Genomic DNA, 190,217 nt, shown 5'->3' on the forward strand with positions numbered 1-190,217 from the left:
CGGCGCGGATTGTAGAGTCTGGTCAAACGGTGGTTGTACTTGGAGCAGGTGGTAAGTCAGGTATGATGGTTCTTGCGCAGGCACGACGAAATATCGGCGATAACGGTCGGATTATTGCATTGGAATACGCCGAAAAATCGGCGCAAGGAGTGCGGGATCTTGGATTTGCAGATGATGTGATCGTGTGTAATGCCCAAGATCCAGTAGCTACACTAGCTGCAGTAAGCGCGGTATTAGGTGAGCATCTAGCTGATGTTACGATTAACTGTGTGAGCGTACCTGGCACAGAACTTGCTTCTATTATGATAACAAAAGATCGAGGTCTCATTTATTTTTTTAGTATGGCCACTAGCTTTACGACTGCAGCACTTGGTGCAGAGGGACTGGGAAAAGATGTCGATATGATGATCGGCAATGGATATGCACGTGGTCACGCTGACCTTGCTTTAGAACTTGTTCGAACGGAGCCAACATTGTTGGAAGCATATGTTCAAAAGTGTAAGTAAATTGTAGTCACTTTGGGAGGGGTATTCGTATGAGTGTACAAGAACACGATATTCTTTACGGGAAAAAACAACGCCATTTTCGTGATATTCCATTATGGAAAGATATCACCGATGAACAATGGAATGACTGGAAGTGGCAATTGACACACACGATTGATACGGTCGAAGATCTAGGCCAAGTCATTGATCTGACGGAGGCGGAGATTAATGGGGTCAGTCGTGCAGGGAAAGACTCTATTCCACTACGTATTACGCCGTACTATGCGATGTTAATGGATCCAGAAGATCCAAATTGCCCTATTCGCTTACAAGCCGTCCCGATCTCCAATGAACTTAATCGTTCACAGTGGGATATGGAAGATCCACTTGGAGAAGATGAGGATGCACCAGCACCAGGACTTACGCACAGATATCCAGATCGCGTATTGTTTTTAATCACCAATCAATGTTCGATGTATTGCCGCCACTGTACGCGCAGAAGATTTTCGGGGCAAGTAGGTCATGCTGTTCCAAAACCACAACTGGATGCTGCGATTGACTATATCAGGCGCACACCACAAATTCGCGACGTGCTACTCTCTGGCGGAGATGGTTTACTTGTAAACGATCGCATTCTTGAATACATCATTTCCAGCTTACGCGCCATTCCCCATGTTGAAATTATCCGAATTGGTACGCGGGCACCTGTTGTGTTTCCCCAACGAATCACGGAGAATTTGTGTAATATTTTAAAGAAATATCACCCGGTGTGGCTCAATACACACTTTAATCATCCAGACGAAATTACTGAAGAAGCCAAGAAATCGTGTGAAATGCTTGTGGATGCAGGAGTTCCAGTGGGGAATCAAAGTGTACTATTGCGTGGAGTGAATGATTGCACGCATGTGATGAAAGATCTATTGCACAAGCTAGTTAATATTCGCGTGCGACCGTATTATCTTTATCAGTGTGATTTGTCTGAGGGAATTGAACATTTTCGCACAACCGTTTCAAAGGGCATTGAAATTATGGAGGAGTTACGTGGTCATACGTCAGGATACGCCATCCCGACATTTGTCGTTGATGCGCCAGGTGGCGGTGGGAAGATTCCGGTCATGCCACAATATATGATCTCTCAAGGACATGGCAAAGTTGTCTTACGCAACTTTGAAGGGGTTATCTCTGTATATCACGAACCAACCTACGAAGATAAGGGATGTCCGCCGTCTTGTAATCACGATCACAGTCAAGAAGCGATTGGAGTCGCAAAATTGCTTCACGATCAAGCGGTCAGTCTTGAACCGAAGGGATTAAAACGTGCTGTTGAACATCATCACGAATAAAGTAAAGATGTGAGGAGTCGTACAGCAGTGGTAACTATGTGGGAACGCATCGATCAATTAGGAGTTCGCAATCTCTCGATTGTCGGGGTCAGTAAACACGCTGGAAAAACGACAACGCTAAATCGCTTAATCGAAGACGCCGCAATGGTAAAGCGGCGTCTCGCTATAGCTAGTATTGGGATTGACGGCGAACGTCACGATCATCTGATGGGTACACCCAAACCAGAGATATGGGTGCCTGAACATACATTTTTTGCGACAGCGATCTCTATGATGGAGGCAGCATCCGCTCCTGTGTCGTGGAAGGTGCCGACAGGAATTGAGTCTCCTTTTGGCGAAGTGTGGGTGGGGCAGACAACTGGAGAGGGAACGATTGGGTTAGCGGGTGTTCGCCAGTTGGCCCATCTAGAGATATTGCAAGGGATCTTTCAGACATTTGCTGTGGAACATATTCTCTGGGATGGTGCACTATCACGTATGATAGCTGTGAATCCACGTGTGTCAGATGGCGTGGTTCTTGCCACAGGTGCAGTCCTTGGCACATTGGCAAAAGTGACACAACATACGCAACACGCCTTACGCCGGTTAAACGTGGAGGCTCTTCCAAAACATCTATTTGAACAATTGCTCATGAGAAACGCTGGTGTGCTTGTAGCTGAGATCCTTTTAGATTTTGGCAATCAGGACTTACGTGATGCGGAAGTACTCTCTATCGAATATGTACATGAGGCAGGTGCGTTTACAGAGGATGTGCGTACCTTGGCTACATGGACAGATCAACAAAGGCTCTTTCTCTATGCGGGGGCTGTGACTGATCGCGTGCTACAAAGCTTCCAAAACCGAAAGCATCCTGTATTTGTGGTAGCAATGACACCGTCGCATCTATTTGTTACTGAAGATGCATGGCGCAGTTTTGCGCGAGCTGGACATCAACTGCTTGTTCGTAAATCTGTTCCCCTCATTGGTGTGACTGTCAATCCGACATCACCGCGCAACGTTACATTAGATCCGCAGGTATTGAAGCAATCCATTCAATCCCTAACGAATGCGCCTGTGTGGGATGTAATGGAGTAGATATGCATATGACATTTTTAAATGGTTTTACGATTGATCAGATTGATTTTGCGCGGATGCAGAAGGTAGTAAGACCACTTACACCTTGTGGGCAACGTGCATTTCGAGCCCGGTTACCTTTTATCAGTGGGCAAGAAGCAGAGTGGCGAGCAGATCGTGCAGACGTAGAACAATTGTCAGAAACTCTAGGGTGCATGGATGAAAATGGAAAATCTTTTCGAGAACATCTCGTTTCTACGCTTTCTTTGCTACCCGATCTTTATGATGTTTTACAATTACTTGAAAAACATGAGCAACTACTTGTCGAACATTTGGCTAGTCTTAAGCGCTTTGCCTACTTTGCAAAGACCATAGAAGATCAAATAGAAAGATCAAATCTTGTATTCCCCTGGTGGCAATCGAAGGCTAGGTTAGTTTTGAATTGTTTTGCCAAAGATTCTTCCTCATCTTCTCCTGACTTTTCACTTGCGGAGAGCGGGTCACCACAACTGCAAGAAGCGTATATCATGCATAACCAAATCAAGCAAAGACGAGCAGAACTAGAGCGTGAGTTGACAAAGCAGGTAAGTCGAGACTACCGCGTGGCAGTGAGGCGCGATCAGACGCTCATTTTACCGCTTGATCACATGGAACCGATCGAGCAGGCAAAAAAAGATAGTCGGTTACAGATGCGTATGCAAACAGCCTTTGAAATCATATTTGAACCAGTGTGGCCAATGGAACATGCGCAACTATCTGCATCTGAGGTCGTGATGCGCGAACGTGTAGCGAAACTTGAGCAAGAGTCGTTAGCTTTGATCATGCAACAGTTGGCGCCCATAAATGTGCATATCCAGGACATGAATGAACAAGTAGCGCATCTAGATGAGTTATTGGCGCGAGTCGTGTTAGCACATGATCGTGGCTATGTGTGGTCTGAGTTAGCTCATCTAGGAGTGACGCTCACTGGAGGTTATCCGCCTGCACATGGTGAATTTACACCTATTGACATTGCGCTGCATACTTCTGTAACCATGATCACCGGTCCTAATATGGGCGGCAAATCAGTCGCTTTAAAGACATTATTACTAGTGATTGCTTGCCACCAATATGGTTATCCTGTACCTGCAAAAGCGTTCACAGCACCCTTGGTACAACACATTCGCTACGTAGGCGGCGATGGACAGTCCGTGCAATCAGGTCTGTCATCATTTGGGGCAGAGATTGTTGCTATCCAGGAAGCTCTTACACTGCCACAGTCGATGCTATGTTTTGATGAAATAGGTCGCAGTACAAATCCAATAGAGGGTTCTGCATTACTGGAAGCCATATGCAGCGAAATACAGCGCGACGATCAACGGATGGCGGTAGTCGCCACGCATTTTCTTTTAACACCCAATGAGGATACGATCTATTATCGAATGGCAGGATTTAGGCAGGATGCTTTGCAAGACAGCACTAAGGATATCGATATAGCAGAGCGTTTACGGGCATTACAAGCGGCTATGGACTATAGGATCGTGCCACAGGCAAGCGGCGAAGTGCCACAAGAAGGACTTGCAATTGCGGCATGGCTTGGGCTCTCGGATGAGATGATACAACATGCAAGGCGCATCGCAAAAGCCAAGGTACAAGTGTAACCTAAAAAAGTTTGTCATAAGGAGTGAGCAAAGTGGCAAGTAAATTATATCTTAACCAGGATTTAATAGATGAGGCACGAAACATTGCAGCAGCCATTGCAGACGATGTTGCACTATTTATAGCAGACAAGACAACGGTTGCAACCGAGCGAACCGTTTTGCGTTTACTTGGCTTGGATGGGGTCGATGCAGAATATGTGCCACTTCCAAATGTTGTTGTTGACCATATTCACGAGCGAGGACATCTGCAAGATGGAATTGCACATTATGTGTTAAATGGGATCATCCAAACTGGACTTTCCATTCAGGAGCTAGGAGAAGCTGTTGCACAAGGAACGGTTGATTTGCTGGACCTTCCAGTTGCCGATGAGCAGGAGATAACTGCACTTGGAGAGCGGATGGCAGATGAAACTCTCGCAATGATTCGCGCCAATCGAGAGCGACGTGACCAGTATGTGCAGACACTTGGAGAAGGGCCACAACCCTATATCTACGTTATTGTCGCTACAGGAAATATTTATGAAGATGTAATACAAGCTCGTGCGGCGGCGCGCCAGGGTGCAGATATTATTGCAGTAATTCGTAGTACAGGTCAAAGCCTGATCGATTATGTACCCTATGGTGCTACGACAGAAGGTTTTGGTGGTACGTATGCTACTCAGGAAAATTTTAAGATTATGCGCGGTGCACTCGATGAAGTGGGTGAAGAGATCGGTCGGTATATTCGACTATGTAATTATTGTTCAGGACTATGTATGCCGGAAATTGCTGCTATGGGAGCACTTGAACGACTCGATGTGATGTTAAATGATGCATTATATGGAATATTATTTCGCGATATCAATATGCAACGAACGTTAATTGATCAGAATTTTAGTCGCATGATCAATGCCTATGCAGGAGTCATTATTAACACTGGAGAAGATAACTATTTAACCACAGCAGATGCGGTAGAGGCGGCACATACAGTTCTCGCATCGCAACTGATCAATGAACAATTGGCCTTTCGCTCTGGTTTGAGGTCAGATCAATTAGGACTTGGGCATGCATTTGAAATGAATCCGACCATTGAAGATGGTTTTTTGATGGAGTGGGCACAGGCTCTCATGGCACGGGAAATTTTCCCTGACGCACCGCTTAAATATATGCCACCAACGAAACATATGACAGGGAATATCTTTCGTGGACATGTCCAAGATGCTCTGTTTAACTTGATTGGAGTGGCGACAGGGCAAGGTATTCAGCTACTTGGTATGATGACAGAAGCCATCCATACGCCGCTCATTCACGATCGACAAATTGCTATTGAATCAGCTAAATATATTTTCAATAACGCGCGGCATTTGCAAGATGAGATTGAATTCAAACGCGATGGAATCATGGTCGAGAGAGCGTCTAAGGTGCTTTTGGAAGCAGTTGAATTATTGCGTGATATTGCGCAAAAGGGATTATTTAATGCCATCTCGGAAGGGTTATTTGCTGATGTGAAACGCACATTGACAGGTGGCAAGGGCTTAAAGGGTGTGCTCGTCCGGTCAGCGCAATATAGTAATCCTCTTGAAACTGCGTTGCGCGATCAACTTGGATTGCAACCATTAGAAGAACTGATGCAGTCGCGCAAGCAAAATGCTGCAGGGAGGGAACTTTCTTGAGGGATCTACAACATGTGCGCCCGTATGGGGATACCTTTGATGATGGGATGGTGCAATTTAGTTTTTCTCTTCCAGTACCGTTTGGTGAAGAAGCGAAAGAGGCTGCGCGCCAATTTGTAGGGAAGATGGGGGTTCTTGAACCACAAGTTGTGCACAGTGAAAATCTGGGTGAGGATATGACGTTTTTTGTCGTCTATGGCAAAGCACCATATGAAGTCGATTATACAACGATCAAAGTGCCAAAGGTCGAAAGTCCGATCATGGATTTTTATGAAATTAATCACTATATTCGTGAACAGATTGGAAGGAAAATTGTTGTGATTGGTGCCTGTACAGGTACGGATGCACATACAGTTGGCATCGATGCCATTATGAATATGAAAGGATACGCAGGAGAATATGGACTTGAGCGTTATCCAGAGATCGATGCATATAATTTAGGAAGCCAAGTACAAAATGAAGAAATGGTGCGCAAAGCGATCGAACTTCGTGCTGATGCCATCCTAGTATCGCAGGTAGTCACGCAAAAAGATGTTCATATTCCTAATCTCGGTGAGCTTGTGGATTTACTAGAGGCGGAAGGGTTGCGTGAGCGGATGGTATTAATTTGTGGGGGGCCTCGCATCGGTCATGAGCTTGCGTTAGAATTAGGTTATGATGCGGGATTTGGTTCGGGGACGCTCGCGCCAGAAGTTGCGTCGTTTATTGTTCATCAGATCGTCAAACGCCAATTGTAACATTGCGATTGATAGAATGATCATGAGATGAGGCCCTAATATGCAAGTGATTCTATATTCACAAGCTACCTGACAAAAGTGCCAGGTAGCCAAGGCTTGGCTCGGACGTTTAAAAATTCCCTTTGAAATTCGAGATATCTATGGTACAAAGGGTGCAGTAGAGGAGTTAACAAGACTTGAAGTGACATCGATCCCTGCCTTTCGCATTGGTGAACGAATCATCGAAGGGTTTAAACCGATGGAAATCCTTGAAGCATTGGCTTCTCAAGACAAATGAATGATTGACCACTCATTGCTTCGGCGACCGGGTAAAGCGCCGAGCGAATGACCGCGTGATGCACTAGTGTCCGCAAAGTGGCTATTGGGGGAGGAGTGATTTACTGGTGTATACGCTCAATATTATTGCTTTCACGATTCTTGCTGTAGCCGCACTATACGGTTTTTTTGGTGGGTTATATCAACGCTATGAATTTCTCACCTTGGGGCAAGCGGCCAATCGTAGTGATCATAAAGGAGATCGGTGGCGCAGTTTTGCGCGCAATGTGCTCGCGCAAGGAAAGGTGTTAGCAGAACCGTCTGGCATTGGTCACTTCTTTATTTTTTGGGGATTTATTTTACTTGGTATAGGGGAACTTGATTTCTTTACTTATGGATTGACAGGAACGCATATACCTGGATTTACTGCCCCATGGTTCACCTTTACACAAGAGATGTTAGCTGCATTTGTCTTGGTGGCGATCATCGTGGCAGCTATTCGACGTTATATCTGGCGTCCTATGAGGACTGAACCGACATTTGAAGCAGGATTTATTTTATTTCTCATTTTTGCAATCGTCGTCACGATATATTCTGTGGGGGCATTTAGTGCATTGGAACAGGGAGTTATGCCAGGGTCTGCCGCACCTATGTCTAACTTTCTCGCCTCGTTTTTTGTAGGTATCAATCCAGCAACTGCTGGGATTATCGTACAAATCTCATTCTGGGTGCATACACTCGCTATTTTTGGCTTTCTAGTCTTCATTCCAAGGTCCAAGCACTTACACATGATTGGTGCAATGTTTAATTCGTATTATCGGAGTCTTGAACCTGTGGGGAAAATTCGCTCGCTTGATTTAAGTGATGAGTCTGTTGAGGAGTTTGGTGTAGGTAATATTACTCAGTTTACGTGGAAACAACTTCTTGATGGGTATGCTTGTACAGAGTGTGGTCGGTGCCATGTGAGCTGTCCTGCAACATTGACCGGAAAAGACTTATCTCCTAAGTATTTGATTTTAAAAATGAAAGATCACTTGATAGATACTGCTCCAGCCCTGATAGCACAGAGAAAAATGGCTGCTGGCGCTGAAAATCTCTCTTTAACGACTGTTTTTGAAAGCATGCCACAACTCATTGGCGACGTGTATACGGAAGATGAAATATGGGCGTGCACGACGTGCCGCGCTTGTGAAGAGGCGTGTCCTGTGTATAACGAGCATGTGAGTTTAATTGTAGATATGCGGCGTAACCTCGTATTGACACAAGGTAGCGCACCGGGAGAAGTCAATCGAACATTTACAAACCTTGAGCGTCATTCAAATGAATGGGGACGTCCACGTACGGCGCGTGCTGAGTGGGCACAAGATCTAGATATTCCATTGATGTCTGAAGTTGATGAGCCCGTGGAGTACCTTTACTATGTTGGAACAGCAGCGTCCTTTGATGCCAGGAATCAAAAGATTGCGCGTGCATTCGGTCAGTTGTTAAAGCAAGCTGGAGTCAATTTTGCTATTCTTGGAAAAGAAGAGGAAAGTGATGGAGATTCTGCACGTCGTTTGGGCAACGAATTTTTATATCAAGAATTGGTCGAGCGCAATGTGGAGATCTTCAAAAATTATGGTGTGAAAAAAATAATTACAACAGATCCACATGCGTATAACGCATTCCGTAAGGAGTATGCGGATTTTGGATTTGAGGCTGAAGTGATTCATCATACGGAACTATTAGCTCAATTGATAGATCAGGGAAAATTGACGCCAAGAAAGCCTGTAGAGAGAAAAATTACTTATCATGACTCTTGTTATTTGGGCAGATATAACGGAGTGTATTCTGCTCCGCGGTATATCCTAAGTAAGATTCCTGGGATCGAACTCGTTGAAATGGAGCGTAGCCGCAATAAAAGTATGTGTTGTGGTGCGGGGGGCGGCTCGATGTTTAAGGAAGAGACTGGAGAACAAAGAATCAATGTGTTTCGCACAGAACAGGCTTTAGAGACAGGTGCAACAACGATTGCTACAGCTTGTCCATACTGTATGACTATGATGATCGATGGAACCAAAGCTAAAGGTGTAGAAGATGACATCGATACATACGATGTCGCAGAATTATTGTTACAAGCAATATAAAACACACAACTATGTGACAGTGAGCAAGGAATGGCATGGAGCCTACCTTGCTCACTGTCGTTTGCATTTATCTTTAGGTATAATGAGACAGAGAAAGTTGACGCCTTGATATGAGGGTGTGCTCTACAGGGGAGGAAGACGGGATGGATCAGCCGCTAACGAGAATTCGGAGTGTGGTTGAGTTTGACGCACATACGTTTATAGCGGGAACCACTGAAGTGGTAACTGAATATGCACTGACTGTCTTTGTTGACGGACAGGAATTTGCAACGCTAGTATGTACTCCCGCCGACTTTTCGGAACTTGTCGTAGGATTTATTGCCTCAGAAGGACTTTTAGAAAAAATAGAGGATATGCGTTCCCTAGAAGTGGATGAAGAAGGTGGCGTTGCTTTTGTGCGAATGCAACGCAAAGTGGAGATTAATCCGGATCATTTTGCCAAGCGATACATCACTTCATGTTGTGGAAAAGGTAGGCAGTCCTACTATTTTTATAATGATGCTCAAACGGCACCAGTGACAACGATAGGTCCTTTGCTGACGCCGTTCGAAGTGACTGAGTTAGTTTCAAAAATGCAATCGCAATCTGATCTTTTCTTAGAAACTGGCGGAGTACACAATGCTGCTTTGTGTGATTCATCACAAATTGTTGCATCGCGTGCCGACATCGGCAGGCATAATGCGTTAGATAAACTTTTTGGATATATGCTGCAACAACATGTATCCGCACAGGATAAAGTCATGGTATTTAGTGGGCGCATTTCGTCTGAAGTACTACTGAAAGTAGCGAAAATGAAAGTAGGCGTTTTGTTGTCTAAGTCAGCACCAACAGATATGGCGTTACAAATGGCAGAGGAATTGGGAATTACAGCGATCGGATTTGCTCGTGGAGATCGCTTTAAAGTATATACGCATCCTGAGCGCATCGTGATGTAGAAATACTAGACCTGTGAAACGGCTCTATCCGCGTTGCAGTAAATATGGTAGTCTAATAGTGACAAGACTGAACGCTCAGTCACTCAGGAGAGCGGAGGGATAGGCTCATGCGAAGTGTTATTGTTTCTGCGGCTAGGACGCCATTTGGTCGATTTGGAGGGGCGCTTTCATCGATGAAAGCGGTTGATTTGGGCGGCATTGTGATTCGTGAGGCGCTTGCACGAGCAGGAGTTGCACCTGAGCAGGTAGATGAAGTCATTATGGGCATGGTGCTTCAGGCAGGTGCTGGGCAAATTCCATCACGGCAGGCTGCGCGGATAGCGGGGTTGCCATGGGATACGCCAACTGAGACGATCAATAAAGTGTGTGCATCTGGGCTTCGCGCAGTCACGATGGCTGATCAGTTTATTCGCTCTGGCGATATTGAAGTGGCTGTGGCAGGTGGTATGGAGAGTATGTCTAATGCACCCTATGTGTTACCAGGTGCGCGTTTTGGGCTGCGTATGGGTGATGCACCTGTGATTGATGTGATGCAACACGATGGTCTCATGTGCGCTTTTCACAATGTTCATATGGCTGTGCATGGTTCTCTTGTGGCCAAAGAATATGGAATCACTCGTGAAGCACAAGATGAGTTTGCTTTACGATCGCAGCAGCGTGCAGTGCGTGCCATCGATCGTGGGACGTTGCGCGAAGAGATTGTTCCTGTGCGTGTTGTAGGCAAAAAAGGCGAGGTGCTCGTCGACACGGATGAAGCGCCAAGACGTGATACGGATCTTGCTAAGTTGGCAGCCTTACCGCCCGTTTTTGATCCGACTGGAAGTGTTACGGCAGGTAACGCACCTGGTGTAAACGACGGAGCGGGAGCACTTGTGGTCATGAGCGAGCAACGCGCAAAGGCGGAGCAGCGTGAAGTGCTAGCGACCATTTTAGGTCATGCCGAAGTGGGTGCAGATGCGCCGTATATCGCGACAACTCCTGGGCTTGCCGTTGTAAAATTACTAAAGAAAACTGGTGTAGCGCTTTCTGATATTCGGTTATTTGAAGTCAATGAAGCGTTTGCTGCGGTGACGCTAACTAGCCAAGAAATTGTGAAATGGGATCCTGAGAAGGTCAATGTAAATGGTGGTGCAGTTGCTTTTGGGCATCCGATTGGAGCAAGTGGAGCGCGTATATTGATGACGTTAATCTATGAATTGCGGCGTCGTGGCGGTGGCCTTGGAATAGCAGCTATATGTAGCGGCGCGGCTCAAGGCGATGCCATTTTGGTTGAAGTATAAAGTGAAGAGGTGTGTGCAATGGGGAATTACCAACGCGTGATGGTCATTGGGGCCGGACAAATGGGTAGTGGTATCGTTCAAGTGGCAGCACAAGCAGGTTGTGAGGTCGTGATGCAAGATATTAAAGAAGAGTATACGGAGCGTGGCAAACGCACCATAGAAGCTAGTTTACAGCGCTTTGTGAAGAAAGGGCAGTTGTCTGAAGAAGAAACGGCAGTGATTATGGGAAGAGTGACAACCACTACGGATATCAATCAGGCAAAGTCAGCACAGATCGTGATTGAAGCTGCAACGGAACAGCTGGCGATTAAAAAAGAAATTTTTATGAAACTCGATCAAATTGCACCTAAAGAAACGGTACTCGCGACCAATACATCTTCTTTGCCTGTAACTGAGCTTGCGGCAGTTACAAACAGGCCGGAACAAGTAATCGGCATGCATTTTATGAATCCAGTCCCGATGATGAAGTTAGTTGAAGTCATTCGCGCACTTCAAACTTCGGATGAAACATTTAATGGTGTGATGAAGTTTGCTGAGCAACTTGGTAAAAAACCAGTTGCAGTGCAAGATTTTCCGGGCTTTATCTCTAATCGAATATTGATGCCAATGATCAATGAAGCAGTGTATTGTTTATACGAAGGCGTGGCCGAACCAGAAGCCATCGATGAAATTATGAAACTTGGGATGAATCATCCCATGGGCCCGTTACAACTGGCCGACTTTATTGGACTTGATACGTGTTTGTATATTATGGAAGTATTGTATGATGGATTTGGCGATTCTAAGTATCGCCCTTGTCCGTTGCTGCGCAAATACGTAACTGCAGGTTGGCTTGGTAAGAAGTCAGGGCGGGGATTTTATGTATATGCGTAACTCAAGTAACGTTAGGTAGAAGAACAGGTAATGCGAGTATGTGTAAGTAAGTGAGGGGGAATGGGCGTGGAATTGAGACTGAGCTCAGAACAGCAGGCCATGCGCAAACTTGTCCGCGACTTTGCTACGCGGGTCATTGCGCCACGAGCACAGTATATCGATGAAACAGATGCTTTTCCTCGTAGTATTGTTCGTCAGATGGGAGAATTGGGTCTGCTTGGCTTGCCAATCCCTGAAGATATTGGGGGAGTTGGAGCAGACTATGTATCCTATATGCTTGCCATTGAGGAGATTAGTTACGCAAGTGCAGCGCTTGGCGTCATTCTCGCTGTGCATACGTCTGTTGGCACATTGCCCATCTTTCATTTTGGAACAGAGGAACAGCGTCAGTATTATGTGCCAAAGCTTGCATCGGGAGAATGGCTTGGAGCATTTGCGCTGACCGAGCCTAATGCCGGATCTGATGCGCAAAGTATTCAAACGCGCGCGGTACGGGATGGAGATCATTATCGTTTAACTGGTAACAAGGTATTTATTACAAATGGTGGCGAAGCAGACGTTTACACCGTGTTTGCTGTGACTGAATCGGGCGTGGGCGCACACGGCATGTCTGCCTTTATTGTACAAAAAGATACACCAGGTTTTCGAGTCGGAAAAAAGGAACGAAAGATGGGCTTAAATGGTTCATCTACTGCTGAGCTGATCTTTGATGAAGCGCTCGTGCCGATTGCCAATCGCCTTGGTGATGAGGGTGATGGGTTTAAGATTGCCATGTCTCAGCTAGATGGCGGGAGAATCGGAATAGCGGCACAAGCGCTTGGCATTTCGCGCGCAGCATTTGATGCGGCAAAAGGATATGTTGAACAACGCCGCCAATTTGGCAGGCCGCTTGCTGATTTTCAATCGATACAAATGACACTTGCTGATTTAGCGATGAAAATTGAGGTTGCAAGGTTGTTGACTTATCGGGCTGCAACGTTGCGTGCACAAGGCATAGCCTGTACGATGGAGGCATCGATGGCGAAACTTTTTTCCACAGATGCGGCTATGTATGTAACGACAGAAGCGGTACAGTTGTTTGGTGGGTATGGCTACACAAAAGATTTTCCTGTAGAGCGTTTGATGCGCGATGCAAAAGTGACACAGATCTATGAAGGAACAAACCAAATTCAACGAATTGTCATAGCGAAAAGTTTAGCCAATAAAGAATATATATAGGGGCGATTGCGGTTATGAATTTTACCTTAACAGAAGAACAAGAAGCATTGCGCAAACTCGTTCGTGATTTTGCTGCGCGTGAAGTGGCACCAAGTGCAGCACAACGAGATGAAGATGAGGTATTTGATCGAACCATCTTTGATAAAATGGGCAAGATTGGGTTGACGGGAATTCCCTGGCCCGAAGAATACGGTGGCGCCGGATTAGATTTTCTTAGTTACGTGATTGCTATTGAAGAATTGTCACGAGTGTGTGCTTCGACTGGCGTTACGCTGTCAGCCCACGTGTCGTTAGCCTCATGGCCGATCTATAAGTTTGGATCAGAGGAACAAAAGCAGAAATATTTAAAGCCACTTGCTCTGGGTCAAAAATTAGGTGCGTATGGATTAACAGAGCCAAGCGCTGGAACAGATGCAGCCAGTCTTAGGACAACGGCTGTTCGCGATGGCGATCATTTTATCCTAAATGGCACGAAGATGTTTACAACAAATGGTGGTGAGGCAGATACCTATGTCGTCTTTGCTACAACGGATGCGAGTAAAAAAGCAAAGGGTGTCACTGCATTTATTGTAGAAAAAGGAATGCCAGGCTTTACATTTGGCAAGAAAGAAAAGAAGATGGGTATTCGTTCATCCCCGACGCTTGAATTAATCTTTGATCAATGCCACGTCCCAGTGGCTAATGTCCTAGGTGAGGAAGGCCAAGGCTTTAAGATTGCGATGATGACGCTAGATGGTGGGCGCAATGGGATTGCAGCTCAAGCACTTGGTATCGCGGGTGGAGCACTTGATGCATCGCTATCTTATGCAAAAGGCAGAACACAATTTAACCGTCCGATCACAGATTTTCAAGCTATTCAATTTAAGTTAGCGGATATGGCAACACAAATTGAGGCCGCTCGATTGTTGACATATCAAGCGGCATGGCTAGAAGATCATAAGCTTTCTTACGGTAAGGCATCCGCTATGGCTAAAGTATTTGCTTCAGATGCAGCCATGAATGTGACGACTGAGGCTGTTCAAATTCATGGCGGTTATGGATTTACTCGCGACTATCCGGTTGAACGTTTTATGCGGGATGCTAAAATCACGCAAATATATGAAGGTACCAACGAAGTTCAACGTATAGTCATTGCGGGCCATGTGTTAAAAGATTAGTCCACTCTTGCAATGAGGAACGGGGCGTTTGGCGACAGTGGAACAGTTCGTCAAGGAAATCGCACGAGGTAATACGCGCGCAATCGCGCGCGCGATTTCATATATGGAAGAGGGAGGAGAGCCTGCACAGGAACTTCTCTCCATGTTGAATCAACGTGCTCACGCAGGGATCGGCCCCCACATTATGGGCATTACTGGAGCCCCAGGAGCAGGAAAGAGCTCTCTCACAGATCAGTTGTTGACCTATTTGCGTAGCTGTGGGAAACGGATCGCGGTGATTGCGGTAGATCCGAGTAGTCCATTTACTGGTGGTGCAGTGCTTGGTGATCGTGTGCGGATGAACCGTCATGCATTAGATCCTTTGATCTTTATTCGCAGTATGGGAACTAGGGGCAGTGGCGGTGGGCTTTCTCGCTCTGTGCGTCATGCGCTTCAAGTACTGTATCACGCACCGTTTGATGTGATCTTACTGGAGACAGTAGGTGTTGGCCAAGCGGAGTTAGATATTGTCTATGTGGCAGATACGGTCACAGTTGTACTGACACCTTCGGGTGGGGATGAAGTACAGGCTGCAAAGGCTGGGCTTATGGAAATTGGAGATGTATTTCTTGTCAATAAAGCCGATCTTCCAGGATCAGCGAACGTGGCAAAAGATGTGCAGGAAATGCTCCACGTTACAGAGCGAGAGGATGGATGGGATCCACCCGTTCTTCTGTCTTCGGCCGTAAAAAATGACGGTGTAAAACAATGGTGGGATGCTTGTGAAGAGCATTTTGCACATCTCTTGCAAGAGCACCGTTTAGTGAAACGCAGAGGAAGGGCTCGCGTTCAAGCAATGCATGAGCTTTTGCAACAAGGATTGTGGAGAGAGATGGAACACAAATTGCATGAAGATGATAAATATGCACGTATGCAGGAACAAGTTGAGATTGGAGATAGGTCTCCAGAGGCTGCTGTTTCTCAAATACTTATGGATATTTTTAAAAGTACGTTGCGGGTATAAGGCAAGTATGATTTAATGACCAAGAGATGATGATGATTAGGAGTGTGCTACGTGACGATTCAAGTAAAATTAGCTGATCGCACGGCAGAGCAAGTGCGAGAAATGCCTCTCATTGAGATTGCCTATGAGTTGCTTTCAGAAACGAGAGAACCACTTTACTATCGTGATTTGATGGCTAAAGTAGCGAATTTATTAAATATGACGCAAGCGGAGAACGATGCTGTTATTGCTCATTTGTACACAGATGTAAATATAGACGGGCGTTTTTTATGTATTGGTGAGAATGTTTGGGGCTTAAAGAGTTGGTATCCAGTGGAGAAGAGTGCAGAGCGTACATCAAGTCGCCGTTTTGTTCGCAAGGAAGTGGCCGGTATTGATGATGACGATGATGATCTCGACGTGGAGGATATCGAACTAGAAGAATTGGAACTGGAAGAAGAAGCACCGTTTGTACTGCCAGATGACGATGTACTTGAAGACGATGAAGAGTTGGCAGATGATGAACTTGAATTTCTTGACGGTGAAGAAGATTTGTCAGACGATGACGATGACACCGAAGTATTATAAAGTAGCCAATTAATGATCAGCTTCAAATTGGATGAATCGCATGTAGTGCGTTCTGGCCTCGCCAGGACGTTTATTTTATGATTGTATGAGCAGGGGGCAAATGGTGTGACAAAGTATATCTTCGTGACCGGAGGCGTTGTTTCCGGTCTGGGTAAAGGCATAACAGCTGCCTCGCTAGGACGCCTGTTAAAGAATCGTGGGTTGCGCGTAACCATTCAAAAATTTGATCCATATATCAATGTTGATCCTGGAACGATGAGTCCGTATCAGCATGGTGAAGTATATGTAACGGAAGATGGGGCAGAGACTGATTTAGATTTAGGTCATTATGAGCGATTTATTGATATCAATTTAACTCAAGACAATAATGTGACATCGGGTCGCGTATATTTTTCGGTTCTAAATAAAGAACGCCGCGGTGATTATCTGGGTGGAACAGTTCAGGTTATTCCGCATATCACCAATGAAATTAAAGAGCGATTGATGCGCGCAGCGACTGAAGACACAGATGTAGTCATTACCGAGATTGGTGGAACTGTTGGCGATATTGAAAGTTTGCCATTCCTTGAGGCCATTCGAGAAATGCGTAGAGAAATTGGCCGCGAACACGTTATGTACATTCATGTGACGTTGATTCCCTATTTGCGGTTGGCAGGAGAAGTAAAAACAAAACCCACGCAACATAGTGTAGCTGAGTTGCGCAGTATTGGAATTTCACCGCAAGTCATTGTGTGTCGGACAGAGGTACCTCTTAGTGATGAAGTGAAACGAAAAATTGCGCTATTTTGCGACACAGAGCAAGAGGCAGTGGTGGAAGCCGCCGATGCAGAAACACTGTATGATGTTCCGCTCAAGTTGCAAGAGCAGGGCTTGGATGATTATGTGGTGCGCTACCTTGGATTAGAGTGTGGGGCAGCTGACATGACGGAGTGGAAAGCGTTAGTTCAGCGCATTAAGGGGATTCATCAAACGGTACACATTGCGCTTGTGGGTAAGTATGTAGCACTTCGCGATGCTTACTTAAGTGTTGCGGAAGCACTATTTCACAGTGGTATTGAAAACGGAACAAATGTTGAAATTGAGTGGATATCTTCAGAAGAATTAACACAGGAAAATGCAGATGAGCTACTCTCTAAAGTGGATGGAATTTTAGTGCCTGGTGGATTTGGCGATCGTGGAATCGAAGGGAAAATCTCGGCGATTCAATATGCGCGCGAACATGATATCCCCTTCTTTGGCATATGCCTTGGTATGCAGATGGCAGTCGTAGAATTTGCACGAAATGTACTTGGCTATGAAGATGCGCACAGTTCGGAGATCAATGAGCTGACGACACATCCGGTGATCGACATCTTGCCTGATCAAAAAGATCTTGAACATCTGGGTGGAACGATGCGACTGGGATTGTATCCTTGCACTATTCGCAAAGGTTCGAAGGCAGAGCAAGCGTATCACATGCAGGAGGTTGGTGAGCGTCATCGTCATCGCTATGAGTTTAATAATGAATATCGCGGACAGGTTGAAGAAGCTGGTTTATTAATTAGTGGCACTTCTCCTGATGGGAAACTCGTGGAAATTGTTGAACTAGCAAACCATCCCTGGTTTGTAGCGGTGCAGTTTCATCCTGAGTTTACCTCGCGTCCGAATCGTCCGCAGCCATTATTTCGTGATTTTATCGCAGCTTCACTCACTTATAGTAAATTAAGTAAGAAATAAAGCAGGAACCTAGAAACGAGTGTCGAATTAGATCATCATTGACTTCTAGAAGCTTGTCAAAAAACTTTCGGATTTGCATGATCAACTACAGTAGATTGGTGTGCGACAAAAGGAGCGACAAGTGAATGAAAATTATAGTCGTAGATGATCAGTTCGGCATTCGGCTACTCTTGCAAGAAGTACTAGGTAGAGATGGATATGACGTGATTTGTACGGAGAATGGCCCAGAGGCACTTTTGATTATCAGTGAAGAACAACCGGATCTAGTATTGCTTGATATGAAGATTCCAGGTATGGATGGCATAGAGATTTTAACTAATATACGCAAATTCCATCCGGATCTTAGGGTAGTGATGATGACTGCCTATGGAGAATTAGATTTAGTGAAAGAAGCGGCTGCTCTTAATGCCATCGGACATTTTGCAAAACCGTTTGATATTGATGAGTTGAGGGCGTTTATCGCGCAATTGATCGGGGTGCCGGGAAATGACGGAGGATTACAATCAACAGAAGTACAGTTCAATTAGTCAAGCACTGAATCGCGAAGGGTATGCTATCATTCGCATGCGAATGTCTTCTGCAGATGCACACTATGCTGGTAACCTTGTGGATGGAGCGAAGATGCTCCAGTTATTTGGTGATGTAGCAACTGAGTTGCTCATTCGTCATGATGGGGATGAGGGTCTTTTTGTTGCTTATGATCAGGTGGAGTTTAAGGCTCCCGTTTATGGTGGTGACTATGTAGAAGCGTATGGGCGAATTGTAAGCGCTGGCAACAGTTCGCGCAAAATGGAGTTCTACGCGTTTAAGGTGATCCAAGCCGAGATTGATCCGCTATCTCCTTCGGCAGCAGAAGTGTTGGATCCGCCTTTACTCGTAACTTACGCTTCAGGGACATGCGTAGTTCCAAAGGATAAGCAGCGTAGACGGGGGTAAGTATAGTGGAGAAACTAGTCATTACAGCGGCTGTCAATGGTGCCGAAGTGACTCGCGACCAGACGCCATATGTACCGATTACACCTGAGGAAATTGCTGCTGCAGCACTGGAGGCAGCTAAAGCAGGTGCATCGATTATTCATGTGCATGGAAGGCGTGCTGATGGGTCTGCGACTCAAGATAAAGAAGTATATCGAGAGATCATAGAACGGATTCAAGAAAAGAGCGACGTGATCGTGCAGGTTTCTACCGGTGGAGCAGTGGGAATGACTGCATCAGAGCGCGGTGATGTGATCTCACTTAGACCTGAAATGGCCACGCTGTCTACTGGAACAGTCAATTTTGGCGATGGAGTTTTTCTCAATTCAATGGATATGATGGTTGACTTTGCAACTCGAATGAAAGAGTTTGGAGTCCGACCAGAGATTGAAGTTTTTGACGTTGGTATGATTGCAAATGCCATGAGTCTTGTGAAGATGGGACTTTTAAAGGAACCGCTGCATGTTGACCTTGTTCTTGGTGTGCCAGGGGCTATTCCAGGAGAAATCAGCCACTTAATGCACATGGTTTCTTCCCTTCCTAAAGGAAGTACTTGGACGGCAGCGGGAGTGGGCCGATCACAATTACCTATAGCAGTGGCGGCGATGCTCCTTGGAGGACACGTAAGGGTAGGATTAGAAGATAACATATACTATAGTAAGGGGCGTCTAGCGCAATCCAATGCAGAACTTGTGGAGCGCGTTGTACGGCTTGCAACAGAATTGGGACGCGAGATAGCCACGCCTAGTGAGGCGCGGCGTATAGTTTCGATTTGATCGCAGTCGTGATATGATACTTGTAGTGATGTACATAATGAATTTTTTGTGCACGATCATGATAAGCGAGGAGGAATTATTTTGCCATTTGGATCATTTAAAGAAGCGCTAGAAGATGGTTTACATCATGGGTATGCAGTTGGCCAATTTAATATTAATAACCTAGAGTGGACACAAGCCATCGTAGAGGTAGCTAATGAAGAAAATTCACCAGTGATTCTAGGAGCGTCAGAAGGCGCTATTAAGTATATGGGCATCGAGTATATGGCAGCTATAGCGAAAGCGGCAGCAGATATGTCTAAGGTTCCGATTATTCTTCATCTGGATCATGGAAGTAGTTATGATGTTATTTTAAAATGCATTCGGCATGGTTTTACATCTGTGATGATCGACGGCTCTCATTTTCCATTAGAAGAAAATATCGCATTAACGAAGAAAGTAGTCGAGGCTTGTCATCCGCTGGGTATTCATGTGGAAGGGGAACTTGGACGCATTGGTGGGGTAGAGGATGATTTATCAGTTGATGCCCGCGAAGCTACGCTCGTTCACCCAGGAGAAGCAGAGCGGTTTGTGAAAGAAACGGGTATCGATGCATTCGCACCTGCTATTGGATCGCAGCATGGACATTACAAAGGGAAACCCAATTTGGCGTTTGATCGCTTAGCACAAGTACAGACATTGACGGGTATTCCACTGGTGTTGCATGGTGGTACGGGTATACCGGATGAAGATGTCCGACGCGCAATTAGTTTGGGTGTATCAAAAGTAAACGTGAATACGGAAAATCAATCTGCATTCACCAATACAGTAAGAGAAATTTTCGATCGCGACAAAGAAGTATTTGATCCGCGCAAATACTTAGGACCTGCACGTGCAGCGATTAAGGATGCCGTTCGTACGAAGATTCGTTTGTTTGGTAGCAACGGTCGCGGCTAGTCTGCGCCTAATTGTCTGAAGGAAGATGATGAGCGCCGATTGAAGGGAGTGGAAATGAATCGTGCGGTTTTATTTAGAGACTGCGCATTATTCTGAAGCACAACGGGCAGCGGCGCTCGGGTTTGTTGCGGGCGTATACATCCCGCGTAAGGTGGTAGAAGAAGACGGTCGAGACTATCTCGCTCTTGTAGAAGAAATGTCTGCACTCTCCCTTCCATGGCTTGGGTTAGAAGTGGAATCCCTTGATAGCCAGTCGATGGCAACAGAAATAGCAGAGTTTACACGGATATTGCAAGGTGCCACTTATCACGCTTTTGCACCGCTTACACTTTCGACACTCCACGCTGTACATGAACAGGTTGAACAACATAGCTCCGTTCGACTCGGTATGCACTCCATATGTTCTTTGACTCAACTTTTGCTTGCGGCACGCACAGGTGCCACAGACGTTGTGTTCGATGCTCATATGCTTGCTTCAGTAGGGATGGATGCACCACAACTGGTGTCTGAATATAAGCGAGCATTTGCTTCGTATCACTTACCCTGCACACTCATCATCAGAGGGGTACGCCATTCACTAGATGTAGAACGAATGGCACTGGCTTTAGCTGATGGAGTCATATGCACATGGGATGTTTTAGTGGGTCTTGCTTATCACCCATACAGTGATGTAAGTATTTTGCGTAAGCTTGAACTGCGAACCAATCAACCTACTTAAGAATCTAATGGCCGTGTTACTTCCCCTCGCTACAGTTAATACTACACGTATGATCCGTTAGCCGCTCAAGATACAAAAGTGAAAAAACGATGATTAGGTTGCAGATATAAGGAGTGAGAGTAAAATGGATAGTTATATCCAAGGATTGTTTGCACAACGCATTGGTGGAGAGGCATTTGGGAAAGATACAGTGTTATATAAATTTGAGACGATTAAGCGCGCGAAGGCTACTGCGTTAGCGGCCCATCCAGAGATCTCTATGATCGATATGGGCGTTGGAGAACCTGATGCACGTGCGGATGATGGTATAGTGGATGTATTGGCAGTAGAGGCACGTAAATCTGAAAATCGATTTTACTCAGACAATGGAATTCCTGAGTTGAATATAGCTGCTGCAAAGTACTTGGCGGAAGTGTATGGCGTTGAAGGTATTAACCCAGTGACAGAAATTAACCATGCGATTGGATCGAAACCTGCACTTGCCATGATTCCTAGTGCGCTGATTAATCCAGGTGATGTAACGATTATGCCTGTACCTAATTATCCTGTGATGGGGACTCATACAAAATGGCTCGGCGGCGAAGTGTATACAGTGCCGATTACCCCTGAGAATGATTTTCTTCCAGATCTATCTTCCATTCCCGCAGAGATTGTAAAACGCACAAAATTGCTTTATCTCAATTATCCCAATAACCCAACAGGTGCTGTGGCCACACGTGAATTCTTTGAAGAAGTTGTAGCATTTGCAAAAAAAAATCAGATCGTTGTCGTGCATGATGCTGCATATGCAGCACTCACATTTGATGGGGTGCAACCTCTTTCTTTCTTATCGGTGCCAGGTGCAAAGGATGTAGGCATAGAACTATTTTCTCTGTCTAAGGCGTTTAACATGACAGGCTGGAGAATTGCCTTTGTCGCTGGCAATGAGCTATTAGTTAAAGCATTTGCAACTGTCAAGGACAACAATGATTCTGGACAATTTCGCGCGATCCAAAAAGCAGCGATCTATGCTTTGGAACACCCATCGATCACACAACACATTGCAGCAAAGTACTCGCGACGACATCATCTTCTAGTGGATGCGCTGAAATCACTGGGATTTGATGCAAAAATACCAGGCGGTTCTTTTTTCCTTTATACTAAAGCGCCAATTGGCATAAAAAATGGCCCGCGCTTTGCATCGGCAGAAGAATTTTCAGAGTTCCTGATTACAGAAAAACAAATTTCCACCGTACCGTGGGATGATGCGGGTGCATTTGTACGCTGGAGTGTTACGTTTGAGGCAAATTCGGAAGAGGAAGAGCACGAAGTGATCTCTGAGATTAAACGGCGTTTATCAAACTTAGAATTCGAGTTTTAATGGCGTAAGAGATAGTGCTAGGAGGGTGCATAGTGGATCGCGAACTTGCCTTAGAGTTTGCACGGGTCACTGAAGCAGCTGCGCTTGCAGCTGCTAAGTGGATGGGGACAGGTAAGAAAAATGAAGCGGATAACGCAGCTACTACGGCAATGAGAACAGTGTTCGATACCATCGCAATCGATGGGACAGTCGTTATTGGCGAGGGAGAAATGGATGAGGCACCGATGCTTTATATCGGTGAAAAACTTGGTCATGGTACAGATCCCGTCGATGTTGCAGTGGATCCGTTAGAAGGAACCAATATTGTAGCAAAAGGGCTATGGAATGCGTTAACTGTGATTGCAGTGGCTCCACAGGGCACTCTACTGCACGCACCAGATATGTACATGGAAAAGATTGCAGTAGGTCCAGCGGCCAAAGGGTTGATTGATATTGAGGCACCTATAGAACATAATTTGCAAGTTGTAGCTAAGGCATTAGGGAAATCAATTGGAGACGTAGTCGCGATATTACTCGATCGACCTCGTCATGAAGACATGATTGAACGCATCAGAAGAACAGGAGCGCGTATTAAATTAATCACCGATGGCGATGTTGCTGCGGCACTAAATACTGCGTTTCCTGAAGTGGGTGTAGACATCATGTTTGGTACAGGTGGTGCGCCAGAGGGTGTACTTGCAGCAGCAGCCCTCAAATGTTTAGGTGGCGAACTTCAAGGAAGATTAGTTCCACAAAACGAAGAAGAGCACAAACGATGCTTAGCGATGGGCTTAAAGGATCCACGTGCGATCTTACGCATGGAGGATTTTGTGAAGGGGGACGATGCCATTTTTGCGGCTACTGGGGTTACGGATGGCGAGTTACTAAGAGGTGTGCGTTTTATAGGTGGAGATCAGGCGACGACACACTCTTTAGTGATGAGAGCAAGTAGCGGGACGGTGCGGTTTATTGAAGCACGTCACAAATTAGCAAAAAAGCCAAACCTCGTAATGGTGTAAACGTAATCAGCAATAGTATGTCATAACATAGAATAGACATGTGCATAAAGTAAAGAAAGTCCGGCAAACATGGCAAGTAGTGCTTTAACATTCTGAATACAGTGAGGGTAGGTTCCATTGCAAATTAAGGAGCTAGAAACAAAGAAACTCGCCGAACTCTATAAATTGGCGAAGGAATTTCAGATTCCCTCTTATGCCTCGATGAAGAAGAAAGAACTTATTTTTGCTGTGTTACGTGCGCAAGCAGAAAAAGATGGTCTTCTTTTCGCAGAAGGTGTGCTCGATATTATGTCAGACGGATACGGATTTCTGCGTCCGATTGGTTATTTGCCGAGTGCAGAGGATATCTATGTAGCGGCATCGCAAATTCGGCGGTTTGACTTAAGAGCTGGCGATCTCGTTTCAGGAAAAGTAAGACCGCCAAAAGAAAATGAACGTTATTTTGGACTATTACAAGTGGAAGCTGTCAATGGAACCAATCCTGAAATGGCTTCTGAGCGACTACACTTCCCGGCGTTAACTCCATTATTCCCACAGCAAAAACTAAAGCTTGAAACAACTCCAGAAAAATTTGCGACGCGCATGATGGACTTGCTCGCGCCGATCGGACTTGGGCAGCGTGGATTGATCGTAGCTCCACCTAAAGCAGGGAAAACATTATTGCTTAAAGAAATTGCCAACAGTGTTTCTGCCAACTATCCCAATGCAGATCTTTTTGTACTTCTCATTGATGAACGTCCGGAAGAAGTAACCGATATGCAGCGTTCTGTACGCGGTGAAGTGGTTGCTTCTACATTTGATGAAGTTCCAGAAAATCACATCAAGGTGACGGAGCTTGTCTTGGAACGAGCGATGCGATTAGTAGAACATAAACGCGATGTCATTATTTTGATGGATAGCTTAACACGTCTGACTAGAGCTTATAACTTGGTAATTCCGCCAAGTGGACGCACACTTTCCGGTGGGATTGATCCTGCTGCCTTTCATAGACCTAAACGATTCTTTGGTGCGGCGCGCAATATTGAAGAAGGCGGGAGTCTTACCATTATTGCAACAGCTTTGATCGATACGGGTTCGCGGATGGATGATATTATCTATGAAGAGTTTAAAGGTACGGGAAATCTAGAACTGCACTTAGATCGCCGCCTTGCGGAAAAACGAATATTCCCTGCTATTGATATTCGCCGTTCCGGGACGCGCAGAGAAGAATTGCTTCTTAGTAAAGAAGAGCTTGAGAAGATGTGGGCGCTACGAAAATCATTGGGTGATAACAATGAATTCACGGAAATTTTCTTACGCCGGTTTACACACACGAAAACCAATGAGGAGTTTCTCGCTACGTTAGAGAGTCCACGCGAAACAAAAGAACACTCACGTGAAGGAACAAGTAACCATAACCACACACGTGAGCGCCGCGAACGAGATCCACGCCAGGCGAGTGTAAAGTAGGTGATTGCAATCATGAATATGGTGTATGCAAATGAACGTGGAGAATTATTTGATGATCCCACACTGGTGGCACTTGGGCGAACCGGGAAGGCAGTGACTGAGGTACAAGATATCGAGTGGATTCCGCTTCCCGAGGGGGCAACCATGGTATCTTTACCTGATACACGGGCACTTGGATTAGATCAGTCAGGCAAACTAAAGGCTCTTCCATCATCTGCTGTTGCAGTGGGAGCACTGTTACCACAAGGCTATACGAGGTTATTATTGCCAGCTTATTTTAAGCCTAATGGCGCTGCTCCGTTTCCCCTTTTTGGATATACGGCTGTTGGATATAAAAATGGTGCGTTTTATGTGGCTGCAACTCAGAGTGACGATCCAAAACCATGGAATCCTGAACAATATACAGGGGAACAAGTGGCGAAACAAGTGGCTGCGATGGGTAATGCACATCCTGAAAATCGCCTGTACCAGCATTTGCGCACTTGTGCGGTAGAATATGAGTGCGTGACTTCGCGCAATACTTTTTTTGGTAGACAAGAAGGGGCAATCCCGGTGTCATCATCATGCAATGCGGGGTGTCTTGGATGTATTAGTGAGCAACCAGATGAATCTGGCTTTCCTTCCCCGCAAATTCGGATGACACTGCGCCCAACTGTCGATGAAATGGTAGATTTAATGGTCACTCATCTGAAATCATCTGGTCCTGATGGGGTCATTTCTTTTGGACAAGGGTGTGAGGGCGAACCCTCCGTGCGTGGAAGAGAGATTGCAGAGGCGATTCGCAAGACACGAGAACAAATACAGACCGGTGCGATTAACATCAATACTAATGCAGGACTGACACATCAGATCAAAGAGATTGTCGATGCAGGGCTAAATCTAATGCGCATTTCTACGATTAGTGCACTCACAGATCACTATGACGCGTATTATCAACCGCGCGGTTACTCGTTAGAAGATGTCGCAAAGTCAGCTCGCTATGCGTCAGAGCGCGGTGTCATTGTGGCACTTAATTATTTAGTTTTTCCTGGTGTATCAGATCAACCAGAAGAGATCGAAGCCATGATTCGATGGATCAATGAAACAGGAATCACATTAGTACAGTTGCGTAATCTAAACATTGATCCAGATTTTTATTTGGAAAGAATTCCTTTACGAGACGATGAACCGATTGGGATGCTAGCGATGATTGACGCACTGCAACAAGAATGCAGAGGATTGAAGATAGGTAGTTATACACATGCGCCTTCATGGTATACGCCCATTCCACAGTAATCCTCTTGTAGAACATAAGACAACGTGTTAATATGTAAATCAGCGTGTCCTTTGCAGTAGGAGGTGAATAACCATGAAAACAGGGATTCATCCGGAATATAAAAAGGTGATGGTAACCTGTGCCTGTGGCGAACAGTTTGAAACTGGTTCGGTAAAAGGCAACTTACGTGTTGAAGTTTGTTCCAAATGTCATCCATTTTTCACAGGCAAGCAAAAGTTTAATGATGTCGGTGGACGTGTGGATCGTTTTAAGAAAAAATATGGGATGTAAACAACATCTTCTATATGTATTTAGGCGGTACTGCACGGATCTTGCGGTACCGTCTTTGTGTGCATAGTCTTGAAGGTATTCGCTCAGACTGTGACAGAGCTTTGTTGGCTCGAATAGAATGTACAGTTATCTATTTTTATCTTTTAGGAGTGGATCGGTGTGTTTCATCGTTTGCAGGCAGTGGAAGAGCGCTACGACCAGTTAAGCGCCTTGCTGTCCGATCAAGAGGTGATCAGCGATGTCAATAAGTTGCGGTCATATGGGAAAGAACAATCTGACTTGGAAGACACCGTACAGACCTATCGGGAATATAAGCGCGTTTCATCACAATTACAAGAAGCAAAAGAGATGTTTAATGAACGTCTAGACGATGACATGCGTGATCTTGTGAAGCAAGAAGTGTCGGAACTGTCAGAGCAAAAAGAGCAACTGGAACATGATTTGATGATTCTTTTGCTACCCAAAGACAAAAATGATGACAAAAACGTGATTGTAGAAATACGTGGAGCTGCAGGTGGTGATGAGGCTGCCTTATTTGCAGGGGATTTACTTCGCATGTACAGTCGCTTCGCAGATCGCAAGGGCTGGAAGGTCGACTATATCGACATTAATGAAAAAGATATGGGTGGCATAAAGGAAGCTGTATTTAGTGTTCAGGGCAAGGGTGCCTATAGCTTACTTAAATATGAAAGTGGCGCGCATCGCGTACAACGCGTTCCTGCAACAGAATCAAGTGGACGTATTCATACTTCTACAGCGACTGTTGCTATTCTGCCTGAAGTAGAAGAAGTGGAAGTGGAGATTCATGAAAAGGATTTGCGTATCGACACCTTTTGTTCGACAGGCCCTGGAGGACAAAGTGTGAATACAACGCAGTCAGCCGTTCGCATCACGCACACGCCTACCGGAATTGTAGTTTCGTGTCAAGATGAAAAATCGCAGTTAAAGAATCGCGATAAAGCGATGCGGGTGTTACGTGCACGATTGTATGAAAAGTACCAGCAAGAACAACAACAAGAGTATGCGGAACAACGCAAAACGGCTGTCGGTACAGGCGATCGCAGTGAGCGGATCCGCACGTATAATTTTCCGCAAAGTCGCGTGACTGATCATCGGATTGGGCTTACTTTGCATCGGCTTGAAAGTGTTCTTGCAGGGGATCTTGACGAGATTATCAATGCTCTAGTTACTGCAGAACAAGCGGAGAAGCTGCAATCAGTAAGCGGTGACGAATGAAACTTCTAGAGCTTTTGCAAGCTGCAGAACAAACGTTATGTGCTGCACAAGTTGAAGTTCCAGATCGAACGGCTCGTTGGTTATGGCAATATGTTTCGGGCATGAGCATAGGTGAATGCTTTCTTAGACAAACTGAGTTAGTAAACCCTACAGATGCTGATGCCTTTTTGCAACTTGTGGAACGTAGAGCAAGACGTGAACCGCTGCAATACCTTGTGGGTGAGACGGAATTTTGCGGCTTACCTTTTTTTGTCGATCACAGGGTGTTGATCCCTCGACCGGAAACGGAGCAGTTAGTTGATCTTGCCGTACGTGCTGTCGAGCAGCAGCTCGCAAGGAAAAATGAGCTTACGATTGTGGATGTAGGTACAGGTTCGGGTGCCATCATCGTTGCACTTGCAGTGCGTTTACAAGAGAGTGATGCATTACTGCGTTTTTATGCGACTGACATATCTTCTGATGCACTCGCCGTCGCGAAGATCAATGCAAAACGACATCGCGTAGACGATCGCATTACATTTGTTGAAGGAACCTATGTCACAGGACTGCCTCACGACGTCAAAAGTATAGATATTCTTCTATCCAATCCACCGTATATCCCTATAGGAACGAAGCTACAACCCGAAGTAGCAGAGTGGGAACCAAAGATTGCCTTATATGCGCAACACGATGGATTAGCATGTTATGAAGAATTGGCTACGCTCACAAAGAGCGTGCTTGCTATGGACGGGAGCGTGGCAGTGGAAGTAGGCGTTGGCCAGGCAGATGCTGTATCACAGCTATGGCGTGCGGCATTGCCGTTAGCTTCTGTGCAGATCGTACAGGACTTTCGAAAGATCGATCGCTTCGTCATAGTAAGTCCTGTTGAACAGTGATCTGTATACGTGATCCCTAGTAAACTTGTGAATAAGATAGCCTATCAGAGCATGTTTAAGAAGTTCATAGATTGACCATACTGCCTCTTAGAACTCATTGAATATGGTTTCTAGGAGGCAGTTTTGCGATGAAAACGTGGATGGTAATCGTTGTACTGATCGTTGGGTTATTTGGCATTATGAATGGGTTTCAAGTATCGGGTGTGGGAAAGGCACATGCCTTTGTAGGGCCGGATCCACAAGTGATTCCACAGGATGCATTGCGATTTCGCGTCATTGCCAATAGCAATAGCCCGTGGGATCAAAATTTAAAGCGGGATATTCGCAATCGCGTGATTGCATTGATTGGAGAAAAAATGGCTCATGTCACGACAGTGGCTCAGGCCAAAGAAGTATTGAAAGATTCCGTCCCACAAGTCGAGGCGATTGCTCTTGCGATGGTGAAGAAGTACCATGCACCATACAGCGCGACGACGACATTTGGATTAGCTCAGTTTCCAACGAAACTATATGGTGATAAGGTATATCCAGCAGGTGTGTATAAAGCATTGCGGATTACACTAGGTAAAGGCGCGGGGCAGAATTGGTGGTGTGTCTTGTTTCCGCCATTGTGTTTTGTTGCTTTGAGTGATGGCGATGCAGTAGCTGCAACAGCAGCATTTCCAGATTACCCGCCACTTGCGATTCGGTACATCAAGAATCCAGACGGACATGGACGAATTCCAGTGGCTTTGCGGTTAGCAGTAGTAGACTACGGGGAAGAGTTACTAAAAATCATAAGTGCAGATTTTGCACATCTAACGCTATAGTTGTAACGGATCGTGAGGTGCACAGAAGTGGAAACTGACAATGGAAAACAAACGATTCTATGGCAACTAGCGACGCGGAGGTTAGTGGCTAATACAGAGAGCGATCCGCGTCAACAGGGGTCTGTTAGTAAAGAAGTAGAGCGAGTGATCGTGCGAACATTGCCACTAGAAGAACTTGTGCGTGATGCAGCACAATACTTGCAAAGAGATGAACTTGTTGCATTTCCGACGGAAACAGTCTATGGACTTGGCGCAAACGCCTTAAGTAGCAAAGCGCTACAACGGGTGTTTGCAGCCAAGCAGCGACCGTTAGATAACCCGCTCATTGCACACATAAGCGCACTTACACAGTTAGATGATCTGACTGAGACGGTGTCTCCCCGCATTCTAGAAATTATGAAGACATTTTGGCCAGGACCTTTATCGATCTTATTACCAGCGCGTAAAGAGTTGCCACATGAATTGACTGCAGGCTTACCTACTGTTGCAGTTCGAATGCCCAATCACGCGCTAACATTGGCACTCATTGAAGCTGCTGGTGTCCCAGTCGCTGGGCCATCTGCCAACGTTAGTGGCCGGCCAAGTCCTACGAATGCCTATCACGTACTTGAGGATTTAAGCGGCAAGATTGCCGGTATTGTCGATGGCGGAGCATGTTCTGTTGGGATTGAATCTACCGTGATAGAAGTATCTGAAAAAGAAATTGTCATCTTGCGACCAGGAGCTATTACACCTAAAGACTTAGCGAGATTTGGTTTGTCTGTGCGGTATGATGAGCACTTAATCGCGCAGAGGGAAGTAGAGGTACAACCGCGCTCGCCAGGTCAAAAATATCGACATTACGCACCGCGGGGAGAATTGCGTGTGATCTCAGGTAGAGAGTCTAGGGTGATAGACTATATACAAGATGAGATAGAGATGGCTCATGAAAAGGGTTTGCGCATCGCATTAATTGGATTTGAACCGCACATCGGACAGTTGGCAGATTGTCGATATTCTTTTCATAGCGAGGTCAGTGGCATGGCAGTGCACTTATATGATGCTCTACGAACATGTGATGCACAGGAGATTGATGTGATACTCGCACAGGGATTCGATCAATCAGAGGCATATTTTGCTGTCATGAATCGGTTATTTAAAGCATCTGGAGGAACTGTTATTACGCTTACCTAGAATAAGCAACGCTTGTCTCATGAACCTGTCTCGCTTTGCATACACATGTAAATGCATGTGTTGAAAGGCGGAGATGCTGTGTTTGGTTATACTCCTCTTCTATTGTGGACAGTGATTCTCATAGGGTTAGCATTGAGCATGGATGCGTTCTCCTTGGGTATTGGGCTTGGCGCGCAGGGGTTGCGGTGGCGAGATGTAGGGCGTTTGTCATTAATCATCAGTATATTTCATCTCTTGCTACCTCTTTTTGGTGTATGGATCGGCGATGTACTGTATGCGCATTTTGGCGATATTGTGCAAAAAATAACAGCTGTGGTGATGATGTTTTTAGGGTCGCAGATGATTATAAAATCGATTCAGTACGAAGTGGGCATTGAACCCCCTCCTTTTCGGGCACATCTATTACAATTAGTTGGTTTTGCTTTTGGAGTAAGTGTAGATGCATTGTCAGTTGGCTTGACTTTGGGTACACTAGGGATGACACCAGTGGTACCTGCGGCTATTTTTGCGATGCTAAGTGGAGCCTTGTCGATTGCAGGACTTTATATCGGACGGCAAGTCAATGGTCGATTAGGGCGCTATGGTCAAGTAGCTGGTGGAGCAGTACTAGCTTTTTTAGGTTTAAAGTTTTTTTGGTAGATGGAAGGCGAGAGTATGTTTGTCATTCTATTTATTTGTACAGGAAATACGTGCCGATCTCCAATGGCACAATATTTGATGGAGAAACTCATTGTGCAAGCAGGATTGGAGGGGGAAATATCGGTTCGCTCCGCGGGTCTTTCGGCACTAGAGGGTGATGCAATGTCACAGGGTGCACAGACGGCACTTTTGCGACGAGGAGCGCCTCTTATTGACGCACATGCAGCGCAGCGAGTAACAAATGAACATGTGAATACGGCTGACCTTGTACTCACCATGACACAGTCCCATAAGCGTGCACTTCTAGATGTATTTCCAACGCACAAAGAAAAGATATGGACGTTGCTAGAGTACGCTGATATACGTAGATCGTTAGATATTGAAGATCCTTATGGACAAGAGGATGACGTGTATGAACGAACAGCTCAGCAGATCGAGGAAGCCTGCGCGATCATTTTGCAGAAGGTGCGTTCACACATATCGTAATATACAGCGTAGTTAACGTCTATAGAGGGCGATGAAGATGATGACGAGCAAAAAGGGGCGATGACTGAGAGTATGCGTATTGCAATAGCGTCTGATCACGGTGGATATGCATTGAAACAAGAGCTACTTATGCGATTGAAAGATGTAGCTCATGAATGGACTGATTTTGGCTGCGACTCGGAAGCATCTGTTGATTACCCAGATTACGCGATTGCTGTAGCAAAACGCGTAGCCTCAGGTGAGTTTGAACGTGGCATACTACTGTGTGGAACGGGTCTTGGCATGTGCATCACAGCCAACAAGATTCCAGGGATTCGCGCGGCAACTGTTCATGACATCTTCTCAGCAGAAGCTACGCGCGCTCATAATGATTGCAACATTTTGACCATGGGTGGTCGAGTGATAGAACCAGCATTGGCAGAAAAGATTGTCCGTATATGGCTTGAAACACCGTATGAAGGCGGTCGCCATGCGCGGCGCTTAGAGAAGATTGAAGCATTAGAGCATGAGGTACAAGATGCTATGCAATCTGGGAACTCACTGTGAGTAGCGCAGATATTGAAGCACGTGTCACCGAAGCGCTGTTAGAACTAGTTGCAGTTTCAAAACTCACAGAAGAGCATATCTTGGTGATTGGAGCTAGTAGTAGCGAGGTACTTGGGCATCATATCGGGACAAGCGGATCCATGGAGGTTGCACAGGCCATCGTGCAGGGCATTCTTCATGTGCAAGCTACTCATCTTTTTCATGTGGCTTTTCAAAGTTGCGAGCATCTCAACCGCGCATTGGTTACAGAACAGCGAACACTGCGTCAATTTTCTCTTGAAGAAGTGAGTGTAGTGCCAGTTGCAAACGCTGGCGGTGCGGTAGCTGCGACGGCGTATCGCACGTTGCAAAAACCGGTACTGGTGGAACAAATACAGGCGCATGCAGGCATTGACATTGGGGATACATTGATAGGAATGCATTTGAGAAGAGTTGCAGTTCCGGTACGTTTAACGATCAAGGAGATTGGGTTTGCGCATGTTACGGCAGCGCGTACACGGCCAAAACTAATTGGTGGGCAACGTGCTACATATCAGATAGAAGAACTGGGGGATATGTGTTGAGTCATTTACATCTAATTGATCCAGCGATTGCAGAAGCCATGGAGGCAGAGCGCATTCGTCAGCAAGCAAAACTAGAGATGATCGCTTCAGAAAACTTTGTTAGTCGGGCCGTGCTCGATGCATTGGGTACGGTACTTACGAATAAATATGCTGAGGGGTATCCTGGTAAACGTTATTATGGTGGCTGTGAACATGTAGATGTGATCGAGCAATTGGCTATAGATCGAGCAAAAGAGTTATTTAAAGCGGAACATGCCAACGTTCAGCCGCACTCTGGTGCACAAGCCAATATGGCTGTGTATTTTGCACTCTTACAGCCAGGTGATACAGTTCTTGGCATGAATTTGGCCCATGGTGGGCATCTGACACATGGCAGTAAGGTCAATTTTTCAGGTCAACTCTATCACTTCGTTCCTTATGGTGTAGACCCAGAGACTCATCGCATCTCGTATGATGAAGTAGAACGCTTAGCTAAAGAGCATCAGCCCAAATTAATCGTAGCAGGTGCCAGTGCATATCCGCGTGAATTTGATTTTGCACGGTTGCGTGCGATCGCAGATGAAGTGGGCGCTTATCTGATGGTTGACATGGCACACGTTGCAGGACTGGTTGCTACTGAGGTACATTCGAGTCCTATTCCTCATGCACATGTGGTGACAACGACTACGCATAAAACTTTGCGCGGCCCTCGTGGTGGGATGATCCTTTGTAAAGAAGAGTTTGCAAAGGCCATTGATAAGTCAGTCTTCCCAGGTGTTCAAGGCGGTCCTCTTATGCATGTGATCGCAGCTAAAGCGGTTGCCTTCGGAGAAGCGATGCGTCCAGAATTTACAGCCTATACAAGACAGGTTGTCGACAACGCAGCAGTACTGGCACAATCTTTGAAAGACCGTGGCTTTACTTTAGTTTCAGGCGGAACAGATAATCATTTGATGTTGGTAGACGTGCGCAGTGTCGGTCTGACAGGTAAAGTAGCTGAACATTTGTTAGACCAAGTAGGGATAACGACGAATAAGAACGCGATTCCTTACGACCCAGAAAAACCAGGCATTACTAGTGGCGTGCGCATGGGTACAGCAGCCGTAACAACACGTGGTATGGATGCAGATGCCATGAGTCAGATTGCAGAGGCTGTAGAGCTTGTTTTGCGCCATCAAGACGATCAATCACAGATAAACAAGGCGTTGCACATCGTGAGAGAACTCACACAAAAATTCCCTCTTTACGACAACTTCTCCTACCTATAAGACAAAGGGAGTCCTGTCTTGAACGTGACAGGACTCCCTTTTGTTCTGTGGCATTTATGATTGCGTAGAAAATAGTTCTTCAAGCGATGCCACATGTTCTGGCAATGGACCCTCAAAATATCTTCGCAATAGCTCTTCGCGACTCATCCAAAGTAATTTAGGATGCATATCTCCATGTCCTTTATGGAGGCGTTTGCGACCCTCTGGATGGTATAAGACCATGATCCAAACTAGTAACATGCTAACCCAGCGATTGCCAAGCGTCTGTTCGATCTCTTCGACGTGAAAACCTAATTTTTCTACTCCCCGATGCATGAGTGTCATACCAAATACGCCTTTTGCATGGCGAAAACGATCATCATAAACGAGTGCTCTAGCCACACCATGCATACTATCGCGAAGTTCCTTTAATCCCCGAATGGCCATTTTTTCAGGAGAGGTTATCTTTACAAGTTGCTGTAACGCTCCATTTTGCAAATGCAATTCAGCCATGGCATCTCCATCGTTGATACGTGTAGCGGGAGCAAAGCTTGATGGATCACCTGCTCCAAGAGATGTCGTTGCAGCCACATAGGTTAGTGGTGACTCAACGCCATCTATCCCACTTAGCGTGCGCGTGCCAAAACGCCACGCAACAATACTTAAACGAAAAAGGCGTGACATCGGATACACGACATAGATACGGTCAAATAAACGTTCCCACTGCATCCAGAGCGGATGAATGATGCGCTGCATGCGACGTGGAAATGGGGCCGGTGGATCTACAATGTGTTCGGCTGCTCGCAAAATGGGGTTAGCATTGCAAGAAAAGCCGATGTCTGCAATTCGCGGAAGTAACACCTTGAGGGCAGCTAGCGTGTGCAACGGTGCATCCGCAGCACCACCACTATCATGCAAAAGAACGACAGCTCCATTTTGCAAATGGTTAGCCACGACAAGAGCAATATCTGCAGCCGAAACATCGTGACGCCAATCGCGTGCAGCATAAGTCCATAAAACCGGTACCTGACCCAGGCGCTGCGTGATACGGGGTGTGGCCACCGTCAGCCGACCCCAAGGTGGACGATACAATGTCACAGGAGTCTTTGTGATCTGCTCAATCACATTTTTTGTGCGAATCAGCTCTTGTTCTAGTTGGCGGGGAGTAATAAACCAAGCATTGCGGTGACGATACGTATGGCTGCCAATGATATGGCCATGCTCGTGAATGGCACGCACCAATTCCGGATACTTTTTAGCCCGCTCTCCAACTAAGAAAAATGTAGCCTGCACGTTGTGTTGATCTAAGAGCTCAAGAAGCAAAGGCGTATAGACTGGGTGCGGACCATCGTCAAACGTTAATGCGACTTCACGCACCAGATCATTGCCCTGATAAACGCCACGTAGATGAAAACCGTCTAATAGCAGTTCTGCGAGTGGACCGTGGATGGCCCAGAGCAGTACGATTAATAAAAGAATGAGGCCAATGCCTAGCATAGATGACACTCCAATTCATAACGCAGCTAGGTGCTCGGTTTGAGGTCTCGGTTTAGGCCTGGGATGCGGAGAAATAAGTAGAGAAGTCCCATCGTACCTAACAGAATCGCACTTGCCCAAAAAGGAGCTTGCGGTCCAAATGCTTGCCACAGTCTACCGCCTATGTACGGCCCAGTCGCAGTCCCTAATCCTTCTACCGTCATAAAAACGCCCCACATCGTTCCGCGCTTTTCACGATCGATGGCCCCATCTAGGACGGAATTCCACGAAGGTAAAATCATCGCATAGGATAGTGCGAGCAACAGCATAAAACTAACGGCAGGCCAGAGGCTTGTTTGTAGAGTAAACAGAACAAGTCCAATGCCAGCTAAAATAAATCCACCCGACAAGAAAGGACGAGCGCCTACTCGGTCGACAAATCTCCCCATAATAGGTAAAAAAATAGCTGTGGTACCTCCCACGATGACCATTGCCACGCTTTGCAGTTGTGGACTTACACCAAGAACCACGCGTGCGTAAGGGGTTAGTACAGGAATGAGAATTCCAATCGCTAACGTCTGCACGAACATGCCCGGGAATAAGATCCGAATCTGTTTTAAGTTTACGATGATTTCACCAAAATATCTACGCGGCTCGATCAAAACTAAAAATGGCTCGTCCCCATGAATGATTTCTTTTTCGGGTTTCGTGATCAGCGCTAGCATACCGCCTAGGAGCAGCATGCAGATCAGTAACATAAATGCTGCTCGGTAAGAAAAACTCAACACAAAATTAATGACGACAGGTCCTGCTCCGCCGCCAATAATCCATGCGATGTATATGTATCCCATTGCCGTTGCTTTTTGCTCTTCTGAGGCTGTGGCAGTTACAGTTGTAATCACTGAAGGCCATAACGGGGATGTGCCTATCCCTAGTATGCCCGCACCTAGCGTTAAACTTACAGGATTTGTGGCCCGAGCCACAACAATAAGGCCGATGGCGGCGACAATTAATCCGCTGACTAACACAAAGCGCTGACCAAAATGATCAGCTAGAAAACCCATCGGACTACGCAAAATATTGTCAAAAAAATAATGGACACTAATGGCTAGTCCAATGGCCGCAGGAGTAAGTCCGAGTGCATCCACTCCAATATTGGGTAGGAGTGCTAAAATTAACGCACCACGTACAAACTCGACAAGCATAAGCGTTAAGAGTGCACTTGCAACAAAGGGCTTGCGAATATCCTGTGGGATACCCCTCATGATTGTTCCGCCAGTAAAGTGGAAGTATGATCTTGTGGAGGGTATAGCACATCTTTGTCATCTAATTCAATCAGTTTATCTGCTATCTCGCGTGCAGCTGTGACTTTGCGAATGGTATTTGTATTCGCGCGCATGCGCGTTAAAAGCGATCCGTTGTCACGTAACAAACGGTATACATGGTCAATCACTTGCTTTCTCGTACGCGCAAGAACCGCAACACGAGACTTCACAAGAAACGCTGCATTTTGCGTTTCTTGACCGGGGATAGGCCGATACAGCAGCATCGGAAGTTCCATAGCTAACGCTTCACTAATCGTCAGTCCGCCGGCTTTTGTCACGATCAGATCAGATACGGCCATGAGCTCATGTACTTCACGCGTAAATCCAAACACCCAAACTGGATTCGTTGCTTCCTTCGATAACTGTTCGATCTGTACTCGCAGCTTATCATTGCGACCACAGATGACGATCAACTGCATGCGGCACTCTGATTGAAATAATTCTTCGCAGATCTGGACGATATCAGTCAGTACACCATACGCTCCACCCATGATGAGAAGTGTCGGATAGTCTTCTTCTAGCCCAAGTTTTGCGCGAATCCCAGCGCGGTTACTCGCTTCTAGAAATGCCGGACGAATGGGGATTCCTGTGACAGAGATGCGCCGTTCATCAATACCGCGAAGAATCAGACCTTGTTTCACGTGTTCTGACCCAACAAAATAATGGTCAGTATACGCATGTATCCACTGGCTGTGTATCGCATGATCGGTAATGACCGTAGCCGCAGGAATATTGGCTAATCCATGCTCCCGTAGGACAGACATCACGCCAGCTGGTGTAGGGAATGTCGAAAGGATCACATCAGGTCGCTCAGCATGAAGGAAATCAGCTAATTCTTCATATCCAAGATGATTCAAACGCCTCTGAATGAGCGAAGATGGCGTGATGCGACTGGTTCCCTTGTAAAACAGCCCATAAAGAGCTGGTGCAAAGCGCACGCTTTTTAGATAACAATAACGAGCAAAGATATTTAACTTTGGGTGGACCATCTCAATGTAGTCAATGATGTGGACCTCATGACTAGGATGACTTTCCATAATGGCGTCGCGCACGGCCAGTGCCGCTTGTTGGTGACCTTCTCCATAGGAGGCCGATAAGATCAACACGCGCTTAGTCTTTTGCATGGAACATCCTCCTTATCTTCAAACGATGTACAAGACATCCTCTGCTATTGTAGGCGTCAAAAGTTAGAATGGCATTAAAAGTGCGTTATAACTAATCAATTTTAACATGGAAAGGTCATTCTATACGAGGTCGTACATAAAAGATACAGACTACGAGTTGCAGTAGAGCTTGTTCCTTTTGTTTGTTATAATAAAACCATATGTGTGCAAAAAGCGATCATTATGAGGAGAGTGTCATTTGAAACCGATTCGCGAGATACATCATCCCCTCGCCCTAGAAAAGATCGGGCAGTTGCGCGAACATGCAACAGATGTTTCGACCTTTCGGCGCATTGTTGCAGAATTATCTACGTTTTTAGCCATTGAATGCACAGATGATCTTGCAACTGAGACGCGAACGATCCAGACGCCGATTGCACAAGCTACGGTGGTACGCGCTCGTGATGAGGTGGTACTCATCCCCATCTTGCGAGCAGGGCTTGGCATGGTCGAAGGGATGTTGTTGTGGATCCCTAGTGCCAAAGTCGGTCACCTCGGGATGTATCGCGATCCCGATACGCTGATGCCTGTAGAGTATTATGCTAATACGCCTGCTGGCATGAATGATAGTGTGGTTATTGTATTAGATCCTATGCTCGCAACTGGTGGCTCAGCCACAGCTGCCCTCGGATTGTTAAAAGCTCGCGGCGCTAAACATATTAAGTTAGCCTCCATTATCGCAGCGCCAGAAGGCATTGCAAAAGTACAAAGCCATCACCCTGATGTTCAAATTTATGCTGTTGTGGTCGATGAGGGTCTAAACAGTCATGGATATATTGTGCCTGGACTTGGCGATGCAGGCGATCGCATATTTGGTACGTTATAAACCATAGCCAGGGGATGATTAGGTGAAGCGTATACGGGTGATGACGATATTTGGCACTCGCCCTGAGGCGGTGAAGATGGCGCCACTAGTAAAAGAGCTACAAGCAAATGCGGACTTTGAAACGGTCGTCTGTGTGACGGCGCAACATCGCGAACAACTGGATCAAGTGCTTAGCGCATTTTCTGTTTTTCCCGATTATGATTTGAATGTCATGGAAGCGCGTCAAACGCTTACAAAAATATCGACCAAAGTGCTCGAGTTATTGGCCTCCGTATTAGAGGAGGTGCAACCAGATATTGTGCTTGTACACGGCGATACGACGACGACATTTATTGCAAGTCTAGCAGCGTTTTATCAGCAGATTGCTATTGGTCACGTTGAAGCTGGATTGCGCACGTGGGATAAGTACTCGCCATATCCAGAAGAGATGAATCGGCAGTTGACTGGCGTAATCGCAGATTTGCATTTTGCTCCGACAAAAGTTGCTGCAGATAACTTATTGCGCGAAGGCAAACAGGAGCAGCGTATTTACATTACGGGCAATACTGCCATTGACGCGATGCGTACAACCGTTCATGCTGATTATGAGCATCCGGAACTAGCGAAGATAGGTGCTAACCAACGTCTGATCTATATGACTGCACATCGAAGAGAGAATATCGGCGAGGGATTGCTGCAAATATTTACAGCTGTCCGTGAAGTGGTGGACTTATATCCGGATGTATATGTGATTTATCCAGTTCACTTAAATCCGGCTGTGCGGGAACCGGCGCATCACATACTAGGTGATCATCCACGCATTGCGTTGATCGACCCACTTGAAGTGATGGATGCTCACAATTTTATGGCAAAGGCGTATTTGATCCTGACTGATTCTGGTGGAGTACAAGAAGAGGCGCCATTTCTTGGTATCCCTTGTCTTGTGTTGCGCGATACGACGGAGCGTCCTGAAGGCATTGAGGCTGGAACGCTTCGTCTTGTCGGTACAAAGCAAGATGAGATTATTCGCGCGACTCGCGAGCTGCTAGATGATACAGAGGCATATGAACGAATGTCCGTAGCGGCAAGTCCTTATGGCGATGGATTTGCATCGCGTCGGATTGTTCAAGCATTGCGCCATTATTTTAATCAGGGAGAACGGCCAGAACTTTTTGTGCCAAAACCTAAAAAAGCAAGATAGTTTTTACTGCATAAGAGTTGCACAATCTTATGGAATTCACGTGAATGTGTGGAAGGGGTGCAGGTGATGACGGAAGCAGTCATTGTGAGTGCGGCTCGCACAGCGCTTGGTAGCTTTATGGGTAGTTTGGCCAATACACCGGCGACAGAGCTTGGTGCCATCGTTATTCGAGAAACGCTCACGCGTGCAGGAGTTTCTTCAGACATTGTTGACGAAGTGATCATGGGCAATGTGTTACAAGCTGGACTTGGGCAAAATCCTGCGCGGCAAGCAGCCATAAAAGCCGGATTGCCCTATGAATTGCCGTCGTTTACGGTCAATAAAGTCTGTGGTTCTGGGTTAAAGACCATCGCGCTTGCGGCACAATCCATTCGCGCTGGCGATCAAGACGTAGTCATTGCAGGTGGTATGGAAAATATGAGTCGCGCCCCATATCTCTTAGAGGGTGCACGTTCTGGCTATCGTATGGGCGATCAAAAAGTCGTTGACAGCATGATACGCGATGGCCTGTGGTGTGCGTTTAACGATGTACACATGGGAATCACCGCAGAGAACGTGGCGGAACGCAAACACATCTCACGAGCAGAACAAGATCGCTTTTCTTTACAGTCCCAAGAGCGTGCACTCGCTGCGATTGAATTAGGTCACTTCAAAGAGGAAATCGTAAGCGTTCCTGTACCTCAGAAAAAAGGCGATCCACTTGTATTTGATACAGATGAATACCCGCGTAAGACTTCAGCAGAGACACTCAGTAAACTCCGTCCGGCCTTTAAACAGGGTGGAACAGTAACGGCGGGCAACGCTTCAGGGTTAAATGATGGGGCTGCGGCCGTTCTCGTTATGTCCAAAGAGCGCGCCAATGCACTTGGATTGAAACCGCTAGCGCGCATTGTCGCCTATTCATCTGCTGGCTTAGATCCTGCTGTGATGGGTCTTGGCCCTATTTATGCGACTCAAAAACTGCTGAAGCGATCAGGGCTATCTGTTGGCGATATGGATTTGATCGAAGCCAATGAGGCATTTGCAGCACAGGCGCTCGCGGTCGGACAAGAGTTGGGCCTAGATGAGAGCAAAGTCAACGTAAGTGGTGGGGCTATCGCACTCGGTCATCCGATCGGTGCATCCGGTGCACGCGTGTTAGTGACGCTTTTATACGGGTTACGGCGCACAGGCGGAAAAATGGGTCTTGCTACGCTGTGTATTGGCGGTGGGCAAGGCGTTGCTATGGTCGTAGAGCGAATGTAAAAGAAGCGCGATTAGGATTTGGGGAGAGGGGAACATCATGATGCCACATAGACACTGGGAAGTCGATTCAGAATGCCCGCGTTGCGGGAAAATAAACCATGCATCCATACCCGTAGGGGAACGGGTGGTTCGCATTCATTGTGAACATTGTACACACGGGTATGATTATTTACACGTTGTCGCTGAACATACTGAGGTTGAGGACATGGATGGAGAAAAAGAGTAGCTGCCCTTCTGATGTTGACGCAATTTGTTCACAAAGATGGGTGCGAGTAACGTATCTGTTGCTATAAATGATGATTCAAAGTCAGCAGATTAAGCTTTTCTTTAGAACCCTTGCTATAAAACGAATGACTACCGCTTTCAAGCGTTGACAATAAAATTTGTGGTAGTGTAGTATAAGCAGGGATTCAGGCATGTCACAAGGATACGAAACTTGGGACGGTGAGGAACTTCGACAAGGATGATAAAAAGCCTACAGCGCCATTTAACACGTGGAAGGCGGTTGCCGTTTTTTCTGGAGCCTCTTTACAACTGTTAGTGACCATGATCGTTTTTGGGTTCCTGGGGCATCTTCTAGCAGAACGCACTGGACTGTCATGGTTGACCGCAATCGGAGTTTTGTTTGGTATGATTGTCGGGATATCGGGCTTATCGTTCTTGATTAAACAATTTTTAGGTGGTAAATCGTGAGCGATATCCAGAGATTACAGGCGCGATTGCGTATCGTACAGCGAGTCGGTGTAGGCATTGCTTTCCTGACCGTATTGGCGTGGCTGATCTTTCGCAATGTACAATCAGACATGAACGGCTTGCTTTTAGGTGAATTAGGTGGAGCCTATGTGTTTTATAGCATGGTTCGCCAGGGACATCTGCGCGATGGGCTCGAAGGGAAGGCGCTTTTTGCATCAGGCATGCTCGGGATGTTCACGCGTTTTGTCGTGCTCGTCGCGGTCATGATTGTTGCTGTCAAATCTCCTCATGTCAACCCATTCACCACTCTTGTCGGCTACTTGCTTGGCTTTGTCCTAATCTTCGTAGGGCTCTATGGCTTCTCGAAGAACGAAAGATCAACTCCTGGGGGAAAGTAGGTGAGAAAGTGCCAGCATTCCCATATTTGTTTTACAATTCGTTCTTTCGCATCAATATTGTTACGATCGCGATGATGATATTGACCGGATTGATCGTATTGATTGTTCTACGCCTTGCTCAGCGCAATTTAGATGTGCGCAAGCCAAGAGGTTTACAGAACTTGATCGAATGGGCGATCGACTTTACGGCGAACATGGCACGGGATACGATGCCAAGCGAGCGCATGGTACAATGGATTTTACCGCTCGCATTTACGATGGTTATCTTCTTGTTTGTTGCTAACTGGCTGGGAATCATTGCAACCATTAGCATTCGCTTAGATCATCCGATACCATGGCTCGGTTTGACGGCGTCAAGTCTTGCATTAGCACATGGTGAAGTGCCACTCTTTGATTCGCCAACTGCGAATATGAGTATGACACTTGGCATGGCAGTGATGGTGTGGATTCTTAGCCACGCGCAGGGACTTCGTCATCCTAGGCAGTATTTTCGGCATTATCGGAATCCAATGGCAATCATCGAAGAGATCACCAACCCTCTGACGCATGGAATGCGTCTTTACGGCAATATTTTTGCTGGAGAAGCACTGATTGGTGTTATTCTTACGATTCCGCTTTTGTTTGGCTGGGTACCTATTAGTATTCCACTGCTTTTAATCTGGTTACTCTACAGTGGTTTTGTTAGTACCATTCAGGCGTATGTATTTACCATTTTGATGACTCTTTATGTCGGTCATAAGTCGTATGGTGATCAGACAGATCACGCATAACACATAGTGCCAATCAAGGATTGGCGAGCATAGATTGTACACCCCTAGGGGTAACAGGAAGATGTTTATGAGATTGAGGAGGAAGTACACAAATGACATCAAATCTTATACCTGCATTATTTGACATTGCAGTTGCTTTATTGCTGGGGCTTGCTGCAGTTGGGTCGGGCGTAGGTGACGGCCTTGTAATGAGCAAGTACGTTGAGGGAGTGTCTCGTCAACCAGAAGCTCGCGGATCGATCTTTGCTAGTGCATTGCTCGGTGTGGCGTTAGTTGAAGCGTTTCCAGTTATCGCGCTTGCATTCGGTATCATCATGCTCTTTACAAAAGGCGTACTATAACTCGCCGTATCAGTCCATTGTAGCGCAACTGTAACAGTAGATGGCAGTTAGCCGTGGATCCGTACTGTTTGAAAGGGGAGACAGGCACAATTGTTTGAATTCGGAACGTTTATTGTATCGATTGTGACGTTCTTGATCCTGTTTTGGATCATCAAAACGTACGGGTTTGCCCCGTTGGCGCGCATGTTAGAGCAGCGTCGAGTATTGATTGAAGGGCAAATCTCAGAAGCAGAACAGAGTCGTTTGCAAGCAGAACAATACCTAAATGAACAACACCATTTGCTAGATGAAGCGAGAAAACAAGCAAAAGATATCGTCGACGCAGCGCGTTCACGCGCGGATGAACAGGCGAGAGAGATCCTTATAGCAGCAGAAGAAGAGGCTGGTCGTCTCTTAGAATCCAATCGACAACTGATTGAACGTGAACGCGTAGAGGCGATGAATCAAGTCATGAGCACCGTCTCATCACTCACGGTGGATCTGAGTGAGAAGTTGCTACACCTTCATGCTGACCAGGCAACACATACAGAAATGATGCAAGAAGCTGACAAAATGCTAGGTGACTTAGCATGTTAACAGGAGCTATTACGCATCGCTATACAGCTGGGTTATACGAGGCTGCACAGGCGCATGGTGAAGTCGAGATGATCGACCACAGTTTACGTGCGATGGCACAGGCGATTGAAGCCAATCCATCCTTTGCCTTGTTACTTGTGCATCCTGTGCTAACGCCTGAAGTTAAAATAACTGTGATTAAAAACGTCTTTGGAGATGCTTTGCCAGAGCTTCTGCTACACTTCCTACACCTACTCTTTACGCGTCATCGCGGCGAATATTTGACTGCGATTTATACAGCGTATCATCTGCTTGCCAATGAGGCGCAAGGTCGATTGGAAGTACAGGTGGAAACGGCGCGCGAATTTGAAGGCGATCAATTAGCTGATCTACGTCAACATTTGGCAGTGGCTTTGCGAAAAGATATTCAAGCGGTCGTACACGTTCGACCTGAACTGATCGCAGGCTATCGTGTTTACGTGGGGAATCGAATTATAGATGCAACAGTAAGAGGCGCCCTGACACAGTTTAGCCAAAAATTGTTGGTCAATCGGGCCGCTAAGGAGGGAACCTTTTGAGCATTCGACCAGATGAAATTAGCGCCCTGATTCGACAACAAATCGAACAGTTCGAATCTCAAATTCAAGATTACGAGACAGGCGTTGTACTTCAAGTAGGTGACGGCATTGCCCGTTTGTATGGACTTGACAACGTCATGGCAGGCGAACTGATTGAGTTTTCAAATGGAGTTTTTGGATTAGCCTTCAACCTTGAAGAAGACAATGTAGGGGTTATCGTTCTCGGTTCAGTAACGGGGATTAAAGAGGGTGACAAAGTTCGTAGGACCGGTCGGATTGCTCAGGTACCAGTAGGGCCTGAGTTACTTGGGCGGGTAGTAAACCCACTTGGACAACCGATCGACAATCTTGGCCCAATTGACGCCAAAGAGTACCGCGCACTCGAGTCGCCAGCACCTGGTGTCATTGATCGTAAGTCCGTTTTTGAACCGATGCAAACCGGAATTAAAGCCATTGATGCTATGATCCCGATTGGTCGTGGACAGCGCGAACTCATCATTGGCGATCGTCAAACTGGGAAGACTGCTATTGCCATTGATACGATCTTGAATCAGAAGGGCAATGGCGTAAAGTGCGTCTATGTGGCTGTAGGTCAAAAGCAATCGACAGTTGCACAAGTAGTAGAAACATTGCGCAAGCATGGCGCGATGGAATATACGACGGTAGTCGCAGCGAACGCATCAGATCCTGCTCCACTGCTCTATTTAGCCCCTTATGCTGGGTGTAGCATTGGTGAGTACTTCATGTATAAAGGCGAACACGCCTTGATTATTTATGATGATCTTACAAAACAGGCAGCTGCGTATCGTGAAATGTCCTTGTTGTTACGTCGTCCACCAGGTCGTGAAGCGTTCCCAGGAGATGTGTTTTATCTACACTCTCGTCTCTTAGAGCGTGCCGCAAAGTTATCTGATGCACGTGGTGGTGGATCGCTCACAGCGCTTCCATTTATCGAAACGCAAGCAGGGGATATTTCAGCTTACATTCCAACGAACGTGATTTCTATTACTGACGGGCAAATATTTTTAGAATCAGATCTATTCTTCTCAGGTGTGCGTCCTGCTATTAACGTTGGAGCATCTGTTTCTCGGGTCGGTAGTTCTGCACAGTACAAGGCGATGAAATCAGTTGCAGGTACACTTCGCTTAGACCTCGCACAATATCGGGAATTGCAAGCATTTTCTCAGTTTGGTTCGGACTTAGATAAAGCTACGCAACTGAGATTGGCACGCGGTGAGCGTACGGTAGAGATCTTAAAGCAGGGTCAGTACGAGCCGTTGTCCTTTGAAAAACAAGTGGTATCGATCTGGACTGTAGTAAACGGTTATGTGGATGACTTAGAAGTGAATCTAGTAAGTTCATTTGAAATGCAGTGGCTCGGATACATCAGTTCAACGTATCCACAAATTTTTACGGCGATTGAAACTTCCAAAGCACTCTCTGATGAGACCGTTGCGTTGCTAAAAGAAGCGGTGGCGAAGTTTAAGGCCACGTTTGTCGCCTAATCTTTGACTCCCTATGATGGCACGTAAAAGGTGGTGAAATCGAGTGGCACAAAGCCCAAGAGATATACGGCGCCGCATTAAAAGCGTACAAAATACCGCACAAATCACGAAAGCCATGGAGATGGTTGCGGCAGCAAAGTTGCGCCGCGTGCAAGAAGCGGTGCAACTCTCTAAGCCTTATTTGGAAAAGATGCAAGAGATGCTCGGGGATATTGCTTACTCTGCTCGCTTTGTGAAGCATCCACTGCTCGCAGTGCGGCCGGTTCGCAAAACTGGGTATCTGGTCATCACGTCCGATCGGGGTTTAGCGGGTGCGTATAATGCAAACGTCTTACGCCGTGCAGTTCAAGAGTTTCGCAACAAGGACAAAGCCACGTATACTATTTTTTCAGTAGGGCGCAAAGGTCGCGACTTTTTTTCGCGACAAGGCTATCCTCTTGCAGGTGAAGTAACGGGATTACCGGATTCGCCGACTTATCTCAGTATTTCATCTTTAGCGTCGGATATTGTCCATGCTTACGGCGCGCAAGAATTTGACGAATTATACATGGTATACAACGAGTTTATCAATGCGGTAACGCAGCAGACCGTTGTGCGAAAAGTACTACCCTTAACCGATATGGGTGGGGGTACTGCAACAAGAAAAATTAATTTTCTCTATGAACCGGACGAAGTTGCCTTAGTGCAAGCATTGTTGCCAAAATATGCGGAAACGCTGGTTTATCAGGCTGTGCTAGATGCAAAAGCCAGTGAACATGGCGCTCGCATGACTGCGATGGGCAATGCATCCGATGCGGCAAGTGAAATGATCGACTCGTTAACCCTAGTGTTAAACCGAGCACGGCAAGCAGCCATTACGACGCAAATTGCAGAAGTCGTTGGTGGCGCCGAGGCCCTGAAGTGATCGCTCTAAGGAGGAGATTTTTTGAACACAGGTAAAGTCGTGCAGGTGATGGGGCCCGTAGTAGACGTGCGTTTTAAAAGCGGGCAACTCCCTGCGATCAATAATGCGTTACGGGTGGACATCGAAGGCGATGTTCCCGTTCATTTAACGCTAGAAGTTGCTTTACATCTTGGTGATAACATGCTGCGTACAGTCGCCATGTCTTCTACTGATGGACTTGTACGCGGAGCAGAAGTTGTGGATACAGAAAAGCCGATTGAAGTACCCGTAGGTGAAGGTACACTTGGTCGCATCTTTAATCTACTTGGCGAGCCGATCGATGAAGCAGGCCCAGTAGAAGTGACAGAGCGTTGGGGAATCCATCGTGAGGCACCAGCGTTTGCTGATGTGAGTACAAAAGCAGAAGTGTTTGAAACAGGCATTAAGGTAGTCGACCTGTTGGCACCTTATATCAAAGGTGGTAAGGTTGGACTCTTTGGTGGTGCAGGTGTTGGTAAAACGGTATTGATTCAAGAGCTGATTCACAATATCGCAAAAGAGCATGGCGGCTATTCTGTATTTGCAGGGGTAGGCGAAAGAACACGCGAAGGTAATGACCTGTATCATGAAATGAAAGATTCAGGCGTTATCGATAAGACAAGCATGGTGTTCGGACAGATGAATGAACCACCGGGTGCACGTCTACGTGTTGCTTTAAGTGGACTTACGATCGCTGAATACTTTCGCGATGTGGAACAACGCGATGTATTGTTCTTTATCGACAACATTTTCCGATTCACTCAAGCAGGGTCTGAAGTGTCTGCATTACTTGGACGGATGCCATCTGCTGTAGGTTATCAACCAACGCTAGCAACAGAAATGGGTCAATTGCAAGAGCGTATCGCATCGACTGTAAAAGGATCGATTACTTCGATTCAAGCGATCTACGTACCTGCTGATGACTATACAGATCCAGCACCAGCTAATACATTTGCTCACTTAGATGCTACCACAAACCTTGATCGCAGGATTTCCTCCATGGGTCTTTTCCCAGCGGTGGATCCGCTTGCCTCAACATCGCGCGCATTGTCTCCGGACATCGTGGGTGAAGAGCACTATCAAGTGGCACGCGGCATTCAGCAAGTGCTACAACGCTATCGTGAACTGCAAGATATCATTGCTATTCTTGGGATGGACGAGTTAAGCGATGAGGATAAAATGATCGTGTCGCGCGCTCGTAAAATCCAAAACTTCTTGTCACAGCCATTCTTTGTCGGTGAACAGTTTACAGGGATTCCTGGTAAATATGTACCTGTTAAAGATACAGTTCGCAGCTTCAAAGAAATATTAGAAGGCAAACACGATGAGATTCCAGAGTCCTATTTCCGTTACTGTGGAGCAATTGAAGAAGTTTTGGAGAAAGCGGCTGTAGACGGCTATACGTCCTAACTCACGGATGTTTGATGCATGCTAGAGTTCCGTTCAAAATCATGAGTGGATAAGTTCCACTGCACAAAGGAAGTGTCGGCTTGAGTACTGTACCGTTACAAGTCGTAACACCTGACCGCGTTGTGCTTAACATGGAGGTTCATATGCTGTCTTTGCGCGGAGGTGGTGGTGAGCTTGGTATTTTACCTCGCCATACACCACTTGCGACGACTGTAAAGCCTGGTGTGATCAAAGTGAAATTAGCAGAAGGAGAAGATTTCTTATCTGTTAGCGAAGGTTTTTTACAAGTGATGCCAGATCGCATCACACTTCTTGTAGAAACTGCTGAGATTGGTTCCTTTCTCGATCTCGATCGCGTTCGCCTTGCTAAAGAGCGCGCAGAAAAACGCTTGGCTGAACATGCAGACGATGTTCAGACCGAACGTGCAAAAGCCGCACTGCAACGAGCAAATCACAGGACTGAGGCAGCCGAGTTATCCGTGAAGCACGGCGAAGTCATTAAGCATAAACTTGAAGGTAAAAGTTCAAATTAATCATGCAAAAGGCACTGGTCCAATCATGTTGGATTAGTGCCTTTTCAAATGGCAGGACCGTAAATCTTCGATTGATGAAGAAAAGGTGCCGTGATACAAGGATGAAAGGGTATAGGGTGCAGGAATAGTCCAAAATGTCGTTTTACTACAACTAGGGGCTTTGTTATAATAACCGTGTTTCACCATGAGAAATGATGTCTCACAGGCTGATAAGTACTCATTTTATGCACAGGTATGTGATGAACGCAGATGCATGGGCATAAGCTTCCCAAGTAAAGGGGGTGCAGGTGTATTGTACGGCAATAATTTTATCTTTGTCCTTATCTTTCTTGCATTAGGAACCATTCTTCCACTTTCGTCGCTCATGGTGATTGGACCCTTGCTTCGTCCGCACCATCCTTCGCGCGCAAAAGAGACCACCTACGAGAGCGGTCTTGAGCCTATCGGCGATGCAAGAGCGCGTTTTAATGTGCGATATTACCTCTTTGCACTACTATTTGTCATCTTTGATGTCGAAATTGTCTTTTTGTATCCATGGGCCGTTGAATTTCGGCATCTCGGAACGTTTGGTTTTGTAGAGATGCTTATGTTCATCCTCCTACTCGTCATCGGTCTCGCTTATGCTTGGAGAAAGAAGGTGCTCGAATGGAAGTAAATCCACATGTTCAATTGCCCATGCTCGAGTACGAAGGATTTACTAAGGAAGAGTCGGCAGAACTTCGCCGTGCAGGTGTGGTCATTGGACCGCTGGAACAGATCAAAGGATGGGCACGTAGCAACAGTCTGTGGCCGCTTACTTTTGGTCTCGCTTGTTGTGCCATAGAAATGATGGGAGCAGGAGCATCACACTATGATCTCGATCGTTTTGGGATCATTTTCCGCGCATCTCCAAGGCAGTCCGATGTCATGATCGTCGCAGGCACTGTGACTAAGAAAATGGGTCCTTTGTTACGTAGGCTCTACGATCAAATGCCCGAGCCAAAATGGGTCGTCTCGATGGGGTCGTGTGCAACAGCAGGCGGACCGTATGTGCGCTCTTATTCTGTTGTCAAAGGTGTCGATCAGATCGTACCAGTCGATGTGTACATCCCTGGCTGCCCGCCATCTCCAGTTGCATTGATCTATGGGCTCAATAAACTGCAGGAAAAAATCCGCATCGAGGCATCAGGAAAGAAGGTGTCGAGTTAAGATGGCGGATGATAAAAGAGAAGACATCGTACAACCGGAACAATCACAAGAACCAAGTAAAGATGCACCTGCTAAAGAATCTAACCAAGGTACAGGGACAGATGATGTGGCAGTGACTACGCCACCAACAGGTTCAACCAGTGAGACACCAGTGACTAAGTCTGCGACCATTACTAGTGATACACCAAAGGAAAAGCATGCAGCAGAACCTGCACCAGCCACTTCACCACCAGCAGAAAAAAGTGAGAGTGCAGCTAAACCTGTTGTGAAGGCGACACCAGCAAAAGCTGCGAAAGCGCCACCACCGCCAGATCCACGTGTGGAGCAAGCTATCAAGCAAGGTGAAGGCATGAAAGAAGCGATCGAAAAGAAACTCGGAGCAGGTACAGTGGAAGAAGTAACGGCTAGCAAAACCATTCCGATCCTGCGTATAGCTGCACAAAAGTGGCGCGAGGCGATGATGTTTTTGCGCGATGATCCAGATCAGCAATTTGATTACGTTGAACTTTTTTCTGGAACAGATTATAAGGACTACATCGAGGTGGTCATGTATGTACACTCCATGACACACGGTACATACATCAGTGTGAAGACGAGAACACCTCGCGATATGCCTGTATTACCATCCCTTACTCCGGTGTATTCAGGAGTAAACTGGGAAGAGCGCGAAGTGTTTGATCTTCTTGGCGTGACGTTTGAAGGTCATCCTGATCTGCGGCGGATCATGATGTGGGAAGGTTGGGATGGATACCCACTGCGCAAAGATTATTCCGAGTTTCAAAACATGCCGCAACGGGGAGGTGAGCCTCGCTGATGAGTACAGACCTTCGTTCAGAAGAAATGATCTTAAACGTTGGCCCTCAGCATCCGAGCACACATGGCGTGTTTCGTTTAGTCGTTACACTAGATGGTGAACAGATTGTCGATGCAGATCCAGTTGTTGGCTATTTGCATCGTGGAACGGAGAAGCTAGCTGAAGGATTGCAATATACGCAAATTATTCCTTATACCGATCGCTTAGATTATATTGCAGCGATGCTCAATAACTACGCACTTGTTCACACAGTCGAATATGCGCTCGATCTCGAGATCCCACCACGTGCAGAATATCTGCGTATCATCGTAATGGAACTTAACCGCATAGCATCACACTTGCTGTTTTTAGGGACCTATTTGCTCGATCTAGGTGCAATGAGCCCATTTCTTTACGTGTTTCAAGAACGCGAGCGTATCGTGCAGTTATTTAACGAGATATCTGGAGCCAGGTTGACCTACAACTACATGCGTGTAGGTGGTGTCAAATGGGATGCCACACCCGAGTGGATTGAAAAGGTGCGCGATTTTGTGCCATTCATGCGGGAAAAAGTAAAAATGTACGATAAACTCATCTCTGGCAATGAAATCTTTCTACATCGCGTACGTGGGATCGGGGTCATAACACAAGCTGAAGCGCGAGATTATTCACTATCAGGTATCAATCTTCGCTCGACAGGGATCAACTTTGACTTACGCAAAAATCGCCCATACGGCATTTATGATCAGTTTGACTTTGATGTCGTGGTTGGAAAAAATGGCGATTGTTACGACCGCTATTACATCCATCTAGAGGAGATTCGACAGTCCATTCGCATCGTCGAACAAGCCATTGCACAAGTTCCCGATGGTCCCGTGATAGGCAAGGTACCGAAAATGATCCGCGTACCAGCAGGAGAGTATTACACAAGCATCGAAGGTGCACGCGGAGAGCTCGGCGTCTACATCGTGTCAGAAGGCAAAGATAAACCATACCGACTCAAACTTCGTCGGCCATCTTTTGTCAACTTACAGATCTTGCGCAAATTATTGATTGGGCAAAGCATGGGCAATTTGATAGCGATCCTAGGAGCCGTGGACATTGTACTCGGGGAGGTCGACGCCTAGCATGTTTTCGTGGCAAACGCAACCACTCACATGGCTACATTTTCTAGGGATGGTCATCGGTGCAGTACTGATCCTACTTCTCGTTCTTGTGATCGTCATGTATACCATTTACTTTGAACGAAAAGTGATTGGTTGGATGCAAAATCGCATAGGACCCAATCGCGTGGGACCCCTAGGACTCCTACAAAGCGCGGCAGACGTCTTTAAACTGCTGCTAAAAGAAGATATTGTTCCTGCACATGCTGATCGTCCGATGTTTTTGATTGCTCCTATCATTGCATTTGTTCCGTCTTTTATGGTGCTAGCCGTCATTCCATACACAGCTACGCACGTTTTCACAGCAGGGTTAAATGTAGGCGTTCTTTATTACATTGCGCTTTCATCCATATCGATTGTCGGCATTGTGCTTGGCGGATGGGCATCGAATAACAAATATTCATTGGTAGGTGGACTTCGTTCAGCGGCGCAGATGATCAGCTATGAGATCCCTCTGGGATTATCCATTTTAGGCGTGATCATGTTATCTGGCTCGCTGAATTTAAACACCATCGTCATGCACCAAGCGACAGATCGGTTTGGGTGGTACATTATTCCGCAGATCATCGGGTTTTTCGTCTTTGTCATTGCGGCGATCGCTGAGCTCAATCGCACGCCGTTTGACTTGCCAGAAGCCGAGTCAGAACTGGTTGCAGGATATTTCACTGAGTATACAGGGTTTCGGTTTGCGTTTTATATGCTCTCTGAATATGTGTACGTCTTTGCGATTTCAGCACTTGGAACCACACTCTTTTTAGGCGGTTGGGAAGGACCATTTCTCCCATCGTGGCTGTGGTTTGCATTAAAGACCAGCCTGTTTATCTTCTTCTTATTCTGGGTGCGCGCTACGATGCCTCGGATTCGCATCGATCAGTTAATGTCGTTTGCGTGGAAAGTGCTCATCCCAGTAGCACTATTCAATATCCTACTTACCGGAGCACTGTCACTGATCTGGTAGGGCAAGGTGGCATTACAAGAAGGAGGTGGCAAGAATGTTTGGATTTCTAAAGGGACTGAGTGTCACGTTCAGTCAGATGACAAAGAAAAAACTGACGTTGCAGTATCCGGAAGTGCGGCCCGTATGGCCAGAACACTTTCGCGGCATTCATGAATTTATTCCTGAATTGTGCATCGTGTGTAACCAGTGTGCGCGCATTTGTCCGACCAACTGCATTTCACTATCAGGTAGTCGCGATGAAAATAAAAAATTACACATCGATACGTACGATATTAATTTTGAAATTTGCATTCTTTGTGATCTGTGTACAGAAGTGTGCCCAACCGAATCCATCTTGATGACCGATCAATTTGAACTAGCCACCTATTCGCGTGATGATTTGTACAAAGATATGCACTGGCTCTATGCTAATCACGTGAATCACGGTAGCTACAATAAGCTGCAGGCTCAAAAGGCACAAGCAGAAAAAGAAGCACAAGAAGCGGCAGCGCAAGCAGCCAAAGAAGAGCAAGTGGCAACACAGACAGCAACACAAGAAAGTGGCAATGGTAATGAAACAGCTGACCGTTCGACGAAAGGCACAGCAGCGGATGGTTCAGTAGCGACCAAAGAGGGGGGCGATGCGTGATGCTGTTTGGACTACCCATTACAGGTGAGACCATCGCATTCTTTGTGCTCGCGCTCATCATCATCATATCAGCTGTCTTTATGATTACGATGACCAACGTCATGCACATGGCAGTCTCTCTTGTAGGAGTTTTTCTAGGTGTAGCAGGAATTTTCATCTTGCTTGGCGCGGATTTTGTGGGATTTGTTCAGATTATGGTGTATGCAGGAGCGATCACCATTTTAATGGTGTTTGCGCTGATGCTCACGCATCGCGGACTGAGCGCCGAGATGCAGCATGAAGTCGGCGCATTGCGTAGCACGGTCACTTTTGTTGTCATCGCAGTCCTTGTAGGAACGATTCTTTATGCGATTCGCCGTACACCTTGGACAAGTAACAACATCAACGCGCTTCAACCGTTTCATCAGTCCACAGTGACATTACTTGCAAATGCCATCTTCCAGCAGTATACCGTTCCATTTGAACTAGTGTCCGCAGTACTCACAGTTGCCCTTGTAGGTTCTGCTGTGATTGCTAGGAAGGAGGAGTAATCATGGCACTGCAACCCTTTCTTGCGCTCGCAGCCATTTTGTTTGGAATTGGACTCTTTGGTGCACTGACGAAGCGCAACTTAATCATCGTGTTGATCTCCATTGAAATGATGTTAAACGCGGCCAATATCAATCTTGTGGCTTTTTCTCATTTTCTATCTAAGCCCAACATCGATGGACAGGTGTACGCGTTGTTTACTATCGCGATTGCCGCAGCAGAGGTGGCTGTTGGACTCGCAATTTTACTGTCGTTCTTTCGCCATCGCGAGACAAGCGATGTTCGCGATATGAACTCCATGAAGTGGTAGGGGTGATCGTATGGTCGGTCTAACTTGGCTTGTTCCTGTACTACCGCTCGTAGCGTACTTACTTCTTTTAGCTGTTGGTAAGCGCATGAGTGAGGCGGCGACTACGACCATCTCAGTACTCGCCGTCTTCATTGGTTTTATCATCTCCATAGGTGTTGTTTCAGATGTGGCAGGGCATGGTCCATATGCACCCGTTGTGTATAATTGGCTTGCCTTTGGTCCAACAACCATCACGATGGGCTATCAAGTAACAAGTTTAAATGCGCTCATGTTAGTCGTCGTGACACTAGTGAGTACGCTCGTATTCTTATTTTCCAAATCATACATGCATGGCGATGAGCGTTTCACACGGTTTTATCAGTATTTAAATCTATTCGTATTCTCGATGCTAGGACTTGTCATTACGTCGAACCTTCTCGAACTCTACATATTTTGGGAACTTGTAGGCGTGTGTTCATACCTTCTGGTGGGATTTTGGTACTTCAAACCAGAGGCTGCCGTCGCCGCCAAAAAAGCATTTGTGGTTACTCGTATCGGTGATGTGGGATTATTTATTGGTGTGATTCTGCTGTATCTAGGCACAGGGTCGTTTGACTTTAGTACGATTTTTGCACATCTCCATCACTTTTCAAGTATGCAAGCAGGTCTTGGTACGATAGGACGCGATGCGATCACGAGGCTGATGACAGTGCAAGGGTGGGTTACAATCTCTGCACTGCTCGTGTTTGTAGGCGCAGTAGGAAAATCAGCGCAGTTTCCACTACACGTATGGTTACCAGATGCCATGGAAGGCCCAACGCCCGTCTCAGCATTGATTCACGCAGCAACGATGGTGGCGGCAGGAGTATATCTTGTCGCACGCATGTTTCCGCTGTTTCAAGCATCGCCTGGAGCAAGTGAAACCGTTGCGATCATTGGTGGTTTCACAGCCATCTTTGCCGCATCGATCGGACTTACCCAGCGCGATATTAAACGCGTGATCGCATATTCGACCGTTTCTCAACTCGGATATATGATGCTGGCCATGGGAGTTGGCGCATACGTGTCAGGGATGTTCCACCTGATGACGCACGCCTTCTTTAAAGCACTTCTCTTCCTTGCGGCAGGTAGTGTCATTCACGCCATCGATACGCAAGACCTCTTTGAGATGGGTGGATTACGCAAATACATGCCCATTACGCACGCAACATTTTTAGCTGGTGCACTCGCCTTATCAGGGATACCGCCATTTGCAGGTTTCTGGTCTAAAGACGATATTCTGACTGCGACGTTTGATAGCGGGCATTATGTGTTGTATGCATTTGGCCTTATCGCTGCCTTTTTTACGGCGGTGTACATTTTTCGCGTGTATTTTCTCACGTTTTCAGGTACCTATAAGGGCAATAAACATCCGCACGAAGGCAGTTGGGTCATGACACTTCCGCTGATTGTCCTCGGACTACTAGCGACATTTGCTGGGTTTATCAATACGCCGTTTGCACCATTTCTCGGGAACTTTTTGCAAGTGGGTGGGCCCATCGGCTACAATCCACCCGCAAACTGGGGACTGATGGGCGTATCGGCTGTCACTGGTTTGCTCGGCATCTGGGTTGCGTACTCTCTCTATAGCCATGGCAAACGCGCAGATGCATTTGCTAAGCGCATGGGCATCTTGTATCACTTGAGTTTTCACAAGTGGTATATCGATGAGCTTTACGCAGCGATCATTGTGCTGCCTGTCGTCACGATCGCAGATGGTTTGCAGTTTCTCGATCGCTATATCGTCGATGGACTTGTTCGCTTAATCGGTGAAATTGGATATACAGGTGGGATCAGTCTGAAATATTCAGCAGATGGGCAAGTTCAAACCTACGGGCTAGTCACAGTCTTTGGGATTGCGATAGTCGTGCTCGCAGCGCTTCGCATTGGAGGTGTCCTCTGATGGAAGACGTGTTGATGCTCATTGTTGTCATCCCACTCTTAGCGGGTTTGCTCGTCCTTGCGATGCCTGCTCGCTCACACGGGATCATCCGTGCAGTCGCATTCATTGGCGCATTGATTCCGGCGTGCTTTTCACTATCGGCTTATCTCGCATTTGATAAGCGGATCACAGATCTACAGTATCCCTTTACAACGACGTGGATGAATATAGACAATGCATTCAATATGCTCACGCTCCATATCAACCTGTCATTTGGTGTCGATGGCATCTCCATGCCACTAGTGATGTTAGTAGGTGTGGTGAGCACACTCACCATGATTCGAAGCTTCAAAGTGACAGAGCGCGTGAAGAGTCACTACTTCTGGATGCTGTTTTTAACCATGGGGTTATATGGTGTCTTTGCGGCATCAGACATCTTTACATTCTTTTTCTTTCTCGAGTCGACACTCGTCGCTAGTTATTTGTTGATTAACACTTGGGGTGGGGAATTACGTCACTATGCCGCCACGAAGTTTTTAATCTATCGTGGACTCGCAAGCGTCGTGTTACTAGCGGGATTAATCGGGCTTGCGTATGTGTATGCAGTGAAGGCGCAAGCAGCAAGTTCGACGATCATGATCCCCAATGCCCCAGACTTTTTGACACTGTCCATTTCACAGTTGTTAACTGAGGCAAGACTCATACAAATACCAGCCGCAACACAAAACGTGCTTTTTCTCGTGTTTTTGCTAGCGGTACTCATTGAAGAAGCATTTGTGCCTTTTCACACGTGGCTACCTGATACGCATGAACAGAGCGATACTGGAACAAACATGATGATTGGCGGCGCGCTCATGAAAATTGGGCTCTACGTGATGCTGCGCTTTGCCGTATCCATGTTGCCGCTAGGACTTGCACACTACGCCATGTGGCTTGCTGTGCTTGGCCTGATCAGCATCTTGTACGGAGCGATTGTGGCCGTTGCGTCTAAAGATTGGCGGCGCTTGATTGCTTTTTCAAGCATTAGCCACATGGGCTTAGTGTTGCTTGCGATCGGATCGATGCAAGAGATCGGCATCCAGGGAGCCGTCTTTATGCTCGTGTCATCAGGACTCTTGACGTCGCTTTTGTTTTTTACAGTCGGAGCACAGGCAGATCGAACAGGGACATTTGCGATCGAAAACCTCGGAGGCTTGTCCAAGTCCCTGCCGGTCATCTCAGGCGTGATGCTAGTTGCCGCGCTTGGATTTGTTGGACTTCCAGGACTCAGCGGATTTATCAGTGAGTTTTCACTCTTTGTCGGTGGGTTTGCAGCCTTCCCAACACTCTCTGCGCTCGCCACACTGAGTATGATATTTGCCGCATTTTATCTACTGTGGGCCATGCAACGCACAACATTTGGCCCAGTCAATACGTCCTTGCCAGAGATGGCGGATGCAGAGGCGATCGAATATGTGCCGATGGTGGTTCTTGTGATCCTCGTCGTTCTCATCGGCGTGTTCCCAGGAGTACTTGGCGACGTGGTGCATGGCACCGCACAGGCGATCGCGGCAAGGATAGGGGGTTAGATGGGCGTGGAAAGTGCGATGCATGTAGTATCCTTTAGTGATATTTGGCGCAGTATGGGTCCAGAAGTCATCGTCATAGGTGGCGCTTTTCTCATCATGCTCATCGAGTTGCTGTTGCCTCAGAACAAGCGCCAGTGGGTACCGTGGCTTGCAGTGATCGACGTGATCGTTGCGGCGATACTCATTATTTCTCGATTTGATGAGGGAATTCTCGTCTATTCCAATGCAAATTTCGTGGTTGATGGCTTTAGTAATATATTCAAATTGGTCATCCTGCTTGGAACATTTCTTGTGATCCTTCTAGCGATTGCGGAACAGCGCAAAAAGGCATTGCCTTATGAGTATTCCTATCTCCTGCTGTTTGCATCAGGTGGTGCGATGATCATCACCTCTGGCATTGATCTTGTGCTACTGTATGTCGGACTAGAACTGTTATCCATTGCAACCTATATTCTCGTTGCACTCAATCGCAGGGACGGTCGATCGGCAGAAGGTGGACTCAAATACCTGATCGTAGGGTCGATTGCTTCCGCCACGATCCTGTATGGATTGAGCTTTTTATACGGTGTGGCAGGTTCCACTAACCTTGGACAAATTGCCGTAGCACTGCAAAATGATTGGGCAAACGACAGCGCCATCTTATTTGTATCATTTGCGCTCATTCTCGCAGGCGTTGCTGTGAAGATCTCCGTGGTGCCCTTTCATATGTGGACACCGGATGTGTACGAAGGTGCACCAACACCAGTTACAGCCTATCTTGCTGTCGTCTCAAAAGCAGCAGTGATCGCGTTTATGTTGCGCGTGTTTATCTTCGCTTTTGGGGACAAGTTTCAAGATTGGTGGTTGCTGATGGCATGGCTGTCGGTGATCACGATGGTTGTGGGTAACTTTGGCGCACTTGCACAGCACAATGTAAAGCGGATCTTGGCGTATTCAAGTATTGGGCAGGTTGGGTATCTGATTATGCCGTTTGCTGCGATTGGCCAAACGCAAAATGTATCCAATATGTGGCAGGCATTGTCGTCGATTTCGTTTTATCTCTTTGTATACGCAGTGATGACAATTGGCGCATTTGCCGTCCTATCCAAGGTGTCGCAAGAGCGAGGTTCAGATCAAGTAGAGGCATTTGCAGGTCTCTATAAGCGCAACCCTTGGCTTGCTACGATGATGGCGATATTTCTGTTATCGCTCGCCGGACTTCCTTTAACAGGCGGATTTTTTGGGAAGTTTATGATCTTCTTAGTGGCGTTTAACGCAGGTCAATACTGGCTTGGTATTATCTTATTTGCGACATCGGCAGTCGCTTTCTACTATTACTTTGGCATCCTCAAAGCCATCTTTGTGCTTGAACCCACAGGGGATGACGAAAAAATCAAGTCAGGTGGCTTGCTCAATACCATTGTAGGGCTTTGTGCATTGGGAACTTTGTATCTTGGACTTGTACCTGGGCCATTTTTACATGTACTAAATCAAGTTCATTGGTTTGGTTGATCCCATAAACATGCTACAATATAAGCCATGATCACATGGCGCAGGATGACCGCTGGGACATCCATTGACCCGCTTTGTGCGGGTCTTTTTTGTGTCAACTAGGCGAGGAGGCAGATGTGATGCAGGCGCAGATTCGACATGCGGCAGACCAAGAACTCGTCACGTGGGTAGGAACACTGGCAGACGAACTAGGAAAAAAGGCGGAACAGTATGATCGCTCGGGTGACTTTCTGAGCGATCAGATTGCCTATTTGCAAAGTGCAGGCTATAGTAGTCTGACCGTACCAAAAGCATATGGTGGAAGAGGCTGCGATTTGTATCAGCTGTTACTCGCACAAGAGCGACTCGCGCATGGAGATCCTTCCGCAGCGCTTGTGATGGGATGGCATCTTGGGATTACCCTTAGCTTATCGATGACAGAAGCATGGCCTGAGGAATTATACGCGGATTTTTGCCGCGACGTAGTACTAGGTATCGCACTCGTGAACGCTTGTGGAACAGAGCCTGATAGTGGGAGTCCAAGTCGTGGGGGCCGTCCAGCAACGGAAGCTGTGCGCGTGGAAGGTGGCTATCGCATCACAGGTGAAAAAACCTGGGCGACAGGCAGTCCTGCGATCACGCATTTTCTGATTACAGCGTATGTGGCAGAAGATGACCGTGTGGGCGAATTTTTGGTACATAAAGGCTCTGAGGGCTTACATGTTAAGAAGTCTTGGGACAGCATGTCGATGCGCGCAAGCGGAAGCGATTCAGTGGTATTACAAGATGTCTTTGTACCGGATGCATACTTACTTGATCTCGTCATTCCTGGACAAAAAACGAAACGCAGCAGCGATGGCTCAGGGTGGTTACTTCACATCCCCGCCACCTATCTTGGCGTGGCCAACGCAGCGCGCGACTATACGATAGATTTTGTGAAAACGTATGTACCTAGTAGTTTAGGAAAACCAATTGCAACTGTGCCACACGTGCGCGAGAAAATCGGGCAGCTCGAAGCACAAGGAGCGATGGCCGAGACGGTGTTATGGGCGATTGCAAGGCGGTACGATGAGGCGACGATGGAACAAAAGCGCAGTATGCGCGAGGATCTATCGCTTGCTAAGTACATCGTGACCAATGCTGCTGTCGCTATGGTGGATCTTGCCATGCGAACGGCAGGCGGTCAAAGTATCCTGCGAACCCATCCATTAGAACGCTATTATCGCGATGTTCGTGCGGGGCTACACAACCCGCCGATGGATGACGTCACAGTAAGACAGTTAGCTGATCGGGCGCTCGGAAAATAATCTGCGACAAAAACCATTGGATGACGTCGAATACTATAGTATGAAGTGAGGTAAGACTGGTGAGTAACTTTTCCGAGATCTCTTTTCGCGTTCAAGGAGCCGTGACTATTGGCGGCTTACTACTGGGCACACTGCTCGCTTGGTATGCGCTTGGCGCGGTGCGCTGGGACGTATTTTTAAAAAAACCGGATTCACCACCAGCCAGTCTTTTACGCCTCCTTTTAGCGATTCTCATCGGTACTGGAATTGCCGGTTTTATTGTTCAATATGTGACAGGCGCGTCGATGATGCACACATAAGTCTCGTAGTCTAGTATAAAACTCGTATCTCCCTGGCTATACTGCATAGCATCACATTCGATGCATGGGAGATGCGAGAAATGAAAAAACTAGTGCTATTAGGGCTTGCTATAACAACGGTGATGTCGTACTTTGCAGGGCAAACTTTTGCAGAGGTACTGCATGGACCAGTGTCAAATGACACCCCCCAATTTGTAGAACGCGCGTTTAATGCCACACATGCGCAGATGTCAGGCTTTGAAGTGCATGATTGGACAACGTTACATAATGCGTTTGTTCCTGTCAAAACGCTTGTTGCAGAAGCAAAGGCGTATGCTCATGAACTTGGCTTGCACGACATGCACTTATACGAACATCAAGATCCAAATGATCATGTGGCACAGTGGTCAGGGACAGTGAGTTTTGGGCCACACGCCAAGGATGTAACGACAAGTGTTGAGATGGCGAGCATGCTTTTGCCTGATGCGCCTGCACAAACAGTACTCATTTTACGGTATCTTGGAACAACAAGTGATGAACAAGCGTTTGCAAGTGCTTATGCAAGACTGACTGAAACGGCACAACAAGCTGGCGGATTACCTAAAATCAATGGCACACTTTTTGGCAATGTACCTGGATTGCAAGGTGAATCCGAACGTGCTACACGCATTGCAAAAGCGTATCAGGCAGTCTTTGCAAAGGAACTACAAAGTATGGTATATCCTTATACCACAAGCATTGCAGGCTATGGAGCGGCACCAGTACCCTATCTTGTGGCTGGAAAACAATTGGTCAATATACAAGTGGCGATGCACGAAGATAGTTTTGAACATAATACGAAAGTACTTGTCGGGAGTCCGATAATCACGTTAGAATACTAGTATTACGTGCGAACATGAAGATATAAAAGGAATGTTCGTACGCGATCGCCTATGGGGGTTACAAAGAGTGGCTACAATCAAGATAACCGGGGGCAAGCGCCTCATGGGGACGGTTCGGGTAGATGGCGCTAAAAACGCCGTGCTACCTATTATGGCAGCGTCATTATTAGCTGCGACCGGTGAGACGATCATCGAAGATGTACCTTATTTAACAGATATTCAGAACTTGGCTGACGTTGTGAAAAGCCTTGGAGCTAAAGCAGAACTAGCAGTAGATGGTCGCTTGCGTCTTTGTGCAGAACGCTTAGTGAGTACGACTGCACCGTATGAGTTAGTACGTAAGATGCGCGCATCCTTTTGGGTGGCAGGGCCACTTCTTGCACGAGCGGGACACTTTCGGATACCATTACCTGGTGGCTGTAACATTGGGGAACGACCGGTTGATCAACATATAAAAGGATTTGAAGCATTAGGTGCACACGTTATCATTGAACACGGATATGTAGAAGGGTTTGTAGATGGGCGATTACGCGGGGGACGTGTGTATTTTGATGTCGTAAGTGTCGGTGCCACGATTAACACGATGATGGCAGCGGCGCTAGCTGAAGGGCAAACGATTATCGAAAATGCAGCAAAAGAACCAGAAATTGTCGATGTAGCGAACTACTTAAACAAGATGGGTGCAAAAGTGCGCGGTGCAGGTACAGATGTGATTCGCATTCAAGGCGTGCAACAACTACACGGAGTGATGCATACAGTGATTCCAGATCGCATTGAGGCAGGCACATATATGCTTGCAGCGGCGATTACGCGTGGCGATGTCCTTGTTGAAGGTGCAATTTACAATCACTTGAGTCCTTTATGTGCAAAACTGCGAGAAGCTGGTGTTACGATTGAGGATGATATTCACGGTATTCGCGTTCGCGTAGATGGGCCATTGCACCCCATCGATGTGAAGACGTTGCCACATCCCGGATTTCCTACGGATTTGCAAGCGCAGATTCTTGCGTTTTTAGCAACAGTAGATGGCGTGAGCATTATCACAGAAACATTATTTGAAAACCGCTTCTTGCATGTAGCGGAGATGAGACGCATGGGCGTCGATGTGAAGGTAGAAGGTCGCAGTGCGATTATCGAGGGCGGTGCACTGATGACTGGTGCGAAAGTCCATGCCACGGATTTGCGCGCAGGAGCGGCGCTTGTGCTAGCAGGACTGGTAGCAGAAGGTGAGACGATCGTTACAGGACTCGAACATATCGATCGGGGATATAGCGATCTTGTCGGGAAGTTGCGCATGCTTGGAGCGGATCTGATTCGGACGGATGCAAGGCCACCTCTACATTTGGTACAGGCGAACTAAGGTAGAACCGCTATATGGAAGATTCTGATGAGTGAAGGACACGCATAAGACTTTTCGTGCTAGTACAAGCTAGATGTAGTGAAAAAAGGGAGCATGGTTCCCTCGCAAGGCGCTGTAGATTGCTGATCAAGCGATCTGCGGCGCCTTTTTGTGTGTGGATATAAGCTGTTTATTAAGGCAACACTATGGCCAAGAACAGGAAAAGGAGTGTATTGGCTATGGCGTGGTATTCAAAAATGATCACAGGGTACTGGGAAGCAGTCAAACGCGGCGTGATGATGTCAGAGCATCCTGAATACTATGATCTGGTCTATCCTAGTGAGGATCAGGCGCAGTCTACCTTGAGTGATGTATCTGAAGGTGAAGGGATGCAAATGAGTCCTACACAAACGATTCAGTAGTAAGAGGATACAAGAGTTAGCGAAAGACCGATGCGTTGGCGGGTATGCGTATAATTTTTAGTCTATTTTTACAAAAACTTGTTTAATACTACTTCATTTTGGCGAGACTGCGAAATGAGGTGATGAGCTATGAATCAGGATGAAAACAAGCAACAAAATGGCATCCAAAATGATGATCAGATGCCGGAAGACAACCATTCTGGGGAAAGTAAATGGAAGGCGTTTTTTGCAAAACGCTGGGCATTCCCTGCGCTGTATCTCATGGCTGCGGCATTTATTATTGCCCTTATGTATGGACAGGCACATCGGATGGTCAATGTAGGGAACAACGATGCGGCGGGACAAGCAGTGAAAACTAGTCAACCTGCTGCCGTGACCACTGCAACAACAACTAGTTTTGTGTGGCCGATTGCACCAGATACGACTGATGCTCGCGTGGTTCGCGGGTTCTTTGACGCTAATGCCAAAGGGGCAACGCTGCAAACACTTGCGGCAGATTTGGTAAGCTATGATCAAAGTTATCAAGGATCGACCGGCGTGGACATCGCAATGGCTGGCAATAGCAAGACGTTTGGCGTTGTAGCAGCTTCTGCAGGAACAGTGACAGATGTACGCAACAGCCCTGTGATGGGTTGGACAGTCGTTATACAGTCTGCCAATGGCTATACGGAAACCTATCAATCTTTAGGTACGGTTGACGTAAAAGAGGGGCAACAAGTCACGCAAGGACAAGATCTTGGAGCGAGTGGTTATAACCAACGCGAAGCAAGCCTTGGCAACCATCTCTTCTTTGAAGTAGAGAAAAATGGAGTGGCTGTAGATCCATCCTCACTTCTTCCAAAGTCGATGTCATAGAGTTACTTTGTGTAAGCATGTCTCTAGCAGGTAAAGTAAAAAATAGACCGAGCTGCTTCGTAGAGAGAAGCAGCTTTTTCTATGTTATCAAAAAGCGGTGATAGAAGGAGTAAGGACGAGCAACACCGTGATAAGTAGGCCGAAGTTCGTGAAATCGACGGATTTTAGCATATGCTGTACACCCCCTCATATACTGTACCAGACTTGCGAAACATGGGGGAGGCGAGGGTGTGCACGACTACATCAAGGAGAGAACGATCAAGATCGGCGAGTATATCGTCGAGACTCGCAATACCGTCCGAACGATTGCCCGCGAATTTGGCGTCTCCAAAAGCACCGTGCATAAAGACCTGACAGAGCGACTACCAGAGATTAACCCAGACCTCGCGAACCGCGTCAAGGAAATCCTAGAGTACCATAAGTCAATTCGACATTTACGCGGCGGTGAGGCAACCAAAGAAAAATATCGAAAGGATGAACCAAAACGAAAAATGACGAAAAATATTACGGTGGGAAGAGGATTTGGCGTTCGTATGTAGAACTCAATAAGGAGCGTAGTAGGAGATGGAGTCACTTGCAAGATGTGTCCCGTTCTATGCCTAGGTGAGAGATGATCACCTAGTTTCACGTCAGAGAGGATTTTATGATGTTTAAGAAAGATATTGGAGTTGATTTGGGGACAGCTAACGTCCTTGTTCATGTGCGCGGACGCGGTATCGTGTTAAACGAGCCATCAGTTGTTGCCATTGAGAGTCAGACAAAACGTGTCGTTGCAGTAGGAGAAGAAGCTCGTCGCATGCTCGGCCGCACGCCTGGGAACATTCTAGCGATTCGGCCATTGCGTGACGGCGTGATTGCAGACTTTGAGATAACAGAAATTATGCTAAAACACTTTATTACAAGGACGATCGGCAAAGGACTATTGTCACAGCCACGGGTTGCCGTCTGTGTTCCAGCTGGTATTACGTCAGTAGAACAAAAGGCAGTCAGACAAGCGACAGAAGCGGCAGGTGCGAAGCATGTATACCTGATTGAAGAGCCAAAGGCAGCTGCGATTGGAGCAGGTCTCGATATTACGCAACCCAGTGGAAGTATGGTCGTTGATATTGGCGGAGGTACGACGGATGTCGCTGTACTGTCATTAGGAGACGTCGTCACCGCCTCTTCTATTCGCGTGGCTGGGGACAAGTTCGATGAAGCGATTATTCGATATATAAAACGCAACCACAATCTATTAATTGGGGAACGCACTGCGGAAGATATAAAGATCCGCGTGGTGTCTGTCAAGCGCGGACTAAGACAAGAAGAGATGGATGTGCGCGGTCGCGATATGATGACGGGACTGCCAAAGACGGTAACGATTCACACAGATGACATGGTCGAAGCGCTTGAAGAGTCTGCCTTTGCGATCGTCTCTGCAGCCAAGAGCGTGCTAGAGCGGACGCCGCCTGAACTTGCAGCAGATATATTTGATAAAGGCGTGATTTTGACAGGTGGTGGGGCGTTGCTCCATGGGATGGACAAGCTGTTGCTCGATGAGCTTCAAGTGCCTGTCTATATCGCAGACGACCCGATGACATGCGTTGCGCGCGGCACCGGTGTATTTCTTGAAAACATCGATAAATGGGGTCGCCCTCCGGCAAAGTCACAGCGTTATCGCGCGTAAGTAGCCTCCGTGACGGAACAGTAGATAGGATGAGAGCAGATGGATGGACTTTCAACCGTTGGATCGGGCTTGTTAGCTGATGAGCGATGGCAACAAGTGGTGATGAATAATTTAACAAACGCCACCACACCTGGATTTAAACAGTCGTCGGGAGAATTGATGGCATTCCCACAACAACTTCTGATGCGCTATGAACTTGGCTCGGATGGCCAAGGGGCAACGCCGCTTGGCACGGTCAATCGGGGTGCGCTCTTTCAAGAAGCAGTACCTGATTTTGTACAAGGTTCGATCGAGTCCACAGGTCAACCGCTTGATCTCGCGATTCAAGATCCTGCGGTGGCAGGGACGTCTGTCTATGCACAAGCCACAGGTGCGGGTGCTGTACCTGGAGCGGTACAACTGGCAAACACGTTGTCCTTTGTGGTTGGTAGAGGTGGCGTGATCGAAACGGCTGCTGGTGCGCCGATTGTACCCGTGGCGGCCGATGGATCGCCGCTTGCAGGAGCGCGCGTGATCGCAAACTCGTCCTATCATGGGCTGCAGTTGTTTGGAGAAGATGGAAGTCCTGTCATCGATGCAGCAGGTCAACCATCGTATCACATCGTCCTTTCAGACGGACAGGTAGTAGGACCTGTAAAAGATGGACAACCCGGACCCTATGTGCAGATGTCAAGCGCAGTGACTGGTGGCGTACACTCTTTTTTCGCAGTGGCCAATACCGCTGCAGATGGTCAAACTAGTGTTGCGATGACGCGTGATGGACAGTTTCATATGGGGAGCAATCAATTGCTGTACGATGGGGCAGGTCAGCGGGTGCTAGCCGTCTCGGGTAATGGACAACCTCTGCTACAATCTGCGATTGAGCTAAACCCCGCGTATCAGGGGCAGAGTGTCTTTGGACCAGATGGAGCGCCACTTGTGGATGGGGCAGGTCAACCTTCGTATCGGATTGTCGATGCTGCGACAGGTGCTCCTCTTGCAAACGCTACATTTGCACCGGTGGCGGTCAACGTGGATACACTACAAGCGCTTGGACAGACAGGCTACCTACCGACTGCGACAACCGCGTATAGCAAAAGTCCAGCAACAGTGCAAGCGGGCGCCATCGAACGCTCAAACGTCGATTCGACGCAAAACATGGTGAACATGCTGCAGATTTATCGCAACTTTGAGGCCAACCAGACGCTCACTCAGGATATTGATTCTACGATTAAATTAGCTGTCTCTTCCATCGGCTCCGTCCCCAACCTGTAGAGGAAGTCAGAGGCGGAGTAAGAACTCTACGGCGCATGGCCCGAGCTTACGCCGAAAACGCGTACTCATGTACCAGGAACGTACACTCCGTGCGCGTTTTCGGGTAGCGCTCGACCCCTGCTTGCAGGTATATCTTAGACTAAGAAGGGGATGAAGGGGATGTCACTGCTTTCGGTGGCTGGATCGGGGTTGTTGAGTCAGTCGCTCCAACTCGATACCATCTCCAATAACATTGCCAACGTCAATACACCAGGGTATGCGAGCGTTGGGGCGACATTTGAAGACAATTTGACGCAGGTGTATGGTCAGTCTCCACTGACAGAGGGACTGCCTGATCGACAGACGGCAGCTGGATTGTGGCTTGGCGATGGGGCTCATGCAGTATTCAACCGTGAGTCTTTTGCAAATGGAAGTACGTTGCAGACACAGGATCCACTCGACATGGCCGTTGTGGGAGATGGGTTTTTCACCGTGGGATTAAGCGGTGGGCGTGTGGGATATACGCGTGCAGGACACTTTATTGAGAGTCAGGACGCTAAAACCGGTACGGCATTTCTGGCACTTCCTGACGGTTCGCCGGTGCTCTCAACAAGTGGACAACCACTTGATATGACGGGTGTCAATGCAAGCACAGTATCTGTAGCGCCTGATGGCATCCTTACAGGCGTGACCGCGACTGGCACACCTGTTCGCATTGGACAGCTAGGTCTTGCCTATGTATCTCATCCAGGAAGTGCGCTATATAGTGTAGGGAACTCGGTGTATGCGCTCAATCCCGGCTACGCGGTTACCACAAACGGGACACCTGGTGCGCCGACATCGTTATTTGGTCAGGTGAAAGGTTCAATGCTAGAAGGATCGAATGTCAACCTCAATCAACAGATGTCCCAACTGGTGCAAACGCAACAGGCGTATGAAATGTCATCCGATGCGATAAATATAGCCAATAAAATGATGGGACTTGAGGATCAGCTCAGTTAGTGATGAATGGTAGATAGTGGTAGTTGATCGCTCGGCCTGATGTCATGGTACCGATGAATGTGAAGTGGGTCGTATACAATGCCTTCTGTACAGGCAATTGTATACGACCCACTTTGTGTATGACGCGTGTAACGAAGATAAGGTACGAACGTGCACGACATAAGTCGTCCTAGCTACATGATAGCAACGTCCACATCACATACAGACTTTATGCCGATCATAGAGTGAATGATCTTTTGCGAGCGTATGAACTCCTCGCTTCATATGCCTTTAGCCTTCACTAGAGACCATGCCCCCTTACTAGAGACCATATGCCTTTACTAGTGCCGAAGGGCCTGCACGAGTTTCTTTTGTGCCCGTTTGCGCCATGTCTTGACGGTTTCAGGCGATACACCATAGGTGGCAGCAACCTCAGTGCTTGTAAGCCCTGCTATGACGAGTTGCTCCATGGCGATGCGTTCGCGCGGTGAAAGAAGGTCAAACAAGTCGTACCACTCGGCTAACTCATAGGATGCGCTCGCAGCTCTGTCAGGGATGCGTTGCAGTAGATCGACGTCTTCTTCATCACTCAGTGTTCGTATGCTATGTAGCGTGCGGCTTGCCACTCGGTTTGCACTGCGGACATATGACCACATGCCCGTGCGCACACGCAATTTGAGAAAGTATGAAAAATACACACCCTGCACCGTATCGTATTCTCGTATGGCTCGGAGTAACTGTTCGTAGCCTGACTGGATCAAATCTTCCATCGGTAGTACGTCTGTCTGATAGTATTTTGCCATGCGTAAGATCAGTGGGGTAAAGCGCGTGCACAATTCTTGTAAAGAGAGTGGATCACCTGCCTGCGCAAGCTCTAAAAGGTTTACTAGAATACGTTCGTTTTGGGCATCGTGCGTTGTTTTTTTCATTCTTTGATCCTTCCGGACCGGTCCTAGTTGTATTGCGCGCAGATAGATCGTATGATAGAAAAATAATTCTTACAAATTGCTCAGTTTGATATTGTGAAAATCTTATTAATCATGTAATATTGCCTAAAGATAGAAGAGGTTGGCGTAGTAGACAACTTTGTATCTAGTAACACATGTATAATTGCTGACTGTTCTAAAACTATTACATAAATAGTAGTCTTAGAATTTTTGCAAAATCACACATCCTGGGGGTCTGTCAGTGAAGCGTAATCATCTGGTCGTTGCAAAAATTGTAGCCGTATTGCCGCATTATGAAGATGGCGTAGGATTTGTTTCGCGCATTTTAACTCTGGACAATGAGGAACTCATCGATCCACGGCCACCGCTGACGATCATGAAGTATTTGTTGCGCCCTTATGGTTTTGACTATACGGAGTATCGCAAGATGTACTCAGAAGAGTGGGTCCATCGTCAGAATTTGCCGATTCACTGGGCAGGGCATACATTTGTTATGTGTAAAACGGTTCACGCAAAAGTACCAGGTGATGAGACATACGGATTTATCCGATTGGAAACGATACGTACGACACGCTCCAAACGCGGCATCGGGATAGTCCGCTTACTCAACGGTCGTGAGATCGAGACAGTGCAAAAGTGGCGGGGATTGCAAAATAACTTGTCTGACGCCACCTATATTGTCTTTCATGCCATCGGAGAAAACAGACTGGGCAATGAGCAGATGAATGAAGATTTGGAGAACATGTGCGCAGAAGATCAACCGGATGGAGAAGGACGCAAGTCGATACGTGAACTAGAGAGTGGATTGTATGGATCAAATGGCATCATACGTGAATTTGAAGAGCGTATCTACTCGGGCGTCACAGGATATGTGAAGCACCTCACGCTACAGCAAAGACAGGATGTAGTGATGGAGTATATCGAACCGCTCATACAGGGTGCGATACGCGCTTGGCTTGCAAGGAAGGATTAGGAGAAGTAAGGATCGATCGGAGTGACAAAACGGTGAGCCTACTACCTCATCGTTTTTTTGTGACTAGGATGGTGGGCAGTTCAGAATCTACTGTTTTGTACTGCTGAGGGACGCATTTCAGTTGCGATAGGCACACGAGCTCGATCGTCATGAGTGATGCTTGCAATCAGTGCACGTGCCTCATCGCGTGCAGTAGAAGGAACGATCACAGTTAGCGTAATGTGTTCTGCAAATGTAGCTTCTACGTCAAAGCCCGCTTGATTGCAACGATGAATGGCAAGATCGTATTGTCCATAGGTGATCGAAAACCGATATAGGTCATGTGGCGCTATCTCGAGAAACTGTGCACGTTCAAGAGAGTGGATGACAGCTCGGCTATAGGCGCGCACGAGTCCGCCAACACCAAGCAAGGTTCCACCAAAGTACCGCGTGACGACCGCTAGTACATCTTGCACCTGATGTTGCTGTAATGCGTGCAACATCGGTATGCCTGCACTACCAGATGGTTCGCCGTCATCATGGGAGCGCTCAATCCCCTCTTTGAGTCGAAATGCCGTGCAGTGGTGAGAAGCATCCCAGAACTGCTTGCGGATCTCCGCTACATGAGTATGAACGTCGCTTTCTGAAGCAACAGGGATCAATGAACAGAGAAATCGAGATCTCTTTTCTGTCAATTCAACGTGGACGGGAGCCGCAAGTGTGCGATAGGATAAAGGCTGTGGTGCATGTTGGAGCTCGGACATGGAGTAAATAAGCCTCCTTAATGGTTGATCTCGACAAGTAGATACGGTGCGTACCCTATATTGTAGCGTTTTTTATGTGTAAATACAGCGATAAAAAAGGATGGTTCTAAACGAATGGAAGAAACATATGATAAGGCGTTGAGGTCTTGGACTCCACATGTCCTACACGTGGTAGCGGCAGGGGAATTTGGTGGTGCAGAATCGCAAATTCTCTCATTAGTAAAAGGCCTTACGCAAGAGGGCGAGTATAAGGTAACAGTTGTGACATACTACGATGCTCGATTTTCTCAAAAATTGCGAGAAGCAGGCGTAGCGTGTCGTACGCTACGTAGTGGGAACCCCTTTCAAGATAAACTCAAATTACAAGCACTTGTAAAGAGCCTACAACCAGATCTGATCCACACCCACGGCGTGCGTGCAAGTCTTGCTGGACGATTGGTAGGAAAAGCAAAACACATCCCTGTAGTGACAACGATACATAGCGATTTGTACTATGATTACGCGTCACCTGGCAAGCGTAAGATCATGATGGAGCTAGAGCAGCGGACACGATCCTTGTCACAGCACTTCATCACTGTGTCGGAAGCATTAAAAACGATTCTGATAGAACGGGGATATCCATCGGATCGCGTGTCCGTTGTGCATAACGGCATCGATCTTGAGGATGCACTTGTTAAGTTAGAAGAGGGACAACGACGCAAAGCTGGGCTACGAGGCATGCTGGGTCTTTCTGCGCGCACCCAGATCTTGATATGCGTTGCGCGGTTACATCCGGTGAAAGGCCATGAATTTTTAATGCGCGCGTTTGCTGCTGTCAAGCAGGAGTACAATCGGCCACTCCATCTAGTATTGATCGGGGAGGGTTCCGAACGCTCTGCTTTAATGGCAAAGGCAATGGAACTTGGCCTTTATGGTGAAGGGGAAACGACACCTTCAAAAGCAAAACCAACATCTCCTAAAAAACCGGTGCCAGGTCGGTATGTGCATTTTCTAGGCGAACGCCATGATATCTACTCCTATCTACTAGAATCAAATATTTTCGTCCTTACGTCAAAGATGGAAGCACTTGGAATCGCCTTGCTAGAGGGCATGCTAGCTGGACTGCCGGTTATCGCTACGAAGGTCGGTGGACTAAAAGAAATCGTGTTAGAAGGGGATGAACCGACGGGAATTCTCGTGGACTATGGAGATGAGGTAGGATTGACTGCGGCGATTCAAATGCTATATGACGATCACACACGAAGGCGCATCATGGGTGAACATGGGCAAAGACGGACGATTAAAGCCTTTGAACAAAAACAGATGCTTAAAGAAACAAAGGCCGTCTATGCCGCGCTTCTACAAAACTAGCAATGAAACCTGAAAATTAATCAGCAACAAAGAGCTAGTATACTGAAATGTATGTGTCTCAAATACAAAACTTTGAAAAATAACGGTATTTTATCACACAAGCAAGCAAAACTCTGTTACAATATGATTGTATTCGTAGAATAAGGGAGACTTCTGCAACGATATAGCATCATAAGAAAGCTATCGATCTAGCAAGTAAGGCCGAAAAATATGCACAAGTTTGACTGGGCATAGTGCTGATTGGTTCAATTTCCAGTAATCTTACGCTTTACGAGGTATAAGGATGTAGCTTATAATGCATGAGTAGGCAAACGAGCCTAGTAAAATTTCATCGCATGTAACGTAGTGAAAGATTCATAGTGTAACCTTTTCACATAGACTTTTTTAGTAACTACCCACAGTGTAATAGATGTAATACAAACGAAAGCCATATACAGGTGAAAGACATCGTGAATGTTTTTGTGACCTTACATCACTATACGACGTCAACACCGAGAGGAGGGATGCGACCCTGTGAGACACGACCGAATCCACTCGCTGTAAGAACTGATTGACGTGTGGGACGGGGAGCGAGTAAGGCGTCAGACAGAAGAGGACAGTGTAGAGTTCGGAAACAGCTGCACAGGAGCATTAGATATAATCGATCTCTGGTAGTAGTTTGGTCAAAGAAACAGTTTTTTATTCCAAAGGTATCATATGAGGAGGAACTGATTTGAAACGCACGCTTTCTAGTATTGCAGCAGCGGCCTTAGTGTTAGGGACGGTTGCACCAGCAGCATTTGCAGCAACATCATCCACAACCTATACGGATCTTGGTGGATATTCATGGGCAGCAAATGACATTAATAGCTTAACCAGCCAAGGATATATCCACGGTTTTAGTAATGGCCAATTCCGTCCTGGCGATTTAGTGACGCGTGGACAATTTCTTGCTTATTTCATGAATGCGATGAAAGATGTTACTGGCGTGGGTCCTAGTTACTCAGGCACTTACTTTAAAGACGTACAACCAGGCAACTGGGCATATGAGTATGTCGGCGCAGCACAAAAAGCTGGGTGGATTAAGCCTTACTGGATCAATGTAAGAGTTGGCGGTAACTTTGATGAGAACTACCAAGCATCACGCGGTGATGCAGCATCGTTTTTTGTGGCTGCAATGGAAAAAGCCGGTGTGATCAGTTCTACACATGGTATGACGCCATTAACCTATGCGAATTCGATCGGATTATTTAAAGGTATCCCAAGTGGCCAAAACGGCATTTACTTTAACCGTGCAGCGGCAGCGGTTGTTTTACAAAACATGATTAACTTCGTTAATGGTGGATCGACCGCACAACAATCGATGGCCTCGAAGGTGACCTTGTCGCTTAGTTCATCATCGATCAATGCAAACGGAACATCAACAGATACGGTAACGGCGACTGTTGTTGACGCAAACGGCAACCCAGTATCAGGTGCGACGGTGAATTTTGCTTCAAGCAACATTTCCGCAGCGACTGTGCAATCGTCGGCAACAACAAATGGCAGCGGCGTTGCAACAGCAACAATAACTGCTGGCAATACGGCAGGATCCACTGCAATCACCGCATCAGTTGAAGGCGTAACAGGCGCAACGGCATTAACTGTGATTCCAAGTGCAAGTACACTTAGCAACATTGGTACATTGACTGTTACTGGTCAAACTGTTGGTACAGGTACCCTTGCAAGTCCTGCTGTTTCCACAGTCAACAATGGCGTGACTGTAGCTCTTCAGATGCAAGACAGTGCAGGTAATATCGTCGTTGGTTCAAACTTGCAGTTCTTGGTTTCTACCACGGACAATGTGACAGCAACGGCAAATAGCGAGTTGCTTTCTGCATCTACACTTAATGCACCGGTGGTTATGCAAAATCATGACTTTACCGCAGAATACAGTGTGCCAACTAATGCCCAAGGTATTGCTGAAGTGACATTTGATTCAGCTGCATCATCAACACAACCATTGTATGTAATGGTACAAGGACCTTACAGCGTGGATGGCACAGCCACTTATAGCAACCAAGTGGTACTGCAATGGGGCTTGCCGGGCAACCTCGTGCTCACGCCGTTATATGAGTCTTCTTCAGATCCTGAACAAGCAAGCTACTCGGATTCGTCCAACCCAACGCGCGGCATGATTCCTGTGGTGGCAACTGTGCTTCCTGAGTCTGGCGTATCAGTTGCAGGACAAACCGTTCGCTTCACGTTAAATCTATCAACGGCATCATCTGCTGCTTCGTCAGTTTTCTTCACGGATTCCACAGGACAAAATCCAGTGGTTGGCGGTCAGGTGTTAACGCCTGGCGATTCAGTCACTTATCAAGTACAAACAGGTTCAAATGGTCAAGCAACCGCTTATGTCAATGCTAACGTACCAACAGAAAATGGTACACCACTCATAGGCTCTAATACACAAGCTAGTGTGAGTGCGGAACTTGTCAATGGTGGTGGTAGCACAAGTGACACGTACCTGAGCTGGGCAAATGCAAGTATTCCGACACAAGTATCGAACGTGGCACCTTCGGATGCGTTAAATAGTGGATATCAAGTAGGTGCACAGAACTTTGAAACACCTAATTCTGGTACACAATTGACCTTGCAAGGTACAGCGGAGGATGCAGCGGGAAACCCGGCGGCAGACGTACCACTTGTGATTACCGATCAACAAGATCCAAGCAGTTCATCCGCAACTATGGCAAGTAGCAATGGAACAGATAGCTTTGTGGTGAATGGAACGACAACGCCGTTTAGCCCAAGCTCATTTGACGAAGTAATGACGAATGCGCAAGGTAACTTTACCTTTACGGTGACGGATACCGTGCAACCGCAACAACCTTATCAATCAGATCAATACTATGTGTATGAGATTTCGCAAGCTAGCAATGTAGTAGAAGGGCAAACGTTACCTGCAGGATTGCAACAAATGGAGATTGATGGATCTTCGGACGGCGCATACAATGTGACTTGGATTCCTGGTCAAACTGTTGGTGTTCTTGGTTTAAGTAATCAACCACTTTCATCCAGTTATTCTTCCGTAAGTGCAGTGCCTAATAGCTTCACTGATGCAAGTAGCCCAACAGTTTCGGGTATCTATGGCACTATGTTCTTTGGGGTTTATAGCTCTGACGGTCAAGCGATGATTGGACAACAATACTCTAATTACCAAACGAACTATGACATCAATGCAGGATCTGGCTACTCCATTACGCAATTGTTTAGCCAACCGATTGACTCGTACTTCTCGAACTATGGCCCAACGCTTGGTAGCGTATCGAATGGCGTATTTACACCGTTCTTTAATGTTCAGGCGGTTGACCTTCAAGTCAATGGCAATGGCCAATGGACTATTACCTCTGCTGTGGCAAACACAACAGCGGGTGGAACGTACAGCACGTACTCTACGGGTCTTGCATTTGGTCAAAGTGGTAGCACAACAACGACGGCGGCAACGGGTACAGGCGCAGGTGCATCCATTGAGCTTCGTGTCAATACCTCAAACAACCCGAATGCAACAGACGTCATCAATGGCGGAACAGCAACCGTGAATATCTCGGCTTCAGTAACTGATCCAGATGCAGTACAAGGTAATGACGCAGAAGGTGGCGCATCTGGCACGGCGACTGTGGCATTTGTTCCTCAATATGCAACCACATCATTGTCGATGGTCAATGATTATCAACAAAACGTGGTAAATGATCAATCCTTGTGGAATACGGATAGTTCACCGGCAAGTGCTGTATCGTTGCAAGGAACTTCATATACCAGTGGTTATGCTCGTCCAGATCAATCATTCTTCAACGTAGTGCCGTTTAACGATACGCCAAACGTTGCAACTGTACCAACGAGCGGCATGACTTACAACGTGACAGCAACAGCTGGCGGCGTAGAGTCTGTTGACGGAATCAAAGTACAAAACTCACCAGCACAATCAGCAACGATCTCAATTAACAATGCTGGTGCAGTGCAGGTAAACAATTCACCTTTGTGGAATGCGCCTAGTGATGGATCAACCATTGTTGGTTATGCGACTAGCGGTAGTTGGGGCACAGAAAGTGCACCTTCCAATCCAAACGTGTATGTGTTGTCGAAAACTACCTCTGGTACGTACGAAGTGTGGGAAGTCGGTACCAACGGCACATTGTCGATGGTTGCATCAGCACCTGCACTTAGCAATATTCAAGGCGGCTTAAAAGAGCTTGCTGATGGGGCAGCCCTTGATTGGACCATTGCAGACGGGCAGTTATCCGTGAACTACAATAACAATATTGGACCTGGTTCACTTGTAACTGGAACGGCAGCAGTGACAGCAGACAACAGTGCAGCATTGCCAAGTAGCTTGACCTTCAAACCTGTTCAAGTGGCTTATATTGGTGGTGCAAACGCAGATGCTGGAACTCAAAACTTCACCGTTACGGTGGCAGGTTCGGACGAAAGTTCTTCTGCAAAAGGGACAGCATCGGTCAGTTACAACGGTGGTACGTCTGGTCTGTACCAAGCAACAGCTACGCCTGCTAATATCTCTGGACAGTTGAACTCGCCTTCGACGATTCAAATCGAAGCACAAGATATTTATGGTAACGCATTGCCTGATCAGTCTTTGACGGTTAGCTTGGCAAACCAACTCTACGGAGTATGGATTACCGGCGTAAACAGCACGCAATTGATGAGCAATGTTAACATGTCACCATCTGGTTCACAGTCTGATTATCAAACAGAGCCTACTCCGATTCCGCTGTTCAGTGGATCTGGTGCAGCTTATGGTTCAGTATCTGGAACGGGCATTGCAGCGTCAGGTATTCAAGCTGGATCACCTACGATTTACTTGACCACTGGAACTGCAGGTACCGTGTCCTTGACATTGCAAGATGGTGCAGTGCCTTATATTGAAGCAGGCAGTTCATCCACTGTCGCACCTCAATATCAAGTTTCGACACCGTATGCAGTATCAGGTGATCTTGTGATCGACGGAACCGAATCTTCAAGTGGTGTTACTCAAGTTGTGACTGTCCCTGTAACCTGGCCTGGCAACACAGCACCTAGTGCAACAACGACCGCTACGGGTACAACTTCTGGTACGACATCAGGTACAACAACAACAACACCAGCGGCTCAAGCTTTAGCCTTTACTATGGCAAATAGCGATACTCTCACATCATTGTATGTGACAGGTGGCCCAAATGGTGGCGTGAGCTTAACGGCTGCAGCTTCTGACTTTACACAAAGCGGAACGACTGTAACGGTTACAGCAGCAGGTATTCAAGCTTTAGGCTTAATATCCGGTACCACGTATCAATTGCAAGCAGAAGGTCTTTCCTCGCAAGGGTTAGTCTTAATGCAAAGCCCATCTTCTTCTGTGAGCTATACTGCTCAGTAAGAAGTCATTGATATAACTAATCAGGGCGGGTTTCTGCCCGTCCTGATTTTTTATACGACACACTTGTCCAAATAGAATGATCCAATTGACGGAGGTTTATACATGAGAAATTCGAAAAACAAGTTAGCGAAGAACATTGCTACTGTTATCGCCATGACCGGAATGATCGGATCAATGACGATGCCAGCATTCGCTGATACAACATCCACAAGTTCTAGCACAAGCACTACGATTTCAATCCCTGTAACCGTTGATGGCCAAAGTTCAAGTATCACAATTCCTACACCTCCTGCGAGCTTCTTTGTCAATGGTTCACTTCAAGTGACCACAGCAACTGTGATGGTTGATGGGGTATCCGTACCTGTGGATGGTGTGACACTTGGTATGTCGAGCACTGGACAAGAAGGCGTAACTGCTATACTTGGCACAGCGTATGTAACAAATGTAACTGCAGCAGCAAGTAGCAACAATGTTGCTATGGGTAAAACGGTCACATTGACACCATCGTTTACAGATGGTTCAGGAGCAGCAGTCGCTACGTTGCCATCTGGCGATTCGGTTAGCTACACGGTAACTGCACCTACTGGGGCAACAAGTTCTGACTATACATTATCCGGCAATACCTTTACCGCAACGATGGCGGGCACATACACGATTACCCCTGTTGTAACAGAAATCGGCGGTACCGTAACCGGCACACCGATGACCGTTGTAGTCACAGATGCAACCGTATCTTCTGTAAGTGCGGTTAACGGAACAGTAACCGTGAACTTCTCCAATGCGTTGTCAGTGACACCTTCGTTAAGCGATTTTTCTGTCACGCAAAGCATCAACGGCGGTACAGCAACGACCGTGACTCCTACGGCGATTGCCATGAACAGTGCCATGACACAAGCGACTTTGACCGTGCCTACTGTCAGTGCAACAGCAGCTGCACAAAGCGTTGTGGATAGCGTGGCATACAATGGCGGGACGGCCATGAGTGCATCCGCGTTTAGCTTGACCAGTGCTGTCAATGCAGCCAATTCAAGTGTTACGGCTTCCTTTACCAATGATGAGATTACCAATGGTTCTGCCTACACGGTGTCTGAAAGTGTAGAAGATGCTGCGGGCAATCCGATTAGCGCGCTTGGTACGTCTGATTTCACTATGAGCATCGGTACTCAATCTGTTTCAGCGGCTTCTGTGACAAACGAAGGCGATGGCATGTATCAGGTCATCTTTATTCCAAGTAGCTTCGCTGCTGGAACAGGACTCACTGCAAACTTTGCTGTGGATGGTGTAACAATTGGTCAGGTCGGTGGTTTGAGTGTCGTAGCAGGTGCTCCATCACTAGCCACATCATCGGTAACCTTCCCAAGCGTTTCGACATTGAATGCTGGTGGAACGTATACCATGACTTTGAATCTTGAAGATGCATCCGGTAATCCAGTTGTGTTAACCTACCCAGCTGTAGAGCCAAATACTTCTGAAGATCTGGGCGCAACCTATAGCATTGCCGATGGCACAACTCCTGGCCAATACGTTGTGACTGCAGTAGCACCTAGCACAGTAACATCAGTAGCTGGAACGATGTCCTTTACTGTAGAGAACGGCACCACTGCAGTAGCCACCTTCACTTCTACGCAGGAGTATACGGTTGCCGATGAAGTTGCCTCTACTGTTCAAGCTTCTTGGTCTGCATTGCCATCCACATTAACCTCAGGTGGAAGCTATAACTTAACTGCAACAGTCACAGATGCCAATGGCAATGCAGTGACCGGATTAACAAGTTCGGCCTTCTCATTAGGCTATGAAACCGCTGGAATGACCTCACCATCAACGATTATATTATCAGCTAATTCTGTAATGGCAGGAACAACGGCTGGAACGTATCAAGTTTCTTTTGTAGCACCAGATGAAGCATCGGCCTATAGTCTAGTACTTGGAGTTGACGGTGTAAGTTCTACTTCGCCTGCGAGCTATACACCAGGGGCAGCACCAACCGCATCGGATGTGGGTTCTAGTTCAACTGCAGGATTCCCAAGTCAGCTAGTCGATGGACAGACTGCAACGTTTACTGTTGGTTTGGTTGATGCAAGTGGTAATGCATTGGTATTGCCAAGTGGATACACAGTAAACTTGGTCGAACTTGAAGGTGGAACAATTGAAGGTACTTATGGGACATCAAAAACGAGCGTGAGTTTAGTCTCTGGAGAAAATAGTATCATTCCTATGACTGCTGGAGCCTCAACGGGTCAATATTCTGTAACGTTGACACCAAGCGGTACTGGTAATGCATCAGGTAGCTTCCAAATTCAAGTGTTAGATGGTTCTGATTTCGTAGCTCAAGTAGGTTCAACACAAACCTATACTCTTGAAGCTGGAACCCCTGCCAAAGCGAACAGTACTGTTCCATCATCATTTGATGCTATTGCTGGTACCGAGTATTGCTTACCGGTAACGGTTGCCGATGTAAATGGCGTGCCTGTTTCCACGTTGACCAGCAGTGATTTTGGTCTTCAATTAGGAGTAACACCAGTGTCTGTGACATCGGTCACACAAAGTGCTACAACACCTGGTTCCTATATGGTTAACTTTATGCTGCCAAGTTCAGCAGAGTCTGGTTCATTAACTGTGTCAGCTAACGGTATCGACATTGGTTCTTCAGCTGTAACCGTTTCTGCACCAAGCGCTGAATCTCTTGCATCTGCTACTTCCACTGATATTGCTCTTGATACCTCTGCGCCTACGAATACGATTGCTCTTCCGTCGTCTGGTGATGCATTACAAGAAGCAGGTTCCTATGCAACGCTTGTAACTCTAACTGGTTCTTCATCAGCTGAATTTCCATATCTTACTCCTTCTGATTTTAGCGTGACGTATGGCAGTTCTACGACCAATCTAGTTTCAAGTGTAGTACCTGTTTCGGCTGCATCAAATCAATATGTGGTTGTCTTTAATGCTCCAACGGCTACTATGTCAACGGCTCAAGCCTTGAATATTAGTGTTGGTGGTGTATCTTCAACAGCTGGAACCTTTACTGTAAGCGCACCATTGAGTGCAAGTAATTCAAGTGTACAGTGGATGAGTGGTTCAGCATTGACGGCAGGTCAATCCGTAACTGTTGCAGCAACTGTGGAAGATGCTAATGGAAACCCCGTCAGTACATTGGGAACAAGTGATTTTGCAGTATATAGTGGTTCTAGCACAACGAATCTTGTTTCTAGTGTAGCTGCATCATCTACAGCAGGACAGTATGATGTTACGTTTGTTGATGATGTAGCTTCATCCACGGCATCTCCGTTTACTATGTATGTGAATGAGACAGGAATCACCGGAACATCTGCTGACACCCTTATTGGTACAAGTGGTGACTTTACTGTTGCTCCTGGTGCACCTTCAGCAAATAAAAGCACAGTTATTTTACCTTCTAGCAAAGTAAATCCTGGTAGTAGCTTTAATGTAACTGGTGTTATTGAAGATGCATTTGGTAATCCAATTCCAAACGCAACGGTGGTAGTGTCATTTGGTGGTTCTGGTGGTTCATCTACATCAGTAACTACTGATAGTACTGGTAATTATAGCGCTACTTTGTCCACTTCTTCCACTTCTATAACAGGGCCGGTTTCTGTAGTTGCCTCTTCTGGTGGAGCTTCTGGTACGACAATTAGCACATCATCTGATGTAGTGAATTTATACTAGTTTTTAACTAGTGGATGTTATGGTGAATGGGTCATTCCATTCACCATAATTTTTAATTTGGTAAACCTTTTTTATGCACAGTTAGAGGAGTGTTTCCTTTTGCAGTTAAAGTTTGATGGCGGGCAAGATAAATTTACGTCCGTACCCATAGGTGTATTAGTTGGGAGTTTATTTGCAATTGATTGGGGTTATCGTTTGTGGGGATCCGGTTTAGTATACCCTGCGACTACCTGGTTGAGTGTCATATTGATTGGATTTGGTCTTGTCTCACTATTATTAGCATTTGCATTTCCTTTGATGGAAAAGAAGTTGGAGTTTATTAGTCTTCTTGCTTCATGTATTGGATTTGCATGGTGGGTTTATACTCAAATACATTTATCACCTGGATATCAAACAGATGAAATAGCTTTTGATCAATATGCTAGTCATTTACTTTTACAAGGTATAAATCCATATGCTCATAGTCTTGCGTTAGCTTTTCGAAGGTATTTAGTCCCGCCTACATACTATACTTACTTACTTAGTGGACAGCCTGTAGTGTCACTTTCTTATCCCGCACTATCCTTTCTATTATATACACCTGTTATGGCTTTGGGTGTACATATGCATGCTGCCCTTTATGTGGATGCTTTTTTTTGGATGGGATCTAGTGTTCTATTATGGTTTTTATTACCTTCCCAAATAAGATGGATTGCTTTTTTAGTATTAGGTTTTATGATGTTTGATGGCAACGTATTTGGTGGAGTGACAGATGCGCTTTTTATGCCATTTCTTATTCTTGCGGTGTGGAAATGGGATAGATTTGTAGCTCCAACGCATCCGTTATTATTAAAATGGATGGGACCAATTATGCTTGGACTTGCAATGAGTGTCAAGCAAACGGCATGGTTTCTAGCACCATTTCTCGTGTTAGGTATTATGATGGAAAGCAAGCGAAGCGGTCAGTCATGGTGGAGGAATCCGCTTCGATATATCGTAGGAGTGGCTGTTCCTTTTTTGTTAGTGAATGTACCCTTTATAGTTTGGGATCCTTTAGCCTGGATTCAAGGGAGTTTATTACCTTTGGTATCTAGTACTGTTCCACAAGGTCAAGGGATAGTGGGTTTATGGCTCTATGACCATGTAGGTAATGGACATATGGAGTATTTAAAATTACTAGGAGCCTTCGTTCTTGTTCTTGAAATGCTTTTGTTTGTTACTTATTATTCTAGATTTAAACGAAGTTGGATTCTTTTTATTCCTTTAGCTTTATTTTGGACAGAGAGGTCCCTGTTTGAATATCTAGTCGACCTTCTCCCCATCTTGCTTGTGGCAGCAATCTCTGTACGTACTATCATTCAAGACAAAGTATCTCGTATACCACGCTTGAGCAAATACGGTATTGGTATTTTTTCATCAGCTTCTTTACTAGTCTTTTGTTTATCTTTTATTGGTGGTCAACCGTTAAAGCTTCAAGTAACTGGTGTACAAACAACGGGTGAATTAGGTTTGATTGATTCGGTCTCAGTTCATGTGATCAATCACGAGAACACTCCAGTTTCGCCGCATTTTACTGTTATGGAAAATACCGGGCAGCTTCCAACCTTTTGGTTATCGAGTGGACCAAGCACATTACTTCCAAAGCAAGCTGCCGATTATACGTTGAGTGCACCAAATGTTCCTGCCATGCCCAGTATTACAAATAATCTTTCCGTGGATGCTTTTACGACCACACCGGCTACCATAAGCACGAGTGCTGATTTTTATTTACCTAAGATGGTTACAGTGCTTTCGCCGCGCGCTTTTAATACTCCGGTGAAAATAGGTGTTCCTTTTTCTTTAACAGTTCAACTACGTAGTACCTCAGGAATACCGCTTCACTTGTCAGGTGTACCAGTTACCTTAAATCAAGTTATGTATGGTCCTAATTACGTATCTACGGCCAGTTCTACAATCAACGGGTCACAGGCTGGAGCGATGGCTGTCACTAGTATTACGAATGCATCTGGTCAAGCTGTTTTTACAGTGCAAGGTCAATTTGTTGAACCATTACCAACATTTTTTGAAGCGGATATTCCGAATTCGGGTCAGCCATTTGGGTATTCAAACATTGCTTCCATTAATTTTGTGAAGTGAATATTTATGGTTGGATAATTAGTATGTGATAGCTAAGTGGTTTTAACAATGTGAAGGGTAGGTTTATATGAGGCATTTAAAGGTTGCTGGTGTTATGGCTTTATTAGCTGTATTTTCGATTACTGGCTGTGGTGTTGAGTCTAGTACAACTTCTGTTGTACCACTCTCTAAAGTAGCTGCTCAAGATAAAGTAAATACTATCATTCCTGCGCCTGCTGGAATCGTTGGGATGACAAATCCAGATAGTAATGATTTTATGTATTTAGCTGCTGGTACGGCTCGATCCAAAGGACTTTTTTCTCTCAACTTAATCACACATGAAATATCATCCAGTTCCTCCATTTCAAACGCTGTTGACTCTGCAACATTATTATCTTCTGGGATTATTGTGTTGGGACAAGCAACAAAACATTCAGGTGCAATCTCACTTTATAATGCACAGACATTAAAAATGATGAAGACAATTCCAGTTGGCGATCCTGTTATCGAAGTTTGTACAGATCCAAGTGAAGCAGGGGATGTGTATGTTTTGAATGGAACAAAGAAGTCTGAGACAGTCTCTGTTGTTAATACAAACAGCAATAAGATCATGGAGAGCATCCCTGTTTCCTTGGGAACTATTGATATTGCATCTAATGCTGGAACGCTTTATACACTTCAGCCTAACGGTCAAATTATGGGTATTTCTGAAAGATCGAAAACCCCTCAATTTCAGTTTACTGTAGCGCCAGGTGCGCGTTCATTTGTTGTAAGCCCAGATGGACAAACCCTCTACTTATTAAAAGAAGCAAATGACACGTATAACATATCAGAAGTTGATTTAGCTACTGAGTCTCAAATAGCGGCATTGGGTGCACCGATGAATGCAGGGTTTATTTCTTTAAGCAGTGACTCTAAAACTTTATATGTAGGAGTAGAAAGTCCTTCTGTGGGCAATGTTCAAACCTTACAAGCTATTCATTAAATGAAAATTACAAGCGGTATAGTGTCTATTATGTGTTATAGAAAGTGGTGACGTATGGTTAGTATAGTAGTTCCTACATACAACGAATCTAGTAATGTTTTAGAGGTTTGTAAGAGAGTTATGTCTGCTATGGATGGTTATGATTTCGAAATCATTTTCGTAGATGATAGTACTGATCATACACCTGCAGTTTTAGAAGACCTTTCTCATCAATATTCATTTGTAAAGTATGAACATAGAGAAACAGAAAAAGGTCTAGCAACAGCAGTGCTCAGAGGATTTGCACTAGCTCAAGGCGATGTTTTAGCAGTTATGGATGCAGATCTTCAACACCCACCGGAAATGCTTCCAGCAATGATGCAAGGCATTGAAGAAGGTAATGCTGATCTTGTCATTCCAAGTCGATTTATTCCTGGAGGTGATGATGGTGGTTTACGATGGCATAGGAAAGTTATTTCAGCAGTAGCACGATATATAGGAAAATTTGCTTTAAAACGGCTTAGAAAAATTAATGATCCAACAAGTGGTTATTTCGTATTTCGTCGAGAAGTGATTGAAAATGTTACTTTAAAACCAGTTGGGTGGAAGATATTAATTGAGATTTTAGCGCGAGGAAATTACGCAAAGGTAATTGAGATTCCTTATAAGTTTCAAATGAGAAATGCAGGTGAATCGAAAATGTCTTTAAGAGAGCAGTGGCATTATATTAAGCATATTTTTAGATTGGTTTTCTCTAGTCACGAGGATAGAAGGTTTTATGTTTTTTTGCTTATTGGATTATCAGGAGTTGCTTTAAATTTAATTATTTACGATTCATTATTTTATTTTGGAGTAAACCCTGTTTTATCAAGTGCTCTTGGTGGTGCATTACCTATTTTAAATGGTTTTATATGGAATGATAGGATTACTTGGAAGGGAGATAAAAATGAAAAATTACTATTGCGCGCAACAAAGTATGTAATCACATCATTAGCAGGTGTAGGTGTTTCTGTTTTAGCTTTTATACTTTTTTATAGTGTTCTTAAAGTAGATCATCTACTCGCACAATTTTGCGGCATTGTAATCGCTACTTTCTGGAACTATACTATTAATCGGTTATGGACATGGAGAAAGAAGGAAGCTTTTCTTTCCGATCATCTTACCACTTAATTATTAGTGTGATTTTATCTTGTTTTTAGTGTAATTTAACAATTATTTATCGAGCAACTTTTAATACTTAAATTATTTGATTAGAATTTAATTCATAAATAAAATAAGAATCTGTTTTAATTATTTAGTTATTTTGGGGGGTTTTTCTTTGAGTTTTTTACTTGATTTATCATTTGATTTAAAAAATAAAATTAAAAATTTATATAAAAGAAGTTTATTTGATTACATTGTTTCTGCCATTATAATTATTCAAAGTATACTACTTATATCTTTTAGCTTTAAACAATTTTGCCGTTTTAATCTTACTCATGATTTTTCAATTTTTTCTCAAGCATATTATTTGATAGGTCATGGAGATTTTAATCCATTCGATACTTTGCAGGGATTTCCTTATTATCAAAATCATTTTGAATTGATTATGTGGCCGATAGCTATTCTTTTTTCGCCATTTAATTCAAGTTTTATATTACTAATTATACAAGATATATCGATCATTTTGAGTGAAATTGTAATATTAGTATGGGTGAAACAAATCTCGGATGACAACTTGTTTGTTAGATTTTTAACACTTATTATATTAATATGTAATCCAGGTTTGTATTGGGGAGCAGCATGGGATTTTCATTTTGAATCTCTTGCAACTTTTTTTCTGTGTGTTTCACTTTATTCTTTATATAAAGATAGAACCAAAAGCGTAATTGTTTTTTCATTTCTTACTTTATTATGTGGGGATGTGTCAGCAACTTATGTCATCGGTGCTGGAATAACAAGTCTTATATTAAGAAAGAATTGGAAGGTTGGATTAACTCAGATTGTAATGGGTTTATTTTTGCTTGTGATTGTTCATCTTTTAGACGCAAACAAAGGTGATGCAATCTCTGGTTCTTATGGATATTTGGATCCTGGTAGAGTTAACAACTTATTTTCCCTTTTTATTGCTGTTATAACTCACCCACTTATTGTTGGTCGTGTTTTTATTGATCGATTTAAAGATATATATGCAAATATATCTTTAATAGGTTTTTTGGGATTGTTTTCATTGTGGAGTTTACCTACGATTATCACCGTTTTGTTACCAAGTGCATTAGCGTCATATATTGCTTTAATAGTACCTGGTTTTCAAAGCACGCCTATGTATTTTGTTGGTACATTAGGTACTATTTATATTTTGATGTGGCTAAAGCAAAAAGTGAATTATAAATTTTTTTGGATAGTGTCTATGTTACTTCTTATTAATTCTATTGGCTGGGGTATTGTATGGCTTCCTAAATTGGATACAACATGGATAAGAAATGATGATAGAGATGCTAAAGTATTAAATTTGATTGATACAATAGTTCCTAAGAAAGATGAACTAATTGTACAGAATGGAGTTTCAGGTAGATTTGCTAGTCGACCATATTTTTATACATATCAAGGTGCATCAAAAATTTCTCTTAGACAGGGTAATAACTATTTTATTTTTGCTCCTTACACAGGAATTGAAGGTAGTTCCACCATCAAAGTAGACCAAGTTGAAAATCTTTTAGTTAAAAAATTTGGAGCTAAAATACTTTTTATAAAAAACGGCATTATTTTACTGGATTTATTTTCATTGAATAAAAAAATTATATACCTTAATGGAAGTAGTGCGTCTATTCCTGTCTGGACTCTTAGAAGTGAGGAAGGTCACTTTAGTTTTAATTCAAACAAAAAATCTATTACTTTATTTTCGGGTGTCCATTCAGGATACCTCTTATATGGAGATTATTGGAATTTATTATATGGAAAGGAATATATATATCATATAAAAATAAAAGATTTAAAGGGTGCAGCTGTTGTTCAACTCTGGGATACTTCTTCAAATAAGTTACTTGAAGTTAGAACAATTATTCCAATGCCTTCATTTCAAAATCTTAAATTCAAGTTTTTTTTCAATTCATCCGATTATATTAGACCTTATGTTTTTCAAGGATGGGGTCCATTTAGTGATATTCCTTTACAACCTACTTCTAAAGATTCTATTGAGGTTAGAATTTGGGTGCCACAATATAGCGATGTTTCAATTTCGTCAATTAGTATGTCTTAAAAGATGATGGGTTTACTGGTTCTTATTTATTATTAGATGTACGATATAAAAATTTATTAATGAGGTGTTTATTTATGAATGTGTTTAGTCTAGAGAATTCTTCTAATTGTTTATCGAATAAGAAATTTAGGACTCTTTCAAGCATTTCTGTAGTAGTACCCGCTTATAATGAAGCATTGTCTATCTCAAAAACTTACGATAAATTAATTCAAGTACTTGAGGGAACTGGGGTTCCATTTGAAATTTTGTTTGTTGACGATGGTTCGACTGATGATACTTTTGAAGTGTTACAAAAGATATCAGTAAAAGATTCTAGGGCAAAGCTGGTTAAACTTTCAAGAAATTTCGGGCACCAATTAGCTGTTACAGCTGGTATAGATAATACATCTGGTGAGGTCATAATATTAATTGATGCTGATTTGCAGGATCCACCTGAAATTATTCCTCAATTTATCGAAAAATGGTCAGAGGGTTTTGAAGTGGTCTATGCAATTAGGAATTCTCGGGAGGGTGAATCTTTATTTAAAAAACTAAGTGCGAAATTTTTTTATAGGATTTTAAATAAACTTACTGATATACAAATTCCGTTAGACACAGGAGATTTTAGATTAATGGATCGTAAAGTAGTAAATGTTCTTCTTCAAATGCCAGAAAGACATAGATTTATTCGAGGGTTAGTTTCCTGGGCGGGTTTTCCTCAATGTGGTGTTCCATATATTCGTTCTGAAAGATTCGCAGGTGAATCTAAGTATCCCTTAAAAAAAATGATTAAGTTTTCTATGGATGGAATTACATCATTTTCATTTAAACCTCTTCAGTTTGCTTTGAATTTAGGTTTTTTATGTTCTGGATTAGGTTTTTTGTTAATTTTAGTTATAATTATATTAAAAGTATTTACGACTTTGCCCATCCAAGGTTGGACTTCATTAATGGTTGTAATTTTATTTTTGGGTGGTACTCAATTATTTATTATGGGTATATTCGGAGAATATATAGGACGTATTTACGATGAATCTAGAAAACGACCTTTGTATATTATTGAAGATAAGTGCAACTTCCCTAACAATATCTAGGCGTATTCACTTGAATGAATATAATGTATGAGAGAAATTATTATAAAATAAAATGCTATTATTAATTTATAATAATTTCTTACATAAAAAACTGTATGATAATTAATATTTTGATTCATCACCATGAACTGTGCTAGATATTGAAAAAACGCGGATTTACCTCTATCGTGGTAGTTGCTGAGACAACCATAGCCTCTCGGCATTAAGGTGTCTCTGAAAGGTTAAAGTCAGTAAATATTCAATTATTTTACTAGGAAAGAAACAAACGCACATGATTGACCAATTCGTAAGTGTAGTGGACACGACAAAGAAGCCATAACGTGGTTGTTTTTTAAAACGTCATCGCTGTGTAGGGTTTTGATCTAGCTTTACGCCGCAAAGAGTGTGGACTTCAAGTCGATGTCGATGTCGATCTCTTGTACCAGGCATCCAGGTGTTGGCACATCATGATCCCAAAGATTCGTGTGATCCACATTTTGGTACTGCGATGCCTGGCGGCTTCAAGTCTATAGTCTACCTTTTCCCGCTTGTTGGAACGCTCAACTGACGTTCTACGTTTGTAGACATCTTTCCATTCGTCGCTGTTACGAGCAACTGGCGGAAACAAACGCCGGATTGTCCTTGGTGTAGGTGTACACGCAGCGACCATAAGACGAGTTGGAACAAGGTGCATCACAAGTACAGACGCCCTTTTGCATCAAGGGGCAACGGTACTTGCGTCGCCGACGACTGCGGTCGTAGCCATTGTCTTTCATGGCCAGACCCTTTTGGCAAATGGATACGCCCGAAGACGAAACTGAGATGTTGTCTTTGTATTTCTTGTTGCCCGTTTGGCGCTTGTTTAAGTCGATGAAAGGGATGGTGCCCTTGGACTCAAAATAGCGGTAAAAGGGCATGGCATCGTGTGCAGCGTCGAGTAATACCCTCTTCCAGTGCCATTCTGGATAATACTGTTCAAACTCCTTGATGCCAACGACCAGTGAGACAGATTCATGGCGGTAGGCTGGTCCAAGTCTCGGGTACAGTGGCAGGTCTGCGTGGCTGTCGGATGTTGTGAACATGTAGAGATGGTAGCCAAAGTCATGGCAGTTGCGATGGCTATCCCAGCCGATATTGCAATCGAGTTGTGAATAGAGGCGATTGTAGGTGCAATCCTGGATTCCTTGCACCCGACAGGAGCCAATGCGCTTACTGCGAGGAAAGGCAGCCGTCCGAATCGGTGTTCCATCTCCAGCGACCGAGAGCGCCGACACATCACCTATGAGTCCAAGTTTTGAGGAGACTTCTACAAACTGCTCGCGAATTAACGACATAAGGATGTCGGTAGGTAATGTTCTGGGTGCAGGGCGGCGCACAAGGAGTCGATTGACCAATCGTTCTACCTTTTTCGGTGTCGTAGTGGGTGCTTTTTCACCCTTCTTGCCTTTGACTGGCTTCTTGTTGCGGTTTGGTTTGATTTGGCCAGAGATAGGAGGGCTAGTTTGGGGCCAAAAACGAGCGAAGAGATTATAAAAGGTACCGACACCAGGTGTATGACCGGGCTTAAAACCACTGATGATGGCGTAAAGCGGCACCCGTCGCAATTCGTCAACCCAAGCCGTGATGGAGGTCTGACCGACTTGTACCATGAGCAGGTAAGCGCGTAGCAGATCGGCGGGGTCAGTGGCTTGAATGCCCCGAGTGGCGTACTGACTATTCAATAAAGATGCAGTGCCGGAGAGGTCGAGTAGCCAGAACTTCTCGATGAATGTCCAGTCCTTGGCGACAAGCATGAGAATGCCGCCAGAGTAATGGGTACGTCATTGTTCGAGAACGAAAGATTGGTACTGGTCGTGCGCACGAATGGAAGGTAACATGGGGTTGACTACCCCTTTCGTCGAGGATAGAGTTTGTGAGCTCTCCGTCGCGATTATTGGGGTAGTTTTTACATGTCAAGTGTGATTTGCAGATTTTTGAGGTGTTTTTTCGGCGGATTTCGAAAAAAACTTCCATTTTTCAAACCTAAGAAGGTGCGACGACCACGTCAGTGGTGGAGGAAACGGCAAAAACCTCAAGACCAAAAAGCCTTGAGGAATCAATAAAAAACAAATGCCGAGAGGCTATAGTAATATAGGGGGAATAAAATTTCGTAATGGAAAGCCATTTGCGATGAGTTCAGTCGGTAATACGTCTGGATATGTGACTTACGGGGCATATTTTCATTCACCTGAAGGTCAATTTAAAGCATCTATTTATCTTCAATTTTCAGTGCCTGTTAAACTGGAGGTATGGAATGATACTACTGATCAGTTAGTTTCTCAGCGTTCCTTGCCATCTACTACCTCTAAAAAAAGAGTTAATTGGGTTTTTGATAATGATTCTTATGTACATGCATTTGATTATCGAGGCTATGGTCTATTTAAAGTGGATAGTGTTCCCACAAATTTAAATGATGTTTTAGAAATTCGTGTGTGGGCACCCATTCATAGTAAAATAACAATTTTTAATGAGAATTTACTGTTGCAAAGGTAATTCATAAACATATAATTTATTGGAGGTTATTACATGAAAATTATTCTTTTATCTGGTGGATCAGGGAAAAGATTATGGCCAATGTCGAATGACATTCGTTCAAAACAGTTTTTAAAAGTGTTACAAAATAAAGAAAATAGATATGAATCTATGCTTCAGAGGGTGTGGAGTCAATTAGGAGAACTGGATGCACATACAAACACGTTTATTTGTGCGTCCAGTTCTCAAATGGATGCAATTACTTTTCAAATTGGGAATGTACGTATTGTTGAAGAGCCTGAGAGAAGAGATACCTTTGCAGCCATTGCACTATCTAGTCTTTATTTACTTGATATAGTCGGATGTGATGTCAATGAACCTATTGTGGTATTACCTGTTGATCATTTTGTTGAATTAGATTATTTTAAACAGGTGATGGAATTGCCATTCATACTGTCTGAATCTGAGGCGAATTTGGTTCTTATGGGAGTCACACCTGATCATCCTGCTAGTAAGTTTGGTTATATTTTAACTGAGGGAAGTAATGATTGTTCTCATCTCGGTTTTAATGTTAAGGGTTTTATTGAGAAACCGTCAAAAGAATTTGCAATTAGGTTAATTGAATCAGGTGCTTTGTGGAATTGTGGAGTGTTTTGCTTTCGATTAGGTTATTTAGTTAATCACTTATCTTTAAAGAAGTTGCCGACTGATTATTATAGCTTGCGAAAAACATATTCACAGATTGATAAAATAAGTTTTGATTATGAAGTTGTAGAAAAAGAGAATTCTATTCGTGCAATATCTTACACTGGAGAATGGAATGATCTTGGAACTTGGGATTCGCTTGCGCAAAGAGTAGGACATTCTATGATAGGACTTGGGAGCTCAAATGATTGTGATAGAAGTATGGTTATTAATGAGCTTAATATCCCATTAGTAACATTTGGCCTTAAGGATTTGGTCGTTGTTGCTACACCAGATGGTATTCTTGTATCAAATAAAGCTTACAGTGAAAATTTAAAATCAGTTATCGGCGAATTTACAGGAAGACCAATGTATGAAGAAAGGCGTTGGGGATTATATCGAGTGTTGGATTATCAACGACTTGCTGATGGACAAGCCGTTCTAACAAAATTGGTCGAGATGTTTCCTGGATCTAATATTAGCTATCAAAGGCATCAATTAAGGTCTGAAGTGTGGACTATTATAGAGGGACTTGGTGAAGTAATAAGAGATGATCATGTTATCCAAGTATCACCTGGTGATGTTGTACGGATTTATGCAGAACAATGGCATGGAATTCGTGCTATTACAGGATTAAAGCTTGTGGAGGTTCAAAGAGGAACAGAGTTAATAGAAGAGGATATTGAACGTAAGTTTATTAACTGGTCTGAATTAGAAATTGCAATTGGTCTTCAAACTTAAATTTCTATTTTACATTAAGTGCTTGTAATTATTGGGTACTTGATCGTAATATAAGTAAACATGGAGTGCTATTCATATGGACCCTCTGTTTATATCGTTTTCTATTTGTACACTGATTTAAATAATGAAAGATACACAATGATATTTTGTATCTTTCATTATTATTCAGAATTCCGCGCGGTTACAGTATTTATTATGCATTATAGTTTTAAATTAAACTTTTATTGTTTTCGAATGAAACTAAATATACAATTTAATAATAGTATACATCATTCATAAGGAGTGATTAACATGGAGTTTGTCGAACCGATACGGGAGAAAAGACAAATCGATGCAATTAAAAAAATTTTACGCAGTAACAATCTACGTGATTACACATTGTTTGTTATGGGGATAAATAGTGGGTTGCGTGTTGGTGATTTAATTAGTCTTTCAATATGTGATGTCTTAGATAATTCCCATAAGATTAAAGATCGAATAGCAATAAAGGAAATGAAGACAGGGAAAAGCAAAAACTTTCCATTATCTTCAAATTGTAAAAAAGCAATTAGTGAATATCTTAATAGTAGATCTTATAATCTTAATGAGCCCTTGTTTATTAGTCGTAAAAAAAATCAATCTTTACAACGTGCACAGGTTTGGAGAATCATTAATGGTGCTGCTCGTGATGTGGGGATTATGGATAATATCGGTACACATACTTTGCGGAAGACTTTTGCTTATCATGCCTATAAATCTGGGATTGACATCACCTTGATTCAGCGGTTACTAAATCATTCTTCGACTTCAATTACATTACGCTATATCGGGATAACACGTGATCAATTGGATGATGTTTACTTAAAATTAGATTTATAAATTTATATTAATTTATGTTAATTTATATTATAAACAAGTATATGTAGTGTTGTAGTAATAATTATCAGATGGAGGTAGGGTACCCCCCCTGGGGCGAAAGCAAAATTTTGTTAACTGATTGATCCATACCTATTTATATGTTATAGGTTTTTGTATGTTTATATTAATATAGTATTAATAATTCGAATTTATGGAGGACAATATGTATTATAAAATTGTAAAATCAGGAATAACTACAGAGGTAATAGAGCATCAATTCCGGCCAGAAAAGCCCATTAAGAGTTCTTTCAAACATAAGCAGATAGATATTTGTAAAAGTGAACAAGATATTATAATGTCTAAAAATAAGAATAGAGTAAAGGCTATGTCAAGAGCTAGAATTATGATAAGGAGGAATATTCAAAGTAATGCTTTTTATTGGCGTGACAATAGTCAGTCTGTGATACACCCGCTGTTTATAACATTATCTTTTAAAGAAAATATAACAGATGTTTCAAAGGCGTATAATTATTTAAATAAATTTTTAAAACGTCTAAATTACAATATTTTTAAAAATAAAAAATTATCAATTAAATATTTAAGTGTTATTGATTTTCAAGCTCGGGGTGCGATACATTTCCATATTATATTTTTTAACGTTTTATTTAAATTTAAAAACACTATAATAGATTTATGGAAATTAGGAAATGCAAATTGCAAATTTATATACAACCGGAAGTATTTAAATAATATTATGAATTATATGATTAAAAAGGTATGCAAACCAGATAAGCGTTTAGTAGGAATTAAATCTTATACTGTTAGCGCTGGACTTATAAAACCTATTATAATTACAGATCAGCTTGAAGCTACAGAGTATGTTAATAATCTTAAGTTACAAGATAGGGTTTTTATACGATACTATAATTCTGAATATTTAGGTAAAACTGTGTATAGCGTATATAAAAAAATATAATTTCTCTACTTGTTGTATTTGATAACTTCACTTTGTGCCAGTCTGATCATCTGAGTGAGAGTCACTTTAGTCGATATTTATCCCATATGTTGGAGCACTTGACTTGGAACCTCCATGGGCATGATTAAGCACAAAAGTGCGCTCTCCAAGGACTTTAGCGTAACCAACTATATTATCATGCCTCTCACTCCATATCAAGTGGGCTAGATTGGCTGGTAATTTAGTGGCTCACCTTAACGTGATCGAAGTGGTTCAACTGTATCCTAGCAAAAACACTTGTTAATAGATTGAATTATAATACCTACTCCGGAAAAGTCGATATTATAATGACCAGAGGTGATTTTTTGTGATTATTTTATTCGGTTATTTTTTGTAAAAGTGAATAAAGTGAAAATATTTATTTAATTTTTATAATCTCTTAGAAATTAAGATAATTTATCCAATAATTAGAAATTATTTTTTATTTGATTGAAATAGTGTATTTTAGTGTTTACTTATCAAAATCAAAATTAATTTATTTTGTTAATTTTTTTATTGCAATTTGATATAAAGTATTGCAATTCATGCTGAATTATTATTTTTCTCATCTTTATGATATATTACATTAATAAAATATATCAAATATGTATTATAACTGAATGAATGAAGTGATTAAGGAGGAGTTATTGTGCTATTAGCTGCAGGGATTAAGGAATACCTAGAGTATATGGTGAACATAGAAAGAAGTGCTGAAACAGTGCGTAGTTATAATTCTCACTATAAACTATTTATTAAGCATTTAGAATCTCATTATAATTGTCAAGTGTATATAGAAGATATCACTAAACAAGATGTCGATAATTATTTAGCTCACCTCAGAAATGTATGTGAGTATAAGCCGACAAGTCGTGCTCATGTTGTCAATGCACTGCGTCCTTTTTTTAGATACTCTCTTCAACGCGAATGGATTGTTAAGAATATCATGCTTTCTGTTGATAACATAAAAGTGCCACAGAAGGAGAGAAATTACTTAACTGCTGTTGAAGTAAATCAATTGGTGGATAAGATTGACCATTCACTTGTGCGATTAGTTAGTTGGTTTCTTTTTAGAACTGGACTTAGGATTTCTGAATGTCTAAATTTAACTATTAATGATGTTGATTTTGCTAAGCGGCAGATCACTATCATAGCGGGTAAAGGAAATAAGGATCGTATAATACCAATGTCTGCTTCTGTTTGGGAACGTCTATATGTCTATCTGCAGTCAGAGAGACCTAGTAGTGCAAGTACACTATTTTTTATAACAAAAAGAAGTGGCAAACTAACGAGAACAACTGTTAATAACAAGTTAAAATATGCGGCACAAAATCTAGGGTGGACGCAACCTGTTACAGCTCATGTATTGCGACATTCCTTTAGTTTCAATTTAATAAAAAATAAGGTTAGTATAGTAGAAGTTCAAAAATTATTGGGACACACCTCACTAGCAGTAACCAGTGTATATGCACATACTGATTTAGATGAGCTAACAAAAGCGGTTAATACACTTTTATAGAGGAGATAATGTTATGAGTGATCAACGCATTGATGGGATTTTAGATGATCTAAAAAATGGGAAAACGAGGGAACAAATAGCTGAAAAAATGGGTTATAAAAATTATCGATCGTTAGATATGTTCATGCGCAGAAATGGATATAGTTGGAATAAAAAATGCTATTTTATTAGAGTATCAAAGCCGGTTGAAGTATTAATGGATGATGTAATCCCTTCAACAGAAGTAGCGCGCATTCTGTCATTATTTGCAAATGGTGAAGATGCGCGAAGTGTTGCGGCACTGATGGGTTATAAGGATCATTATACACTGGCAGACTATATGTCGCATAGAGGATATAAATGGGTTGATGGGGCATATATATATTCAGCTAATACTGTGTCATTAGATGTAGATAATGATATTAATGAAAGTGAATCAAAATTCATCTCTGATGGTGAACCATTATCGGAAGCATCAATTATAAAGTGGTTATCACATCATAGGTGTGACTTAGAGTCACTATTGGGGCCGAATCAGGGGCAGATTCCTCGATACCTAGTTCCTGGTATACCGACGACCAAATCAGTGCATATGTCACATGCTTTGGCCAGACTGATGAAGGATTATTGCCGGGAAAAAAACATATCACAACGGGATTTAGTTGAAACGGCTGTAATTGAGTTAATGAAAAAATATGGTTATATGAATGAGATGAATGCTTTACTTAAAAATAGTTGAAAATGATGTGTAGTAAGAAGTGAAAATGATAAGTAGTCTTTTTTTAATCCGTGTGTTCTTCAAAAGAACACACGGATTTATTATTTTCGATCAAGTCATAAATATGAGGTAAATTCACCCAACGGTAGATATCAAGTTATGTCAAATGATTTGTTGTAATTTCACATGTTCTTCGCTTTGTTTTATCTGCTCATCACGGCACACGAAATACTCCGACATATCCAAGTATTTGTGTCCCGTTTGCCACTTTTTGTCCATTCACATCAGCAATGCGCCAATTATTTGGGTCACAGAATCCTCGTTAGGATAAATCCGACTCAGGAACCTCCAAAACAATCGGATCCACCAGAACAAAGGGATATCTTTTCTTCTTCAGGTTGCTTCCATTCCATGCATTCACCATGGGGTCAAGGCGGTTACACAGCTCAGACACGGTTGACTTCGATAACTCAGTCCCACATAATTCTTTGGTAATAGCAGTAATTTCTCAAGTCGACACGCCCTGAATCACCATCTCCACCAGTGCCAGAAGCAACGCCTGCTCACTGCGCTGGTATCTCGCAAACAGCTCGGTTGAGAAGGTACCATTTCGAAGCCTTGGGACGTGCAACGTGAGCGTGCCTACTCGTGTCGTAAGTGGATGGGGGCGAGTCCCATTGCGGTATCCCTGGCGCTCATCTGCGCGTTCATAAGGCTGCGCTTGAATCTGCTCAGTCGCCTGCGCCTGCAAAACCTGGTTTACTACCTGTTCAAGCAAACCTGACATCCCTTTATCGCCAGAAAAAAGTCCTTTAAATTCTCATCATACAAGGTAACGTCGTATTGTGCCATCTAATATTACTCCTAAATAACTGTATATATTTGTTTTCTATGATTGTAAATGAAAGTATACAATTTAAATCCTTGCAATTTTAGTTATAAGAAATTTATGCCTAATAACCAATTTTCGTTATTATTCCAGTATGATCCATGTAATACAAGGTTTTTTAAACGAGTAATGAGATCTAAATAGATTCTACTGCGTGCGGTTAACGCAACTGTAACCAATGCGATTCCGAATGTTGCAACTGGTAATGTTGTCATGTTAGGTTCAAGTGCCATGTTACAAGCAACAGTAACTGACATGAATGGCAATGCAGTGGCTAACGTGCCTGTTACGTTTACAGTCACAGGAAGTACAGTCAATGGCGCTAATGATTATACAGCTAGTACTATGTTTTCGAATGGTCAAAGTTCAGATACTGTAACAACGGATAGTCAAGGCATGGCTGTAGTGCCATTAAGTCTTACTTTGACACCTAGCAGTGGAAGTTCATCATTGTCGGCTCAAGAAATCGATCCAAATGCAGCGACGTTAGTTAATTACTCAGTGACTGCAAATGGAGTAACTTCTAATAATTCCGTCGGCTTTGCAACGTTCCAACCTGGAACGGTTACTGTGGCTAATGCAAGTTCAAATGTAATCTCACCCGCAACAACTGAATCAACAGATTGGATGTATCCTTATGGTAATGCTAATCAAACGGTTGCTGGTAATTATGCAACGGCCAATGAAGTTAGTCCGTCAGGAACATTGGATCAATCGCTAAATGTTACAACAGGGTATGCATTGACAGTTCCAGAACAAACGAGTGATAGTAATCAATCAGGAGCGAAGACAATACCCTTAAGTGGTGGAGTAAACAGCCTTCAACCAAATGAAACAAATGTGTATACCGACGCTACGGGTAAGATGGCGATTCCTGGTGATGTCAATTATGCAACCTTAAACTTCTCTAGTTTAGGATTGTCGACAGGTAGTATTGCAACTGTTTATTTTGTACCAACAGGAGGAGCAGCACCAACAACAGTAAAATCATCAACACAAGGTGTCACATCACTAAATGGTACAACAATAACGTCATGGCCGCTTGCTTCTGATGCATCAACTGGTTTAGCAGCTACTTTACCTGATAGCGGACCGCAGGTATGGGCAAAGAGCTTTATTGCTACATCTTCAAATTTAAGCGATTCAAATTTTGGTGTGCAAATTCCAACTAACGGTGCATCAGGAACAGTCTATGTTGTCTTACAAACACCAGGTCAAATTGATCCTGTGGCAGACTCTGGATACTCGTTAAGTAGTATTGTTATGAACTATGCTTCAACGAGTGGGTCTGCATCGTTTGTAAATGTTCCACTTAGTTCCGATGTTACTTGGTCACAAGTACCAATGCAGTATACTAATTGGCAGCCGCTAAACTCAGGTGATGTGTCTGCATTGCAAAATACATCGGTATTTACACAAAGTACACAAGGTATGGATACGAGTGCATGGACATATCAGTATGAAGTTCCTGTATATCCACAGGTTGGCGATGCAGTCATTCAAGCGTTAGCGAACGGTGTTGTGCAAAAAGAATGGAATGCAGCGACAACTAACAATGGATCAAACCAAAATCAACTTGTCGTTAATTCTACATCGAATGAGATAACGGGATTAGTACCTGTCACGAGTAATGCAACAACCACAACGCCAAGTACAGATACGTTGACACAATCTGATGGTGTTGCGACGATCAATGCTACTCAAACAGGACCACAAGAGATTGAAGGCACGTTGTCGCTAACTAATTTCCCACAGAACTTAGTGAATAGCTTAGCTTCAACAGTCTATGCTTCAGCCCAGTGGACACCATTGCCATCGACAACAGCTGTAGCTGGATCGACAATTGCTAACAATCAGTATGCTTTGACGGGTCAGGATGTGACAGTTACCGCAACTGTCGAGGACGTGAACGGCAATCCAGTCGAGACAGCAGGGATACCTGTTACCTTTACTGTCAACACTTCGAGTTCAGTTTCTGTAACGCCGAGTGGACAACAGTCACAAACATTGACTAACGGGGTATCTGCAGCTGCATCGGCTTACAAAGGTTTAAATACGTATGTAGTTCCTACCAATACGAATGGTACGGCTACCTTAACGTTAAGTTCAGCCGTAGCGTCGGCGTCTGTAGTGCAAGCTACAGCTAATGTTGACGGTACAAATTACCAAGTGGCTTTATCTACGCCCGCTGGTGCTTTGAATGATTCAAGCGGATTGACAGCGATTAACTTTGGTCAGGTCAGTATGGATTATGTACCTGAGAATGGCGATAGCTCATTTACTCCAGAAATGAATCCTATTGCATCATCGAGTGTTGTCGTGAATAATGGACAGAATTTTGGTCTTCTACCTTCAGTAACATGGCCATCAGAAAGTACAATTGAAGTATCACCAATTACAGCGACAGGCAAGCAAATTGCTTATGGAGCCACAAACGGAACACCGTTTGTCAATGGATTACCTTTCGATGTGACCACTGCATCTGGAAGCGTTGGAACAGTCAATCAGACACAAACTACAGCTACAACTAATACGACATCTGCTGGTTTGACGCAATGGACCGCCTTGTCGACAAAAGCTGGGCAAGAAACGATTGATGTAAATCCTTCAACCACGTCGAGCAGCTGGTCGCAATTGGCGCTGGAACACTCTTTGACGAGCACACCTGTTGTCGATGCAGGTACAGGATTGCCATCCGGTGTTAATTCGTTGACCATACCGGTTCAATGGACACCAGGGGTTGCTTCGGCATCAGTAAGCGTACCATCAACAAATGCTGCAGTTGGCACCACGGTTCCGATTTATGTATCCGTAATGGATGCAGAAGGTAATCCGATTTCTGGAGCCACCGTGAACTTTGGGTTAACGACTTCTACTGGAGGATCAGCAAGTTTATCTGCTACTTCTGCGACAACAAACTCTAACGGTATGGCTTCTGTTACGTTATCTGGTGGTGTAAATAGTGAGACCGATCAAGTAACGATTACTGCAACGCAAGATGGAGCAAGTATTCCTGTAGCTGGACAAACGACCGATCAGGTGAACATTAACTGGTCTACTGTAGCAACGACTTTCTCGCCAACGACAGTGATTCCAAATTTAGTATCGTCACCTAATACGATCACCCTTACTTTCACGGGAGCAGTCGATGCTAGCTCATTGAATCCAGGCGAGTTTACCGTAAGTAGTAGTGGTCAGACATACACCGTACAAAGTGCCCAAGTATCTTCGACCAACGCGGATCAAGTGATCTTAACACTAGCCAGTAATTCGCCAGCTCTACCATCTAGCGGATTTAGTGTTTCGATGAGTCCTTACACAGATAGCAATGGTATTCAGTACCAAGTGTCTAACAACAACGATCAGACGGTTGCAGCGAATACGGCTGTTAACTACTCGGGTACAGGCGACTTGACATCTGGTGGTTCGTACACTGTTGCAGGATCTGGTGCACAAACAGTGAACCTAGGAACTGCTTCGGATGAAACTGGCTCTTACACAATTTATGCACCTAATGCTTCCTCATTAACCTTATCTGGTAACGCCGCAGACGTGACGATAGATGCACCAAATGCAGCTGTTACAAATTATGCTACCATCTCTGGTACATTAACGTTAGCCGATCCAGTTTCATTTACTAATGGCACTAGCGGCGTCGTAGGGATTTTGACTGATACACAGTCAAGTGGTCTAATGATTACTAATGATGGATCTAGTGGATCTATTGGTAGCGTAGTGATTGCTCCTACAAGTGGTAAACCTGCTGTCACATTGGAAGGATCTTACCTTCCATTGATAACAGTTGAAGATGCGGTAGCGCTAACAGTACCTTCTGGTACTTCAGTCGCTAATTCTTCAGGCTCATCTATTACTGTTAATGGTGGGGAATTAAGTACATCTACGGTTGCTACTGCAGGGAGTGTATCAGCAACGAATAGCACAGTTATTTTACCTTCTAGCCAAGTAAATCCTGGTAGTAGCTTTAATGTAACTGGTGTTATTGAAGATGCATTTGGTAATCCAATTCCAAACGCAACGGTGGTAGTGTCATTTGGTGGTTCTGGTGGTTCATCTACATCAGTAACTACTGATAGTACTGGTAATTATAGTGCTACTTTGTCTACTACTGCTTCTTCTGTAACAGGGCCTGTTTCTGTAGTTGCCTCTTCTGGTGGAACTTCTGGTACGACAATTAGCACATCATCTGATGTAGTGAATTTATACTAGTTTTTAACTAGTAGATGTTATGGTGAATGGGTCATTCCATTCACCATAATTTTTAATATGGTAAACCTTTTTTATGCACAGTTAGAGGAGTGTTTCCTTTTGCAGTTAAAGTTTGATGGCGGGCAAGATAAATTTACGTCCGTACCCATAGGTGTATTAGTTGGAAGTTTATTTGCAATTGATTGGGGTTATCGTTTGTGGGGATCCGGTTTAGTATACCCTGCGACTACCTGGTTGAGTGTCATATTGATTGGGTTTGGTCTTGTCTCACTATTATTAGCATTTGCATTTCCTTTGATGGAAAAGAAGTTGGAGTTTATTAGTCTTCTTGCTTCATGTATTGGATTTGCATGGTGGGTTTATACTCAAATACATTTATCACCTGGATATCAAACAGATGAAATAGCTTTTGATCAATATGCTAGTCATTTACTTTTACAAGGTATAAATCCATATGCTCATAGTCTTGCGTTAGCTTTTCGAAGGTATTTAGTCCCGCCTACATACTATACTTACTTACTTAGTGGACAGCCTGTAGTGTCACTTTCTTATCCCGCACTATCCTTTCTATTATATACACCTGTTATGGCTTTGGGTGTACATATGCATGCTGCCCTTTATGTGGATGCTTTTTTTTGGATGGGATCTAGCGTTCTGTTATGGTTTTTATTACCTTCTCAAATAAGATGGATTGCTTTTTTAGTATTAGGTTTTATGATGTTTGATGGCAACGTATTTGGAGGAGTGACAGATGCGCTTTTTATGCCATTTCTTATTCTTGCGGTGTGGAAATGGGATCGTTTTGTAGATCCAACGCATCCGTTATTATTAAAATGGATGGGACCAATTATGCTTGGACTTGCAATGAGTGTCAAGCAAACGGCATGGTTTCTAGCACCATTTCTAGTGTTAGGTATTATGATGGAAAGTAAGCGAAGCGGTCAGTCATGGTGGAGGAATCCGCTTCGATATATCGTAGGAGTGGCTGTTCCTTTTTTGTTAGTGAATGTACCCTTTATAGTTTGGGATCCTATAGCCTGGATTCAAGGGAGTTTATTACCTTTGGTATCTAGTACTGTTCCACAAGGTCAAGGGATAGTGGGTTTATGGCTCTATGACCATGTAGGTAATGGACATATGGAGTATTTAAAATTATTAGGAGCCTTCGTTCTTGTTCTTGAAATGCTTTTGTTTGTTACTTATTATTCTAGGTTTAAACGAAGTTGGATTCTTTTTATTCCTTTAGCTTTATTTTGGACAGAGAGGTCCCTGTTTGAATATCTAGTCGACCTTCTCCCAATTTTGCTTGTGGCAGCAATCTCTGTACGTACTATCATTCAAGACAAAGTATCTCGTATACCACGCTTGAGCAAATACGGTATTGGTATTTTTTCATCAGCTTCTTTACTAGTCTTTTGTTTATCTTTTATTGGTGGTCAACCGTTAAAGCTTCAAGTAACTGGTGTACAAACAACGGGTGAATTAGGTTTGATTGATTCGGTCTCAGTTCATGTGATCAATCACGAGAACACTCCAGTTTCGCCACATTTTACTGTTATGGAAAATACCGGTCAGCTTCCAACCTTTTGGTTATCGAGTGGACCAAGCACATTACTTCCAAAGCAAGCTGCCGATTATACGTTGAGTGCACCAAATGTTCCTGCCATGCCCAGTATTACAAATAATCTTTCCGTGGATGCTTTTACGACCACACCGGCTACCATAAGCACGAGTGCTGATTTTTATTTACCTAAGATGGTTACAGTGCTTTCGCCGCGCGCTTTTAATACTCCGGTGAAAATAGGTGTTCCTTTTTCTTTAACAGTTCAACTACGTAGTACCTCAGGAATACCGCTTCACTTGTCAGGTGTACCAGTTACCTTAAATCAAGTTATGTATGGTCCTAATTACGTATCTACGGCCAGTTCTACAATCAACGGGTCACAGGCTGGAGCGATGGCTGTCACTAGTATTACGAATGCATCTGGTCAAGCTGTTTTTACAGTGCAAGGTCAATTTGTTGAACCATTACCAACATTTTTTGAAGCGGATATTCCGAATTCGGGTCAGCCATTTGGGTATTCAAACATTGCTTCCATTAATTTTGTGAAGTGAATATTTATGGTTGGATAATTAGTATGTGATAGCTAAGTGGTTTTAACAATGTGAAGGGTAGGTTTATATGAGGCATTTAAAGGTTGCTGGTGTTATGGCTTTATTAGCTGTATTTTCGATTACTGGTTGTGGTGTTGAGTCTAGTACAACTGCTGTTGTACCACTCTCTAAAGTAGCTGCTCAAGATAAAGTAAATACTATCATTCCTGCGCCTGCTGGAATCGTTGGGATGACAAATCCAGATAGTAATGATTTTATGTATTTAGCTGCTGGTACGGCTCGATCCAAAGGACTTTTTTCTCTCAACTTAATCACACATGAAATATCATCCAGTTCCTCCATTTCAAACGCTGTTGACTCTGCAACATTATTATCTTCTGGGATTATTGTGTTGGGACAAGCAACAAAACATTCAGGTGCAATCTCACTTTATAATGCACAGACATTAAAAATGATGAAGACAATTCCAGTTGGCGATCCTGTTATCGAAGTTTGTACAGATCCAAGTGAAGCAGGGGATGTGTATGTTTTGAATGGAACAAAGAAGTCTGAGACAGTCTCTGTTGTTAATACAAACAACAATAAGATCATGGAGAGCATCCCTGTTTCCTTGGGAACTATTGATATTGCATCTAATGCTGGAACGCTTTATACACTTCAGCCTAACGGTCAAATTATGGGTATCTCTGAAAGATCGAAAACCCCTCAATTTCAGTTTACTGTAGCGCCAGGTGCACGTTCATTTGTTGTAAGTCCAGATGGACAAACCCTCTACTTATTAAAAGAAGCAAATGACACGTATTACATATCAGAAGTTGATTTAGCTACTGAGTCTCAAATAGCGGCATTGGGTGCACCGATGAATGCAGGGTTTATTTCTTTAAGCAGTGACTCTAAAACTTTATATGTAGGAGTAGAAAGTCCTTCTGTGGGCAATGTTCAAACCTTACAAGCTATTCATTAAATGAAAATTACAAGCGGTACAGTGTCTATTATGTGTTATAGAAAGTGGTGACATATGGTTAGTATAGTAGTTCCTACATACAACGAATCTAGTAATGTTTTAGAGGTTTGTAAGAGAGTTATGTCTGCTATGGATGGTTATGATTTCGAAATCATTTTCGTAGATGATAGTACTGATCATACACCTGCAGTTTTAGAAGACCTTTCTCATCAATATTCATTTGTAAAGTATGAACATAGAGATACAGAAAAAGGTCTAGCAACAGCAGTGCTCAGAGGATTTGCACTAGCTCAAGGCGATGTTCTAGCAGTTATGGATGCAGATCTTCAACACCCACCGGAAATGCTTCCAGCAATGATGAAAGGCATTGAAGAAGGTAATGCTGATCTTGTCATTCCGAGTCGATTTATTCCTGGAGGTGATGATGGTGGTTTACGATGGCATAGGAAAGTTATTTCAGCAGTAGCACGTTATATAGGAAAATTTGCTTTAAAACGGCTTAGAAAAATTAATGATCCAACAAGTGGTTATTTCGTATTTCGTCGAGAAGTGATTGAAAATGTGACTTTAAAACCAGTTGGGTGGAAGATATTAATTGAGATTTTAGCGCGAGGAAATTACGCAAAGGTAATTGAGATTCCTTATAAGTTTCAAATGAGAAATGCTGGTGAATCAAAAATGTCTTTAAGAGAGCAGTGGAATTATCTGAAACATTTATTCTTACTTGTTCTTGCTAGTCCAGATGACAGACGCTTTTATAGTTTTGTTCTAGTGGGCTTATCTGGTGTAGTTCTTAATTTAGTTATTTACGACATTTTATTTCATTTAGGTATACTTCCATTATTAGCAAGTGGAATTGCTGGTGTCGTGTCTATTGGTAATAACTTTTGGTGGAATGATAGATATACGTGGATTGGACCTAAACAAAGTAGCACTAAAATAAGGTTATTAAAGTATTTTGGTACATCATTAATAGGTGTAGGAATAACAGTTTCATGTTTCGGTTTATTTTATAGTTATCTAGGTATTTATCATCTACTAGCTCAATTTCTCGGAATTGCAATTTCAACAGTGTGGAATTATTTTATTAGTGTTGTTTGGACATGGAGAGTAAAGTCTATTTCAATCCAAAAGGTCAACTAATAACATAGATAAGTAGTTTAATACATAAATCTAAAATATTCACGTTGATTTAAATTAGAAATAATATTGTAGAAGATAAGTATTTTATGATGATGATTAAATAGAATTTGTTTAGATTAAAATGGGTTTTAATTTTCATAGTTTTTCTTTGTTTGCCACCAGCTGTTTTAAATCACTAGGATGAATAGGTTTCTCTAAAGTGAATTTATGAATTCAATTCGCGTTGTGCAGGATCTGATTGAATTCCCTGCTGAACACGAATGAACTGCATAGTTCTCAATTCCAGTGTCGTTCGGAATGAACCAGCCCCGAGGTTTTGATCATTTAATTAGGCAGATTATTCATTCGCCTTGAGTTCCACTTTTCTATGGAACAAAATCGACGATTCCAGTTGTTGAAGTTATAGGCGAGCATGGCAATTAGCAGTTTGACGGAGTTGGATTTAAATTCTGCGCTACTCATTTTGTCGCAAAAACTTGTATTAGATTCCTTTATTAAATTTCCATGAACTAGTTGAGTCCGTATAATGGTGTACATTCAGTGGATGCACTGGGTGACATCATGTAGGAGTGCCACCTCGTCCCTCTTTGGTTGAATGGAAGTGTCAATCAACCATTTTAACAAGGAGGAATATGAGAATGGCACAGTACAACATTACCGTGGATGACGAGATTTTGAAAGGGTTATTTTCTGGGGATAAGGGAATGTCGCAGTTGCTGGAGCAGGTTTTGAATCAAGTGCTTCATGCCCAAGCATCTGAGCAGTTGCATGCAGAGCCGTATGAGCGTTCGGATGACCGCCAGGGTTATCGCAACGGTACCCGTCCGCATCCCCTAACAACCCGTGTGGGAGCGCTCACGTTACGCGTTCCACGGTTGCGTAACGGCAACTTTTTCACAGAACTCTTCGCACGTTATCAGCGAAGTGAACAGGCTTTGTTGTTGACACTCGTCGAGATGGTGATTCAGGGTGTATCCACGCGCAAAATCACCGCCATCACGGAGGAGCTGTGCGTAGCCGAGTTTTCGAAATCTACCGTTTCGGACCTGTGTAAGCGACTCGACCCGATCGTTGAAGCATGGAATGGACGCAACTTAAGAGAGAAGCGATACCCGTTCGTTTTGGTCGATGTCATCATGCTGAAGATCCGGGAGGACGGGCGTGTCCGCTCACGTACCGCTATGATCGCCACCGGTGTCAACGAAGAGGGGTATCGCGAAATCCTTGGGATTATGCTTGGAGATAGTGAATCAGAGGCGAGTTGGTCGGAATTCTTCACTTGGCTCAAGAGCCGCGATCTTAGGGGTGTGGATATCGTCGTCTCCGACAGTCATGCTGGGCTCGTAAAGGCGCTGCAATCGCAGTTTCAAGGTGCAACGTGGCAGCGGTGCCAGACTCATTTCATGCGCAATTTCCTGGACGCGACACCGAAGAGCTTACACGACGAACTGTACGGGAAAGTGCGGGCTATACTCGACGCACCGGATGTGTTGACAGCAAGGCTATTGATGGATCAGGTCGTGTCGGACGATAACGAGAAAGCGCCGAAAGCCATCCAGATCCTCGAGAATGGATTTGATGATATCACAGCGGTCCTCTCGTTGCCCGAGCGCTACAGGAAGCGTTTAAGGACAACCAACGGGATGGAGCGAATGAATGAAGAGATTCGTCGGCGTGACCGAGTGATTCGCATTTACCCTAACCGCGCTTCTGTCCTTCGCCTCATTGGAGCACTGCTGATGGAGATGGAAGAGAAATGGCAATCGGGGCACAAATACCTCGACATGGCGGACTATTTCATCTGGCGTGAAGAGCAGAAAAAACAGGCTAAGGAAGACTCAAAGATCACCAAGATAAGTTGACATCACTCAATCTCTACCGAGGGGCGAATTTACACCACATTTAGGACTTGATCGGTATGTAGAAAACGCAACTAAATTTTTGACTGACAAGTATGTATCTTATCTGATTGAATTGTAGCTTAGAAAAGGTTTAAAGTGGGCTGATTGCGAGGACACATTAGTATTCCTAGACTCTCAAATGATATGTGTACTGAAGAGGTTATCGATTGGGTGTTGGACCATACTCTATGATGTCATCGGAAGATGATATCTATTATGAAGATTTCAAGAAATTGAGTGGCATATTAGTATGATGGTTGAAAATGCTCGGGTGTAAAATCGATTTCTTAGACGCATTGAGGATTGTTAGCGAGTGCGCTATTGTGACCTTGAAATGGTAATATATTTAATAATGTAATATCTAGAATATGAATGGTCTTATCTTATCTGGGGGTACAGTGTCGCGACTATGTCAACTGACGTCTAACTTTGCGAAGCAGTAGTTGATCCCGATAGGCAACAAACCGATTCTATTTTACGCGATTGAGGACTCGGTAGAAAGTGGCATTAACGAGATTGGCGTTATCGTTGGCGATATGGAGCTAGTGATTCGATGTGCGGTTGGGGATGGGACTCAGTATGGTGCGTATGTAAATTATATTGAGCAGAATAAATTGCTCGGATTGAAGCATGAGGGAAAAATATCGGAAGATTTATGGAAGTACAGCCGTTTGTCATGTTTCTCGGAGACAAAATGCTGCATGACGGAGTGGCATCGTTTATGTCGTAATTGCAGTCGTCGTTGCCTGATGCTTTGGTGTTGCTAAGTGAATTGCCGAATCAACAAAAATTTGGTGTGGTTGAAATGGAAGCCGGAAGAGTTGTACGACTGACTGAGAAACCGAAAGTTCCACAGAGCAATCTAGCTCTTATCTGCGTTTACATATTTCAATCCTACATCTTTAAAGAAATCAGCTCAATTGAACCATATGAGAGTAGGGAACATGAGATTACAGACGTGATTCAGTGGCTTATGGATAAAGGATATAGGGTGGTGGGGGAGTGGCCAGATGATTTGCTGTGTAAGCCAGCCGTTTAAAGCTAGAGTCAATTGATATCCAAGTGCACGATAAGGCATGTGTTGACATGTCATCGCAATTGATCGGTCAAGTGTAAATTGTGCCAGGTGTCAAGTGAGGGACATTTCAGATCGTTAGTGGGAAAAGTGACGCATGAAAGGGAAATGCAAGTGGTATGCATGGACGAGGATAACCAGCTGCTGCTGATTCCAGTGAGTGTTGAACACGCATATCGCTTATTAGGTAAGTAGCCTGAGGTGATCATGAATTTCACCACCGAATCATACAGTCAGCTCGATCCGGATGAAAAACGAATCGCTTTGAATTATTTGGATATCGCAAGTGGGGAGTTATGTGAGTTACTAAATCTCTCGAATTTTGACGTGCTGCATACTATAGTAGTGGGCGATATTGGTGTTGAAAAGGCATTTCGGGTAGCTTCCAAGGGTTATTATGAGACAGTCGTGCACTTTTCGGTGGAGAGCCCCATGGATCGCTCGATTTCGTCCAGCGTGGTAATGATCATGTCTTCGTTCTTTATTGGAATGCTTTATGGAAACTATAATAAAGAGAATTACTTTGTTTGTGCGGATGCTTTTCTTTAAATTTGGTCATTTGTCTAATAACTACTGCGGACATTTCTGTCTATGGATGTACAATTACTAATTAGCCAACGACTACAATGGATCTCTTGTTTCTTAATTACATAAAGAGATATATAACAATCGACATCTGCAAATGTTGAATTATAAATATTTCGATCTAGGAGTGTTAACTATGAAAGGGCTCATTTTATCTGGTGGGACAGGCTCGCGGTTACGTCCGCTTACTTATACGGGTGCAAAACAATTAATTCCGATTTGCAATAAGCCGATTCTCTATTATGCGGTGGAGTCCTTGGTGGAGAGTGGCGTGACGGATATTGGGGTGATCGTCGGGTCCAATTCATCCCAAGAGATCATGCGTAGTTTAGGTGATGGGAGTCGATTTGGCGCTAAGGTCTCCTATATTCACCAAGACAAGCCCCTTGGACTGGCACATGCAGTCAAGATCTCGGAAGAGTTCATGTCTGGTGAGCCATTTGTGATGTTTCTTGGGGATAATTTGTTGCGCGATGGAGTGGCTGCCTTTGTGGAAGCGTTTCGCGCGTCGTCTCCAGATGCGCTGGTGCTGCTAAGTGAAGTACCAGAGCCGCAACATTTTGGCGTGGTCGAACTGGTCGATGGACGCGTGGTGCGATTGGTAGAAAAACCGAAAGTTCCACCGAGTTCGCTTGCGCTGGTGGGTGCCTATCTATTTCAACCGTGCATCTTTCGAGCGGTCAAGGAGATCGAGCCATCTACACGCGGTGAACTTGAGATTACGGATGCGATTCAGTGGTTGGTCGATCACGGGTACCAGGTGGAACCACACCTGGTGACTGGATGGTGGAAAGACACGGGGCGACCGAGTGATGTGCTAGATGCCAATCGCCTGATGATCGAAACGATTGAGTCGTCGATGCAAGGGACTGTCGATGCGACCTCCGAGGTGATCGGTCGCGTACAGATCGGGGTGGGCAGTCAGATTTTGCGCAGTACGCTGCGTGGACCTCTGGTCATCGGTGATCATGTGACGATCGAGGATTCGTATGTAGGACCTTATACGTCTATTAGTGACGGAGTGACGATTAGGAAGACGGAGATTGAAAATAGTATCATTTTGGCAGATAGTCATGTGGAGAGTGCGTATCGTTTAGATGCGTGCTTAGTGGGGAAGCGCGTGGCGATTGTACCGTCACAGGCAAGGCCAAAGGCGATCCATCTTGTGTTAGGCGATGATTCGCGTTGTGAGTTTTAGATTGTTATTTTTATGGTTTATAAACACTTTATTTAATGGTTGGATGATTATTCTTGATTCGTTATAAGGGGTGCACGATGAAGATTGTAGTGACTGGTGGAGCGGGGTTTATTGGAAGTAATTTTGTGAGGATGATGGTTTCGGAACAGAGTGATGTGGAGGTTGTGACGTATGATGCGCTGACGTATGCGGGCAATCTTGCCAATCTTGCGGGGATTGTAGACCGGCATACGTTTGTGCGAGGAGACATCTGTGATGCACAGGCAGTGCAACAGGTGATGGCGGGCGTCGATGCGGTGGTGCATTTTGCGGCGGAGAGTCATGTGGATCGTTCGATTGCATCGAGTGCGGAGTTTGTGCGCACCAATGTCGAAGGGACGCGGGTGCTTTTGGAGGCGGCGCGATCGGCTGGTGTAGCGAAGTTTGTTCACGTATCGACAGATGAAGTGTACGGCACGCTTGGGGATGAAGGGGCATTTACAGAAATGACGCCACTGGCTCCCAATTCCCCCTATAGTGCATCAAAGGCGGGATCGGATTTATTGGCGCGTGCGTTTTATGAGACGTATGGGTTACCGGTTGTGATTACGCGTTGCTCGAATAACTATGGGCCGTATCAGTTTCCAGAGAAGCTGATCCCGCTGATGATTATTCATGCGCTGGAGGGACGACCGCTTCCTGTGTATGGGGATGGTGGCAATGTGCGCGACTGGCTGCATGTATCGGATCACAACCGGGCGATCGCGCGGGTTCTAGAAGCAGGGGTGCCTGGGCAAGTGTACAATATTGGCGGGCACAATGAGCGGACGAACTTGGAGATGGTGCGCATGATCTTGCGGTTGCTTGCGCGCGATGAGTCGCTGATCACGTTTGTGCAGGATCGCTTGGGGCATGATCGGCGCTATGCGATGGATGCGACGAAGATTGAGCATGAACTCGGGTGGACTCCACAGTATGATCTGGAGCGTGGGTTGGCGGAGACGGTAGCGTGGTATCTGGAGCACAAAGAGTGGTGGGAGCGCATTCGCACAGGTGCTTATCAGACGTTTGATCAGCCACAGTCCGGTGCGCGACTTGGTGATGCGCGATGAGGATTGTCGTGACAGGGGCACAGGGGCAGTTGGGCCATGAGGTTGTATCGCTTGGGGCAGCGCAGCATGAGATGATTGGGTTGGGACGTGCGCAACTTGATCTAACAGATGCTGTGGCTGTGCGCGAGGTGCTCACTGCGCTTCAACCTGATGTGATCATCCATGCCGCGGCATATACGGCTGTGGATGCGGCGGAGTCGGATGTCGAGCAGGCGTTTGCAGTCAATGCACATAGTTCGCGTCAGGTAGCGATGATCGCGCAAGAACTGGGTGCGCGACTGTGCTATGTCAGCACGGACTATGTGTTTGACGGGAAGGCAACTTCTCCATACAGGGAAGATGCGACGCCAGATCCGCAAACGGTGTATGGTCAATCGAAGTGGTTAGGCGAGCGACTGGTCGCGCAACTGTGTGCGCGTCATTTTATTGTGCGCACATCGTGGGTGTATGGGGTACATGGGAAGAATTTTGTGAAGACGATGCTAGAGCTTGCTACAAAGCACAAGACGCTTCGGGTCGTATGTGATCAACTAGGGGCACCGACGTATACGGCTGATCTTGCTGCGTTTCTCCTTGAACTGACAGCTACTGAACAGTATGGGGTGTATCACGCGTCTAATGCAGGGGTGTGTTCTTGGTATGAGTTTGCAAAAGAGATCTTTGTGCAAGCGGAGCTCGATGTAACGGTAGAACCATGTACGAGTGCAGAGTTTGTTCGCCCTGCGCCGCGCCCAAGCTACTCTGTGCTTGATCATCAGGCACAGCGAACGCGTGGATTCTCCGAACTGCGCCCGTGGCGTGAGGGATTGCACGCTTTTATGGAAAGGTATCGTCAAACAGAGGAGTGGGCGTTATATGTTGCAGATCGTAGCTAATCAGTTAGATGGTGTGTTATTACTAGAACCTACGGTACACGGCGATGCACGAGGGTTTTTTATGGAGAGCTACCATGAGGAGCAGATGCAGGCGTTAGGTGTGTCTACTGCGTTTGTGCAGGATAATCATTCATTGTCGCAGGCTGCAGGAACGCTTCGCGGATTACATTATCAGCTTGCGCCAAAGGCACAGACAAAACTTGTGCGCGTGCTGGCAGGTGCCATCTATGACGTGGTGGTTGATCTGCGTGAAGGATCGCCATCGTTTGGACAGTGGGCGGGGTTTATCCTCTCTGCGCACAATTTTCGCCAACTGCTCGTGCCAAGAGGCTTTGCGCACGGCTTTTGTACGCTTGTACCGAATACAGAGGTGTTTTATAAGGTAGACAACTACTATTCACCAGAGCACGATCGAGGCATCTTGTGGAATGATCCAGCGCTTGGCATTGATTGGCCGATAACTAAGCCGGTGTTGTCTGATAAGGATCGCCTGCACCCGTTGCTAGCAGATGCACAAGTGTGAGAAATGGTGGTCTATAGTGATTGATGTTTCTCAAACGATAGTTATGAGTTAATTATGGCGGGTGAAGACTTAAATATTACAGATTAAGTAGCTTGGAGGTAGTATTCATGAAAATTATTTTATTATCTGGTGGATCAGGTAAACGACTATGGCCAATGTCGAATGACATACGTTCAAAACAGTTCCTAAAAGTGTTACCGAAAACTGACCAGACGTATGAATCTATGCTTCAGCGTGTTTGGAATCAATTAGGAGATATAGGTTTGCAAAATGATACGATTGTCTGTGCTTCGAGATCTCAAGTGGATGCCATTACCTATCAAGTAGGTAACGTACAGATTGTTGAAGAGCCGGAGAGAAGAGATACCTTTCCTGCAATTGCGCTATCGAGTCTTTATTTACGTGATATAGTCGGATGTGATGTAAATGAAGTCATTGTTGTTTTACCAGTTGACCATTTTGTCGAAATCGATTATTTCAAACATGTGATGGAATTACCGACATTATTGACTGAATCAAAATCAAACTTATTCCTTATGGGGGTCACTCCAGATCATCCTGCCTGCAAGTTTGGGTATATTTTAACTGAGGAAAGTAACGAACAATCACATGTAGGATTCAAGGTGAAAGGTTTTATTGAAAAACCTTCAGAGGAATTGGCGAAAAAATTAATTGGATTGGGTGCATTATGGAATTGTGGTGTATTTTGTTTTAGATTAGATTATTTAGTTAATCACTTATCTTCTAAACAATTGCCTACGCATTTTTATAACTTTAGAGAAGCATATCCTCAAATTGAGAAAATAAGTTTTGATTATGAAATTGTAGAAAAGGAAAAATCTATACGTGCTATTTCTTATAGTGGTGAATGGAATGATCTTGGAACGTGGGATGCCCTATCGAATAGAGTAGAACATTCAATGATTGGACTTGGGACTTCCGTTGATTGTGACAGGAGTATGGTTATTAATGAACTTACTATTCCATTAGTTGCAATTGGGATCAAGGATGCAGTGATTGTGGCTACACCAGATGGTATTCTTGTATCAGATAAAGCTCGTAGTGAAAGTTTGAAGTCTGTTATAGGTGATTTTGTGGGCAGACCTATGTTTGAAGAACGACGATGGGGATTATATCGAGTGTTAGATTTCCAACGGCTTGCTGATGGACGAGCAGTTCTAACGAAATGGATCGAGATGTCTCCTGATTCAAACATTAGCTACCAGCGTCATCGTCTTAGGTCTGAAGTGTGGACAATCGTTGAAGGTGAAGGTGAGGTTATCCTAGATGACAAATTTTTTTCTGTTTTACCTGGAGATGTAGTTCGCATTACTGCATTTCAATGGCATGGTGTGCGTGCGATTAATTCACTTAAATTTATCGAGGTTCAAACAGGAACCGAGTTAGTTGAAGAGGATATTGAACGTAAGTCTATGAATTGGGCTGATGTGGAGGTTGCAACTGGAATTCAGGATTAATTGATAAAAAATTAATGTAATAATTTTTTATCAAGTTTACTTATCTACTGCTCAACTTTTGCATGTTAAATGTGGCTGATACCCCTTGTTATTACTAAACAGAGAGGATATCCAATTTAGAAGTTGACACTGCACCTGCTGTAAGTTATTAGAGACTTCTTTTGCAATTGGTTCAAGGATTGACCAGAAATCATGAAGCGCTAAATGCCAGTCTCGGTTGAAGAATTCGTCACACATAAGTAGAGTAAACCACCAAGGGTTCTTGTGTCTTCCATTTTGCATGATTCCCAATCCATCATGATATAGCGATTACGTAAGTTGGTGAAATACGCTATCATCCTATGGTAAAAGCGACACTGAAATTCCTTGCCTAATCGGAGCAAGGATTTACATGCCTTGAAAAAGACCGCAATATCCCACCGCATGCCTTAGATACGGATGATTTCTTCATCTGATAGGGTCTCATCTGTGCTCAGAATGGCTAACCATTCTCGTTGTCTGTGACGATGATTCACAAACACAATCTTACCGAGTAGCCCAGGCTTCAATTCTACCCGTATAGACGACAAAATCTGCTTGTGGCTATAGTTAGGCTTGGCAATTTGAAAAAGTTCACGTAAAGTATACAGTTGGTTTTACCATTGGTAGCGCTGTTTCATGCCCTTCACTATGCTAATAAAGAATAACCCTTCCTGATGCAACTCATGAAGTAAGGGGAGATGGTAAATCAACTATTCATGAGTACGTAATTGGCTGGTATACCCACTTGTAGCGTGTGACAATGAGATGAATCCTGCATCAGGAATCAAATGGAGCGCATCTTAACGACGTTTATATCCTACCGTCCGTTTGTCCATGTGAATGTACGCTTTCGTATGCAAACCCATTCTACCAAACTAAGGATGATTCTTCATTGGTGTAAATTAGATGGTCAAGATCGATAATGAATCACCAATGAGGCCAATGACAACAAGTCTCGACGTTTATTTACGGCCTGTGCAAGTTGGATAATTAATGTGATTGACCGTTAATATAAATTGGTTTATTCTATCTATTATTTACTAGTATGAAAATTTTGGGGGCGAAGTAGCTGAATACATATAAAAATAAAGGTTTTTTCTTTCATAAAACATTGAAGTTTCGATGGGTTACGGGTATTAGTTCGTTAGCGTTATGTACAATGTGTATAAGTCCTGCCTTTGCAGCTAGTCTTACGGCTCCTTTGGCACCGATCAATGGGGGATCTGCATCTTTAGCGATTTCTGTGCCTATAACGGTCAATGGACAGATGGTTGATTTGTCCATTGCCACTCCACCAGCTAGTTTTTTTGTAAACGATGTGCTTTCTGTTTCTGGGACGATTGAGATGAATGGTCTATCTGTTCCAATTTCGGGGCTGGAACTAGGGATGAACGCCGCTACTCAATCTGTAGATGTTTTACAACTGCTTGGGCAACCTTTTGTAGCCAATGTGAGTGCAAGTCCTCAATCTTCTGTATTAGAGGTTGGATCACCAGATGATTTAAACGTAAGTATGACAAATGCATTGGGGCAAACGATGGATTTACCGAATCTGGCCTCGATATCCTATACGATTATTGCTCCACAGGGTGTGAGCGAACAGGATTATCACATTTCAAATGATTCATTTACTTCACAAGTTGCTGGAACGTATACGATTACACCAATTGTGAGTGAGTTTGGTACACGGATTCAAGGGAACCCTGTGCAAATAACGGTAAATGACGCAGATTCAGTGGTGTTTGAAATGTCTACTACCATTTCTCTATCGCAATTATATATTTCGTATTCATCTAGTAGCCAAGGGGTGAATCTCATATCTGGTACTGATTTTACTCAGAATGGTTCTACAGTAACGCTAACTTCAGTGGGAATCCAACTTTTGAATGCAGTGCTAACTGCAGATAAGACTTACTCCCTATTTGCTGAAGGGGATTCGTCACAGGGACTAGTTTTAATGGCTAATCCATCGCAAGGTGTAAGTTACACTGCCCCATCTTCTACATCTAGTTCTTCTATTAATTCAGGGACAACTGCGAGTGTCTCGTTGACTCTGAGTGGCTCAGTGTCGTCTTTAGTGGCCAATGGAACGGCCATGGATACCATTACTGCAGCCGTTGTTGATCAAAATGGTAACGTGGTGAGTAATGAAAATGGCACCATAACTTTACAAGGAACTTCTAATGGGATAGATGCTAATCATCAAAGTGCTCCATACGTTACTTTACCTAGTGGTGCTATGGTAGAAGGTGGTGTCACTAATGGGACAGATACAGAATACTTTACGCTCAATCAGGGTATTGCCATGATCACCGTGATTGCACCAGATAGCGTTCCAGCGTCAAATGATCAATTGACAGTTTATTTAGTGAATTCCAATCAGCAAGACTTAGCGAGTCAATCCCTCTCTATTTCCTATACGGCAGCAAGCGCAGCGCAAAGTGCTGCATCTGACTTGGATCCATCTTCTTATTTGAACACGTTCAATCAAAATCAAGCACAAAATGATTCGGGATTTTGGGCGCGATCTTCTGGGAATTTTTATATATCTGCGCAAACGGTTGACCCGATGTCTACAGAAGAAAATACAAATTCGACGGGTCCATCCTTGTTAAATGTCATGCCCAATCAGACATTATATCTTTTTGCCTATGAGCATGGGGTCAATGTCAACGCCAATCAGTTTCAGTGGTTTGTCAATAGTCCAGACGCTACTGTGAATACTGCTGATAATGGATATACCTGGGGTTCAGGTGGTTCACCTTCCTATCAAATAGTAGAGGGTAACTTTATAGCGAGTAAGCCAGGAATTTACACGGTGCAAGCAGAGTCCAATGGAGTCTACAGTATCCCACTTGTGATTACAGTGGGAATGAGTGATCTACAGTCTACTCCTTTTGCTAACACAGGATCAACTACTGGCATCGAACCTTTACCTAGTGATCTGCCTAACGATGTAGCACAAGAGACGAATAACCAAGTGACCTATACACCATATCAACCTATCGGAGGATGGGTCCCTATCTCAGGGTCAACGTCCCTTTCTATCTCGAAGATCACGGTTATCCTACAAGGAGCAGACTCTAGTCAAAGTTGGGGTTATGAATTGCCTGTTGTCAATGGACAGTTTTCCGGCATGGTGCGTTCACCATACAATGGCTCTGTAATGGTTACTTTGTTCCCAAAATTTTTCACGACTCTAACAACAACGACAGATGAGAATCAGGACTACTCCTATCCTTCAAGTAGTTACACAGTAACTATTAATGCCCCTATTCCTGATCAGACAAAACTCAATTTATATGCTTCTGCACAGATGAATTACAATATGAGTCCCATTTTTGCACAAACAGCTGATCAGCTTCTAGAGAATTCCACGAGTTTACCATCTGCAATTGAAGCGATTAGCAATCTAACCAGTGAGTCTATTGTTTACAATCATTCAGCAGATCAATTTAATGCGCAGGGATTGGATCCTACCTATGTATGGCAAGATGGGTTAACTGCTTTAACTACACATTCTGGAGTATGCGAAGATTATTCCAACGTGGCTGCAGCTTTTCTTAGGTCGATTGGAATACAAGCACAAACAGTTGATGGCTACGCAAATGGTAACTGGACATCATTACTACAGAGTGACTCCAATCCAGCTGATGCCCATCAATGGGACGAAGCGATGATTGGTAATCAAGGATTGATATTTGACCCAACCTGGGATGTGGTTAATAACGGAAGTCCGGTATGGTCAATATTTAATGAATTTTTTACAAATACCCCAATGTTACAAGAGACTCACTTACCTACTCCTGGTGAAACAAATGAATTTGTTAGCAAACCATCTGTTTCAATATCATGATGCTTCAAAATGTACAAAATGGCTTGTTGCGCTGTTTTCGTAGCGATATTGTGGTTTGAGGCTGGCTTGTGCCTGGGTGGTTAACTGAACAAAGAGGAAGCCAAATAATGCGATGGCAATCATGATGGAGAGTGGAACCCAGAGGCGATCGAGCCAGCGTGTGATGTGAGTTTTTGTGCGGGGTTTCTGTGTTGGTTGTGGATGTGTGATAGGCTTTGTACCAGTACGTAGCGAGTGAACTTGTCGGTAACTGTAGATGTGGTCGATGGATTCTGGTATGAAGAAAACTTTACTATCTGCTCGGGATGGATCGGCGCGGTGACCCGAGTAGACGACGAGCCATGTATGGTCTTTTTCTGTGCGTAAAAACTCGTCCATGACGGCGTGAAGTGCGACGAGTCCATCCATGATTTCAAATACGGCTTCGACTCCGATAGGTGTCGAGGCTGGTTGATTTTGTGTCGTTGTTAGGATGCGGTTGGCTTCTTCTTTTGAGTTTTCGTATCGAATATACCGAGTCATCGAGATCCCCACTTTCTGTCGAGTGATCGCTATGTATAGTATATGGCTTCATCAAGTTGTCCTACAACGGTTGATGTGCAAATTGAGTGCTCATTCAAACCAAAAGCCATGACCAAAGATGATGGCTCCATATACGCCACCTAGTAAACATAAGATCAGCAATGCGCCACGCAAGATGCGGGTGTGTATGGATGCAAAGGCAAGATAGAGTGGCCAAATATTGCTGAGATAGCGCGGGACGGACATGGTCGGAAAATGTGGAACGACAGTTGACGCAATCAGCAGTGTGGATGCGAGCGTATAGAATGCCACGCCGTTTTTCCATAGCTCCTTGCGTATCGTGATCGCTATTGCGGCGAATAAGAAGATGGTTTCAAATGTCAGGTCAAAGAATAAGGCCATGCTGTGGTCGTGCGTCGCTAACAGGATGCCTTGCACATAGGGAGCAAAGGGAAACTCCCATGTACGGTGCCAATACGCTTCTGCCTTCGTGAAGGCAAGTGGATCATGAAAGCGAATGTATAGAAAGATCAGAAAGAGGAGAAGACCAGAGAGTGTCGCGAATGAAAAAAGTGCACCATGCCACAAGTGTTTGCGCTGACGAGTTGTGATAAAACGCACGATGTAGACTACGACAAAGGCACCGACAAGAATGCCTGTGCTATGTGTTGTAGCGGATAAACATCCTGCTAGTGCGGAGATCCATAGATGATCACGGAGCACGCCATAGGTGACAAGTAATGCAAAGAGAAATGAAAAGGACTCTGTGTAGAGACTGGAGTAGATAATACTGATTGGATTGACTGCAAAGAAAAGGGTACCCCATATGGCTATTTGACGTGCATGTTTGTCGTGCTTTTTTGAAGATCGTGATGGAGTGGTATGGGATGCAGATGGTTTCTGCGTCGCTAGTGATAATGTCAGATCCTGCAGGATGACAAAAAGCAATGGCAAGGATGCGATAAAGGCCACATTGTCGATGATGAGTGGCACCAGTACATGATGGCTAATGTCCAGACACAACCGAATGAGCATGGGCAAAAAGGGAAAATAAGCGCTTGTCATGATGTCTGCACGGATCGGTGGTGCATGGTGGATGTGATGGAGAAGCGAATAAAAGCGATACCCGTGCTTGGCAATGGTGAGATACCACTGCGAATCCCACTGTAAGTAGGGTTGCAACCATACCTGTGGCGACATGCGTATGTAATTGATACCTTTTGGAAATGGGAGATAGACGCATACAACCACAAGGTAATGTAAGATCAGCGCAGCTATGAGTGTGCGATATGAGACTACTGTCGTGTGTGCTGTCTTCAATACCAGGTGTTCCTCCTGTCTGCAAAACTGCGATGATGTGCAACTACGGGTACGATTTTAGCATACCTCATCCCTCCTATCACACTTCGTTGTGTGTCGACATGGTAAACTATAGATGAAAGATTGTGATGAATGGGTGTACATGATGTAGGATCGCTGTGATGTATTGGGGTGAAGGATAGATGATGGGATTCTTTTTATTGCAGTTCGCTAAGTCAAGTGGTGTTATTTTGTTGGATGATACGTGCGAGTTTGGGAAATTGAGTATAGTAACATTGCATTCTATCATGTATACTATTCGTAGTTTATAGGTATTGGTTACCTGTGGTGGGAGGAGTTATCATTGAAGGGTCTTATCCTGTCTGGTGGGACAGGCTCGCGGTTACGTCCGCTTACTTATACGGGTGCAAAACAATTAATTCCGATTTGCAATAAGCCGATTCTCTATTATGCGGTGGAGTCCTTGGTGGAGAGTGATCGGATCGAACGCTCTGAATCAGCAGAACAGCGCTAAAGAAGGCCATGTCGGCCATGTAGCGCTGTTTTTGGTGCGTGGAAGTAAAGGCTTGCGCTTGACTGATCGTTCACGGTTCGTTCTGAATATCCACTCCTGCTCGGATGATCTCTTCACGCATGACTTGTGTCATCGTGTGGAGGGTGTCTGCAGGTGGATGGAGGTGTTGTTCAATCAATGCAAGGGCTATCTCAAATCCATCGGGACTGGCTAGTGTGGTGATCGCTTTGCGATATTGTTCGCGGTACTGATCGACGATGCATGGATTGGTATGGCGAATATGATGTACGCCGCACAGTGTAAGTTGACCGTGGTCTATGCGCCCCCAGTTGTCATAGCCTAATCGCTCGCAAAACTGCGTAAAGGGCGGATGCGTGACAATCATCGTGACTTTTTTCGTTTGCAGGGCTTCGAAACGCTGCGGTGTTCCACCAACCTCGACTACGTCATAGCGCAGCGTGGGACGGTGTTCTTCTAACCAAGCATACGCTAATTTTCCGAAGCCTGACCGCGCGTTATCGACGCCAAGGCGATGATCGGCAACCTCGCCAGATGTGGCCATGAGGGACAATGGGCCGACAGTTCCTGAAAGGAAGGGAACTAATCCGGAGGCATCGTCGAGTGCTAAGTTGTCAGGGGATGTATGGATGATGTCGACGAGCTGATCTTGAATGGCGGCGATCTGTTCATCACGGGATTTTGTATACACAAGTTCTACGTCCTGCATCATGTACAGTGGTAGATTATGCGCACCTGGAAAGACCATGGCGCGTATTGGTTTCATATGATTGCCTCCCATCCTTCGATGTGTATGAGCTAAGTCTAGTATAACGCTTTCTCTTGGCCCGCTATAGTTTAAGAATGGTTATGATTGATCATGCGAATGTGCATAGAGCGCCGCTTGTGTGCGATCTTCGAGGTGAAGTTTGGCGAGAATTTGACTGACGTGTTTTTTCACGGTGTATTCTGTGATGTAGAGGGATTCTGCGATAGCGCGATTGCTCTTGCCAAGACTGAGTTGGGTGAGCACCTCGCGTTCTTTGCTTGTGAGTGCTTCTAGAAGATGAGGCTGACTATCTTCTTCCCAAGCTAAAAATAAGGGATCGACGTATCGACGGCCTCTTGTGACAACTTTGATGGCATAGAGTAATTCTTCTGGTAACACTTCTTTTAAAGCATAGCCATCCACATGCAGTTTCATAGCGCGAGTAAAGTCGTGTCGACTGATGGACGAGGTGAGAATCATATAACGACACGTTGTTGCATGTGGTCGGCATGATGCAATGACGTCTAACCCAGACTCTGCCCCTAGTTTGAGGTCGACAAGCATGAGATCAGGTGATTCCTGGATTACGGCGTTCAGTGCCTGTGCACCTGTGCTTGCTTCGATGACGCTTGTCACCTCTGGTACTGAAGAGAGTACGGCGATGAGTCCTGCACGGACAAGTGGATGATCATCGACTATGACAATACGCATGATGTGATCTCCTTAGCGATTAGTGTCGTTGTCTCATGGTTGAATTCCAGTGGCAGATATACATTGATCTGCGTGCCATGGCCGATTGTGCTATCGATCGAGACAGATCCACCGCAATTTTGCACGGAGTGAACGATATTGTGAAGTCCTAGGCCATAGTGCTTTTCAGGAAGAAGTGTGGTTACCTGGTATGCATCAAAACCGCATCCATTGTCAGTGATCACAAGGTGTACTTCTCTAGGTAGAGTAGCTAGATGCACATCAATGGAGCTACATCCACCGTGCCTTACAGCATTGCCACATGCCTCTAGGATGACGCGGTAGAGCACTTTCGCAAGATGATCGTGAATGAGACTGAGATCCCCATTCACGTTGAACTGGGCATCGATGTTTTGTAGGTCGCGTAGGTGGTCGAGATATGTTTTTATATCATTTTTCCATGAATTCCTATCATCAGAAAGTCCACTTAATTGGTTGATCGATCGACGGAAATCTTGAATGCAGGCGTTTGCTGTATCCTGAATGACAAGAAGCTTGTTTTTTAGCTTCAGTATATCAAGCGGTGATTGATTTGCAGTCAACCCATGTAATGCGTATACGATGCTAAACAGACGTTGTGAAACATGATCGTGCATCTCCCGTGCAATGCGGTTCTGTTCTTGTGCAACGAGGAGCTTACCAGTAATGTGTTCATAGGTAAAGCGTTCAATGACAGCAGAAGCAAATTCAAGTAGTACATCTAGTGATCGAACGTCCGCCTCTTCTAAGGAGAAAGGGGTTTGACTAAAGATAGCGATGAGTTGACGGGACTCCCCTTTTATGCCTCTTGAGCGTAGTGTATAAAAAGGCGTTTGCTGTTCTTTAGGTGAGAGGAGATGTATATCTCCCCGGCACCATGTCGCTAGTAGGTCATCCACTTTTTGCTGGAGTGTATGCTGATCAATGTCTTCTGGTTGTGCAATCGAAAGTACATGATAACAGACGGACTCTTGTTCTGACGCAAACACAGCCGATGCACAGCCGATGAGTTCTATAGCCGTTTTTGCGAAAAGCTCGCATAGGCAAGATGGATTTTCTGCATAGTTCATTTCACTCATAGTTTGATAAAGTGTCATGACTTGACGCAATAGATGCTCTGTGCGCGTATGTTCTGTGTGCAATTGTTGATTCATTCGATGTAATTCTTTTGTTTGCGCTTGTAGTAAGTGTTGTCTTGCTTCTAACTCTCGTGCGAGGCGGGTGTAGAGATGAAACAGTACTGTCACTAGAATTGCAACAAGTATAAGGCCGGATTCATTTGAAAAAAGTTGCTTTGGTAAGAAGGTATGAGGTGTACGTGCAGAAAAATCAAAGAGCACGGTACCGGTCAATATATAGATTGCAAAGTTCATCCAGCTTTCATACATAGAAAGTAGAGTCGCAGCCATAAATACAGAATTGAGTGCGTACCAAACAAATGGACTGGAAAATCCACCTGTTTCCATCACGAGAAGAAGTACACCGAGAGTTTCTATACTTATGAGTGCGCGGATGATACCTGGCGTTTGTTGATGTCTTCGATACATACCTGTTACGGCAAGGTTTTCAATGAGTAGACAAAAGACGACAAGCAACTTCACCCAAATGGGGGCCTGTGGTTGACCGATGACATAAAAACAAGAAATGATGAGGAATGACAGGTATCGATAAATATAGGCGATCCCCTGTTGATCGTTTCCTTTTGTAATAGATAAAGGGACACGCCACGTGGCGTTAAATAGTCGTTGAGCGTTATTCCAAATTCGGCTCATTTGTTCTGATGCCTCCAAAGTCTAGTGGGAATGAGCTTTGCTTAGTGTGCACATTCCCACCTTCATCTTCTGTATATACATAGGCACAGTCTCCGTCAATGGCTACATAGCGAAGTGCAGCATCTCCCGTACACTCGCGCAAGATGGGAACGTCGCGATCTAATGCTAAACGGACTAGTGAAGCAAGGGAATCAAGTGTAATGACAAAGGAATGGCCAAAATTCACAGTTTGGCTAAGATGAAAGATGCGATCGCGATGGCGTTTTTCCAATCGTTCCGATGGTTTTGATCCTATGCCTACTTGCAATTTGCGATATGGCCATAGTAAGATAAGAAGGGCTACCAAGAGTATTCCAAACAGAGATCCTAACCCTGTCCTTGCAAGGGGGATAGGGAGTGTCCAACCAAAGAGGTGAAATGTGTTTGGAGTTATGGAAGAGAGGGTGAAGGAGACAGGTATACTATTGGTCAGTGAACTCTGTACTTCTAACTCCTGGCCATTTTCCTGAAAAGAGAGTCCTGACACAGTGGGAATTTGTTCTGTCTGTCTATTGTAAGTCACTTCTCCCGCGATTTGTGGATCAAGTGTAATGGTGTAACTATCTGGGCTTATTTGTAATGCTTTTGTCATGTTGCTTGTAAACTCATTGATGGTAGCGAGGTTGATGGTGTAGGTTTCATTCCATAGAGTCCCACTTTTTTCATGAGTAACGATGGTTTGGGTGGATGCCACTGGGTAATCTTTTTCCCACATGTTTGGAGCGATGAGGCGTATGATGGGTGTTGAACTTAGATGTAGCGTCATCGGTTGATTGGCTAAGAAATTCATTTGCTCATGAATGACGAGTTGGCGCGTGATTGCAGTGAAGATAGTTCCATTTCCTGTGGTTGCACCTCCTTTAGGCAAAAGGGGATTGGGGGATTCGATTGGTTGATAGGAAAAAGATGTGGTGAGATTACCACTTACTTGGTTATCATTTTGAATCTGCATGGGTTGAGTCAGCACCATCGACCATTCCGTGGCTGTTGTAATGCATAAGGCAGTTACTACTGTAATGGCAATGATATATGGCCACTTACGCTTTCCCTTTATCTTTCTTCTCATCTGAACACCCTTCTTTCTAAGACAAAATTCTATAGGAATATGTGATCGTCGCTCCTCCGCCCAGCCAGGAGAAGGTAAAGGTTAGTGGTATCGATGTGGGCACGGATGCATTTGGATAGAGAATGTGTACTTTGAAATTTTCCTGTGTATTTGGATAAATGGTAGGTTGTGTCATTAACTGTACAGTAAAATTCGTATCTGCAGGTGCACTTACGCTCTCTATGCTTATATTTTGCAGCTGGTGATTGTTCACCATAAAGGTAATTGTAGCGTGATATGGGGGCGAAGAAGTAGATGATGGCTCCGCTGTTTTAGCAGAGGCAGACTGAGTGTATGCCTTAGTATTTGATGTAGAAGAAGTCACGGGCACAGTAGGATACAGAGTGATCGTATACGGATCATATGATGGCGTGACTGTTGGCTGTTTTGGTTGTGTCGTATCTGCAGTGATCGTGGGTGTTGTGATTAACGCATCTCTTCCACGAACGATAGAAACGAGATTTTGTGATTGGACACTTGCTATACTATAGCTCGTGCTTTGTTGCAGTATGGCTAATCCGACGACGCTACATAGACTTAATGTTACCAGGTATACACCTTTCACATACATCCCCCCGTCATACAAGACGATCTCTCTTTATCAACACAAAAAGACCCGAGTTCATAACTGGGTCGGTTGCGCCACTTGCTCCATGTAATCTCAGGCGCCCACATCAGATTACACTTCATTGCTTCCCTATATATGTAGTCAATCACATACCATACTGTATTCATCAAATGTCCACTTTTGCCTAGTCAAAATATATTTCTTTTGAAGGTATAAACTGGTGTAGTCGGTAATCGACTACACCAGTTTGACCGCTTATGGAGTGGGTCTTGTAGATGTAAGTAGGAGGGATTCGCTTATGCTGATGGTTGACTGATAATTGCAGGTGATGCAGGTGGTGCAGGTGGTGCAGGTGGTGCAGGTGGTACAGGTGGTACAGGTGGTACATTGTTATTGCCAATTGCAGCAGATGTGCCAACAACAGCGCCAACATAGATGCTACTTTCTAAAGCAGATGAAGTAACTGGCATGTCTCCTATGTTGATGTCCACATCTACCCATTCAGATTGACCACTACTTAGAGGCTGTAGTGCTACACTTGAGCCATTCGTCCATGTTTCAGTTGGTCCACTATTATTTTGGTTCATTGGTATTGGCTTTAGTAAATTCCAATTCGCATTTTTAGATAGCTCTAACAATGAATTTGGACCGTTTAGTACTGACATAGCTGGATTTGCAGTTGAAGCAGTAGATGAGGCTATATAAGTAGAAACCGCGCCTGTGCTTTGGCTGAATGCTTGGCTATATGCTTGGCTGATGTAGGGAGTAATTGTTTGACTGGTGTTATTGGTAATTTCAAATAAATGTCTCCATACGTACGATGAGTTTGGCTGTAAACCGAAGGAGCTCCCATTACCGTTATCAAAGTTAAATACAAGACTACCATTTTTATCCGATACTGTATTATCTGCGTTGGAAGAATTGGTACCAGGTTTTAGCGCTAATAATGCAGCGCTGGTATCAACAACACTGAGTGTTGACTGATTTTCTACGCTTGCAGTGCTGTATGAATAGCCTGCCATCAAGCTTGCTAGACCGAGTGCCGATCCTACTAGTACAAAACTACGTGTCATTCTGGGACGAATCACTGTAACCCCTCCGATAGTTTCTCTATTTGCTTGCGATGTCATTGTACGATGGATTAAAGCTGGATCTCGCACCGCATCAGTCTACTCTTTGCTTATTCATTTGCACCATACAGATACTCCTTTCGTACCATAGGGACTACTTCATTTGGCTACTTTTATCAGCCGTGTGCCTGACTGTGATGGGGTATACATATGATGATCTCTATAAAGAGAGTGGACTTTTTCTGGGAGGGTGTTCAATGCGTAGTGTGCGAGTGGTCGTGAAAGGGGTTCTTTTGGTTATTGCTTTATTGTTGATGGTGGCAGGAACGGGGACGTTTCTTCGTCATAAACCATTTCTACTGGAGGTAGAACGAACCAATAGTATGTATCCCCTTTTGCAACGTGGATACGTTGTATTACTTGTTCCTGTGACGTTACACACACAGCTTCATATCGGTGAGATTATCATGTATCATCCTCCTGTTGGTCCACTGTCTAAAGAGGGATTTATCGTTCATCGATTAGTAGGTGGCAATGCGAGAATGGGTTATATCACAAAGGGTGATCACAACTTGCTTTCTGATCAAGCGGCGATGCAAGCACCTCCTGTTCAACCAGCGTGGATTGTTAATCGAGTGGTGACAATCGGTGGGCGTCCGCTTGCTATACCGCTTGTGGGGTATCCAACATTGTGGTTGCAATCAGGTGCTGCCAAAAGGTTTTACTTTGTACCTATTATAGGTGCTCTTGTCGCGATTATTGTATCTACCGGAGGTATTCGCAAAAGGGAACGGCACAGGCGTTCACGGCGGTTGCGTCGTTATCAGGGATCTATTTTTTTGCTGAGTGGATTGACTCTGATGTTGATGATGGCGGCAATTATTATCAATTCATCTCAGACTGACGAAATTCCTTATGTCGTTTCATTGCATCAAAATGGTGTTTTAAATGGTGGCGGGGTGGGGATTGTGCGCAAAGGCACGGTCATTCATCGTCCACTAGCAACGCTCAATAACTTTAGTGATTATCCATCTGTTGCAACCATAACGGCAGAGGATCCACAATTGGTTTTTTCGGAAACGCAAGTGTGGTTACCTCCGCATGCGACAGCAACTCCAACGCTTACTTTAGATGCTAAGCACTTGGGATTCTATAAAAGTATAGTGCATATAGGCATTTTTCCGGGCATTTTGCCAGCTTCATGGATTGGATGGATTGCACATAGAAATTATTGGCTGGCCGTTGTTGCTGTTTCATGTATACCTGGATTACCCTTCTTTATTTTCCCATTACTGCACAGCCGTATACGGCGCAACTCAATGCAACGTGTGAGGCGTTTGATCTTTGGATAAAACGGCGCATGATCGTTATAGTGGCTACTAGTTCCATGGTATAGTAGATTTATTATTGGATAATTGGTGCGTCACGAATTCGTTCTAAGGGGTGCACGATGAAGATTGTAGTGACTGGCGGAGCGGGGTTTATAGGAAGTAATTTTGTGCGGATGATGGTTTCGGAACAGAGTGATGTGGAGGTTGTGACGTATGATGCGCTGACGTATGCGGGCAATCTTGCCAATCTTACGGGGATTATCCTCTCTGCGCACGATCGAGGCATCTTGTGGAATGATCCAGCACTTGGCATTGATTGGCCGATAACGAAGCCGGTGTTGTCTGATAAGGATCGCCTGCACCCGTTGCTAGCAGATGCACAAGTGTGAGAATGTATCCAATTGAGCATAGACTTTTATAGTGATTATACGCATACTAGATTCTAAGGATGTGAAGGAGTGGATTTATGAAAAAGGATCGATGGCAGTCTAATAGAGCACGTTGTTATGTACATAGTATGGTAGCTTTAATTGCAAGCACGATGATGTGTGCGCTTGGAGTCAGTCCAGCTTTTGCTGCTAGTCAGTCGACGATTACGATTCCAATTGATGTGGATTCACAGAGTGCTAATTTGACGATACCGACTTTACCGATAAGCTTTTTTACTAATGGGGAGCTCGAAGTTTCAGGCTCAGTTCTGGTCAATGGGCTAACGATTCCGATACAAGGTGTAGAGTTAGGCATCAACCCGCTGACGAATGCAGAAAATGTATATCAGATCCTAGGGGTTCTGTTTGTATCAAATGTCGTGCTAACTGCACAGGCTTCGACTGTTCCTGTGGGTTCGGCAGATCCATTCATAGCGACTGCCTATGATGCTACAGGGAATGCCATTGCGCTTCCAAGTGGCGCAACAGTTACTTATGATGTGAGCGCACCTAGTGGGGTGTCCTCTTTACAATACAATATAGCTAACCAGAGTGGATTTACTGCACAGGAGCCTGGCGTGTATACGATTACCCCGATGGTTAGTCAGTTTGGTACGCAAGTCACAGGTACACCCTTACAAATAACGGTTACTTATCAAGATAACATCGTTTTTCAAATGAGTTCTTCCACTCCGCTCACGCAACTCTATGTTTCTTATAGTAACGGATCGTCTACTACAAGTGGTACAGATGGTGTCACTTTGCAAGCTACAAGTGGTTTTACACAAAGTAACCAAACGGTAACGCTCACACCAAGTGGTATGCAGCAGCTAAATGCAATATTGGCCCCTGGACAAACTTACGGATTGTCGAGTGAAGGGATGTCCGATTCGGGACTCATCCTTATGGCTGATCCGACACAGACTGTATCCTATACAGCGCCAGGTTCTACTGGGAGTTCAAGTTCCACAGACAGTTCGACAACTTCTCCTAATTGGACGGCTGCTGGAAACCCATTGACTGGAACCTCTGCTCCTGTTTCTACGTATGTGAACGTCAATGGAGTGTTGTACTCAGGTACCAAGGGTGATGGCGTTTGGATGGAAAGTGGTTCTGGATCTAGCGGAACCACTTGGACGCAAGCTGGTACCAATGCCACGCTGAATGCAGCGACGATTACGGCTCTTGTCAATGCAGACGGCACGCTGTACGCGGGGACTTCAGATGATGGCGTATGGTTATTCAGTGGCTCCACTTGGACGCAAGTTGGTACGGATAGCACACTCAATTCTGGAGATGTAACTTCTTTAACTTATGCAAACGGAGAACTAGATGCTGTCGTTGGTGGAGTTGTATGGCAATATCCGATCCACATTCAGACAACTGCTTTGACCAATTAAGATATGATTAATCGTTGATTCTGTTGCAAGGGAATGTGGGAGATGAGAGATACATTGCAAGCAGTTCGTGAGTTGCTTGTACATAAAAAGTTTGAGGATGCGCTGGCAAGCTGTAAAGCGTTGTTCACTGAGCAGGGAGAAATGAAATCAGCGCAGCTATTTGCTTATACTGGGGAATGTTATGAAGGTCTTTTGCAAGGTGCAGAAGCGTTTGCTTGTTATGAGCGTGCATGGATACTTGATCCACAGGCCAACTGGCTTTTACAAAAGGTCCAAACGTATAGTGCGCAACGAAAGGCGATTCTAGATTCGTGGCTCATGGATGTTCTTGCGGTTCCAAAGGTTACAGTGGGTGCGGCGATTATCACACGTGATGATGAACGTACGATTGCACGTTGCTTGCGCAGTTTAGAAGGTGCCGTGGATGAGTGCATAGTGATCGATACAGGAAGTACTGATCATACTGCGGAGATTGCAAAGGAAATGGGTGCGCAGGTCTTTCATTTTACGTGGATAGACGACTTTAGTGCTGCACGCAATTTTTCTCTATCCAAAGTAACATCAGACTGGGTGATATGTATTGATGCAGATGAGTACCTATTTGATGAAGATAAAGATCACCTCTATGTTGCGGCTGGACTCTTTCAGTACATGACCCCCCCTGTGATCATGCGGATTATTCAGGTGAGTACAATTGGCACACGTGTCGAATCTAACTATGATATGTCACGTTTTTTCTCGATGCGAGAAGGGTTTTGTTTTCGCGGGCGAGTTCATGAGCAAGTAGGTGCCTACGTGGCAGGGAGATTTACGTCTGTATATGACCATCCGGTTGTGGGGGTGCGAGTATGGCATGACGGCTATGAAGATAGTGTGATGCAACAAAAAGGGAAGTTAGATCGCAATATTCATCTTCTTCGTAAAGCGTTACAAGAAAATCCAGGAGACATTGGTACGCTTGGTTTTTTAGGACGAGAATTATATCTTCATGGCGATTTGCAAGAGTCTGTAGACATTCTATATGGTTGTGAACACTTAGCCAAACACTATCCTGAGTATTTACGCATACCTGAGGTTCGCGTTTTTTTAATTAATGCGTTGATGGATTTAGGACGTATGGAAGAAGCTATGAAATTGGGTCAACGCTTTATTAGCGATAGCTCAGATTTCCCTAACGCTTGGTTTGAGTATGCGCGTGTGCACGATCGTATGATTAGAAACTTGTTAGGACAAGCCAAGCATTTATTTGTGACGTCTGCAAAGGTAGCTCATGACTATCGTGGCATTGTATCTTATGATCAAGATATTGTGCGTTGGAAGCACCAAGCAGGTCTAGCAGATGTGGCTGTCATGGAAGGTAGAGTTGCAGATGCCTATCAGCTATATAGCGATATTTTAAAAATAGTACCAGATCATGAAGGTATTAAATCGCAAATGAAAATGCTAGAAGATGAGGCTCGAAGGTTACTCAATCTCGTCCATTCTGGATAGAGTAGACTGCGTGTCTCAGTGATACCGTATGTGTGATTGTTTTTGGGATATGGTATCATATGGACGATGGCACAGAGTAGTTAGGACTGTGCATACTATTTGCGATAGTAAAGGGAGTCAATTATGCGGATCGTATTTTATAGTGGACAAGTTTCAGGACATGGCGGCACGGAAACCGTACTTAAGGGTATGTGTCAAGGATTGCAACAACGTGGGCATAAGGTGCAGATTTTGTTGACAGCACCTTCTACTGATTCATCTTGGGAGAAAGGATTACCTGTTAAATATGTGGCAGTGCCTCCATCCTATGTGGGATTTGCAAAGGTCGATCCACTGATGGCACATGTGCTATTTTTTCAGCATGCGATGCGTGGTGGGCCTGCACCTGATATCATTGTGTGCCTTGGCACATGGCAGACAGCCGTTGCACGTGCAGTGGCAGAGTCTTTCTCTAAGCGACCAAAGGTGATTAGTTGGATGCAGTTTAGTTTGCACGTCATGCCTGATTCTAAATGGTTGAACTTTGCAGATATGAATATTGCTATTTCTGCGGGGATTCAGGCGCAACTGGCAACTGCATTTCCTGAAGTACCAACACCGCTTGTGTATCATCCAGTGGTGGATCAGTTGCGCTTTATTCCAAGACCAGATATCACTACATTTGTTTATGTAGGACGCTTGATGAATCAACAAAAGCGTATTGATACATTATTTACTGCATTGTCTGAAGTAGATGGGGATTGGCGCTTGAAAATCATTGGGGACGGACCTGATGAAGTTCGGCTAAAACAGCAGGCGCATGATCAGGGCATAGAGGATAAGGTGGAGTGGCTTGGTTGGCAGTCTGATCCTTGGTCTGCAATTGATGAAGCGACTGCATTAGTGTTACCTTCTGATTTTGAGGGATTTGGTCTCGTGTTAGTTGAGGCATTATCATGTGGCATTCCCGTTATCGCTAGTGATTGCCATATGGGGCCAAGTGATATTGTCCGTCCCGGAACCAATGGATGGTTATATCCGCCGAGGGACATCGCGAGTTTGCGTGGCCTAATACAGGGGATTATTCATGGTGCTCTTGAACTGCCATCACCGGAATCCTGTCAGGAAACTGCAAAACGCTTTTCTTATGAAGACCAGGTTGATAATTTTGAGCGTGTGCTTAAAACCTGCCCACTTCGTAATTAGGTAGGATAAGGGATATTTATTATGATATAGAAAATAGCTTACAAATGCTATGCTGTGCCTGTTCGATCATGGATCGGTTTGCATAGAACATTTGTAAGCTATTTTCATTGCACGGTGTGTATTAGTTGGCCACACCGTGCATATGCCCTGTAATGAGTGCATTTAATTGTTTGCCATCTTTCACAAAGCGTGCAAGTACTTGCTTCAGATGGGCATAATTAAGAAGGGTGTGGTGTGACAACGAATTTGTCCGAACACGATAATAGACCAGTGGTAGATGCAAGGAGACAAGTAGGCCAATCTTGGCAGCACGAGCAAAGTAATCAAGATCTTCTAGTACAGGTAGACTCTCGTCCCATGCGCCAATTTTAGTTGCAAATCCCGCGCGCATAATTGCCGTGCTTGGAAGTGGGCTTCCTTCTAATACTTCTTGCAATTCTATAGGTCGAAGTGGCCAGGGGCCTTGATTGCGTGTGATCTGATTAGGATCAGTGGTGACTTGGCTAACAAGCATATCAATTTGTGGTTCATGTTCGAGTACGGCACATTGCCATTGTAATTTATTTGGCAACCAAACATCATCAGCATCGCAAAAAGCAACATAGTCGCCTGTTGCCATCTGGATGCCTGTGTTACGCGCTGCGGAAGGACCTTTATGTTCCTGACGAATGCATTTCACCTGTGGATAAAATAGCTTAATTAGGTCTGTTGTTTGGTCTGTGGAACCGTCATCGATAACGATAATTTCGGTAGGGATAGACTGTGCCTCAATGGCATTTATAGTTTGGCCAATAGTCGTGCGCCCATTGTGAACGGGAATGATCACACTTACTGTGGGCAGTGTCATAGGTGAACCTCCTTGTCATGACGACGTCTCGCGAATCGCGTTTCGCCGTCTTGTTGTGATCGTCATGAGAAAGGCGACAGTGGTTATTTTCCTCCTTTAAAGAAGTGAATTCAAGGTTTTCATGTTACAGAATACTGACATATACATTGAATAAATAATGGAAAAAAACTGAATAGACAGATGTTTCCTTTATCTTATTGAATGACTTACCAATTGACGATTTCAAGACAAACTGTTACGGTTTCCTTAGATAAAAACGTGAATGTATAGTCTGTGGAGAGTGGGTGTGCTTGTGCGGCAACAATGGGAGAGATCACAACGTAAGCAGCGTTATCTTAGTGGGAAAAAGACTTTAGTGGGGATGACAACACTTGCGCTATGCACGATGGCGGGAGCACCTGCATTTGCGATGAGCCACAGTACAAATACTCATGAAGATACAGTGCGCGCACCGATGCGAGGATCTAGTTCCACTCTCATTCTCCCAATCGTCGCCAATGGTCAGCAAATCAATTTGACCATTCCAACCATTCCAGAAAATTACTTTGGTGATGGAGAAATTTCTGTTATTGGCACGATTGATCTGAATGGGATCATGGTAAATATATCAGGAGTAAAGTTGGGGTTGAATGTAACATCTGGAACGGAAGGCGTTTTACAAATTATTGGCGTGCCATATGTGACGTCCATTGCTGTGAGCGGACAGAGTGATACGGTGCAAACGGGAGTAAATGATGCATTGGCTCTTACAGCGATCAATGCTAAGGGTGAATCAATGGGTATTCCAAGTGAAGTGCGAGTGAAGGAAAATGTGACCGGACCACAGGGTGTAGGTACATCGGAGTACGGCGTTACTGATGGTGCGTTTTATGCCAAAGTTGCAGGAACATATACGATTACACCTGTAATAACAGAATTTGGAGAGACCGTAACAGGTCCATCCATAACCATTACAGTAACTTCTACCAGCACGAGTAAAGCAACAGGAACAACAGGAACAACAGGAACAACAGGAACAACAGGAACAACAGGAACAACAGGAACAACAGGAACAACAGGAACAACAGGAACAACAGGAACAACAGGAACAACAGGAACATTTTTGTCTGGTGATGGACAGTCTGTGCCTTCCGTTACATTGCAAAATGCAGCTACAAACGATCAGGCCTTCTGGACGCGCGCGAGTGAGTCACTCTATGTGATTGCTCAAACGGCTAACCCAGTCAATACATCGGCGCAGGGTGGAACTATGTTAAGTGTAGCTCCTGGACAGACACTTTTCTTGGCTGCATACGAAGCAACTGGTAATGTTCCAAACTCTGAAACCACATGGGATGTCAATAGTCCTGATGCAAAGATTTCGACTACTCCAGGGCAAATGTATGGTGGTACAAATGGCACTCAAATGATGGCAACTGCACAATTTGTCGCGTCTAAACCAGGGGTATATACGATTCAAGCGGATGATCACGGCACGTACAGTGTTCCACTAGTGATCACTGTCGGGAAAAGCTCACTCGCAAGTGTACCTTTCACCGAATCAGCTACACAAATGGGTGTTCTGCCACTACCATCTTCTCTTCCTACACAAACACCGGTTCAGGCAGGTGGTATATCCTACACCACTTATCCAGCACAGGGGACATGGATACCGATATCTGGAACCGTTAATGGGACTGCTAGTTCTATGACAGCGTTGTTGCTCTATGGTGGGCAAGAGTGGAGCTATCGTCTTCCTGTTGGAACAAATGGCACCTTCTCAGGGTACGTGGAGTCTCCTTTTACAGGTGCAGTCACGGTTGATTTGGTTCCTGACTTTTTATCTGCACTCACGAAAAATCAGGGATCATTGCCTACTGCGGATTATGCTACAGAATATACGGTAGATCCAACAGGCGCGAGCTTAACGAGCACGCAAGCAGGGTTGCTATCTTCAACGACCATGGATGACAATGTTAATCCGCCCTACCAGACGATTGCTGATGCGCTCATTGAAAATTCACCCACTTTAAATACTGGCATTGAAGCAATTAGCAATTATGTGAGTGATTTAGTCGTATATGACTTTAATGAGCTAAACGCAAATCAGTATGTGTGGCAAGATGCAGGAACTACGTTTACTAATCAGTCGGGTGTGTGTGAAAATTATGCACAATTGACTGCATCTATGTTGCGGTTAGTGGGAATTCCGGCACAAACTATTGGTGGTTATGGAGATGCAACATGGACCACACCTAATTACTCGGATACCAATCCTCAAGATGCTCATGAGTGGGTAGAGGCATGGAATGGTTCAGAGTGGGTTATGCTCGATCCCACATGGGCTGATGGCAATCAAAGTGTCAATAATTTATTGACGAATCAATACTTTACTAATACGGTTTCTTTTTCTGAAACACATGCAGCACAAGCCGACCAGATTGGCACTGATTTTTCGGCATATGGCAGGAAAAACTCATTATATAGCAAGAGCCACAACTATGATCCATTATTTTGAAAATATACAATAAAATTCTTGAAGGTACTATTAAGATCTGAGAATTGATCATTCTAGTTGTTTAGTTTATACTAAGTAAAGTACCTACGAGCTTCTGCGTGGGTTTTTGCTATCCTTTTAAGTTTCTCTATGGATGATCGTTCTCTTTAATAGAAGCGATCTGCGCATTCGGTTGAACGGACAAGCAGTAAACTTCTATAAGAGCCTGTTCAAAAAGGGGGCAGGTAAGACCCACGCAGTGCAAGGAAGCAAGCCAAGAATGTGGACTGAGCGTACGTTTTGGGTACGTGAGGGAGCATTCTTGGCGCTGACGCTGCCATGCGCCAGGGAGTTCTGACCCCTTTTTGAACAACCTCTATAAGATAAGGATGTGTTATTTTTTGAAAAAAATACGAGTGGCAGCAACTGCAATAACCATGCTTATGGCGGGGACCTTACTTTTGTCTGGCTGTGGTACAGCTTCTAATGCAGCGGCTAGTTCAGAGACTACGACAGCAACAGCAGCTACGCAAACTGCGACAGGCATTGCAGCTAGTAGTTCACCCACGACTAGCACCACAGTGTCTAATCAGAGTTCAGGAACAAAAAGTTCGGGTACATCTGGAACCATGACAACAGGCGCGTCTACAGCGAGTAGCACACAGGTGACTACACATGCGATTGCCCCTAGTAAGATTCCTGCTGGTGCAGTGAAAAAGACAGTAAAGGCAAGTACATCGGGTGCTTTATCTGCCTCGTCTAACACGATGGCATCGATTGTGTTGCCAAGCTATGTGCCAACGGGTGTAAAGGTTGAAAAGATGTTTCTTGATATCAAACCGGTTGTGGGGACTAATCAACCGGAAAGAGTAGTACCTGTCACTGACTACCACATTACTTCTAGGACACTAACAATTGCTGTTCCGCATGTGGAACCAGGGCATTATCTGTTAATTCCTGAATTTACAGGACTCGTAAAGGGCTCCATGCAGTTATTCGTGATTACAGCTGGGGTTAACCTTACGGCTCAGGCATAATCACTTTGCAGTATGATAGTTAGTAAAGTAGGATAGGCTCGTGATTTTGGCCCACTGATTATTTTTGTCAGTGGGTATTTTTACTATGAAAATGTGAGATTGATGGCTTGCAGGATGAAACATCTGCATGTATAATGCAAGTGTATACTTGCGTAAGTGAGTGCTTGCATATGGCGAAAGTGGTGTGCAGGGTATAGATGCAGGGTATAGATATAGTGCAAATAGGGTCTAAGGTGTAATTGACATAGGGAAGGGATGGGATGGCAGATGCGAAGTATGGGATTTTTTGCGAAGGTGGCAGTGGTGACTGCGCTTTTCACATGTTCAGTATCGACAGAAATTTTCGCACAGGAGTCGACAGTTGGATATTATCCGTTACGTAATATTTATATGCAAGTAAATCAACAACAAGTAGAGCATGCCAAATCGATTCGCGCGATTGATCCTGCAAGTGGTGAGATGACTACGTATACACCTATTTGGTATGTGATGCAGATTCTAAAGAATTTAGGTATTCAACAGACTTGGAATGGTGTGAACTGGAACCTTGAGTTACCGCCGAATGTAGCTCCTAAGATTAATCTGCAAGCGGTTTCCCCGGGTATTGGGGAAAAGCATATTTATGTAAATGGCGTTCTTTATGAAAATGTACACGGGATTGCCTATCCAGATCCGTATTCTGGAGTCATGACAGAATACATGCCAATTTGGTATGTGATGCACATTTTACAAAGCATCGGGTTTAATTCCACGTGGACAGGATATGTATGGAATGTGACCCCGCCTAATTCTTTAAGCCAGACAACCACCACATCACAGCTACCAACTGTGACCAAATTGAGTTTTTTGGAGCAATTTGAAAGTCAATTAGGTATCGTACCAAACTATAGTGGTACGGATACCTTTACTGATGTATCCGATAACACGCCTGCATTTGCAGCTGTGAATGCAGCATTGGTTGATCATCTAGTCACACCTGATTCATCTACGTATTTTGGTGCTAATGATCCAGTGAGTACCGCAGAAGTGGCACAGTGGTATTGGAATTACAAGGACATCGGTCACGCTGAGTATGAGCCTGGAGAGACTCCTACCGCATGGGCATCTTATATTGGTTTGACTACCAATGTAGGCGATGTCTCGGCAATTAATACAGTGCAAGCGACTCAATTGCTACAAAATATCCAAGCGTTACAACAAGGCTATCGCACACTTGGAACGGGCAACTATCAAATTGTCTATCCAGTTGCAGATGAATATGATGCTGTCTTTAAAGGAGAAACGACCGCTCCGCCTAGCGGATATCAGTCAACAATTATCGGCACATATCGCATGTTAGATGATCTGACAGTGCAAGTGTCCAATGGCGAGATGACAGTGCAAGTGCCAGGCCTTCCTGATACGAGTAATTGGGCTTTTGGTAGTTGGCTGTACAGTGGAGATTCATTGAATTATAGTCTTGACAATGGATCGACTTGGATGTCTACTTCACGCTATGATTCTAATAATGACAGTATGGGAGGTACGAGTACGCCACCAGATACTATCTTGTTGCGCACCAAGCATTTACAGTCAGGAATTATCGTGGAGTTTGGTGATGTGCCAGCGTATGAAGTACCTGTGTATCAAGGCGGTGTGCATATTTCCTATACGCCAAGTCAAGGACTAGTCGTCACGCGCATGATGACGGCAAATGTCAACTGATTTATCCATTTAGTGGTTTAGTTACTTTCATTAAAAGATCAGGAGCATGTATCGCATGTGTGAAGGCCCTGAAAGCTGAGACTATTATCGTCTGCTTTCAGGGCCTTCACGATGTTATGCTTACCTCTGTGATTACTTTGCTTTTAACACAGAGGTTTGTAACTGCTTAATCGTCGAATAAAGTGGATCGGATTTTGGTATTGTTTTTAGTGCTTGTTGTAACGTTTGTTTTTCTGCGGTTATGTTTTTCAATTGGCCTTGGCATAAGGCGAGATTCCACCAGCCATACGCATAGGTTGGGTTGACTTGTGTTGCTTTTTGATAATAGGGCAACGCCTTTTGTGGTTGACCTAGTGTTCGCAAATAAATATTTCCAATGTTGTTATAAGGGATTGCATCTGTTGGCGCAATCTTAATCGCTTTTTCATAATAACTAATCGCTAGGTGTGGATGGCTATTGACATTAGCACTTAGTGCAGCATTGATTTGTGCTTGTTCATTTGTCGGTTGGCTTTGGGCTAGGGACTCAAAGTGTTTTAACTTTGCAGCACCTTTATAGGTGGATCCTCCCACTATAACTGACTCGGTTCCATTCGGATTTTTCACCACAACATTGTTCTGTGGTTTATTCGAATTTGTTGTGGAAGGAACTGTCGTGGTAGGTGATGTACTTGTAGTCGTTGTCGTTCCACAGCCTGTCAGGGACATGGCTGTGATTAGACCTGCTGCACCTATACCGAGCAACTTATTTTTTATTGTAAACATGTGATACACCATCCCATCCTTTGTCTTGTCTTTAGTCGGTTGTTCCCCCGTAGTATGCCTGCATCTGCAAGCGTCTATGTAGGAGACGCATCCGGTTATTGAGTTTTGGCATGCGGGGGATGTCTCCTATTTGCACATATTTCCACTATGGGGTTAATCACTATTAACCTATCATAAAAAGATTGCTAGAGCAAGTTATGTAGTAAGGACGTCAATTTTTAGTCATACTCAAGCGTTTTCATCATGTTAAAGGGATAATATTAATATTGATACAAAATTTACATCACTATTTCGTGTGTCCGTTTCGTTATACTAGACTCAAAGGAAAAGGAGACGATTATGCGTACAAAGACATGGATGACGATGGTTGCTATTGCATCGCTTTCTTTTAGTTTATCCACTGCAGCATGTGCTGATTCTCTTCCCTATAAGGATATATCGGATAGTTTTGCTCAAACAGCTATCGTGCAACTTACGCAAGCGGGTGATATTCATGGTTATCCTAACGGCACATTTCGACCCCATGCAGTGATTACACGAGGGCAGTTTTTGGCCTATATGATGAATGTATTAGAACCGTATACAGGAATAACTGCAGTTCCACATGGGACTTTTTATCCAGATGTGCCTCCTGGCAATTGGGATTACAACGTTGTTGGAAGCGCACAAGTTGCAGGGTGGTTAAATACTTATTGGTTAAATTTAAGTGATGGATTTCATGAAAATGATCAAGCGTCGCGTGGTGATGCCGCATCCATGTTTGTGGGGGCATTAGAGCATTCAAAGTTTGACTTTACTCTTCCGCAAGGCGTTACACCTTTGACATATGCTACTGAACTTGGCATGTTTGCAGGATTACCTGCAACTGCTAATCCAGTATACTTCAACCGCGCAGATGCAGCAGTTGTTCTTAATAACGTATTGACGTTGTGTAAGCAATTTGTAGCAAAGGGGCCCGTTGGTATTCGTGGTGAATTGCCTGACGTAGTTAGCGGATCTAGTTCACAAACGTCATCTGCTTCTACTACAGCAAGTACAGCATCAACTACGTCGTCTACGACGACATCATCCGTACCATTTACGACTATGGTAACGACGAGTGGTTCACAAATTGATGTTGTACTTGGGTTTAATTATGGGGGTAGTTTAGCTAGTGATCTTACAGAAGACGAACAGGATACGGATGTCAATACAATTGTCTATGATGGTTTTCATTTAAATAGCTCTTTACAATTCAATGGTACGTTACCTGCATCATTTGCAGATACGCTGCATACGTATGGCAAACAGGTCTATGGGTTATTTGGAACTGAAGATCCGACCTTGCTTACAGAGGCATTGGCGACAACTCAAAGCCGCGCGGCACTGGTGCAACAGATTGCTAGTGTGTGTGATACTTCACATCTTGATGGGGCCAATATTGATTTTGAAGACGTTCCTGGTTCTCTAGAGTCGGATCTCACCGCATTTATGCAACAATTAACGACGGCTTTGCAAGCTAGTGGCATGAAGACGTCGATTGATGTTGCAGTACCATCCGCTGGATCTTGGTCACAAGCGTATGATTATGGCCAACTAGGGAAGATCACAAACTATGTGTTCTTGATGGCGTATGATGAGCACTGGAGTGGCGATATCACACCTGGAACTGTAGCATCTCTACAGTGGGTGCAAAATAACGTAAATATACTTTTGCAAGATGGTACTCCTGCCGATCATTTGATTCTTGGTCTGCCACTGTATACAAGGGCGTGGCAAACTGGAAATACCACACAAATGCACAGCATACCTATTGGCGAGATGGAATCCATGATCGCAAGTGGACAAACCACCCAAAGTTCATTTGACCAATCGGTAAACCAGTGGGTTAATGTTTACAACGACAGTACAGGGACACAATGGGAATTTTGGCAGGATGGATTTAAAAATTTACAGTCTATGGGTTCTCTGGCTATTAAAGATCAGTTAGCGGGAGTGGGTTACTGGCAACTTGGAGATGAAACGCCTTCGCAGTGGTCCTTTATTTTACCGGTTGGACTTGGGGGTACAGCGATAGCTAGTTCATCATCCAATACAACGGGTGCGTAGACAGATAAGCGGTTGCTCATACTAGTAGGGTTGATTGTTACAAGTTGTGGTAGTGGGTACCCTGCCTTGCTTGCATGATTTGAAGTTTTGACTTTTGATCTACGGGTAGACGGCAGGGATGTATGGATTGTAATGGAAGGAGACCTCTGAAGCGATGAGTAATCATTCACCCGAAGGAATGCCAGCTATTTTAGTGCCTGTGCAGGAATTGGAGTCGAGAGAAGCACGGCTCGATCCATTTCCATGGTTTTCTACTATGCGTAAAGCGTCACCTGTGCGCTATGACGCGACACGTCACTCGTGGGATGTTTTTTGTTATGATGAGGTACTTGCTGTGTTAAAAGATCACGATACTTTTTCTTCTGTACGGCCAAAGCTTGGTCCGCGGTTACTAGGCAGTGTCATTGGTGAAGACCCACCGAAACATCAGCAATTGCGCAATATCGTAAGTCGGGCATTTACACCGAAAACGGTAGCTGACTTAGAACCAAGGATCAAAGCGATCATTACAGACTTGATCGATCAAGCGATTGAAGAACATGGACATTTTGATTTTGTAGCGAAAATTGCTGTGCCACTACCTGTGATTGTGATTGCAGAATTACTTGGCGTACCGATTGATGATAGGCCACTTTTTAAGCACTGGTCCGATGTGATTGCAAAGGGTGCAACGGAAAATTCGATGTCGGGTTTAGCGACACTCATGTCAGAAAAGACTCAGGCAAAAGAAGAGTTGGATTCCTATTTTTTGCATATTTTGAATGAACGAAGAGTGGATCCTAAGGAAGATCTGATTTCACATCTCGTGCAAGCGGAGGTGAATGGAGAACACCTCCGTGATGAAGATCTACTTGAATTTTGCATTTTACTACTTGCGGCAGGAAATGAGACGACAACCAATCTATTGACGAATACCGTGCGTAGATATTGTGAGGATCCGTCATTACAGGTTTATCTGCGTGAACATCTAGAGGCCATCGATGTGGCAACAGAAGAATCGTTGCGGTTTTATTCTCCTATTCAAGCTACCAATCGCTATGCGACAAAAGATGTGCAACTCGGCGGGCACATAATTCATGAGGGTGATCAAGTGGTTGTGTGGATCGGATCTGCGAATCGCGATGAACAACAATTTGTAGCAGCAGACACGTTTGTTATGGACAGGCATCCAAATAAGCATATAGCATTTGGACATGGTATTCATTTTTGTCTAGGGGCACCACTTGCGCGTTTAGAAGCGCACGTTGCGCTACCAGCTATATTAGAGCGTATGTACGCTATGCATTTTGAAATGGACGGGACTCTGCAACCCATTCCAAGCTCTCTTGTTTATGGAACGAGTCAAATGGAGATTGCCTATAGACTTCCATCATAATGAAGATTGAAGGCATTGATACGCTCTTGCATGCAGTTTGCTATAAATATCAAACGAACTGTGGGGTGACGCAATGAGCGCATTCTATATTAGGTAAGGGGGAGTAACCGATATAGATGTGGATATAGCCGTTGTTAGTTTTGGCACCTTATTAGTAGTGACAGGATGTGAGATGCGATCTTACGTCATCTTTGTTGTAGCACGCTTCGTAGCTGGGCTTGGTTTTGGGTTGCTTTTGCGATTACCACATTTGTTCATCCACGTTTTTTTGTCGTTGCTATGGGTGTGTGCGACTTGAGTGCCAATGGGTAGCGTATTGATGTTTATCTTTGCGCCGCTTCTGGTAACTGTTACACATATTGATGCACTTGTGTTGTTTCAATCTTTTGGTATTGCCGTTGCACTAGTCCTGATGATTCTCGTGATTTCACGACATCCAGATACGGAAGCAATAAGTGTACATGTGAGAGATGTGTTTACAGCAATCATTAGCTTGTTAAATGCCGTATCCCATGTGTTGTTGCGTGTTTTTGCTACCAGAGTTGGACTGCGCTTATGATTGATGTTGTTGTCAGGATTTCTTGTCAGTGTCGTGTGGATGTTATTACTCATACATAGTTTAGCTACGGTAGAAGCTGCAAGTTTAGCAGTGGCTATCTTTGGTGGATTGATTCCCACTGGATATTGGGTTTCTTATGCTCATTCCAGTAGGATTCCTGATGACCTTTGCACGCTATAACATCACTGTTATCTTTTGCATGAACAAAAGGTGTAGATAGTACGGCAGTTAGTAAACACGCGTTATCCATGGGTCTCCTTTAATGAGAGCAAGGTTAGCGCGTGTTTTTTGTGATTTATTTTACATCTGTTGGTAAATACGAAGTATAAGGATAGCCGCCTATCACAAAACGGTACGTATCGCGATAGAGTGCATGAATTGCTGGATCCGTACTGTTGGCAGCATGAATGAGCGTTTGATCGCCAAAGTAAAATGCATGCACTGTGTCATTTTCAATCTGATCATTATGGAAATAAGTCAGCTCATTGAGATATGCATTGCGTTTATCGGGTGATAATAAGATATCGTGTCCACCTTCGATTTCTACACCTAGGCCATACTTTTTTGCTAGATTTGAAGCTTCTTGTAGGCGAACAAGTGAGGGATTTGTTAGCTCATAGTAGTTAGGCTGTAAGAAGGCGGCACTAATACCCATACCCTTCCAATCACTAAAATAGTTGGCATCAAAAAATGGGATCCAGTAAAAGTGTAATCCATCCTGTTCGATAGTATGGCCTATGTGTTGAACAAGTTCCACATCGCGTGGTTGATCTGCACTCATGGATTCTACATCCCAGTAAAAGCCGACAAGATTTAAATCAGAAAAATTTGATGCAGACCAGTTTGAAAGAAGTGTCGATATAGCTGATGTCTCAGATTGTAAACGGGAACCTTTTGGTGATATCGATCCGGATGGGGGGAGAGGTAAGGATAATATGACGTTTGTTTTCATGTAAGGTGTGTGCAGTTTCTTGTCGACTTGACTAGTCGCTTGGTTTAATGCTGCAAGTTGTTCATTTGGCGCAAATAAGTTGGCAACGTAATGATTCCACCCGGAAGTTGTGGTTACAGATCCATATGGTAAAAAGAGTGCGGAGTTAAAAAAGTGTCCAGCTAGTGTCCCTGTGCGATTGATGTACCCAAGCATGGGGACAAACTTTGCTGTAGTCCAACTAGAGTGTACAGGTTGGTTTGGTCCTCCTGAATAAGCGAGAAAAATGTTTGACATGCCAACGGTGCTTTGACTCCATGGAGAAAGGAAGTGATTTACGACTACGGGTTGTACGAGCGCATCCCGTGGAACAAGAGAAAGGTGTTCGGACTTCGGTATTCCTAATGCTGGATTATAGCTAACTTGAAAATTGCGAGCAAAAACCCATACGGCAACAGGGAATGTTACCTTTATGTAGCGTGCAATTTGCGGTTGAATACTGAGATGAACATGAACAACGCCTGAGTTATTTGTTGGAGCAGAAATATTCTTGGTAACTGATTTCCAATCTTTACTATTTTGGGATAAAGAAAAAGTTACCTGATCCGGAATATAAATTCCTTCGGATGGATTTGAATCAAATGTCAACGAAATATCCGAAATGGCCTCTTCTGATCCGATGTCGGTGTAGATGGTGCGCCCCATTTGGCGACAATAGCCTGTCCACGTTGAACTATACTCAGTGATGCCACCTGATGGTCCAGGATGGTTGTTTTGAATGTGTTCAAAATATGGGTCTACTGGGCCATCCACTTGAACGCTTGTATTTTGAGTGGTTGCTAAATTTTGCAAAGTGGTGGGAATGGTACTGCTAGTCTGCGTACTTGTGCTACTTGTCGCAGCAGATCCAGTCATGGCAAAGGCAGGGGCTATGGTCATCACTGATCCGAGAATACCTGCCGCCATGGTCATGACGACTTTCATGCGACTGACTTGCATATGATTCACTCCTTATCATCTGAGATCGGATCACAAAGACTACCGATCGGATACTTCTAGTCTGACAAACTAGCAAGCGTGAGTCAAATGACAATTAGATGTTGTAAGACATGAGATAAAAACAAGAAAGACGGTACAGCATCTTCCACGAAATGTCGTAAAGGATGCTGTACCGTCTATGTGTTTCCAGAACGTTGCGCGTGCAATTGGTAGTTATACTTATTGGGCGAAAGATGTTGCGAGATCAGCGATATTTGGTACGCCAAGACCACTACCGGGATTGTAAACATTGCCTTTAGTTCCTGTGTAGTACAGGTTGTCGTTACTTGTACCGGTTGTATCAAGTGGTGTAAATGGCGATTGAGGGCCTGATGCAAATGTGTAGATTTGCCCATTCCAAAATCCTACGCGCGTGCCAGCGTTTTGATTGATTAGCGCTGTGACACCAGCAAGTTGTGGTGCAACGAAGCTTGTTCCACCATAGACAGACCAATCAGTAGAGCTACCAAAGAGCGTGCTGCTGTATACAGCGTAACCTGTTTCTGGGTCTGCATCCATAACGAGATCTGGGATGTTGCGCCCTTGACCTGTGCCTGTGATCACTTGTGGATCTGGATTAAAGTTCCATGCAGTATCTTGGTCGATCGGTGTTAAGTAAGGCACTGCAGAGAATTGATTGACTCCTTTGACCCCTTGTTGATACCACGGTGTTCCAAAGATCGTGCTGTATCCGCCACCACTGCCTGCGATTGTCGACTCAGCAAAACTGGCTTCGCTACTTGCACCAAATTGTTGCCAATAAGGCCATAAATAATCCCAACCCCATGTGCGCTGTGTCGGGACATCGATGCTAAAATTTCCGAAGTTCTGAACGCCAGGAAGGGTTGTTCCACCAGCGGCTGTGATATATGGACTATCTGCTGGTGTGTCAACGGAAAGGTTTGTCGTGCCGATATCACCAGACGCATCGTAGGCTGCTTGATCGCCAGATGCGGCAAACATGGAGATGCCTTGACTTGCCCCTTCCATAAAGATCTCATTGAACGCTTGGGCGTAGTTTGGTGACTCTTGGCCCTGTGCGATCGAGTAGTTCACTGCTGTCTCGCTTTCGCCCCAACTAGTAGAGATGGAGTCTGCTTGGTTTGATGTCACAGCATCGAGGAAGGCATCTGCAAACCCATAGTCTGTGTTAGGTGCTTGGTAAACGATGATATTAGCCTGTGGTGCGATAGCTCCCGATTGTTCCACGTCAATGGTGGTTTCAACAGACCCATTAGCGGCAGAGACAGGGCCTGCTCCACCGTCTACATTCACTAGATTGATGCGATTACCTAAAACGTGTTTAATATTGTTTAGTTTCCAGAATGTGTAGGCATCAGATGGATCGACACTTGCGAGCGTGACGATGCCGATCGTCTGACCTTGGCCGTAATCCCCCTTGGTATAGAGTGGGTTTACATTGTAATTCGCCGCAAAATCTTGTGGTGTTTGCGATCCAGCCGGAGGACCAGCCGTACTTGTGGATGGTTTCTGTAATTGCGGCAAAGGTTTTAGGAGTTGAGTTGCAAAGTTTCCGTAGTTTGTTAGTCCAAGTACTGCTAACACAGGAGATGCTATCTGACTAGGTAGCTGTGGCGCAGCTACTGTACCGTGGAAATTCACGCCTTGAAACATCATGTTTTGTAGTTGTACAGAAAAAGCTTGATCAAACTGCCCTGCAGTGCCGTTTGCTGTGATATCGAGATTGTCTGGATACACAGAGGTACTGATGCCGTATGACTGTAAGTAACTTGTCAGGGATTGAATTACAGATTGTGGTTGACCAAATTGCGTTGCAAACTGAGAGACAGACAAATAATGGCGATATTGAGGACTGCCTGGTGTCACTGATTGTTGGATGAACTGTTGTAGTGCAGAAGTATTCGTTGTATGCAAAACAATACTGACTGTCATAGGTGTATCGGCAGGTGTGTCGCCAAACACAGTGGCATTTTGTAAAACAGTGGGTCCGACGCCTTGTGGGACAGGGACGGGTCCGCCACCTGGTTGTGTTGGTGCAGGTCCACCTGGTCCACTTGGGGTACCTGGTGGTTGGGCTGTGCTCGCAAATACTTGTGGGGCAGAAACGATGAGTGGTGTCATGGCCAACATGGTTGCAACACCGATGGTAAACGGCTTCTTACTAAATGAATGTTTTCTTTTCATTCTGATCCCTACCCCCGTCTTACAATATAGAATTCTACAAAAATATATTCGGAGCAATATATTCGACAAGGAGTCAGCGCATTCCTTCTACACTCATGTATTTTTATTCATATTTTTGCAGGGTCTTAATAGCACGTACATGCAAGTTTGCTTGCAGCATCAGAGTTCCAAGCAAAGGGCATAGCAGAGTCTCAATGATCCGCTATCATTATCGTCGTAATAAAATAGTTTGTAATCTTTTTAAAACAGTATTGTAATCTAAATGTAATCTATGATATGATGCTCTCATCAAATAAAAGATCAGATGAGGAGTTGCTTATATGAAAAAATTACAAGTCATTGCAGCATTAGCAGCAGTATGGATGATGAGTGCACCATTATCAGCGTTTGCCGCATCATCATCAACTAGTGTCGCGCATGCTACGACTCACCACCAGGTAGCGAAACATGCCACAGCAAAAAGTACGAACAAAGCAAAAAAATCATCTGCACATGCGACTGCTAAGAAAACAACGTCAGTTAAGCGTGGAAAAGCATCTCATCATGCTACATCAGTAAAAAAAGTGCATGTTACACATAAAGTAGACAAGCAAAAAAAGACAGATGTGCATACAAAAGCGGCCCATTTAAAAAGTAAGAAAGCTCAGTCGCAAGGCCGCAAAGTAACACATAAGAAAACTTCACATAAAAAAGTTGAACTTAAAAAAGTTGAACTTAAAAAAGTAGCACACAAGAAAGTCGAACATAAAAAAGTTTTGCAAAAGAAAGACACCCATACAGTCAGCAAGCATCATAAGACGAGTCATGGTATTGCAAAACACTCAGGTAAAAAGGTGAAGCTGACAAAAAAAGCTACGAAGGCAAAAGCGAAACATACTACAAAGAAGTAAGGTATGTTTAACGTCAAATGTCAGTACATTATACATCAGCGGTAGTTTATAGATAGGATATATATATAGGAACTCACATGCGATTACGCAGTGAGTCCTTTTTTGTTCTCGATCATTTTAAATATTAGTTGCGGGTAAGCAAGAATCATATGTTATAGTTGATTTATAGTAAACTATAACACTAATTTATTGATTATTTCGAGTATGGCATCACATATTATACAAGCGTTTTTATGTAAAAATATCAGAGGAATAGGCGCACCAAATGTCGAATGTTAGTTCTAATTATGTTTTATAGATTGTATCCACCAGGCGAATGAAGGGAAGAATCATATGTCGTTTCATAGAAATGATTTAGAAGGACAACGAATGCATGCTCGTGGAACGGACATGATCTTCTATCTTTATTTACTGAACATGGGATTTTTCTTGGCAGTGATTGTCGCCTCGGCGTTACTAGTACATGGGATGCAAGCGCATATTGTTGAGATTGTGGTAAGTGTAGTGTATGCGGTGATTAATGGCATCTTTTTTTATCTCTTCTCTTCTCAACAACGTCTTACTTCACGCAAACGAGTACCCCTAAGACCAGACTTACAAGCTGGTGATTCCGTGATGGAAGCGTTATATGAAGGGTATTACGAAGTGGATTTGTCCGGTCGTATAAAGGCGTTTAATACTTCCTTCACAGATATTCTAAATGTTGACCCTAATCATGCTAAAGGGATGGTCATTACAGAGTTTGTTGATGCAAAGACTGCTTTTCATGTGTTGCGAGTAGCACACCAAGTGTTTCATCGCGAGTATTCATATAGGGCACTTCCTGTTTCATACCAACGAGATGAGGGAAATATTCTTTCTCTTGAAGTTTCGATCACACTGATTCGAGATAAGCACGGTGAAAAAATAGGATTTCGCGGCATCGTGCGCAATGTGAGTGAGCGGAAAGAAAGTGAGCGTGCACTGGCAGAAACGGCAGGGCGTCTGCGCGCATTGCTGTGCACTATTCCTGATGCCATCGCTTTTAAAAATGAACGTTTAGAATGGCTTGAGGCCAATCAAGCAGCGCTTCAACTATTTCGAATTAGCGGCAGCAACTATCATGGAAAATCCAGTCTTGACATGGCCTCATTTGCAGGGGTTGAGTATAGTGTGATCGAAAACTTTCATGAGCTAGATGTTTTAACACAGAACAATGGAACGATGATCACGCGTGAAGTCGTCGTGACCGATCAACAGGGTAATGAAAAAATGTATGAAATTCGTAAAATTCCTGTTATGGATGATTATGCAAAAAGTATTGGTGTGCTTTCGATTGTCCGCGATATTTCTTTGCAACATAATATGCAGCAACAATTATTGGATAGTGAGCGCAGATATCGCTCCTTTATTGATCATTTAAATGACGGCGTGGTGTGGATGGATTTGACTGGGAAAGTGGTTGATGCCAACCCTAGTTGCTATGCCATCCTAGGCATTGAGCAAACTCTCGTTGGACATACGATGCGTTCTTTTGTCCACGGGAGTGATGTGTCGTCTGTTTTAAACGCGTTTGCGAAGGCTTGTCGTGGAGAGCTACAAGAGGGCATATACCGTGCTTTGCGCAATGATGGAGAGATACTGGAACTGATCATGCGGTTTTCTCCACAACTGGTTTTAGACCAAATTGTGGGTGTGTTTATTTTATTTCGAGATGTTACGCAAGAAAGGCGAACCACTCGCCAACTGCAAGATGTATCGCGTAATCAGCGCGTCATTCTACAGTCAGCGGGAGAAGGGATTTTCGGTATTGATTTAGATGGAAGAATTACATTTTGCAATGCTTCTGCACTCGCGAAAACGATGTACGAAGAGTCTGAAGTGATTGGATTTTTTGCATGTGATGTGTTTTTTCAACCAACGAATGGTGAATGCTTGCGGTTCTCACCACCACTGTTGCATTCATTTTTTACGGGAGTTAGAACGAGCGATGAGAGCGAGCGTGTTGAAAATGCACTTTTTTATCGCAAAGATGGATCGGCTTTCTATGTGGATTATGTCTTGTCGCTTATGATTGATTATGGGGAAATTGTGGGTGCGGTATGTCTGTTTAGTGATGTGACGGAGCGTAAACGAGCAGAGCAAGCGCTTATGCAGTCAGAAAAACTAGCGGTGATCGGGCAACTAGCGGCAGGGATAGTCCATGAAATTCGCAATCCACTCACGGTGATCAAAGGGTTTCTTACTTATTCACAAGGTGGGAATTTTAAGATGGACTATGTGCCAGTGATGAACAAAGAGATCGATCGTATCGAAGCGATTATTCAAGAATTTTTAGTGTTATCGAGACCGCAGGCTATGAATTTGCGTTGGTATGATCTTAGTCAAGTGATTTCCGATAGTTTAGTCCCTATGCGCGCGCTCACATTACAAAATAATATTACAGTGGTGATGCGTATAGACACTGGTCTGCCTTTGATCCAAGTAGAAGAATTGCAGTTGCGTCAGGCGATTATGAATCTCATAAAAAATGCGATAGAATCTATGCCATTAGGTGGGGAAATGAGAATAGAGGCGACTATGCAAGACCATCATCACGTAAAAGTGATGATTGCAGATGAGGGGTATGGCATTCCGGAACAGCAGTTGATCCATGTAGGTGCACCATTCTATACGACAAAGCCAAGCGGAACAGGACTTGGTGTGACAGTGAGTCAAAAAGTGATTGAAATGCATTATGGAACCCTTGAGATTCGAAGTGAGCTTGGGATAGGTACAACCGTTGAAATCACGCTACCCATTGAACACAAGGAGCGATCTGTTCATGTATCGATGGGTCACTTGCGCTCGTAACAAAAATGGTGTTTGCATGTGAAGCGTGACTTGATGTGATCAAATGCTGGGGAGTAAAGGCTATAGAAAAAAGCACCTACTAGTAGGTGCTTAGAATAGATAAAATCGCTTCAGGTTGTACCTTATAGCTTACTCACATTAGCAGCTTGCGGTCCCCGTTGTCCTTCAACAATGTCAAATTCAACTTGTTGACCTTCTTCGAGCGTGCGATATCCATCTCCGTTGATGGCGGTATAGTGAACAAAAACGTCATTATCACCATCGACACGGATGAATCCGTAGCCTTTTTCTCCATTAAACCACTTTACTGTTCCTTGCATTGCAAAAGCCCCCTACAGAAGTACACTTACGTACTTACATAATGTATTTTCATTTCTAACATAGCACTGCCATCTGAAAATGTCAAACGATTTCTACTTTATTGTTAACATGCTAGAAAAGAAGCCATAGAGTACGTTGTATGGTTTGGGTATCAACATCTATGCTTATTATGTTGACTATGTGCCCCCATAAGACAGTGAATGATGTCGAAATCTACTAGGAAACTGCGACGCACATTGTCGATAAAATGGAATGATTGAGGGGAATGAGCATTGTCGCCTTAGTTATTATCAAGTATGATAGGGGTAGAAATGAACAATTTGTCGAAATTTCATGGATGATCGCAAGTGCATGGTGAAGGTGTGGATGTCAACTCTGGTAAATGATGCCTCTTGTTGACACGTACTACTTATAGAGAAGTGGGGCTAAGTCATTGAAGCGAGTGATACGTTCATTTTCAGGATACGGCATTGGATTACTCATCGGAAGTGTCGTATTTGGTGGAATTAGTTTTGCAAGCACTGGTGTACAAGCTATTCATGTGCGGTATGCCAATATTCAAATAAAGGTAGACGGTAAAGTGATCCCTACAGAAGCACAGCCTTTTATCTATCATAAAAACGTTTATGTTCCTATAAGTACTATTGGTCTAGGATTAGGTTCACACGTTCAGTGGGTTGGTGGACTAGATGATGTGATGGTTACAGAACCAGGGCAGTCCTTAGAACAATCAGGTTCCTTATCGTATGATACGTCACCCGTTTTATGGTACGGACCTACGCACACTACATACCACAACGGTTCTCTTGAGGTGTCGCCAATCGCTTTAGCTAGTATGATGGGTGAGCCGTTCTCCTACGATGCTTCAACACATTCCTTTTATATTGGGCAAGGAGATGGCAGTGGATTACCCCTTGTTCATTTTCCTGTGGTACGTGAGTATGGGGACTTTGCATCATGGAGTCAAGGGAATATAGGGCCTGCATCAGGGTGGAACGATGGGCCACCTGAAATTGATGGTAAGGTATATGCAAATGCCACTGGACAGTCCATCGTATGGTCGCCAGTTAGTGATTCTTCTGTAGTGCCTGGAGTTGTCTATAATTTACGCGCTAAATATGCGTATCTCACAGGGGTTTTTGGTATGGATAGTGCGGTGTCTAGTCAAAATGCAGTGCAGTTGACTGTGCTTGGTGACGGACAGCAGCTGTATCAGTCTCCCTGGATGACGGCATCTGAAGCGGGCACGCCAGTTGCGGTCAACGTGAGTGGTATTCATCTACTGAGCGTCGAGTTTGCGGTTAAAACTGCAGATGGTACGATCTACTCGATGGGACAAGCAACCCCTTCTAGTACTGTAGCTAATGCAGACTTTCTGGATGTGCGTGTGCATTCATAGATATAGCGTTGTGTCTCATGATGGATGAATGATAGCAAAGAGACGGCTATTGCAACGCTGTGTGGTAGACGTTAATCGAATGAAGAAGAGCTTATGCGCAGGAGGTTAGTCGTGTGAAACGACAATTCAGTATCATCGCGGGTGTTGTAACGAGTGCGTTTTTATTTGGTGGTGTATCTTATGCCAGCGTTGGTATCCAACAAATTCAGGCATCCTTTCATAATATCCAACTCATCGTGGATGGTAAGACCATTGCCACGAATGCACAACCCTTTATTTATAACAAAAATGTATATGTGCCCATCTACACTGTGGGCAATGCGCTAGGGGCAAATGTACAATGGATTAATAATATTCCGGAAGTGGATGTTACAGGTAAGTTTCCCGCAGCAACAACTGTGCCCTCAAGACAACCATTATCTGTATGGATTAATGGCAATCAAATGCCTGATGGGGTCATTGGGAGTAAAGGTCAGTTATATGTCCCCGCGGGTGACGTTGCGTATCAAACAGCAACTGGGCTTATGCCAACGGTTAATGCATCGGGAAATCTTGATTTGTCTCAAGTCTCTCCTACAACACCAGAAGGAACATTGCTTACAACGCTTTCGCCAAGCAGTGTAAGTGGAGATTTTAGTAATAGCAGTTTGTACCCTGGTGGGCATTTGACAGGATTTTACGCGCCCACTGTATTAGGAAAGATGTACTCTGGGCCATCTACTGTTGAATGGGGCATAACGACTTCAGAGTCTGCTGTGATTCCGCAAGTTACGTATTCGCTACATGGGCAATACCAAACTTTATCAGGCATGTTTGCAGTAGATGATATCACACGCAATTTTGGAGGTGCAGCACAGCTTGTTTTTGTCGGTGATGGAAAAGTTCTTAGTTCTACCGGATGGGTTCAAGGTGGCAGTGCGCCAGTTCCATTTTCTATTCCTGTAACAGGAGTGAATACGCTACAAATACAGTATCAATTAAAGGATGCCAATGGCACGGTCTATTCGTCAGGTGATACCTATCAAGCACCAAGTGTCAATGCTGATCAAGTGAGTGGTCCTGTTGTCTTCACGGATCTTATACAACCGACGTTGTCAGAGGCAGCTACTGTAACTGTTTCCACAAGTAATAGCGCATCTACAGTCACTAGGCGAATCAAGTAAATCATTTAGTGTATGCAAAACCAATAAATTTGATGCAAAAGGCTTGTCATATCCTGTCGAATTGAGTATGATACTAATAGATAAGAGCTTAGACGTATGCAGGGTTTTTCCAGTAGCGATCTAAGCTTTTATTGCGCCATTATTTATTGTATCTTATAATTTCGTCCGTTGTCTGTCCGCTTATAATTGATGTATATTTTCCCGTTATGGCCACCAATTGGTGGCTCTTTTTATGACTATTCACAGGATGATCCACCGCCTCGTTGGTTACTCTACACCGTAAGTACACGTGAGCGGATGGTGATTCATGTGCATTGGCGAATCGGCGCAACAGTGTTGCTAGGCCTTTTTGTGGTAGCAACGGGTAGTTTCGCTGTGATTGCACGACAACATGGTGGGGGCATGTCTCAGTTTAAAACATCTACTATGTTGCCGCAGCGGGGATATGAACGTGAAGAAAGATCATCTGTCAAAGCTTCTATCGATAGTCAACAATCGATAAAGAAAACAGAACACGATCAACAGAAGATGATCGATCAGCATATCCGTCTTTCACTGGAAGCTTTGGTTGGTGCGAAACAAGGGAAGAATTCAGAAACGATTCTTTTTATTGGCACAGATTCTCGACATGGTGAAGCTGCTCGGTCAGACGCGATGCTATTGACTCGCGTGAATAAGGAACAAAATAAAGTGCTGGTGATCTCTATTCCAAGAGATATGCGTGTACATGTACCTGGGTATGGATATACGAAAATTAATCATGCACTCGCTTACGGTGATCTCCCCCTTGTCAAACGGACGGTTGAACAGACATTTTCCATCCATATTGATCACGCTATCGTTATTGATTTTCACGCCTTCTCAGAGCTCATTGATGCCATAGGTGGCGTGCAAATTACTATAGATAAACCTCTTAATTATGACGACAACACAGATGGAACCCATATACATTTGAAGCCGGGTATGCAGCAACTGAGTGGACAAGAAGCGCTAGATTATGTCCGCTTCCGGCATGATGCGTTGGCTGACACGGGGCGCATGGAACGGCAGCGTAATTTATTACATGCGATAGCTAATAAGAAGATACCTTTGTCGCGGTGGTGGACGTTAGGTATGGTATTACCTAACCTTACGTCCCATATGCGCAGCGACTATACTCAGATGGATTTGCTAGGAGAGATTGCAAGTGTTGCGCTTGCTCCTAAATGGACAGTAGTTACTGAGGGGTTGCATGGAATGAATCGGGTAGACCCTGCGGACGGACTGTGGTATTTTTACCTGGACGAAGATGGAGTCAAGCAGTGGCGAAGTATGTGGCGGGCATTTAGCGGCACAGAGTCGCCTGGATAAGACTGCACTTTTACATAGGGATGAGTTAGTTAGGATTGGTGTGAATATGGAGCGTGTTGGAATTCTTGGTGTGCCTTTTTCTGCGTTAACAGAGCATGAGGTCATGCTGCACTGTGTTGCATGTATTGAATCACAAACTCCACATATGGTGATCACTGCGGGACCTGAATTTGTTATGCGCTTACAAAGTGATCCGCGTTTGCGTTCTGTGTTGACTGCAGCAGATCTCATTACTCCAGATGGCATTGGTATTGTGATTGCATCGCGATGGTATGGGCAACCGATTGCAGAACGGGTGACGGGTGTATCGCTAACTGAACGGTTATTGGCATATGCTCACGATCAGAATTTGCGGGTGTATTTTTTGGGAGCCACTGAGGAGGCTTTGCAAAAAGCGATGCATGTGCTAAGAGGCCGTTATCAAGGGTTGAATATTACAGGTAAAAATGGGTATTTTACATCTGATCAGGTAGATGAGGTACTTGCTGATATTATGCAGGTGCGGCCACACATTTTATTTGTTGGCTTAGGGCAACCACGGCAAGAAGAGTTTATTGCTACATATAAGGATCGCCTAGGTGTACCACTGGCTATCGGCATTGGTGGTGTCATCGATGTCTTAGGGGGAACTGTGAAACGCGCACCCGTAATGATGCAGCGCCTTCACCTCGAATGGTTTTATCGTTTATTGCGTGAACCTAGTCGGTGGCGACGGCAACTTGTGTTGCCACAATTTGCACTTGCAGCTTGGTTGGATGCGCGATCACGGGCGCGCCGCTAAAGGGTTAGTCTTGTCCTCTGTGTGGAAAAGGAGTTGCGTGTAATTTGAAAGTTGCAAGACAGAAGATGAGTCTGTTCGTTGCTTTTCTGAGTTTGTTTTCTGTTTTGTTATCCGTGAGTCCATCCTATGCAAAGGATCTTGTACAGGGAAAACGCTATACATTATTAATCGCTGGACTTGATCACGATGGGACGAGTAAAGATCCGGATCGTCGAACAGATGCTCATACAGATGCCTTAGTGCTACTCAGTTCTAAGCTCGGGAGTGGTGTTGTCAATGCGGTACATATTCCAAGAGATACGCGTGTATATGTACCGCATGAAGGTTATACGAAGATCAATGGCGTCTACCTTTTGCGCGGTCGCAAGGGACTTTCTACTGCTGTCAGCACGCTGACTGGCATCCCTATAGACGATGTACTCGTTATGGATTTCGCGCGTTTTCGGCACGCATTAAGTCTTGTGCCAAGAATGCCATTTACACTTGATCGTCCTGTCATGGCACCGGAAGGAGACGTGCATCTCTCTGTAGGGACGCATGTACTGAGTCCAGCGGAAGCGCTTGCTGTGGTTCGATTTCGGCATGAACCACTTGGTGATATTGGACGTGTACACAGACAAGAACGATTTATGCGCAGTGCAGTGGACGTCGCCTCTAAACTGCCCTATGGGCTTTTTGTGCAAGTCATGAAAACACTTGATTCACAAGTGACTGATCAGGATATTCAGATTGCTTATGCACTTGTTCATCCGGTGATCGAATACCATGCACACTCTGTTCCTGGCAATTTTAGTGTGGGGCCAGGTGTTAGTTATTGGTTGCCTGACCAACGGGGAATGTCTGCGATTGCGGCGCTTGTCTTGCATCATGAAGAGGGAATTCCGGCTTTTAGCGCATGGCATAGCCGTGCTTTAGCAGTAGATGCGGACGATGGTCGAGATCGATCTCATTGAAGAAAGATGCATTTTTGACCAAAACTTGACGTTCTATAATTCCGCTCAGTGCACACGATAGAGATGTCGCGTAAGCGAACATACTGTTCTGGGAGGGAATCATATGTCTAGTGGTTTCTCACAAGTCATTAAAGCTTCGCATAAGGCACTCGATGATATGAAGTATGAAATTGCAGGAGAACTCGGATTGCCCGTATTTAAAGGCAGTGAAGACTACTGGGGTCATATTATGACAAAAGATGCAGGTGCAGTTGGTGGTCATATGACGCGAAAGCTCGTGGCATTTGGCGAAATGGCGTTATCACAACAAAATAAAAGTGAGTAATTGATCTGTAGTGTGTGAAAAATAAACAGGATGATATGGTGGGCGAGGGGGCAGTGTCACTTGTGAGCTCTGCTTGTCCACCCTTTTCATTGACACAATGTCGCGACTGTAATACAGTATCAATGTCTCTGTTACGAGACAAGTGTACTGGTATGGAGGTGCGATTGATATGGCCAACCGTAAGTTATTTACTTCTGAATCCGTAACTGAAGGTCATCCTGATAAAATATGTGATCAGATATCTGATGCGTTATTAGATGCATTTTTAAAACAAGATCCATTTTCGCGTGTCGCTTGCGAAACATCGGTCACAACGGGTCTCGTACTCGTTGCGGGAGAAGTCACTACAGAAGGTTATGTAGATATACCGCATGTTGTGCGTGAAGCGATTCGCAATCTTGGGTATACACGTGCAAAGTATGGTTTTGATGCAGATACGTGTGCAGTGATTACGTCGATTGACGAACAATCTCCTGACATTGCTATGGGTGTAAATAAAGCACTTGAATCACGGCATGGCGAAGAAACGGAGCAAGATCTTGATGCGATTGGCGCAGGTGATCAAGGTCTGATGTTTGGACTTGCTGTTAATGAGACAGATGATCTGATGCCACTGCCTATTTCACTTGCACATGGACTTGCTAGGCGCTTAGCGCAAGTACGCAAGGAGCGCATTGTCAATTATTTGCGTCCAGATGGAAAAACACAAGTTACCGTAGAGTATGATGGCAATCGCCCTGTCCGGGTTGATACGATCGTCATTTCTACCCAACACCATCCGCTTGTCGACTTAGAGACGATCGAACGCGATATGAAAGAACTCGTTATTAAAGAGATCGTTCCGGCACATTTATTGGATGAGCAGACGCGGTATTTGATTAATCCTACTGGACGGTTTGTGATTGGCGGCCCACAAGGAGACGCTGGTCTTACAGGTCGTAAAATTATTGTGGATACGTATGGTGGATATGCGCGGCACGGCGGCGGTGCATTTTCTGGGAAGGATCCGACTAAGGTCGATCGCTCCGGGGCTTATGCGGCGCGTTATGTGGCAAAGAATGTCGTAGCGGCAGGTCTAGCTGACAAGTGTGAAGTACAGATCGCGTATGCGATCGGTGTCGCTCATCCAGTATCAATTATGGTAGATACGTTTGGAACTGGAAAAGTTGCAGATGAAAAGATTGAAGAGTTGATCCAAGCTAATTTTGATCTGCGTCCGGCAGGGATTATCAAGGCACTTGATTTGCGTAGGCCAATCTATGCACAAACTGCGGTGTACGGACATTTTGGTCGCCCTGATCTGGATTTGCCTTGGGAGCGCACGGATCGTGCTGCAGCTTTGCGTGAACAAGCAGGACTATAATGTCGCAACAACCCCCACAAAATCAGTGAGCGGGACGAATATAGAGAGTGAACACCCTAACCCCATTTTGAACGCGATGATTCGCGTTCTTTTTTTTGTCTTTCTTGCACATATGCAGGAGCACCGAGGCATTCTCCGTTGCATAGACTGTTAGCCATATAACATAAAGACAAATTGACGAAGGTGATGGATATGCTTTCACTCGTCATTGTGTTTTTGGCAGTGTACGGGCTTGTCGTGTTACTGTGGCAATTGAGTCGTAAGTTTCATCGTTTGACCGAAACGACGCTACCTAGTTTGATCGTAATCGTTGGGCATGCCAATCAGTGGATTGAGTGGTTTATTCGCCAATTGTCGTTACAAACGTATGCACAAGGTCAGGATGTGCAGGATGTGTTTATTGTTGATTTGAGTGCTTCAGATGAAACAGCTATGATTATTTCTAAGCTATCTGTGCGATTTTCTTTTGTAACTTATATACCCAGTTCCAATGACCGATGCTGGAGTGATGTATCTACGCTACTTGGGGCTGGGCAACGTGGACAAACGATGGTGGTTCGGGTAGATGGTGAAGAGGACATGCGCCAAGTATTGCGTGTGCTCTCGCATTTTCAGTAGTTATTCGATGATTGGTTCGGATGGTTTGGCACACAATTGTGTAATGATTAAAACTTCTGTAGAGTAATGTACAGTTTTCTTATAAATTGCGAAATAAAATTGTAAAATTAGCAGGAGATTCTTTGTGAATGGAGAATTGTTCCCAGTACGCATAGAGAGACATTGTCTTGGTGCGTGATCAGGACATCGACTATGGGTTCACTGACATCACGAAAAGAGAGAGATAAAAAGATCCACTTGTTTCGATGCATTATGGGGAGTGGGAGTTATGGTTGTAAAAAAGAGGTACTGGGCGAGTGTGATTGGTGTTTGGTCTCTTGCGATCATTAGCCTCATAAGCAGCGCACTTATTTTTCCATTTCCCGCTTTCACCCATTTTATGTGGTTGCTATTCTCTGTGTTATTTTTACTGTTGACTCTTACGTATATCTCTCCGGTACTTTTAGGGGGACAGATGATCAGTCTGTCGCTTGGCGTCGAGATTCCTATGTTTTTGCTATTTGGACCCGTGGTGACGGCTATGAGTTTGATTGTTGCATGGGTGATCGGCGAACTGATTCGCGGGAAGACATGGGATGTAGAACGGACCATTAAAAATATCGGTATGTTTATGCTCATGCCTACATTTGCGAGTCTTGGGTATGGGTTAGCGGGAGGGGATTTTCCAGATAGGATTTCTACCTCCATGCTCGCTCTTCTCTTGCCTATTGTAGTGTTTGCCGTTTTGCACTTTATCTCCAATTACTTCGTCAACTTCTTACATGTCGCTGTGGAGGCACCTGAAGACCCGTGGTTTCTAGAGATTAAGTGGGATCTAGGTTCGTTTGCAGTGGAATTTTCACTGGCCTTGTTATTTGTTTTTTTTGAAAAAATCTATGGACTGCAAGCCATTCTTTATCTATCCATTCCCTTCATAGTGCTATTATATATTTTTCGGCTCTATTCAAACCTTGTATTGGCCAATCGGCAACTGACATTGATTAGTGACTTGACGATGGATTTAAGTAGTGAGCTTCGTGAAGATCAGGTCGTGACTGTCTTGTTAGATGGTCTAGCTAAGATTGTTCGCATGACTTCCTGCTATCTATTTTGCCCTGATGCAGAAGGGATGCTCATACCATGCGGGGTGCGTGGTCTATCCAGTGAGACGGAAGAGATGATGCGCAAGGTTCGATTACAACCAGGTGACGGTGTCACGGGGACGGCATTTTTGCATGGACAATCACTACTTGATAGTGGCCGAAGGCGAGTGACAGTTGATCGTCAGATTCATGGTGTGGCACCTGTACCAGGTCGCTCGATTGTGGCCGTCCCTCTCATCTATCAAGATGAGACTCTAGGTGTATTAACAGTGACACACACTGACTATCATGCGTATTCACATCGGGATCAAGAGATGGTGCAAATTTTAGCGAGTCAGGTTGCAATCTCTCTATGGAATGCGCGGCGTCTAGCTCGTACGGAGGAACAAAGCTACATTGATCAATTGACAGGTGTGTATAACTATCGATACTTTGATTCTGTGATCGAGCGTATGCGGCATGATGCAGACAGGTTACACGCATCACTCGGATTATTGGTGATGGATTTGGACCATTTCAAGCAAATTAACGATAGGTACGGGCATTTGGCTGGTAATGAAGTACTGAAGTCGGTGGCCAATCAGATTCGACAGCTGGTCCGGTATGAAGATGTGGTGTGTCGCTATGGTGGAGAGGAATTTACGGTCATTTTGCCAAATGTTACGCTGGAGGTAGCACTTGCGATTGCCGAACGGTTACGCGAGGGGATCGAACATCATCAGGTAATGATCACGCCGATCGGGAAAACATCCTTTATGCCTATTTATATTACGATGAGTATCGGTGTGGCGGTATATCCGGAGATGGCTAACTCTTCCGTAGACCTTTTGCGCAATGCAGATCGCGCCATGTATGTGGGCTCTAAGCAACGTGGGCGCAATCGCGTGGCGGCGTATGAAAAGTAGCTGTTATATGCTTTGTATCGTACGATCAAGTTGTTCTAGCATCTGCTGTGCATGCTCAGTGTGTCCCATGCGGACCTGCGCGCGGCTAACCATTGTGGATATTTCTACAGCGAGTGGTAAGCGACGATAATGAAGCGCATCGTGTAGGGCAATCTGTGCAAGTTCTATGAGTTTTGGTTTGTCCTTATATACAAGTGCACGAATAGCACGCGTTAATGCATGCAATCGCTCGATGGACGGCGTATCTGATCCTTTTGCGATGATTTCATCCATGATAGTGATCGCTTCGTTGACTTGGCCGTATGCGAGGTGCGTTTCTGCAATTAAGTAGTTTAAACGCGTATGGAGTTCTAGTGTCATATAAAAAGAGTTGCGTTCTAGATACATAGATATCAGATCATCGGCTTCTTCGATCTCGCCTTGGTCTAGATGGTGCATGATGAGCAAAAGATCGGATTCCAGAGCAGATTCTACCCAGTGTAAGGTTTGATGCATGGTTCTTGCTTGAGCGGCCACACGGCCTGCTTCTTGTTCCTGACCTACTTGTAGTAAATGGAGGGCGTGTGACAGGTATTCGTTTGCGATCTTTGTTGAACGGTCTCCGACTGCAACGCTTGTCGATGCGATGTGTGCATAGGTTGTGGATCGTAGCTTTTGACCAAGCATGTGATTGCATTCACTCAGGCGGATGTACAATTGCGCCTGCATCACGCTATCTTGTTGTAGTTGTCGTTCAAAGTACCGCTTGGCTTGCTCGAAAGCATGTAATGCAGTATGTATTTCCCCTAATGCAAATAAAATATCTCCTTGTAATACATATAGACTGTCAAATAAATCGTATCGTTCTTGCTCATGTGCAAGTGTGAAGGTAGTAGTGATCGCTTGAAATGCTGCGTGAAATTCCTTTCTTGCGATGAGTAGCTGCGTCTTGAAATAATTCAATTCGACGTGACCTGCAGGTGTAGTAAAGGCTTCTTCGATGAGTTGTTCTGCTTCTTGATACCGTTGTAACAGTATGCATGTGCGGATGATCTCTATTTTTTGGTGTACGACATCACTTGTGGACGGTGTCAAAAAAAACATGTCTGCAGGTGTCTCAAGGCGCTCTGCTAATCGTTTCAATAATGTTTCTGAAGGCATTGCTCTGCCTGCTTCAATTTGACTGATCATACTTGGAGTGACCATATCATCGGCTAGTTGTGTTTGCGTAAGTCCACGTGCGATACGTAGCTCGCGAATGCGTTGACCGATCAAAGATGGCATGCATCTGCACCTCTTATCTACTCAAATGGGTATGATGTACACTATCATAAGCGAAGAGATAACTTTGCGCAATATGAAGGAAGATTGCGGATTTCTTCACAAAATGCTTACTTTACCTTATCCATTTTGGGTTCAATATGCAGTACACTGTGGATAATGAAATGCACGGGAGGTATGACAACTATGGAAGAGTTCAAGGAACTTCAACTACAGCAACAGCGCTTGCTGCATGCGTGGCTCGATGCAGAGAACGGAGAGGCGCGCTTTCGGATTCTAAAAGAACTGCGCGTTGTCGAAGAGGAACTAGGTGAACAAGTTCGCCAAGGTAGGATTGAAAAGCAAACGCTCCAGTATTTTTCGGTGGCAAGCCACTGATGTCGTGAAGCGCAACGCATAGCAAGCGGTCACTGATGTGATGCTCGTTAAGTTGTTGAGTGTTGAGTGTTGAGTGTTGAGTGTTGAGTGTTGAGTGTTGAGTGTTGAGTGTTGAGTGTTGAGTGTTGAGTGTTGAGTGTTGAGTGTTGAGTGTTGAGTGTTGAGTGTTGAGTGTTGAGTGTTGGTTCTGCACGCCTGTTGGCGTAAGGGCTTACATGCACCGTGGATTCATGTGCTGTGCATGGGGATGGTTTTCATGTGTTTGGTGGAGGAGATGGGATGCTATGTTTCCATCTCCTTTTCGTGCATAATAGAAAGATCAAACGAGGTGAGTTTGTCCCATGCCGTGGTGATGCGATGTGGGTGGATGAAGTTGAACTGTTTTTACGATAACTTAACGTGATCTTCATATCATTGCGATAAACTTTAAATGGCCTCAAGGATGTAGGAGGATTCCAATTTGGACCCAAGGCGTCAGTTTCATGCGGATTTGGAAGCGTTACAGCAAGACCTTTTGAAGATGGGCACGCTTGTAGAAGAATCGATTTTTCATTCTGTTCGGGCGTTGACAGAACAGGATCAGGCGTTAGCAGAACAGGTGTTGGCAGGGGATGATCAGATTGATCGAATGGAGATTGACATTGAGACACGGTCACTCCAATTGATTGCCCTGCAACAACCTATGGCGGGAGATCTGCGCACGCTTGGCACTACGTTAAAAGCGGTGACAGACCTTGAACGCATGGCTGATCACTCGGTGGATATTGCAAAAGTCGTACTGCGGATGAGCAGGCAGCCGTGGGTAAAACCGTTGATCGATATTCCGCGCATGGCTGATTTGGTTGAAATGATGGTGCGCGATGGATTGACTGCGTTTATTCGCAAGGATGCTACACTCGCCAAGACGCTTGCGGTGCGCGATGATGTGGTCGATGGATTGTATGCGCACATTTTTCGGGAGTTGCTAAGCCTGATGATCTCAACGCCAACGGCTGTAGAACAGGCGATGCAACTGATGATGGTGGCACAAAATTTGGAGCGCATCGGGGATCATGCCACGAACATCGGCGAATGGGTCATTTATATGGTCGATGGTGTGCGCATGGATTTGAATGTGTAGCGATGGCGACCGTACATGTGCGAGGCATGGCTGAGAAGTTTTTGCTGTTGTCGGATCGAGGATATGCTGTTTTGCGTGTGCGTCTGACCAATGGCGAGACGGTGCGAGCTGTTGGCATGTTGTCTGAGATTGCGCTTGGTGCCGAGTGTGAGTTCACAGGGCATTATCGACAGCATGTAGAATACGGGACAGAATTTCACGTGGATGCATTTCGCACGCAGGCACCGACCAGTGAAGTCGGTATTATTCGATTTCTTGCGAGTGGAAGATTTACTGGGATTGGGGAGAAGACCGCCAAGCGCATTGTGGATCAATTTGGCGTTCGCACGCTCGATATTTTGCGTGAGCAACCGGATGCGATCACGAAGGTTCCAGGGTTGACTAAAAAACGAGCAAAAGCGGTAGTGGATGCTTTTGCTACACAAGAGGACGTAGCGAAGTTGGGTGCTTTTTTTCGCGCGCATGGGTTACCGCTCCATCTGGCAGATAAGGTCGTGTCTTCGTTTGGCAGTGGGAGCGCGGCGATGGAGGCCGTTCTCACGCACCCGTTCCAACTGGTAGGAGAAGTGTCTGGCATCGGCTTTAAAACAGCTGATGGTATCGCGCGGGCGGTTGGTATCAAGGAAGATGATCCGGAACGAATGGCCGCGGCGCTCTTGCATACACTGTCGGTAGCGGAAGATGAGGGTCACGTCTATTTGCCACATGCTATGTGGTTAGAGCGAGCGAAGAGGCTCTTACTGCTTTCGGCAGAGGATCTAGCGGTAGTTGGGAGTCAACTTGCTACAAGGGGTCGTGTCATATTTGAACAAGTGGAAGATGAGCTACTCGTCTACTTGCCGCAGATGTACAGGGTGGAGACCGCGATTGCGACGCGCGTGAGGGAACTCGTGGAAGCGAAAGTGGAAGCGAAAGTGGAAGCGAAAGTGGAAGCGAAAGTGGAAGCGAAAGTGGAAGCGAAAGTGGAAGCGAAAGTGGAAAGAGAGGCACATCGTGAGGTGGGCGACAGGACTCAGCCCGCACACAGTGAAGATGGGGATCTTTTGACGCCGCTTCAGCGACATGCGGCACAAGCTATATTTACGCATCCGTTAGTGGTGTTAACGGGTGGACCTGGCACTGGGAAGACGACGACTGTGCGCAGTGTTGTGACGGAAGCTACGCGGTGCAGTTTACAGGTTGTGCTCTGTGCGCCAACGGGGCGTGCGGCTAAACGGTTGGCAGAGAGTACGGGGCAGGGGGCATTAACGATTCACCGCTTACTGGAAGTGGGGCAACAAGGCAACGGGCATTATGGGTTTGCACGCAATCGTTCGCACCGCATCGAAGGGGATCTGTTTATTGTGGACGAGGCTTCGATGGTGGATGCGCCACTATTTGCCCATTTGCTTGATGCATTGCCAGATGGTGCACATTTACTTCTTGTGGGTGATCCGTGGCAGTTACCGTCTGTGGGGCCAGGGCAAATTTTACGCGATGTCATTGAATCGCAATTAGCTCTTGTGATTGAATTGCAGTTGGTGTTTCGGCAGGCAGAGCAAAGTGCGATTACGGTTGCAGCGCATGAGGTGCGCCGAGGTAGAATGCCACGCTTTGAAAAGTCTGACGATATTGACTACTATTTTATAGAAGAAGAGGATGCGCAAAAGGTAGCAGAGCTTGTTGTGGATCTTGCAGCGAGACGACTGCCAGGGTATCTTGCACTTGATGCGCGCAGTAATGTACAGGTGCTCTCACCGATGCGAAAAGGATATTGTGGGACGGAACGACTGAATGAGGCGTTGAGTCAACGGATGTTGCCAAAGACCAATGAGACATTGCAAGTGGGCCCACGCATCTTTCGCGTGGGGGATAAAGTGATGCATATTAAAAATGATTATGATCGTGATTTGTATAATGGAGACATTGGATTTGTGAGTGCTGTGCAGGGCGATGGTCTGATTTTTCGTTTAGGGTTTGAGGAGGATGCACGAGAGGTACCGCTTACACGTTCGGAGTGCAATCAGCTGACGCACGCTTTTGCTGTGTCTGTGCACAAGAGTCAAGGGAGTGAGTATCCGTGTGTCGTGCTTCCGCTGGTGCGGGAGCACACGGTGATGCTCTATCGGCAGCTGTTGTATACGGCGATGACTCGTGCAAAGCAACTGCTTGTGGTGGTCGGTTCTGTGCGGGCGTTTGAAGTTGCGCTGCGCCGAGTAGATGCGACGAAGCGGTATACACGGCTATCTTTTCGCTTACGGGATAAATGATGATCGATGGATTTGTATGAAATGACTGAGGGGTAGGGCGATGTTGTGGCTGAGCGAGTGCTTGTAGTCGATGATGAGGAAGCGATCCGAACGCTTGTGGAGTACAATTTGCGCATGGCTGGCTATGAAGTAGAGACTGCACAGGAGGGGCATGCTGCTCTCGAACTCATTGCCAAGAGGAGTTATGACCTGCTCGTGCTGGATTTGATGTTACCTGGTGTCGATGGTCTGGAACTTTGTAAACGACTGCGTCAAGCTAATTCGAAGGTCCCGATTATCATGCTCACGGCGCGTGGCGAGGAGATCGATCGTGTCGTTGGTTTGGAAATGGGTGCGGATGATTATGTGACGAAACCATTTAGCCCGCGTGAGCTTGTGGCACGTGTGCGTGCTGTGTTGCGGCGAAAGGCGGATGAGCCAGTGGCTGCTGTTGCAGCACAAGGGGATCTGTACAAAGTGGGCGATGTCCTTATGGATTCTGGGCGCTATGAGGTCACTGTGCGCGGAGAATTGATCGAGCTTACGCCACGGGAGTTTGAACTGTTGCATTATTTGCTGAAAAATTTGGATCGTGTGGTTAGTCGCGATCAACTGCTAGACGGTGTATGGGGATATGAGTACGCTGGGGACACGCGGCTTGTCGATGTGCACATCAGTCACTTGCGCGATAAGGTGGAGGAAGACCCGAAAAATCCGCGGTATATCAAGACGGTACGTGGTGTAGGCTATAAATTTGTGCGAGGGGAGTAAAAGTATGTGAATTTTTTGAGCATTGAACCGTGGATTGTGATAGGAGCCATTTGTGTGGTGCCTATCTTCTATACTTTATATCGGGAATATCATGTGCGCAAATGGCAACACGCACTTGCGCAGGTGCTAGACGCGGGGATTTCGCAGCGTGAATTGCCTGCGCGGATCGCAGTGGGTGGGCGTGAGCTGCACATTTTGTCGCGGGTGTATGAACTGGCTGAGTTGATGCGTGAGGCGCGCGAGGAAACGATGCAAGAGCGCAGTAAGCTTGAGGGGATCATGGAGCCGCTGGTCAGTGGTGTGATTGTGATTGATCGGGCGGGGAAGATCGTGCTTGTCAATGCGGCTGTTCAGCGTCTTCTTAGCCTCAATGAAGACGATATGGTCGGACGCTGGCACTGGGAGGCGGGTCACCACTATGGGCTCGCGTCGTTAGTCGATGAGGCGATCGCATATGGGGTTGTTCAAAAGCGGGAAGTACAATTACACAAGCCGCAGGAACTGACGCTTGAAGCGCACGTGACACCGATTAAGCAGTCCAATGGCTCGATTGCAGGGGCGGTTGTGCTCTTGCACGATGTGAGTGAATGGCGCCGTTTGGAACGGATGCGCAGTGATTTTGTGGCCAATGTCTCGCATGAACTGCGAACGCCGATTACAGCGCTCAAGGGATTTGCTGAGACGCTTCTGGACGGGGCATTGCTGGATCAGACGACTGCTAGGCAATTTGTGCAGATCATGCAGGATGAAGCGGATCGCATTGGGCGGTTGGTCGAAGATTTGCTAGATCTGTCGCGCATTGAAGCCAAGCAGATCGACCTCCATTTGGCACCTGTGGAAGCGGAGTGGATTATGCAACGGGTGGTCGATACATTTTCTGGACATGCGTCGGATGCGGGCGTGGCTCTAGCGCAGGAAGTGATCGGACGTGGGCCAATTGTGGCGTTAGCTGACAGTGATCGGTTGCGTCAGGTGTTAATCAATCTTGTCAATAATGCATTACAGTTCACCCCTGCAGGCGGCAGTATCACGCTGACGGCTGAGCGCAAGGGCGATCGGATCGTATTTGCGGTGCAAGATTCAGGTGTAGGTATCCCGCCTGCAGATGCACAACGTGTATTTGAGCGCTTCTACCGTGTGGATAAGACGCGCAGCAGACAATCAGGTGGCACGGGACTCGGCCTTGCGATCGTGAAACATCTAGTGGAGTCCCACGGTGGTCATGTCGGCGTATATTCAGAAGTAGGCCAAGGTAGCCGCTTCTTCTTTGATGTGGCAAGCGTGGATGCAGATGGAGACGAGCTCTAGGCTCTGTGGCGTGGCGCGAATGGTGGCGTGACCATGGGATACATGGAGCACATGGAGCACATGGAGCACATGGAGCACATGGAGCAGGGAAATGGGAATTATTGAGATAGCTATCTTGTGATACAGCATAGTTGTCGGTTTGTACTTGTATCGTTTTTTAGGCACACTATGTTTTGCGTATCGGAGATTGCCTGCGGGACATGGCGGTCTCCTTTTGCATTTGTACATTCCGATGATTGACGTCACTCAGACCTGTGATATGATAAATTCACTTTATATGAAATATTAGCAAGTTGATGTTGTAAGAGATACAACGAAAGCGATCAAGTACTTTTTAAGTGAACACTTTGTATGAGACCATTTATTGATGTATCTGATGCTCGTTAGGTTAGAAGAAAGAATGTAGCATGTATATTGAATATATCTTTTGGAGGGTGTGATGGCGATGCGGTTAGCGATTGTTACAGATAGTACTGCAGACTTACCACGTGAAGAAGCACTGGATCACGATGTGACGGTAGTACCACTTCATGTGATTTTTGGAGAGCAATCCTATCGCGATGGGATCGATCTTACTGCGTCTGAGTTTTATGCAAAACTCTCTACTGAAAAAGTCCTTCCAACCACTTCGCAGCCTTCAGTTGGTGATTTTGTCGAGGTATTTACACGATTATTGAAGGATCATGATGCGGTACTTGGGATCTTCATTAGTTCTGAACTAAGTGGGACGGTACGTGCAGCAGAGACAGCGCGCGGTTTGGTCGATGGGGAGATTACCATTGTTGATTCTGGGATGGTTGCATATGCGCTTGGCATTCAAGTCTTAGAAGCAGCAAAGCTTGCGAAAGCAGGGACAGACGTTGAAACGATCGTAACTCGCCTACAAGAAGTTCAAGGGAGAATAGGTGCATACTTTGTCGTAGACTCACTAGAGTTTCTAAAACGCGGTGGACGAATCGGCGGTGGTGCAGCTGTACTCGGGACCTTGTTACAGATAAAGCCTGTACTGATGCTGCGCGACAAACGCATCGATATGTATGAAAAAGTGCGGACGCACAAGAAGGCACTCGATATGCTCTTCCAACGCTTTGTCGAAGACTCGCAGGACAAATCCTATGTCTACGGAGCAGTGGTTCACAGTGCCGCGCTTGATCTTGCTACAGAAGCAAAGAAGACCATACTAGAAAAGGTTCCTCAGGCCAATATGCGCATCATTGAGCTCGATCCAGTTGTTGGTGTTCACGTGGGTCCAGGTGTGTTATCGCTCATTTACCACGCGGAGTAGCAACACTATTCACTCTAGGATTACACAAAGGGTTGGGCTTGATTGGGTATCGAAGGTACTGTTACAGCCTGGGGGTATTGTTGTGCGTATGGTAGATCCGTTACTCGATCTGTTCTTTCCAACACAAGCAACGTGTCCACTATGTGGTGGTGTGTTCAAACACATACCACAGGGCGTCTTTTTCCCACCAAAACTATGCGATCGTTGTAAGCAGGGTGTCACTGAGAATATCGTAGGGTTGTGCCGTGTGTGTGGACGAGCAGGGGAGGGTGGACTATGTTCGGATTGTACAAGAACGCCTCACCTGTTTTTAGAGGCTCGCGCCTTTGGACACTATGATGGTACTCTGGAACGAGTCATCAAAGGTTTAAAGTATCAAGGTGATCGAAGATTTGTCCCCATTCTCGGTGAGTGGATCGTCGAAGCGTACCTTCGCCACTATGGACATGCTCGTGACCACTTGATCGTGCCTGTTCCGATGCACCCTAAAAAACAAAGTCGCAGAGGATTCAATCAAGCCGAGGATCTCACTTCTTTTCTAGTAAAACGACTATCATTACCATGTGCTAACGTATTGGAAAAAGTCACACTTAGCGACAGTCAAACCACGCATTCAAGGCAACAGCGCATAGAATCACTGCAGGGAGCATTTGCGCTAAATTACACAAATGATCTGACTTATAATCAATATGCATTGCATTTGATAGAACATTATATGGTGAAGTTAGGTCTAGTGAATGATGGACATGGTCATAAGTCATCGATCGCGCAGTCACTGGCTGAACGTGCACGATGGAGGGAAATGATCGGTAACCGTCATACGAACGAACGGAAGCATCAGAGTCAAGCTATTTCATCACGATGGCATCAGTTGCGCACGCGTGTGTTGCAACTGGGGATGGTAGATAGAAGATCGAAAAGAGTTCCTAGTGAATATCAACATCTTGATCGAGGGTCTTCAAAAGCCAAGATGATGGACAGATGGACACATAGTAAAGCAGATGAGGTGAATCACAAACAATATCGATTAGCAGGTCATCTATACAAACGTGAAGCGTTTATTAGAAGATTAATCGAAGGCCAATCTATTTTACTCATCGATGATGTGCTGACAACGGGTGGAACAGCCGACGCCTGCGCCGAAGTGCTATATCAAGCCGGCGCAGTGGGTGTCCATGTTCTAACGATCGCAAGGTGACTTTGATTTCATATTTTTCATTACTTGTTGTGGAGAAGTTTGATTATGGATGAGTGAGGATAGGTATTTCAGCATTTCGGATTGAGGAAACATTGTCTTTCCTTCATATAACAATTTTCGTGCGGTTTGATGGTCACCTCGTGACCAGGCCAAATTACATGCCATAATTGTTTGTGTAACTGTAGGTTGTATCGAGCGGGCCTTCTTTAACCAAGTTGGTACTTTTTCCATCTTCTTTTCTTGTAAAGCACGTAAAGCGTTCATTTCGCATTGCCAAGCAGTGTGTCCTGTCCAATTTATTTGAACAAGAACTTGCTTGATGGGCGAATATTTTAGTTGGACCCATACATTATCTATATCTGTTGCATTTTTTAAGTGGGATACTAAAAATTGCTCTGCACGCATAGCGATCATTTCTCGAATGATCGGGGTGACTGTCCATTTGACAGCTGGTTGCGTTTTTTGTGATTGATCAAGAGCTACGATATACTGGCCTCGAAATCCACCTTGTTGAAGTGCCCAATAGGCAGTATTCACCCGCACATGCTCCAGTTCATATATACCAAGTAATAACCAATTGATTTCTTCTGGATGATTCTCTGTATATTGTAAAAGAGCTTCATATCCTTGACTATAAAGTAGAGCCATGCGAGCACGATGTGTAGATTCCGTTTCGCCAAAGGCTGCAACTGCTCGACTAATGACATTATCAGCATCTGAGAAACCAGCAATTGCATAAGCCTCAGCATAATTGCCGTACGTATGTGCATCCCACAAACGGGATTCGAAATGTTCGTGTAAAAACGTAGGATCATTAGGTGCAAGCATGACAATCGGAATAATGGCTGCCTCTAATGCTTTATTTTCTTGAAAAGCTTGTAAAAAATAACGTCGAGAGCTTAAATCATCGCCAAGAAGAGCCCAGGCCATAGCTAAATCATAGGAAGCAAGATATGTCCCAGAACCTTCTACCGATTCGATGAGGTTTGGTGTTGTATCTCCCTGTTCACGGCATCTCATAAGAATCTTGACTGCATCTGCTACTTTATTGTGTTGCATAAGAAAGGATGCATAGCGACGCAAGAGATCTGTATACCAAGGAAACAGGTGAATTCCTTCGCGTGCACTGTGGATCGCTTGATCTCTTTTGCCAAGCTCCCATTCAATCGTTATGAGATTAAGAACGATTCGCGGTGTAAAGTTAGGCCAGGTCGTAGGAGACTTTCGTTTTAATTCTTGCCAGGTGTGGTTAGCAAGTTGGTAGGCTTTTTCCCAGTCGCGTTGCATCATGTACTCAACAATAAGATTAGATTGCTGAAAGACATTTGTTGGGTCTTGTTTGAGTTCTTGTTCAAGAAGCGCTGTGTTGCGGGATGTTTTTGATCGTCGCGCTAAAAATTCATCCGTATACCCAAGATGATGCAAGGTGAGGTCAAGAGTAGCCATTGCACCTCCATGATGAAAAACGGAGTCTGCAATCTGTTCGTGAATAGCCCCTGAATACAGATGTCCACGACGAAAGATGCGCATCACTCGTATCGGGACTGCGCTCGATAGGTGAGTCAGTGATCCAAGATAACTTTTAGATATGACAAAAATACCTTCTGCATCTGTCTGAGTGAGAAACTCACGTACGTGTAGTCGTTCTTTTGAATCAAGATATTCATCCGCATCAATTACGAGAATAAAGTTACCTTGTGCATAGCGCAAAGACTCATTGCGCGCAGCAGAAAAGTCATTGCACCATTCAAACTCATGAATAATACAACCAAATTCACGTGCGATATCCATTGTCTGATCAGTTGAACCAGTATCAATTACGATGATTTCATCTGCAACACCTTGTAGCGATTCTAAACACTTGCGCAATGTGAGCGCTTCATTCTTTGCTATGATACAAGCTGAAAGTAACACCTCTGCACATCCTTACTATGTCACAACGAACTATCTGTCAAAACAGCATGTAGAAATTGTTTTGTGTGCTACCAATAGTTTAATTTCTTGTTTTATACTAGGTATTAGGACTGATAACGTACTTGAATCCACGTTTTAGCCCAACTCTCCCAAAATTCAAGCATCGAGTCATACCCTTCATTTACTTTACTAGGATCAATGAACCATGATACTGCCATATTGTAATAAAAGATATAGGTAGCATCTGCATAAGAAGAGACTTCAAGATCGGGATTAAGCGATGTCCGCAAAAAAGTGAGTATGTCTTCGATTTGAACAATATATTCACGAGCAGTCGTAATATCATTTTCTTCTGCTAGCTTCTGAATCTGGCGCGTGAGCATGGCACCACGCTCATGCAGTTTTGCCAGTTTAATGGGTAGTGGAGCCGTTAAAATGGACTGTTGGCGGTAAACATCTGAAGCATTCATGATAATCTACTCCTTAATGGTTGAAATAGTTCAGTTGGATTTAATTTCGTATGAATTTTATCCGAGGCAATCTTTAGCATTTCTGAATCTGGGAATGAGTTTTTTCCGGAAAAAATGATTTTTCTTGCGGTTTGAACGTCATTTTTAGCTAGTGCTAGATCACATTCCAGTAAGAACTGAGTAACTGAAGGTTCATATTGCTTACTTTTCATTAACCACTCTTCTGATTTCTCCCATTGACGCTGATGAAAAAAATTGAGAGCATTTTGTTCACACTCTTGAACGGTACATCCTTTCCAAACGATCTTTTGCATCACTTGTTGTAGTGGAGAGCATTTGAGAGTGATCCAATATTGATCAATGTCTATCGCTTGCAGTAACCATTTTTCTAAAAGAGTTTCCGCGTGTATCGCTATAAAGTCGCGAATGACTCCAGATAATCCCCATGTCGCGGTCATGGATGAAGCTACTATTTCTTTTACTTTTACAACATATTCACCGCGAACTTTTGCACGCGCTAGAGCATAGTTTGCCTTTTCTTCGTCTCCTATGTCGAGGCAATGGATACCGAGAAGTAGCCAATCGATATCGTAGTTTACTCTTTCTGCACGTTCAAACAATGCCTCTGTACCACCTGTATTGAGAAGGATGGACATATGTGCTCGATGCGTCGCTTCTGATTCACCAAACCTTTTCTCGATGCGATCTACTACTTCTTGTGCATCTGGGTAGTTCCAACTGGCGTATACTTCTGCATAAGTTGCAAGGGCAGTTGGGTCATATAACTTGGGTTCAATATATTCATGAAGAAGATTAGATTCTTTTGGTAGCAAACCAATAATAGGGATAAGAGCTGTTTCGATCGAGGGATTTTCAAAAAATGCCTGAAGGAACCACTTTCGTGCATTAAGATCATCGCCGACTTGAGACCATACCATACCGAGTGAATAAGCGGCGTAGTAGGTACCAGCACCTTCTAAAAATTCGATTAACCCCAACTGAGTATCCCCTTGCTCACGACAAGCCATGAGTTGGGAAATCGCTTTTTTATAGTGTCCTTGTGTAGCGAGCATGTCTGCGTAACGCTTTTTAAAGTCTGTAAACCACGGGAAGTACCTGATGGCTTCGTCCATGTATGTAAATGACTTGTCGATTTTTTTAAGTTCCCATAGCGACGAGACCAGCAGAGAGATCATTCGTGGAGCATAATTAGGCCAAGCGTTTTGAGGCATACTTTTTACAAGTTTCCATGTTTTTTCGCTTAATTCTGCACATTTTTGATATTGTCCAGAAATGGAATACTCCGCCATGAGGTTAGTAGCATGAAATAGATTGTCAGGGTCTTGCGCGATGGATTGTTCAATCAATGTGGTATTGCGTTTTGATTTTGTGCGAAATTGAACAAATTCATTGGTATAACCCAAATGAACAAGGGACAAATCAAATTTATCTATAGGTAGTTTTGTTTTAAATACGGAGTCAGCAATCTGTTCGTGAATGGCTCCTGTGTAGAGGTGGCGATTGCGAAATAGACGCATGACGCGGATAGCTAGCGTGCTTGTTGGATGAGCGAGCGGCCCCATCAGACTTTTAACATTGATAAACACACCTTCTGCATCAGTCATTTCAAGATACTGAGCAATAGTTTGTCGTGATATTGATTCTACAAATTCGTCTGCATCAATGACGAGAATCCAATCACCTGAGGCGTGTGTGATACCTGCATTTCTAGCATGTGAAAAGTCATTGTCCCATTCATAGGTGATGATCTTACAACCATATGATTGTACAATTTCAATCGTTTGATCAGTTGATCCTGTATCAACGACGATGATTTCATCAACTAAACCTTGCAACGACTCGAGACAACGTTTAATGGTCCATTCTTCATTTTTCACAATCATACAAGCTGATAGGAGCATGTAAACCTCGCCTTTTTTATCGTAGTGAAATAGCATATGAAACTTATGGTATATAGCTGAGTATTATGTAGCCGAGTGATTCAGACTATTTTTTGCATAACTTGTTCGTACTTTTGCAAATTGAATTTCACGATCGAGAGCATGTTGAATGCGAGTTATGTTTTCCTGAATAAGTTGGCTCAATTGACTGGTTTGATCATTCAATCGACATAACTCGGCATCTTTTACATTGTCTTTAGCATCAATTGAAGATAACGCAGTGGTGCGTTCCCACATTAAAACATAGACTGTATAATAATTTTCTTGTTTTAAAGCCTCAAAAATAAGTTTATCTAAATTACATATACGCTCTATAGTAGAATCCATGGTACGGTCACCTCAACATACATAGCGTAACATCTGATCATTAACCTCCTGATGAACTAGAACTGGATCCAGTATTGGAAGAAGAACTTGAGGAAGATGTGCCATTCATCAATGCGTTGATTTGTTGCATTTGTGCGCTTGATTGCTGGAGCGAGGCATTTAAATTATTTAATTGCGATGTAAAATTTTGCACGTTGCTTGCGATCATTTGATTTAATTGAGTTAAGTACTGATTGGTTTCTTTTTGTTGTAGCGAAATAGAGTTTAATTCGCTAGGAATGACTCCAGTAGAACTGCCTGCTCCTAAAAATTCATTTAAAACAGTATTGACTTGACCTAGAATCCCTGTTGTTGGTGTTTCTGATGAGAGTGCAGTGGTTTGAATCACGCCAAAAAGTTGTTGCACAGCAGATGCATTATTTTTTACTGCATCTGTAAACATAGTTTGTCCAGATGGTAAGGTCCCACTAAAGCTAGCAGTGCCAGTTGTACTACCTGATGAAAATCCAGAAGCGGTTTGAAATTCTAGTTTTCCGGTATTTGGGTCAATGACAATGCCAATTTGAGACAAGGATTGATAGATACTTGATTGCGTGCCTGAACCGTTTGCTCCAACAAAAGAGTTTACGGCATTTGGCAGTTGTGATAAAAGGCCTGTAGCTGCAGGGTCTGTAAAAAGAGGACCCGTTTGTGCCTGTGCATTTTGTCCAGATGTTGTTGGTGCCGTGTAAGATGTATCTGTATTTAATGTGGACATAACAGAATTATAGGCGTTCATCCAAGTTTGCACTGCGGATAAAGCACTATTTGAATCTTGAGATAGTAAAATCGTACCTGATGATCCAGCTTGACTTACATTGATTGTGACGTTTGGAATTGCGTTTGTAAAGACATTGCTTGCTGAAGTAAGGGTCATAGAGCCATCTAGCGTAATAGAAGCATTTTTTGCAGCGGCTGTTAATGTAACGCCAAGCTGTCCAGATATCACAGTACCACCGTTAATATCCTGTAATGAAAAGGTGTTACTTGAGCCAGCATTGGTATCTTGAAAACTGATCTCATAACCACCATTTGTGTCGAGCACAGAAGCTACAACTCCAGTGCTAGATGTATCTTGATTTACAGCGCTAACGATAGAACTTAAACTTTCACCACTTGTAACAGTAATCGTAGCAGTCCCTGTTAATGCAGAAGTGGAGGCGGGTATAATTTGAAACGTACCTGCAGTTAGTGTTGAGCTTCCTGTAGAAGTAGCTAAGCTCACAGAGGCGGTATTCCACTGTGCAGTAGATAGATTATTGACCATGACAGTATAAGAAGATGGTTGTGCACCAGACGTTGAGGTAGCTGTAAAACCGGTGCCTGTAGTTGTAAGGTTAACAGAATTCCAACTCAAAGAACTTGCAAGAGTTTGCGTTGCGGATTGGAGTTGCGAAAGAGCTGGTTGGAGACTAGTTAAAGCACTCTGCGTTGAAGATAATGTCGAAAGTTCATTATCCGGTATTTGCTCCAGTTGCGATGTGAGTACCGCTTGCATTTCTGATGCGTATTGTTGTACAGGTAGCCCAGTACCACCTAAGTTTGGGATTGTATTTAGTTGTTGTAATAGATTCATCGACATCACTGTCACCCCCTATGAGGAAAATCGCGCAAGAAATAATCACGCGATTTTCCCATAACCTACTATGTGTGTATTAAGAGTGCAAATGACTATTGAAGGAGCTTCAAGATGGAAGCAGGCTGTTGGTCTGCTTGAGACAACATGCTTTGTCCCACTTGATCCAAGATTTGATTTTGTGAGAACTGCGTATATTCAGCGGCCATGTTCGTATTGGTAATGGTCGATTTTGCATTCTGCAGATTTTCTGATGAGTTTTGCAGATCCGATACCGTATAGTTCAATTGATTTTGAACGGCACCTAACTGAGCTTGTTGGCTAGAAAGCTGATTTAGTGCATTATGAATGGAAGTAATTGCATTTTGTGCACTGGATTGATTCATGATGTTTAATCCAACCACACTACTGCTTGCTTGCCAATTATTAAGCTGCGAACCTGCCTGTGACGCAGTGCCACCAGTTGCAGTAAAAGATATGACTCCATTAAATGTTCCTGAAGAACCAGAAGTTACAGTAAAAGCATTAACTGCTTCATTTAGATTTATAGTAAGTTGTGCACCTGTTGCGGAATCACCTAGTGTCACAGTGCCGCCACTTGTGGCGCTTGCAACTGATATAGATACTGCATTGCCTATATCGTTTCCATTTTCTGTTTGCAATTGCAATGTTTCAGATGTAACTGATGCACCAGAAGAAGTTGAACTTACGTTTGCGCTTATTGCAATTTTAAATTGTTGACCACTTTGAAAAATAGTACTATTAGAAAAGGTTATAGCTTGATTAGCTGCTGTGGTAACAAAGTTTTCTGCAGAGGAACCACTAAAACTAGCGCCATTTGTTCCTGAAACTACTCCTGTTGAAATTGAACCTGATGAAAGTGCAATTCCAGCTGCAGAAGTACCTGCAATGTTAAGTGTGTTTACGTCGGTAGCAGCAATATTAAAGCTTAAAGTTTGATTTTGGTTAGCGCCTGCTTGAATTGTCAAGTTTGAAGTACCTTCAGTTGTTGAAGAAGATGCGAACTGACCACTCAACAAATTGATACCATTATACTGAGTTTGATTTGTTGTGCTGTTGATTTGTTGTGCGAGCGAGTTCATCTCTAACTGTAGGTTGGCGCGATCAGAATAAGACATGCCAGCAGTAGATGCTTCTGTTGCAAGGCTGGACATCGTTTGCATGATCGTTTCAACTTGGTTCATGGCACCTGTTGCTGTTTGAATCATACTAATGCCGTTTTGTGAGTTTTGCGTTGCTTGATTCAAACCGTTCACTTGTGAAGTCATTTGTTGTGAAATGGCATATCCTGCTGGATTATCTGCTGCAGAGTTGACACTGTTACCCGTTGACAATGCACTATATTCACTATTGATATTGTTCTGTACATCGTTCAAATTTTGCAAGATAGATTGTGCTTGTGCGTTATTGTTTACGCTAAAGTTTACTGACATAAGTATACCCAACCCTTCGTATGTTGTTTGTGTTGTGAATCATTGGCCAGGGCACTCATTAGCTAGGCAAGAAACTGATGAGTGATGGAAGTAAGATTTGCGACCCCATCTTAAGTGCCGCCGTATAAACGGTTTGGTCGGTATTGAACTGGCTAATCACCTGTGCCATATTTGCGCCTTGAATCACCCCCTTTTGGTTAGTAAGTGTCGTTTGATATGATGACATTTGGTTTTGAAGAGATGTGAGTCGTTGAATGCGTGAACCCACATCAGAATTAATATTAGTTACATTAGTCATGTTCACTTGTAAGTTAGTAAGATCATTTTCTAATCCGTTTGTGTTTCCGGTGAGTAGATCAGTAGATATTTGTTGTAGCGTATTTTGTAGACTTGTTCCAGAGACTCCGGATAGCATCAAGTCATGTGCGGATACATTGATCGGTATATCGACATTAGGAGCGACATTGTAAGAAATGGATCCGGACGTTCCAGAAACCACACTAAATCCAGTGGAAAAACTTGTAGTAGGTACAAGTGAATCTGATATGCTAAAGGATCCACTCGATGTAGATGAAACAGGATTACTAAGTGTGAGTGTCATTTGTGCAGCACCAGAGACGGAAGTTAGAGTTACTATAGTTCCAGAACTTGCTCCACTAGCTATCGATCCAGTTGCTAGGATAGCTCCTGTCAATGAATTCATCAGTTTGATATTTCCTGATGATACGGTACCGGTAGAACTGGTTGTTTCAGATAACTGCAAGGAATAAGGTTGAGAGCCACTGAGAATATTCTGCGCATCAGTAATGGATTGAGTGATTGGACTACCATCTGATGTAATACTCGAACTGTTTGTCGTAGTAAACGAACTAAGAACGCTATAAAACTGACCATCACTCGTTGAAACTGTTGAATAAGGAGGTAAAGTAGTAGTTGTTGGAGCTACGTTTGTTTGGACGCCGCCAAATAAGTACCGATCGCCTTGTTTAGCGTTTAATTCTTGATATATACTAGCTGACAATTGTTGAGCTGTTTCAGAAAGAGCTTGTAGTGACGAAGAGCTGCGATTTGTGCTATTGATTCCTTCAAGAACAGTACTTTGTAGAGATTGTAATGCAGTTGAAATCTGCTGGATGGCTGAACTTGTATTTTGCATCCAACTCAATCCGGAGTTAATGGTTGATTGATAACTAGTGGTTTCACTCAGGGAAGCGCGAATCCCCATATCTTGTGAAACGGCTAATGGATTATCTGAAGGCTGGTTTAAACTTTTGCCTGTTGAAAGTTCATTTTCCAAAGTTTGCATCTGTTGATTTTGATTTGTGATATTGTAGATGAATTGTTGAGTCATCATATTTTGAGTGATTCGCATGAAAATGCACCTCCTTGAAGCTGTCTGCTTGGTAATTTACAATGTGAGTCATGTTGAAGAATTGTACTTTTATGGAATCATATTAATTAGTGATTGTAACATTGTGTCATATACGCTAATAAACTTTGCGGCTGCATCGTAGCTGTTTTGAAATTCCACCATCTTTGCGGCTTGATCGTTGGTATCTACTCCAGAAATCGATTGTCTTAGATTAGAAGATTGCTGAGCAAGAGAGTTAGCCGTCGATTCACTTGACTGCACTGCAGCAGTCTGAATGCCTAGATTAGAAACGATACTAGCAAGATATTGGTCAGCAGTAGTGTTTTGGCTGTAGGAAGAATTTGTATATGTCGATGATCCAAATTGAAAAGATGAAAATTGTGTATAGGTTATAGAAATGGACTGTGACTGCAAGTTTTCCATTTGTTGTGCAATTGTATTATTTCCTTGTGATGACGGTTGATCTGAAGCTGAGATATAGTTTGTACCAGAGTTTTGTGTAAATAAAGGATTGACAGTTAACACGACATTACCAGCCGTCGTTGTCGTTGGTATAAACAGATTGCCATAGGTATATGTTATTCCTGATGATGAACCAGTCACTAGATAAGTGGCCGTGTTACCTATAAGAGGATAGGCTGTTACTGGAATTGTAGAAGTTCCACTTGCACCTTGTATTGCATTTACTTGATTAGAAAATGACGATAGAAACGTATCGAGATTGGCAAGAAGCTGATTTGTGTAATCAAGGCTTTGGGTGTTTCCCGCAACCATTCCAGACGTTACATTAGTTAAGGTTAGTGGAGATTGCATCAGTTGATCATTTGTAGATGTAACCATACTGGTTTGTGTAACTAAACTGGTTTGCGTCATTGATGAAATAGTCATAGTAGTGCTTGTCCAACTGCCATTTGTTAGCGTTACAAGGGATAGACCAGATCCAATATTCACAGAAACCGCACCTGTAAATCCAGTCTGATTGTAAGAGATGTTTGAAAGTTGAGCCATTTCATCAAGGATATGTCCGCGTTGGTCCAAAAGTTGATTTGGACTTTCTTGTTGACTACTTTGGCCACCGGCGCTAGGGGCAGAATTCATCTGGTTAATTTGAACAATTTGGTTGTTTAATTGAGCTACTTGACTCGCATAACCATTAAGTTCTTGGACTTGTTCTTGAATCTGACTGACTAAATTAGATTGAAGACCTTCAAGTTGAGTGGTGATCGTTTGAAAGGTTTGCCCAAGTGTCTGTGCTTCCGAAATGACAGATTGACGTGCAGCTGTGTTTGACGGATCCGTTGAAAGTGTTTGCCAAGAGGCAAAGAATTGATCCACTGCATTTTGCATACTATCAGAGCTTGGTTCGTTTAGAATGGATTCAATTTGTGTTAAATTTGTATCGTATGTTTTGTACATGTTATAAGTTGATTGGTTAGAGCGATCTTGTTCATTAACGAAGGAGTTAGTATCTCTCGTCACTTCACTTACGTCGACACCTTGTCCCATCTGACCGCCCATGATGGGTTGATCTTGCGATGGAATTGGGGGATAAGCGCTACTTTCCTGAAGTTGAGCTGTTTCTTGAACATAACCTGGCGTGTTGGCATTAGAGATGTTATTTGCAACAACATCCTCTGCTTGTTGCATCGCATCGAGAGCACTCACGCCAATGTTAAGTCCAAAAAATGATGAGAGCGACATAGGTACACCTCCAAAAACCATCTCTAAGGTTGCTGATTTTACTTCTCTTATGTGGACCAATAAGCTATAAAAATCATAATGGAGCACGCATAACAAACATTCTTTCACTGCATAAAAGATTGCTTGTGTTACTAAATGAGATGTAGAAAATAAGTAGAATAGATGTTTTGTGTATTATTTATCCAAGTGTTTGAAATGTAGGTGATTCGTTCATTCTTGAAAGAAAAAAATCCGTTACTTGTAAAGCCTGTGAAATGAGCGTTTGCTGTTGCATAACGCGTTCGTGTAAGTGCTTAATTCGCGTCTTATTTATTACTTCTACAGGATGCATTTGAAGTTCTCGTAGATAACGGCATTGGTCAATGACGAGTGACTCTAATCTTTGTGGTTGATGTGAAATAATTACTTCGATGACTTGTTCAGTCACTAATTCTAAAGTTTCAAGTAAGTGATCTACGGACTGACTCGTCATGTGTACACCCCTTAGATTTCTTTAACTAGTTGATTAAAAAAGATGGTAAGAATATTTATAATAACTTTCTAATCAAGGAAGCCGCCTTCGACTATCTTCTTTGCAAGTCCCTCTGCGCTTGTCAGGTAAGCACCTTGTGCAATTTGTGCTTTAATTTGATCAAGCTTTTGTATATGGGTTTGTTCATGTTGATCTGATGGTAATGTGATACTTGTTGATGGAGTAGAATGAACTTTTATTGATTTTCCTGGCATAGCAGTGATAGAAGTTGGCTTTTGCCTCGGATCGATCGGAGTAGGATTCATCTTCGTAACCCCCTTACTCTATATACGGTCAATTTATTCTATTTTTTGCGTGTGTTTCGATTTTCTTCGACATTATTTTTTATTATTTGTAATGATCGTTGATATGCTCTGGAAACGGTAGAGACGGATAAGTCCATTGCGTACGATATTTCTGTAAAATTGTACCCTTGCTCGATAAAGAGAGAGAGAATGATCTGATCTCTTTGGGGAAGTTGCTGAATGCTGGCGACAACATCGAACCAAAGTTCCGAATTAGCAACTTCGTCGCCCGCGCGGACATTGATGGCGTGTTCAAGATCAACAGAGTAGGGAGATTCGTAAGCTTTCATTTTAGCTTGATAGGATCGTGTGACTTTTACTGGTGTTGATGCTCGCAATATATCGCGCATAGCAAATTTAACTTGTTGGCGAAAGGCAATTATTAACCACTCTTGCTGTTCCTGATCATTTAAGGTGGTAGAATGATCTTGATGGCGCATACAATATTGCCACCATCTTGTGCGTGCTGCCGATATTAGATCATCCGTGTCCACAGAACCACTTTTACGCCATTGAATGAGACGATGAGCGAGGCGCTTCACATACCATTCTTGATCTGCTGTCAGTTCTGAATATGCTCCATCTTCCAAACATGTCACTCCCTGATCGTTTCCAAAAGATGTGTATCATCGCCCTGTTGTACATGGGGATACGAGGACGTAACTACTGAATAATACTAGTTATATCATAGGGAAGTGAAAGAATCATTCGATGGATCATGTCCTTTATCGAATGATGTAGAATGTCTGCGAAATCTTTGCGCTATTGCGAAGGGAATGTTATACTTTCGTTAACTTCCGAGGGGAGGAATTGACAGATGAAGATTCACGTTCGTGGAGATAATCATCTTGATGTAACACCCGCCTTAAAAGAGTACTTGGATAAGAAGTTTTCGCGCATTGATCGGTATTTTGATGCGCCTGCTTCACAGGAAGTGACTGTTACGATGTCTGTGACACGCGGTGTTCACGCGGTAGAAGCGATGGTGCCACTTGGGCAGGTCATGCTTCGCGCAGAGGAACGGTCTGGCGATATGTATGCTTCGATTGATATGATGATGGACAAGCTGGAAAAACAACTCGATAAGTATAAACACAAGATAGGGCAAAAGATAGGACATCGCCTTAAAGCGGAGGGTGTTCGCGCAAAAGAATCAGCCAGGTTGCAACCCGTTCTTACATCCAATGCGGTACCTCTTGAAGATGATGAGGAATTTCCGCTTGTACGGGTGAAACAGTTCGATATGAAACCGATGCATATACCTGAAGCGATCTTGCAGATGGAATTACTCGGACATGAGTTTTTTGTCTTTGCAAATGCAGAGACGGATCAAACGAGTGTCGTATATCGCAGACGCGATGGGCAGTATGGCTTGATTCAACCGCAGTGAACATGGGATGATATGATCTTACATCAGTATAATTGGGCCATCTAGGCAACCTGGACGGGTGCTAAGAATATGCTTAAGATAGCGATTCTTAGTAGACGCTGGTGCGGAGGTGGGGCAATGACCGTACTGATGTGGATTTTGCAGGTCATCGTATTTCTTGTTATATGGAAGGTCGTTCACCTGTTGTTTTGGAATCTCCGTAAAGGTTCAGGCGCGTCTTCCTTGTTGTGGTCGATGTTAATGACACTCGTGATTGCCATTTTGGGTGTGATTGTTGCGCATATGGCGCATTCATCTTGGGTCATTGTGGTGGGCGGTAGCATTATTCTTGGTATTGCAAATGGTGAGTATGAATACAATCGTCAGCTTACACGCTAGCATAAAGTAAGGTTGGTTTGGTAAAAGAGCGACTTTTGTCGCTCTTTTGTTGTGTGGGGATGTGGAAAGAGGTAAAATGGTAATCTAAGATCGTTGCGGATCTCGTGTGATTGAGGGGAGTGTACCCTGTTGATAGGGCTGATTAAGAAAGTCATAGGAGGCGGCAATGAGCGTGAGATCAAACGCTTAAACCGCATTGTAGATAGTATTCGTGCGCTTGAACCAAAGATGGAAGCGATGTCCGATGATGAATTGCGTGGACAAACAAGCTTATTTAAGGAAAGATATGAAAACGGTGAGTCGCTCGATAAGATGTTACCTGAGGCATTTGCAGTGACCCGAGAGGCATCAAAACGCGTGATCGGCATGCGTCATTTCGATGTACAGATGTTAGGCGGTATCGTGCTTCATCAAGGGCGCGTGGCGGAGATGCGTACTGGTGAAGGGAAAACGCTGGTAGCTACACTGCCTGCATATCTTAATGCGATTGCGGGACAAGGTGTCCACGTCATTACAGCCAATGATTACTTGGCTCGACGTGATAGTGAGTGGATGGGACAGGTGCATCGCTTCCTGGGGTTAACTGTTGGGTTGAATGTGCATGGCATTTCGCATTTTGAAAAACAAGAGGCATATCGTTCAGATATTACTTATGGGACTAATAATGAGTTTGGCTTTGATTATTTGCGAGACAACATGGTGGGACAGGTAGAAGAAATGGTACAACGACCGCTGTTTTACGTGGTTGTTGATGAAGTGGATAGTATCTTGATTGATGAAGCGCGAACGCCGCTCATTATTTCGGGTCCTGCGGAGAAGTCGACAGATTTGTATTTTACAGCTGATCTGTTTGTGCGTTCGCTAAAGGAAGAAGAAGATTATCAGACGGATGAAAAGGCGAAATCAGCCAACTTGACCGAGGCTGGTGTGCATAAAGCTGAACGATATTTCCGCGTAAGTAATTTATTTGATCCGCAGCACATCTCGTTTAATCACCACATTATGCAGGCGTTAAAAGCGCATGCCATGATGAAGCGCGACAAGGATTATGTGGTGCAAGGTGAAGAAGTGATTATTGTGGATGAGTTTACAGGGCGCATGATGCAAGGCCGTCGGTATAGTGATGGCTTACATCAGGCGATTGAAGCGAAAGAGGGCGTAAAGGTTCAAAATGAATCTAAAACGCTTGCGACGATTACCTTGCAAAATTACTTTCGGATGTATAAAAAATTATCTGGGATGACAGGGACTGCGAAAACGGAGGAACAAGAGTTCATCGACATTTATGGGATGGATGTTGTCACGATTCCTCCGAATCGCCCGAATCAGCGAAAAGACGGTTCTGACGTTGTGTATAAGACGGTAAATGGAAAGTTTTCACAAGTGGTCAGTGCAATTGAGGAGCGCCATAAGACGGGACAGCCTGTGCTTGTGGGAACAACCTCTGTGGAAAAATCAGAAATACTTGCTGCGATGTTAAAGCGAAAAGGGATTAAGCATCAGGTGTTGAATGCAAAGTACCATGAGCGTGAGGCGGAGATTGTGTCGCATGCAGGTGGGTATGGTATGGTGACGATTGCAACCAATATGGCTGGACGTGGTACGGACATTTTGCTGGGCGATGGCGTAGCCGATCTCGGTGGTCTGCACATTATTGGAACGGAACGTCATGAGAGCAGACGGATTGACAACCAGTTGCGTGGGCGTGCAGGTCGGCAAGGTGATCCTGGATCATCGCAATTTTACTTGTCACTGGAAGATGATCTCATGCGCATGTTTGGTTCAGATAAAATCATGGGGTTAATGGATAAGCTGGGTATTGAAGAAGATCAGCCGATTGAGAACAAAATGGTGACACAAGCGATCGAACGAGCGCAGCGCAAAGTGGAAGCGAATAACTATGACATCCGCAAACACGTTTTGAAGTATGACGATGTCATGAATAAGCAACGTGAAGTGATCTATCGTCAACGTCGTCAAATTATCCAACAAGATCATCTAAGAGATATTGTTGTTGGCATGGCGCGTGATTTAGTTGACTTTATGTTAGATACGTACTGCATAGCCGATCAGATTCCGGAAGACTGGGACATTGGTGGCCTTATTGGGTATGGGGAACATCATTTCCTCACACCAGATCGAATGACAGAGGCGGAACTTCGCGTCTTTGATCGAGATGAGTTACGTGCATTTTTGTATGAGCAAGTGGAAGTTGAATATCAAGATCGGGAATCATCGATGGGTGAAGTGATTCGTGAGTTAGAGCGCATGGTGCTCTTACGAACTGTGGATAGCAAGTGGATGGATCATATTGATGCGATGGAAATGTTACGTCAAGGTATTCATCTTCGTGGATATGGGCAGATGGATCCGCTTACTGCATACCAACAAGAAGGCTATGAGATGTTTGAGAGTATGATTCACAGTATTCGCGAAGAAGTAACGATGTACGTCTTTAAAGCACAACTCTCATATGAGGCTTTGCCGGAGACGCCGCAACCCTTGTTTACCTCTTCGTGAGGATGAAGATTGCGTGAAACGGGCGATAGCATGAGAATCGGAGGTTATTATGGCTGATACGTTTGGTGAGTTAAAACAGATCCAGCAAACTATGGACCAACGCTTGGCGGATATTGGGAGGTCTCTTTGACGTCGCTACAAAGCGTGAGCGTATTGAGGCGTTAGAAGCAAAGATGTCGGAGGCTTCTTTTTGGGATGACCCCACTGCGGCGCAAAAGGTGATTGGTGAAGTCAATGGGCTCAAGGCGTTAGTAGAGAAGTATAGCCGATTGCAGGTGCAGTTAGGGGATGTACAAGTAGGGCTTGAGCTTGCGCAAGACGAGGATGATCAAGAGTTATTTCGCGAAACAGATACAGCTAGTGAACAACTGCTCGCGGATCTTGACGCCTATGAACTGGAGCTGCTTTTGGATAACCCATATGATCGCAACAATGCAATCGTTGAGTTACACCCAGGAGCGGGTGGGACAGAATCTCAAGACTGGGCCTTAATTTTGCTTCGTATGTATACGCGTTGGGCAGAACGGCGTGGCTGGAAAGTGGAGACGCTCGACTATCTTCCTGGGGATGAGGCAGGATTGAAAAGTGTCACTCTGTTGATCTCAGGACACAATGCGTATGGTTACTTGAAGGCGGAAAAAGGCGTGCATCGATTGGTACGCATCTCTCCATTTGATAGTTCTGGTCGCAGACACACCTCTTTTGCGTCTGTCGATGTGATACCGGAAATTGATGATGATGTAGAGATCGATATCAAGACAGATGACTTGAAGGTTGACACCTATCGCTCTACGGGTGCGGGTGGGCAACATGTCAATACGACCGATTCTGCTGTGCGCATTACGCATATACCGACGAATATTGTGGTGACTTGTCAAAGTGAGCGTTCGCAAATTCAAAATCGCGCGGTTGCGATGAAACTCCTTGCTGCAAAGCTCGTTGAAAAACGTCGCGAACAACAAGAGGAAGAACTCGCAGCACTGCGCGGGGAACAAAAGGACATCGGGTGGGGAAGTCAAATTCGCTCCTACGTGTTCCATCCCTATTCGATGGTGAAGGATCATCGGACCAATTTTGAAATTGGCAATGTACAAGCGGTTGTCGACGGCGAGCTCGATGGCTTTGTGAATGCCTATTTGCGTTGGCAGTTGCAGCGGCGCGGAGGATCTGCTTCATAATGGTGGAATGCAGGTTCACTCTATGATGGTAGATTATTGATTGATATATTGAGTCTCTTTGGGATAGACAATAGCGTCGTATGCGAATGATCGCAGCGGCGTTTTTTTGTGAAAATAACGTAGAAAAGGTGAAGCTGTGTATGAACGAAGATCGCTTTGCGCTCATTGATGAGACTTATTCTAGTTATATAGGGAATCATCCGGAGTTACATGATCGGTGGCTTCTTTTGCAGACGGTGTATACAGGCAAAGATAGGAGGAGCGTCTACCCTTTTTTACCTCTACCGAAAGGTGCGGCTGTTCTAGATGTTGGTACGGGGTTTGGTGCGTTAGCAACGGAAATCGCATACTTTGCACCGGTTGCTGTGACGGGAGTTGATGTGGATGTGGAGAAGCTGAAGGTGGCGCAAGTGATTGCACAAGCTGTGGCGAAAAAGGCGAGTCAAACTGGGGTGGGCAATGGAGGATTGGACGCGATCCCGACTTTTGTCGAGGGTGACGTTTATCATTTACCGTTTGCTGATGACTCATTTGATCTCGTTATTTCGCGTTTTCTTTTTCAGCACTTACAGGATCCGCGTTTAGCGTTGAAAGAGCTTTTTCGCGTGGTGCGCAGTGGTGGGTTAGTCTGTTTAATAGATATTGATGAAGGTCTCACGATTGCGTACCCAGAGGTGCCTGTTTATCGGGCGTTACACGAAGCATTTATTGCCTTACAGGCGCGTCGAGGAGGGGATCGCATGATTGGTCGCAAATTGGCGGTTTATATGCAGGAGGCTAATTTTAACGGAATTCATAGTGTGGCACAAGTGCATTCTTCCTTCTCACCCCAAGTGGCTAATGACATAGGTAGGCAGTTTACGCTACGAAAGTTGCAGGAAGTAAGGGATGAGATCGTACTTGAAGGTCTCATGACAAGACAGGAGTATGACTCTTATTATAGCCAATACGAAAGTAGCGTCGACGGATGGAGCTTTGATGTTGCTGGCCATGTGACGGTATTTGGTGTGAAACCATAGCGCGGTTGAAATTGTTGTAGGTGACGTAGGGAGTAGGAACGACTTCTGTAACTAAGGTTTTTGGCGGGGAAACCGCCTTTTATATACTCTATTAAAGTCGGAAAAGTAAGATTGGCATTTTAGTTGACTCTCTAAAACGGACTGTGTTATATTACTACCTGTCGCCACGAACGGCGGCGCGAAGAAGGCAAGCAAGTGGATCCTTGAAAACTAAATGCAACAAGAGACAAACACGCGAGCAAAGAAGTA

At 44.5% G+C, this 190,217-nt stretch carries 163 protein-coding genes, 2 pseudogenes and 1 riboswitch (1 of these 166 only partly in view); of the genes and pseudogenes, 133 read left to right on the forward strand and 32 right to left on the reverse strand.

Features of this window, described 5'->3' with window-relative positions:
* From kdd to MM817_RS08105, 34 genes are all read left to right on the forward strand, one after another.
* On the forward strand, positions 1–506 hold the end of the coding sequence (gene kdd / locus MM817_RS07940) for an L-erythro-3,5-diaminohexanoate dehydrogenase (protein ID WP_241713472.1). 526 nt of this gene lie to the left of the window's left edge; 506 of the gene's 1,032 nt are visible here — the last part of the coding sequence; the start codon falls outside the window, past its left edge; its stop codon occupies positions 504–506.
* Positions 507–535: 29 nt separating this feature from the next.
* Positions 536–1,828, forward strand: coding sequence for a lysine 2,3-aminomutase (gene kamA / locus MM817_RS07945; protein WP_241713474.1), 1,293 nt, complete (start codon positions 536–538; stop codon positions 1,826–1,828).
* Positions 1,829–1,864: 36 nt separating this feature from the next.
* On the forward strand, positions 1,865–2,902 hold the full coding sequence (kamB, locus tag MM817_RS07950) for a lysine 5,6-aminomutase reactivase subunit KamB (RefSeq protein ID WP_473828219.1): 1,038 nt from the start codon (positions 1,865–1,867) through the stop codon (positions 2,900–2,902).
* 8 nt (positions 2,903–2,910) lie between these two features.
* Positions 2,911–4,521, forward strand: coding sequence for a lysine 5,6-aminomutase reactivase ATPase KamC (gene kamC / locus MM817_RS07955; protein ID WP_241713477.1), 1,611 nt, complete (start codon positions 2,911–2,913; stop codon positions 4,519–4,521).
* A gap of 32 nt (positions 4,522–4,553) precedes the next feature.
* Entirely contained in the window at positions 4,554–6,173 is a 1,620-nt protein-coding gene (gene kamD, locus MM817_RS07960; protein ID WP_241713479.1) for a lysine 5,6-aminomutase subunit alpha, read from the forward strand.
* The gene (gene kamE, locus MM817_RS07965) at positions 6,170–6,910 is read left to right on the forward strand and encodes a lysine 5,6-aminomutase subunit beta (RefSeq protein ID WP_241713480.1); all 741 of its coding nucleotides are present in this window, start codon (positions 6,170–6,172) and stop codon (positions 6,908–6,910) included. Before kamD ends, kamE begins: the two co-directional genes overlap by 4 nt.
* Positions 6,911–7,293: 383 nt before the next feature.
* Entirely contained in the window at positions 7,294–9,291 is a 1,998-nt protein-coding gene (locus tag MM817_RS07970; RefSeq protein WP_241713482.1) for a (Fe-S)-binding protein, read from the forward strand.
* A gap of 143 nt (positions 9,292–9,434) precedes the next feature.
* Positions 9,435–10,226: a formate dehydrogenase accessory sulfurtransferase FdhD gene (gene fdhD, locus MM817_RS07975; RefSeq protein WP_241713484.1), complete on the forward strand. Its 792-nt coding sequence runs from the start codon at positions 9,435–9,437 to the stop codon at positions 10,224–10,226.
* Positions 10,227–10,333: 107 nt separating this feature from the next.
* Entirely contained in the window at positions 10,334–11,506 is a 1,173-nt protein-coding gene (locus tag MM817_RS07980) for an acetyl-CoA C-acetyltransferase (protein WP_241713494.1), read from the forward strand.
* An 18-nt stretch (positions 11,507–11,524) separates the two neighbouring features.
* Complete coding sequence (locus MM817_RS07985; protein ID WP_241713496.1) at positions 11,525–12,379, forward strand: 3-hydroxybutyryl-CoA dehydrogenase; 855 nt, start codon at positions 11,525–11,527, stop codon at positions 12,377–12,379.
* A gap of 60 nt (positions 12,380–12,439) precedes the next feature.
* Complete coding sequence (locus tag MM817_RS07990) at positions 12,440–13,597, forward strand: acyl-CoA dehydrogenase (protein WP_419723377.1); 1,158 nt, start codon at positions 12,440–12,442, stop codon at positions 13,595–13,597.
* Between the two features lie 14 nt (positions 13,598–13,611).
* Positions 13,612–14,754 (forward strand): acyl-CoA dehydrogenase, encoded by a 1,143-nt coding sequence (locus tag MM817_RS07995; protein WP_241713500.1) that lies wholly within the window; start codon positions 13,612–13,614, stop codon positions 14,752–14,754.
* Positions 14,755–14,791: 37 nt separating this feature from the next.
* The gene (gene meaB / locus MM817_RS08000) at positions 14,792–15,757 is read left to right on the forward strand and encodes a methylmalonyl Co-A mutase-associated GTPase MeaB (protein ID WP_241713870.1); all 966 of its coding nucleotides are present in this window, start codon (positions 14,792–14,794) and stop codon (positions 15,755–15,757) included.
* Positions 15,758–15,808: 51 nt separating this feature from the next.
* Positions 15,809–16,324, forward strand: a complete 516-nt coding sequence (gene rpoE / locus MM817_RS08005) for a DNA-directed RNA polymerase subunit delta (RefSeq protein WP_241713510.1) — start codon at positions 15,809–15,811, stop codon at positions 16,322–16,324.
* Positions 16,325–16,429: 105 nt separating this feature from the next.
* Positions 16,430–18,040, forward strand: coding sequence for a CTP synthase (locus tag MM817_RS08010; RefSeq protein WP_241713512.1), 1,611 nt, complete (start codon positions 16,430–16,432; stop codon positions 18,038–18,040).
* Between the two features lie 125 nt (positions 18,041–18,165).
* Positions 18,166–18,567 carry a response regulator gene (locus MM817_RS08015; protein WP_241713514.1) on the forward strand — a complete coding sequence of 134 codons (402 nt, stop codon included), beginning with the start codon at positions 18,166–18,168 and terminating at the stop codon, positions 18,565–18,567.
* Complete coding sequence (gene kal / locus MM817_RS08020; protein WP_241713516.1) at positions 18,527–18,976, forward strand: 3-aminobutyryl-CoA ammonia lyase; 450 nt, start codon at positions 18,527–18,529, stop codon at positions 18,974–18,976. Before MM817_RS08015 ends, kal begins: the two co-directional genes overlap by 41 nt.
* Positions 18,977–18,981: 5 nt before the next feature.
* Positions 18,982–19,791, forward strand: a complete 810-nt coding sequence (gene kce, locus MM817_RS08025) for a 3-keto-5-aminohexanoate cleavage enzyme (protein WP_241713518.1) — start codon at positions 18,982–18,984, stop codon at positions 19,789–19,791.
* 81 nt (positions 19,792–19,872) lie between these two features.
* The gene (gene fba, locus MM817_RS08030) at positions 19,873–20,727 is read left to right on the forward strand and encodes a class II fructose-1,6-bisphosphate aldolase (RefSeq protein WP_241713520.1); all 855 of its coding nucleotides are present in this window, start codon (positions 19,873–19,875) and stop codon (positions 20,725–20,727) included.
* A 61-nt stretch (positions 20,728–20,788) separates the two neighbouring features.
* Complete coding sequence (locus MM817_RS08035) at positions 20,789–21,445, forward strand: beta/alpha barrel domain-containing protein (protein ID WP_241713522.1); 657 nt, start codon at positions 20,789–20,791, stop codon at positions 21,443–21,445.
* 124 nt (positions 21,446–21,569) lie between these two features.
* On the forward strand, positions 21,570–22,805 hold the full coding sequence (locus tag MM817_RS08040) for an LL-diaminopimelate aminotransferase (protein WP_241713524.1): 1,236 nt from the start codon (positions 21,570–21,572) through the stop codon (positions 22,803–22,805).
* Between the two features lie 32 nt (positions 22,806–22,837).
* Positions 22,838–23,803 (forward strand): class II fructose-bisphosphatase, encoded by a 966-nt coding sequence (gene glpX / locus MM817_RS08045; RefSeq protein WP_241713526.1) that lies wholly within the window; start codon positions 22,838–22,840, stop codon positions 23,801–23,803.
* A gap of 117 nt (positions 23,804–23,920) precedes the next feature.
* Entirely contained in the window at positions 23,921–25,252 is a 1,332-nt protein-coding gene (gene rho, locus MM817_RS08050; RefSeq protein ID WP_241713528.1) for a transcription termination factor Rho, read from the forward strand.
* A gap of 12 nt (positions 25,253–25,264) precedes the next feature.
* A complete protein-coding gene (locus MM817_RS08055; protein WP_241713530.1) occupies positions 25,265–26,527 on the forward strand; it encodes a radical SAM family protein in 1,263 nt (420 codons plus the stop codon).
* A 73-nt stretch (positions 26,528–26,600) separates the two neighbouring features.
* Positions 26,601–26,798, forward strand: coding sequence for a 50S ribosomal protein L31 (gene rpmE / locus MM817_RS08060; protein ID WP_241713532.1), 198 nt, complete (start codon positions 26,601–26,603; stop codon positions 26,796–26,798).
* A 159-nt stretch (positions 26,799–26,957) separates the two neighbouring features.
* Positions 26,958–28,034, forward strand: coding sequence for a peptide chain release factor 1 (gene prfA, locus MM817_RS08065; protein ID WP_241713534.1), 1,077 nt, complete (start codon positions 26,958–26,960; stop codon positions 28,032–28,034).
* Positions 28,031–28,909 (forward strand): peptide chain release factor N(5)-glutamine methyltransferase, encoded by an 879-nt coding sequence (prmC, locus tag MM817_RS08070; protein ID WP_241713545.1) that lies wholly within the window; start codon positions 28,031–28,033, stop codon positions 28,907–28,909. Before prfA ends, prmC begins: the two co-directional genes overlap by 4 nt.
* Before the next feature lie 128 nt (positions 28,910–29,037).
* Positions 29,038–29,718, forward strand: coding sequence for a stage II sporulation protein R (gene spoIIR / locus MM817_RS08075; RefSeq protein ID WP_241713547.1), 681 nt, complete (start codon positions 29,038–29,040; stop codon positions 29,716–29,718).
* A 27-nt stretch (positions 29,719–29,745) separates the two neighbouring features.
* On the forward strand, positions 29,746–30,891 hold the full coding sequence (locus MM817_RS08080; RefSeq protein WP_241713549.1) for an L-threonylcarbamoyladenylate synthase: 1,146 nt from the start codon (positions 29,746–29,748) through the stop codon (positions 30,889–30,891).
* A gap of 78 nt (positions 30,892–30,969) precedes the next feature.
* Entirely contained in the window at positions 30,970–31,530 is a 561-nt protein-coding gene (locus MM817_RS08085) for a manganese efflux pump MntP (RefSeq protein ID WP_241713551.1), read from the forward strand.
* Between the two features lie 15 nt (positions 31,531–31,545).
* Entirely contained in the window at positions 31,546–32,016 is a 471-nt protein-coding gene (locus tag MM817_RS08090) for a low molecular weight protein arginine phosphatase (RefSeq protein WP_241713553.1), read from the forward strand.
* Between the two features lie 72 nt (positions 32,017–32,088).
* Positions 32,089–32,562, forward strand: coding sequence for a ribose 5-phosphate isomerase B (rpiB, locus tag MM817_RS08095; RefSeq protein WP_241713871.1), 474 nt, complete (start codon positions 32,089–32,091; stop codon positions 32,560–32,562).
* Positions 32,559–33,125, forward strand: a complete 567-nt coding sequence (locus MM817_RS08100; protein ID WP_241713555.1) for a TIGR01440 family protein — start codon at positions 32,559–32,561, stop codon at positions 33,123–33,125. Before rpiB ends, MM817_RS08100 begins: the two co-directional genes overlap by 4 nt.
* Positions 33,122–34,372 carry a serine hydroxymethyltransferase gene (locus MM817_RS08105; protein ID WP_272879840.1) on the forward strand — a complete coding sequence of 417 codons (1,251 nt, stop codon included), beginning with the start codon at positions 33,122–33,124 and terminating at the stop codon, positions 34,370–34,372. The genes MM817_RS08100 and MM817_RS08105 overlap by 4 nt, the downstream gene beginning before the upstream one ends.
* Before the next feature lie 54 nt (positions 34,373–34,426).
* Here MM817_RS08105 and MM817_RS08110 read toward each other — a convergent pair whose 3' ends face one another.
* From MM817_RS08110 to MM817_RS08120, 3 genes are read right to left on the reverse strand one after another with little or no spacing between them, the layout of a single operon-like run.
* On the reverse strand, positions 34,427–35,848 hold the full coding sequence (locus MM817_RS08110; RefSeq protein WP_241713557.1) for a polysaccharide deacetylase family protein: 1,422 nt from the start codon (positions 35,846–35,848) through the stop codon (positions 34,427–34,429).
* A 26-nt stretch (positions 35,849–35,874) separates the two neighbouring features.
* On the reverse strand, positions 35,875–37,092 hold the full coding sequence (locus MM817_RS08115; RefSeq protein WP_241713559.1) for an MFS transporter: 1,218 nt from the start codon (positions 37,090–37,092) through the stop codon (positions 35,875–35,877).
* Positions 37,089–38,276 (reverse strand): MGDG synthase family glycosyltransferase, encoded by a 1,188-nt coding sequence (locus tag MM817_RS08120; RefSeq protein ID WP_241713560.1) that lies wholly within the window; start codon positions 38,274–38,276, stop codon positions 37,089–37,091. Before MM817_RS08120 ends, MM817_RS08115 begins: the two co-directional genes overlap by 4 nt.
* A 238-nt stretch (positions 38,277–38,514) precedes the next feature.
* On the opposite strand from MM817_RS08120, the gene upp reads away from it, so the two are divergent.
* The 35 genes and pseudogenes from upp to MM817_RS08295 all read left to right on the forward strand — a co-directional run bounded on the left by upp (position 38,515) and on the right by MM817_RS08295 (position 68,760).
* On the forward strand, positions 38,515–39,141 hold the full coding sequence (gene upp, locus MM817_RS08125; protein WP_241713562.1) for a uracil phosphoribosyltransferase: 627 nt from the start codon (positions 38,515–38,517) through the stop codon (positions 39,139–39,141).
* Between the two features lie 22 nt (positions 39,142–39,163).
* Positions 39,164–40,321 carry a non-hydrolyzing UDP-N-acetylglucosamine 2-epimerase gene (wecB, locus tag MM817_RS08130; protein WP_336605160.1) on the forward strand — a complete coding sequence of 386 codons (1,158 nt, stop codon included), beginning with the start codon at positions 39,164–39,166 and terminating at the stop codon, positions 40,319–40,321.
* A gap of 66 nt (positions 40,322–40,387) precedes the next feature.
* On the forward strand, positions 40,388–41,566 hold the full coding sequence (locus tag MM817_RS08135) for an acetyl-CoA C-acetyltransferase (RefSeq protein ID WP_241713563.1): 1,179 nt from the start codon (positions 40,388–40,390) through the stop codon (positions 41,564–41,566).
* Between the two features lie 37 nt (positions 41,567–41,603).
* A complete protein-coding gene (locus tag MM817_RS08140) occupies positions 41,604–41,792 on the forward strand; it encodes a hypothetical protein (protein WP_241713565.1) in 189 nt (62 codons plus the stop codon).
* Between the two features lie 218 nt (positions 41,793–42,010).
* Positions 42,011–42,259 carry an AtpZ/AtpI family protein gene (locus tag MM817_RS08145; RefSeq protein WP_241713567.1) on the forward strand — a complete coding sequence of 83 codons (249 nt, stop codon included), beginning with the start codon at positions 42,011–42,013 and terminating at the stop codon, positions 42,257–42,259.
* Complete coding sequence (locus tag MM817_RS08150; protein ID WP_241713578.1) at positions 42,256–42,657, forward strand: ATP synthase subunit I; 402 nt, start codon at positions 42,256–42,258, stop codon at positions 42,655–42,657. The genes MM817_RS08145 and MM817_RS08150 overlap by 4 nt, the downstream gene beginning before the upstream one ends.
* Positions 42,658–42,665: 8 nt before the next feature.
* On the forward strand, positions 42,666–43,427 hold the full coding sequence (gene atpB, locus MM817_RS08155) for a F0F1 ATP synthase subunit A (RefSeq protein ID WP_241713580.1): 762 nt from the start codon (positions 42,666–42,668) through the stop codon (positions 43,425–43,427).
* A 92-nt stretch (positions 43,428–43,519) separates the two neighbouring features.
* Entirely contained in the window at positions 43,520–43,768 is a 249-nt protein-coding gene (gene atpE / locus MM817_RS08160; RefSeq protein ID WP_241713582.1) for an ATP synthase F0 subunit C, read from the forward strand.
* A 90-nt stretch (positions 43,769–43,858) separates the two neighbouring features.
* Entirely contained in the window at positions 43,859–44,344 is a 486-nt protein-coding gene (gene atpF, locus MM817_RS08165; protein WP_241713584.1) for a F0F1 ATP synthase subunit B, read from the forward strand.
* The gene (atpH, locus tag MM817_RS08170) at positions 44,338–44,901 is read left to right on the forward strand and encodes an ATP synthase F1 subunit delta (RefSeq protein WP_241713586.1); all 564 of its coding nucleotides are present in this window, start codon (positions 44,338–44,340) and stop codon (positions 44,899–44,901) included. Before atpF ends, atpH begins: the two co-directional genes overlap by 7 nt.
* Positions 44,898–46,406, forward strand: coding sequence for a F0F1 ATP synthase subunit alpha (atpA, locus tag MM817_RS08175; protein ID WP_241713588.1), 1,509 nt, complete (start codon positions 44,898–44,900; stop codon positions 46,404–46,406). The genes atpH and atpA overlap by 4 nt, the downstream gene beginning before the upstream one ends.
* 43 nt (positions 46,407–46,449) lie before the next feature.
* Positions 46,450–47,310, forward strand: coding sequence for an ATP synthase F1 subunit gamma (gene atpG / locus MM817_RS08180; protein WP_241713590.1), 861 nt, complete (start codon positions 46,450–46,452; stop codon positions 47,308–47,310).
* Positions 47,311–47,331: 21 nt separating this feature from the next.
* Positions 47,332–48,738, forward strand: a complete 1,407-nt coding sequence (gene atpD, locus MM817_RS08185; protein ID WP_241713601.1) for a F0F1 ATP synthase subunit beta — start codon at positions 47,332–47,334, stop codon at positions 48,736–48,738.
* An 80-nt stretch (positions 48,739–48,818) separates the two neighbouring features.
* On the forward strand, positions 48,819–49,271 hold the full coding sequence (gene atpC, locus MM817_RS08190; protein WP_241713603.1) for an ATP synthase F1 subunit epsilon: 453 nt from the start codon (positions 48,819–48,821) through the stop codon (positions 49,269–49,271).
* A gap of 253 nt (positions 49,272–49,524) precedes the next feature.
* Positions 49,525–49,926 (forward strand): NADH-quinone oxidoreductase subunit A, encoded by a 402-nt coding sequence (locus MM817_RS08195; protein WP_241713606.1) that lies wholly within the window; start codon positions 49,525–49,527, stop codon positions 49,924–49,926.
* Complete coding sequence (locus MM817_RS08200) at positions 49,917–50,459, forward strand: NuoB/complex I 20 kDa subunit family protein (RefSeq protein ID WP_241713608.1); 543 nt, start codon at positions 49,917–49,919, stop codon at positions 50,457–50,459. Before MM817_RS08195 ends, MM817_RS08200 begins: the two co-directional genes overlap by 10 nt.
* Position 50,460: 1 nt before the next feature.
* Complete coding sequence (locus MM817_RS08205) at positions 50,461–51,273, forward strand: NADH-quinone oxidoreductase subunit C (RefSeq protein ID WP_241713617.1); 813 nt, start codon at positions 50,461–50,463, stop codon at positions 51,271–51,273.
* On the forward strand, positions 51,273–52,379 hold the full coding sequence (locus MM817_RS08210; protein ID WP_241713619.1) for an NADH-quinone oxidoreductase subunit D: 1,107 nt from the start codon (positions 51,273–51,275) through the stop codon (positions 52,377–52,379). The genes MM817_RS08205 and MM817_RS08210 overlap by 1 nt, the downstream gene beginning before the upstream one ends.
* A 1-nt stretch (position 52,380) precedes the next feature.
* Positions 52,381–53,373 carry an NADH-quinone oxidoreductase subunit NuoH gene (gene nuoH / locus MM817_RS08215; protein WP_241713621.1) on the forward strand — a complete coding sequence of 331 codons (993 nt, stop codon included), beginning with the start codon at positions 52,381–52,383 and terminating at the stop codon, positions 53,371–53,373.
* Positions 53,374–53,407: 34 nt separating this feature from the next.
* Positions 53,408–53,794 (forward strand): annotated as a pseudogene (locus MM817_RS08220) (NuoI/complex I 23 kDa subunit family protein); the annotation flags it as partial.
* Between the two features lie 206 nt (positions 53,795–54,000).
* Positions 54,001–54,531, forward strand: a complete 531-nt coding sequence (locus MM817_RS08225; RefSeq protein WP_241713877.1) for an NADH-quinone oxidoreductase subunit J — start codon at positions 54,001–54,003, stop codon at positions 54,529–54,531.
* Positions 54,532–54,533: 2 nt separating this feature from the next.
* Entirely contained in the window at positions 54,534–54,839 is a 306-nt protein-coding gene (nuoK, locus tag MM817_RS08230) for an NADH-quinone oxidoreductase subunit NuoK (protein WP_241713623.1), read from the forward strand.
* Between the two features lie 10 nt (positions 54,840–54,849).
* On the forward strand, positions 54,850–56,760 hold the full coding sequence (gene nuoL / locus MM817_RS08235) for an NADH-quinone oxidoreductase subunit L (RefSeq protein ID WP_241713625.1): 1,911 nt from the start codon (positions 54,850–54,852) through the stop codon (positions 56,758–56,760).
* Complete coding sequence (locus tag MM817_RS08240; RefSeq protein ID WP_241713627.1) at positions 56,760–58,307, forward strand: complex I subunit 4 family protein; 1,548 nt, start codon at positions 56,760–56,762, stop codon at positions 58,305–58,307. Before nuoL ends, MM817_RS08240 begins: the two co-directional genes overlap by 1 nt.
* Before the next feature lie 6 nt (positions 58,308–58,313).
* Positions 58,314–59,798, forward strand: a complete 1,485-nt coding sequence (locus MM817_RS08245; RefSeq protein ID WP_241713628.1) for an NADH-quinone oxidoreductase subunit N — start codon at positions 58,314–58,316, stop codon at positions 59,796–59,798.
* A gap of 119 nt (positions 59,799–59,917) precedes the next feature.
* Positions 59,918–61,084 carry an acyl-CoA dehydrogenase family protein gene (locus MM817_RS08250; protein ID WP_241713630.1) on the forward strand — a complete coding sequence of 389 codons (1,167 nt, stop codon included), beginning with the start codon at positions 59,918–59,920 and terminating at the stop codon, positions 61,082–61,084.
* Positions 61,085–61,143: 59 nt separating this feature from the next.
* The gene (locus MM817_RS08255; RefSeq protein ID WP_241713633.1) at positions 61,144–61,383 is read left to right on the forward strand and encodes a DUF1146 family protein; all 240 of its coding nucleotides are present in this window, start codon (positions 61,144–61,146) and stop codon (positions 61,381–61,383) included.
* Positions 61,384–61,463: 80 nt separating this feature from the next.
* A complete protein-coding gene (locus tag MM817_RS08260) occupies positions 61,464–62,243 on the forward strand; it encodes a YwmB family TATA-box binding protein (protein WP_241713635.1) in 780 nt (259 codons plus the stop codon).
* 67 nt (positions 62,244–62,310) lie between these two features.
* Positions 62,311–63,603, forward strand: coding sequence for a UDP-N-acetylglucosamine 1-carboxyvinyltransferase (gene murA, locus MM817_RS08265; protein ID WP_241713636.1), 1,293 nt, complete (start codon positions 62,311–62,313; stop codon positions 63,601–63,603).
* A 218-nt stretch (positions 63,604–63,821) separates the two neighbouring features.
* Complete coding sequence (locus MM817_RS08270; RefSeq protein WP_241713638.1) at positions 63,822–64,004, forward strand: hypothetical protein; 183 nt, start codon at positions 63,822–63,824, stop codon at positions 64,002–64,004.
* Positions 64,005–64,133: 129 nt separating this feature from the next.
* Entirely contained in the window at positions 64,134–64,859 is a 726-nt protein-coding gene (locus MM817_RS08275) for a M23 family metallopeptidase (RefSeq protein WP_241713640.1), read from the forward strand.
* Between the two features lie 230 nt (positions 64,860–65,089).
* A complete protein-coding gene (spoIIID, locus tag MM817_RS08280; protein WP_241713642.1) occupies positions 65,090–65,398 on the forward strand; it encodes a sporulation transcriptional regulator SpoIIID in 309 nt (102 codons plus the stop codon).
* Positions 65,399–65,505: 107 nt separating this feature from the next.
* On the forward strand, positions 65,506–66,525 hold the full coding sequence (gene mreB, locus MM817_RS08285; protein WP_241713643.1) for a rod shape-determining protein: 1,020 nt from the start codon (positions 65,506–65,508) through the stop codon (positions 66,523–66,525).
* Positions 66,526–66,564: 39 nt separating this feature from the next.
* Positions 66,565–67,779, forward strand: coding sequence for a flagellar basal body rod C-terminal domain-containing protein (locus tag MM817_RS08290; RefSeq protein ID WP_241713645.1), 1,215 nt, complete (start codon positions 66,565–66,567; stop codon positions 67,777–67,779).
* Between the two features lie 159 nt (positions 67,780–67,938).
* The gene (locus MM817_RS08295) at positions 67,939–68,760 is read left to right on the forward strand and encodes a flagellar hook-basal body protein (RefSeq protein ID WP_241713655.1); all 822 of its coding nucleotides are present in this window, start codon (positions 67,939–67,941) and stop codon (positions 68,758–68,760) included.
* Between the two features lie 320 nt (positions 68,761–69,080).
* Here the strand turns inward: MM817_RS08295 and MM817_RS08300 are convergent, their stop codons facing one another.
* Positions 69,081–69,668, reverse strand: a complete 588-nt coding sequence (locus MM817_RS08300) for a sigma-70 family RNA polymerase sigma factor (RefSeq protein WP_241713657.1) — start codon at positions 69,666–69,668, stop codon at positions 69,081–69,083.
* A gap of 259 nt (positions 69,669–69,927) precedes the next feature.
* Here MM817_RS08300 and MM817_RS08305 point away from each other — a divergent pair, with 259 nt between their 5' ends.
* The gene (locus MM817_RS08305; protein WP_241713659.1) at positions 69,928–70,659 is read left to right on the forward strand and encodes a hypothetical protein; all 732 of its coding nucleotides are present in this window, start codon (positions 69,928–69,930) and stop codon (positions 70,657–70,659) included.
* Between the two features lie 80 nt (positions 70,660–70,739).
* Here MM817_RS08305 and MM817_RS08310 read toward each other — a convergent pair whose 3' ends face one another.
* The gene (locus MM817_RS08310; RefSeq protein WP_241713662.1) at positions 70,740–71,402 is read right to left on the reverse strand and encodes an IMPACT family protein; all 663 of its coding nucleotides are present in this window, start codon (positions 71,400–71,402) and stop codon (positions 70,740–70,742) included.
* 114 nt (positions 71,403–71,516) lie between these two features.
* Here MM817_RS08310 and MM817_RS08315 point away from each other — a divergent pair, with 114 nt between their 5' ends.
* From MM817_RS08315 to MM817_RS08350, 8 genes are all read left to right on the forward strand, one after another.
* Positions 71,517–72,752, forward strand: a complete 1,236-nt coding sequence (locus tag MM817_RS08315; protein ID WP_241713664.1) for a glycosyltransferase — start codon at positions 71,517–71,519, stop codon at positions 72,750–72,752.
* 712 nt (positions 72,753–73,464) lie between these two features.
* Positions 73,465–78,144 carry an invasin domain 3-containing protein gene (locus MM817_RS08320; protein WP_241713666.1) on the forward strand — a complete coding sequence of 1,560 codons (4,680 nt, stop codon included), beginning with the start codon at positions 73,465–73,467 and terminating at the stop codon, positions 78,142–78,144.
* Positions 78,145–78,246: 102 nt separating this feature from the next.
* Positions 78,247–81,828: a beta strand repeat-containing protein gene (locus MM817_RS08325; protein WP_241713668.1), complete on the forward strand. Its 3,582-nt coding sequence runs from the start codon at positions 78,247–78,249 to the stop codon at positions 81,826–81,828.
* A 99-nt stretch (positions 81,829–81,927) separates the two neighbouring features.
* Positions 81,928–83,943, forward strand: coding sequence for a hypothetical protein (locus tag MM817_RS08330; RefSeq protein ID WP_241713670.1), 2,016 nt, complete (start codon positions 81,928–81,930; stop codon positions 83,941–83,943).
* Between the two features lie 67 nt (positions 83,944–84,010).
* Entirely contained in the window at positions 84,011–84,907 is an 897-nt protein-coding gene (locus tag MM817_RS08335) for a YncE family protein (protein ID WP_241713672.1), read from the forward strand.
* Between the two features lie 54 nt (positions 84,908–84,961).
* Positions 84,962–86,056 carry a glycosyltransferase gene (locus MM817_RS08340; RefSeq protein WP_241713673.1) on the forward strand — a complete coding sequence of 365 codons (1,095 nt, stop codon included), beginning with the start codon at positions 84,962–84,964 and terminating at the stop codon, positions 86,054–86,056.
* A gap of 148 nt (positions 86,057–86,204) precedes the next feature.
* Complete coding sequence (locus MM817_RS08345; protein ID WP_241713675.1) at positions 86,205–88,124, forward strand: DUF2079 domain-containing protein; 1,920 nt, start codon at positions 86,205–86,207, stop codon at positions 88,122–88,124.
* A gap of 74 nt (positions 88,125–88,198) precedes the next feature.
* Complete coding sequence (locus MM817_RS08350) at positions 88,199–89,197, forward strand: glycosyltransferase family 2 protein (RefSeq protein WP_241713677.1); 999 nt, start codon at positions 88,199–88,201, stop codon at positions 89,195–89,197.
* Between the two features lie 584 nt (positions 89,198–89,781).
* On the opposite strand, the gene MM817_RS08355 is transcribed toward MM817_RS08350, so the two are convergent.
* Positions 89,782–90,969 carry a transposase gene (locus MM817_RS08355; protein WP_241713679.1) on the reverse strand — a complete coding sequence of 396 codons (1,188 nt, stop codon included), beginning with the start codon at positions 90,967–90,969 and terminating at the stop codon, positions 89,782–89,784.
* 376 nt (positions 90,970–91,345) lie between these two features.
* On the opposite strand from MM817_RS08355, the gene MM817_RS08360 reads away from it, so the two are divergent.
* From MM817_RS08360 to MM817_RS08385, 6 genes are all read left to right on the forward strand, one after another.
* On the forward strand, positions 91,346–91,708 hold the full coding sequence (locus MM817_RS08360; protein ID WP_241713681.1) for a hypothetical protein: 363 nt from the start codon (positions 91,346–91,348) through the stop codon (positions 91,706–91,708).
* A gap of 33 nt (positions 91,709–91,741) precedes the next feature.
* Positions 91,742–93,112 carry a sugar phosphate nucleotidyltransferase gene (locus MM817_RS08365; RefSeq protein ID WP_241713683.1) on the forward strand — a complete coding sequence of 457 codons (1,371 nt, stop codon included), beginning with the start codon at positions 91,742–91,744 and terminating at the stop codon, positions 93,110–93,112.
* Positions 93,113–93,403: 291 nt separating this feature from the next.
* Positions 93,404–93,970, forward strand: coding sequence for a site-specific integrase (locus MM817_RS08370; RefSeq protein WP_241713685.1), 567 nt, complete (start codon positions 93,404–93,406; stop codon positions 93,968–93,970).
* A 202-nt stretch (positions 93,971–94,172) separates the two neighbouring features.
* The gene (locus tag MM817_RS08375) at positions 94,173–94,925 is read left to right on the forward strand and encodes a rolling circle replication-associated protein (RefSeq protein ID WP_241713687.1); all 753 of its coding nucleotides are present in this window, start codon (positions 94,173–94,175) and stop codon (positions 94,923–94,925) included.
* Positions 94,926–95,592: 667 nt separating this feature from the next.
* Positions 95,593–96,459, forward strand: coding sequence for a tyrosine-type recombinase/integrase (locus MM817_RS08380; RefSeq protein ID WP_241713689.1), 867 nt, complete (start codon positions 95,593–95,595; stop codon positions 96,457–96,459).
* 13 nt (positions 96,460–96,472) lie between these two features.
* Complete coding sequence (locus tag MM817_RS08385) at positions 96,473–97,177, forward strand: hypothetical protein (RefSeq protein WP_241713691.1); 705 nt, start codon at positions 96,473–96,475, stop codon at positions 97,175–97,177.
* A 316-nt stretch (positions 97,178–97,493) separates the two neighbouring features.
* Here the strand turns inward: MM817_RS08385 and MM817_RS08390 are convergent.
* A pseudogene (locus tag MM817_RS08390) lies at positions 97,494–98,008 on the reverse strand (transposase); the annotation flags it as partial.
* A gap of 250 nt (positions 98,009–98,258) precedes the next feature.
* Here MM817_RS08390 and MM817_RS08395 point away from each other — a divergent pair.
* The 13 genes from MM817_RS08395 (at position 98,259) to MM817_RS08455 (ending at position 119,097) form a co-directional block, all read left to right on the forward strand.
* Entirely contained in the window at positions 98,259–102,272 is a 4,014-nt protein-coding gene (locus tag MM817_RS08395) for a beta strand repeat-containing protein (protein WP_241713694.1), read from the forward strand.
* A gap of 99 nt (positions 102,273–102,371) precedes the next feature.
* Positions 102,372–104,387 carry a hypothetical protein gene (locus MM817_RS08400; protein ID WP_241713695.1) on the forward strand — a complete coding sequence of 672 codons (2,016 nt, stop codon included), beginning with the start codon at positions 102,372–102,374 and terminating at the stop codon, positions 104,385–104,387.
* Between the two features lie 67 nt (positions 104,388–104,454).
* Complete coding sequence (locus tag MM817_RS08405; protein WP_241713698.1) at positions 104,455–105,351, forward strand: YncE family protein; 897 nt, start codon at positions 104,455–104,457, stop codon at positions 105,349–105,351.
* A gap of 54 nt (positions 105,352–105,405) precedes the next feature.
* A complete protein-coding gene (locus MM817_RS08410; protein WP_241713707.1) occupies positions 105,406–106,494 on the forward strand; it encodes a glycosyltransferase in 1,089 nt (362 codons plus the stop codon).
* A 638-nt stretch (positions 106,495–107,132) separates the two neighbouring features.
* Complete coding sequence (locus tag MM817_RS08415; protein WP_241713709.1) at positions 107,133–108,356, forward strand: IS256 family transposase; 1,224 nt, start codon at positions 107,133–107,135, stop codon at positions 108,354–108,356.
* A 781-nt stretch (positions 108,357–109,137) separates the two neighbouring features.
* Positions 109,138–109,434, forward strand: a complete 297-nt coding sequence (locus MM817_RS08420) for a sugar phosphate nucleotidyltransferase (RefSeq protein WP_241713711.1) — start codon at positions 109,138–109,140, stop codon at positions 109,432–109,434.
* Positions 109,435–109,677: 243 nt separating this feature from the next.
* Entirely contained in the window at positions 109,678–110,019 is a 342-nt protein-coding gene (locus tag MM817_RS08425) for a hypothetical protein (RefSeq protein ID WP_241713713.1), read from the forward strand.
* Positions 110,020–110,191: 172 nt separating this feature from the next.
* Positions 110,192–111,253 (forward strand): glucose-1-phosphate thymidylyltransferase, encoded by a 1,062-nt coding sequence (locus MM817_RS08430; RefSeq protein WP_241713715.1) that lies wholly within the window; start codon positions 110,192–110,194, stop codon positions 111,251–111,253.
* A 77-nt stretch (positions 111,254–111,330) separates the two neighbouring features.
* A complete protein-coding gene (rfbB, locus tag MM817_RS08435) occupies positions 111,331–112,344 on the forward strand; it encodes a dTDP-glucose 4,6-dehydratase (protein ID WP_241713717.1) in 1,014 nt (337 codons plus the stop codon).
* The gene (gene rfbD, locus MM817_RS08440; RefSeq protein ID WP_241713719.1) at positions 112,341–113,219 is read left to right on the forward strand and encodes a dTDP-4-dehydrorhamnose reductase; all 879 of its coding nucleotides are present in this window, start codon (positions 112,341–112,343) and stop codon (positions 113,217–113,219) included. Before rfbB ends, rfbD begins: the two co-directional genes overlap by 4 nt.
* On the forward strand, positions 113,200–113,742 hold the full coding sequence (gene rfbC / locus MM817_RS08445; RefSeq protein ID WP_419723378.1) for a dTDP-4-dehydrorhamnose 3,5-epimerase: 543 nt from the start codon (positions 113,200–113,202) through the stop codon (positions 113,740–113,742). The genes rfbD and rfbC overlap by 20 nt, the downstream gene beginning before the upstream one ends.
* A 107-nt stretch (positions 113,743–113,849) precedes the next feature.
* Positions 113,850–115,220, forward strand: a complete 1,371-nt coding sequence (locus tag MM817_RS08450; protein WP_241713721.1) for a sugar phosphate nucleotidyltransferase — start codon at positions 113,850–113,852, stop codon at positions 115,218–115,220.
* A 1,180-nt stretch (positions 115,221–116,400) separates the two neighbouring features.
* Complete coding sequence (locus MM817_RS08455; protein WP_241713724.1) at positions 116,401–119,097, forward strand: transglutaminase domain-containing protein; 2,697 nt, start codon at positions 116,401–116,403, stop codon at positions 119,095–119,097.
* On the opposite strand, the gene MM817_RS08460 is transcribed toward MM817_RS08455, so the two are convergent.
* Positions 119,092–119,619: a hypothetical protein gene (locus MM817_RS08460; protein WP_241713726.1), complete on the reverse strand. Its 528-nt coding sequence runs from the start codon at positions 119,617–119,619 to the stop codon at positions 119,092–119,094. The two genes, MM817_RS08455 and MM817_RS08460, sit on opposite strands and share 6 nt — an antisense overlap.
* A 90-nt stretch (positions 119,620–119,709) precedes the next feature.
* Positions 119,710–120,939: a mannosyltransferase family protein gene (locus MM817_RS08465; RefSeq protein ID WP_241713728.1), complete on the reverse strand. Its 1,230-nt coding sequence runs from the start codon at positions 120,937–120,939 to the stop codon at positions 119,710–119,712.
* Between the two features lie 343 nt (positions 120,940–121,282).
* On the opposite strand from MM817_RS08465, the gene MM817_RS08470 reads away from it, so the two are divergent.
* The gene (locus MM817_RS08470) at positions 121,283–121,453 is read left to right on the forward strand and encodes a sugar phosphate nucleotidyltransferase (protein WP_241713729.1); all 171 of its coding nucleotides are present in this window, start codon (positions 121,283–121,285) and stop codon (positions 121,451–121,453) included.
* 70 nt (positions 121,454–121,523) lie between these two features.
* On the opposite strand, the gene MM817_RS08475 is transcribed toward MM817_RS08470, so the two are convergent.
* From MM817_RS08475 to MM817_RS08500, 6 genes are all read right to left on the reverse strand, one after another.
* On the reverse strand, positions 121,524–122,237 hold the full coding sequence (locus tag MM817_RS08475) for a substrate-binding domain-containing protein (protein ID WP_241713731.1): 714 nt from the start codon (positions 122,235–122,237) through the stop codon (positions 121,524–121,526).
* 81 nt (positions 122,238–122,318) lie between these two features.
* Positions 122,319–122,930, reverse strand: a complete 612-nt coding sequence (locus tag MM817_RS08480; protein ID WP_241713741.1) for a response regulator — start codon at positions 122,928–122,930, stop codon at positions 122,319–122,321.
* The gene (locus tag MM817_RS08485) at positions 122,915–124,720 is read right to left on the reverse strand and encodes a sensor histidine kinase (RefSeq protein ID WP_241713750.1); all 1,806 of its coding nucleotides are present in this window, start codon (positions 124,718–124,720) and stop codon (positions 122,915–122,917) included. The genes MM817_RS08480 and MM817_RS08485 overlap by 16 nt, the downstream gene beginning before the upstream one ends.
* Positions 124,701–125,825: a DUF5305 family protein gene (locus MM817_RS08490; RefSeq protein ID WP_241713752.1), complete on the reverse strand. Its 1,125-nt coding sequence runs from the start codon at positions 125,823–125,825 to the stop codon at positions 124,701–124,703. Before MM817_RS08490 ends, MM817_RS08485 begins: the two co-directional genes overlap by 20 nt.
* Positions 125,826–125,841: 16 nt before the next feature.
* Positions 125,842–126,429 (reverse strand): hypothetical protein, encoded by a 588-nt coding sequence (locus MM817_RS08495; RefSeq protein WP_241713754.1) that lies wholly within the window; start codon positions 126,427–126,429, stop codon positions 125,842–125,844.
* A 58-nt stretch (positions 126,430–126,487) separates the two neighbouring features.
* Positions 126,488–126,570: riboswitch (cyclic di-GMP riboswitch) on the reverse strand.
* A gap of 158 nt (positions 126,571–126,728) precedes the next feature.
* Positions 126,729–127,520: a hypothetical protein gene (locus MM817_RS08500; protein ID WP_241713756.1), complete on the reverse strand. Its 792-nt coding sequence runs from the start codon at positions 127,518–127,520 to the stop codon at positions 126,729–126,731.
* A gap of 239 nt (positions 127,521–127,759) precedes the next feature.
* On the opposite strand from MM817_RS08500, the gene MM817_RS08505 reads away from it, so the two are divergent.
* From MM817_RS08505 to MM817_RS08530, 5 genes are all read left to right on the forward strand, one after another.
* On the forward strand, positions 127,760–128,854 hold the full coding sequence (locus tag MM817_RS08505) for a S26 family signal peptidase (protein ID WP_241713758.1): 1,095 nt from the start codon (positions 127,760–127,762) through the stop codon (positions 128,852–128,854).
* Between the two features lie 98 nt (positions 128,855–128,952).
* Positions 128,953–129,222 (forward strand): dTDP-4-dehydrorhamnose 3,5-epimerase family protein, encoded by a 270-nt coding sequence (locus MM817_RS16940; RefSeq protein WP_272879843.1) that lies wholly within the window; start codon positions 128,953–128,955, stop codon positions 129,220–129,222.
* A 77-nt stretch (positions 129,223–129,299) separates the two neighbouring features.
* Positions 129,300–130,661 (forward strand): PQQ-like beta-propeller repeat protein, encoded by a 1,362-nt coding sequence (locus tag MM817_RS08520; protein WP_241713760.1) that lies wholly within the window; start codon positions 129,300–129,302, stop codon positions 130,659–130,661.
* 42 nt (positions 130,662–130,703) lie between these two features.
* Complete coding sequence (locus MM817_RS08525) at positions 130,704–132,152, forward strand: tetratricopeptide repeat-containing glycosyltransferase family 2 protein (RefSeq protein WP_241713762.1); 1,449 nt, start codon at positions 130,704–130,706, stop codon at positions 132,150–132,152.
* Between the two features lie 123 nt (positions 132,153–132,275).
* Positions 132,276–133,337: a glycosyltransferase gene (locus tag MM817_RS08530; protein ID WP_241713764.1), complete on the forward strand. Its 1,062-nt coding sequence runs from the start codon at positions 132,276–132,278 to the stop codon at positions 133,335–133,337.
* 121 nt (positions 133,338–133,458) lie between these two features.
* Here MM817_RS08530 and MM817_RS08535 read toward each other — a convergent pair whose 3' ends face one another.
* Positions 133,459–134,184 carry a glycosyltransferase family 2 protein gene (locus MM817_RS08535; protein WP_241713766.1) on the reverse strand — a complete coding sequence of 242 codons (726 nt, stop codon included), beginning with the start codon at positions 134,182–134,184 and terminating at the stop codon, positions 133,459–133,461.
* Between the two features lie 286 nt (positions 134,185–134,470).
* On the opposite strand from MM817_RS08535, the gene MM817_RS17255 reads away from it, so the two are divergent.
* The 3 genes from MM817_RS17255 (at position 134,471) to MM817_RS08550 (ending at position 139,401) form a co-directional block, all read left to right on the forward strand.
* Positions 134,471–136,681, forward strand: coding sequence for a transglutaminase-like domain-containing protein (locus tag MM817_RS17255; RefSeq protein WP_241713768.1), 2,211 nt, complete (start codon positions 134,471–134,473; stop codon positions 136,679–136,681).
* 380 nt (positions 136,682–137,061) lie between these two features.
* On the forward strand, positions 137,062–137,697 hold the full coding sequence (locus MM817_RS08545) for a hypothetical protein (protein ID WP_241713770.1): 636 nt from the start codon (positions 137,062–137,064) through the stop codon (positions 137,695–137,697).
* A gap of 267 nt (positions 137,698–137,964) precedes the next feature.
* Positions 137,965–139,401: a hypothetical protein gene (locus tag MM817_RS08550; RefSeq protein WP_241713772.1), complete on the forward strand. Its 1,437-nt coding sequence runs from the start codon at positions 137,965–137,967 to the stop codon at positions 139,399–139,401.
* 132 nt (positions 139,402–139,533) lie between these two features.
* On the opposite strand, the gene MM817_RS08555 is transcribed toward MM817_RS08550, so the two are convergent.
* A complete protein-coding gene (locus tag MM817_RS08555) occupies positions 139,534–140,166 on the reverse strand; it encodes a tetratricopeptide repeat protein (protein WP_241713774.1) in 633 nt (210 codons plus the stop codon).
* 339 nt (positions 140,167–140,505) lie between these two features.
* Between MM817_RS08555 and MM817_RS08560 the strand changes: the two genes are divergently transcribed.
* The 4 genes from MM817_RS08560 (at position 140,506) to MM817_RS08575 (ending at position 144,368) form a co-directional block, all read left to right on the forward strand.
* Entirely contained in the window at positions 140,506–142,254 is a 1,749-nt protein-coding gene (locus MM817_RS08560; RefSeq protein WP_241713776.1) for a glycosyl hydrolase family 18 protein, read from the forward strand.
* A gap of 154 nt (positions 142,255–142,408) precedes the next feature.
* Positions 142,409–143,629: a cytochrome P450 gene (locus MM817_RS08565; RefSeq protein ID WP_241713778.1), complete on the forward strand. Its 1,221-nt coding sequence runs from the start codon at positions 142,409–142,411 to the stop codon at positions 143,627–143,629.
* A 319-nt stretch (positions 143,630–143,948) separates the two neighbouring features.
* The gene (locus tag MM817_RS08570) at positions 143,949–144,188 is read left to right on the forward strand and encodes a hypothetical protein (RefSeq protein ID WP_241713780.1); all 240 of its coding nucleotides are present in this window, start codon (positions 143,949–143,951) and stop codon (positions 144,186–144,188) included.
* Between the two features lie 9 nt (positions 144,189–144,197).
* Positions 144,198–144,368: a hypothetical protein gene (locus MM817_RS08575; RefSeq protein WP_241713782.1), complete on the forward strand. Its 171-nt coding sequence runs from the start codon at positions 144,198–144,200 to the stop codon at positions 144,366–144,368.
* Positions 144,369–144,483: 115 nt separating this feature from the next.
* On the opposite strand, the gene MM817_RS08580 is transcribed toward MM817_RS08575, so the two are convergent.
* A complete protein-coding gene (locus MM817_RS08580; protein ID WP_241713784.1) occupies positions 144,484–146,118 on the reverse strand; it encodes a DUF4855 domain-containing protein in 1,635 nt (544 codons plus the stop codon).
* Positions 146,119–146,337: 219 nt separating this feature from the next.
* A complete protein-coding gene (locus tag MM817_RS08585) occupies positions 146,338–148,323 on the reverse strand; it encodes a S53 family peptidase (protein WP_241713786.1) in 1,986 nt (661 codons plus the stop codon).
* 320 nt (positions 148,324–148,643) lie between these two features.
* On the opposite strand from MM817_RS08585, the gene MM817_RS08590 reads away from it, so the two are divergent.
* Together MM817_RS08590 and MM817_RS08595 are read left to right on the forward strand one after the other, a co-directional pair.
* Positions 148,644–149,213 (forward strand): hypothetical protein, encoded by a 570-nt coding sequence (locus tag MM817_RS08590; protein WP_241713788.1) that lies wholly within the window; start codon positions 148,644–148,646, stop codon positions 149,211–149,213.
* Between the two features lie 333 nt (positions 149,214–149,546).
* The gene (locus MM817_RS08595; protein WP_241713790.1) at positions 149,547–152,045 is read left to right on the forward strand and encodes a PAS domain-containing protein; all 2,499 of its coding nucleotides are present in this window, start codon (positions 149,547–149,549) and stop codon (positions 152,043–152,045) included.
* Between the two features lie 122 nt (positions 152,046–152,167).
* On the opposite strand, the gene MM817_RS08600 is transcribed toward MM817_RS08595, so the two are convergent.
* On the reverse strand, positions 152,168–152,365 hold the full coding sequence (locus MM817_RS08600; RefSeq protein ID WP_241713792.1) for a cold shock domain-containing protein: 198 nt from the start codon (positions 152,363–152,365) through the stop codon (positions 152,168–152,170).
* Positions 152,366–152,808: 443 nt separating this feature from the next.
* Between MM817_RS08600 and MM817_RS08605 the strand changes: the two genes are divergently transcribed.
* The 9 genes from MM817_RS08605 (at position 152,809) to MM817_RS08645 (ending at position 162,305) form a co-directional block, all read left to right on the forward strand.
* Positions 152,809–153,765, forward strand: coding sequence for an NPCBM/NEW2 domain-containing protein (locus MM817_RS08605; RefSeq protein WP_241713881.1), 957 nt, complete (start codon positions 152,809–152,811; stop codon positions 153,763–153,765).
* 113 nt (positions 153,766–153,878) lie between these two features.
* Positions 153,879–154,928: an NPCBM/NEW2 domain-containing protein gene (locus MM817_RS17260; protein ID WP_241713794.1), complete on the forward strand. Its 1,050-nt coding sequence runs from the start codon at positions 153,879–153,881 to the stop codon at positions 154,926–154,928.
* Positions 154,929–155,117: 189 nt separating this feature from the next.
* A complete protein-coding gene (locus MM817_RS08615) occupies positions 155,118–156,278 on the forward strand; it encodes an LCP family protein (protein WP_241713883.1) in 1,161 nt (386 codons plus the stop codon).
* 46 nt (positions 156,279–156,324) lie between these two features.
* Entirely contained in the window at positions 156,325–157,059 is a 735-nt protein-coding gene (locus tag MM817_RS08620; protein WP_241713796.1) for a WecB/TagA/CpsF family glycosyltransferase, read from the forward strand.
* Positions 157,060–157,103: 44 nt separating this feature from the next.
* Positions 157,104–158,012 (forward strand): LCP family protein, encoded by a 909-nt coding sequence (locus tag MM817_RS08625; protein ID WP_241713798.1) that lies wholly within the window; start codon positions 157,104–157,106, stop codon positions 158,010–158,012.
* A gap of 103 nt (positions 158,013–158,115) precedes the next feature.
* Positions 158,116–158,337: an alpha/beta-type small acid-soluble spore protein gene (locus tag MM817_RS08630; RefSeq protein WP_241713800.1), complete on the forward strand. Its 222-nt coding sequence runs from the start codon at positions 158,116–158,118 to the stop codon at positions 158,335–158,337.
* 169 nt (positions 158,338–158,506) lie between these two features.
* On the forward strand, positions 158,507–159,700 hold the full coding sequence (gene metK / locus MM817_RS08635) for a methionine adenosyltransferase (RefSeq protein ID WP_241713802.1): 1,194 nt from the start codon (positions 158,507–158,509) through the stop codon (positions 159,698–159,700).
* Between the two features lie 192 nt (positions 159,701–159,892).
* Positions 159,893–160,318: a glycosyltransferase family 2 protein gene (locus MM817_RS08640; RefSeq protein ID WP_241713803.1), complete on the forward strand. Its 426-nt coding sequence runs from the start codon at positions 159,893–159,895 to the stop codon at positions 160,316–160,318.
* A 268-nt stretch (positions 160,319–160,586) separates the two neighbouring features.
* Entirely contained in the window at positions 160,587–162,305 is a 1,719-nt protein-coding gene (locus MM817_RS08645; protein ID WP_241713805.1) for a GGDEF domain-containing protein, read from the forward strand.
* Between the two features lie 3 nt (positions 162,306–162,308).
* Here the strand turns inward: MM817_RS08645 and MM817_RS08650 are convergent, their stop codons facing one another.
* Positions 162,309–163,568 carry a helix-turn-helix domain-containing protein gene (locus tag MM817_RS08650; RefSeq protein ID WP_241713807.1) on the reverse strand — a complete coding sequence of 420 codons (1,260 nt, stop codon included), beginning with the start codon at positions 163,566–163,568 and terminating at the stop codon, positions 162,309–162,311.
* Between the two features lie 183 nt (positions 163,569–163,751).
* On the opposite strand from MM817_RS08650, the gene MM817_RS08655 reads away from it, so the two are divergent.
* The 7 genes from MM817_RS08655 to MM817_RS08685 all read left to right on the forward strand — a co-directional run bounded on the left by MM817_RS08655 (position 163,752) and on the right by MM817_RS08685 (position 171,853).
* Positions 163,752–163,943: a hypothetical protein gene (locus tag MM817_RS08655; RefSeq protein WP_241713809.1), complete on the forward strand. Its 192-nt coding sequence runs from the start codon at positions 163,752–163,754 to the stop codon at positions 163,941–163,943.
* A gap of 460 nt (positions 163,944–164,403) precedes the next feature.
* On the forward strand, positions 164,404–165,063 hold the full coding sequence (gene phoU / locus MM817_RS08660) for a phosphate signaling complex protein PhoU (protein WP_241713810.1): 660 nt from the start codon (positions 164,404–164,406) through the stop codon (positions 165,061–165,063).
* 2 nt (positions 165,064–165,065) lie between these two features.
* Positions 165,066–167,312 (forward strand): SF1B family DNA helicase RecD2, encoded by a 2,247-nt coding sequence (recD2, locus tag MM817_RS08665; RefSeq protein ID WP_241713812.1) that lies wholly within the window; start codon positions 165,066–165,068, stop codon positions 167,310–167,312.
* 45 nt (positions 167,313–167,357) lie between these two features.
* A complete protein-coding gene (locus MM817_RS08670; protein WP_241713814.1) occupies positions 167,358–168,062 on the forward strand; it encodes a response regulator transcription factor in 705 nt (234 codons plus the stop codon).
* Between the two features lie 6 nt (positions 168,063–168,068).
* Positions 168,069–169,370, forward strand: coding sequence for a two-component system histidine kinase PnpS (gene pnpS, locus MM817_RS08675; protein WP_241713816.1), 1,302 nt, complete (start codon positions 168,069–168,071; stop codon positions 169,368–169,370).
* Between the two features lie 439 nt (positions 169,371–169,809).
* Positions 169,810–170,655: a DegV family protein gene (locus MM817_RS08680; protein ID WP_241713818.1), complete on the forward strand. Its 846-nt coding sequence runs from the start codon at positions 169,810–169,812 to the stop codon at positions 170,653–170,655.
* Between the two features lie 82 nt (positions 170,656–170,737).
* Positions 170,738–171,853, forward strand: a complete 1,116-nt coding sequence (locus MM817_RS08685) for a hypothetical protein (protein WP_241713820.1) — start codon at positions 170,738–170,740, stop codon at positions 171,851–171,853.
* On the opposite strand, the gene MM817_RS08690 is transcribed toward MM817_RS08685, so the two are convergent.
* From MM817_RS08690 to MM817_RS08740, 11 genes are all read right to left on the reverse strand, one after another.
* Complete coding sequence (locus tag MM817_RS08690; RefSeq protein ID WP_241713829.1) at positions 171,836–173,767, reverse strand: glycosyltransferase family 2 protein; 1,932 nt, start codon at positions 173,765–173,767, stop codon at positions 171,836–171,838. The genes MM817_RS08685 and MM817_RS08690 overlap by 18 nt on opposite strands.
* 104 nt (positions 173,768–173,871) lie before the next feature.
* Complete coding sequence (locus tag MM817_RS08695; RefSeq protein ID WP_241713830.1) at positions 173,872–174,237, reverse strand: flagellar protein FliS; 366 nt, start codon at positions 174,235–174,237, stop codon at positions 173,872–173,874.
* Positions 174,234–176,159: a tetratricopeptide repeat-containing glycosyltransferase family 2 protein gene (locus tag MM817_RS08700; RefSeq protein WP_241713832.1), complete on the reverse strand. Its 1,926-nt coding sequence runs from the start codon at positions 176,157–176,159 to the stop codon at positions 174,234–174,236. Before MM817_RS08700 ends, MM817_RS08695 begins: the two co-directional genes overlap by 4 nt.
* 63 nt (positions 176,160–176,222) lie before the next feature.
* Positions 176,223–176,525 carry a hypothetical protein gene (locus MM817_RS08705; RefSeq protein WP_241713834.1) on the reverse strand — a complete coding sequence of 101 codons (303 nt, stop codon included), beginning with the start codon at positions 176,523–176,525 and terminating at the stop codon, positions 176,223–176,225.
* Between the two features lie 40 nt (positions 176,526–176,565).
* On the reverse strand, positions 176,566–178,146 hold the full coding sequence (gene fliD / locus MM817_RS08710; RefSeq protein ID WP_241713836.1) for a flagellar filament capping protein FliD: 1,581 nt from the start codon (positions 178,144–178,146) through the stop codon (positions 176,566–176,568).
* Between the two features lie 89 nt (positions 178,147–178,235).
* Entirely contained in the window at positions 178,236–179,594 is a 1,359-nt protein-coding gene (locus tag MM817_RS08715) for a flagellin N-terminal helical domain-containing protein (RefSeq protein WP_241713838.1), read from the reverse strand.
* 58 nt (positions 179,595–179,652) lie between these two features.
* Complete coding sequence (gene flgL, locus MM817_RS08720) at positions 179,653–180,966, reverse strand: flagellar hook-associated protein FlgL (RefSeq protein WP_241713840.1); 1,314 nt, start codon at positions 180,964–180,966, stop codon at positions 179,653–179,655.
* A gap of 69 nt (positions 180,967–181,035) precedes the next feature.
* A complete protein-coding gene (gene flgK, locus MM817_RS08725) occupies positions 181,036–182,667 on the reverse strand; it encodes a flagellar hook-associated protein FlgK (protein ID WP_241713842.1) in 1,632 nt (543 codons plus the stop codon).
* A 178-nt stretch (positions 182,668–182,845) separates the two neighbouring features.
* Complete coding sequence (locus tag MM817_RS08730; RefSeq protein WP_241713844.1) at positions 182,846–183,139, reverse strand: hypothetical protein; 294 nt, start codon at positions 183,137–183,139, stop codon at positions 182,846–182,848.
* 68 nt (positions 183,140–183,207) lie between these two features.
* Positions 183,208–183,444, reverse strand: a complete 237-nt coding sequence (locus MM817_RS08735; protein ID WP_241713846.1) for a flagellar biosynthesis anti-sigma factor FlgM — start codon at positions 183,442–183,444, stop codon at positions 183,208–183,210.
* A 38-nt stretch (positions 183,445–183,482) separates the two neighbouring features.
* Positions 183,483–184,073 (reverse strand): RNA polymerase sigma factor, encoded by a 591-nt coding sequence (locus tag MM817_RS08740; RefSeq protein ID WP_241713848.1) that lies wholly within the window; start codon positions 184,071–184,073, stop codon positions 183,483–183,485.
* Between the two features lie 227 nt (positions 184,074–184,300).
* On the opposite strand from MM817_RS08740, the gene hpf reads away from it, so the two are divergent.
* The 5 genes from hpf (at position 184,301) to MM817_RS08765 (ending at position 189,968) form a co-directional block, all read left to right on the forward strand.
* Positions 184,301–184,873 carry a ribosome hibernation-promoting factor, HPF/YfiA family gene (gene hpf, locus MM817_RS08745; protein WP_241713850.1) on the forward strand — a complete coding sequence of 191 codons (573 nt, stop codon included), beginning with the start codon at positions 184,301–184,303 and terminating at the stop codon, positions 184,871–184,873.
* 117 nt (positions 184,874–184,990) lie between these two features.
* Positions 184,991–185,251 (forward strand): hypothetical protein, encoded by a 261-nt coding sequence (locus MM817_RS08750; RefSeq protein WP_241713852.1) that lies wholly within the window; start codon positions 184,991–184,993, stop codon positions 185,249–185,251.
* A gap of 129 nt (positions 185,252–185,380) precedes the next feature.
* Complete coding sequence (gene secA, locus MM817_RS08755; protein ID WP_241713862.1) at positions 185,381–187,771, forward strand: preprotein translocase subunit SecA; 2,391 nt, start codon at positions 185,381–185,383, stop codon at positions 187,769–187,771.
* Between the two features lie 49 nt (positions 187,772–187,820).
* Positions 187,821–188,949, forward strand: a protein-coding gene (gene prfB / locus MM817_RS08760; protein WP_241713864.1) for a peptide chain release factor 2 whose coding sequence is annotated in 2 segments (ribosomal slippage) — positions 187,821–187,898 and positions 187,900–188,949 — 1,128 coding nt in all. Because the reading frame shifts where the segments join, the coding sequence is not laid out codon by codon here.
* A 140-nt stretch (positions 188,950–189,089) separates the two neighbouring features.
* Positions 189,090–189,968 (forward strand): class I SAM-dependent methyltransferase, encoded by an 879-nt coding sequence (locus tag MM817_RS08765; RefSeq protein ID WP_241713866.1) that lies wholly within the window; start codon positions 189,090–189,092, stop codon positions 189,966–189,968.
* The last annotated feature ends 249 nt before the right edge of the window (positions 189,969–190,217 follow it).

This window comes from Sulfoacidibacillus ferrooxidans, from assembly GCF_022606465.1.
Taxonomy (GTDB): Bacteria; Bacillota; Bacilli; order Alicyclobacillales; family SLC66; genus Sulfoacidibacillus; species Sulfoacidibacillus ferrooxidans.

What these genes read in the sequence shown, in the direction of transcription:
- kamA (WP_241713474.1), top strand. Translation starts at nt 536, where the DNA reads ATGAGTGTACAAGAACACGATATTCTTTACGGGAAAAAACAACGCCAT.
- kamB (WP_473828219.1), top strand. Translation starts at nt 1,865, where the DNA reads ATGTGGGAACGCATCGATCAATTAGGAGTTCGCAATCTCTCGATTGTC.
- kamC (WP_241713477.1), top strand. Translation starts at nt 2,911, where the DNA reads ATGACATTTTTAAATGGTTTTACGATTGATCAGATTGATTTTGCGCGG.
- fdhD (WP_241713484.1), top strand. Translation starts at nt 9,435, where the DNA reads ATGGATCAGCCGCTAACGAGAATTCGGAGTGTGGTTGAGTTTGACGCA.
- MM817_RS07980 (WP_241713494.1), top strand. Translation starts at nt 10,334, where the DNA reads ATGCGAAGTGTTATTGTTTCTGCGGCTAGGACGCCATTTGGTCGATTT.
- MM817_RS07985 (WP_241713496.1), top strand. Translation starts at nt 11,525, where the DNA reads ATGGGGAATTACCAACGCGTGATGGTCATTGGGGCCGGACAAATGGGT.
- MM817_RS07990 (WP_419723377.1), top strand. Translation starts at nt 12,440, where the DNA reads ATGGGCGTGGAATTGAGACTGAGCTCAGAACAGCAGGCCATGCGCAAA.
- MM817_RS07995 (WP_241713500.1), top strand. Translation starts at nt 13,612, where the DNA reads ATGAATTTTACCTTAACAGAAGAACAAGAAGCATTGCGCAAACTCGTT.
- MM817_RS08015 (WP_241713514.1), top strand. Translation starts at nt 18,166, where the DNA reads ATGAAAATTATAGTCGTAGATGATCAGTTCGGCATTCGGCTACTCTTG.
- kal (WP_241713516.1), top strand. Translation starts at nt 18,527, where the DNA reads ATGACGGAGGATTACAATCAACAGAAGTACAGTTCAATTAGTCAAGCA.
- MM817_RS08040 (WP_241713524.1), top strand. Translation starts at nt 21,570, where the DNA reads ATGGATAGTTATATCCAAGGATTGTTTGCACAACGCATTGGTGGAGAG.
- MM817_RS08055 (WP_241713530.1), top strand. Translation starts at nt 25,265, where the DNA reads ATGAATATGGTGTATGCAAATGAACGTGGAGAATTATTTGATGATCCC.
- rpmE (WP_241713532.1), top strand. Translation starts at nt 26,601, where the DNA reads ATGAAAACAGGGATTCATCCGGAATATAAAAAGGTGATGGTAACCTGT.
- prmC (WP_241713545.1), top strand. Translation starts at nt 28,031, where the DNA reads ATGAAACTTCTAGAGCTTTTGCAAGCTGCAGAACAAACGTTATGTGCT.
- spoIIR (WP_241713547.1), top strand. Translation starts at nt 29,038, where the DNA reads ATGAAAACGTGGATGGTAATCGTTGTACTGATCGTTGGGTTATTTGGC.
- MM817_RS08090 (WP_241713553.1), top strand. Translation starts at nt 31,546, where the DNA reads ATGTTTGTCATTCTATTTATTTGTACAGGAAATACGTGCCGATCTCCA.
- rpiB (WP_241713871.1), top strand. Translation starts at nt 32,089, where the DNA reads ATGCGTATTGCAATAGCGTCTGATCACGGTGGATATGCATTGAAACAA.
- MM817_RS08110 (WP_241713557.1), bottom strand. Translation starts at nt 35,848, where the DNA reads ATGCTAGGCATTGGCCTCATTCTTTTATTAATCGTACTGCTCTGGGCC.
- MM817_RS08115 (WP_241713559.1), bottom strand. Translation starts at nt 37,092, where the DNA reads ATGAGGGGTATCCCACAGGATATTCGCAAGCCCTTTGTTGCAAGTGCA.
- MM817_RS08120 (WP_241713560.1), bottom strand. Translation starts at nt 38,276, where the DNA reads ATGCAAAAGACTAAGCGCGTGTTGATCTTATCGGCCTCCTATGGAGAA.
- MM817_RS08135 (WP_241713563.1), top strand. Translation starts at nt 40,388, where the DNA reads ATGACGGAAGCAGTCATTGTGAGTGCGGCTCGCACAGCGCTTGGTAGC.
- MM817_RS08140 (WP_241713565.1), top strand. Translation starts at nt 41,604, where the DNA reads ATGATGCCACATAGACACTGGGAAGTCGATTCAGAATGCCCGCGTTGC.
- atpE (WP_241713582.1), top strand. Translation starts at nt 43,520, where the DNA reads ATGACATCAAATCTTATACCTGCATTATTTGACATTGCAGTTGCTTTA.
- atpH (WP_241713586.1), top strand. Translation starts at nt 44,338, where the DNA reads ATGTTAACAGGAGCTATTACGCATCGCTATACAGCTGGGTTATACGAG.
- MM817_RS08195 (WP_241713606.1), top strand. Translation starts at nt 49,525, where the DNA reads ATGGGCATAAGCTTCCCAAGTAAAGGGGGTGCAGGTGTATTGTACGGC.
- MM817_RS08200 (WP_241713608.1), top strand. Translation starts at nt 49,917, where the DNA reads ATGGAAGTAAATCCACATGTTCAATTGCCCATGCTCGAGTACGAAGGA.
- MM817_RS08205 (WP_241713617.1), top strand. Translation starts at nt 50,461, where the DNA reads ATGGCGGATGATAAAAGAGAAGACATCGTACAACCGGAACAATCACAA.
- MM817_RS08210 (WP_241713619.1), top strand. Translation starts at nt 51,273, where the DNA reads ATGAGTACAGACCTTCGTTCAGAAGAAATGATCTTAAACGTTGGCCCT.
- nuoH (WP_241713621.1), top strand. Translation starts at nt 52,381, where the DNA reads ATGTTTTCGTGGCAAACGCAACCACTCACATGGCTACATTTTCTAGGG.
- MM817_RS08225 (WP_241713877.1), top strand. Translation starts at nt 54,001, where the DNA reads ATGCTGTTTGGACTACCCATTACAGGTGAGACCATCGCATTCTTTGTG.
- nuoK (WP_241713623.1), top strand. Translation starts at nt 54,534, where the DNA reads ATGGCACTGCAACCCTTTCTTGCGCTCGCAGCCATTTTGTTTGGAATT.
- nuoL (WP_241713625.1), top strand. Translation starts at nt 54,850, where the DNA reads ATGGTCGGTCTAACTTGGCTTGTTCCTGTACTACCGCTCGTAGCGTAC.
- MM817_RS08240 (WP_241713627.1), top strand. Translation starts at nt 56,760, where the DNA reads ATGGAAGACGTGTTGATGCTCATTGTTGTCATCCCACTCTTAGCGGGT.
- MM817_RS08250 (WP_241713630.1), top strand. Translation starts at nt 59,918, where the DNA reads ATGCAGGCGCAGATTCGACATGCGGCAGACCAAGAACTCGTCACGTGG.
- MM817_RS08260 (WP_241713635.1), top strand. Translation starts at nt 61,464, where the DNA reads ATGAAAAAACTAGTGCTATTAGGGCTTGCTATAACAACGGTGATGTCG.
- MM817_RS08270 (WP_241713638.1), top strand. Translation starts at nt 63,822, where the DNA reads ATGGCGTGGTATTCAAAAATGATCACAGGGTACTGGGAAGCAGTCAAA.
- MM817_RS08275 (WP_241713640.1), top strand. Translation starts at nt 64,134, where the DNA reads ATGAATCAGGATGAAAACAAGCAACAAAATGGCATCCAAAATGATGAT.
- mreB (WP_241713643.1), top strand. Translation starts at nt 65,506, where the DNA reads ATGTTTAAGAAAGATATTGGAGTTGATTTGGGGACAGCTAACGTCCTT.
- MM817_RS08290 (WP_241713645.1), top strand. Translation starts at nt 66,565, where the DNA reads ATGGATGGACTTTCAACCGTTGGATCGGGCTTGTTAGCTGATGAGCGA.
- MM817_RS08295 (WP_241713655.1), top strand. Translation starts at nt 67,939, where the DNA reads ATGTCACTGCTTTCGGTGGCTGGATCGGGGTTGTTGAGTCAGTCGCTC.
- MM817_RS08300 (WP_241713657.1), bottom strand. Translation starts at nt 69,668, where the DNA reads ATGAAAAAAACAACGCACGATGCCCAAAACGAACGTATTCTAGTAAAC.
- MM817_RS08310 (WP_241713662.1), bottom strand. Translation starts at nt 71,402, where the DNA reads ATGTCCGAGCTCCAACATGCACCACAGCCTTTATCCTATCGCACACTT.
- MM817_RS08315 (WP_241713664.1), top strand. Translation starts at nt 71,517, where the DNA reads ATGGAAGAAACATATGATAAGGCGTTGAGGTCTTGGACTCCACATGTC.
- MM817_RS08325 (WP_241713668.1), top strand. Translation starts at nt 78,247, where the DNA reads ATGAGAAATTCGAAAAACAAGTTAGCGAAGAACATTGCTACTGTTATC.
- MM817_RS08335 (WP_241713672.1), top strand. Translation starts at nt 84,011, where the DNA reads ATGAGGCATTTAAAGGTTGCTGGTGTTATGGCTTTATTAGCTGTATTT.
- MM817_RS08340 (WP_241713673.1), top strand. Translation starts at nt 84,962, where the DNA reads ATGGTTAGTATAGTAGTTCCTACATACAACGAATCTAGTAATGTTTTA.
- MM817_RS08350 (WP_241713677.1), top strand. Translation starts at nt 88,199, where the DNA reads ATGAATGTGTTTAGTCTAGAGAATTCTTCTAATTGTTTATCGAATAAG.
- MM817_RS08355 (WP_241713679.1), bottom strand. Translation starts at nt 90,969, where the DNA reads ATGCTTGTCGCCAAGGACTGGACATTCATCGAGAAGTTCTGGCTACTC.
- MM817_RS08360 (WP_241713681.1), top strand. Translation starts at nt 91,346, where the DNA reads ATGAGTTCAGTCGGTAATACGTCTGGATATGTGACTTACGGGGCATAT.
- MM817_RS08365 (WP_241713683.1), top strand. Translation starts at nt 91,742, where the DNA reads ATGAAAATTATTCTTTTATCTGGTGGATCAGGGAAAAGATTATGGCCA.
- MM817_RS08370 (WP_241713685.1), top strand. Translation starts at nt 93,404, where the DNA reads ATGGAGTTTGTCGAACCGATACGGGAGAAAAGACAAATCGATGCAATT.
- MM817_RS08375 (WP_241713687.1), top strand. Translation starts at nt 94,173, where the DNA reads ATGTATTATAAAATTGTAAAATCAGGAATAACTACAGAGGTAATAGAG.
- MM817_RS08385 (WP_241713691.1), top strand. Translation starts at nt 96,473, where the DNA reads ATGAGTGATCAACGCATTGATGGGATTTTAGATGATCTAAAAAATGGG.
- MM817_RS08395 (WP_241713694.1), top strand. Translation starts at nt 98,259, where the DNA reads ATGTTAGGTTCAAGTGCCATGTTACAAGCAACAGTAACTGACATGAAT.
- MM817_RS08405 (WP_241713698.1), top strand. Translation starts at nt 104,455, where the DNA reads ATGAGGCATTTAAAGGTTGCTGGTGTTATGGCTTTATTAGCTGTATTT.
- MM817_RS08410 (WP_241713707.1), top strand. Translation starts at nt 105,406, where the DNA reads ATGGTTAGTATAGTAGTTCCTACATACAACGAATCTAGTAATGTTTTA.
- MM817_RS08415 (WP_241713709.1), top strand. Translation starts at nt 107,133, where the DNA reads ATGGCACAGTACAACATTACCGTGGATGACGAGATTTTGAAAGGGTTA.
- MM817_RS08425 (WP_241713713.1), top strand. Translation starts at nt 109,678, where the DNA reads ATGAATTTCACCACCGAATCATACAGTCAGCTCGATCCGGATGAAAAA.
- MM817_RS08430 (WP_241713715.1), top strand. Translation starts at nt 110,192, where the DNA reads ATGAAAGGGCTCATTTTATCTGGTGGGACAGGCTCGCGGTTACGTCCG.
- rfbB (WP_241713717.1), top strand. Translation starts at nt 111,331, where the DNA reads ATGAAGATTGTAGTGACTGGTGGAGCGGGGTTTATTGGAAGTAATTTT.
- rfbD (WP_241713719.1), top strand. Translation starts at nt 112,341, where the DNA reads ATGAGGATTGTCGTGACAGGGGCACAGGGGCAGTTGGGCCATGAGGTT.
- rfbC (WP_419723378.1), top strand. Translation starts at nt 113,200, where the DNA reads ATGTTGCAGATCGTAGCTAATCAGTTAGATGGTGTGTTATTACTAGAA.
- MM817_RS08450 (WP_241713721.1), top strand. Translation starts at nt 113,850, where the DNA reads ATGAAAATTATTTTATTATCTGGTGGATCAGGTAAACGACTATGGCCA.
- MM817_RS08455 (WP_241713724.1), top strand. Translation starts at nt 116,401, where the DNA reads ATGTGTATAAGTCCTGCCTTTGCAGCTAGTCTTACGGCTCCTTTGGCA.
- MM817_RS08460 (WP_241713726.1), bottom strand. Translation starts at nt 119,619, where the DNA reads ATGACTCGGTATATTCGATACGAAAACTCAAAAGAAGAAGCCAACCGC.
- MM817_RS08475 (WP_241713731.1), bottom strand. Translation starts at nt 122,237, where the DNA reads ATGAAACCAATACGCGCCATGGTCTTTCCAGGTGCGCATAATCTACCA.
- MM817_RS08480 (WP_241713741.1), bottom strand. Translation starts at nt 122,930, where the DNA reads ATGCGTATTGTCATAGTCGATGATCATCCACTTGTCCGTGCAGGACTC.
- MM817_RS08485 (WP_241713750.1), bottom strand. Translation starts at nt 124,720, where the DNA reads ATGAGCCGAATTTGGAATAACGCTCAACGACTATTTAACGCCACGTGG.
- MM817_RS08490 (WP_241713752.1), bottom strand. Translation starts at nt 125,825, where the DNA reads ATGAGAAGAAAGATAAAGGGAAAGCGTAAGTGGCCATATATCATTGCC.
- MM817_RS08505 (WP_241713758.1), top strand. Translation starts at nt 127,760, where the DNA reads ATGCGTAGTGTGCGAGTGGTCGTGAAAGGGGTTCTTTTGGTTATTGCT.
- MM817_RS16940 (WP_272879843.1), top strand. Translation starts at nt 128,953, where the DNA reads ATGAAGATTGTAGTGACTGGCGGAGCGGGGTTTATAGGAAGTAATTTT.
- MM817_RS08520 (WP_241713760.1), top strand. Translation starts at nt 129,300, where the DNA reads ATGAAAAAGGATCGATGGCAGTCTAATAGAGCACGTTGTTATGTACAT.
- MM817_RS08525 (WP_241713762.1), top strand. Translation starts at nt 130,704, where the DNA reads ATGAGAGATACATTGCAAGCAGTTCGTGAGTTGCTTGTACATAAAAAG.
- MM817_RS08530 (WP_241713764.1), top strand. Translation starts at nt 132,276, where the DNA reads ATGCGGATCGTATTTTATAGTGGACAAGTTTCAGGACATGGCGGCACG.
- MM817_RS08535 (WP_241713766.1), bottom strand. Translation starts at nt 134,184, where the DNA reads ATGACACTGCCCACAGTAAGTGTGATCATTCCCGTTCACAATGGGCGC.
- MM817_RS08550 (WP_241713772.1), top strand. Translation starts at nt 137,965, where the DNA reads ATGCGAAGTATGGGATTTTTTGCGAAGGTGGCAGTGGTGACTGCGCTT.
- MM817_RS08555 (WP_241713774.1), bottom strand. Translation starts at nt 140,166, where the DNA reads ATGTTTACAATAAAAAATAAGTTGCTCGGTATAGGTGCAGCAGGTCTA.
- MM817_RS08560 (WP_241713776.1), top strand. Translation starts at nt 140,506, where the DNA reads ATGCGTACAAAGACATGGATGACGATGGTTGCTATTGCATCGCTTTCT.
- MM817_RS08565 (WP_241713778.1), top strand. Translation starts at nt 142,409, where the DNA reads ATGAGTAATCATTCACCCGAAGGAATGCCAGCTATTTTAGTGCCTGTG.
- MM817_RS08570 (WP_241713780.1), top strand. Translation starts at nt 143,949, where the DNA reads ATGTTTATCTTTGCGCCGCTTCTGGTAACTGTTACACATATTGATGCA.
- MM817_RS08580 (WP_241713784.1), bottom strand. Translation starts at nt 146,118, where the DNA reads ATGCAAGTCAGTCGCATGAAAGTCGTCATGACCATGGCGGCAGGTATT.
- MM817_RS08585 (WP_241713786.1), bottom strand. Translation starts at nt 148,323, where the DNA reads ATGAAAAGAAAACATTCATTTAGTAAGAAGCCGTTTACCATCGGTGTT.
- MM817_RS08590 (WP_241713788.1), top strand. Translation starts at nt 148,644, where the DNA reads ATGAAAAAATTACAAGTCATTGCAGCATTAGCAGCAGTATGGATGATG.
- MM817_RS08595 (WP_241713790.1), top strand. Translation starts at nt 149,547, where the DNA reads ATGTCGTTTCATAGAAATGATTTAGAAGGACAACGAATGCATGCTCGT.
- MM817_RS08600 (WP_241713792.1), bottom strand. Translation starts at nt 152,365, where the DNA reads ATGCAAGGAACAGTAAAGTGGTTTAATGGAGAAAAAGGCTACGGATTC.
- MM817_RS08615 (WP_241713883.1), top strand. Translation starts at nt 155,118, where the DNA reads ATGTATATTTTCCCGTTATGGCCACCAATTGGTGGCTCTTTTTATGAC.
- MM817_RS08620 (WP_241713796.1), top strand. Translation starts at nt 156,325, where the DNA reads ATGGAGCGTGTTGGAATTCTTGGTGTGCCTTTTTCTGCGTTAACAGAG.
- MM817_RS08630 (WP_241713800.1), top strand. Translation starts at nt 158,116, where the DNA reads ATGTCTAGTGGTTTCTCACAAGTCATTAAAGCTTCGCATAAGGCACTC.
- metK (WP_241713802.1), top strand. Translation starts at nt 158,507, where the DNA reads ATGGCCAACCGTAAGTTATTTACTTCTGAATCCGTAACTGAAGGTCAT.
- MM817_RS08640 (WP_241713803.1), top strand. Translation starts at nt 159,893, where the DNA reads ATGCTTTCACTCGTCATTGTGTTTTTGGCAGTGTACGGGCTTGTCGTG.
- MM817_RS08645 (WP_241713805.1), top strand. Translation starts at nt 160,587, where the DNA reads ATGGTTGTAAAAAAGAGGTACTGGGCGAGTGTGATTGGTGTTTGGTCT.
- MM817_RS08650 (WP_241713807.1), bottom strand. Translation starts at nt 163,568, where the DNA reads ATGCCATCTTTGATCGGTCAACGCATTCGCGAGCTACGTATCGCACGT.
- MM817_RS08655 (WP_241713809.1), top strand. Translation starts at nt 163,752, where the DNA reads ATGGAAGAGTTCAAGGAACTTCAACTACAGCAACAGCGCTTGCTGCAT.
- recD2 (WP_241713812.1), top strand. Translation starts at nt 165,066, where the DNA reads ATGGCGACCGTACATGTGCGAGGCATGGCTGAGAAGTTTTTGCTGTTG.
- MM817_RS08680 (WP_241713818.1), top strand. Translation starts at nt 169,810, where the DNA reads ATGGCGATGCGGTTAGCGATTGTTACAGATAGTACTGCAGACTTACCA.
- MM817_RS08695 (WP_241713830.1), bottom strand. Translation starts at nt 174,237, where the DNA reads ATGAATGCTTCAGATGTTTACCGCCAACAGTCCATTTTAACGGCTCCA.
- MM817_RS08700 (WP_241713832.1), bottom strand. Translation starts at nt 176,159, where the DNA reads ATGCTCCTATCAGCTTGTATGATTGTGAAAAATGAAGAATGGACCATT.
- MM817_RS08705 (WP_241713834.1), bottom strand. Translation starts at nt 176,525, where the DNA reads ATGGATTCTACTATAGAGCGTATATGTAATTTAGATAAACTTATTTTT.
- fliD (WP_241713836.1), bottom strand. Translation starts at nt 178,146, where the DNA reads ATGTCGATGAATCTATTACAACAACTAAATACAATCCCAAACTTAGGT.
- MM817_RS08715 (WP_241713838.1), bottom strand. Translation starts at nt 179,594, where the DNA reads ATGTCAGTAAACTTTAGCGTAAACAATAACGCACAAGCACAATCTATC.
- flgL (WP_241713840.1), bottom strand. Translation starts at nt 180,966, where the DNA reads ATGCGAATCACTCAAAATATGATGACTCAACAATTCATCTACAATATC.
- flgK (WP_241713842.1), bottom strand. Translation starts at nt 182,667, where the DNA reads ATGTCGCTCTCATCATTTTTTGGACTTAACATTGGCGTGAGTGCTCTC.
- MM817_RS08730 (WP_241713844.1), bottom strand. Translation starts at nt 183,139, where the DNA reads ATGACGAGTCAGTCCGTAGATCACTTACTTGAAACTTTAGAATTAGTG.
- MM817_RS08735 (WP_241713846.1), bottom strand. Translation starts at nt 183,444, where the DNA reads ATGAATCCTACTCCGATCGATCCGAGGCAAAAGCCAACTTCTATCACT.
- hpf (WP_241713850.1), top strand. Translation starts at nt 184,301, where the DNA reads ATGAAGATTCACGTTCGTGGAGATAATCATCTTGATGTAACACCCGCC.
- MM817_RS08750 (WP_241713852.1), top strand. Translation starts at nt 184,991, where the DNA reads ATGACCGTACTGATGTGGATTTTGCAGGTCATCGTATTTCTTGTTATA.
- MM817_RS08765 (WP_241713866.1), top strand. Translation starts at nt 189,090, where the DNA reads ATGAACGAAGATCGCTTTGCGCTCATTGATGAGACTTATTCTAGTTAT.